Origin of the sequence: Actinomyces israelii DSM 43320 (assembly GCF_000711965.1) — a bacterium.
Taxonomy (GTDB): Bacteria; Actinomycetota; Actinomycetes; order Actinomycetales; family Actinomycetaceae; genus Actinomyces; species Actinomyces israelii.
The window spans coordinates 1-171234 of the sequence record NZ_JONS01000003.1; the positions used below are offsets into that span (position 1 = coordinate 1).

Annotated in this window: 104 protein-coding genes, 2 tRNA genes, 1 rRNA gene and 3 pseudogenes; 43 read left to right on the plus strand and 67 right to left on the minus strand. The window is 70.4% G+C overall.

Features of this window, described 5'->3' with window-relative positions; all coding sequences use genetic code 11:
• Positions 1-378 precede the first annotated feature (378 nt).
• Positions 379-912 (plus strand): annotated as a pseudogene (locus tag O145_RS02110) (IS1634 family transposase); the annotation flags it as partial.
• A 43-nt stretch (positions 913-955) separates the two neighbouring features.
• Positions 956-1531 (plus strand): annotated as a pseudogene (locus tag O145_RS02115) (ATP-binding cassette domain-containing protein); the annotation flags it as partial.
• Positions 1532-1602: 71 nt separating this feature from the next.
• On the opposite strand, the gene O145_RS16335 reads toward O145_RS02115, so the two are convergent.
• From O145_RS16335 to O145_RS02180, 13 genes are all read right to left on the minus strand, one after another.
• A complete protein-coding gene (locus O145_RS16335; RefSeq protein ID WP_052374537.1) occupies positions 1603-6033 on the minus strand; it encodes a beta-ketoacyl synthase N-terminal-like domain-containing protein in 4431 nt (1476 codons plus the stop codon).
• Positions 6034-6087: 54 nt separating this feature from the next.
• The gene (locus O145_RS02125; protein ID WP_043559107.1) at positions 6088-18117 is read right to left on the minus strand and encodes an SDR family NAD(P)-dependent oxidoreductase; all 12030 of its coding nucleotides are present in this window, start codon (positions 18115-18117) and stop codon (positions 6088-6090) included.
• Complete coding sequence (locus O145_RS02130; protein ID WP_043559110.1) at positions 18114-29660, minus strand: SDR family NAD(P)-dependent oxidoreductase; 11547 nt, start codon at positions 29658-29660, stop codon at positions 18114-18116. Before O145_RS02130 ends, O145_RS02125 begins: the two co-directional genes overlap by 4 nt.
• On the minus strand, positions 29657-41941 hold the full coding sequence (locus tag O145_RS17880) for an SDR family NAD(P)-dependent oxidoreductase (RefSeq protein WP_043559112.1): 12285 nt from the start codon (positions 41939-41941) through the stop codon (positions 29657-29659). Before O145_RS17880 ends, O145_RS02130 begins: the two co-directional genes overlap by 4 nt.
• Positions 41938-55401 carry an SDR family NAD(P)-dependent oxidoreductase gene (locus O145_RS17885; RefSeq protein WP_043559115.1) on the minus strand — a complete coding sequence of 4488 codons (13464 nt, stop codon included), beginning with the start codon at positions 55399-55401 and terminating at the stop codon, positions 41938-41940. Before O145_RS17885 ends, O145_RS17880 begins: the two co-directional genes overlap by 4 nt.
• A 14-nt stretch (positions 55402-55415) precedes the next feature.
• Positions 55416-56270: a methyltransferase domain-containing protein gene (locus tag O145_RS02145; protein WP_052374539.1), complete on the minus strand. Its 855-nt coding sequence runs from the start codon at positions 56268-56270 to the stop codon at positions 55416-55418.
• Complete coding sequence (locus O145_RS02150) at positions 56270-57082, minus strand: alpha/beta hydrolase (RefSeq protein WP_052374541.1); 813 nt, start codon at positions 57080-57082, stop codon at positions 56270-56272. The genes O145_RS02145 and O145_RS02150 overlap by 1 nt, the downstream gene beginning before the upstream one ends.
• A 105-nt stretch (positions 57083-57187) precedes the next feature.
• Positions 57188-60502 (minus strand): ACP S-malonyltransferase, encoded by a 3315-nt coding sequence (fabD, locus tag O145_RS02155; RefSeq protein WP_043559118.1) that lies wholly within the window; start codon positions 60500-60502, stop codon positions 57188-57190.
• Positions 60495-61232, minus strand: a complete 738-nt coding sequence (locus O145_RS16340; protein WP_052374543.1) for a 4'-phosphopantetheinyl transferase family protein — start codon at positions 61230-61232, stop codon at positions 60495-60497. The genes fabD and O145_RS16340 overlap by 8 nt, the downstream gene beginning before the upstream one ends.
• A 132-nt stretch (positions 61233-61364) precedes the next feature.
• Positions 61365-62204, minus strand: a complete 840-nt coding sequence (locus O145_RS02165; RefSeq protein ID WP_267489900.1) for an ABC transporter permease subunit — start codon at positions 62202-62204, stop codon at positions 61365-61367.
• On the minus strand, positions 62176-63078 hold the full coding sequence (locus O145_RS02170; protein ID WP_043559125.1) for an ABC transporter ATP-binding protein: 903 nt from the start codon (positions 63076-63078) through the stop codon (positions 62176-62178). The genes O145_RS02165 and O145_RS02170 overlap by 29 nt, the downstream gene beginning before the upstream one ends.
• Positions 63079-63364: 286 nt before the next feature.
• Positions 63365-63437, minus strand: a tRNA-Val gene (locus tag O145_RS02175).
• Positions 63438-63574: 137 nt separating this feature from the next.
• Positions 63575-63979, minus strand: a complete 405-nt coding sequence (locus O145_RS02180; RefSeq protein WP_043559128.1) for a DUF3052 family protein — start codon at positions 63977-63979, stop codon at positions 63575-63577.
• A gap of 375 nt (positions 63980-64354) precedes the next feature.
• On the opposite strand from O145_RS02180, the gene aceE reads away from it, so the two are divergent.
• From aceE to O145_RS02215, 7 genes are all read left to right on the plus strand, one after another.
• Complete coding sequence (gene aceE, locus O145_RS02185) at positions 64355-67114, plus strand: pyruvate dehydrogenase (acetyl-transferring), homodimeric type (protein ID WP_043559131.1); 2760 nt, start codon at positions 64355-64357, stop codon at positions 67112-67114.
• 274 nt (positions 67115-67388) lie between these two features.
• Positions 67389-68570, plus strand: a complete 1182-nt coding sequence (locus O145_RS02190; RefSeq protein WP_043559134.1) for an acyl-CoA dehydrogenase family protein — start codon at positions 67389-67391, stop codon at positions 68568-68570.
• 93 nt (positions 68571-68663) lie between these two features.
• Positions 68664-69887, plus strand: a complete 1224-nt coding sequence (locus O145_RS02195; RefSeq protein ID WP_043559136.1) for a CaiB/BaiF CoA transferase family protein — start codon at positions 68664-68666, stop codon at positions 69885-69887.
• Between the two features lie 66 nt (positions 69888-69953).
• The gene (locus O145_RS02200; RefSeq protein ID WP_043559139.1) at positions 69954-71162 is read left to right on the plus strand and encodes an MFS transporter; all 1209 of its coding nucleotides are present in this window, start codon (positions 69954-69956) and stop codon (positions 71160-71162) included.
• A 109-nt stretch (positions 71163-71271) separates the two neighbouring features.
• The gene (locus O145_RS02205; RefSeq protein WP_052374545.1) at positions 71272-72702 is read left to right on the plus strand and encodes an MFS transporter; all 1431 of its coding nucleotides are present in this window, start codon (positions 71272-71274) and stop codon (positions 72700-72702) included.
• An 84-nt stretch (positions 72703-72786) separates the two neighbouring features.
• Positions 72787-73938, plus strand: coding sequence for an acyl-CoA dehydrogenase family protein (locus tag O145_RS02210; protein ID WP_043559142.1), 1152 nt, complete (start codon positions 72787-72789; stop codon positions 73936-73938).
• Positions 73939-73998: 60 nt separating this feature from the next.
• Positions 73999-75681, plus strand: a complete 1683-nt coding sequence (locus tag O145_RS02215) for an AMP-binding protein (protein WP_052374549.1) — start codon at positions 73999-74001, stop codon at positions 75679-75681.
• On the opposite strand, the gene O145_RS02220 is transcribed toward O145_RS02215, so the two are convergent.
• Both O145_RS02220 and O145_RS16345 read right to left on the minus strand, forming a co-directional pair.
• On the minus strand, positions 75632-76372 hold the full coding sequence (locus tag O145_RS02220; protein WP_169740314.1) for a TetR/AcrR family transcriptional regulator: 741 nt from the start codon (positions 76370-76372) through the stop codon (positions 75632-75634). The two genes, O145_RS02215 and O145_RS02220, sit on opposite strands and share 50 nt — an antisense overlap.
• Positions 76373-76397: 25 nt before the next feature.
• The gene (locus O145_RS16345) at positions 76398-77300 is read right to left on the minus strand and encodes an NAD(P)-binding protein (protein WP_052374552.1); all 903 of its coding nucleotides are present in this window, start codon (positions 77298-77300) and stop codon (positions 76398-76400) included.
• Positions 77301-77493: 193 nt separating this feature from the next.
• Here O145_RS16345 and O145_RS02230 point away from each other — a divergent pair, with 193 nt between their 5' ends.
• From O145_RS02230 to O145_RS02245, 4 genes are read left to right on the plus strand one after another with little or no spacing between them, the layout of a single operon-like run.
• Positions 77494-78237, plus strand: a complete 744-nt coding sequence (locus O145_RS02230) for an electron transfer flavoprotein subunit beta/FixA family protein (protein WP_043559145.1) — start codon at positions 77494-77496, stop codon at positions 78235-78237.
• Between the two features lie 23 nt (positions 78238-78260).
• Positions 78261-79133, plus strand: coding sequence for an electron transfer flavoprotein subunit alpha/FixB family protein (locus O145_RS02235; protein ID WP_043559147.1), 873 nt, complete (start codon positions 78261-78263; stop codon positions 79131-79133).
• 11 nt (positions 79134-79144) lie between these two features.
• Positions 79145-80446 (plus strand): FAD-dependent oxidoreductase, encoded by a 1302-nt coding sequence (locus O145_RS02240; protein WP_043559150.1) that lies wholly within the window; start codon positions 79145-79147, stop codon positions 80444-80446.
• A gap of 20 nt (positions 80447-80466) precedes the next feature.
• Complete coding sequence (locus O145_RS02245; protein ID WP_043559153.1) at positions 80467-80754, plus strand: ferredoxin family protein; 288 nt, start codon at positions 80467-80469, stop codon at positions 80752-80754.
• Positions 80755-80828: 74 nt separating this feature from the next.
• Here the strand turns inward: O145_RS02245 and aspA are convergent, their stop codons facing one another.
• Positions 80829-82307, minus strand: coding sequence for an aspartate ammonia-lyase (gene aspA / locus O145_RS02250; protein WP_043559346.1), 1479 nt, complete (start codon positions 82305-82307; stop codon positions 80829-80831).
• Positions 82308-82604: 297 nt separating this feature from the next.
• On the opposite strand from aspA, the gene O145_RS02255 reads away from it, so the two are divergent.
• From O145_RS02255 to O145_RS02265, 3 genes are all read left to right on the plus strand, one after another.
• The gene (locus tag O145_RS02255; RefSeq protein WP_043559156.1) at positions 82605-83801 is read left to right on the plus strand and encodes a PucR family transcriptional regulator; all 1197 of its coding nucleotides are present in this window, start codon (positions 82605-82607) and stop codon (positions 83799-83801) included.
• Between the two features lie 156 nt (positions 83802-83957).
• On the plus strand, positions 83958-84206 hold the full coding sequence (locus O145_RS02260; RefSeq protein ID WP_043559159.1) for an acyl carrier protein: 249 nt from the start codon (positions 83958-83960) through the stop codon (positions 84204-84206).
• 1 nt (position 84207) lies between these two features.
• Positions 84208-85515: a beta-ketoacyl-[acyl-carrier-protein] synthase family protein gene (locus O145_RS02265; RefSeq protein ID WP_043559162.1), complete on the plus strand. Its 1308-nt coding sequence runs from the start codon at positions 84208-84210 to the stop codon at positions 85513-85515.
• A gap of 84 nt (positions 85516-85599) precedes the next feature.
• Here the strand turns inward: O145_RS02265 and O145_RS02270 are convergent, their stop codons facing one another.
• The 4 genes from O145_RS02270 to O145_RS02285 form a co-directional block, all read right to left on the minus strand.
• Positions 85600-86100, minus strand: a complete 501-nt coding sequence (locus tag O145_RS02270) for a DUF3145 domain-containing protein (RefSeq protein ID WP_043559165.1) — start codon at positions 86098-86100, stop codon at positions 85600-85602.
• A 225-nt stretch (positions 86101-86325) separates the two neighbouring features.
• Positions 86326-88074 (minus strand): glycoside hydrolase 5 family protein, encoded by a 1749-nt coding sequence (locus tag O145_RS02275; protein ID WP_043559168.1) that lies wholly within the window; start codon positions 88072-88074, stop codon positions 86326-86328.
• Between the two features lie 142 nt (positions 88075-88216).
• Positions 88217-88288, minus strand: a tRNA-Asn gene (locus O145_RS02280).
• A gap of 92 nt (positions 88289-88380) precedes the next feature.
• Positions 88381-88959, minus strand: coding sequence for a hypothetical protein (locus O145_RS02285; RefSeq protein ID WP_043559172.1), 579 nt, complete (start codon positions 88957-88959; stop codon positions 88381-88383).
• A 79-nt stretch (positions 88960-89038) separates the two neighbouring features.
• Between O145_RS02285 and O145_RS02290 the strand changes: the two genes are divergently transcribed.
• Positions 89039-89530, plus strand: coding sequence for a peptide deformylase (locus tag O145_RS02290; protein WP_043559175.1), 492 nt, complete (start codon positions 89039-89041; stop codon positions 89528-89530).
• A gap of 1048 nt (positions 89531-90578) precedes the next feature.
• On the opposite strand, the gene O145_RS16350 is transcribed toward O145_RS02290, so the two are convergent.
• The 8 genes from O145_RS16350 to lepA form a co-directional block, all read right to left on the minus strand.
• The gene (locus O145_RS16350; RefSeq protein WP_052374554.1) at positions 90579-92048 is read right to left on the minus strand and encodes a serine/threonine-protein kinase; all 1470 of its coding nucleotides are present in this window, start codon (positions 92046-92048) and stop codon (positions 90579-90581) included.
• Positions 92049-92259: 211 nt separating this feature from the next.
• The gene (locus O145_RS02300; protein WP_043559178.1) at positions 92260-92529 is read right to left on the minus strand and encodes a type II toxin-antitoxin system RelE family toxin; all 270 of its coding nucleotides are present in this window, start codon (positions 92527-92529) and stop codon (positions 92260-92262) included.
• Positions 92526-92750, minus strand: a complete 225-nt coding sequence (relB, locus tag O145_RS02305) for a type II toxin-antitoxin system RelB family antitoxin (RefSeq protein WP_043559181.1) — start codon at positions 92748-92750, stop codon at positions 92526-92528. Before relB ends, O145_RS02300 begins: the two co-directional genes overlap by 4 nt.
• Positions 92751-92802: 52 nt before the next feature.
• Positions 92803-94152 (minus strand): radical SAM family heme chaperone HemW, encoded by a 1350-nt coding sequence (gene hemW, locus O145_RS02310; protein ID WP_052374555.1) that lies wholly within the window; start codon positions 94150-94152, stop codon positions 92803-92805.
• Entirely contained in the window at positions 94149-95210 is a 1062-nt protein-coding gene (locus O145_RS02315) for an AAA family ATPase (protein ID WP_043559183.1), read from the minus strand. The genes hemW and O145_RS02315 overlap by 4 nt, the downstream gene beginning before the upstream one ends.
• A 60-nt stretch (positions 95211-95270) precedes the next feature.
• A complete protein-coding gene (gene trmB / locus O145_RS02320; protein ID WP_043559186.1) occupies positions 95271-96245 on the minus strand; it encodes a tRNA (guanosine(46)-N7)-methyltransferase TrmB in 975 nt (324 codons plus the stop codon).
• 18 nt (positions 96246-96263) lie between these two features.
• Positions 96264-97115 (minus strand): MOSC domain-containing protein, encoded by an 852-nt coding sequence (locus O145_RS02325; RefSeq protein ID WP_052374556.1) that lies wholly within the window; start codon positions 97113-97115, stop codon positions 96264-96266.
• Between the two features lie 84 nt (positions 97116-97199).
• The gene (gene lepA, locus O145_RS02330) at positions 97200-99080 is read right to left on the minus strand and encodes a translation elongation factor 4 (protein ID WP_043559189.1); all 1881 of its coding nucleotides are present in this window, start codon (positions 99078-99080) and stop codon (positions 97200-97202) included.
• A gap of 280 nt (positions 99081-99360) precedes the next feature.
• On the opposite strand from lepA, the gene trpB (O145_RS02335) reads away from it, so the two are divergent.
• The 6 genes from trpB (O145_RS02335) (at position 99361) to trpA (ending at position 107730) form a co-directional block, all read left to right on the plus strand.
• Positions 99361-100665 carry a tryptophan synthase subunit beta gene (gene trpB, locus O145_RS02335; RefSeq protein ID WP_043559192.1) on the plus strand — a complete coding sequence of 435 codons (1305 nt, stop codon included), beginning with the start codon at positions 99361-99363 and terminating at the stop codon, positions 100663-100665.
• A 345-nt stretch (positions 100666-101010) separates the two neighbouring features.
• Positions 101011-102690, plus strand: coding sequence for an anthranilate synthase component 1 (locus O145_RS02340; protein ID WP_043559195.1), 1680 nt, complete (start codon positions 101011-101013; stop codon positions 102688-102690).
• A 1-nt stretch (position 102691) separates the two neighbouring features.
• Positions 102692-103330: an anthranilate synthase component II gene (locus O145_RS02345; protein WP_043559198.1), complete on the plus strand. Its 639-nt coding sequence runs from the start codon at positions 102692-102694 to the stop codon at positions 103328-103330.
• Positions 103331-103392: 62 nt separating this feature from the next.
• Complete coding sequence (trpD, locus tag O145_RS02350; protein ID WP_411265937.1) at positions 103393-104526, plus strand: anthranilate phosphoribosyltransferase; 1134 nt, start codon at positions 103393-103395, stop codon at positions 104524-104526.
• The gene (trpB, locus tag O145_RS02355) at positions 104523-106802 is read left to right on the plus strand and encodes a tryptophan synthase subunit beta (protein WP_043559200.1); all 2280 of its coding nucleotides are present in this window, start codon (positions 104523-104525) and stop codon (positions 106800-106802) included. Before trpD ends, trpB (O145_RS02355) begins: the two co-directional genes overlap by 4 nt.
• Position 106803: 1 nt before the next feature.
• A complete protein-coding gene (gene trpA, locus O145_RS02360; RefSeq protein WP_084682311.1) occupies positions 106804-107730 on the plus strand; it encodes a tryptophan synthase subunit alpha in 927 nt (308 codons plus the stop codon).
• A gap of 13 nt (positions 107731-107743) precedes the next feature.
• Here trpA and O145_RS02365 read toward each other — a convergent pair whose 3' ends face one another.
• Together O145_RS02365 and O145_RS02370 are read right to left on the minus strand one after the other, a co-directional pair.
• Complete coding sequence (locus O145_RS02365; RefSeq protein WP_229118302.1) at positions 107744-108445, minus strand: response regulator; 702 nt, start codon at positions 108443-108445, stop codon at positions 107744-107746.
• 10 nt (positions 108446-108455) lie between these two features.
• Positions 108456-109853, minus strand: coding sequence for a sensor histidine kinase (locus O145_RS02370; protein ID WP_043559207.1), 1398 nt, complete (start codon positions 109851-109853; stop codon positions 108456-108458).
• Positions 109854-109982: 129 nt separating this feature from the next.
• Between O145_RS02370 and O145_RS02375 the strand changes: the two genes are divergently transcribed.
• The 7 genes from O145_RS02375 to O145_RS02405 all read left to right on the plus strand — a co-directional run bounded on the left by O145_RS02375 (position 109983) and on the right by O145_RS02405 (position 115955).
• Complete coding sequence (locus O145_RS02375) at positions 109983-111023, plus strand: ABC transporter ATP-binding protein (protein ID WP_084682312.1); 1041 nt, start codon at positions 109983-109985, stop codon at positions 111021-111023.
• A complete protein-coding gene (locus O145_RS02380; protein WP_084682313.1) occupies positions 111023-111820 on the plus strand; it encodes an ABC transporter permease in 798 nt (265 codons plus the stop codon). Before O145_RS02375 ends, O145_RS02380 begins: the two co-directional genes overlap by 1 nt.
• 5 nt (positions 111821-111825) lie before the next feature.
• Complete coding sequence (locus tag O145_RS02385) at positions 111826-112635, plus strand: ABC transporter permease (protein ID WP_052374570.1); 810 nt, start codon at positions 111826-111828, stop codon at positions 112633-112635.
• 46 nt (positions 112636-112681) lie between these two features.
• Positions 112682-113458, plus strand: coding sequence for a type II toxin-antitoxin system PemK/MazF family toxin (locus O145_RS02390; protein WP_084682314.1), 777 nt, complete (start codon positions 112682-112684; stop codon positions 113456-113458).
• A gap of 164 nt (positions 113459-113622) precedes the next feature.
• A complete protein-coding gene (rpsT, locus tag O145_RS02395; RefSeq protein WP_043559210.1) occupies positions 113623-113883 on the plus strand; it encodes a 30S ribosomal protein S20 in 261 nt (86 codons plus the stop codon).
• 208 nt (positions 113884-114091) lie between these two features.
• Positions 114092-115579 (plus strand): DUF1846 domain-containing protein, encoded by a 1488-nt coding sequence (locus tag O145_RS02400; protein WP_043559213.1) that lies wholly within the window; start codon positions 114092-114094, stop codon positions 115577-115579.
• A 34-nt stretch (positions 115580-115613) separates the two neighbouring features.
• Positions 115614-115955: a riboflavin synthase family protein gene (locus tag O145_RS02405; protein ID WP_052374561.1), complete on the plus strand. Its 342-nt coding sequence runs from the start codon at positions 115614-115616 to the stop codon at positions 115953-115955.
• A 31-nt stretch (positions 115956-115986) separates the two neighbouring features.
• Here the strand turns inward: O145_RS02405 and holA are convergent, their stop codons facing one another.
• From holA to O145_RS02435, 6 genes are all read right to left on the minus strand, one after another.
• Entirely contained in the window at positions 115987-117030 is a 1044-nt protein-coding gene (gene holA / locus O145_RS02410) for a DNA polymerase III subunit delta (RefSeq protein ID WP_043559215.1), read from the minus strand.
• Entirely contained in the window at positions 116940-118706 is a 1767-nt protein-coding gene (locus O145_RS02415; protein WP_229118298.1) for a ComEC/Rec2 family competence protein, read from the minus strand. The genes holA and O145_RS02415 overlap by 91 nt, the downstream gene beginning before the upstream one ends.
• Positions 118703-119452 (minus strand): helix-hairpin-helix domain-containing protein, encoded by a 750-nt coding sequence (locus O145_RS02420; RefSeq protein WP_043559380.1) that lies wholly within the window; start codon positions 119450-119452, stop codon positions 118703-118705. The genes O145_RS02415 and O145_RS02420 overlap by 4 nt, the downstream gene beginning before the upstream one ends.
• Positions 119453-119648: 196 nt before the next feature.
• On the minus strand, positions 119649-120476 hold the full coding sequence (locus O145_RS02425) for a DegV family protein (protein ID WP_043559218.1): 828 nt from the start codon (positions 120474-120476) through the stop codon (positions 119649-119651).
• Positions 120477-120555: 79 nt separating this feature from the next.
• Positions 120556-122562: a DNA primase gene (gene dnaG, locus O145_RS02430; protein ID WP_043559221.1), complete on the minus strand. Its 2007-nt coding sequence runs from the start codon at positions 122560-122562 to the stop codon at positions 120556-120558.
• 61 nt (positions 122563-122623) lie between these two features.
• A complete protein-coding gene (locus O145_RS02435) occupies positions 122624-123961 on the minus strand; it encodes a deoxyguanosinetriphosphate triphosphohydrolase (RefSeq protein WP_411265939.1) in 1338 nt (445 codons plus the stop codon).
• A 137-nt stretch (positions 123962-124098) separates the two neighbouring features.
• On the opposite strand from O145_RS02435, the gene O145_RS02440 reads away from it, so the two are divergent.
• The 5 genes from O145_RS02440 (at position 124099) to O145_RS02460 (ending at position 130671) form a co-directional block, all read left to right on the plus strand.
• Complete coding sequence (locus O145_RS02440) at positions 124099-125325, plus strand: alpha-amylase family protein (protein WP_043559224.1); 1227 nt, start codon at positions 124099-124101, stop codon at positions 125323-125325.
• Between the two features lie 175 nt (positions 125326-125500).
• A complete protein-coding gene (locus O145_RS02445) occupies positions 125501-126751 on the plus strand; it encodes a sugar ABC transporter substrate-binding protein (RefSeq protein WP_043559227.1) in 1251 nt (416 codons plus the stop codon).
• A gap of 48 nt (positions 126752-126799) precedes the next feature.
• Complete coding sequence (locus tag O145_RS02450; protein WP_229118299.1) at positions 126800-128395, plus strand: ABC transporter permease subunit; 1596 nt, start codon at positions 126800-126802, stop codon at positions 128393-128395.
• An 18-nt stretch (positions 128396-128413) separates the two neighbouring features.
• Entirely contained in the window at positions 128414-129358 is a 945-nt protein-coding gene (locus O145_RS02455) for a sugar ABC transporter permease (RefSeq protein ID WP_043559230.1), read from the plus strand.
• A 278-nt stretch (positions 129359-129636) separates the two neighbouring features.
• On the plus strand, positions 129637-130671 hold the full coding sequence (locus O145_RS02460) for a LacI family DNA-binding transcriptional regulator (protein WP_411265938.1): 1035 nt from the start codon (positions 129637-129639) through the stop codon (positions 130669-130671).
• A 28-nt stretch (positions 130672-130699) separates the two neighbouring features.
• Here the strand turns inward: O145_RS02460 and O145_RS02465 are convergent, their stop codons facing one another.
• Positions 130700-131893, minus strand: coding sequence for a glycerate kinase (locus tag O145_RS02465; protein WP_043559392.1), 1194 nt, complete (start codon positions 131891-131893; stop codon positions 130700-130702).
• A 16-nt stretch (positions 131894-131909) separates the two neighbouring features.
• Positions 131910-133349, minus strand: coding sequence for a dipeptidase (locus O145_RS02470; RefSeq protein ID WP_043559233.1), 1440 nt, complete (start codon positions 133347-133349; stop codon positions 131910-131912).
• Between the two features lie 40 nt (positions 133350-133389).
• Here O145_RS02470 and O145_RS02475 point away from each other — a divergent pair, with 40 nt between their 5' ends.
• Together O145_RS02475 and O145_RS02480 are read left to right on the plus strand one after the other, a co-directional pair.
• Positions 133390-133989 carry a DUF3043 domain-containing protein gene (locus O145_RS02475; RefSeq protein ID WP_043559236.1) on the plus strand — a complete coding sequence of 200 codons (600 nt, stop codon included), beginning with the start codon at positions 133390-133392 and terminating at the stop codon, positions 133987-133989.
• A 34-nt stretch (positions 133990-134023) separates the two neighbouring features.
• Positions 134024-135031, plus strand: a complete 1008-nt coding sequence (locus O145_RS02480; RefSeq protein ID WP_043559238.1) for an aldo/keto reductase family protein — start codon at positions 134024-134026, stop codon at positions 135029-135031.
• Positions 135032-135075: 44 nt separating this feature from the next.
• Here O145_RS02480 and O145_RS02485 read toward each other — a convergent pair whose 3' ends face one another.
• Positions 135076-136305: an MFS transporter gene (locus O145_RS02485; protein WP_052374564.1), complete on the minus strand. Its 1230-nt coding sequence runs from the start codon at positions 136303-136305 to the stop codon at positions 135076-135078.
• Between the two features lie 118 nt (positions 136306-136423).
• On the minus strand, positions 136424-137467 hold the full coding sequence (locus O145_RS02490; protein ID WP_043559240.1) for a quinone-dependent dihydroorotate dehydrogenase: 1044 nt from the start codon (positions 137465-137467) through the stop codon (positions 136424-136426).
• A gap of 74 nt (positions 137468-137541) precedes the next feature.
• Between O145_RS02490 and ypfJ the strand changes: the two genes are divergently transcribed.
• The 6 genes from ypfJ to O145_RS02520 all read left to right on the plus strand — a co-directional run bounded on the left by ypfJ (position 137542) and on the right by O145_RS02520 (position 143258).
• A complete protein-coding gene (ypfJ, locus tag O145_RS02495) occupies positions 137542-138456 on the plus strand; it encodes a KPN_02809 family neutral zinc metallopeptidase (RefSeq protein ID WP_043559399.1) in 915 nt (304 codons plus the stop codon).
• 63 nt (positions 138457-138519) lie between these two features.
• Positions 138520-139404 carry a MerR family transcriptional regulator gene (locus O145_RS02500; RefSeq protein WP_043559241.1) on the plus strand — a complete coding sequence of 295 codons (885 nt, stop codon included), beginning with the start codon at positions 138520-138522 and terminating at the stop codon, positions 139402-139404.
• A 109-nt stretch (positions 139405-139513) separates the two neighbouring features.
• On the plus strand, positions 139514-140500 hold the full coding sequence (locus tag O145_RS02505) for an ABC transporter ATP-binding protein (protein ID WP_324252489.1): 987 nt from the start codon (positions 139514-139516) through the stop codon (positions 140498-140500).
• The gene (locus tag O145_RS02510) at positions 140497-142131 is read left to right on the plus strand and encodes a hypothetical protein (protein WP_052374565.1); all 1635 of its coding nucleotides are present in this window, start codon (positions 140497-140499) and stop codon (positions 142129-142131) included. The genes O145_RS02505 and O145_RS02510 overlap by 4 nt, the downstream gene beginning before the upstream one ends.
• 93 nt (positions 142132-142224) lie before the next feature.
• Positions 142225-142698, plus strand: coding sequence for a flavodoxin family protein (locus tag O145_RS02515; RefSeq protein WP_043559244.1), 474 nt, complete (start codon positions 142225-142227; stop codon positions 142696-142698).
• 71 nt (positions 142699-142769) lie between these two features.
• Positions 142770-143258, plus strand: a complete 489-nt coding sequence (locus O145_RS02520; RefSeq protein WP_043559248.1) for a hypothetical protein — start codon at positions 142770-142772, stop codon at positions 143256-143258.
• Here the strand turns inward: O145_RS02520 and O145_RS02525 are convergent.
• The 27 genes and pseudogenes from O145_RS02525 to rrf all read right to left on the minus strand — a co-directional run bounded on the left by O145_RS02525 (position 143248) and on the right by rrf (position 171099).
• Positions 143248-143445 carry a DUF350 domain-containing protein gene (locus tag O145_RS02525; RefSeq protein ID WP_311136111.1) on the minus strand — a complete coding sequence of 66 codons (198 nt, stop codon included), beginning with the start codon at positions 143443-143445 and terminating at the stop codon, positions 143248-143250. The genes O145_RS02520 and O145_RS02525 overlap by 11 nt on opposite strands.
• A gap of 276 nt (positions 143446-143721) precedes the next feature.
• Complete coding sequence (locus O145_RS02530) at positions 143722-144099, minus strand: metal-sulfur cluster assembly factor (protein WP_229118300.1); 378 nt, start codon at positions 144097-144099, stop codon at positions 143722-143724.
• Positions 144100-144111: 12 nt separating this feature from the next.
• Positions 144112-144624: a Fe-S cluster assembly sulfur transfer protein SufU gene (gene sufU / locus O145_RS02535; RefSeq protein WP_043559256.1), complete on the minus strand. Its 513-nt coding sequence runs from the start codon at positions 144622-144624 to the stop codon at positions 144112-144114.
• Between the two features lie 2 nt (positions 144625-144626).
• Positions 144627-145964 (minus strand): aminotransferase class V-fold PLP-dependent enzyme, encoded by a 1338-nt coding sequence (locus O145_RS02540; protein ID WP_043559259.1) that lies wholly within the window; start codon positions 145962-145964, stop codon positions 144627-144629.
• 72 nt (positions 145965-146036) lie between these two features.
• Positions 146037-146792 carry a Fe-S cluster assembly ATPase SufC gene (gene sufC / locus O145_RS02545; protein ID WP_043559262.1) on the minus strand — a complete coding sequence of 252 codons (756 nt, stop codon included), beginning with the start codon at positions 146790-146792 and terminating at the stop codon, positions 146037-146039.
• A 65-nt stretch (positions 146793-146857) separates the two neighbouring features.
• Complete coding sequence (gene sufD / locus O145_RS02550) at positions 146858-148120, minus strand: Fe-S cluster assembly protein SufD (protein ID WP_043559265.1); 1263 nt, start codon at positions 148118-148120, stop codon at positions 146858-146860.
• Positions 148121-148212: 92 nt separating this feature from the next.
• The gene (gene sufB, locus O145_RS02555; RefSeq protein ID WP_043559267.1) at positions 148213-149652 is read right to left on the minus strand and encodes a Fe-S cluster assembly protein SufB; all 1440 of its coding nucleotides are present in this window, start codon (positions 149650-149652) and stop codon (positions 148213-148215) included.
• Entirely contained in the window at positions 149649-150380 is a 732-nt protein-coding gene (locus O145_RS02560; protein ID WP_043559270.1) for a helix-turn-helix transcriptional regulator, read from the minus strand. Before O145_RS02560 ends, sufB begins: the two co-directional genes overlap by 4 nt.
• A 282-nt stretch (positions 150381-150662) precedes the next feature.
• The gene (locus tag O145_RS02565) at positions 150663-151616 is read right to left on the minus strand and encodes a glycoside hydrolase family protein (protein WP_052374567.1); all 954 of its coding nucleotides are present in this window, start codon (positions 151614-151616) and stop codon (positions 150663-150665) included.
• Positions 151617-151619: 3 nt separating this feature from the next.
• Positions 151620-152555, minus strand: a complete 936-nt coding sequence (locus tag O145_RS02570; protein WP_043559273.1) for a carbohydrate ABC transporter permease — start codon at positions 152553-152555, stop codon at positions 151620-151622.
• A gap of 1 nt (position 152556) precedes the next feature.
• A complete protein-coding gene (locus O145_RS02575) occupies positions 152557-153465 on the minus strand; it encodes a carbohydrate ABC transporter permease (protein WP_043559275.1) in 909 nt (302 codons plus the stop codon).
• 71 nt (positions 153466-153536) lie between these two features.
• Entirely contained in the window at positions 153537-154820 is a 1284-nt protein-coding gene (locus tag O145_RS02580) for an extracellular solute-binding protein (protein ID WP_043559279.1), read from the minus strand.
• A gap of 92 nt (positions 154821-154912) precedes the next feature.
• Entirely contained in the window at positions 154913-155917 is a 1005-nt protein-coding gene (locus tag O145_RS02585) for a LacI family DNA-binding transcriptional regulator (protein WP_043559282.1), read from the minus strand.
• Between the two features lie 195 nt (positions 155918-156112).
• Complete coding sequence (locus tag O145_RS02590; RefSeq protein ID WP_043559285.1) at positions 156113-156781, minus strand: NUDIX domain-containing protein; 669 nt, start codon at positions 156779-156781, stop codon at positions 156113-156115.
• Positions 156778-158517, minus strand: a complete 1740-nt coding sequence (locus O145_RS02595; RefSeq protein ID WP_043559289.1) for a CTP synthase — start codon at positions 158515-158517, stop codon at positions 156778-156780. Before O145_RS02595 ends, O145_RS02590 begins: the two co-directional genes overlap by 4 nt.
• A 60-nt stretch (positions 158518-158577) precedes the next feature.
• A complete protein-coding gene (locus O145_RS02600) occupies positions 158578-159714 on the minus strand; it encodes a glycosyltransferase family 4 protein (RefSeq protein ID WP_043559292.1) in 1137 nt (378 codons plus the stop codon).
• A 20-nt stretch (positions 159715-159734) separates the two neighbouring features.
• On the minus strand, positions 159735-161426 hold the full coding sequence (gene murJ, locus O145_RS02605; RefSeq protein WP_043559295.1) for a murein biosynthesis integral membrane protein MurJ: 1692 nt from the start codon (positions 161424-161426) through the stop codon (positions 159735-159737).
• Positions 161423-162370, minus strand: a complete 948-nt coding sequence (locus O145_RS02610) for a hypothetical protein (protein WP_043559297.1) — start codon at positions 162368-162370, stop codon at positions 161423-161425. Before O145_RS02610 ends, murJ begins: the two co-directional genes overlap by 4 nt.
• Before the next feature lie 47 nt (positions 162371-162417).
• Positions 162418-163344, minus strand: coding sequence for a copper transporter (locus O145_RS02615; protein WP_043559300.1), 927 nt, complete (start codon positions 163342-163344; stop codon positions 162418-162420).
• A 16-nt stretch (positions 163345-163360) separates the two neighbouring features.
• Entirely contained in the window at positions 163361-164584 is a 1224-nt protein-coding gene (steA, locus tag O145_RS02620) for a putative cytokinetic ring protein SteA (RefSeq protein WP_043559303.1), read from the minus strand.
• Entirely contained in the window at positions 164581-166395 is a 1815-nt protein-coding gene (recN, locus tag O145_RS02625; protein ID WP_043559306.1) for a DNA repair protein RecN, read from the minus strand. The genes steA and recN overlap by 4 nt, the downstream gene beginning before the upstream one ends.
• The gene (locus O145_RS02630) at positions 166392-167303 is read right to left on the minus strand and encodes an NAD kinase (protein ID WP_043559411.1); all 912 of its coding nucleotides are present in this window, start codon (positions 167301-167303) and stop codon (positions 166392-166394) included. Before O145_RS02630 ends, recN begins: the two co-directional genes overlap by 4 nt.
• A gap of 80 nt (positions 167304-167383) precedes the next feature.
• Entirely contained in the window at positions 167384-168244 is an 861-nt protein-coding gene (locus tag O145_RS02635; protein ID WP_043559309.1) for a TlyA family RNA methyltransferase, read from the minus strand.
• 70 nt (positions 168245-168314) lie between these two features.
• Positions 168315-168506, minus strand: coding sequence for a hypothetical protein (locus tag O145_RS02640; RefSeq protein WP_043559311.1), 192 nt, complete (start codon positions 168504-168506; stop codon positions 168315-168317).
• Positions 168507-168529: 23 nt separating this feature from the next.
• Positions 168530-169600, minus strand: a complete 1071-nt coding sequence (locus O145_RS02645; protein WP_043559314.1) for an HAD-IIA family hydrolase — start codon at positions 169598-169600, stop codon at positions 168530-168532.
• Positions 169601-169702: 102 nt separating this feature from the next.
• A pseudogene (locus tag O145_RS02650) lies at positions 169703-170264 on the minus strand (hypothetical protein); the annotation flags it as partial.
• 718 nt (positions 170265-170982) lie between these two features.
• Positions 170983-171099 (minus strand): 5S ribosomal RNA (gene rrf, locus O145_RS02655).
• Positions 171100-171234 lie beyond the last annotated feature (135 nt).

A 171234-nucleotide genomic window follows, 5' to 3' on the forward strand; every position in this document is an offset into this window, starting at 1 on the left:
TCCTGTCTACCGCGGTGGACGCAGCGCGTACCGGGCGCCTACCGGGACCCTCTGGGCGAAGGTAAGGAAGCCGCTTTTCTCGGAGCTCGCTTCCCCACTCCTGGCCTCTCGCAGCCAGGCGCGCAGCCTCCTGCTCTCCGCCGACTGCTCCGCACCGACCTCGGAGTCCACAGACTCCGAGTGGTCCTTCCGCCATCTCCTGACCCAGTTCCCCACCGCCCCAAGGAACCAGCCCGCAGGACCTCGCCACCTCCGCGATAGTCCGGTCCTTCTCGACTACCTCAAGGACCACCTGCTCCTTGAGCTCACTACTGAGTCTCTGTGCCGACATAATCAGATTATACCTCATCTCTCAAAACAGTACTCTTTCCACCACTGTCCAAGAAACACCAGGCACCTCACCACACCCTAGACGCCCAGGTGGAACGAGCCCGGGACGTCGTCAACGGCAACAGGCGCGCCAAGACCACCCGGTTCGTCACCATCCGCGCCGGCAACCAGGTCCTGGACGAGGACCGCATCGCCCGGGCCCGGAGCCTGGCCGGTCTCAAGGGCTGTGTCACCAGCATCCCCGCCAGCACCATGCCCGCCCAGGAGGTGATCACCTCCTACCACGAGCTGTGGCACGTCGAGCAGTCATTCCCCACGAGCAAGCACGACCTGGCCGCCCGCCCCGTCCTCCACCACACCCGCGACGCCACCGAGGCCCACCTGACCATCGTCACCGCCGCCCTGGCCGTCGCCCGCCATCTCCAGAACGCCACCGGGATGAGCATCAAAAGAATCATCCAAGAACTACGCGGCCTACAAGAAATCACCATCACCATCAATGGCCATCACTTAACCGCCCACCCTCAACATACAAAAACCGCACGAAAAATTCTCAGCAGCCTAACACCCCCAGGGCACTAAACCGGCACGAGTCAGGTCTGACGGCCGCCGGTTCGTCCTCGCCGCGCCCGAGAGATGGGCGTTGGTGGGTGGCAACGGCGTCGGGAAGACGACGCTGCTGCGGACGCTGCTCGGCATAAGTCAAGCGAACCCTCGCCCAGCGGCGTCCGGACGTCTGCTCACCGACCGCATCGGCTACCTCGACCAGCGGCTCGCCCTCGACGACGCCAAGTCAGCGTTCGAACTGGTCAGCGGGGCGGCACCACAGCGACTCCCCCACGACACCTACGAGGGGCTCGCCCGATTCCTGCTGCGCGGCGACGCGATCCACCGACCCGCCAGGACGCTGTCGGGCGGCGAGCGCTTCCGGGTCGCGCTCGCCCGCGTCCTGCTGGCCGTGCCGCCACCGGAGCTGCTGGTCCTCGACGAGCCGACCAACAACCTCGACCTCGACTCCGTCGACCAGCTCGTGGACGCCCTCGGCTCGTACCGCGGTGCGTTGATCATCGTCAGCCACGACCGTCACCTGCTGTCCCGGCTCGGACTCGACCGGGTCCTCGATCTCTCCCCCGACGGCACGCTGCGCCCCAGCGAAATCGGGGCTTCACCATCGCCGGAATCGCCGCCGATGTATCGGTAGCTCCCAAGCATTTCGCGCACGTCGCTCACGCCGCGACACTGACAAAGGGGTCCGGCGTGGCCGGGCCGCCTTCACGAGACTGAGTACAAGCGGTCACGAAGATCGTCCAGCAACTCCTGCTCGCTCTGGTCGTGGTGGAGGAAGAAGTGGTCGCCCTCGAACACGCGCAATGCGAAGGAGCCGCTGGTCAACCCCTCCCAAGCGCGCATCTCCTCCTCGACCACGAACGTGTCGCGGCGACCGTGGTAGCCAGCGATAGGAATCGTCAGACGCTCCTCGTCGGGGTCGAACTGATACGTGTGCACAAGCCGGAAGTCCGAGTACCCAACGGGTTTGAGTGCATCGCGCATCTCGTCATTGACCTCGATTCCGAAGCTCTCACTGATGTAGTCCTCGTACTCTTGGGACCGATCCTTCGGCATCTGGATCAACTCCTCCACCTCGGGGAGCGTATCGAAACCGAATTCCTGGAAGGATTCGACCACGCGGTCATAGACGGGGTTGGACCCGATCGACGGCGACGAGAATGCCCCCACGAACAAGTGCCGCAGCAACCCGTCGGATCGCTCGGCAAGACGATGGGCCAACCGGAAGGCCACCAAGGCCCCCACACTGTGCCCATAGATCGCGAAGGGCCGATCCATGTAGCCAGCGAGCACCTGCTCGAGCGCACCCACCGCTTCATCCATCTCGGAGATGGGGCGCTCGTTGATTCTGCCCTCCTTCCCGGGGAACTGCACGGGGCACACGTCGATGTCGTCGGGCAACAGGCTCTTCCACGAGGCGTACAGCGATGCGCCCTTGATGCCGTAGGGAATGCAGAAGAGCCGGGCGCGCGGTGCCGCGGTCAGACGCTCATGGGCCAGCCAGTCGCCGGGCTGCGTCGAATACTCGCCGGAGTGCCACGAGACCTGCTCGTCCGCTTCATCTCTGGAACCACTGTCATCGGCGCCGTTGATGATCCTCAGGATCGACGCACCCAGACTCTCGATGCTGGGTCCTTGGATGAGCAGTTCCAGCGAGAGCTGGACGCCAAATTCGTTCTTGACGGATCGGCGCAGTTCAAGCGCGGCAAGCGATTCCAATCCCAATTCCGCCAAGGAGACGTCGAGGGGGACATCGCCGTCCCCGTTGCCGAGGATGTCCTGGACGACCGCGACGAGGTGGCCACGAATCCGCGACTCCAGTTCTTCGTCCGCCTCGGAGCTGAGCCCACCCGCCCTCGCGTCCACGACGGTGCCGTCGTCACCAGGCACCCCCGCGACTTCGCCGGTCAGTTCCTTGGGGATGACACGCAGCCGCATTCCTTGACACCGGGTCATGTAGTTGCCGCTGCCGTCGTACACGTCGAAGTCGACGGAGATGGATCCGGCCTCCTGGTCATCGACGGCCCACAGATGGCACCAGACCTCTTCTCCCCAACGTCGGTCGGGAACCTCGAAGTGGGCGATGTCCACAGTGATGTAAAGGTCGTCGTCGGCCAGTTGGTCCCTGCCTGCGATCATGGCCAGTTGTGCACAGGCATCGAAGAACCCCGGCGACAGGTGCGCGGCCGCCGCACCCTCGGACGCCCGCGTGCGGATCCTGGCCAGCGCTTGCCGCGCGCCGATCCGCACCTCCTTGACCAGCCTCACCGAGGCCCCCACTTCGAATCCACGAGCGGCGTAGTCCCGGTAGAAGTCGCTGCCCTCCAAAGTCTGCGGGCACTGGTCCATGACCTCTTGGCGGCCCTCGCTGGTGACCTTCGGACGCATGGGGACGTGACGCGCATGGACGGTGCCTCGGGCGTGGAGCTCCCACACGTCACCGTTCGCCTCTCGACTGTGGAACTCGAACGGCTGCTTGCCCTGGTCGTCAGGGCTCCCCATCACCATCTGCACGAGGCGGTCGTCCGTCCCGGAGATGTGGAGCGCCTTCACGAACGTGAAATCCTCCACGATCATGTCACCGACCATGCCCAGTTCACGCAGTGCGTGCTCGACCATGCGGGTGTAGTAGCCGATGTGGAACAGGCCACCGGTGTCCGCGATCTCGGGAAGCAGCCAAGTGTTGATGCGAGCCTCGACCTGTCGGGTTGGCAGCGGCGACGCGACGAGGGAACCCGGGACCGTCTCCTGGGTCTGGCCGTCGGCGACCGCCACCGGATCCTCGAGGAAGAGCCGGTACTGGAAGGGGTAGGTCGGCAGATTGAGCATTCGCGCGGGCACGGTCTGGAAGAACCGCTGCCAGTCCATGTCCCACCCCTCCTGGGCCAGGCGCGAGACACCACTGGACAGCAGCTCCCAGGCACCCTCCGCTCCGCTCGCCGATGCGACGACGACCGTGTCCGTCCCAGCTCCGCCCAGTTCGCGGCCGGACACGTAGACCACGGCCCTGTAACCGCGTCCGAGAAGTGCGGTCATCTGCGCTGCGACGTCCAGAGGTGGGCATGGCTGGTTCCACGAGTCTGCGCCGGTCTGGGCACGACCGTCGGCGCAGATGAAACGCACTTGCGCGGGGCGCAACTCAACGTCCACCACAGGCCCCTGGCCATGCCTCTGGGCAAGAATCGCCAGGGCCTCGTCCTCGGTGAGCAGGCCAGCCACCACGGCTGCGGGGATGTCGCCGTCCCCTTCGGCGAGGACGGCTGCGGGTCGAATGCCCCAAGATGTCCACAATCGAGCGACGCCCAACTGAGCGGCAAAGTCCTGCGCCGCCCGCGTCAGCAGCTCGTCGCACGAGCCGTCGACGCCCGCCTGCTGATGGGCGTCCAGCCACTGGGCAACCTGGTTCCAGGTGTCGACAAACACCGACTCAGTGGCGAGCTCGTCGAGGATGGCCGAGGGCGCCTCGAGGTGACCGCCGAAGACCATGGCGATGTTGCCGCCTGCGCCTCGGCTGGAACGCCCCCTGTCGATGGCATCGGTTAGCTGCCGCACGGCGTCGTCGATCGACTTGACGCAGAATCCCCGCCGGACCCTGTGCTGGACGCGCCCTTCGCACATGGTTCGACACAGGCTCGCCAGCGAGGTCTCGGGCTGGGCTTCCACGTATAAGAGGAGCCGGCGCATGCTCTCGGCCAGCGGTTCATCCGCACGAGCCGACATCACCAGAGGATAGGCGGTCCTGTGACCGGGCTCGTCCGCCGCAGCATCATCGTTCTCGTCGGCCTGGGTGATGATTATGTGGGCATTCGTGCCGTTGAACCCAAAGGAACTGATCCCGGCCGCTCGGACAGCCGTGTCCGGCCAGGGCTCCAGGACCGTGGGAAACCTGACCGAGGAGACATCGGCCGTAATCCGGGAGTTCAGTTTCGTGAGGTGCACGTTCGGTGGCACTTGCGCGTGCCGCAACGACAGAACCGCCTTGATCAGTCCGGCGACGCCCGCCGCTGCTTCCAGATGCCCGACGACGGACTTGGCCGACCCCACCAACAGCGGGGCCTTCCTGCGCTCGCTCGCGTAGGACTCCAAGGCCGCACGTACCTCGATCGGGTCACCTAGAGGGGTCCCCGTGCCGTGCGCCTCGAGGTAATCGACCTGCTCGGGCTCCAATTGTGCCGATTCGAGCGCCTCAGAGATGAGTCGACGCTGGGCTGCTCCGTTGGGGACGGTGACGCCGCTGCTGTGCCCATCGTGGTTGATCGCGGTGCCGCGAATGACCGCGAGAATCGGTGATCCGTCCGCCTGGGCGTCGCTGAGTCGGCGCAGGACCACCATGCCGCACCCCTCCGACCTCACGTAGCCGTCAGCCGCCTCGTCGAAGACCTTGCACCGGCCATCCGGGGATAGCGCGTGCATCTTCGAGAGCATCACGAATGGCGCTGGGGAAAGCAGCGCATTGACCCCGCCCACGAGGGCCGCATCGATCTGCGCGCTGCGCAACGCCCCGACCGCCAAGTGGACCGCCACCAGCGACGACGAGCATGCGGTGTCGACGGCCAGCGCCGGACCGCTCAGGCCCAGGGTGTGTGAGATCCGGCCCACGGCGACGCTCATGACTGAGCCCGTGGCCGCATAGGGACCGATGTCCGTGTTGCGGGGCAAGGTGGCGTACTCGGAGGCCGTCGCACCGACGTACACGCCGATGCGATGCCCGGGCAGTCGATCGGAAGGCAGCGCCGCAGACTCCAAGGCCTCCCAGCTGGTCGTCAGCAGGAGTCGATGTTGGGGGTCCATCTCGCGTGTCTCCGCGTCCGAGATCGAGAAGAACGCGGGGTCGAACCGGTAGAGATCATCGGCAAGGAAACCGCCATCGGCGACGTACGTCTTTCCGGGAGCATCCGGATCTGTGTCCAGATACGCTTCGGCGCTCCAGCGATTGGCGGGCACTCGTGAGATGGCATCCCTGCCCGAGGCGACCAGATCCCAGTACTCGTCGGGATTGGAGACCCCACCCGGAAAGTGGCATGCCATCGCTGAGATCGCGATCGGCTCGGTGCCCCGGGACCTCGCCGCTTCGAGTTCATTCCTCAGTTCCTTAATCGTCAGCAGTGCCCGTCGGATCAATGTCTCGTCTTGCACGCTGGTCTCCTTTCGTCGGTGCTCGGCAGGGGTGGGGGTCGGGGATTGCAGGGCTCACCAACCTGAGTCCAACTCATCGAGCAATTTGGCGAGTTCGGACTGTGCTTGGCTCGGTGGCGTCTCTTGGGCCCGCTCGATGGGCAACAGGGCCGACAACTGTTCCATGTCGGCGACCACGACGCCGACCTCGGCCGCATCCCCGGCGAGTGCGACGTCGAAGGTCCTCAGGCCCAATCCGGTGGTGAGCTGAGCGACGCCCAACCGCCTTCGCATCGTTTCGCGGGTTTGCTCGTCCAGCTCCATGCCGCCATCGCGCCATGTCGGCCAAATGAGGGCACGGCTGAGCCCATGGCGTCGACCGTCGATCCGGAGTTCCTCGCGAGCAGCAGCGAATGAACCCAGGAACCGGTTGGCGAAGGCGTAGTCAGTCTGTCCGGGATTTCCACCCACGGACGCCATCGACGAGAAGACCACGAAGAAGTCGAGCCGATCCTCCGACGTGGCCGCGTCGAGGTTGAGTGCACCGGCCAATTTGGGATCGATCACCGTGTGCATCTGCTGTGCGGTCCGCGTCAGGAGCATCCCGTCGTCCAAGACGCCGGCCGCATGGATGACACCGGTGATGGGCCCCCGGTTCCGAACCGACTGCATGAGCGAGGACACCGCCGCTCGGTCGGTCACGTCGATGGACTCGTAGCTGGCCTCGGCTCCCAGCCGCCGCAGTTCCTCGATCTGGGTGACGTGGCGCCCGTCCTGAGCTGACCTGCCGGTCAGGACCAATCGCTTGACGCCAAGGTTGACCAAGTGCCGGGCAACGATCCGCCCCAGGCCACCTGCTCCTCCGGTGATAACGCAGGTGCCGCCCCCATCGAGGCGGATCTCTGGCGACGATGATTCGGCCACGTTCGTCTGCCTGAGCGACCGTGTCCACCGCTGCCCCCAACGGTACCGGACCTCGTGCTCGGCTGAGTCACCACCGAGTTCACGCAGGCAGGCCTCGGCGATGAACGAGACGCGATCGTCCACATGAGCGGTGTCCAGACCCAGCGTGCGAACCACCACGTTGGGACTCTCGTGCCTGACCGCACGACCAAAGCCACCGAACCCCTCATGGACGGGATCAGGCGTGCCATCGAACACGTGGGCGTAGACGATGTCCACAGGGCGAGTGGGGCGAGACCTGACGACGGCCTGCACCAGGTGGAATGCGGGGAACGAACATTCCCCCTCCGCGCCATCGGCGTGGACCGTCCTGGTGGGGCGGAGGTCGAGAATGACGTCGGGCATCGTCCCCAGATCGTCGAAGAGCCGTCGAAGATCGTCCGGCTCGTCGCGCCCGATCCTGAAGGTGGACTGGTCACATCGCGCATATGAGTTCCCGGCAAGGACGAGGACCACCGGCTGACCCGGCCACATCCCACGCGCAAGGATGTACTCTCGCACTGCGTCATCCGCGTCAAGGATGACCAGCGGTCCCGTGGGCAGATCGTGGTTGGGGGCCGCGACCTCCGACGTCACCCAGTTCGCGGTGTAGATGACGCGCTCCAGAGCCGAGTCGTCCACGAGCTCATCCCGCCCCTCCTCCAACGGAGCCGTGGCGCTCGACCACGTCCGGGAGAGCTCCGCTGCCAGCTCCTCGATCGTTGGATGGTCGAACATGGCATTCGCATGCAGGACGATGCCAAGGTCCAGCTCGACCTGGTTCACCAGCCTCGTGGCGAGCACGGAATCCATTCCCATCTCGAAGAAGCCGCTGCGACCATCCACGCGGGAAGGATCCGGCATCTCGAGCAGTTCGGCGACCTTCTCGCCGAGGTACACGGTCAGGATCTGACCGCGCTCGCCCTCGGTGGCGTCCGACAGCTCGCCCTTGAGCCCAGTGCCGATATCGGACGATGCACCGGGGGCGCTCACAGCCTCGGCATGAGGCGCCAGCGGCGCGGGGGCGGTCGGCTCGGAGCCGCTCGGCCGTGACGCATCGAAGGGATCGACGATCCAGTACGACACGCGCTCGAAAGGGTAGGTCGGCAACGGCACCCGCCCGGGCGTTCCGTGGGGGTAGAGCTGACGCCAGTCAGGTTCCTCTCCACGGAGCCACCGCCCGGCCAGGTCGCTCGCGAGGCCCCGCGCCGACTCCCCTCGGTCCGTGTCAGGATCGCGCGGTCCCCCGTCCCCGGCACCTGAGCGGGGGGACCCAACCTCGGTGACCCGAAGATCATTGGACTCCCGGCCCTCCCGGGCGAAGCTCTCCAGAGTCTCGGCGGCTGCCTTGGGGTCGCTCGCCAGGAGGGCGAGCCTGTGCTTCAGCGATCGCCGACCGTCCTGGAGGGTCCAGGCGATCGACGAGAGATCCCCCTCGCTCGGCCCCACGCCCCTGAGATGCTCGGCCAACCTCGATGCTGCACTCCTCAGCGCAGACGGGGTCCTGGCTGACAGGACGAGAACCACGGGGCCGTCGCCCCGCAGCCGTCGGTCCTCCACTGGCTTGGGCGCCCCCTCGACGATCACGTGGACGTTGACGCCGCCGGCCCCGAAGGAGCTCACCCCGGCCCGTCTGCGGCCGCCTCTCCCCGCAATTGGCCATGGTCCCAGTGAGCGCTGCACCGTGAAACCTGCACTGTCGAAGTCGATGTTCGGGTTCAGATTGTCCGAGTGGATCAGCGTCGGAACCATCTGCGCGTGGGTCAACTGCAGGACGACCTTGTGCATCTGAGCGATTCCCGCAGCCGCCTCGGCATGACCGATGTTCGACTTGACGGAACCGATCGCACAGCGGGACGGCCTGTCGTTGGCGTCCCCCAAGGCTCCGACCAGACCCCTGATCTCCAGCGGATCACCAAGGCTGGTCCCCGTGCCGTGCGCCTCCACGTAACTGATGGTGTCGCTGGTCACCGACGCATCAGCCAACGCCGCCGAGATCACCTCGGTCTGAGCGACGGGGTTGGGCACACTGTACCCGAACGTGTGACCATCATGGTTAATGGCACTCCCCAGGATCGTCGCGTATACGTGGTCACCGTCCTCGAGCGCCTGCGAGAGGGGCTTGATCAGTACCGCCCCGACGCCCTCTGCCGGCACGTAGCCATCGCCGCCCTCGCCGAACGAGTGGCAGCGCCCATCGCCCGCGATGAAGCCAGACTCCGCAAGCGTGACGTACTTCGACGGATGCAGGGTGAGGTTCACTCCCCCCGCGATCGCGGCGTCGCATTCCTTCCGCCGGATCGCCGCGCACGCCAGGTGGATGGCGCTGAGCGAGGACGAGCATGCCGTGTCCACGGTGAGGCTGGGCCCCGCGAAGTTCATGAGATACGAAACGCGGTTCGCCAGCGAGAACGTCTGCGAGTTGACGGGGAGCCAGTCGCCGTGCTCCAGCTGGGAGGCGGCGTACATCTGGTAGTTGTTGTACGTCGCCCCGACGAAGACGCCGACGCGCCCCCTGGAATCACCCGCGGCCCCGCGCGTGATCGTCTCTGGTGTGTGGCCCGAATCCTCGATGCACTGCCATGCTGTCTCGATGAACAGGCGCTCCTGGGGATCCAGGAAACGCGCTTCGAGGGGAGAGATGTTGAAGAACTCGGGCTCGAAGGCGTCATACCCATCGATGAAACCGCCCCAGCTGGGGTACGACTCCTCCCCCAGTCTCTGGCGCGCCACCTCCTCGTACTTCTCCCAGCCGGGACGGTCTGCAGGGATGGGGCTGACACAGTCCCTGCCGTCGACCAAGTTCGTCCAGAACTCCGACAGGTCGTCGGCCATCGGATATCGTCCGCTCATCCCCACGATGGCGAGCGGTCGTCGATCCTCGCCCAGCGGTGGGCGCTGGGACATCGTCGCGGCCTCGGACGCCGGGTCACCACTGCCCTTGACGGTGTCTTCACGTACGTCCTCATCGACCTCGGCGTGGACTGGGACCAGATGGCGGTCGACGTAGTCCGCGAGCGCCCCGGCGGTCTTGAACTCGAACAGCACGGTGGCGGGGAGGGCACCGAACTCAGCGGCGAACGCCTCGTTGGCCTCCTTCACGAGGACCGAGGTGAATCCCAGTTCCTCGAAGGTCGCCTCGGGGTGGATCTCGGAGGAATCCCACCCGAGCACGCGCGCAAGCAACCGCTGGACGCGCGCCAACGTGGTCCGGCGAGGGGCCTCCTCTCGGCGATCGGTGACGACGTCCGACGGTGCTGGCTTCGGCGTGGGCGGCTCGGGTTGGGACGCAGTGTGGCTCGCCCCAGGCCGCGCATACTTGCCACGAGGTTCGAGGTCGACCCGGTGGATGGTTGCGTCTAACCAACACCTGCGGGGCTCGAACGGGTAGGTGGGCAGCGACACCCGCAAGGGGCGCGCCCCGTCCCACAGACGGTCCCAGTCGAGGTTGATGCCCCCGACCCAGAGCCGCGCCAGCTTGTCCGGGGTGTGCGATTCCCGCAGTTCGCGCTGATAGGCATCGCCCTCGGCCCCGGTCAACAACAGCCCGGTGAGGTCCTGCACCGCTGAGACGTCCCCCGTCCAGACGCCCGGGAGGGACCTCTCGCCGTCCAGGTGTCTCCCCAAGAGGTCGTGGAGTTCCTCAACGCTGCCGGCCACGATGGCCAGACGGTGCGCGAATGGTTCGCGACCGGTCTGCAGGGTGTAGGCGAGGCCATCGAAGTCGACGGGCGCCCGCGTCAGTTCAGCCAACGCCGAGTCAGCGCCCAGCCCGCTGCCGATGACGTCCACGAACTCGCTCACCGTCCTGCAACGCCCCGCGATCACCAGGTCACCAGGAATCTGGTACTTGTCCGACACTCGGGTGCGCAGGGTCGCCATGTCCACCGGATCCAGACCGATCTCGCCAAGATCCTCGTGGGTGTCGATGTCGGACGGATCGACCTGCGCGATGTCGGCCACCAGTCGCGAGACCTCCTTGAGGCGTGTCTGCGTTTCGACGGGCACACTGCGGCGGTTGCGTTCCAGATGCGCGAGCAGCGCGCGACCTTGACGTTCCAGCGCGTCCATGGTCTTGGCGCTGAGCGTCACGACCTGGGGACGGCCGGACGAGACCGCCGGAACGGGCTGCCGGTGCTCCTCGAGAACGATGTGGGCGTTGATGCCGCCGTACCCGAAGGAACTGATGCCCGCTCGTCGAGGCAATCCATCGGCGTGGGTGGGCCAAGGTCGGATCTCGCTCGAGATCGAGAACGGGGTCGGACCCAGGTTCAGAAGTGGCGACACGGCACGAAGGTTGGACTGCGGTGCGATGACCCCGTCCCTCAACGACAGGAGCACCTTCGTGAGGGACGCCATGCCGGCGGCCGTCTCAAGGTGACCCACATTGGCCTTCACCGAACCGAGGGCACAACCTGTCCCTGGCGCCGCGTGATGCCGATTGAAGGCCTCAACCAGACCTTTGATCTCGACAGGATCGCCAAGCCGGGTGCCAGTGCCGTGAGTCTCGATGTAGTCGGCGCCGGTGATGGAGACATCGGCTTGGTCCCACGCGGCCTCGATGATGTCGGCCTGGGACTGCGCCGATGGAGCGGTCAGTGAGACGCCCCGTCCCCCATGGCCGATCGCCGAGCCCCGGATCAGAGCGTAGATGTGGTCGTGATCCGCTTCGGCGTCGGACAAACGCTTGAGGACGACGGCCCCGACCCCCTCCCCTCGGACGTACCCGTCAGCGTCGGCGCTGAAGGGCTTGCAGACGCCGTCGGACGCGAGCATGCCGGCCTGCGAGAACGCGATGAACCCGGTGGGAGAGCACAAGGCATTGACGCCGCCGGCAATGGCAGCGTCCGACTCATGAGCACGCAGCGCTTGGACGGCACGGTGCATGGCCACCAGGGACGCCGAGCAGGCGGTGTCGATGGGCTCGGAGGTGCCACGCAGGTCATAGAGGAACGAGATGCGATTGGCGAGCAGCGAGTGCGCAGACCCGGTGGCGGTGTGTGCCCCCACACCCGCCCCAGAGGCCCGCAACAGCTCGGAGTAGTCGGAGCCGCCCACGCCCACAAACAGACACATGTTGGTCCGGGCGAATTCACTCATTCGGTGTCCAGAGTCCTCGACCGCAGCCCACACGGTCTGCATGAAGATACGCTGCTGGGGATCCATCAGCTCGGCCTCACCCGGCGAGACCCCAAAGAATTGGCAGTCGAAGTTCTCGACCCCCGGCGCGAAGCCACCGAACCTCACACCATTGGCTTCGTCGTCGCCGGAGCTCTGCCATTCGCGCCAGTCCCAACGCCACGCTGGCACCTCTCCGGTCATGACCTCACCGGCGCGCACGCGTCGCCAGAACTCCTCGGTGTCCCCACCCGGGAAGAGACCAGCCATACCCACGATCGCGATGGGTTCGGGGGCATCGTCACTCTCGTCGGTCCGAATCGTGGCCGCCACCTGCGGGGTAGCGGTGGCCAATGGGTGTGCGTCATCGCGATCCGACGTCCGCTGTGAACCCTTCTCAGCAGGGTCCGGGTCCGTGGGCTCGGCAGGCACGCTGGGAGCGTCCGGCTTGGTCCCAGGCGTCTCGGGGACGGAGACGGCCCAGCCGCGCTGCGTCGCGACCTCACTGCCGAACTCGTCCGCGACGAAGTCCACGAGCGATCTCAGCGTGGTGTGGTCGTAGAAGACCGACGGCAGCAGCTCGAGGCCCCACAGGTTATTGAGCCAGGAGGCCAACTCGGTGAACGTGATCGAATCGAAGCCGAACTCGACCAGTTCTGCCCCCAGGTCGACGTCTTGGTCCGCCAGACCCAGGGTGGTGGCCACACCGCGCGCGAGGTCGCTTCCCAGCAGGTACCTGACGCGGTCCGTCTCCGCGTCGTGCGCCGGCTGCGCCACCTGATCGACGTTGCCCGGTCGGTCGGCAGGGTGGCCCTTCCGAACCGTGCCGCCGGGTCCGTCCTGGGTTCGGACGTCCCCGTCCGGCAACCTGGCGGTCTGGTCGGCGAAGAACCGTCCGGCGATCTTGGAGTGATCTCCCTTGACGATCGAGATCACCGGGTGAGGCACGTCGTGGATGAGGTTGGCGAGGATGGTGAGGCCCTCCCCCGTTCCCAGCGGGCTCAGACCACCGGTCTGGCGCATGAATCGCTCAGTGGCAGGGTCGATCCGCATTCCGCCGTCCTTCCACAGCGGCCACTCGATCGATAATGAAGTCCCGGGGCGGCCCGCGTGCCGCGACCGCCAGACCATGAGTTCGTCGACGGCCCGGTTGGCATATGCGTAGTCCGACTGACCAAGGTTGCCCCTGAGCCCCGCCACTGACGAGAACACCACGAAGAAGTCCAGAGGATCGTCGGACGTCAGTTCGTCGAGGCAGGCAGCCCCAACCGCCTTGGCGGCGACCACGTCCTCGACATCCCCGGGCGACTTCTCCCAGGTCAGCGAGTCGTTCAGGACGCCCGCCGCGTGCAACACTCCTCGGATTGGCCCCAGGGTCCGGGCGTGCGCGAGGGCCTCGGCCAAGGCACCGCGATCCGTGACGTCGACCTTGATCGAGGTCACCGGCCCAGCGAACCGGGCCAGCCATTCGGGGGAGGCACCGGAGCGCGAGAGAACCACGGCGTGCCCGCCGGCGGCGACAATCCAGTCGACAAGGTGCCGACCGATGCCACCTGTTCCACCGGAGACCAAATACACCTTCCCAGCCAGGATCGGAGTCTCGTGGAGCGTCCAATCAAGCGGAATCTCGCGAATCCTCGGTGATCGGCACCCCTCGGGGCCCACACGAACTTCCTGGACGCCGGACGTGGTCACCGCGGCGGCCAGCTCCCCGGCCAATGCCGCGACCGGATCGGTCGCCATGACCACTCGAGCGGAGAAGCCCGACCATTCCAGCGCGACACTGTGCGCCCAGGCGCCGACGGGCTTGTCCCACATGCTCATGATGGACTGCTCCTGCGCACCCAGGAACACGAGTCTGAGCGTGCCGGCGGCCCTGTGAACGGCGCCAACCAACGCGGTCAGATCCATCACGCAACGGCGGTTGGATCCACCCATCCACAGCACCAAGTCTGGCTCCTGCGATGCTCGGGCTGAAGCGGCGTAGGCGTCAGCAGCCGCGTCCGGGAGCACCACCTGCGCCACCTCGCCCCCGGCGCTGGTCACCCGCCGTACCACCTCGTCCTGGCGCCCCTCGCCGACGACGAGGACCGTCTGCCCCGCCAAGTGCCCTGCGACAGGGCTGGCGCAGTCCACCCAGTCCTCGACCAACCCCACGACTCCAACGCCCACCCGCCTCAGCTCGAAGTCCCGAATGACAATGAGGACGCGACCTTGGTCGTCCGCGATGTCGAGGTCGAACCGAATCTGATCGGAGCGGGCGGCGGACGTGGACCGCTGGGCGCGCACCCACATCCGGTCGTCCAACGCTGCGTACCGCTCGATCCGGCCGATCCGGAACGGTAGGTAGAGCGGACGCACGGTCTCCTCGACCGGCGCTTCCGAACCGACCACCACACCGCTGATCGTCTGCAGCGCGGCGTCCAGCAAGGACGGGTGGAGCAGCCAGTCATGCACGCTGTCACGAAGGTCATCGGAGAGTTCGAGACGGGCCAAGGCCTGACCATCACCACCGTGGAGACGGGTGATCGAGCGGAACGATGGGCCATAGGCCAGTCCGGTCCGGCTGAACTCGTCGTAGCATTCCTCACCAAGTCGGAGGTCGGGGCAGTGCTGTATGACCGACGAGACGTCGAGGAATTCCTGCGTCCCGCGCCCTGAGCCATACTCGAGACGCCCGCTCGAACACACCTTCTCGTTGTCTCCTTCGAGGCATCCGATGGTGAACGAGGCACGGGTGTCCGACTCCTTGCGGACGACCACGTGCACCTCAGCACCCTCGGATGCCATGATCGGCGCCGCCCAGGTCACGTCCGATATGGTGTCGGCCCGCAGCTCGGGGAAGCCGGCCTCGCTGGCGCGCAGCGCAAGGTCCAGGTGTGCCGCGCCCGGAACGACGTTGTCTCCCTTGACCACGTGGTCACGCACGACGAAGTCTTGGCGCGTCAGATGGATGCGGTAGTGGACCTCGTCGTCCTCACGAACGACGCTGGCGCGGGACGTGGCTGTGGCCGACCGCGTCGAGTCCCCCAGGACATCTGTGAACCAGTAACGATCACGAGCGAACGGGTAGGGGGGCAGGCTGGTGACCCCGCCGGAGGGGCCCAGGGCGTTCCATTCGACGGACTCCCCCTCCTCAAACCGACGCGCCGCATCGTGCCTCGGGTCGGCCCCGGCCGCGTGGGCAGGAAACTGACCGCCGCGTGCAAATGCCTCGAGTTGCGTCACCGCATCGTTGACGTCCACGACCACGAACGCCGCCCTCGACGCCATGGTCGCCCGACCCGTCTGGAGGGTGTGGGCGGTGTCGGAAACGGTCGACCGCCGCTTGGCCAGGTGATCGGCCAAGAGACCAGCCATCTCGCGCAGTTGCGGCTCGGTCCTGGCGGAGAGCGGCAGGATGAGGGCTCCCGCCCGATCGACCTCTCCGGGATGGCTGTACTCCTCCACGACGATGTGCGTGTTGCTGCCCGACATGCCGAAAGAGCTGACCCCCGCGCGTCGAGGCGTGCCGGTCCGACGCGGCCATTCCTCCAGATGGTCGTTGATCCGGAAGCCGGAGCCCTCGATCTCGAGATAGGGGTTCTGCGTCGAATGGTTCGGCATGGCAGGAATCTCACCGTGTTGCATAGAGAGGATCACCTTGATCAGCCCGGCGAGACCCGCGCACGCCTCGAGGTGACCGACATGCGACTTGACCGAGCCGATCACGCAGTCGAATGATGAGTCTTCGCCTGCGACCTCGCGGCGTGCCGTCACGAGCGACTTGGTCTCGATGGGGTCCCCTAGGAGGGTTCCCGTCCCGTGCGCCTCGACATACCCGAGAGTGCTCGGGTCGACACCGGCATCGGCCCACGCTTCGCGGAGCACGGCCACCTGGGCTTCCGGGGACGGTGCAGTCGGGCTGTTCGCCCTTCCGTTGTGATTCGTGGCCGTCCCCTTGATCACCGCATGGATCCTGTCACCGTCCGCGAGCGCCAGATCGAGGGGCTTGAGCAGGACTGAGGCGACCCCCTCGCCGGGGACGTAGCCGTCGGCGGCGGCGTCGAAGGAACGGCAACGGCCCGTCGGTGACAGTGCCCCGACCCTGCTGGTGTACACGTAGTGCAGGGGGCTGATGAGCAGGTTCGTCCCCGCCACCACCGCCTGCCGACACTCTCCGGCGCGGAGGGAGGCCACCGCGAGATGCAAGGCGGTCAGGGAAGAGGCACACGCGTTGTCGACCGGGACGCTTGGCCCCCGGAAGTCGAAGATGTACGACAGACGCCCCGACAGCGCCGACGGCACGCACGACACCGCTTGGTAGTCCGTGAACTCCACGCCCGATCTGAGGATCTCGTCCCAGTACTCGTGGAAGGCGACCCCAAGGTAGAAACCGGTGGTGGTCCCCCGCAACAGGTCGGCGCATCCGGCGTCCTGAAGGGTGCCATGGACGACTTCCAGCAGGACACGCAGCTGCGGGTCCAGCCACAACGCCTCGCGAGGCGCGACTCCGAAGAACCCCGCGTCGAACTTGTCCGCCTCGATGAAGCCGCCCCATCGCGACCGGGACCGGTTCGGGGCCCCCGGCTCGGGGCTGTACCAGTCGCGCCAGTTCCACCGTTCGGCCGGAACCTCGGTGATCAGGTCGTCGCTGGCACGCAGGTGCTCCCAGAAGGTCCACAAGTCGGGCGAACCGGGGAAGCGTCCATCCATCCCGACGATCGCAATGTCCCTGTTGCGCTCGGGCACGACGGCCGGGGCGGGCCCCGACGGAGCCGGAGCCGGCTCGTCGCGGGTCGCGTCCGTTGAGGCTCCGAGACGAGCGGATAGGGCCTCTCCGTGCTGGGCCACCAGGGCCGCGCTGAGCTCTGCGATGGTGGGATACTCGAAGAACAAGGTGGGGTACAACTCGAGACCCAGGTCGTCCTCCAGAACACCCGTCATGGCAATCATCTGGGCGGAGTCCGCCCCCAGCTCCATGAAGCTGACCTGGTCGTCCAGAACCTCGCCCGTGCCGAGCGTCCGTTGCACGACCCCGGTCACGTAGCAACGCACGGTCGCGTCCGACGCATCCGACACCCTGGAGGGCGGCTCGGGGGCCGCCCCAGTGGCCCCGGTGGGCTGCGCCGACGTCGGCGCACCGCCGATGCGGCGCAGCGTCATGCCGTCAACCTCGAGGACGCACCGTCCCTCGTCGTCATGGAAGCGAAGATCCATGGTGATCAACTGGTCCGTCACCCGCACGGAGCTGGCGCGGCACCAGCAGGCGTTCGGAAGGGTGCTTCCCGTTCCCCGCATGGCCCGCACCGCCATGGTCACCCAGGTCGCCCCATCCGATGGCGTCAGGACGGCGGGATCAACGAGCGTGCCGCCGACCACGAAACCACCGTCGAGGAGTGCAGGGTGGACCGCGAGCTCCCCCTCCGCCGCGATGGCTTCGGGGCGCAGTTGCAGCCGCCCCAAGGCCTCGTCGCCTCGGATCCAGACCCGGCTGACGCAGTCGAGAACCGGGGCGCGAGACAGCAGCGGGACCGCCCGGATCTCGTCTGCGGACAGCGTTCGGTCGGACGTCCCCGTGAACGTATCAACCACCATCGGCTCCGTTGCGCGGCCACCGTCATCCATGTCCCCCAGCTCAGCCGTCATAGTCACGCGCTGCGCTCCCCCGCTGATCGAGAAGCGACCGACCAACTTGCTCACATCCGCGTCGTCGCGCTGGACGACCACGTCCACGCTCGCCCCCGGGGGAACCACGACGGGCTCGACAAGCACGAGATTGCGCACACCGAATTCCTCGGACGCAAGCTGGGCCGCCATGGAGCAAAGCGTGGTGCCCAGCAGCACCTGCTGCCCTTGGACGACGTGTGCGGCCAAGTACGGTTCATCATGAACCCATCGCCGCTGGACGGACTCCCCCCGGGGACGGCTCCGACGCCTCACCAGCTCCCCCACCTGGTCCCTGGTCAGCTGCCCGCGGGCGAACATCTCCAAGGCCGCCGTGATCGAGTGCTCGTGGCGGGGCTCGGCAGGGTCGGACTGACGGTTGTCCGGAGTGTCGCTCATGCTCGCGGATTCCTCTCCCATGGTTCTGCGGACGCGGGATTCGCTCCCAACAACACTGCGGCCGCCTCCGGGGACAGCTGGCCGGCTTCGATCTTGTCGAGCACCGCCTCGAGGTCGCCCACCGCCAGGTCCGATGGCTTGGCCGCGCCGACGGGGTCACCCACCTTGAGGTGCCTCCGGTTGAAGCGAGGGGGCGCCAACGGCTGGCGGGTCGGAAGATCCGGGTCGGCCGCCTCAAGCACGACGTGGGCGTTGGTGCCCCCGAACCCGAAGGCCGACACTCCCGCTCGACGCGGATGGGCGGCATCCCCTGGCCACGGCACCAGTTCGCTGACCGGGTAGAAGGGCGACTCCGAGAAGCGGAATCGGGGGTGCGGATTCGGACAGTTGAGGGTGGGGGGGATCTGCCCATGTCGAAGAGCAAGGATCACCTTGATGAGGCCGGCAATCCCAGCCGCCCTCAGCAAGTGGCCGATGTTCGACTTCACCGACCCCACACCGCACTGTTGACGCTCCGCGCCGTCCGCGGTGAAGACACACGAGGCGGCCTGAATCTCGATCGGATCGCCGAGCGAGGTCCCGGTCCCATGGGCCTCCAGGTACGAGATGTCGCTGGCCCGGACGCCAGCCGCGGCAAGCGCGCTCGCCACGACGTCCTGCTGGCCGTGGGGGTCGGGGACCGTCAGCCCGATGGTGTGGCCGTCGTTGTTCACGGCACTGCCCAGTATGACCGCGTGGATGGTGTCCCCATCCCTGACGGCCGCCCGGTAGGGCTTGAGAAGCACCAGACCAGCCCCCTCGCCGGGCACCATCCCGTCAGCGTCCGCGTCGAAGACCCGGCAGACGCCGTCCGCAGCCAGGGCACCCGCCTTGCTGAAGCCAATGTGCACCTGCCCGTCGGTCAGGAGCTCGACGCCGCCCACGATCGCGGTGTCGCAGTCCCCCGCCCGCAGGCCGGCACACGCCTGGTGGAGTGCCACCAGCGCCGACGAGCAGGCAGTGTCGATCATCTGCGACGGGCCCCTGAGATCAAGGAAGTCCGAGACTCGAGCAGCGGCCATGTTCGGGATCGTGTTGACCACAGCGCGCCGCATCATCGCACTGGACAGCTGCGAGAGCCGACCCTTGAGGTAGTTGCTCTCGCCGCCCCCCAGGTAGACGCCGGTCTTCGAGCCGGCAAACTCCTCGGGCCGGTACCCGGCTTCGTGCAGCAATTCCACCGACAGCTCCAGCACGAGCCGGTGGTGGGGATCCATGACCATGGCGTCCTCCTCACCGATTCCGAACCAGTCCGGGTCGAAGGCGAAGATGTCATCGTCCAGGAAGCCACCGTGCTTGGAGTACGTGCGACCCGCCGCGGACCGGTCGGCGCTGTAGAGCTGGTTCACGTCGAAACGATCTCGGGGCATCTGGCGCACCAGACAGTCCCCCGACTGCAAGTGACGCCAGTGCTCCTCGACCGTCCGGGATCCCGGCAGTCGCGCGGCCATGCCGATGACTGCTACCCGATCAACGTCGCGGGGAACCTCCGGGGTCTGCGCGACGTCCCTCCCCGGGTCCACCGACGGCCGTGGGGCTGCCGAGGGTCGATCGGGCACCACAGGGCGACCAGCTCCCCGGTCCTCCAGGTGGCGGGCCATCATGGCCAGAGTCGTGAGCTGTGAGAACTCGCCCGGGTCGACCGTGGTCGAGAAGGCCTCCTCCACACGGTTCATCAGCGTCATCAGCCCGATGGAATCGAGGCCGTAGTCGTGGATGTCCTCGGTCGGATCGATCTCGCTGGGCGGGTACTTGAGGATGTCCGCGCAGATGTCGACCAACCGGGCCTCCACGTCGCGATGGGAGGGCGCCGCCGCGTCGTCCGTCTCGACCGCGCGGCCAGACAGGCCCATGACTTCGGTGACGCGCTCGCGATGACCATTCAGGACGCCCACCCAGGGTCGTCCAGCGGCGAGAAGCGGTCCGAAGAGGCGCTGTCCGACCTCGGTGGCCATCGGGACCGTTCCGACCGTGCGCTCGAGTCGTGCGACGGCCTCGTCGTCCAGACCCATGCCCCCGTCCGACCACAAGGGCCAGCCGATCGACAGGCTCCTCCCAGACCGTTGCCCGGACGCGCGCAGCCACTCCCGATCGGACATGTAGGCGTCCATGAAGCGGTTCGCATACGCGTACTCGCACTGGCCGGGGTTGCCGACCGCCCCTGCCAGCGACGAGAAGCAACCGAACCAGTCCAGGTCCATGTCGGCGGTCTCCTCGTCCAGGACCACCGTGCCGGTGACCTTCGGGGCACACACCTCGTCCCATGCTCCGGAGTCCTTGATGGCGAGCAAGCCATCACGAAGCACGCCCGCCGCATGGAGGATCCCCCTCAGTGGTGGACGCTCGGAGCCTCGAAGCGTCTGAACGAGCTCGCGAACCGATGCTCGATCGGAGACGTCGAGCGCTCGGTACTCTGCCGCGCACCCCAGCGAGTCCAACCAGGCGGCGGCCTGCGGGTCCAATGCTCTGCGACCGGTGAGCACGACGCGTCCCGCCCCCCGCGCGGCCAAGAACTCCGCGAACCGACGGCCCAGGACGCCCAGGCCGCCGGTGATCAGGTAGGAGGCGTCGTGGCGCGCGCGAAAATCGGTGGACTCGTCCAGGATGAACCCGGCCCAGCCCAGCACCTCGCGATCCGACTGCTGAAGCCGGACCTCGGCATCGTCGCCCCCACCCCGGATCTCGTTCAGGAGCGCGTCCGGGGCCACACCGTCGCCGACCTGGACCGCCGAGGCTCGCAGCCGCGGTTGCTCCGCGCGCACGGTGCGAGCCATGGCCGCCAGGGCCCGGACGTCGGCGGATGCACCGTCGTGCACCATGACGAGGCGTTGGATCCGCCTGTCCGCAACGGCGTCCCTCAGCGCGTGATAGGCGCCGGTGGCATCCACGTTCTGGTACGCAACACCAGATTCGAGAACGAGCCGTTCGAGAGGCGGCGACGCGTCCACCAGGAGGGTGCGCGTCTCGGATGGACCCACCTGGGCCACACCGGACGCCGGCTTCTTCCGCCAGTCAGGCCCGAACACGACGTGACCGACATCCCCCTGCGACACTGAGTTCCCGGGCGCGTGGTCTGGCACCACCGGCGCGGCAATCGCAAACTGGCGGAGCGTGAGGCCATCGATCCGCACGACGGGATTCCCGCCGTCATCGGTGACGACGATGTCGACCTTGCGCACCCGCGCGTCCGGGCAGCGCACGACCTGCACCCAGCCGCTGCCGGGAAGTTTCCCGCTCCACGTGAGTCGAGACAGGGCGAAGGGCACCCAGACGCCCCCGACATCGTCCGAGTCCGACAGGCCCAACACGGTCTGGAAGGCCGCATCGATGATGCTTGGGTCGAGGGTGTCGTTGCCCGTCCCGCCACTAGAGGGAATCTCCCACCTTGAGAGTGCCATCTGGCTGCCACAGTGGATCTCGCGCAGACCCCGGAAGGTGGGGCCGTAGTGCAGACCGGCGTCGTCCAAGGAGCGGTAGCAGTCCCCAGCCGGGAGGGTCCGATGCATCCTGCGCAGGAGGGCATCCGGATCGACGCGTTCGCCCATGTCTTCCGGCTGACGGGACACGTGGACCCGCCCCCGGCAGTACTCGGTGGCTTGATCGGCGCCATGCCCCGTGACCGCGAAACGGATTGCATTGTCCGATGCCGTCAGGGACAGGTCAACGCTGGTCGTCCGATCGGTGGCCTGGATGGGGCGTGCCCACAGGACGTCGGAGATGGCGCGCACGGGCTCCCCCGACGCCAACGTCCCACCCGCCCGCGCCATCTCCAGCACCGCCGCACCGGGCAGCGTCGGGTCCCCCACCACCACGTGGTCCGCCAGGTGGGGCTCGTCAGACCTGAGCACGGTGGTGAATCGGGTGTCCGTCAGGGAAGACGTGTTCGTCCCCAGCAGTGGCGCGAGGCGCCGATCTTCGTCAGCATCATGCACGGCGCTCACCGCAGCGTCGCTCTGGTGGACCACTCCGGTCCGGCTTCGAGGGAATCTGCAGTCGACACGTTCGAAGGGGTAGGTCGGAAGCTCGACGGTCCTGGCTCCCTGCCCCAAGGGCACGCGCCTCCAATCGATGGTGGCCCCCATCACCCACAGACGAGCCAGTTCGGCCCAGTCCTCCTGATCGATCGCCAACTCGACGTCCGCCTCATCGGGACGATCGCCGCGCCGCTGCGTTGGGCGAGTCGACCAAGCGTTCTCACGGTTCGCCACGGCGTCAAGTTCGGTCAGCAGCTCGACCAGCGTCGACACCACGAAGCCGATGCGCTCGCCCATCGGCTCCCTGCCCACTCGCAACGTGTGGGCCACGTCGATCAGCCGGAGGTCGCTTCGGTGGCGGCCACCCAGATCTGCCACGTCCACGAGCTCCAACAGGCTCGAGTCAAGCGATACGTCGGGCAGCGAGCCGGAGCGTGGGGCGCCCACGTCCGTGAGCAGGGTCGTGAGTCCGACGATGTCCAACCCTTGCTCACCGAGAGTCGCCTCGGGGTCGATCGCGTCCTCGCTGACGCCGAGCACGCGAGCGGCAGCCGTCACGAGTCGACCGAGCCGGTTGTCGTCCTCCCGGGCCGACAACGTCCCTCGCCTGGCGCGAAGGTGATCGGCCAGGGTGGCACAGTACCGGCTCAGCTGCTCGGGAGTTCGAGCGGACAACACCACAATCTGGGGGCCAGCGGAGTCTCGAGGAGCATCACTGGTGAATTCCTCGACCACCACGTGCACGTTGGTGCCACCGGCCCCGAACGAGCTGATGCCCGCCCGCCGCGGCCCCTCGACGAGTTCGCCCGCGACCATGCTGGTCGGGGCCTGCCACTCAGATGCAGCCGTCTGCAGCTCGATGCGAGTGTCGTCGAAGTCCAGTCGAGGGTTCACCGGCGTGCAGTTGAGCGTCGGCACGAGCGTTTGGTGCCGGAGCTCGAGGATGACCTTGGTCAAGCCAGCGATACCCGCCGCGCCTTCCAGGTGCCCGATGTTCGACTTGACCGAACCCAGGGAGACCGCACCCAGGTTCCCCGCGGGGACACCCACCACGTTCTTCAGCGCGGCCAGCTCGATCGGATCGCCCAAGACGGTTCCGGTGCCGTGGGCTTCGATGCACCCGATGCTGCCGGGGTCCACACCTCCGGTTTCGAGGGCCGCGCGAATGACGTTCGACTGCGCGGCGGGATTGGGAACGGTGTAGCCATTGGTCCGGCCACCATGGTTGGTCGCGGTCCCCTTGATGACGGCGACCACGTTGTCACCATCCTCGAGTGCGTCCGCCAGCGGCTTGAGCAGGACGGCGCCGACTCCCTCGCCGGGGACGAAGCCATCGGCGTCCTGACCGAAGCTCGAACAGCGCCCGGTGGGAGACAGCATCCGCGCCTGGGCCAGCGTGATGTACTTCGCGGGATGCATGTAGAGGTTGACGCCGCCTGCGAGCGCCATCCGGCAGGATCCCTTGCGCAAGGCCTCGCAGGCGAGGTGGACGGCGCTGAGGGACGCGGCGCAGGCGGTGTCAACCGTCATGCTGGGGCCACGGAGGTCCATGATGAAGGACACCCGATTGGCCAGTGACCACGACGCCGACTGCGGGTTGACGCCGCTCTCGGCGGCCCACTGTTCTGGGGCCCACATCTGGTTGGTGTATGTCGTCACTCCGGCAAAGACGCCCACCTCATCACGGGATGTTCTCAGTCGCGATGGCGGGTAGCCGGCCGCCTCGAAGGTGTGCCAGGACGTCTCGAGGAAGAGGCGCTCCTGCGGGTCGAGGGTTTCCGCGTCGCGCGGGGAGATGCCGAAGAACTTCGGGTCGAACCGTTCGACCCCGTCCAGGAAGCCGCCCCACCGCCCGTACGAGCGACCCCCCCTGGCATTCTCGGGATTCTCGTCGAGGAGCGCATGGGCGTCCCACCGATCCAGGGGGACTTCCCGAATTGCGCTCCTTCCCGCCACCAGCAGGTCCCAGAACTCGTCCAGATCGTCCGCCCCCGGATAGCGCCCGTCCATGCCGATGACGGCAATGTCGCCCGACCGAGCCCGGGCAGGATCTGGGAGCAGTGGCCGACCTGCCGGGACCTCTGGCCGAGGGACGTCATCGTCCGCGGACGACGAGGCACCCTTCGTGGCCGGAGTGATGCCCTCTTGTCCTGGAGCCGGTCGCTCCCTGGCCAGCGCACCCAAGGCGTCCCCATGGAACCTGACCAGGTAGTCGACCATCTGCGCCAACGTGGGATGCTCGTAGGCCAAGGTGCTCGGCACCTGCCCCAGAGCCTGCATCAAACCCCTGTTCAGGCCGCGGACGACCATCGAGTCCATGCCCAGTTCGGCCAAGGGTACGCCCGGTGCGATGTTCTCCGGCGCAAGCCGCATTTCCTGGGAGAGGATGGCCCGGAGCAGCCGCTCGGCGGTGTCGCTCGCGCTCTCGGCGGGCCCCACCCCAGCGGCAATTGCTCCCGAGTTCGCAGGCGGATCCGGTCGAGGGTCCGGGGCCGGCGACTCGATCGGGAGAGGCGGCGTGCTGGTGCCCCCGACCCCGACGCTCGGGGTATCCCGTTGCGTCCACGCGCGGTCTGGCGAGTCGAAGAGGTCCACGAGCGTCGCGTACAAGGTGGGTGTTCCGTACGCACACAGGAGCTCGGGTTCGTCGCTGATGAGGGCCCCCGTGAGCGCGCCGAGACCCGCGGTGACCGGCAGCCGCTCGCCGCCTAGGCGCGCCAGATCCTGCATACGAGCGGCGTCGACTCCCATGCCCCCGCCCGCCCACAACGGCCAATGGACGACCCGCACCGTTCGATCGCCCTCGGCGCGTCGTTGCTGGGCGTAGTGGGCGAGGAAGGCGTTCGCATAGGCGTAGTTGCTTTGTCCCGCATTCCCGACGACGCCCACTGAGGACGAGAACAGCAGTAGGAATTCCCTTCCAGCCCCGCGAGTGGCGAGGTCGATGTTGCGGGTGCCTTCCACCTTCGGGCCCAGCACTGCCTCGATGTCCGCCCGATCGAGGTTGCGAACGAATCCATCGCGCAGCGTTCCGGCGCAGTGGATCACCCCGTCGATGCGTCCATGGCGTGCGATGACCTCCTCCATGAGCGCCGTGACGGCGGACGCTTCGCAGACGTCGCAACTCGCATACTCCACCGTTGCGCCCAGCGCACGAATCGAGTCGAGCAGTCCGTCCTCAGGAAGCGACGACCGTGCCATCAGCACCAGATGGGCCTGAGGCGTCTCGGCAACGTGCCGCGCCACATGGGCGCCAAGGCCCCGCCCCCCACCGGTGATGACGTAGACGCCGCCTCGACGGAACGTTGCCGCGTTGAGACCAGAGCCAGAGCTGGCCACGGACGAGTCCTGGACCAAGCACCTCGTCGACCGACGTTGGCCGTCCCGTCGGACCTCGAAGCCATCCCGCTCACCGAACTCCTCCAGCAGATCAGCGATCTGCCAAGCATCCGACACCTCCACGGTCCTCGCGCGGAACTTCGGTTCCTCCTGCGCGAACGACCGCAGGAATGCGGCGATCGCCGCGTTGGCCGGATCGGCGCCCCCGCCGCGACGCGCGTGGGTGCGGACGAAGCGCAACTCGGAGAGATCCCGTCGGCCACTCAAGGAGACGAAGAACGCGGACAGCTGCACGAGCGTGTCCACTGGGTCCGGCTCTTCGGCAGGGTGCGTCCCATCCAGCGCAGACAGGTCGAGCACGTCGATGGTGCCGCTGCTGGGGATCGACTCGGTGCCGTGTGGCCCGTTCCCGGGGATCCGCACCACGGTGCGCCACTGGTCGGCCTCCACCGGCCACTCCTCACCACCGATGACCACGAGGACGTCGCCTTTGACAGCGATGCGGCCGCTGGCGGCCGGCCTCCACACTGGTCGCAGCCACGAGACCGCGGGCTGCTCCTCGCAAGGCGGAACGGCCAAAGGTCCCGGTAGCCAGTGACGCTCAGCGGCGAAGGGATAGGTGGGCAGCGACACTCGCTGGAAGTCGTGGTCGAGCTGCGCATCGGCCCAGTCGACGTCCAGACCGTGCGTCCAGCACGAGGCGAGGTCATCCCACGCGCCGCTGGCCACGAGGTGGTCGACCAGAACCGTGCTTGATCCGCTCGCCGAGAGCCGCTTGGCCAACGAGTCCTCACGTCCCACGGTGCCACGATGGACGCCTGGGACCAGGTCATCGGCCAGGAAGGAGTCCAGGGCAGTCCCCACCTGCTCGAGGTCGGACGCGACGATCGCCAACCGTTCGGGCATCGGCTCGCGCCCCTCCTGCAGCGTGCGGGCGAGGTCGGTGAGCGAGAGCTCGGGGTGGGCCGCGATGTGCTCACGAACGCTTTGCGCGTAGCGGCGGAGCCGATCGGCATCCTTGGCACTGAGCGTCACGACCTCGGCGTGGGACGACGTGCGGGTGGCGACCCGCGTCGGGGGTTCCTCGACGACGATGTGGGCATTGACACCGCCATATCCGAACGAGTTGATGCCGGCCCGCCGGGGGATCCCATCCTCGTGCGAGGGCCAAGGCTGCAGACGCGTCGGGATCGTGAAGGCAGTCGAGTCGAGCCTCAACAGCGGCGACACCGTCTCGAGAGTGGGGTGTGGGGCGATCGTGTCGTCGCGCAGGGAGAGAAGCACCTTGGCCAAGGACGCGATGCCGGCTGCCGTTTCCAGATGACCAACGTTCGCCTTCACCGATCCGATTGCGCAGTGTTTGGAGAAATCGTGGTCGTGCTGTCGGAAGGCATGGTCGAGGCCTTCGATCTCGACAGGATCGCCGAGGCGTGTGCCAGTCCCGTGGCTCTCGATGTAGTCCGCAGTGGTGATCGGAACTCCAGCATCGCGCCAGGCGGCGTCGATCACCTCGGACTGGGACCGCGCGGAGGGCGCCGTCAGCGAGACGCCGCGGCCACCGTGCCCGACCGCGGTGCCCACCACGAGACCGTAGATGTGGTCGTGGTCAGCGCGCGCCTGGGACAGCCGCTTCAGGACGACGGCCCCCACCCCTTCGCCACGGACGTAGCCATCGGCGTGCTCGTCGAACGCCTTGCACAGCCCGTCCGGTGACAACATCCCCGCCTCGGAGAACGCCACGAATCCCGTTGGGGAGCACAAGACGTTGACCCCGCCCGCGATTGCCACATCCGAGTCACGGTTGCGCAGCGCCTGCACCGCCCGGTGGATCGCCACCAGCGAGGCGGAGCAAGCCGTGTCGATCGGCTCGGAGGCCCCACGAAGATCGAACAGATAGGACACCCGGTTCGCGAGGACGGAATGCGCGGAGCCCGTGGCCGCATGGGCCATCATGCCCACCCCGTCCGCCCGAAGGAGCTCGGCGTAGTCCGATCCTCCGACACCCACGAACAGACTGGCATTCGTGCCCGCGAGCTCGCTGATTCGGTGACCGGAATCCTCCACGGCGGACCACACCGCTTCGAGGAACAGCCGCTGCTGGGGATCCATCAGGTCCGCCTCGGCGGGCGATATACCGAAGAACTGGCAGTCGAAGTTCTCGACTCCTTCGATGAAGCCACCGAAGCGGACGTCGGTCCGATGTCCCGAACCCGTTGCGCCGTGCCAAGCACGCCAGTCCCAGCGCCAAGCCGGGACCTCACTGGTCAGGACTCGCCCAGAGCGCAGCGATTCCCAGAACGACTCTATGTCACCGCCCGGGAATCGTCCCGCCAGACCCACCACGGCGATGGGCTCGTCGGCGGTGGCTGCCTCCGGCGCAGATGGGCGGGCCACGTCCAGCGCTGCCGGGGCGGGCTGGGTGAATGTCTCTCCATTCGTGTGGACCAGGTCGTTCGTCTGGACCGTGTGGACAGGTTCGACACCACGCCAGCCTCGGTGGTCGGCGATCTCGTCACCGAAGCATCCACCGACGAAGTCCACGAAGGATCCGACTGTGGCGTGGTCGTAGAACACGGACGGCAACAGCTCCAGCGCCCAGCGTTCGTTCAGCCAGGACGCCAGTTCGGTGAAGGTGATCGAGTCGAAACCGAACTCCACGAACTCGGAAGAACGGTCGATCTGGTCGAGCGGAACACGCATGGTCGTCACAATCGCCCGAGCCACGTCATGCTCCACCGACTCGGCAATGGCGGCTGACCCAGCGCTCCGTACCGCCGTCGGTCGCTCGGGGGCGTTTTCGCCCGGCAGTTCCATGAAACGATCGGAGATCTTGCGACGATCACCCTTGAGAATGGCGATGGTGGGGTTCGGCGCGGCGTCGAGGAGGCTACCGAGGACGGCCAACCCCTCGCCGGTCTCAAGCGACGAGAGCCCACCCGTACGACGCATGTATCGCTCTGCGGCGGGCCCTGGACGCATCCCGCCATCCGCCCACAGCGGCCAAGCGATCGAGAACGAGGCACCAGGATGGTCCGAATGGTCGGCACGCCATTGGATCAGCGCATCCAACACCCGGTTCGCATAGGCGTAGTCGGACTGGCCCAGGTTGCCGCGCAATCCAGCCACCGCCGAGAAGGCGACGAAGAAGTCGAGGGGGTCGTCGGCCGTCGCCTCGTCGAGCCACAGCCCGGCACACGCCTTCGTCGTCACCACCTCGGTGATGTCGGCGGCGGACTTCTCCCAGACCAACGAATCGTGCAGGACGCCCGCCGCGTGGATCACACCACGCACCGGCCCCAGCTCCCGCGCCTTCGCCAAGGCCCGCACGACGCCGTCACGATCACCGAGGTCGGCGACCACCGACGTCACCGCCCCGCCGAATGTGGACAACCAGTCCGTCGGCGCGCCCGACCTGGACACGACGACGGCGAGACCCCCTGCTCGAGTCACCCACTCGGTGACGTGCCGACCGACTCCCCCGGTTCCACCCGTGATGACGTAGACGCCCCCCGGGACGAGGGGCGGAGTGCGCCCGTTCAGGGTCAGGGGGATCTCGGTCAGCCGAGGCGAGCACCGGCCATCACCGCTCCAACGGCTCTCTTCCACACCCAAGGTGTCCTTCACGAGGGCCAGCTCCGTCGCCATCACTTGCTGCGGATCACCACCGCACGTCACACGGGCATGGAATCCCGACCACTCAAGGGCGACGCTCCGCGCCCATGCCCCGATGGCGCAACCCCAGATGCCTTGGACGGTTGACGCCTCTCCCCCGACGAACACCAATCGGAGCTCGTCCATGGCCTCGTGGGCGGCGCCCACCAAGCTGGTGAGGTCGACCACCGTCTGGGGTCCGTGTGTGCCGAGCCAGACCACGGCATCAGGCGTGCGGGACAGCCTCACCAGCTGGGTCAATTCCTCCGCCGCCTTGCTGGCGCTCGTGAGCGTCGCCTCGCCCACTCGGTCCGACAAGAGCGCATCCGACTGTGGCGCATCGTCGTCGCAAACCAGCAGCACGTGCCAGCCGGTCACGTCCGTGCCCGCGACGGGAGCATCGTCGACCCAGTCCTCCACGAGAGCCATAACCTCCCCGTCCGCCCGGAGGGAGCGGATGAGGCTCGCGCCGTCTGCGGGCGACAGCGAGCCGCTCTCGATGCGGGCGAGAATGTCGTCGACTGGCAGCGGGGTCGTCATGCCATTTCCTCCACTCGTTTGCGGGCGTCCGTCACAGTGATCTCTCTCCTAGACAGTTTGGAGAGCAGATCCTCCAATGGATCCGGCTCCTCGTGCTGCCCGTCGAGGCGGTTCGTGGCCGTGGATTGCTGCCTCATGGTCAAGTCGTGGAAGGCGACCCTCGTGGCCCCCTGATCGTCCACGATGCGCACGTCGAACCGGTGCCCGCCCTGGCCTGCAGGGGTCGAGGACGGTCGAACCAGGGCCCAGCCAGTGGCCGGGGTGGCAGACAGCATGTCAATGCGTCCGACATCGAACGGCACGCTGGGACGCGAGCTGTGGGCCAGTTCGCCCTCGTCGAGAACCCCAATGCCGCCCTGTAGCGCCCCGTCCATCACGGCGGGGTTGAGCACGCAGCCGACAAGGGCTTCGTCCGACGGCGCATGGAGCCGGACCAGCACGCCGCCATCCACGTGGTACAGGGTCTTGATCGCTTGCAGCGCGGGACCATAGTGCAACCCGTGCCGGCCAAACGACTCGTAGATGTCTTGGCCGTCGGTGGGCGGACGCGTTGCAGACGACAGCAGCCGTTCCAGATCGACGCGAGCAGGTTCCGATACCACCGCATCGTCCACAAACACGCGTCCCTGGCTGTGAACCACGCGTCCGTCCTGGCTGGCGAGTGTGAAGTCGAGGGATCCCCCACGGCGCATTGAGATCGTGGTCTCGACAGTGATGCCCCCACGGGGGACGACGATGGGTCGCGACCAGACGATCCCCCCAATCACATGAACTGGCGCGCCGGTCGCGATCTCGCTGGCAGCCCGGACCATCTCGATCTGCGCGACGCCCGGAACGGTGGGGTTGCCAGCAACGATGTGGTCACGCACCACGCCCTCCTCGCGCGTCAGATGCGTCATGAAGGCGCAATGATCGAACGTGGACATGTTCACGTGCAGCAGCGGATGAGGACGCTGCGGGCGCCCGGAGGGGCCCTCCGTTCCCACCACGATGGACACGTTCGTGGGGGCCCAGTAGCTGTCCCCCCCAAAGGGATACGTCGGCAATGACAGTCGCTGGGGTGACTCGTCCCGGAACAGGACCTCCCAATCGACCACGCCGCCCGCCAGGAAGTCGCGCATCGCAGCCTCCACGTCCGTCGAGGCCGCCGAGCTGTCCACCTCGCGATGGTCGTCCTCGGCCCGCGCGAGGACCAGGCTCCTCAGCTCCGCGACGCTCGAGACGACCCATCCAGCCCGGTGCGAGAAGTGCGACCGTCCGACCGCCAAGGTGAACGCGAGGTCGCGCAGGTCGGCGTCCGGATTCTGGTCGATCCACTGGGCCAGCTCGACCAACTTGTGCCGGAGATCGCCCTGCGACCGCGCGGAGACGGGAACTGGGTGGGCGGCACGTCGACACTGACGTTGTTCCTGCGTGCCGGGCGCTTCGCGCACCACCAGGTGCGCGTTGGTCCCGGAGAATCCGAAGGAACTGATCGCGGCCATTCGCTGGCGCCCATTCGGCGTCTCCCACGCGTGCAGGCGCTGGTTTACCCTGAAGGGCGAATTCTCGAAGTCGATGAGGCCGTTCTCACGTGTGACATTCACCGTCGGGACCAGCATGCGATGATCCAGACACATCAGTGTCTTGATGAGCGCCGCAACTCCCGCCGCGGCCAGCGTGTGGCCGATGTTCGACTTGATCGAACCGATCTCGCAGTAGCCGTTGGCCTTGGTGTGCACACGGAAGGCATCCGTCAGCGCGTCCACCTCGATCGGGTCGCCCAGACGCGTGCCCGTACCGTGCGCTTCCACGTAGGTGATGTCGGACGCGTCGATCCCATGCCGCTCGTAGACAGAGAGTTCGAGCTGGGTCTGCGAGGGCCCGCTGGGCGCCATGATCCCGTTGGTCTGGCCGTCCTGATTCGTTCCCGACCCCACGATGACCCCGTAGATGTGGTCACCGTCGGCGACGGCATCCTCCAGCCGCCTGAGCACGACCACACCCACGCCCTCGCCGGGGATGAATCCGTCCGCATCATCGGAGAACGTCCGGCACAACCCCGACGGCGAGATCATCCCGGCGCTGCTGGCGAGATGGTGGAAGAACGGCGTCGTCATGATCATGACCCCGCCGGCCAGGGCCGAATCGATGCTGCCGTCCCTGAGAGCCCGGCATGCCGTGTCAACCGCCACCAGGGACGACGAGCAGGCGGTGTTGACGGTGACGCTCGGACCGCGCAGGTCCAAGCAGTACGACAGCCGCGCAGCGAGGATCGCCTCACTGTTCCCGACGAAGGCGTGCGAATCGGGGTGCTCCACGCCATCGTCGACCAGACGGTAGTAGTCACTGCCGTTGAAACCGACGTAGACGCCACACGAACTTCCACGCAACGAGTCCGGCGAGTGTCCCCAGTCCTCGATCGCGCGCCACGACTCCTGGAGGAGCAGCCGATGCTGGGGGTCCATCACCTCGGCTTCACGCGGTGAGATGTTGAAGAACAGCGGGTCGAACCGATCGACCTTGTCCAGGAAGCCGCCCCTCCTGCTGTACGAGATCCCCGGATGGTGACGGTCGTAGGGGTTGTCGGAACCCCAGTGGGCGCTCTCGCCCACGGAGCAACGCCCCGCGCAGAGGTTGGCCCACAACTCGTCCAGGGCGCGCGCACCGGCGAACTGGCCGGACATGCCGACCACCGCGATGTCCAGCGCCTTCGGACCCGCGGGGGGTAGGGGCCCATCGGCCGTGACTTCACGTTGAGCGGGCGCGGCCGTTCCCTCAGACCGCGGAACCCGCGACGCCAGCGCCGCACCGTGTTCTCGGCAGATGTGGGCCACGAGCTTGCGGGGACTTGGGTAGTTGAACAGGTCGGTCGACCTGATTCGGATCTTCATGGTCTCGTTGATGACGTTCGCGATCTCAATCGCCATCACCGAGTCCACCCCCCGATCGGCATGTGGCTCGTCGAGATCGAGGTCGGCCTCGCCCACATGGAGGATGTCGGCAATGATTCCCACGACGGTCTCCGTGACCCATGACGTGAGCGCCTCATCCCCATCGTCCGGCGGGGGCACCGCCGGAGCCAGGGCGGTCGTCTCCGCCCCCTGCCCGGACGACAGCGATTGCGGCTGCGCCGCGACCAGCTCGGGTTCGCCGGACGCGACCGCCACGATGACGCTTTGCTGGTCCGCTAGCGTCTCGGGCGCATCGGGCCCAAGACCGAGGACTTCGCACGAGGCGAAGCCGGAGGACGCGAGCACCTCGAGCCAGCCATTGCGGTCGATCATCGGGGACGCGGGCAATCGGCGGTGCTGATCCCTGCTGCTCCACCAACCGGGCAAGAGGCCAAAGGTTAGCGTCGCGTAGTCGTGGACGCGCGTTCCCTCGTTGAGGACGAGCCACCCCCCGGGGCGGAGGAATTCCCGCACCCGGCCAACCGATACGGCAACGTCGGATGTCGCATGGAGCACGTTCGTCGCAACCACGAGGTCGAAGTCGCTCCTGTCCCGGCCCTGCTCAGCGAGGTCGCGTTCGATGTCGAGGACGCCGAACTGCATTCGCGGGTACCTGGCGCCCAGCCGCGCCTTGGCCTGGGCCACCAGCTGGGCAGAGATGTCGGTGAACTCGTAGGAGACGTGCGCGAGGTCCTCCCCCAGTCCTCCCAGGATGACCTCGGTGGTCGCACCCGTGCCCGCCCCGACCTCGAGGATCCGGATCGAGCCCCAACCGCGGGCCAATCGGTCGCGTACCGCGGCCCTGATGGTGTGGGACACCAGGCGGTTGAAGTGATGAGTGATCGCGTCTCCGCGATAGATCTCCTCGAGCAGATCCCCTCGCCCGCCTGGGAACATGACCTCCGTGGGGGTGACCTCGTCCTTGAGGAGTTCCGGGTAGCGGTCCATACACGCCTCCAGAAGGCGGACGTGCGCCCGAACCCCCGGATACTCGTCCGCGAGGCGGCGCCCGTCCTCTCGAAGCGTCGTCAGGTGAAGGTCCTCGTCAGGTCTCGGATCCTGGGCGTCCCGGTCCAAGATGGCGGCCATCGCCGCAACCAGCCGATCATGCTCGACTGCCCTGTCTGGCCATTCGCGCAGGCGCGCAGACAACGACCCACCGACATCTCCCGCTGGGGCGCACAAGGACGTGGCCACAACGCGCAGCCAACGGCGCGTAAGGTCCGCCAGGCCCGTCCACGCCGCCTCGGCGTCGCGAAGGGTCTCCCCGTCGAGCCTGGGTGCATCTGCCAGGGCCGCGCGAAGATCGGAGCCGGAGTCGTCGGCTGGCCCTTCCGACTTGCCGTCGGTCAAGCGCACATACTGGCCCAGCTTCTCCGTGTCGACCTGAGCCGCCATGACCTGGTCGACACTGTCGCTGGCCAACAGTCGAGTTACGACCTCCAGCCCAGAACTCGGCTCGATCGGCTGTGCCCCCTGTTCGCCCAGCCGCCGCGCATAGGACGGCGCGGACACTGCGCCCACCGCACCCCAGTACCCCCAGTTCACGACCTTGACCGGCCACGGCGCGCCGACGCGCAGCCACTGAGCGTACCTGTCCTCGAACTGCGATGCGGCAGCATAGTTGCCCTGCCCCGCGGCGCCGATGAAGGTCTGGGCCGAGGACATCAAGAGCAGGAAGTCCAACGACTCCCCCCGAAGGGCGTCGGCCAGCGCCACCAGTCCGGCGACCTTTGGAGCAAAGACGTCACGGAGATCGCCGTCGGTCATCGACCTCAGCGTCCGGTCGCGCAGGACCATGGCCGAGTGGATCACGCCGTCCAGACGGCCGAACTCGTTCTTGGTGGTCTCGATCGCCCGACGCACCTGCTCGCGGTCGGTGACATCGCAACGGATGTAGAGCCCTTCGCCGCCCTCCGCCCGGATGGTGTCCAGCAGCTCACGATGGCTTGCCCCCACGGCGGCGCGGCCGAGCAGCGCGACCTTGGCGCCACAGGCCTTCGCCAGATGGCGCGCCAGAAGCGAGCCGACGCCCCCGGCTCCCCCCACGATGAGGTAGACGCCCTGCGGGCGGAACGGACTGCGGTGAGCGTCCTCGACAGTGACGGGGCGCAAAGCCCTGACGAGCAGCCTGGTCCCTTCGATGCGGACCTCCTCGCCGAACGGAATGGGTTCTCGCAGCAGAAGGTCGACGTTGCGCGGCGAAGGCTGTGCGCCGTCGATGTCGGCGATCACCACTTCCCATGCAGGGTGTTCACGCGCAGCCGATCGGGCGAGTCCCACACAGGTGGCCGCGTAGGGAGCGGCAGGTCCGCCGATGGAGCGGTGGACATCACGGGTGACCACCCAGAGGCGGACGGGCGTCTCGGACAAGCCCGCCGCGTCCATGCCCCTGATCAGCCTGAGCAAGCCCAAAGCCGAATCCAATTCCTCACTGCCGGGGAGTACCTCGTCCGCCTCGTGGACGCCTAGGAACCAGACGTCCTCGGAGGGGCCGGGAGTGTCCTCCGTCAGGTAGTCGCAGAAGGTCGCGGACACATACCGGACGGCGATCTCTTGGGCCAGCGCGGCTCCCTGACCGCTGCTCACAATCCAGGCTCTGTCGGAACGTCGTCGCCCACCTTGCGAGGAACGCGCCGCTTCAACCCAGCACGGCTCGCGCAGGATCGACAACAGCGGGTCAGCAGATACTGGCAACGCCGAGCTGGGAGCGGAAGGGGTGCTCTCGAACCAGTACCGGGTGCGCGCGAACGGATAGCTGGGCAGCGGCACGCGGCGAGGCTCACGCGTGCGATCCAACGAGCCCCAGTCGATGCCAAGGCCCCGCACCCACAGGTCGGCCAGCTCCTCCACGCGCTGCGTCCGCCACAGCGACGCGACCTGCCCACGGCTGACGTCGATTTTGGCAGAGTCCAGTTCCCCGGACGCCGACGAGTTCGTGACGGCCATCGCCGGCATGGTGCCTGCGGCAAACGTTGACAGCTTCTCCGCCGCCTCCCCGAGGGTGGACGCCACGAAGGCCAGCCGCTCGCCCATCTGGTGCCGCCCCACTTGCAGGGTGAAGGCCACGTCCTCGAGGGTGACCCCGGCCGGCCCCCCTCCGTACCTCGCGCTCCTAAGAGCTTCGGACATGCGCGCCGCATAGTCCCGCAGACGATCCGCGGTCCGCGCCGACAACACCACGAGCTGGCGAGAACCGCCTCCGATCGGAACCTCCTGCGGGGGCGCCTCCTCGACGATGACGTGCGCATTGGCACCTCCGAAACCGAACGATGACACACCCGCTCGGAGGGGCAACGCGACGCCGCCGTGGTCGACCGCCGCCCGCCACGGGCCGGTCTCGATCCCCAGACGGAACCGGGACCCGTCCAAGGGCAGGTACGGGTTCTGCACGGTGAAGTGGAGTAGCCCCGGAAGGGTGCGATGCTTCATGGCCAGCACGACCTTGATCAAGCTGGCGACGCCAGCCGCGGGCTCGAGGTGGCCGATCTGATTCTTGACCGAACCCAAGGTGCAACCCGGATCCGCGACGTGGTCGTCCCCATAGCTCTCAAGAGCGGCAGTGAAACCGCGCACCAGCCCCTCCACCTCGATGGGGTCGCCCAGCTCGGTCCCTGTCCCGTGCGCCTCGACGTAGGTGACGCTCGCCGGGTCAACACGGGCGTCCGCCAAGGCACGCTGGACCACCTCGCCCTGCGCGATGGCGTTCGGCGCCGTGGGCGAACTGGCCCTGCCCCCGTGGTTGACGGCGCTGCCGCGCAACACCGCGTACACGTGATCACGGTCCCGGAGCGCGGATTGCAGGGGCTTCAGCAGCAGGACTCCGACCCCCTCGCCCCTGACATAGCCGTCGGCGCTCGAGTCGAAGGTCCTGCAGCGTCCTGTTGGCGACAACACCCCCGCCTGGTTCGACAGCACGTGGTAGTACGGACTCAACACCAAGCTGACGCCACCGGCCAGAGCCGCCTCGCAGTCCCCCGTCCGCAGCGCCCTGATGGCCCGATGGATTGCGACCAAGGAGGACGAGCACCCGGTGTCGACGCTTTCGCTCGGGCCCCTGAGATCGAGGAAGTAGGACACCCGGTTGGGGATCATCGTGTGCGCATTGCCCGTGCCGACCTGGACTCGTTGGATCCCCGCCTTGTCCACGAGGGACTGGTATTCTGAGAATTGGACGCCCGCGAAAACGCCGATCGGGCGTCCTCGCACCGCGTCGGGCAGCCACCCCGCGTCCTCCAGGGCCGCCCACGACGTTTCAAGGAAGAGACGCTGCTGCGGGTCCATCAACTCGGCCTCGCGGGGCGAGATGCCGAAGAAGTCTGCGTCGAACATGTCGTGTCCCTCAAGGAAGGCGCCCCACTTCGACTGCGTCCTGCCCGGCGTCATCCTCTCGGGGCTGTAGATGTCCTCCCAACACCATCGGTTGGTTGGCACCTCCGTCACCAGGTCGTCGCCAGCAACCAGCCGCTGCCAGAACGAGTGCGGATCGTCTGCTCCCGGGAATCGGCCTGCCATGCCGATCACCGCCACGGGGTAGTTCGCTTCCCCACCCAGGTCGACGGCGGCCGACGCGGGCGGGGACGACGGTTCACCGACGGTCTCGAGGACGCGCTCGGCCGCGGGCGGATGGGGGGAGGTTTCCCGTCCCTGACGAGCGACGCCGATGCCATCGGGGTCATCGCGAACGATGAATTCCGCCACCGAGTCCAGCGTCGGGTAGGTGTAGAAGACCGTGGGCGTCACCACCACGCCGAGCTGCTCCTGGACGGCTCGGGTCAGCTCCTTGAGAGTGATGGAATCGAAGCCATATGACCCAAGGTTCTCGTGGGGATCGATGTCTGCCGGCTGGACAGTCAACACCTCGGCGGCCATGGCCGCCAGCCTCTCGCTCACCCACGGGACGAGGACGTCGGCGTCGTTGACGATTTCGGTGTTTTCGGCGTGGTCCGTCACCGGCTCGCCAGCATCCTGCGCTGCCTCGGACATCTCGGCGTTTCCCTCCTGCGGCGTCGTGATACGGACGAGGGCCTCGTGGGTTCCCGACAGGACCACGACGTGGGACAGGTCGGACGCCATGACGGCGTCGAAGGCGGCGAGCGCATCGTCGGTTTCCAGGTAGTCGAGCCCCGAGGCGCCCAAGTAGAGCGACTCGTTCGTCACGTGCATGCCCCCGTCGCGCCACAGTGGCCACGCGATGCTGACGCTGCGGCCTCGCCGCTGTCCAGCAGAACGGCGCAACTCGCGCTCGGTCACGTAGGCGTCCAGGTATCGATTTGCGGCGGCGTAGTCGTCCAGGCCCATTCCGCCCAGCGCCGATGACGCCGATGAGAAGACCACGAACGCGGCGAGGTCGTCGGTGCTCGTCGCCTCGTCGAGAGCGCGGACCCCGAGCACCTTGGGCGCCAGGACGGAGTCGATGTCCGCGTCGGCCTTGTCGAACCATGGCCGACCGTCGGCGACGCCAGCGGCATGGATGACGCCACCGATCCGTCCCAGCCGCGCACGGACGTCGCCCATCAGGGACGCGACTGCCTGGGCGTCGGTGACGTCGAGCTGGCGATACTCGCAGTGTGCGGCCCCGACCGATCGGAACTCGGCCACGACCCGCTCGGATTCCTGCGATGGGGCAGAACGCCCAGTCAGGACAAGCCCTGCGTGGAACCTCTCGGCAAGGTGGCGTGCCAGTAGCCGCCCCAGCGCACCCAGCCCACCGGTCACGATCCACGGACCGTCGACGTCGAACGGCGGACGGTCTGGGCCGACGCCGCCGATCCTGGCCAGCGCGAGCGTCAGTTGTCTCTTCCAACGGTTGCCGGACTCGAGTCGTACCTCGCCTCCCTCACCACTCAGCTCGGTTAAGGCCACCTCCACGAGGGACGCTGGATCGCGGCCGTCGGACACCTCGGCCACGGTGAATGGGCACCGAATTGCTGCTGGAGTCAGCGTCACCGCACCCAAGGCCACCGCTGCGGGCTGGGGCGGCTGAGCAGCCTCGTGCCCGTGGACGATGACGACGCGGCGAGGAGCCCGCCGTCTGAGTTCGGCAAGCAGTCGGAAACCGAAGCGCAGCGACCATGCGGGCCCCCATAGGATGATGACGTCCGCACCATCGACGAGGGAGGGCTCCAAGGTGACGTCCGACCCGGCCAGAGCGATCTCCGCGACGCGAACGTCCTGGCCACGGCGCAGACCTGTCCGGGCTTGCGCCAACGCCTCCTGGTCTCCGAGCAGGACGACGGCGCCTCCCGCCGCACGTTGCGCAGGGCCGACTGCGCGCCATCCGGGCACATACAACTCCGACGTGCGGCGGTCCTTCGTTGACTCCTCGCGGTCTGCGGTGGCGTCGGCCGCGTCGGGTCCGGTCGGAGAGATGGGAAACCAGTGCCGATCCGGACGGAAGGGGCGGGGCGGCAGCAAGATCATCCGCCCGGGGGCACTTCCCGGCATGGGCGCTCCCTCGAGCCAGGCGCGAGCAGCCCGCACGTCCGCGGTCTCGTCGTCGGTTTCCCAGCCGACGGTGCCGGGCGCGGTCTCTCGCAACAAGCCGATGGCGACGTCAAGGCGATCCGCCACGACGGCCATCCGGACTGGGTGGGTCTCCCGTCCGTGCCGCAGGGTGTGGGCCACGTCGCTCAGCGCCGGGCGCTCGAGTTCGATGTGGTGCGCGACCGAGTCGGCCCAGCGGCGCAGTTGATCCTCGCTGGGAGCGCTCAAGAGCAGGACGGAGGCCCCTTCCTGCTCGGGGGCAGGATCGGGACGCATCGGCGCCTCCTCGACAACCACGTGCGTGTTCGTGCCCGAGAGACCGAACGAGCTGATCCCCGCGCGCCGGGGACCACCGTGAGGCGTCGTCCAGGGCTGCGGGTCCACATCGAGTTCGAACGGCGCGTCGTCGAGCGCCAAGTAGGGATTCGGTGCTTCGAATCCGGACATGCCGACGTACGTTCCGTGGTGCATGCACAGCACCACCTTGATGAGGCTGGCCAGCCCCGCCGCCCCTTCCAGGTGGCCGATGGCGGGCTTCACGGAGCCGACCCGGCAGACGGACGACGTGACCTCGGCGCGCGAGAAGGCCTGCTTGATGGCCGAGAGCTCCACGGGATCACCCAGGAGGGTGCCCGTACCGTGCGCCTCCAGGTAGGTGATGGCGTCCGCGTCCGCCCCCGCATCCTTCCACGCCGCCTCCAGCACGGCCACCTGCGCGTCGCCGCTCGGGGCGGTGGGATTGTTCGATCGCCCGTTGTGGTTGGTGGCGCTGCCCTTCAGCACGCCTTGGATGGGGTCGTGGTCGCGGATCGCTGCGTCGAGAGGCTTGAGGAGGACCGCCGCAACGCCCTCACCTGGCACGTATCCGTCCGCGCGGGCGTCGAACGTGTGGCACTGCCCACTCGAAGACAACGCCATGGCCTTGGCAGCCGCGACGTGGTGCAGTGGACTGAGAACCAAGTTGACTCCGGCGACAAGCGCCGTCTCGCTCTCTCCCGACCGCAGCGACGCCATGGCGAGGTGCAGGGCCGTCAGGGAGGAGGCACAAGCAGCGTCAACCGTGACGCTCGGACCATGGAGGTCAAAGGTGTAGGACAAACGACCAGCCAGGGCGGAGAACAGCCCCGAAGCGGCCTGGTAGTCCTGGATGGGAACGCGAGCGCGGACGACCTCGTCCCAGTAGTCCGTGAAACAGCTCCCGACGAAGGTCCCAGTCGTCGTGCCCTTGAGACGTCCCCCCATGCCAGCCGCCTCGGCCGCCTGGTGACAGACCTCGAGCAACAGACGCAGCTGCGGATCCATCCATCGTGCCTCACGGGGCGACACACCGAAATGTTGAGCGTCGAACTGCGCAACGTCGATGAAACTGCCCCAGCGAGAATAGGTGCGGCCTGCCGAGGTTGGGTCCTCGTCGAACCACTCCCGCCAGTCCCACCTGTCGGAGGGAACCTCGCTGATGAGGTTCCTGTTCGCCGACAGGTTCTCCCAGAACGAGTCGAGATCCGGCGATCCGGCGAATCTGCCAGCCATCCCGATGATCGCGATGTCCGCGCTGTGCGCTGCCGGTTCGGGCGCGGGGCGCGGCCCTGCCTCGGCCGGGCGTGAAGTGGCCTGGGGCGCGGGCGCGTCCGAGTCTGCAAGTTGTTCGAACGCGCTCGCATGGTTCTCCGCGAACCATTCGACGAGTTCGGTCAAGGTCTGGTGCTCGAAGAAGAGGGTCGGGTACAGCGCCACACCCAGGTCGTCCTCGATGCTGCGCGCCAGCTCGATCAACCCCATGGACTCCATGCCATTGGACATGAACGTCTCGTCATCCAGGACGTCGACGTGGCCGTTGCGCTGCCACAGCTTGTCGGCCAAGAAGTCGCGGACGCGGTTCCGCAGCGGCATGGTGGCGGCGTCTCGAACGCCGGGCGACGGCGTGTCGACGCTGGGGGCGTCCGCCCCATAGCGCACAAAGCGGTAGGTGAAGCCGACGATCGACAGCAGCACCCGGCCCTCGTCGTCACACAGGGCGATGTCACACGTGTGGACGTCGCCGCGTGAGCGTGCGTTGCGAACCACGCACGTGGAACTGCGACCCACCAAGGCATGCGCCTCAACCCGATCGATCGAGAACGGGATCCAGACCCCCGTGGCCCCGTCGAGGTCGCCACGCTCCCCATCACCATCGACCAGCTCCAGACTGGCCACGTAGCCAGCATCGAGCAGCGAGGGGTCAACGGCGAGGCAGCTGGCGTCCAGTTCGAGCTCGTCGCTCATCTCCAGCTCGGCAACCACCCGTCCCTGTCCGCTCCAGAGCCGACGGATGCACTGGAGGGAAGGGCCTCGCTGACCCTCCACCCGCGTGGCAAGGCGGTGTGCGTCCACCTCCTGGAGGCCGTCGCGGGCCGCCTCAAGGTCCACCGACTCCGCCGCACCGGCGTCGCACTGCCGGGCTGACGCGACGGTCGTCCCCACCGGATCGTTCGGGCCGACGGTTTCGACCGTCACGACGCCAGTGGCGGGTTGCGTTTCGACATGGGCGATGACCTCGGCGTCTTCGCCGTCCAGCAGGACTGGACGATCGAAGCTGACCGAACGCAGCCCCACGGCACCGCCTTGAGCTCGCATGAGCGTCGTGATCGCCATGGCGCACCACGTCAGGCCGAGGACCACCCGGGTGCCGGGCCTGGAGTCGAAGGGATTGAGGCCCCTGTGGTCCCTCACCCGGGGCGCCGCATAACCGATGGTCGCGCTCGGTGAATCGGATCCGAGCTCCAGGATCCGCTTGGCCTCGCGATTCGACATGCGCCCGTCGCGGACCTCCCGCAGGGTCTGTCGAAGAACCTCGGAACGGAAATCACTCGGGCGTGTGTTCATCGGAGTCCCTCCACCTTGTCGAACGCCTCGTCCACTGTGAGCTGACCGTCCCTGACGGCATCAAGCAACCGCTCGAGCTCGTCCTCGCCCACACCGGCGCTCTCGCCATGAGCCCGCAGCCGGAACTGCTTGCGGGAGAACGACGGGGCGGGGTGCGGGCGTCTGCGGAGCACGAACCCCGGTGGCGCATTGAACTCCTCGAGCACGAGGTGCGCGTTGGTCCCGCCGAACCCAAAGGACGAGACGCCCGCCCGCCGGGCTCCTCCGCCCGGGACGTGCCACGGTTCCAGCTCCGTCACCGGACGGAACGGGGATTCGGAGAAGCGGAAACGCGGATGCGGATTCTCACAGTGCAGGGTGGGAGGGATCTGGCGATGCTGCAGCGACAAGACCACCTTCACCACCGACGGCATCGCCGCTGCCCTGAGCAGGTGACCGACATTCGACTTGACCGAACCGACCCCGCAGTGGCCGATTCCACTGCCGTGTTCACCGAGCACCTTGGACGCGGCGCGGATCTCGATCGGGTCACCGAGGAGGGTTCCGCTGCCATGGGCCTCGAGGTAGCTGATACTGGCGGGACTCACGCCCGCCGCCGCGTACGCCCTGCGCAGCACCTCTTCCTGACCTTCGGCGCTCGGAACGGTCAGCCCCATCGTCCGACCATCGTTGTTGACGGCACTGCCCAGGATGACCGCACGAACGTTGTCACCATCGCGAATCGCGGCGTCGTACGGCTTGATGAGCAACAGGCCCGCTCCCTCGCCCAGAACCATGCCCTTGGCACGCTCGTCGAAGACGTAGCAGATGCCGTCGTCGGCGAGCACCTCGGCCTTGCTCAGTGCGACGTGCAGGTACCCGTCGACGAGCAGCTCGATGCCGCCGACGATCGCCTGCTCACAGTCGCCTGCCAGCACCGCGCGGCAGGCATTGTGCACGGCCACCAGCGACGACGAGCAGGCCGTGTCGATCACCTGGGCGGGTCCATGCATGTCGAACGCGTCACACAAACGAGCCGCCATCATGTTCGGGATGGTGTTCACCACCATCTTCCTCTCGAACTCGGGGAGGAGACGGTCGGCAGCGCGATTCACGTAGTTGCTTTCACCGCCGCCGATGAACACCCCAGTGCGGGATCCCGCCAGCTCGGCGGCGTCGTAACCTGCATCGGCCCACAGCTCGTCGGCCAGTTCCATGAGCATTCGATGCGTGGGGTCCATCGCAAGGGCGTCGGCCTCGGTGATTCGATATCGCGCCGCATCGAAGCCATAGATGTCGTCCAGGAACCCGCCCCAGCGTGAGTACGACCGCTGGGCGGCGGTCTTGTCGGCGCTGAAGAACCCGTCCAGCGGCCAGCGATCGGACGGGATCTCGGTGACGACGTCCCGACCATCGACCAGGTTCCGCCAATAGTCGTCCAAAGTGGCGGCCCCGGGGAAACGTCCCGCCATGCCGATCACCGCCAGGCGACCATCATGGCCCCCCACGCCCGCAGGGCGCGGCTCGGATGAACGGGACGGCGCCGACGACAGTGATCCCACCTCTGAAGAGCTGGACGGGTCCGACAGCGAGCGTTCCGTCTCGGGGACAGACACTTCGGGGGCCATGCCGCTGAGCGCCCCAGCCATGTCGCGGATCGTGGCTTGCTCGGCAAGCACGCCCGGTTCGACGATGACGCCCAGTTCCCTCTCGATCGCCTTCATCAGGGAGATCATCATGATCGAGTCCACGCCATAGTTGGTGATGTCCTCGTCGACGTCCAGCTCCGAGACGTCCACCCTCAAGAGGTTCGCGACGACGCGCATCAGGGCGTCCTCATCGGCGGCCGGCGAGGCATCCGGTAGGTCTCGCGGCTGGTCTTCCACCAGGAGTTTTTCCCGAAGGGTCGACACGTCACCGAAGGCCACCCCCACTCGGGTCTGGTTGGACAGGGTCGCCGCGTCGAAGACCTCCAGACCGACGGCGGTGGGCATCGGGGCCATCCCGAGGGCCTGGCGGAGCCGGTCCACCACGTGACCAGGCACCGTCATCCCACCGTCCCGCCACAGCGGCCACGCGATGGACACGGTGTGACCGGAGCGTCGGTGGAGCTCGACCAGTTCCTCCCGTTGGCGTGCGAAGGCGTCGAGACGGCAGTTCGCGTAGGAGTAGTCAGCCTGCCCTGCGTTGCCCAACACCCCGGAGCACGAGGAACACAGGACGAAAAGGTCTAGGTCGTCGCGTGCGGTGAGTTCGTCTAGGACCTCGGCCCCGCGTACCTTCGGCTCGACAACATCAACCCAATCCGCATCGCTCTTTCGAGCCAGTGCCCCATCGCGAACCACGCCAGCCGCATGGACGAGGACATGGAGACCACCAAAACGGTCACGGGCGCGCCCCAGGGCGGCGGCGGTCGCCGCTCGATCCGTCACATTCGCGTCCTCGAGCATCACCGGCACCCCGAGCTGGCGGGCCCAGCGCTCGGTTTCCGCGTCGGCCGGATGGCGGCCGATCAAGACCACACCAGCGACGCCGCGCCCCACCAAGTGCTCGGCCAACAACCGACCGATCCTGCCTCGACCTCCCGTGACCACCGCGATCGCGCCTTCGCGGAAGGGCCGACCGGACGGCGCAGGCAGCTCGATCTCGCGGAGGGACTGACGGAATCGGCCGTCCGCCCCATGCAGGACGACGACATCGTCGTCTCCTCGCGAGACCTCCTGACGGACCCGCTCCACGTCCGGGAGACCGTCCGTCTGGACCACCGAGACTGCCAGCTCCGGGTTCTCGAGTCGGGAGGTGCGGGCAAGTCCGGCCAATCCCTCACCCACCGGGTCGCGCCGATCGGTGACGATCACAAGCCGTCCAGGATTTCTCTGGGCAACCAGGTCACGGCAGGCGTGGAACACGTCCTCGACCGTGGCCGTTCTCACACTCACGTCCGTTTCCAGCGCGTGTCTCAGACGAGAGGCCTCCCCGACGCACAACACCTGGACCGGGCGGTCCTTTTGCGCAGCTTCCCCCAGATCCCCGGGTACCCAACAGGGGGCGAAAGCGAGGACCCCATCGGTGGTCGAGGGATCGCCGATCGCCACCTCGGGGTCCCCGTAGCTGCCGTTGGCCGCGGGTGCCATCTGGCGCAGCGCCAGGTCATGGACGTCAACACACACGGCTCCGTCACCGTCCGTGATCCGAAGGTCGAAGCGGGGAACGTGACCAGCGCCCTGGCCTCTCCTGGTCGCATGGGCCCAGCCATTGGACGGAAGCGGCGCGTGGATCCGGACCTCCCCCATGCTGAAGGGCACGGACGGATTGCCGCTCGACTGGTCGACCAACGCCAGCAGTGTGTGCAGGGCCCCGTCGAAGGTGGCCGGGTCCAGTACCCAGCCTCGCTGCTCGGACGCCGGCTGCGGTGCTCGGGTCCACCGGGCGAGAGCCTCGTCCGCCGAGGACCACACCTCATCAAGACACTGGAATGAGGAACCGTACTCCAGCCCGGATCCCCGGAGCCGTTCGTAGCATTGGACCCCGGAGGCGAATGGCGTCAAACGGTCTCGGATGGCGGCAATCGGCAATGGCTGCTGGGTCTGCGCTGACTCGGACACGAGGCATCTGGCCCGCGCGTGGATCCCTTCGTCCGAAGTGAACTCGATCGACACCGTTCCGCCCGGCCCCGCGGACGCGGCGGACCGCAGCTCCACGGGCGAGGGACCAGCCACCAAGGGCTTGGCCCAGATGAGGTCCTTCACCACGCTGATCGTTCCCCCTATGTGGAGACCCGCCGCGTAGCGGGCCAGTTCGAGGAAGGCGACCCCGGGGAGGGTACGGGAGCCATGAACCACGTGGTCTCGCAGGAAGAGCTCACCTCCTCGCAGGGTGGTTGTGAGGGTCCAGATTCCTTCCCTTTCGTCGACGCTGCCCGCGAAGGGATGCGTTGGTGGTGCGTCCGGAACTGTCCCAGCAACGGGTTCCGGCCCGCTGAACCAGTGGCGGGAGGGCTCGAACGAGTACGTCGGCAGCGACACCTTCCGCCCGGACATGTACGTGGACCAGTCGACGTCCTCGCCACGCAGCCAGTCCCTCGCGGCAGCCTCCTCGTCGCTGTCCCCACTCCCGCCAACCAGGGTCTCTGCTTCCCGCCCGTCGGCAAACTGCTCGAGCCGCTCCACGAGCTCGTCGATGGAACCCACCACGACCGCGTAGCGGCGTGGGTGCGCTGTACGTCCCACCGCCAAGGTGTAGGCGACGTCGCCGAGGTCCACCGTGGCAGGCAAGCCCGCAGCGAGCTCGGCCACCGTGGTGTCAAGGCCCACGACAAGGCCGTGCGGCCTTGCCCCACACTGGGACCGCAGCCGCGACACCACCGACGCGATGGACGCCGCGTCAAGCCCGACGTCGCCCAAGGTGGTGTCCCCGTCCAACTCGGAGAAAGGCACTCCCAGCCACTCGCCCAACACGACCCTGACCCTCTCCAGGTGTCGGTCGAAATCTCGCGACAGGAAGTCCGCCAGGTGCCTCGCGGATCGGCGAAGCTGCGCATCCGTGCGGGCGGAGAGCATGACCACTCGAGGATCCCCGACGCCCCCCGCAGGTTCGCCTGCCGGTGGCTCCTGCCGGTGCTCCTCGACGACCACATGCGCATTCGCCCCGCCGAAGCCAAACGAGCTGACGCCGCCGCGACGTGGTTCGCCGTCGATGACGGGCGCCGGCCATACCGTGGAGCGATCAACCACGGTGAAGGGGCTGCCCTCCAGTTCCAAATAGGGATTTCGCGGCAGGGCATTGAGCGTGCCCGGCATGATGTGGTGGCGCAGCGCGAGGATCAGCTTCACCAGACCCGCGATCCCAGCGGCCGGCTCCAGGTGACCGATCTGTGTCTTGACGGAGCCCAATCCGCAGGCACCGATCGCGGGGGCCCTTCCCGAACGGCGGGCCGACTCGTCGAACGCTGTCGACAGACCCTCGACCTCCACCGGGTCACCGAGCTCCGTTCCCGTACCGTGAGCCTCGATGTAACCGATGTCTGCGGCGTCAACGCTCGCATCATCCCAGGCCGCCAGCAGGAGGTCGGCCTGCGCCCGGGGGTTCGGAGCGCTAAATGAGTGGGCATGACCACCGTGCCCGACTGCGGAGCCTCGTAGCACCCCCCAGACATGGTCGTTGTCCCGTATCGCCTGTGCCAACGGCTTCAGGGTCAGGACGCCGACGCCCTCTCCCCGCACATAGCCGTCCGCATTGGCGCCGAAGGTGCGGCAGCGCCCACTGGGCGACGCCACGCCCATCTGGGTGGTCAGCACGTGGTACCGGGGCGTCAGCATCAGGCTGACCCCACCGACCAGCGCGATCTCCGTCTCACCCGATCGGAGCGACCGCATGGCACGGTGGACCGCCGTCAGCGCGCCGGAACAGGCGGTGTCCACGACCTCGCTCGGCCCATGCGCGTCCAACAGGTACGAAATGCGGTTCGCGAGCATGGAGTGCTCCACTCCGGTGCCGATCTGGGCCTGGCTGAGACCAGCGGAGGCGAGCAACTGTGCATACTCGTGGAACTGTGCCCCCACGAAGACCCCCAGCCGACGGCCCGTGATGGACTCGGGCTTCCATCCCGCGTCCTCGATGGCCGCCCAAGCCGTTTGGAGCAGCAGGCGCTGTTGCGGGTCCATCATCTCCGCCTCCAGCGGCGAGATCTTGAAGAAGCGTGAGTCGAACTCGTCGACTCCACCGATGAACCCGCCCCACTTGCTCACCGACCGCCCTTCCCGATCCCCGTCAGCCGAGTACCAGTCCCGCCAGTCCCACCGATCACGCGGAATCTCGACGATGGAGTCGACTCCCCCGACCAAGTTCCGCCAGTACTCCTCTATGTTCCCGGCGCCCGGGAAGCGGGCTGCCATGCCGACCACCGCGATGGGCATGCTCGCGTCCTCGCGGACGTCCATCACCGGGTTGACGGCAGCCGCGTCGTTCGCCAAGCCGTCGGTGAGATCGCCCGGCCGGAGGAGGTCACTGTGACCGTTTGGCACAGGGGCGGGGGCATCACCGAGCAAGGAGTCGGTCGCGTCAGCGGGGTCCGCATCCCTTTCGGGAGCCCGGCTGGCGGAGGGTACCTCGATCTGGTCGCCGTGCTGGTCCACGAGGAGACGCAGCACCTCGCCCAGCGTTCCGCACGCGAAGAACACGGTCGGCGAGACCGGAATCCCCAGCTCCTCTGTCAGCCGTCGCGCATGGGTCTTGAGCGAGACGGAATCAAAGCCGTAGTCCGCGAGGTCCGCCTCGAGGTCAATACGCTCCACCTCGATCCCGAGCGCCCGAGCAGTCGCATCGAGAACCTGCTCGCGTAGCGACTCGGACCCGGCAGTCTCCGGGCGGGCCGGCTCAGCAGCGCCACCCGTCGTGTCGACAGTGGGCAGGTGGTCGGCATCGGCTCGCGGTGCAGGCGCCGCGCCGTCGTGAACGGCCGGCATCACCACGGCCGTTGAGATGCCGCGGGCGAGGACGGTGTCGAAGATGGCAAGGCCCTCTGCCGTGCCGAGTGGCACGACGCCAGACGCCTGCTGGTGGAGTCGCTGTCCCCCCGCCCGCATGGCGCCGTCCTCCCAGAGAGGCCAGTCGATCGATACGGTCGCGCCCCGTCGGGCGCCTTGGGCGCGCAGGTGATTGCGGTACTCGCAGAACGCGTCGAGGAATCGATTGGCGACACCGTAGCCGCCAAGCCCAAAGTCACCCAAGACCGCCGACGCCGACGAGAACAAGATTACCGCATCGAGGTCCTCGTCACGAGTGACCTCGTCGAGCACCTGGACGCCTTCGACCTTGGCCTTGAGGGCACCCTCGAGTGCCCGTTCATCCATGGCACTGAGGGGGCGGGAGTCGAGGACTCCGGCCGCGTGGACGACGGCATGCACACCCCCGCGTTGCTGTCGGACGGACCGCACCACCTCACGCATGGCCGTCACGTCGCTGACATCGGCCTGCAGGTAGACAGCACTGGCGGCACCGGACGACTTCAGCGATTCCAAGTGTTCGCTTGTCTCCAGCGTGGGAGCCGAACGCCCCACCAGCACCAGGTGAGCCGCGAGGGTGGATGCCAGGTGCCGGCTCACGATCCGGCCGAGGGCCCCCATTCCCCCGGTGACGAGGCACACCGCTCCCCGGCGGATGACGATGGGCTCGTCGGCGGCAGCCGGTGCCGCCAGTTCGGGCACGAAACGGGCGCCATCACGACGCAGGACCTCGGGGTCGGAGGCCGCCCACTCACTGACGGCATGGTCGACGCACTCACCGACAGAGGCGGCGCCATCGACCCGGAGAAGGGTGAAGGTCATTTCGGGCGCCACGAGGGCGGCGGAGTGCCCCACCGCCGCTGCAGCGTCATCGAAGGGCTGGGGAACGCTTCCTCGACGAGTCACACACACCACGCGCCGCACTCGCGCCGAGGTCCGTCCGGCCGCGCCGACGAGGTGGAGCGAGGCCCCGATGGCGGGGTCCACGGATGTGTCGGAACCGGCGTGCAGGGGCCACAGGTTCAGGACATCGATGGGGACGTCTCCGGCCTGCGCGGCCAAAAGCTTGTCGAAGTCGCCCGCGCTGCGGGGGCTGATTCGCCAACTCTCTCCCACGGGCACGAGCTCATCCTCGGAGACCTGACCCACCAGGATGATGGGCGTCGAGGGCCAGTGCCGCCGGACCGCAGCGATGTCGCTTTCATCGCCCATCAGCAACAAGCGTCGAGGGGGCTCGACGGATGATGGAGCGGGTTCTGGCCGCCACGCCGGCACATTCACCTCGAAGTGTCTCGTCGAGTAGACGACGCTCCCGGCGGGCTCGCTTGGCCGTCGCTGGAAGTTGATGTGGTCGAAGCGGTAGGGCGGCAGGCTCACGGGGGGCGCGAGAGGCTCGCCGTGGAGTTCGGCCCACGGCACGTCCAGTCCGTCCACCCAGGCCCACGCCAGCGGCTCGAGGCGTCGACGCCGGGCGAGGTCCGCCAGGAAGTCGTGCCCGGCCCGGTCGCTGAACAGCGAGGCAATCGACGACGGCTGCGCCATGGTCTGACCCTCGAAGACTGCCTCGGACTCGCCGCGTTGCAGATGCTCCCGAAGCCGGGTGACGAGCTCCGAAGTGCTGGACGCCAGCACGGCGACCCTGTGCCCATGCGCGGTGCGGTTGAGCTGGGTCGTACGGGCGATCGCCTCCAGCTGCGGGGCGGCATCGCAATCTCCTCGTTCCACCCATTCGAGAAGCGCCTCCTCATTGCGGCGCAACGCCGTTTCGGTGTGGCCTGACACGACGACGACGTGTTCGAGGCCGCCATCGCGATCGGCGTGTTCTGGAGCCGGGGCCTCTTCGAGTAGGACATGCGCATTGGTGCCGCTCAGCCCGAATGCGCTGACCGTGGCTCGTCGCGGACCCTGTTCGGGCGCCTTCCACGGTGTTGCTTGCTCGGGAAAGTAGAAGGGGGACTCGTCCCAGACCATCAGATCGCTGGGCGTGTTGACATGCCACGTCGGCGGAATGGTTGCATGACGAAGCGCTTGGACGACCTTGATCACGCCAGCCACGCCCGCTGCCGCCGCGGCGTGGCCCATGCCGGCCTTCACCGACCCAAGCGCACAGTAGGTGCGCGCGGCCGTGAATCGCCGATGCGCTGCGGTGAGGGATTCGGCCTCGACGGCGTCTCCGAGCCGCGTTCCCGTCCCATGCGCCTCCGCGTATCCGATGCTCGTGACGTCAATCCCCGCCTGACGGTAGACCTCCTCCGCCAGGTCAGTCTGGGCTCGGGCGCTGGGCGCGGTGAATCCGTTGGACGCCCCGTCGTGGTTGAGCGCGGAACCGCGGATCACCGCGAGAATGCGGTCGCCACTCCGACGAGCCGCGCCGACCGTCTTGAGGACCAGGGCGCCGGCCCCCTCGCCGGGGACGAACCCGTCGGCGCGACTGTCGAAGGGACGGCAGGCACCTGCCGACGAGAGCAGTGACATATTGCTCATGGCCACGTGGAAGCGCGCCGAAGGCATCACGAAGACGCCGCCTGCCAGTGCCATGTCGGTCTCGCCCGAGCGCAGGCTCTGCACTGCCAAGTGGAGCGCGACGAGCGAGGACGAACAGGCCGTGTCGATCGAGATGCTCGGACCATGCAGATCCAGAAGGTAGGAGATCCTGGCCGCCAGCACCGAAGAGTAGGAGCCCATCGTCGCGCCAGGGTCCGCGGAGGCGCCCTCCAGCTCGTTGAGCAGAGGCGTCTCGTTTGCCACGCACCCGACGTAGACGCCGCACTTCGTGCCCCCCAAGGACACCGGAGGATAGCCGGCATCCTCGAGGGCCTTCCACGCATGTTCGAGGAAGACGCGCTGCTGGGGATCTGTGATCTGCGCATCGCGACCCGACATGCGGAAGAAGAGCGGGTCGAAAAGGTCCGCATCGGGGATGAGCCCAGCGACCTTGCAGTAGGTGCGGTCGAGCCGGTCCGGATCCGGGTCATAGACGGCGTCGACATCCCACCGCTCGCGGGGAACCGGCCTCACCGAACAACGACCCTTCACGATGTTGTCCCAATAGGCTTCTGGATCTCGAGCGTCCGGGAACGTGCCCGACATTCCGATGATGGCGATGACGTCATCGTCGGCCGCCGGGGGTTCCAGGTTCGCGTGGACCTGCCTCGCTGGTGTGACCAGTCCCATAGTTGGGGTCGGTGCCTCACGAACTTCCCAACTCCCAGGGTCCCGCTCCACGCCGGAATCGCGAAGATGCTCGATGAGCTGATTGGGCGTCGAATGCTCGAAGAGAACCGAAGCACTCAGCTGGGTCCCCAGCGCCGAGTTCAGGGTCGCAACGAGTTCCGGCGCGATGAGGGAGTCGACACCGAGCTCCACGAAGACAGTGTCCGCATCGACGCCGGCGACGTCCGCCTCAACTGCTTCCACCACGGAGCGCAGAACCGTCGCACGCAGCGCATCGGAACCGGACTGCCCATGGTCCCGACGACTCCGCGCTGCCTCTGGCGAGTCGACGCGATGGCCCGCGTCCTCTCGCCCTGGTGTCCGCCGCAGCTCTTGTCGGATCGACGCCGGTTTGGCGGCGACCATGACGTTCTGGGACACGCCGTACCTGCCCACCGTCGGCCCCAGGACGGTCGTGGGGCCGAACCCCCCGTCCGACAGGACGGAACTCCAGTGGGTGGCGTCCAGCAGGGGGGATTCGGGGATTCGCACCTCCGGGTCGCGGAACAGCCACCAGCCGTCGAGAAGCCCCGCCGCCATCGCATACACGTCGGGACAGCCGGTCAGCTCGTTGAGGACGAGGACTCCCCCTGGCCGCAACAACGAGTGCAGATTGCGCGTCGATTCACGAATGTCAGGCGTGGCATGGATGACGTTGGTGGCGATGACGATGTCGGCGTCGTCGTAGGCGAATCCCTGCTCACCGGGATCGGCCGAGATGTCCAGCCGGGCAAAGTGGACGCGCGGAAACTCCTTTTGGAACTTCTTGGCCCCCCATGTGCTGAAGGCCAACGAGAGATCCGTGTAGGCGTAGTCGATGCGGTCCTTCCACCGGTTCAACGCCTCCAGCACCGGCCGCGTAGTGCCCCCGGTACCCGCCCCCACCTCGATCATCTTGATGGTGCGGCCAGCGGGGACCTTGTCGAGGATGTGCTGAACGCACTGCCAGGCGACCAAGTCATTGCACAGATCCGCCATCTGGTTGCCCGTGTAGAGACGGCTCATCGGCGTGTCACTGACCTTGGGGAACAGCACCTCGACCGAGGTCCGGGTGCCAGCAAGGATGTCCGGATAATGCTCGAAGCACAACGCCAACAACGGCGTGTAGACGGCCGCTTCAGCGAACTCTCTCTCGATGTCCTGCCGGCGCTCGTCCAGGGCGGCCATCGGCTGAGCGCTGGCGGTGATCTGCAGGTGGTCGCCAGCGGCGCGCATGAACCCCTCGCGAACGAACATGCTGACGAGATGCTCGAAGTGCTGTCGATGACGATCGATCACCTGGACGCTGTCTGCCAGGGCGTCCACGGTGTGCGAGCTTCCCCGCGCCCAATCACCGGCCGCGTCCGCCAGGACCGCGAACAACGTTTGCATGGCCCACGCGGTCAACGCGCTGTGGGCACGCTCATGCTCGTCGAGTTCCCGGGCCGACAGCTCCGGCGCGACCGATGATCGCTCGGGCCCCGCATCGTGGGGCGCTGACGAGGCCGATTCCATGTCCGTAGGACCGCCGATCCAGTAGCGATGGTCGTCGAACCGATAACCGGGCAATGACAGTCGTTGCCGGTGGTCGCTGACGTGCAGTCGTTCGAAGTCGACCGTCGCACCACCGCAATAGCCACGGAAGAGGTCGGTCAGCTCGTCCGCCGAGATGTCGGGGCTGCCTGGGTCACTGCCCCCCTGTCGTTCGCCATCCAGCCAGCGGTCACCGCTCGACCAGAATGGCTCCATCCCGCCCTCCTGGGACAACGCCTGCTCGATCTGGAGGCGGAGCGTACGACAGTCGTCCACAACAAAAGCGCGCCGACGAGCATGGTGCTGGCGACCGACCTGCAAAGTATAGGCGACGTCGCCCAGCGCGGCGTCATGGGTCGCGAGCCATTCCGCCAAGGCAGCGAGGTTCCCCCTCAACGCCTCGTCAGTCCTCCCCGAGACAGGGACCAGCTGCGAACGCTCACGACCGATCGAGCGACGAGCTGGTTTGAACTGCTCGAGGATCACATGCACATTCGTGCCATTGAAGGCGTAGGCGTTCACTCCCGCTCGCGTCGGCAACTCGCCGTCGGACGCCAACCGCGTCGGGGTCGCTCCGAGGACGAACGGCGAATCATGCGATGACAGGTGCCGATGATCGGCCTCGCCCCCGACCCATCCAGGGACCTCGCCGCGACGGAAGGAGGCGAGTACCTTGGCCACTGCGGCCATGCCCGAGGCAGCCACCGCATGCCCCAGGACGCTCTTGGTGGACCCGAGAACGCAACTGTGGGGCGCAGCTCCCAGCTCGGTCAATGCCGCCGTGAGGGCAGAGAGCTCCGCGCTGTCGCCCACAGGCGACCCGGTGCCTTGCGCTTCCAGGAGGCGCACGCTATGCACGTCGGTCTCGCTGTCGCAGTACAGCTTGACGATCATGTCACGCATGGATCGGGTGACCGGCGCCATGATGGACGGCGCGCGTCCGTTGTGGCTCATTGCGCTGGCTCGGACGATCGCGTAGACGTGATCGCCGTCGGCCAGCGCTGACGGCAAGGCCTTCAGGACGAGCACTCCCACACCATCGCCGAGCACCATTCCGTCGGCGTCTTCGCGGAAGGGACGACACCGTCCGCTGGTGGACAGCAAACCCGCCTCTGCAGCAAGCGCCTGGAACCGCGGCGAGGTCACGAATACTCCGGCAACGATGGCGAGCTCGCACTCTCCACGCCGAATGCTTTCCGAGGCCATGTGGAGCGCCGCCAAGGACGAGGTGCATGCGTCGTCCACCGTCACGCAGGGGCCCCTCGTGTCGAACCAGTGGGCGAGCCGACCGGACAAGACGGACATCTCGTTGCCGAGCAACGCCTGGGAAGAAGGCCCGTCCACCCCAACGACCTGATCCTCGTAGCCGCCGACCTTCGCTCCGACGAAGACCCCCACACGGTCACCTGCCAAGGAGGCCGGGTCATGCCCGTAGTCCTCGATTGCGTGATAGGCCTCTTCGAGCAGCAGACGCTGCTGGGGATCCATCCTGCGCGCCTCACGAGCGCTGATGCCGAAGAACGGCGCGTCGAACCGGTCTGGGGTGGGGATGAGCCCGGACGGAGCCTGGTCGCAACGCCAGGTGATCGAGCCCTCATTCCTGGCGTCGGCCCCCCACAAGGCCGCCTCGAGCGCGTCGACGTTGTCGAGATCCGCGAATCTCATGGACTGACCGACGATCGCCACGGGCACCGTGGCTTCCTCTGCTGGCGTCGAATCCGATGTGAAGTCGACGAGCCGGTCGTCGGGCGCGGGCGTGGAGAGCAGCGACTCGATGTGCCCCGCGAGTTGCCCGGGAGTGACGAAGTCAGAGATTGCCTCGGCGCCGAGGCTGATCCCCAACTCGTCGTTGAGCGCATCGACCAAGTCGGCGGAGTCCACCGAATTTAGCCCCAAGTCCGCCCATGTTCGGGCCGGGTCCCAAGGGCCGACATCCTGCCTCAAATGCACCTTGGCCAGTCGTTCGACGACGTCAGACAGGGAATCACGGACGGGGGACATCGTCATGCGGTCAGCCGAAAGCAGCTCCTCGGCGGCCGTGGACAGCCCAGCCAGGGTCGGATGGTCGTAGATCGCCTCGGCACCGAGGGTGAGGCCGTACTCGGCGTTGATCTCGTCGACGAGATCGACACCGAGGACCGACGTCAACCCCTGCTCCGCCATGGGTAGCGACGGGTCGATCTCCGCCTCGTCGCCGTTGGTGATGTCAGCAAAGAGGGAAAGCAATCGAACAAGGACGGGGGTGGGAGTCACTTGTCAATCTCCTGTCAGATTGTCGGTCGTCTGGCGGCGCTCACATGAAGTTGTCGGATCTGGGCATGTCGGGGACTTCGCACAACGTCACGCCAGCGTCGTGAAAGGTGGCCCATGGTCGAACTGCTCAGGTAGCCGTCCTGAACGAGTCGCGACGGGATGCTGATGCCCTCGGAGCGCGAGAAGATCTCGTCACCCAGCACCGCACTGTGCGCCGCGACGATGTCGTAGTCAACGTCGACGAACCCGGTCGCGCGCAGGAGCAGCGGAAGGTCTCGGCCGATCAGTGGGTTGCCGCCCTCGTCCTCGCGCGCCCTGCAATAGGCCGAGTACACCTCGCGCAACTCCGGCACTGGCGGGCTCGCCATGAGATGCATCTCGAAGTCGTTGTCCACTACGACCGCACGTCCGCCAGGTTTAGTGATCCGAAGGATCTCGTGCAGCGCCCTCTCGGGATCGGGCAGGTGCTCGAGGACGAGTCGCACGAGCACGAAGTCGAATGCCCCTTCTTCGTAGCCAGTGTCCAGAATGCTCGCCTCTCGAACGGTCACGTCCAACGACTCCTCGGCGAACATTTCGCGAGCGCGCACCACCAGGTCGGGATCGAGTTCAAGCCCGTGCAGTTCGAGACCGGGAAACTCGTGGGCCATGTGGCGCAGAACGAAGCCGGGACCACACCCCAACTCGACGACCCGACGGGCGGCGCCGAGCCCGTAGGACTCGTAGAGCCTTCTCTCCTTCTCCCAGAAGAGGTCGACCTGGGCCGAGAGCCGCGCCGTCTCGGCGTCAATGCCGGCGCCGATTGAGCAGACATCATACGAACTGGCACGGGTGCGGGACGCGACGACAGGAGCTCCTTGCTGCGGCATCAGCGCTCCTCCAACGATTCGAGGAAGTCGATCAGTCGGTCCGCGACCGCAACCCAGTTCGAATCGAGCATGGCCGCGTGGCCAACGCCGGGCACGATGGTGGCGTCCACGCCATAGGCATCGGCAGTCGCGTGATTCACCTGCGGGGCGAAGAACAGGTCCTCTTCTCCCCCGATGACCGCCACCGGCACGCCCACCGACTTGGGGTCCCGCAGAACCGTCCGTGACAGTTGCTTTCCGGCACGCTGTGATTCTCCCTGCATCCGGCTGCCGTACGAGACGAGCGTGTCCTTGTCGAGATCGCCGGCGAAGAACATCCCGTAGGGGAAGGCCGCCCGATCAGCAGCGTCCTCGGGGCCGAGCTTGCCGCTGTGCAGCTTCCACAACTTGACCATGGCCCCCATGCCGAGCTTCATCCACGCCAGCGCCTCCTTCCCCCCGACGCCGGACGGGGGCATCGAGGACAACAGCACGACGCCGGACACAAGGTCCTCGTCAGCGCCGAGGACCTTCTGAACGATGCCACCACCCATCGAGTGACCGACAACGACCGGTCTCGTCGGCATGGCCTTCAACGTCTCGACGACGTCCTCGACGTACTGCTCGAGCCTCAGCGATCTGAGCGGCTGCGTCGTGCGGCTTGCGCCATGTCCCCGCAGACTGACCGCCCACGAGCCGTAGCCCCGGTCCGCCAGATACGGCTGGAACTTCTCCCAGCACCATGCCGCGAAGTATCCGCCGTGGACGAAAAGGACGGTGGTGCCACGCCCCTCCCCCGTCGGTTTCACCCGAATCGTCTCCAAGTCCAGCATCACGTTTCTCTATCGGTCTGCATCATCGGTTTCGAGTAAGTCATCCAGTCCGTCTGCGTCATCCAGGCGCGTGACCGATCGGATGCCATGCGTCAACGTGGTCAGTCAGCTTGCGAAATCTGCGAAGCCCCGTGCCCTCGAATCCAACAACCGGCCCATTTCGGTCATCAGCCTGATCCCGATGTCATCGACGCGACGGTTCCGCCAGTTCTCGAACTCGGTGCCCTTGACCCACTGGTTGAACGCCCCCAGCGCCGGTCCGCAGTGGACTTGGAAGTCGACCACTTGGGTCTTGTCTCCGGCTAGGGCGAGCTGCGTCGAATGGGCGAGGTACCACTTGAAGACCGCCAGCATCTTCTGCCGATCGGTGGGCGCTTCCCCGCAGTTGGTGCTGACCCGCGACTTCACCTCGTCCCAGATGCTGTCGAAGGAGCGACGGAAGTACCGCTGCTCGAGCTGGTGGCGCGTGTCCACATCGATCGCCTCCCAGGAGTCGAACTGGCGGTACAGGGAGTAGAGCTTGTTCGCGCGAGCCGGGAAGAACACTCCTCGTCGCAACACCTGCACACGGCTTCCCAGCTCGAACATGTCCCCCGCCGGCGCGTAGTCGGTGTCCTGGACGTTGATGTCCTGAAGAAGGTCCTTCACCACGTCGCTGGCCCCGGACTCGACGGTGCACTGGTTGATCGAACCGGTGACGATGTACTCAGCGCCGAGCAGGTAGGCGGCGGCCGCAGACTCAGGAGTTCCGATACCACCGGCGCCCCCGACTCGCACCCGAGGCAACTGCGGCGACTCCTCCTGCATGCGGTCCCGCAGACGGGCAATGGTGGGGATCAGGGTGAGGGCGACCGCAGCGTCCGTGTGCCCACCCGAATCAGCCTCGGCCGTGACATCGTCTGCCATGCGCACGTCACGCGCGAGGCTCGCCTCCTCGGCCGTGATGACCGCCGCATCCTTGAGCTGCGAGACGATCGATTCCGGCGGCGGGCTCATGAACGCGGCAGCGACCTCGGGGCGGGAGAGTTTGGCCATGACCCGGTGCGGTGTGATGACCCGCCCGTCCGCACCCCTGTGCGCGCCGTTGAGTCGGAACCGGACCAGGGCCGGACTCACATCAATGAAGGCGGATGCCTCGATCACGTTCACGCCTCGCGAGAGCAGCAGATCGACCAGCTCGTCCTCGCGTCGAGGATCACCGTGACTGTGCAGAAGGTTGAACCCAAACGGCGTCCCCGCCGGAAGCCGCCGCTGGAGATAGTCGATCGAAACGCCGACCTCGGACAGTGGCATTCCCCCAGTGCCGACGAACCCGAGCATGCCGGCCAGCGCGATACGCTCAACGAGTTCCTTGGACGCAATCCCGCGATACATCGAGCCGGTGACATAGGGATGCTTGAGCCCGTATGCCGAGCAGAGCGTCTCATTTCCGGGCGCTGGCACGGGGGCGGACTCAACGCGCGGCTCTGGTTGTCCCGAAATGACCGATCGACGTACCTCCTCGGCGCGGGTCGTCTTCTCGTTCTGAGCCTTCGCGTCGCTGCGCACAATCGCGCGTGTCAGGCCGGTCAGCACGTTGCCGGGACCGACTTGCTCAAGGGTCGCTCCGGCGCGCAACAGGTAGCGCACCGTATCAACCCACTGCACGGGAGAGGTGATCTGCTCGGCAAGAAGGCGCGCCGTGTCCGCGTCATAGGGGCGAGCGGTGACGTTTGAGATGACTGGGCAACAAGGCCTCCCAAAGGAAATACCCTTCAGCTGTTGCTCGAACTGCTCCCGCGCATCGCGCATGTAGCGGGAGTGGAACGCACCGCTGACGTTGAGCGGCACGAAGCGTGCCCCCGCCGCCGTGAAGAGCTGCTCGCAACCCAGCACATCTTCACGCATTCCGGAGATGACGACTTGCTCGGGCGAGTTGAGGTTGGCGATGTCGACGGCCTCCTGGCCGCCCTTGGCGAGGACTGCGGCCACAGCGTCTTCGCCAAGTCCCAGGATCACGGCCATTCCTCCACCCCGGGTCCGAGCCATCAACTGACCTCGGATCTTCACGAGGGACAGCCCCGTGGCGAAGTCGACAATCCCTGCCGCATGGAGCGCGTTGTACTCACCCAAGCTGTGTCCCGCGACGAAGTCGGGAAGAGGCGCACCGTTCGCTGTCTTGCTGAGATAGCTCAACGCATTGACGACGTAGAGGGCTGGCTGCGTGAACTCCGTGTTGTCCAGGCGATCCTTCGGACCGGCGAGGCACAACTCCTTCACCGACCAGCCGAGGATCCGATCGGCCTGGGCGAGCTCTTCCGAGTGCTGATCAAAGAGCTCATGGCCCATACCGATGGACTGTGAACCCTGACCTGGGAAGACGTAGGCGAGCAACTCGTTGCCATCGGGTCTCCCGGACGGTTGTGGTGACATGAGACGGAGCTCCTCCGTAGTGGTGTCGACGGATTGGGGGGTGGTTGAGGCGCATCGGCCCCTCCCCGTGGGGTCTTGGTCGGACAACGTGGACAACTTCTCGACCATGTGGCTGCTGCTCATGAATGGCGTCACCAGGGCGTGACTGGACTCGGCGGGAATGGAGTGCTGGCGCAGGATCGCGGACATCGAGGTTCCCGGTCCGATCTCGACACAGCGATAACGCCCCGACTGGGCCATTGCCCGTAGGGCGGTCGCTGCCCTGATCGGTTCTCGGAAGACGCGCCACCAGTGGCCGGGCTCGAGCGAGTCCACTCGTCCACCAGCAGCACACGAATAGAAGGGCACTCGCAGTGATGCTCCCGCACCCGCTTCCGTGCGGGCTGGAGGCTTCAGGGAGTCAAGCCGCCTTGAGTGGAACGGATACCTCACCGGCAGCGCGACGTAGTTGACGGCGGCGGCATCCAGTTCGGCCTGCAACGACTCGAGGTTGTCCAGCCCTCCCGTCACGACGAAGTGCTCCGGCCCGTTCACCGACACGAGGTCGCACTCGTGTCGGGCGGCGATGCCATCGTGCCATACCTCCGGACGGGCAAACACGGCCACCATTCCGCCCGGAGAACACTGCTCGACAATTCGATCGGATTGTTCACAGATCATTCTGACCGCCATCTCGGCCCCGAACCCGCCAGCGAACGTGGCCGCTGCCACCTCTCCCAGGCTGGCCCCCACCAAGCAGGTCGGCTGCACCCCGCGTCGGATCAGGAGCTGCGATACGGAGTACTGGAGCGAGAAGATCGCCGGATGGCTCACGCGAAGGTCCGTCACGGCGTTGGCCCACTCATCACCATACAGCGCGTCCAAGAACCCGTCGCCGCGGTGATCCCGCACCACGGTGTCGATCTGCTGCATGTCCCTTCTGAACTCGGGAAACCGCAGCCAGAGGTCGTGCCCCATGCCGGGGAACTGGGAACCCTGCCCGGGAAAGATGAATGCCCAGTCACGCATGGGCCACCCCCGCGACGAGTGCCTTCGTTGAGCCGAATCCTTCGAGCTCCGTGTCGCGCGGATGCCCCAGAGCCACCGCGTAGTTTCCGATTCGAACCGCCCTGGCCCCGTACTGGATGAGATTCCGGAACCGGATGCGGTACCCATCATGATCTGCGACCACGGACGACACCTCGAGCAGCGAGGACGGCACGGTCAGTCCCGTGAGCATCGCCTTACCCACCGCCTCCTTGGCGCACCACAGATAGGTACTCATCTCGAGCGTCGGCACCCGGTGTGCGAGACACAAACTGACCTCGCTGTCGACCACTTGGGATCGCAGGGCGGCCTCCCGCTTCCGATCGATCAGCTCGATGTCGATTCCCATGGGATGCCCGACGTCGAAGGCGACCGCCACGGCGCATCCGCCGCTGTGAGCGATGCTGACCCCGACCCTCGCCGACTCAGGGCAGCGGACGATCGGCTGTCCGAACACACCAGGCTCGATGAGGATCGAGGAAGGACGAAGCCACGTCGCGAGCTGCGCGCAGATCGCCAATTTCGCTGCATGGTGCCCAGCCACGAAGTCCGACCGCCTCTTGTCGGACCTCGCGCGCCCCAGCTGCTCCCACTCGTGGGGGTGCAACGACTCCACGAAAGACGACCAGTCGCCGACGGGAACGCAGCTGATGACCGCTTCCGACTGACGGTCCGAGCGCGACAAACGCAACCGCCTCGTGCTCTCGAACACAGTCGTGCCTCACCTCCGGTCCGTGTACAGGTCCCAAGAAAGTCGCGCAGATAACGCGCAGCGGTTGACCGCAGCGCTGTCGGTGCGCTCCACTGCCCCGCCGGCGGATGATGCCCGGGGCTCTTTCGCCAGTTAGGCCGAGATGTCCTTGCGCCGATACACGAATACTGCGGCGGCAAAACATCCGACGATCACGAACAATGATACCAGTAGATGGGCAAGATCCATCGCGGCGCTCCCCTTGGTCGCTTCGCCGACTCGGACGTAGGAGAAGAACGAGAACCACGACAACCACTGGGCCGAATCGCTGGAGTTCGCAAGCAACTGAAGGAAATAAGCGCCGAGAGAAATTCCGATAGCGAGCGGGTAAATGACCCGGGAACGCACTACGAAGACCGACAGAAGGAATCCGATCGCAGCAAACATCAAGTGCACGAGAAACGACCCGAGAGCCAACTGGGCAAGCGCCTGCAGGGAATACCCGTCCTGCTGGAAAGCGGCACACATCGCCCAGGACGCGAGAAACAGAACGATGTTGAGGGCGACAGCATAGAAAATGACCACTGCGATCTTCGTCACCACGATCGCGGTACGACTCAGCGGCTGCACCAACAGGTACTCGATCGTGTTGTCGTCTTCTTCCTTGGACAAGATCGTTGCGCCCAGCATGATCAAGTAAACCGCGCCCAAGAGTACTAGGACCGAGAAGACACGAGCCCCATAGTACCCGGTGATGGTGGTCATGTCGACGTCGGCAAGGCCGAACATTGCCACTTCCGCCGGCGAAAACTCTTGCAGAGCCTCCTTGGCAAAACCGTACTTTTCGTAGAACTCAGGGTATCCCGCCATGCGGAAGATACTCATGAGTGGCAAGATTAACACCCAGACGATGAACAAGGTGCGGTGACGACGAACATCCGTGCGAAAAAGGACCCCATTCACGTCAGGCCCCCCTCTCTTGAGTCTTGTCATCGCCCGAATAGAAGTTCAAGAAGACTTCCTCGAGAGGCGGGTCTTCGATTGTCAGTTCCTCGACCTCATGCCCGGCGAGCCAGCCGAGCAGCCGATTGACATCGCCCTGGATCATGAACTTGCACCCAAGTTCCGTCTTCTCCATGGAATTGGCCCCCGCGAACTCCGGCGTCACGTCAGGGTCGCGGAACCGGACTCGAACCGACTTGTACTGGGCCGCACCGGGCTCGGACAACTCCTCGACCGCGACAAGCTTGCCCTCCCTGATGATCGCGACCCTGTTGCAGAGTCGCTGCACCTCGCTGAGGACGTGGGACGAGAAGAAGACGGTCTTGCCAGCGTCCTGTTCGTTGCGAAGAATCTCGTAGAAGGTGTTCTGCACCAAAGGATCCAGGCCGCTGGTGGGTTCGTCGAAGATGAGCAAGTCGGGATCGTGAAGAATGGTCTGGATGATCCCGACCTTCTTCTTGTTTCCCGTCGACAGCGAACGGAACTTCTTCGACAGGTTGAGATCCAGCCGTGAACTGAGTTCCTTGATCTTGTCAGACCCATCGACATCGTGAAACTTCGCGGACAAATCAAGCAACTCACCCGCCGTCATGTCATCGTAGAGGCTGACGTCTGCGGGGAGATAGCCGATTCTCTTGTGGATCTCGCGGGACTCCTCGACCACGTCGTAGCCCAAGACCTTCGCGCTCCCACTCGTGGGCTTCAGGAAGCCGAGAAGTGTTCGGATCGTCGTGCTCTTTCCCGCGCCATTTGGGCCGATGAAGCCAAAGACCTCGCCCTTCTCGACGGCGAGATTGACGTCCTCGATACCACGGGATTTTCCGTAACTCTTGGTTAGTGAATGCGTCTCAATGACCGGCGACATGAGTCACCCCCCACACCGAATGGGGGACGTGGCCGTGCGACGGATTGTGGCGGTCTGACACATAGTCATGGTCATGCGTATACCTTGACCCATCCGACGGGACACCACGCCGCGAGTGTGCAAGACGAGCGGACGATGGCAAGACCGACGGATGTGCTCTCAACTTGTAGGGATAGACGAGGGCATCAATCCAAGGATTGTTGCCCGGCTCAGGAGCGCATCTCGACAGTAACAGCGCCTCCACTGGGGTGTCAATGGCTGGTCCCGCCAAGCTTCGACGGACTAGTGGACCCGGCCGGACTCGAACCGACGACCTCCGCGGTGTAAACGCGCTGCTCTACCAGCTGAGCTACAGGTCCGCAGCCCATGGAGGGCCGTGTGGGCGACGTTATCAGGTGCGGTTCTCCGCTTCAGGGCAGCCGGCATCGCGTGCGCGGCAGGACGTGCTCGCACTCGGCGGCGCGTCCCGCACGCGGGGCGGCTGCCAACGCCCCGGTCAGCGCCGGCGGCTGGAGATGCGGATGCCGCTCCAGTGCTCCCCCATCGAGGCCGCTGACGTCGCGTGCATGCCGGCGGTCCCGGCCGCCTCCTCGATCTCGGAGGCGGGAACCGCACCCGTGGTGCGCGCCTTGGGCGTCAGCAGCCACAACAGGCCATCGCCGTCGAGATTGGCCTGCGCATCCACGAGCAGGTCAGTCAGGTCATCCACGTCGCCGTCGTCGTGGCGCCACCAGATGAGCGCGGAGTCGGCTACATCCTCGTAGTCCTCGCCCACGAGCCCGGTTCCAGTCTCGGCCTCCGCAGCCCGCCGGAGAGCTTCGTCAACATCGTCGTCGTACCCGAACTCCTGGACGATGAGGCCCGAGGCGAAGCCGAAGGCCCCACCTGCTGTGCTCGTCACTATGGTCTGCTCCCTTCCTGGGCGTTGCGCCCCTTTGCCGGCCCCGCCGTCGAGGCCGTGGGTACTACCCCACCGTACAAGGGCGGGGACGCGCAAGCGAACACGCATACGCAACTCTGCCGAATGCCTGCGCAATGGGGCGGCGCCACGCCCTTCGCCGGCGCCAACATGCTGCACATCACACGTGACCTGGGACTTTCTTCCCTCCGAGGAACGGCTGCGGCCGCTCAAAGGCCCTAGGTTTAGGATCGTACGAACTCAGGCGGACCCGGCGCGTGCCCACCGGCTCGATCGACCACCAGGCGTCCAAGAGCCGTCCGGAGCCACCTCCGTCGGCCCGCCACCGACCGCACAGACGCGAGGAAAGAAGATTCCGTGAGCCCCACCAGTGACGCCACGCCGCTGATCGACGGCCTCCTGACCAAGGTCGCCGACAACGACCCCGAGGAGACCAGGGAGTGGCTCGAGTCCCTCGAGGCCCTCATCCAGGACAAGGGCGGCCCACGCGCCCGCTACATCCTGCTGTCGATGCTGGCCGAGGCCCGCAAGAAGAACGTCAGCCTCCCGGCCCAGACCACCACCCCCTACGTCAACACCATCGCGGTCGAGGACGAGCCCTACTTCCCCGGCGACGAGGACGCTGAGCGCACCTACCGCCGCTGGCTGCGCTGGAACGCCGCCGTCATGGTCACCCGCGCCCAGCGCCCCGGCGTCGGCGTGGGCGGGCACATCTCCTCCTACGCCTCCACCGCCACCCTCTACGAGGTGGGCTTCAACCACTTCTTCCGCGGCAAGGACCACCCCGGCGGCGGCGACCACGTCTTCTTCCAGGGCCACGCCTCGCCGGGCAACTACGCCCGCGCCTTCCTCGAGGGCCGCCTGAGCGAGGCCGACCTGGACGGCTTCCGCCAGGAGTACTCCCACCCCGCCGCCACCGGCGGGCGCGGCCTGCCCTCCTACCCGCACCCGCGCCGCATGGAGGACTTCTGGGAGTTCCCCACCGTCTCCATGGGGCTGGGGCCGGCCGAGGCCATCTACCAGGCCTGGTTCGACAGGTACCTCTCCGGCGCCGGCATCAAGGACACCTCCGCCCAGCGCACCTGGGCGTTCCTGGGCGACGGCGAGATGGACGAGCCGGAGTCCCGCGGCATGCTCCAGCTGGCCGCCTCCCAGCAGCTGGACAACCTCACCTTCGTCATCAACTGCAACCTGCAGCGCCTCGACGGGCCCGTGCGCGGCAACGGCAAGATCATCCAGGAGCTCGAGGCCTTCTTCAAGGGCGCCGGGTGGAACGTCATCAAGGTGATCTGGGGCCGCGGCTGGGACCAGCTGCTGGCCGCCGACAAGGACCGCGCCCTGGAGCACCTCATGATGGAGACGCTCGACGGCGACTACCAGACCTTCAAGGCCAACGACGGGGCCTACGTGCGCGAGCACTTCTTCGGCCGTGACCCGCGCACCGCCGAGCTGGTCAAGGACTGGACCGACGAGGAGATCTGGGCGCTCCAGCGCGGCGGCAACGACTACCGCAAGATGTACGCCGCCTACAAGGCGGCCACCGAGCACAGGGGCCAGCCCACCGTCGTCCTCGCCCACACGGTCAAGGGCTACCTGCTGGGCTCCCACTTCGCGGGCCGCAACGCCACCCACCAGATGAAGAAGCTCAAGGTCGACGACCTCAAGGGCCTGCGGGACCGCCTCCACATCCCGGTCACCGACGCCCAGCTCGAGGCGGACCCCTACATGCCGCCCTACTACCGGCCCGAGCCCGAAGACCCGGCGCTGCTCTACATGCTCGAGCGCCGCAAGCAGCTCGGCGGCTTCCTGCCCGAGCGGCGCGACGACGGCGGCCGGCTCGAGCTGCCCGGGGACAGGGCCTACAACCTCCTCAAGGGCGGGTCCGGCAAGCAGGAGGTCGCCTCCACCATGGCCTTCGTGCGCCTGCTCAAGGAGCTCATCAAGGACAAGGGCATCGGGCGCCGCATTGTGCCGATCATCCCCGACGAGTCGCGCACCTTCGGCCTGGAGTCCCTCTTCCCCACCAAGAAGATCTTCAACACCCAGGGCCAGAGCTACACGCCGGTGGACGCGAGCATGATGCTGTCCTACCGCGAGTCCGACTCCGGGCAGATCATGCACACCGGCATCAACGAGGCCGGCTCAGCCGCACTGTTCCAGGTCGCGGGCACGAGCTACGCCACCCACGGCCAGCCCATGATCCCGGTCTACATCTTCTACTCGATGTTCGGTTTCCAGCGCACCGGCGACCAGTTCTGGGCGGCCGGCGACCAGCTCGCGCGCGGCTTCGTCGTCGGCGCCACCGCCGGGCGCACGACGCTGACCGGCGAGGGCACCCAGCACATGGACGGCCACTCCCCGCTCATCTCCTGGACCAATGAGGCCTTCGCCTCCTACGACCCGGCCTACGCCTATGAGATCCGCCACATCGTGCGCGACGCCCTGGAGCGCTGGTACGGGCCGGACTCGGGCCGCGACCGCAACGTCATGTACTACCTCACCGTGTACAACGAGCCCATGGTCCAGCCGGCCGAGCCGGCCGACGTCGATGTCGAGGGCATTATCAGGGGCATCCACAAGATCGCCGACGCTCCCGAGAGCGACGGGCCCGAGGTCCAGCTGCTGGCCTCCGGCGTCGGCGTGCCCTGGGTCCTGGAGGCGCGCCGCATCCTGGTGCGGGACTGGGGAGTGCGCGCCTCGGTGTGGTCGGTGACCTCCTGGGGCGAGCTGCGCCGCGAGGCGCTCGCCGTCGACGAGGAGAACTTCCTCCACCCCTCGGCCCCCCAGCGCGTCCCCTACCTGGCCGGCAAGCTCGCCGGCGCGCAGGGGCCCTTCGTCGCCACCAGCGACTACGACCACGCGGTACCCGACCTCATCAGGCCCTGGGTCCCCGGCAGCTACCACGTGCTCGGCGCCGACGGCTTCGGCTTCTCCGACACGCGCGCCGCGGCCCGCCGCCACTACCTCATCGACGCTGACTCCGTCGTCGTCAAGGCTCTCCAGGCCCTCGCCGACGACGGCAGGCTCAGCCGCGCGGTGCTGCAGCACGCCGTGGACCGCTACGACCTGAGCAATGTGAGCGCCGGACGCTCCGGCGCTCAGGGCGGGGAGTCCTGATCGACTGATCACGCGCCCCTGAGCACCTTCAGCGGGCGGGGACCGGAGGCTCGTCCCTCCGGTCCCCGCCCGCCTCGTGCGCCCCCGGTTCCCGGCTCGGGCTCGACGACGGCGCCGCCTCTCCGGTGAGAAGATCGGCGTGCAGGACTTGAGTCCCTCGACTCGGCCGTCACACTCCCATATCTTTGTACTACCTGGTTAGTTCATGGCTTGCCGGACATCGCCGTCCGAGCACCACCACTGTGCGGACCACCACCGTCAAAGGAGAAGGTAGATGATCACAGAGAAGCCGAAGAACGAAGAGGAGTTCCAGCAGTACCTCATGGAGATCCGTGAGCTCGCGCAGGGCCCCTTCGACGAGCTGCAGACCGAGATCGAGGTGACCAACAAGTTCCCCGACGAGTTCTACGAGCTCGCCAAGGAGCACAACCTCTACCGCTTCTACATGCCCGAGCGGTACGGCGGCTGGGGACTGTCGACCCTCGAGATCATGAAGGTGCAGGAGGAGTTCTCGCGCGGCCCGGGCGGCATGCGGATGCACCTCCACCACGCCGCCGGCCTGAACTGGCGCATTATGGACGACTTCGCCCAGCCGGAGCTCAAGGAGTGGGCGATGCCCCGCTTCCAGGACAAGACACTCTTCGTGAACTTCGCCCTGACCGAGAAGGAGGCCGGCTCCGGCGCCGACATCAAGACCTCGGCGGTTCGCGACGGCGAGGAGTGGGTGATCAACGGCGAGAAGACCCTGATCTCCCACACGGACTGCTCCGACGGCACCTACCTCATCACGCTGACCGATCCGGATGCGGACAAGGACAAGCGCCTGACCGCGTTCTTCGTCCCGACGGACACCCCCGGGTACGAGATCGTCGACATGCCCCACATGATGGGATGCCGCGGCGCCGGCCACGCGGGCCTGCGCTTCACCGACTGCCGCGTTCCCGACAGGTACCGCCTCGGCGAGGTCGGCGAGGGCCTGCACGTCGCGATGTACTCCCTGGGCCTGTCCCGCCTCCACATCGCCGACTCGAACCTGGGCATGGCCCAGCGGATGCTCGAGATGTCGATCGCCCGCGCCAAGGAGCGCATCACCTTCGGCAAGCCGCTGGTCAGGCGTCAGGCGATCCAGTCGATGATCGCGGAGTCCGGCAAGTGGATCTACCTGCTGCGCTCGGCCATCCACGACGCCGCCCGCCGCTACGACGCCGGTGAGGACCCGATGACCCAGGCCTCGCTGTGCAAGCTCGCATCGATCGACACCGTCAAGATCGTCTCGGACAACATGCTCGAGATCCTCGGCGGCATCGGCTACTTCGAGGAGTGCGAGTACGGCCCCGCAGAGCGCCTGTACCGCGACTGCAGGGCCATGTGGCTGGAGGAGGGCCCGCCCACCGTCCAGCGCACCACCGCCGCCCGCGGCCTGATCACCACCGGCGGCGACCTCTGGAGCTCCTGACCCACCCGCGGAGCTCCACGCCCGGGGGACGACAAGGGCGTCGTCCCCCGGGCCCCGTCCCTCAACCACACATCCAGCGCACTCGAGGAAGAGATGAACCCCCTTAGCGGAATCAAGGTCGTCGATATGACGGCGTTCCTGGCAGCCCCCACCGTCGCACGAATCCTCGGCGAGTGGGGCGCCGATGTCATCAAGGTCGAGGCCCCGAAAGGGGACCCCGGACGCACCCAGGGCGCGGTGTTCGGCACGCCGTACACCGACGACGAGAACCTCGGCTTCGACATGTCGAACATGAACAAGCGGTTCGTCACCCTGGACCTGCGGCAGGAGCCCGGCCGCGAGGTCATGGACCGGCTGCTCGCCGACGCCGACGTCTTCCTGACCTCGACCCGGGTCAAGTCCCTGGTCAAGCTCGGCTACGACTTCGACACCCTTCACGAGCGCTTCCCCAAGCTCGTGATGGCGCAGGTCCTCGGCTTCGGCGCCAAGGGGCCGCTGAAGGACGCCGCCGGCTTCGACATGACAGCCTGCATGTCGAGAGGCGGGGTGCTCGGCACCACCGTCAACCGCGGCAGCCGCCCGATGATCCCGCCGAACGGCTACGGCGACTTCCAGATCTCCTTCGTCCTGGCGGCCGGCATCCTCGCCGCGCTCATGGGCCGGGAGAGGACCGGACGCGGCGACTACGTGACGACGTCCCTCTTCCACTCCGGCGTCTTCATGCTCAACACGGCCATGATCTCGGCGCAGTACGGCAGCGAGTACCCGAAGGACCGCCGCGAAGTCATCAACCCGTTCAACAACACCTACGTCGCACGCGACGGGCTCATTATGACCCTGTGCGCGCCGGAGTACGACCGGGACTTCGACAAGGTCATGACCCTTCTGGGCCGCGAGGACCTCGCCGGAAACACGCGGTACAACATCTGCGACGTCATCAACGCGAACAAGCTCAATGGGGAGGTCGTCGACATCCTCGACGAGGCCTTCGCCACCCGGGACCGCCAGTACTGGCTCGACCTCCTCCTCGCCAACGACGTGCCGATCGAGGCCTGCCAGCTGCCGACCGACATCTACGAGGACGAGCAGACCTGGGCCAACGACGTGCTGCGCACCGTCACGTGCCCGTCCGGGGCGCAGCGAATGATTCCGACCAACCCGGTGCGCTTCCAGTCGCAGGGCGATCCCGAGCTGCGTCTGACCCGCGCCCAGGGATCGGACACCGAGGAGGTCCTGGCCGAGCTGGGCTACTCCCCCGAGCAGATCGCCGCCCACCTCGCCTCCGGCGCCGTCATCGCCACCAGCCCTCGCAGCTGAGGGCCCCGATCATCCACCACCGCGGGGCGCGCCCGGCGCGCCCCGCCCGATCACAGAAGGCTTGTCATGCCAGAGACCCAGGTGGCGGGTACGTCGAACCGCAAGTACTGGTTCACCGCCGCGCTCCTCTACCTGTCCTACTTCGTCCTCGGTTTCTCCCTCTTCGCCCAGGCCCAGTTCAAGCCTGCGCTGGCCATCCAGTGGTCCACCACCATCGAGGGCGTCTTCTCCGCCATCGCCTGGATGATGGTCGGGCGCCTCGTCGCCTACCCCCTGGCCGGCCCCGTCGCCGACCGCGTCTCCCGCCGCCTGGGCGCCATTATCGGGGCCGTGCTCCTGGCCGTCTCGTTCCTGGGGATCATCCTCGTCGGCAGCCCGACCCTGGGCCTGGTCATGTGCGTCGTCGCCGGCATGGGCAACGGCTTCCTCGACCCCGCGGTCTACCCCGCGCTCTCGGAGATCTTCCCGGCCAAGGCGCACACCGCGAACCTCTTCCTCAAGTTCGCGATCCTGGTCGCCCAGTTCCTTCTGCCCCTCCTCATCGGCTGGACGGGGGGATCGGAGCACGACGGCGGGTTCCGGCTCATCTACATCGGCGCCACCGTGCTCCTCGCCCTGGTCATCGTCGGCCTGGCGATCGCCCCCTTCCCGCCGAACGCGTCCAAGGCCGCCGAGTCCGCGGACAGCGGCGCCTCGGGCGGAGCCCGCATCAGCGCGACCATGGTCATGATGATGATCCTGGGCGCCACCACGATCACCACCTTCACCCTGTGGGGCAACACGAACCAGGAGCTGGGCAAGGCCTACGGGATGACGGAGCCCGCCATCACCCAGAGCTGGTACGCGGCCGGCGCCATGGTGGCGATCCTGGTGTCCACCGCGCTGCTGACAAAGGTCCGGGTCACCCAGATCATCGTGTTCTACCCGCTGGTCTCCGCCATCACACTGCTCGCCGTCTACTTCGTCCGCACCGTGTGGATCGTCCCGGTCGCCGGCTTCCTCATCGGGTGGACCGCCGCAGGCGGCGTACTCCAGCTGGTCACCTCCTTGGCGAACTCGTTGTTCCCGCAGTCGCGCGGCCTGATGACCTCCCTGGTCATGATCGCCTCCGCCGTCGGCGCCTTCGGCTTCCAGCAGCTGGCCAAGGGCTGGGTCGCGAACGCCCCGGGCAACGTCGTGCTGCTCAATGCCGCCGTCACGGCCGTCGGCGTCGCGGTCGCCGTCGTCGTGGACCGCGGCGAGAAGCGCCGCCTGGCCGAGGGACCGGCAGCGTAGCCGGCGTCGGACGCCCCGGCCCCGAGCCACCGACGGCTCTCGGTTCCCTCCGAGATCCGCCGGGGCCGGCGGCGAGTCCGAACCACCCAGCGAGAAGGACGGAACCGCCATGGAGCAGTCCGCTGAGCCCGGAGCGCCCCCGGTCGAGGGCGATGGGCGCCAGGCGCACGAGATCGGCCGGAGAGCCACCCGGTCCGGGGGCATCGGCTCGATGCTGGAGTTCTACGACTTCTTCATCTACACCCAGGCCTCGGCGCTGGTCTTCCCCTCGGTCTTCTTCCCCTCCGACGACCCGGCCCTGGCCATTATCGCCTCCCTGGGCACCTTCGGCGTGGGGTACCTCGCCCGACCCGTGGGCGCCTTCGTCCTGGGGGCCCTGGCGGACCGGGTCGGGCGCCGCCACACCCTGATCCTCACCATGGCCCTCATGGGGGTCTCCACCGTCGCCCTGGGGGTCCTGCCCGGGTACCGCCAGATCGGCGTCATGGCCCCGGTCATCCTCGTCACGTGCCGGCTGGTCCAGGGATTCGCCGTCGCCGGTGAGATCTCCGGGTCCTCCACCATGATCATGGAGCAGACGCCCATCGGGCTGCGCGGCAGACGGGCCGCCGTCACCCTGCAGGGGGCCCAGCTGGGCCAGATCGTGGCGGCCATGATCTTCATTCCCCTGGCCGCCCTCCTGCCCCACGACTCGTTCTTCTCCTGGGGCTGGAGAATCCCGTTCCTGCTGTCGGCGCTGGTGACCATCGCGGGGTTCCGCATCCGGCTCGCCACGGTCGAGTCCAAGCCGCCCCAGAAGGAGGCGGTCCCCCCGATCCGCAAGGTCTTCCGGGAGACGCCTGCAACGGTGCTCAGGATCTTCGTCATGTCCCTGACCAACATCATCCCCGTCACGGCGACGGTGTTCGGCGCGTCGCTCGCCACCCAGAAGGCCTATGGGATCGAGTGGCCGCCCGAGGTGTTCCTGTGGATCCCCGTCCTGGGCAACCTGGCCGCCGTGGCCGTCATCCCCGTCGCGGCGACGCTGTCGGACCGGATCGGCCGGCGCCCGATGATCATCGGCGGCGCGCTGAGCTCGGGCGTCCTGTCCTTCGGCTACCTGTGGGCGGTCACCCACGCGAACCTGTGGCTGACGATCCTCATCGGCCTGGCCATGTGGGGCGTCCTGTACCAGGGGTACAACGCGGTGTTCCCCTCCTACTTCCCCGAGCTGCTTCCGGCGTCCACCAGAGTCACCGGAATGGCCATCGGGCAGAACATCGGCACGGCCGCCTCCTCCCTCATGGCCATGGTCTTCGCCGGCCTGTGCCCTCCCGGCACACGGGGGTCGACCATTGTGATCGTCGTGGGGGCCATCACCCTCGCGGTGACCTGCGCGGTCGCCGTCGCGGCGTGGGCCTCCCCCGAGACGCACCGCCTGCGGGCCGACGACCTGGGCGTCCCCGGCGCGGCCCCGCTGCCGCCCGAGGAGTACGCCGCCATGCGCTCGGCGGCCATCACGGCCGCGGCCGTCTACTCCAGGAGACCGCCGTCGAGATGACCCGGGCCCCTGCCCCGCGGGCGGGGCCCCGAGAGCGCCCCGCCCACCACTCAACGAGACACCCAACAAGAAAGGTCCTGATTCATGAGCACACAGCTGACAGACGAGCAGCAGCTCCTCCTCGACTCGGTCAAGGAGTTCGTGTGGAGCGAGGTCGCGCCCCACGTGGCCCAGCGCGACCGCGACAGCCAGTGCGAGCGGTCCGACTTCGCCTCCGCCTTCGAGCTCGGGCTCCACCTGCTCGAGCTGCCCGAGGAGTACGGCGGGTCGGGCCTGGACTACGAGACCGGCGCCATGCTCTTCGAGGAGCTCGGGAAGGTCGATGCGGGCTACGCGATCACGCTCGTGTCCACCTTCGTCGCCTTCCGCAACGTCCTGATCGCGGGCACCCCCGAGCAGGCCCGTCTGTTCGCCGACACCATCGCCGACGGCGGCCTGGGCTGCTTCGCCATCACCGAGCCGGGGGCGGGCTCCGACGCGGCGTCGATCCGCACGACCGCCGTCCGCGACGGCGACGACTACGTCCTCAACGGGCAGAAGTGCTGGATCACCAACGGCGGCATCGCCGACATCTACCTCATCTCGGCCAAGACCGATCCCGACGCCGGCGCCCACGGGATCTCGACCTTCCTCGTCGAGGCGGACCGCGAGGGGCTCTCGCACGGCCGGCACGAGGACAAGATGGGCCTGCGCACCTCCAACACCTGCGACCTGACCCTCAACGACGTGCGCGTGCCCGCCGACCACCTCGTGGGCGAGGAGGGCAACGGCTTCCGCATCGCCATGTCAGGGCTGGACATCTCCCGCCCCTTCATGGCCACCATCGCAGTCGGCATGATGCAGCGCGCGCTCGACGAGGCCGCCCTCTACGCGCTCCAGCGCGAGCAGTTCGGCCGCCCCATCTTCGAGTTCCAGATGGTCCAGGACATGCTCGCGCGCATGTCCGCGAAGGTCGTGGCGTGCCGCTGCCTGGTCCAGCACACGATGAAGCTGGTCGACGAGGAGCAGGACGTCCAGAAGGACGGGGCGATCACCAAGCAATTCGTCACCGACATGCTCCAGGACGTCGTCTCCGACGCCGTCCAGGTCATGGGCGGCAACGGCTACACCAAGGAGTACCCCGTCGAGAAGATCATGCGCGATGCCAAGGTGTTCCAGATCATGGAGGGCACCAACCAGATCCAGTCGATCGTCATCGCGCGGCGGCTCAAGAAGGAGTACTCGGCCAGGCTCTGAGTGCCTTGAGGACTCAAGGCTCTGAAGGCTTTGAGCCGACGACGCGTGAGGGGACCCACGATGGACGACGTGGACCGGTGGCAGCGGCGGGGCGTGACCGCCGCGCCCGCCGAGATGAGGAGCGCCTGGCGCGCGAGCGGATGGTGGGGCGACCACTGCCTCCTCGACTGGTGGTCGCTCGCCGTCGCCGCGTGCCCGGACGCGCTGGCCGTGGTCGACCGGGCGGGCACGGCCTACACCTACGCGCAGGCGGACGAGGTCTCGTCCAGGCTCGCGTCCTGGCTGGCGGACCGTGGAACGGGCCCCGGGGACATTGTGCCGGTCCAGCTGCCGAGCTGGTCGCCGTTCCTCCCCGTGCTCATCGCCGTGATGAAGACCGGCGCGGCGATCACCCCGTTGTCGCCCAACCTGCGCCACTCGGAGTGGGCGAACGCGCTCGACCTGTGCGCGCCGCGCGTCGCCGTCATGCCCACCCGTTTCCGCCGGACCGTGCACTCCGCCCTGGCCCGCGAGCTGCTCGAGGAGGACAACGCCCTGGAGTCCGTCCTCCTGGTGGGCCCTCGGGAGGACGGCGCCCCGGAGGCCGGCCTGCCCCGTTTCGACGACGTCGTGCGCACGAGCCCTCCCCTGGCTCGGCGGGCATGGAGGCGATCGCGCGGGGACGACATCGCCGCCGTCCTGTTCACCTCGGGCTCGGAGGCGGCGCCCAAGGGAGTGATGCTGTCGCACAACAACATGATCGCCTCCGAGAACGCCTTCGCCTACGGGCTGCGGCTGGGCGTGGACGACGGCATCTTCATGCCCTCCCCCCTCGGCCACGCCACCGGCTTCCTCCACGGCGTCGTCATGCCCGTTCTCACCCGCGGCACCTCGATCCTGTGCGACTCGACCGACGGCGCCGAGATGTCGCGGATGCTCGTCAGGCACGGCGCGACCTGCGGCATGTCCGTCCCCGCCGTCATCGACACCATCCTGTGCAGCTGTCAGGAGAACGCGGCCGACCTCGCCCGGCTCCGGTTCCTGTGCTGCGGCGGAGCGCCGGTTCCGCGGCGGCTCCTGGAGCGGGCCCGCGGCCTGGGCGTGCGGCTGTACTCGGTGTACGGATCCACCGAGCACGCGCCCCACACCATGACCACGTCCCAGGACTCCGACGAGAGGGTCCTGAGCACCGACGGCTGCGCCTGCGCCGGAGCCGAGGTGAGGATCGTCGATCCCGTCACCCGCGCGGTCCTGCCCGCGGGGGTCGAGGGCGAGCAGGCGTCGCGCGGCCCGGCGGTCTTCAGCGGGTACCTGGGTCTCCCCGACCTCACGCGAAAGGTCCTCGACGACGACGGCTGGTACTACAGCGGCGACCTGGCGGTCATGGACGCCGAGGGCTACATCCGCATCTCCGGGCGCCGCAAGGACCTCATTATCAGGGGCGGGGAGAACATCAGCCCCTCCGAGGTCGAGGGCGTGCTCATGGGGCACCCCGCGATCGCCGTGGCGGCGGTGGTCCCGGTGCCGGACCCGGTGCTGGGCGAGAGGACCCTGGCGTACATCGTGCGCAGGCCGGGGGCGACGGCGGTCGATGTGCCGGCGCTGCGCGAGTGGTTCATCGCCCAGGGGGTCGCCAAGTTCAAGATCCCCGAGTACGTCGAGCACCTGGAGGAGATGCCGACCACCAGCGCCGGCAAGGTCGACAAGGTCACGCTCAAACGGCGGGCGGGATCCTTCCGGCCGCCCGCGTCATCGTGCCGCTGACCGCGGGGGCCCGGTCCCCCCCCGGAGGGCCCCCGGACACCAGGCGCATGACGGCCTCCTCAATGAGGTCCCGCACGTGCGCGGAGTCGTCGCCGAGCATGTCCCGCCCGAAAGCGAGGCTGAAGGTCCACTGGTGCTCGATCCTGTTGAGGACCAGCGCGGACAGGACCTGGTGCACGTCGAGGGCGCTGGGGGCGCCCGGGCCCTCCTGGAAGATGCCGAGGCAGCGGCCGCGCTCGAGGATCCCCGCGATCGTCTCCACCGCCGACGCGTTCATCGCAGAGAACTCGTCGATCTGGGCGGCGACGCCGCCGTGCATAATGAGGTTCTCCATGGCGACGATCCTGGCGAGATCCGGGTTGCGCTCGTAGTGCTCGAGAGACGCCCGGATCAGCTCGCGCAGCGCCGCCGCGGGCTCGAGGTGGTCGAGCCTGAGCGAGGACTCCAGAGCCCGGATCCGGCGGTAGTTCTCCTCGAGCACCGCCCGGTAGAGTCCCTCCTTGGACCCGAAGTAGTAGAAGATCATCCGCTTGGAGGTGTTCGTCCGATGAGCGATGTCCTCGGTGCGGGCGCCCCTGGGGCCGTGAGTGGCGAACTCCTGGACGGCGGCCTCCAGGATCTCCCAGCGAGTCAGCTCAGGATCGCGTCGGGAGTTCCTCGTCCGCCTGCGGGCGGCATGATTCTCATCCAACACTCGCCACTCCTCTGCTCGATCTTCAGGGGGCCCGGTGTTCATGCATGAGCGAGACGTTCTCGAGTTTGGTGCGCGGACGACGCAGGGCCCCACGGGACCCGCACAGGATACAACGGTTTGCCTCTTTGATTGTCGCAGCCTTCAATGAGCCCGGCGGAGCCGGCAGGGCCGCCGACGGCGCTGCCGCGGCCGTCGTCGCGCCGGAGTCGAGACCCGAGGGGGCGCTGCCGAGCAGGTGGTCGCTCAGTGCCTCGGCCGCCCGGGCCCCACGGCCGATCGACAGCGTGGCCGTGCGCCTGGCGCTTCGATCCGTGTGGATCGGCTGCCTCCAGATCGTTCTTCCCTCGACCACTGCCATGCACCGGGAGGCTCCCGCGGCCCAGATCACGCCGTCGCACTTCGAGAGGACCTCCCCGATGCGGCGCACGGCGCGCGAGGTCTGAACGCGGGCGCGTCCCGAGACGATGCGCTGGATCTCCGCGTCCAGGATGCGCTTGGGCAGACGCCGCTCGGTGATGCCCCTGCGCAGCATCCCGCCGAGGCAGTGGTGGGCGTCGAGCAGCGTCACCTCGTGGCCGGCCAGGACGAGCTGGTGGGTGGCGGACAGGCCGCACGGGCCGGAGCCGACGACCACGACCCGCACGCCCGTCGACTCCCGAGGCTCGTCGAGCCTCCAGCCCTCGCGCAGGGCCAGCTCTCCCACGGCCGCCTCCAGGGCGCGGATGCCGACCGCTCCCGCCCGCGCGCCCAGCACGCACCTCTGCTCGCACGGCGCGTAGCAGATCCTGCCCATGCACGCCGGGAGCGGGTTCATCCGCGTGATCATCCTCCAGGCCCGGAGGACATCATCGGCCTGGAGCGCGTGCAGCCAGCCGCGGACGGGCTCGCCCGCGTCGCAGGCGATCTCGCAGGGCGGGGTGAGCATCGCAGCGGCTCCCGCACCGTCCGGCCGGCCGGGCTCCCGGGACCTTCGACCCTGTAACTCCGGTCTCACCATGCCATGATTGTACTCGCCAGTTAATAGTGCTGGCGAGGTGCTCGACGGGCCCGGCCCGTCCGAGGGCGCGATGCAGCGCCCGCAGAGCACGAGAGCACCGTCACCAGGAGGAAGGGCTTCGATGACCATTGCCGTGGCCTACAAGTGGGCAGCAAATCCCCAGGACGCATCCGTCGGCGCAGACGGGACCGTGGACTGGTCCCGCGCCAAACCTGCGGTCAGCGAGTACGACCCAGTCGCCGCGCAGGTCGGGCGGACACTCGCCGACCAGACGGGCGCCGAGCTCGTCGGGGTCTCGGTCGGCACGAGGGCGGTGTCAGGATCGATGGCCAAGAAGGCCGCCATGTCGCGCGGCTTCGACCGCGGGGTCGTCGTGGCCGACGACGCGGTCGCGGGCTGGAACCTCACTGCGGTCGCACGGGCCCTGGCCGACCTGGTCCGGACCATCGGCGATGTCGACCTGCTGCTGACCGGCGACGCGTCCATTGACGAGAACGCGAGAATGACCTCGGCCCTCGTCGCCGGCTACCTCGGCTGGCCCTGCCTCCAGGAGGTCCAGGCGGTCGAGAAGACCGACTCGGGCTGGACGGCCACCCAGTCCGTGTCCGGAGGAACTCGCGCCGTCACGGTGAACGGCCCCGCGGTCATCGCGGTGACCGCTGACGCCGCCAAGACCAAGGTGCCCGGCATGAAGGACATTCTGGCCGCGGGCAAGAAGAAGGTCGCCGTCGCCAAGGCCGGGACCCCGCCCGTGTCCGTCGAGCTGGTCGAGCGCACCCGCCCCGAGACCCGCAGCCGCAAGAACAAGATCGTCGCCGACGCCGATGAGCTCGTCGCCGTCCTGCGCACGGACGGCGTGCTCTGAGCACCAGCCGAGAAGGAACAGTCATGACCAGCACGTGGATCATCACCACTACCCCCCAGATCTCCGCACTCCTGGACCTCGCTCACCGGGCCTCGCCGACAGTCACGGCCGTGGCCGTCGGCGACGTCGCCGTCCGCGGGGCCGACTCCGTCATCTCCGTCCCGCTGCCCGACGGCACGCCCGCCGAGGCGCTCGCCCCGGCGGTCGCCGAGGTCGTCGCCGCCGCCCCCGGCGACCTCGTCCTGGCCGCCGACCGCGCCGCCGAGCGCGTGCTCGCGGGCGCCGTCGCCGCACGCCTCGACGCACCGGTGCTCACCGGCGTGACGGCCGTCGACGGCTCGACCGTGACGGTCGCCCGCTACGGGGGCATCACGGTCGAGACGGTGCGCGCGTCCGGCCCCGCCGTCGTCATTGCCGCCGGAGGCTCCGTGGCCGACGGCGAGACCGTCGCGGCCGAGGCCGCCGCGAGCTCCGAGGCCCACCCGCTGACCGTCAGCGCCGTCTCCGCCGCCGATGTCGCCGAGGTCGACCTCGGCACGGCCAAGAGGATCGTCTCGGGCGGACGCGGCTTCAAGGCCAAGGAGGAGCTCGGGCTCCTCGACGAGCTCGCCTCCGCCCTCGGCGCCGAGGTGGCCTGCTCGCGCCCGCTGGCGGAGACCGTCGACTGGATGCCCAAGTCCAGGTACGTGGGCGTCTCCGGGCAGAAGGTCAAGCCCGACATCTACGTCGCGGTGGGCATCTCCGGCCAGATGCAGCACATGGCGGGCGCCAGGGACGCTCGCACCATCGTCGCAATCAACTCCGACGGCGACGCCCCGATCTTCGCGCAGGCCGACTACGGGATCGTCGGCGACCTCCACGAGGTCCTGCCGGCGCTCACCCGGGCCCTGCGGTGACGGAGCCGGCGATGGAGGAGGACGAGGAGACATTCGACGTCATCGTGGTCGGCGGTGGCGTCGCGGGTGCGGTGTGCGCCTACCGGCTGGCGTCGGCGGGCCACGAGGTGGTCCTCATCGAGCGCGGCGACGAGCCCGGGGCGAAGAACCTCTCCGGCGGGGTCTTCTACTGCCGAATCATGGAGCGGGTGTTCCCGGGCTTCGTCGAGCGCGCACCCGTGGAGAGGCGGATCACCCGCAACATCGTGTCCTTCCTCAACCCCACGTCGTCGGTGGACATCGACTACTGGGACCAGCGCCTGGCGGAGCCGGTCAACGCGGTATCCGTCCTGCGGGCCCACCTCGACCCCTGGCTCTCCCAGCAGTGCGAGGAGGCCGGCGTCATGGTGATGCCCGGGGTCAAGGTCGATGAGCTCATCGTCGACGGCGGCCGGGTCGTGGGCGTCAGGGCCGACGAGGACGAGCTGCGCGCCAGGGTCGTCGTGTGCGCCGACGGCGTGAACTCCTTCCTCGCCAGGGCGGCCGGGATCCGCGCCAAGGAGCCCACGAAGCACCTCGCCGTCGGGGTCAAGTCCGTCTTCCGGATCCCGCGCGAGACCCTGGAGGACCGTTTCCGCCTCACCGGGGACGAGGGCATCGCCTACGCCATTGTCGGAGACGCCACCCAGGGCTGCGCGGGCGGCGGGTTCCTCTACACGAACACGGACTCCGTCTCCGTCGGCGTCGTCCTGAGGCTCGACGACCTGGTCTCGAAGGGCCTGAGGTCCTCCGACGTGCACGACCACTTCCTGCGCCACCCCGCGATCGCCCCGCTCCTGAAGGACGGCGAGCTGCTGGAGTACGGGTGCCACCTCACGATCGAGGACGGACCGGCGATGGTCTCCCACGACATCACTCGGCCCGGTCTCGTCATTATCGGCGACGCCGCCGGCTTCACCCTCAACACGGGGATGACGATCCGCGGAATGGACCTGGCGGCGGGCAGCGCGCTGGCCGCCGCCACGGCCGTCCACCGGGCGCTCGAGGCCGGCGACCTCTCGCAGGAGGCCCTCAGCGCCTACCGGGCCGAGCTCGACGCGTCGTTCGTCGGCAAGGACATGGCGACCTACAGGCGGGCGCCCGCGTTCCTCGAGACGAGCGCGATGTACACCCACGTGGGGCCGCTGGTCGCGGACGTCTTCCACAACGTCTTCAACCACGATCTCAGGCCGCGCCGGCGCCTCGTGCTCGCCGCGCTGGATGCAGTCCGCGCCTCCCCCCTCACGATCCCCCAGCTGATGGTGATCGCGTGGAAGGCGGTGCGATCCCTTTGAACCGCCAAGGAGCCACCACCATGAAACTGGGAACCGTCGTCGAGCGCCTGGGGCGGGACGACTTCACCACCGATGAGGAGCAGAGTCACATCAAGGTCAACCAGGAGATCGCGCGGTCCACCGGCACCGGCAAGCTGCTGGTCGCCGTGTGCCCGGCCCACGTCTACAGCGAGGAGCCGGACGGAACGATCGCGGTCGAGTACGCGGCCTGCCTCGAGTGCGGCACCTGCCTGGCCGTGGCCGCGCCCGGGGCCCTGAGCTGGCGCTATCCGCGCGGCGGCTTCGGCGTCTCCTTCCGGGAGGGCTGAGACGCGCCGGAGTCGAGCCGAGGAGGGGAGCGGCCGTCCGGCCGCTCCCCTCCCCATGCCCGGCGGGCCGCAGGCTAGTCCTCGCCCCCGCGGTCGCGAGGGGCCTTGTCGGGGGGCGCCGACTCGCCGCCCGAGTACAGACTCGCGTCCCGGTAACGCGGTCGCAGCAGGTTCTCGGGGCTGAGGAGCTGGTCGAGGACCTCCTCGTCGAGCAGCCCCATCTCCAGAACCACCTCGCGCACGCTGCGGCCGCTTCGGGCGCACTCGCGCCCGACCAGGTCGCCGTTGTGGTGGCCGATGACCTCGTTGAGGTAGGTGACGATCCCGATGGAGCCCAGCACGTTGTTGCGGCAGACCTCCTCATTGGCCTCGATGCCGATGACGCACAGCTCGCGCAGGGTCTTCATGGCGTGGCGCAGGAGCCGGATCGACTCGAAGGCCGCCTGCCCGATGACCGGCTCCATGACGTTGAGCTGGAGCTGACCGGCCTCGGCCGCGAAGGTCAGGGCCACGTCGTTGCCGATGACCTTGAAGCACACCTGGTTGACGACCTCGGGGATCACGGGGTTGACCTTGGCGGGCATGATCGAGGAGCCCGCCGCCCGCTCAGGCAGGCGGATCTCCCCCAGGCCCGCCCGCGGCCCCGACGACAGCAGCCGCAGGTCGTTGCAGATCTTGGAGAGCTTGACCGCCAGGCGCTTGATCGCCGCGTGCATGGAGACGTAGGCCCCGGTGTCGCTCGTGGCCTCGAGCAGGTTGGCCGCCCCCTTGACATTGACCCCGGTGACCTCACGCAGGTGGCGCACCGCCACCTCCTGGTACCCGGGAGGAGTATTGAGTCCGGTGCCGATGGCGGTGGCCCCGAGGTTGACCTCCAGGAGCAGGTCGGAGTTGTGGATGAGGCGCTCAACCTCCTCGTCCAGGAGCACGGCGAAGGCCTGGAACTCCTGCCCCAGGCTCATGGGCACGGCGTCCTGCAGCTGGGTGCGCCCCATCTTGAGCACGTCGGCGAACTGGCGGGACTTGCTCAGGAGGGCGTCAATGAGCTCGCACAGCTCGGCCTCGAGCCCCTGCACCGCCGCGTACAGGCCCAGGCGGAATCCCGTAGGGTAGGCGTCGTTGGTCGACTGGGACTTGTTGACGTGGTCGTTGGGGTGGACGATGTCGTAGCGGCCCTTGGCGTACCCCAGATGCTCCAGGGCGAGGTTGGCCACCACCTCGTTGGTGTTCATGTTGACGCTCGTCCCCGCCCCGCCCTGGAAGACGTCGATGGGGAACTGGTCGAGGCAGCGGCCGGCCTTCAGGATCTGGTCGCACGCCCACACGATCGCGTCGGCCACCTCCGGCGTGAGGGTGCCCAGCTCGCGGTTGGCCAGGGCGGACGCCTTCTTGACCTGGACCATGCCGCGCACGAAGCTCGGCTCGTCGCCAATGACCGCTCCGGAGAGACGGTAGTTCTCGGTGGCGCGCAGCGTATGGATCCCCCAGTAGGCCTCCAGCGGAACCTCGCGCCGCCCGAGAAGATCTTCCTCGGTACGAGTGGCTTGTGTCATCATCGCTCCTGACTCGGCGGGGTCGCCGTTCATCACCATCGATCATCACTGATCGTTCTTGACACTGCCCGCATCGGCCGGGCCTCGGCGGGGAGGCCACCGCGCGCTCGTGCCGCACCCAACACTACTCGCCCGAGGCCGGGAAGACGGCGCGTCATCGTGCCTGTCGGCACGCCGCCGGTCAGGCGTTCGGCACTCCCCGCTGACGGCTCTCGGCGCGCCGGCCCCGGGGCGACCCGGTTCGGCCCTGGGAGAGCAGTCTCACTTGTGAGGGAGGCGCTCTGTACCATCCCCAGTATGGACAAGCTCAGCACCCCTGCAGTGGCTTCCCTGAGGCAGGCGCAGAACACGATCATCGAGCACTCCCTCGATCGCATCAGCGCCGCTCACCCGTGGTACCGCACACTGCCCGAGGTGCCCAGGCGCCAGATCGAGTCCGTCGCGCGCCTGGGCGTGACCATGTTCGTCGACTCCGTCGAGTCGCCGGGCACGACCACCTCGCCGTCGCGGATCTTCAACGTGGCGCCCGCCGCGCTGACCGGCACCATCACGCTGGAGCAGACCCTGGCCCTGGTGCGCACCGTCCTGGACGTCGTCGTCGACGAGGCCCCCCGGATGGTTCCCGCCAAGGACTACAACGCCGTGCGCATCCTGGTGCTCACCTTCGGCCGTGACGTCGGCTTCGCGGCCGCCGAGGTCTACGCGCACGCCGCCGAGGCCCGCGGCGCCTGGGACGCGCGCCTGGAGTCCGTCGCCGTGGACGCCATGCTCCACGACTCCCCCGCCGACGCCGCCAGCCGTGCCGGCACCGCGGGCTGGCGCGGCACAGGGCCCGTGGTGGCCATCGCCGCCCGCACGAGCCTGGACGCCCTGGCCAGCTCGCACCTGCGGCACACCTGTCGCCAGGCCACCACCGACAGCCTGGTCTCGGTGCGGGGAGACTCCGTCATCGTGATCCTGGGCGGCCCCCCGACGACTCCGGGCGCGCGGCCGCCGAAGGACAAGGTCCAGGACCCCGAGCAGGCCATCGACAAGGTGGCCCTGGAGGTGGCGGGCAGACTCGACGGCGCCGCCGTCGTCGGCCCCGTCGTGGCCGGCATCGCCCAGGCGGGCCGCTCCCTGCGCTCGGCCCTGGCGGGGCTGCGGGCCCTGCCCGGCTGGGCGGAGGCGCCCAACCCGGTCCACGCCGATGAGCTGCTTCCCGAACGGCTTCTCGCCGGTGACGACCTGGCCGCCGAGCAGATCGCCGCCCTCGTGGGCGGGCCCCTGCACGCCATGGGCTCGCCCTTCGAGGAGACGGTGGCCACCTACCTGGCGCTGGGCGGGAGCCTGGAGGCCACCGCCCGCACCCTGTTCGTGCACGCCAACACGGTCCGCTACCGCCTGGGCCGCGTCACCGAGCAGGTCGGGTGGGACGCCACCGACCCCCGCGACGGCCTCATGCTCCACATGGCCGTCATCGTGGGCCGGCTGTCCGGGGGGACCGTCGAGTAGGGCCGACGACGGTGCGCCGGGGTCCGGGATCCTGGCCGGGCGAAAGGGGTGCGCGCCGCGTGGAGGAGGCGAACTCGCTGAGATGCGCACCGGTGGGTGACAATGAGTCCAGTCAGGCGGCGACGCGCCGCCGAACCCGAGCCGAAGGAGGTCCTCATGGCCGAGGAGACCACCGATATTCTCACCGTTATCGCTGAGATCACCGCCAAGGAGGCGGGCGTCGAGGCCTCCGCGATCAGCCGCGAGTCCAGATTTGCCGCCGACCTCGACATCGACTCCCTCGGCCTGCTCACAATCGCGACCGAGGTCGAGGAGCGCCTCGGAGTCATCCTGGACGACTCGGCGATACCTACGCTTCCGACAGTCGGCGCACTGGTTGACCTCGTGGCCGACCAGAAGGGCTGAGATGGGTCTGTCGGCAGCGATCTCCGCGTCCCTGGCCCGCGAGTTCCTCGCCGTCTCCCCCGAGGGCGGCGCCGAGCTCGACCCGCGCATGGCCGTGGTGACCGGGCTGGGCACCACCAATCCCCTGGGCGGCGACGTCGCCTCCACGTGGTCGGCGCTGCGGCGGTCGCGGTGCGCGGTGCGCAGGCTCAACGGCTCGTGGACCCAGGGCTTCGAGCTGCCCGCCATGATCGCGGCGCCGCTGGCCGCCGACCCCGCGCAGCAGCTGAGCCCCAAGGAGCTCCGCCGTCTGGACCGCGCCAGCCAGTGCGCCCTGCTGGCGGCGCGCGAGGCGTGGGTGCAGGCCGGTTCTCCGCGGGTCCGCGGCGAGCGGCTGGCCGTGTCGATCGCTCCGGGGATGGGGCCGGTGCTGTCCGTCATGGAGGCCTGGGACGCCCTGCGGGAGCGCGGCCCGCGGCGGGTCGCCCCCACCGCCGTCCCCGCCCTCATGCCCAACGCGCCCGCCGCGAGCGTCGGCATCGAGCTCGGGGCCCGCGCCGGCATCCACTCCCCGGCGGCGGCCTGCGCGTCCGGGGCGGAGGCCATCGCCCACGGCGCCGATCTCATCGCGCTGGGACGCGCCGACGTCGTCGTGGCCGGCGGCACCGACGCGGCGCTGCACCCCATGACGGTGGCCGCCTTCGCCGCCATGCGGGCGCTGTCGACGCGCAATGACGAGCCCGAGACGGCGTCGCGCCCCTTCGCCGCCGACCGCGACGGCTTCGTGCTCGGCGAGGGCGCCGGCGTGCTCGTCCTGGAGTCCGTGGCGCACGCGACGGCACGGGGGGCCCGTATCCTCGCAGTCCTGGCCGGCGCCGCGGTCACGGCGGACGCCTTCGACACCGCCCGGCCCGAGCCCAGCGGGACCCAGCAGGAGCGGGCGCTGCGCCTGGCCCTGGAGCGGGCCGGCACCCGGGCCGATCAGATCGGGCTCGTCAATGCGCATGCGACGTCCACACCCATCGGGGACCAGGTCGAGGCTGAGGTCCTGGCCCGCACGCTCCCTGGCGCGCCGGTGTCGGCCACCAAGTCGGCCAGCGGCCACCTCCTCGGGGGCGCCGGCGCCCTGGAGGCGGTTCTGACGGTCATGGCCCTGCGCGACGGGTGGATGCCCCCCACGCTCCAGCCGGGAGGGATCGATCCCGCCATCGCCGGGCTCGGGCTGGACGTGGTGGGGCCCCAGGGCCGCCAGGCGCCCGGGCTGGAGACGGCGGTGAGCACCTCCTTCGGCTTCGGCGGTCACAACGTCGCTCTCGTCTTCGCCCGGTGACCCCCGGACCGGCGTCGGGCCCGACGGCCCGCCAGGTGGCCGCCGGGCCCGACATCGTCGAATCCCGCACGATCGGGGGCGTGCTCAGCCCACCCTGTGAAGCCAGCGGATCGGTGCGCCGGCGCCCGCGTAGCGGAAGGGCTCGAGCTCGTCGTCCCAGGCCTGCCCCAGGGCCAGGTCGAGCTGGCGGCGCATGGCGGCGGGCTCGTCGGCGTGGAGAAGAGCGGCGCGAATGCGGTCCTCAGGAATGACGACGTTGCCGTGCACGTCGGTCTGGGCGTGGAAGATCCCGAGGTCGGGAGTGTGCGACCAGCGGCCGCCGTCATTGCCCGGCGAGGCCTCCTCGGTGACCTCGTAGCGGAGGTTCGCCCAGCCGCGCAGGGCGCTTGTCAGCCGCGCGCCGGTGCCGACCGGGCCGACCCAGCTCGTCTCGGCGCGCATCATCCCCGGAGCAGCGGCCTGCTCGGTCCAGTCGAGATGGACGCGGACGCCGAGAACCTCGGCGGCCGCCCACTCAATGTGCGGGCACAGCGCTCGGGGCGCAGAGTGCACGAAAAGTACACCGCGGGTGAAAGCACCGTTCACGATGAATCGCCTCCTGGTCGTTTCGAGATTCGCCTTCCCCAACGGTCTCGACACGTCCCGGAGCACGGCGTGACGCACGCGGCGTGCAGGAACATACTGCCAGACGAAGACGGCTGGGTCCAGGAAGGCGCGCGCCACCCGGCACCGCGAGCCCCACGACGTCGTGGCACCCCCGGGGGCGGCCGGCCCTGCGGACCCGCTCCGAGGGGCAGAGCCCGCCCGGCGTCAGCTCAGCGGCGGAAGATCCTCCCAGGCGCGGCGCGGCGGCACCGCCTCGTCGTCTGGGGCATCCTCCTCGTCATCCAGCTCATCGACGCCCGTGAGAGCGACATGCGGCACGTCCCCGCCGTCCCTGTCGCTCCCGCCGTCCGCCGCACCGGCGCTCACGTCCTCGGCGGCGTCTCCAGCGCCGTCCTCGTCGGCGGCATCATCCCCCTCGCCAGGGTCCGGGTCGCCACCGGGCACAGGATCCGGCGCCATCATGCTCTGCCAAATAGCATCCTCGCCCCGGTCGAGCACACTCTCAGCGGCATCGGGCGCCGGCACGGATCCGACGTCGATCAGGGCGCGAAGCGCCTGAAGGTCGGCAGGCCCCTCGGCGCCCGGGGCCCCCTCGTCGCGACCCGCGCCGTCGGCACCGGGCTCGGCCCCGGCCTCCGAGCCGGCACCGGCGGCATCGGCGGGCTCGTCGGCACCGGCGGCCCGCTCGCCGCCAGCGACCTGCGGCCCGCCGTCCGCGGCGCCATCGGCGCTCGCCGTGGCAGAGGCGTCGTCATCGGGCGCTCCGCCGTCAGCCCTTCCGGCGCCCGCCGTCTCGTCCTCGGCGGCCCCGAACCCGGCGAGCGCGTCCCGGTCGTCCCCCTCGACGGTCTCGCCATCGTTGTCGCCCGCGCTCCCGGCACTCGGCACATCCCGTGACGCGGCCTCGTCGGGCGTGGCGGCGTGCTCGCCGTGGGTCACCGGGTCCTTCTGGACGTCAATGCCCTCGGGGATCACGGCGTCGACCATGCGCCGCACGGCGGCGGCGGTCAGAGGGTACTGCGGGGGCCGGACGTCGAAACCGCGGCTCTGCTCGGCGTCCCACACGCCGACGCCGTCGACGCCTGCGGCCGCGCACGCCTTCTGCAGGCGGGCGATCCAGTCGGCCATCTCGTCGTCGGGTCGCTCCTGGGCGTCACGGCCCGTCTCCTCCAGGATGAGCGGCTTGCCCAGCGCGTGAGCGTAGCGGGTGAGCATCTGCAGCGCGTTGAGGGAGTCCTGGTCGTAGGCGTGGGTCGTGCACACGTCGACCTCGACCAGGCTGTACACGGCCGTGATGTCCAGGCCGGCGTCGGTGCCGTTGCCGTCGGCCGTGTGGTGGACGAAGCCCGCGGCCGCCAGGGGCCGGTCGACGGTGGCGCGCCGCACCAGTCGGGCCAGGCGCTGGTAGAAGGCGATGAGGTCCTCGGCGCTCTCGGCCCTCTCATTGGGATCCTCGCCCCAGTCCACGCGGGGCTCACTGGGCAGCGAGATGTAGACGACGTGCTCGCTGGTACCGTAGGTGTCCCCGGTCGGGAACGGCCGGGTGAGCAGCGACGTGACATAGGGCGCCCAGTCGAAGTCGGTGCGGTAGGGGTTGCGGCCGGCCCGGACCGCCGCGTCCCGGATGAAGGACAGGTCCAGGACGACTCCCATGCCGGCGTCCACGGCGGCGCGCGCTCTGGAGTCCATCTCCTCGTACCTGTCATCGGGGTCGCTCAGGCAGTCCTCGAGACTGGTCTGGACGACGTCGGTCAGGCGCATGACGGTCACGCCCAGGTCCTGGGCGCGGGCGACCCACTCGTCGGCGTCCTGCGTCCCGTGGGCGGAGGCGATGACGAGCTTGCGGCCCTCGAAGCGGTCAGGACCATCCCGCGGGGGGCGGTCAGGACCTGCGTGGGCCGAGTTCTCAGTGATCGGAGCGGCAGGGGCTTCGGGTGTTGGCGTAGCGGTCATCGGAGCGATCGTAACGGTTAGAGCACGCCGATGGCGGGAACATGCCGGATTCCCGCCATGAGCGTGGCGTCACGCCCCGTCTGCGGCCCGGCGGAGCGCGCAGACACACGGAAGCCCGGCCCTCGGGCCGGGCTTCGAGGCGCTCCCGCGATTGGACTCGAACCAATAACCGTCCGATTAACAGTCGGATGCTCTGCCATTGAGCTACGCGGGAATCGCGCTCTGGCGCGAAGTGAACTCTAGCAACCGCGCGCCACCGCGTCGAATCAGCGACTGGTCCGCATTCAGCACGATCGCACGCATAGGTCAGGGTGTGGGCAGCCCCACACCGTCGCGGACGCGGCTCTCCAGGGCGAGGAGGGCGTCGACGTCGTCGGCGTCGAGCGCCTGGTCCTCACGGCCCCCGCCGTCCAGCGGCGGGTCGGTGACCGAGTAGAGAGAGCCGTCGGCGCGGCGGCGGATGCTGGCCGTGGCGCGCCGACCGCTGGGCAGGGTGTCGGTGGCGTGGTGGACGATGGCGGCGTTGACCCGATGCCGCAGGGCGGCGGCGAAGGCCCGCTCATCGACCGCCGGCCCGCTCCCGCGCCCGGCGACGGCGACCTGCTCGGGCACGGTCAGCACCAGCGGCTCGCCGTCGTGGAGGAGCTCGAGGGTGAAGGCCCGCTCCTGGGCGTCCCAGCTCCCGTGGGTCACGCTGTCCCAGCCGTGGCGCGCCTCGACGACGACGCCGTCGAGGACCACCAGGTGCTTGACGGTGGCCACGGCCCAGCGCCGCCCGTCCCCGTCAAGGGGGACGGCGCCCAGCACCTGCTCCCGGCCGGGGACCAGAGCGGCCAGGCGGGAGGGCAGGGCGGCGCTGGTGGAACGACGGCGGAGCAGGCGCATGGCCGCAAGGCTACCGGGCGGCCGGCCCCACGCACGTCCGCGAAGGGTCTCGGCGGGTCCTTCGTGCGAGGATGAGCCCATGGCATACCGTGACATCCGTATTATCGGCGATCCCATCCTGCGCACGCAGTGCGAGTGGATCACGGACATCGACGACTCCGTCAGGGCGCTCGTTGAGGACCTGCTCGAGACCGTCGACGAGGACGGCCGCGCGGGGCTGGCGGCCAACCAGATCGGCGTGGGGATGCGCGCCTTCTCCTGGAACATCGACGGCCGGATCGGCTACATCCTCAACCCGAGGATCGACGAGCTGGACTTCGACGAGCACCAGGACGGTGACGAGGGCTGCCTGTCCGTGCCGGGCCTGTGGTACCCGACCAGGCGCGCGTGGTATGCCCGCGCCGTGGGCATCGACCTGGACGGCAAGGAGGTGGTCGTCGAGGGCGAGGAGCTCATGGGCCGCTGCATCCAGCACGAGTGCGACCACCTTGAAGGGCACCTGTACCTGGACCGCCTCGATCGCAGGAACCGGGCGAGGGCCATGAGGGAGCTGCGCGCCCAGGGGCTGTGAGCGCCTAGGCCTCGGAGCCGGGATCCGGCGCCGCGTCGCCGGTCCGACCGCGGGGCCCTCGGGGCCTGCGGCCGCGGAGGACGGGGCGGGGCGACCGGGCGCTGCGCCGCCCATGGCCTGCATCACCTGCGTCTGCTTCTGCTCGCGCTTGCGGTTGGCTGCACGCTGAGCACTCACGAGCAGCCAGACGATGAGCGCCAGGACGAGAAGCCGTCCGACGACAGCGCCCGTCGTGCGAGCCGGGTCACCGGTGCGGCTCAGCTCCGGGCGATACATCTGCACCGCCAGGCTGTTGAGGAGACCGAGGGCCAGGACTGATGCGAGGATGCGTTTGAACCAGATCATGTGCCTCTTCACTCACTCAGGAATCGCAGGACGGTCAGAGTCGATGGGGCCGTCGCACCCGATGCGCACAGCCTAGGCACCGCCCCGTGATATGTCGAGCCTCACATCCGGGGCCGTCCTCCCCACCGCGACCGAATCATTCGGCAGCACCGGCGTGCGCTTCTACGGCGAGGTGGAAGAGCTTCTGCGGCTGCCCGCACTGAGCCTTCCGGACCCCGGTGCGCGGGCTACGCCCGAGGCGGCGGCCGAGGGGGCTGGGCAGGGCGTGGGGGCTGGGCAGGGCGTGGGGGCTGGGCAGGGCGTGGGGGCTGGGCGAGATGCAGGGAGGCGGACCTCTTCGCCGCCGGGCACCTCATGCCGCGCTCGCTCCTCCGCGCCCCGGTGGGTGCCTCGCCGTCGTTGGACACGGTGCCGGTCTTCAAGGCCGCCACCGGGGTCTCCGCAATAGCGACCGCGCGCGGCCTTCGACGCGGGCCGCCCGTCCGCATCGACCACCCCCGCACTTCCGCAACGGGACCTAGCACCTGACGCCCTGCCGTGCGCCGCGACTCTTCAAAAAGGTGGCTCCCGGGGGGCCCGAAGAGTCCCGGAGGGCTGACGGAGGCCCGGCGGCGGTCCCCGGCCCCTTGGACCGATCTCGACGCGGAATACGACCGATCTCGGCGAAAGGAAGCCGCGGGCCCGCCGAGATCGCGCTCACGAGTCAGCGACCGGAGCCTCGACGCCTCACCCAGGCGAGGACGATGATGACCAGGAAGACGACCAGAGTGACGATCGACGCGGCCGACCACAGAATGTTCGAGGACTTGACATTGAGTGCGAGGATCTCGTGGAACGAGTCGGGGAGGCCCAGGCCCTCGTGGAGGGAGCCCGGGATATCGAAGTGGCCGGAGGCGAACAGCAGCAGGTTGCTGGAGACGATGTAGGACAGCATGCTGCACGCGAACCAGTTCATCGCCACTCCGATCGCGCTGCGGAGCAGGTAGCGCCTGCCGAGCCTGTCGAAGATCCTCAGTAGCGGGGCCTGAGCCAAAAGCGAGAGGAATCCCGCCGAGTACCACACGTAGACGAAGACCACGGCGATCGATCTTTCGACGCCCCCGATGAGGAGGGGGATGATCAGGGCCAGCGGGAGCAGGAGGCACGCGATAAAGGAAAAACTGGTGAGAACGGTCATCAGCTCATCCTTCAGAGCCCCCCTGCGCGTCCTCCTCGGCTGACGATCTCCGCCCTCCTCGTCCTCGTCCCCAGCGCCCTGCGCCTGCACGGGCGGGGACTCCTGCGACGGGGCTGCCCCGGGCGGCTCCGGCTGGAAGGCCCCGCCGCTGTCGCCGGCGGGAGCGGCCGTCTCGGCCTGGGCGCGCTCAGCCGCCTGGCGTGTGATGCTCGTGTGGATCGCGGCCAGCCTCACCAGCAGGTCCTGGGCTGTGGGGCGCTGGTGCGGGTCGGGGTCCAGCATCTCCACGATGAGGTCGCCGAGGTCCCCGGTGCAGGAGGGCGGCGGGTAGTCGCCCTTGGTGATCTCCAGCAGGAGGGCGGCCGCCGTGTCCGCCACGAAAGGCGGCTGCCCGGAGACGCACTCGTACATCACCGCCCCCAGGGCGTAGACGTCGGACGCCGGTGTCGCCCTCTCCCCGCGGACGACCTCCGGCGCCATGTAGGGCAGCGTCCCGATCACGGTCCCGGTCGCGGTCAGCGAGGTGGACTGGTCCAGGGAGGAGGCGATCCCGAAGTCCAGGAGGACCGCCGCCCCGGAGGCGTGGATCATGATGTTGCTGGGCTTGACGTCCCGGTGGCAGATGCCCAGGGAGTGGGCCTCGCTCAGGGAGCTGCTGACTCCCTGGATGATCGACACGACGTCGGCGACGCCCATGCTCCCGCGGCGCAGCCGGTCGCTCAGGGACTCACCCGTGATCACGGGCATGACGATGTAGACGTAGTGGTCGTCGTCGTCCCTGCCGGTATCCAGGATGCGCACGGTGTGCGGGTCGGTCAGGCTCTGAAGGGTCTGGATCTCGCGCGTCGCCCTGCGGGCCTTGCGAGGATCCTCCTCGAAGTCCACCACCTTGACCGCGACCTCGCGCCCCGTGACGAGGTCCTGGCAGCGCCACACGGACGCCTGACCGCCCGAGCCCAGCCTGCGCTCAAGACGGTAGCGTTCGCAGATCGTCATCCCGGTTCTCATCGTTTGGATTCCAACCTCGGTCTCTCGCTGGGTTCAGGTGGGGCGGACCGACATCGGCGCCAGCTCTCTGCGCGATTGTGCCACGTCCGTGATGTGCGACGACGCCTCGGGCGCCGCCTCCCGCAACGGCCATCGCCATGCGCCCGTTTCCGCGGAAACGCCCCGGCGAGTGCCGGACGGGAACACCGTGACAGCGGGATCAGTCCCGGTAGACGACACGGCGGTGGCCGATCTCGACGGCCAGCACGACCAGCTCTGCGTCCCGGATGTCGCACAGGACCCGGTGGTCGCCGATCCGGTACCTCCAGCACCCGCTCTGGCCGCCCGCCAGCCCCTTGCCGCGTGCGCGGGGGGCACTGGTGCCGTCGATGTTCTTGTTCAGCCACGCCACGATGACCCGGGCGGCCCCCGGGTCAAGCCTGGAGAGCTGGTCGTCGGCGCGCCGGGAGTACAGGAGCCGGTAGCTCATAGGTACTTGCGGGCCATCTCGTCCGCAGTGCGCACCTGCGGATCGGCGTCGAGCTCGGTCCTCGCCTCGCACCACGCCTGCAGATCCGTCTCGTCCTCGATGCGCTGGAGGGCGGCGGTCCTCATGAACTCGGAGAGGCTCTGACCGAAGGTAGAGGCGTAGTCCTGGATGATCGCCTTCTCCCGCGCATCCAGGCGCAGCGTGATCGATGCCGTGCCCATGAGACCCCCTTCTGTCGTAAGACATTGTAAGACGCCCTGAGGAGCGGGTCCATCACGCCTCCGTGAGGGTCCGTGTCACGGCGTCAGCCATGAGACGGCCGCGCAGAGTCAGCACCAGGCGACCGTCCAGGGCGGCCTCCGTCTCCAGGAGGCCGCCGGCGACGAGCTCGGTCACCACCGCCAGCAGGCGCTTCAGGGGGCCCGTCGGCCCATCAGGCCCCGCCCGCGGCCCATCAGGCCCCGCCCGCGGCCCATCAGGCCCCGCCCGCGGCGCGTCGGCCCCCGCCCGGGCGAAGGACTCGACCGCCAGCCCCTGGCGCAGCCGGATCCCGAGCATGACCCGCTCCAGCTCGCGGGCCGCAGCGTCGATGACCTCGTGCCCGGCCACCGGCAGCCGTCCGTCGCGCACCCGCCCGGCCCATGCCACCGGGTGCCTGGTGTTCCACATCCGCACATCGCCCAGGTGCGAGTGCGCGCCCGGGCCCGCCCCCCACCAGTCCCAGTCGTGCCAGTAGGCCATGTTGTGGCGGCACTCGAAGCCGGGCCTGGCCCAGTTGGAGATCTCGTACCACCGGTAGCCGGCCCCGGCCAGGGCGGCGTCGGCCATCTCGTACTTCGCGGCCTCATCGTCGTCCTCGGGCATCGGCAGCTCGCCGCGGCGCACCTGCGCCCACATCCTCGTGCCCTCCTCGATCACCAGCGCGTAGGCGCTCAGGTGGTCCGGGCCGATCTCCACCGCCGCATCCAGGCTCCGCCGCCAGTCCTCCATCGACTCCCCCGGCGCCCCGTAGATGAGGTCCAGGCTCGTGGCCAGACCCGCCCGGCGGGCCCAGCGGACCACCAGCGGCACCCGCTCCGGCCGGTGGGTGCGGTCCAGCACCTTCAGCACGTGCGGCACCGCCGACTGCATGCCGAAGGACACCCTCGTGAAGCCGGCCTCCGCCAGCGCCTCCAGGTACCGCTCGTCCACGGTCTCCGGATTGGCCTCCGTCGTCACCTCCGCGTCCTCGGCCAGGCCCCAGGTCCGCCGCACCAGGGCGACCATGCTCGCCAGGTCACCGGCCGGCAGCACGGTCGGGGTCCCCCCGCCCAGGAACACGGTCCGCACCTCCCGCTCGGGCAGACCCGCCCGGTCCATGGCGGCGCGCGCCAGGCGCAGCTCGCCGGCCAGGGTGCTCCTATAGTCCGACGCCGACGCCCCGCTCCCCAAGGACAGGTTCGTGTAGGTGTTGAAGTCGCAGTAGCCGCACCGCACCCGGCAGTACGGCACGTGCAGGTACACCGAGAACGGGCGGGTGCCCGCCTTCCCTGGGCCGGGTGCGGCCTGCGGCGCCCGACGCACCTGCTCCGGCAGCTCCCCCGCGCCCGGCAGGGGCGCCCCATCGGGCTGGGCGGGGCTCACCGGGGGACGGACCCGGCGGAGCCGTTGGACCCGGCGGACTCGGCCTCGAGGAGCCGGTCGACCGCGTTCACGGCGATATCCAGGCGCCGCGCGAAGGAGCCGTTGACCTCCACGACCTCGACGCCATGCTTGGCCAGCAGGGCGCGCAGCCCCGCGTCGGCCTCCTCGCGCTCCTCGCCGAACACACGGGTGCCGTCGTCGACCCACGGCACGTCCGGCGACAGGTAGAGGACCAGGTCGTAGTCCTGCAGGCGGGCGATCTCGTCGATAATGCGCTGGTGGAAGCCCTCGTAGAGCCCGGAGTAGTTCTGGGCGACCAGGGCCTCGGTGTCCACGAACAGCACCTTGCGGGCGCGCGTCCGGGCCTCGTAGACCGCGAGGTACTGGGACATGGCAATGCGCGGGTAGTCCTCCAGGAGGGTGTCGTTGTCCCCGACCTGGTCCAGCAGGGACCGCTTGTACTCGCTGACGTACTCGGTGTTGTAGTACATGGCCAGGTTGCGGGCCAGAACCGTCTTCCCGGTGGACTCCGGGCCCATGAGCACGACCTTCTTGACCATGAAGGCGCGCACGACTGTGGGCATCATCTCCCAGTGGCGCAGGGCGCCCTCGGCGCGGATCCGGGCCGAGGAGACCGGGTGGAGCCGGTGGTCCGGCTCTATCAGCACGCGCTCGGCGCCGGGGTAGAGCTCGTCGGAGGCGGCGTCGTCCTCGGCCCCGGTGGAGAACACGTGCGTGATCGAGGCGCCGACGCCCTGGGTGATCGCGCGCGCTCCCTCGGCCCGGTCGGCGGCCTCGTCACCGGTGCGGGGGTGGTGCACGGCGTGGACCCGTATGTGGGGGTGGTCGCGGAAGATGGCGCGCAGCCACCGCTCCCGGTACCGGGAGGGGAAGAAGTGCAGGCGCGCGTTGCGGTAGAGGTGGTCCCACTCCCAGGCGTCGTCGGTGGCCACGACGACGTGCAGCGCATCGACCATGGTCGATGCGCGCACAATGGCGGCGACGTGACCGCAGTGAAGCGGCGAGAACCTGTCCGCCAGGACGCCGACGCTAGCCACGGGTCGTCTCCCTCGCGGTCGGCCGGGGGATGCGCCCGGCGCCGTCGGTGGTGGTGCTCATCATCGCAGGAAGGTCCTCTCCTCGGCTCCGTCACGTGCGTCCTGCTCGGCGCTCTCGCGCTGAAGGATCTGGAGCAGCGGCTCGCGCAGCTCGGGACGCCACGGCATGTTGGTGCGCACGGCGCACAGATCCCGGACGGTGCGCCCGGCGCGGATGCCCTTGTCCTCGAAGCGGGTCATCGCCCGCCCGGCGAAGCGCTCCGACCAGCCCCCGCGCACGCCCGCCGGGGACCCCGGGTCCGGCCCGTTGCCCAGGCTCCCCTCGACGGCGGTCTCGGCGCCCAGCTCCGGGCGGGCACCGGCGTCGTCGTAGCGGAAGTAGGGCTCGGTCATGTCCGGCTCGATGCCCGCGGGCAGGGCGGAGACGGCCTCGAGGACGTCGCGCATCTGCCAGGCGTAGTCCGCCCAGTCGGTGGCGAGCCGCCACACGCCGCCGGGGCGCAGCACCCGGGCGACGGAGTCGGCGAAGGCCGCGCTGACCAGGCGCCGCTTGCGGTGGCGGGGCTTGCGCCACGGGTCGGGGAAGAAGACCCACGCCTCGCTCACCGAGCTCACCGGCAGGGCGGTGGCGAGCAGCTGGGAGGCGTCGGCGGGCGCGACCCGCAGGTTGTGCAGGCCCAGCTCGGCCGCCCCCCGCACGAGCTTGGCGATCGCGGTCTCCCACACCTCGACGGCCAGGTGGTCGATGCCCGGGTGCGCGGCGGCGTGCGGGAGAATCGCCTCCCCGCCGCCGGAGCCGACCTCGACGATGAGCGGGCGCATCTGGCCGGGGTGGGCGAAGGCCGCCTCGGGATCCAGGCGGAAGGAGCCGGCGACGGTCCGGATGGCGTCGGCCCGCGGGATGTTCAGGACGTAGCGGCCGCCGTACTTCGTCAGGGCGCGCGCCTGGCCGTCTGTCAGGCGTCCGCCGGCCCTGGAGAAGGAGCGCACGCGGGAGTGGATGGCGTGGGACCGGGCGGGGTGCTTCTGGATCATGGTTCGTCCTGCCGGCCCTCAGCCGACCTGCTCGTGGGCGGCCGCCCGGACGTACTTCTTGGTGTAGGGCGCGATGACGCAGTTGCCGAAGATCTCGGAGCTCAGCAGGGCCTGGGCGTCGCGCGGGTCGTGGTGGGCGAACCAGCGCGTGCAGGTCACGCGGTGGCCCGGGGAGGAGACGACCCGGACCTCGTCGCCGGTGCGCACCGCGCCCTCGGACAGGACCGACAGGTAGACGCCCACCCGGGCCCTCGCCGAGAAGACCTCGACCCAGTCGGCGCGGCCCACTCCTCGGGCGAAGGTGGGGCAGGGGTTGCGCACGCCGGTGACGCGCACCCGCACTCCGCCGGCCGCCGGATCGCCGAGGGAGAGGATCGCGCCCAGCTCGACGTCGTCGATGCCACCCAGAGCGCCGGGGACGATGAGGATGTTCTCCCCCAGCCTCCCGGGCTCGATCCCGCCGAGCACCCGGCTCCAGTGCGCCTGCTCGGCGGCGTCCATGACGTAGAGGGCCTTGGACTCCCCGCCGTGGCGGACCCGGTCGCCGTGGGCGTCGCCGACCAGGCCGGTGCGGGTGACCTCGACCGGCCCGTCGGCTCCATCGGCTACAGCCTTGCCGATGGCGGACCGCCCCGCCTCGCCGGCGTCGGGGCGCATGCGCGTCGCCACGCAGACCGCTCCGAGCACCCCGACCAGGTCGCCGTCGTGGAAGGGCGAGGGCTCGTCGGCGTGCCGCCCGTCGGCTCCGGCGTGCGGCAGGCCCAGGTCCCGAGCCAGTGGCAGGTCGCCCAGGCTCGCGCCGTCGTCGTTCATGGCTGCCTCCAGGGTCCCGGAGGTCACCGGGACGCCGTTGATCTGCTGGTCGGTCATGGTTCCTCCACGTAGTCCGCGGGCGCCGTCGGGGCCCGCCGCGGCCGGATCTGCCACTGGTGACCCCATCCACCTCGCCTCCTGCTACCTCTTGTCCCTGCCGGTGGGCTGGTCGGCCCCCAGCGCCGCGACGAAGGCCTCCTGGGGCACGTCCACGCGGCCGATGGCCTTCATGCGCTTCTTGCCCTCCTTCTGCTTCTCCAGCAGCTTGCGCTTGCGGGAGATGTCCCCGCCGTAGCACTTGGCGAGCATGTCCTTGCGCAGGGCGCGGATGGTCTCGCGGGCGATAATGCGCGTGCCGATAGCCGCCTGGACGGGCACCTCGAACTGCTGGCGCGGAATGAGCTCCTTGAGGCGCTTGGTCATCATGACCCCGTAGGAGTAGGCGGCGTCCTTGTGGACAATGGCGCTGAAGGCGTCCACCTTGTCCCCGTTGAGGAGGATGTCGACCTTGACCAGGTTCGCGCTCTGCTCGCCGTCCATCTCGTAGTCCAGGGAGGCGTACCCGCGGGTGCGCGACTTCAGGGCGTCGAAGAAGTCGAAGACGATCTCCGCCAGCGGCAGCGTGTAGTGCATCTCCACGCGGGCCTCGGACAGGTAGTCCATGCCCTTCATGGTGCCACGCCGCGACTGGCACAGCTCCATGACGGTGCCCACGTACTCGGCCGGGGTGAGGATCGTGGCCTGCACGACCGGCTCGCGCACGTCCAGGACCTTGCCCTCGGGGAACTCGCTGGGGTTGGTCACCGTGTGAGAGCCGCGGTCCTCCATGGTGACCTCGTAGACCACGGAGGGGGCGGTGGAGATGATGTCGAGCCCGAACTCGCGCTCCAGGCGCTCGCGGATGATCTCCAGGTGCAGCAGCCCCAGGTAGCCGCAGCGGAAGCCGAAGCCGAGCGCCACCGAGGTCTCCGGCTCGTAGGTCAGGGCGGCGTCGTTGAGCTTGAGCTTGTCCAGGGCGTCGCGCAGGGCCGGGAAGTCGGACCCGTCAACGGGGAACAGGCCGGAGAAGACCATGGGCTTGGGGTCCTGGTAGCCGGCCAGGGGCTCGACGGCGGGGGCGGCGGCCGTGGTGACGGTGTCGCCGACCTTGGACTGGCGCACGTCCTTGACCCCGGTGATGAGGTAGCCGACCTCGCCGGCGCCCAGGCCCCGGGTGGGCGCCGGCTCGGGACTGATGACGCCGATCTCCAGCAGGTCGTGGACGGCCCCGGTGGACAGCATCTCAATGCGCTCGCGGGGGCGCAGGGCGCCGTCGACGACCCGCACGTAGGTGACCACGCCCCGGTAGCTGTCGTAGACGGAGTCGAAGATCATGGCGCGGGCGGCGCCGCCGGTCTCGCCCGCAGGCGCCGGGACGGCCTCGACGATCCGGTCGAGCAGCTCGGGGACGCCCTGGCCGGTCTTGCCGGAGACACGCAGGACCTCCTCCTCGCCGCAGCCGATGAGGGAGGCGATCTCCTCGGCGTGCCGCTCGGGCTCGGCGGCGGGCAGGTCGATCTTGTTCAGCACCGGGATAATGGTCAGGTCCCCTTCGATGGCCATGTAGAGGTTGGCCAGGGTCTGGGCCTGGATGCCCTGGGCGGCGTCAACGAGCAGGACGGCGCCCTCGCAGGCGGCGAGCGACCGGTTGACCTCGTAGGAGAAGTCCACGTGCCCGGGGGTGTCGATCATGTTGAGGGCGTAGGCGCGCACGACGCCGTCGGGGCCGGTGACGGCCCAGGGCATGCGCACGGCCTGGGACTTGATGGTGATGCCGCGCTCGCGCTCAATGTCCATGCGGTCCAGGTACTGGGCGCGCATGTCGCGGGGGGCGACGACGCCGGTGGCCTGGAGCATGCGGTCGGCCAGGGTGGACTTGCCGTGGTCGATGTGCGCGATAATGCAGAAGTTGCGCAGCCGCGCCTGCTCGGTCGCGGCGGGCTGGACGGCGCTCATCTGCTCTGGCGTGGGGATCGGTGACACGTGAATCGGTTCCTGGCTCTTCCTCAAGGGGCGTGGGTCTGGGCACCAGTCTCCCACGAGGGCGCCTCCGGACCCCAGCCCGGTGCAGGGGCGGGCCTGTGAGGTGGATCGGGCGGCTCCGCCCGGCCGCGGCCGCAGTGCCCGGGCCTCCGTCCCCCACGGCATCGGCCTGCCGGACCGGGTCCCCTCCCCCGGGGGCTGCGCCGGCCCACTGCGCGGTGGGCGCCGTCGGCCGGGACGCGACTTGCGCTGGGCGCGGCCCGTCCCTACCGTCCCAGGGGTGACGACAACGCTTCCGGGCTCCGCCCCCACCGCCAGCCGTGCCCCCAGCGGTCCACTGGGACCCGACGCCCCCGGCTACACCGCTCCCGCCCCCGGCGAGGACGTACCGCGCGAGACGATCCTGCCGGCCTTCTTCGGGCGCTTCGGCGGCCAGGAGGTCCCCGACTTCCTCCTGCCCGCCCTCGACGAGCTCGAGGCCGCCTTCGTGGAGGCCGTCGCCGATCCGGCCTTCCGCGCCGAGCTCGACGAGCTGCGCGCCACCTACCTGGGCCGCCCCACCCCCGTCTACGAGTGCCGCAACCTGCCCCTGGGCGGCGGCGCCCGGATCCTGCTCAAGCGCGAGGACCTGGTCCACGGCGGCGCCCACAAGGGGAACAACACCCTGGGGCAGGCCCTCCTGGCCCGCCGCATGGGCAAGAGGCGCCTCATCGCCGAGACCGGCGCCGGCCAGCACGGCACCGCCACCGCCATGGTGGCGGCCCTGCTGGGCATGGAGTGCACCATCTACATGGGCGCCCACGACGTCGCCCGTCAGCGCCCCAACGTGGAGCGCATGGAGCTCCTGGGCGCGTCCGTGGTGCCCGTGACCCAGGGAGCGGCGGGTCTCAAGGACGCCATCGACGTGGCCCTGGGACGGTGGTGCGAGCAGCTGGACGACACCTTCTACGTGCTGGGGTCGGCCACCGGTCCGCACCCCTTCCCCACGATCGTGCGCTACTTCCAGTCCGTCATCTCCGAGGAGTCCCGCCGACAGGTCGCCGAGCGGGCGGGCCGCCTGCCCGACGCCGTCGTGGCCGCCGTGGGAGGCGGGAGCAACGCCATCGGCGCGTTCGCCGCCTACCTGGGAGACGCCGACGTGGCCCTGGTGGGCGTCGAGCCGGCCGGCAGGGGCCTGGACACGCCCTTCCACGGCGCCCCCATCTGCGCGGGGCGCACCGGGGTCCTGCACGGGACCCGCTCCTACGTCATGCTCTCCGACGACGGCGAGGTCCTGCCCTCCCACTCGGTCTCGGCCGGCCTGGACTACCCCTCGGTGGGCCCCGAGCACGCACACCTGGCCGACACGGGCCGGGCGACCTACATGGGGATCACGGACGCGGAGGCGGTCGAGGCCTTCGGACTTCTCAGCCGCCACGAGGGCATCATCCCCGCCATGGAGTCCTCCCACGCCGTCGCCCAGGCCCTGAAGATGGCCCGCGAGCACCGCGAGCGCGCCGGGGCCGACGACGGGCCCCTCATCCTGGTCAACCTCTCGGGCCGCGGGGACAAGGACGTGGACGAGGTGCGCGAGCACCTGGGCTGAGGGTCTGCGGACAGGACTCTGATCCGGCCGGCCGGATCAGGAGACGCGCAGGAGACCACGGGCTTCGGTGCAGCGCCGTTCCCGGTTCTGCAACCGTTCTGCGCCCTCTTGGTCGTCCTGGCCGTCTCGTCCGTCTCATATGCGGACCGCATGATTTGGCCGCGCACGCGCCAGGCGCTACCCTCGGCCTCGTGACAGCGCTCCGCACCTTCCAGTGGTGGTGGCTCCCCGATGGGCGAGCCACCAGCGCCGCGTGAGCGGAACACGAACGACAGAGCTCGCCATCAGGCGGGCTCTTCGCGTATCCGGAGGCGGGTCCTGGTGGCACCGACAGGAAGGCACCCCATGGCCCCCTCCCCACCGACAGCACCGACGGTGCTGACGCGCCCGGTGCGCTACCACGGCGACGGCGGGCTGCTGCTCGCCCGCCTCGCCCGCGCCGGTCTCATCGCCACGACCGACGGCGCCCCCGGCGGGCCCCGCCCCGTGGACGCCGTCCTGCTGGAGAGCGCCGATGTCGCCACCAAGACCTCGCGCACCACCGTCGCCGTCCTGGAGGCCTCCACCCGGCTGACCTGCACCGGGGACGCCGTCGTCGTCGAGGCCCTGCCCCGGGCCGCCGCCGACGGCCGGGCCGCCCTGGCCCGCCTGCGCGAGGAGCTGGGCGAGTACGTCACCTCCGACGCCCCCGCATCCCCGGAGGGCCCGGCGGCCCTCACGCTGACGATCCCCGCCGCGCCCGACGACGGCTCCCTGGAGGAGCGCGCCCGCCTGACCGCCCGCTCCACCATTGAGCCCCTGCGGATCCTGGCGGGCGCCGAGGTGGACCACCCCCACCTGCCGCTGGTGGCCGGCGTCGTCGCCTTCGACTACCTGGCGACCTTCGAGACCCTGCCTGAGGTGGCGATGGGGGACAACACCTGCCCCGACTACCTCTTCTACGACGCCCGCATCATCCTGGTCATCGATCACCCCACGCGCGAGGCGACCCTCGTGGGCTCCTCCGTGGACGCCGCGGGCCTCGCGACCCGCCTGGACGCGATCGCCGCCGCCATCGACGGCCCCGGGGCAGCCGGGAGCGGCAGCCCGGCCGGCTCTTCCGCGAGCGCGCCGGGCGCCGTCGTGCACGCCGTGCCCACCCACTCCGACGCCGACTACGCGGCCGTCGTCGAGAACCTGAAGGGGGCGATCGCCGCCGGAGAGGTCTACCAGGTGGTGCCCGCCCGCGGCTTCACCCTGCCCTGCCCCGACGCCCTGGCCGCCTACCGCCGGCTGCGCGAGACCAACCCCAGCCCCTACATGTTCTATGTCGGCGCCCCGGGCTTCGAGCTGCTGGGCGCCTCCCCCGAGTCGGCCCTGCTGCACTCGGCGGCCACCGGGCGGGTCGCCATCCGCCCCATCGCCGGCACCCGGCCGCGCGGCCTGAACCGCGACGGCAGCCTCGACCACGAACGGGACGTCCGCCTGGAGCTGGAGCTGCGCACCGACGCCAAGGAGGTCGCCGAGCACGTCATGCTGGTGGACCTGGCCCGCAACGACGTCGCCAGGGTGAGCGCGCCCGGCACCCGCCGGGTCGGCGACCTGCTGCGCGTGGACCGCTACAGCCGCGTCATGCACCTGGTCTCCGAGGTCTCCGGGCAGCTCGACCCCGACCTGGACGCGCTGGACGCCTTCCGGGCCTCCATGACCATGGGCACCCTCACCGGCGCCCCCAAGCTGCGCGCGGCCGAGCTCATCCGCGCCGCCGAGGGGGTGCGCCGGGGCTCCTACGGCGGAAGCGTCGGCTACATCCGCGGCGACGGCGAGCTCGACACCTGCATCGTCATCCGCTCCGCCTTCGTGTCGGGCGGCCGGGCCCTCGTGCAGGCGGGGGCCGGCGTCGTCGCGGACTCCGTGCCCGCCATGGAGGCCGCCGAGACCGTTCACAAGGCCGGCGCGGTGCTCGCCGCCGTCGCCGCCGCCCAGGACGCCGCGCTCGTCATCGACTCCGAGGCGGCCGGGGCCGGGGCCGGTGAGGAGGCCTGAGATGCGCGTCATCCTGCTCGACAACCGCGACTCCTTCGTCTACAACCTCGTCGACCAGCTCGCCGTGCTCGGCGCCGGCATCGAGGTCTACCGCAACACGGTGCCCGCCGCCAGGGTGCTGGGCGCCCTGGAGCCCACGCGGGCCGAGGCGGACCGAGGCGAGCGTCCCGTCCTGTGCCTGTCGCCCGGGCCCGGACACCCGCGCGCCAGCGGCTGCCTGATGGAACTGGTGGCGGCGGCGCTGGCCGGCCCCATCCCCGCGCTCGGCATCTGCCTGGGGTTCCAGGCGATCGTCGAGGCCTGCGGGGGCGCCGTGGGCCGGGTAGGCCCGGTCCACGGCCGGTCGGTGCGCGTGGAGGTCACCGCCGCCGGGCGCGCCGACGCCGCCTTCGCCGTCCTGGCCGGCGGTCCCCTGGACGTCGCCCGCTACCACTCCCTGGGCGCCCGCGAGCTGCCGCCGCCGCTGACCTGCCTGGCCCGCACCATCGAGGCCGACGGCGCGGGCGTCGTCATGGCCGCCCGCCACGCCACCGCCCCGGTGGTCGGGCTGCAGTTCCACCCCGAGTCGGTGCTCACCCCCTACGGGCCGGACATCCTGCGCTCGCTCGCCGGCGAGCTCGCCGGCGCCCGGTCTGCCTGAGCCCAGCGGCGCAGGCCCCACCACCTGTCACGGACCACCCACCAGCCACGAGGAGAACAGATATGGCCCCCGCACCCGCCGAGAACAACGCCATGCATACCGGGAGCGCCGCAAGCCCTGCGGGCGCCCCCGTCGCCGACTCCGAGGACGCGCACCGCCTGCTGCGCGCCGTCATCCAGGGCGAGCGGCTGACCCAGGACGAGACCGGCGTCGTCTTCGCCGCCCTGGGCGCCGGAGACCTGTCCGAGGCCGAGACCGCCGCCCTCCTGGCCGCCCTGCACTCGCGCGGGGAGACCGCCGACGAGGTCGCCGGGGCGGCCAGCGCCTTCCGGCGCGCCGCCCGACCCTTCCCCGAGGTGACCTTCCCGCTGGTCGACGTCGTGGGGACCGGCGGCGACGGGGCGGGCACCATCAACATCTCCACCGCCGCCGGGATCGTGGCGGCCTCCATGGGGATCTCGGTGGCCAAGCACGGCAACCGGGCCGTGTCCTCGCGGACGGGGGCCGCCGACGTCGTCGCCGCGCTCGGCCTGCCCCTGAACCTGAGCCCGCAGGAGGCGGTGGAGATCCTGGCCCGCGACCACTTCGTCTTCCTGTTCGCCCAGGCCTACCACCCGGCCATGAGGCATGTGGCGCCGATCCGCAGGGCGCTGGCCACTCCCACGATCTTCAACGTGCTGGGTCCCCTGCTCAACCCCGCCCGCCTGACCTACCAGCTCATGGGCGTGTGGGACCCGGGCATGCTCGACATGATCGCCGAGGCCATGGTGCGCCTGGGGCGCAAGCGGGCCCTCGTCGTGCACGGCTCGGGCACCGACGAGATCGCCGTGCACGGCCCGACCCGGGTGCGCGAGGCGACCCCGCGGGGCGTCAAGGCCTACGAGGTCACCCCCGAGGCGCTGGGGGTGCGCCGCTGGGAGCTGTCCGACGTGCTCGGCGGGGAGCCGGCCGAGAACGCCCGCCTGCTGCGGGAGGTCTTCGCCGGGCGGGGCGAGCCCGCCCACCGCGACGCGATCGCCGTCAACGCCGGCGCCCTGCTGTATCTGGCCGGGCCGGCCGACAACCTGGCCGACGGCGCACACATGGCCCTGGACCAGCTGGCCGTCGGGCGGGTGGCCGAGCACCTGGAGTCCATGATCAAGAGCGGCGCCGCCGGTCCGGCAGCCGCCGACGGCGCCGGGGAGCGGGCCCGATGAGCGGCGCCGTGGCCGCCGTCTCCGACTCCTCCGCGGACGGGCGCCCCGAGCGCCGCAGGATCGACGAGCGCCTCATTGTGTCGGGTACGGTCCTGGACTCCATCGTCCGGGCCCGCCGCGGGCGCATCCCCGAGCTGCGGGAGCGCTTCGGCCGCCTGCGGGAGGCGGACCTGCCCCGCTCCCGGCGCTCCTTCACGGGCGCCCTGCGCACCCGCTCGGGCGCGGGCGCCACCCCCCGACCGGCCCTGGTCATGGAGTGCAAGTCGGCCTCGCCCTCGCGCGGGACGCTGCGCGCCGACTACGACCCGGCGGCGCTGGCGCGCGCCTACGCCCCGTGGGCCTCGGCCGTCTCGGTGCTGACCGAGCCGGACCGCTTCAACGGGTCCTTCGACGACCTGGCCGCGGTGCGCTCCGCGGTGGACGTGCCGGTGCTGTGCAAGGACTTCATCGTGGACCCCGTCCAGGTGCTGGCCGCTCGCTCGCTGGGCGCGGATGCGATCCTGCTCATGCTCTCCGTGGTGCCCGACGACGTCTACGCCGAGCTGGCCGCGCTCGCCCACCGGCTGGGCATGGAGGTCCTCACCGAGGTCTCCGCCCCCGAGGAGATGCACCGGGCCGCGTCCCTGGGCGCCGCCGTCATCGGCATCAACAACCGCGACCTGCGTACGCTGGCCACCGACATCTCCCGCACCGAGGAGTACGCGCCCCTGGCTCCACCCGGGGTGGTCCTGGTGGGGGAGTCGGGCGTGGAGAGGGCCGACGACGTGCGCCGCCTGGCCGGGCTGGTCGATGCGCTGCTGGTCGGCTCAGCCCTGTCCAGCGCCCCGGACCCGACGGCGGCCGCCCGGGCGCTCGCCACCGCCGTGCCGGTGCCCGGCTGCTCCCCCGCCGCCGGGGCCGGGGGCGAGTCGCGCGAGCGCACTGACAGCACTGACAGCACTGACAGCACTGACGGCACTGACGAGGCCGGCGGGGCCGACAGCGGGGGCCGTGCCCACCCGCGCCTGAGCGCCTACTTCGGCCCCTACGGCGGGCAGCTCGTGCCCGAGCTGCTCATTCCGGCCCTCGACCAGCTCGAGGACGCCTTCATCGAGGCGCGGGCCGACCCCGCCTTCGCCGCCGAGCTGGACGAGCTCCTCACCCGCTACCTGGGCCGGCCCACCCCCGTCACCGAGCTGCGCAACCTCCCCCGGCAGGGCAGGGCCCGCATCTTCCTCAAGCGCGAGGACCTGGTCCACGGCGGCGCCCACAAGGGCAACCAGGTGATGGGCCAGGCGCTCCTGGCCCGCCGCATGGGCAAGACCCGCATTATCGCCGAGACCGGCGCCGGCCAGCACGGCACCGCCACCGCCATGGTGTGCGCGCTGCTGGGCCTGGAGTGCACCATCTACATGGGGGCCACCGACGCGGTGCGCCAGGCCCCCAACGTCGAGCGCATGGAGCTCATGGGGGCGAGAGTCGTGCCGGTGGCCTCCGGCGCGGGCACCCTCAAGGACGCAGTCAACGAGGCGCTGCGCGACTGGACGGCCTCCTTCGCCACCACCCACTACCTGCTGGGCACGGCCGCGGGCCCCCACCCCTTCCCGACTATCGTCCACGAGTACCACCGGTGCATCTCCCGGGAGGCCCGCGCCCAGGTGCTCGCCCTGACCGGCCGCCTGCCCGACGAGGTCATCGCCTGCGTGGGCGGGGGCTCCAACGCCATCGGCATGTTCAGCGAGTTCATCGACGACGCCGAGGTGGGGCTGATCGGCGTGGAGCCCGCCGGGGAGGGCCTGGACACGCCCCGCAACGGCGCCCCCATCAGCAACGGCACCGTCGGCATCCTGCACGGGGCGCGCTCCTACCTCATGCGCACCCCCGACGGGCAGGTCGAGGAGTCCTTCTCGGTGTCCGCGGGCCTGGACTACCCGGGTGTGGGCCCGGAGCACGCCTGGCTGGCCGACACCGGGCGGGCCCGCTACGTGGGCGTCACCGATGACGAGGCCGTCGAGGCCTTCCAGCTGCTGAGCCGCTGGGAGGGCATCGTCCCGGCCCTGGAGTCTGCCCACGCCCTGGCCCAGGCCCTCACGATCGCCCGGGCCACCCCGCCGGGCGCGCCCGCGCCGCACCTGCTGGTGTGCCTGTCCGGGCGGGGCGACAAGGACCTGGATCAGGTCCGCATGCGCCTGGGCGGCTCGTTCACCTCCGACTCGGCGGTGGCGCGGGCCGCGGCCATGGTCGAGGAGATGGGCAAGCGCACCGAGTACCTGTCGCTGACCAGGCAGGAGGGCTGAGATGTCCCGCTACCCCGCAATGTTCGAGCGCCTGGCCGCCGCCGGCCGGGGCGCCTTCGTGCCCTTCGTCATGGTGGGCGACCCAACCCCGGCGCTGTCCGAGGCAGTCGTCGAGGCGCTCGTCGACGGCGGCGCCGACGCCCTGGAGCTGGGCATCCCCTTCTCCGACCCGGTCGCCGACGGCCCCACGATCCAGCGCGCCCACATCCGGGCGCTCGCGGCGGGCGCCGGCTTCGCCGCCTGCCTGGACGTGGTCTCCCGGGTCCGCGGGCGCCACCCCGACCTGCCCATCGGCATGCTCATCTACGGCAACGTGCCCTTCTCCGTGGGGCTGGAGGAGTTCTACACCCGGTGCGCGGGCGCGGGCATCGACTCGGTGCTGCTGCCCGACGTGCCGGTGCGCGAGTCGCCGGCCTTCTCTGCCGCGGCCGAGGCGGCCGGGATCGACGCGGTGTACATCGCCCCGCCGTCGGCTTCGGCCCGGACGCTGGACGCGGTGGCGGCCTCCTCGCGCGGCTACGTCTACGCGGTCTCACGCGTCGGCGTGACGGGCACCGAGCAGGTCTCCTCCACCGTCGGCCTGGCCGAGTCGGTGGCCCGCCTGCGCGCCGACGCGGCTGCCCCGGTCATGCTGGGCTTCGGCATCTCGCGGCCCGACCAGGTCGCCGAGGCGATCGCGGCCGGCGCCGACGGGGCGATCAGCGGCTCGGCGACCGTCAAGATCGTCGAGGCGCACGCCCCGGCGCTGCTCGCCGCACCCCCCGGCTCGCCGGTCCGCGACGCCGAGCTGGAGGCGATGACGGCCGGGCTGCGCGAGTTCGTGGCCGCGATGAGGGCTGCCGCCCTGCGCCCGGCCGACCGGTGTGACCCGGCGTCGCACCCGAACCGATCCCGACGCGGAACTGGACCGATCCCGACGCGGAAGTGAACCGCTCTCGGTGTCAGGGGCGGGCGAGGACGTCGTCGAGGGTCACGACGCCGGTGCGCAGGGCCACCAGGACCAGCTGGACGCGGTCGCGCGCGCCGGTCTTGGCCAGCAGGTGCGAGATGTGGGTCTTGACCGTCGGCATGCTCAGCCACAGCCGGTCGCAGATCTCCTGGTTGGTCAGGCCCGCGGCGACCAGCCCCAGCACCTCCCGCTCGCGCCCGGTCAGGTCGGCGGGGAGCCGCTCGGGGGTCGGCTGCGCCTGCGCGGCGCCCGCCTCCCGGCCCCCGTCGGCGCGGCCCGAGCGCACGGCGGTCAGCAGGCGGCGGGTCGGCCCCGGCGAGATGACCGAGTCCCCGGCGTGCACGGTGCGCACCGCCTCGATGAGCCGCTTCGGCGGGGTGTTCTTGAGCAGGAACCCGGCCGCCCCGGCCTCGATGGCGCCCAGCACGTAGCCGTCGGTGTCGAAGGTGGTCAGGATGACGATGCGGCCCTGGGCCCCGGCCTCCACCAGGCGGCGGGTGGTCGCCAGGCCGTCCAGGCCGGGCATCTGGACGTCCAGGAGCAGTACGTCGACGGGGTCGGTCTCCGCCCGGCGCAGGGTCTCGTAGCCGTCGGTGGCCTGCCAGACGACCTCCATGCCCTCCTGGGCGCCCAGCAGCATGGCCAGCCCCGTGGTCAGCAGCGGCTCGTCGTCAGTCAGGCCGATGCGGATCACGTTCATGCGCTCACGCCACCCCTCGGCTCATGCCCACGGCCCGCTCTCGGGCGGCGTCCCGCGCTGCCGGCACGGTCATGCGCACCCGCCAGCCGCCCGCGGGCGCGGGGCCGGCCTCCAGGTGCCCGCCGACGTCGGCGAGCCGCTCCGCCATGGTGGCCAGGCCCGCACCCTCGCGGCGCGATCCCACCGGCTCCTGGCAGCCCGCGGGCCGCCGGGCCCCGCCCGGGGCGCCGGCGTCCGTATTCTCCACAACGACGTCGAGGACCTCGCCCGCCTCCAGCGCCACGGCGGTCGGGGCCCCGGAGGCGTGCCGCATGACATTGGTCAGGGCCTCCTGGACGCAGCGGTAGACGGCCCGGCCGACCGTGGGGTCGACGTCGCCCGCCTGCGACAGCGACAGGCGCACCGGCAGGCCCGCGCGGCGGGCGCGGGCGACCAGGGCGGGCACCTCCTCCAGCCCGGGCGAGTCCGCGGGCTCGCAGGCCGGGACCGGCACGGGCTGACTGTGCGGCCGCGGCGGCTGGGACGGCGCCGCGCCCGGACGGGCCGCAGGCGCGTCCGCGTCGCTGCCGGCAGGCGCGCGGTCCTCGTCGGCCCGCAGGACGTCGACCAGGGCGCGCACCTCGTCAGCGGCCCGACGGCTGGTCTCCCCGATGACCGCGAGCGCGGCGTCGGCCGCATCCGGATCCGAGGCCAGGACGGCCCGGGCCCCGGCGGCCTGCATGCCGGTCACCGACAGGGAGTGACCCAGCAGGTCGTGGACGTCGCGGGCGATGCGCTGGCGCTCCTGCGCCACGGCGAGCCGGCGCTCAGTGTCCTGCTGCGCCTGGAGGATCGCGGCCCGCTCCAGGGCCTGCTCGACCCGCTCGCGCGCCCGGCGCCGCGCGGCGCCGATGAGCGCCGCCACCGAGACCAGCGCCCACCCGGTGACGTTCGGTATGAGCATGCGGTTGACGAAGTCTCCCGCTACCCGGGGATCAATGATCGCGCCGGCACGGCAGGCGGCCGGCACCACGCCGACGTAGACCAGGGCGAGCAGGACAAGGCTCCAGGGTCTGCGCATGCGGCTCTGGGTCGTCTCGGCGGCGATCATGCAGGACACGATCGACAAGAGCGACACCTCGTCGGAGACGACCAGGTGACCGGTCAGTGCCGCCCCGATGGCGCAGACGGAGGCGACGGGGTGCAGGCGCCGCAGCGCGATCGCCGTGCAGCACACTGCGGTGATGCCGTAGAAGACGGCCACCGTCGCGGACCCGCTGAATCTCGATGCGCTGGGCGGATTCGATATGGAGAAGTACGCCAGGAGGGCGGCGAGGAGAAAGTCGGCCACGCCGGGGCGCCCCCGCCCGCCGGGCGACCGCCCGGATCGCTCGGCGGCGCGTGTAATGGTCAGCCTGCTCATGGCAGGACCGTATCGGCGGCCGGTCGGCCAGGGCGTCATACCCGGGTATGAGGGTTGCCCTCTCAAGGGGCGCGAGGTTCAGACCGCGGCCTGACGACCCGGCGCCCGGTCCGGGCGAGGCTTGCGGCCATGAGCACAACACGCCTCTCACCGCCCCAGGCGCCGCCTCCCGCAGTGCCCGCAGGGCCCGCAGAGCCTTCGGCGTTCTCGCCGTCTACGGCGTCCGGCCTCGCCGTCGTCGCCACTCGCGGCCTGACCAGGACCTTCACCGACCGGCGCGGCGCCCGCACCGTCGTCAGCTCGCTCGACCTGGTCGTGCCCCGCGGCGCCGTCTACGGCTTCCTCGGCCCCAACGGCTCCGGCAAGTCGACGACCATGAAGATGCTGCTGGGCCTGCTGGCGCCCACCCGCGGCGACATCGCCCTGTTCGGCACGCCCCTGGACCGCCGCAGCCGCGGCCCCCTCATGGCGCGCATCGGCTCCATGATCGAGCAGCCTCCCGGCTACGGGCACCTCACGGGCGCGGAGAACATGCGGATCGTGCAGAAGATGCTGGGCCTGTCCGACCGGCAGGTCGACCGGGCCCTGGCCCTGGTGCGCCTGAGCGAGCACAAGGACCGCCTCGTGCGCGCCTACTCCCTGGGGATGAAGCAGCGCCTGGGCATCGCCATGGCCCTGGCCCGCCAGCCCGAGCTGCTCGTCCTGGACGAGCCGACCAACGGCCTGGATCCCGCCGGCATCGAGGAGATCCGCCGTCTGCTCGTCGAGCTCGCCTCCCAGGGCGTCACGGTCATGGTCTCCAGCCACCTGCTCGACGAGATCGACCGCATGGCCGGAGTGCTCGGCATCCTGTCCGCCGGGCGCCTGGTCTTCCAGGGCACGCGGACCCAGCTCATGGAGCGCTCCGTGCCCGACATGCTGGTGGTCACCCCCACGCCCCGGGCCGTCCTGAGTGACGAGATCCTGGGCGGCCTCGTGCCCGCGAGCGGGCCCGGCGCGGCCGTGCTCACCCGCCGGGGCGTGCGCGTGCCCGCCCTGAGCCCCGCCGGCGCCGCCGAGCTGGTCCGCCGCCTGGTGAGCGCGGGGGTGGTCGTCCACGAGGTGCGTCGGGAGCCCCAGAGCCTGGAGGACGTCTTCATGGACCTCACCGGCGGGGCGGGGGTGCTGTGATGAGCGCTGCGATGACCGCCGTCGCGCCCCTCGCCCGTCGTCCGCGGCTCACGGCCGTCCGGCTCGAGCTGGCCAAGATGCGGCGCCTGCGCACCGTGCCGGTCGCCGCGGCGCTCGTGGCCGCCACGGTCGCCCTGTCGGGAACGAGCCTGTTCTCCGCCTCTGCGCGCGCGGGCTTCTCCGCACCCGACTCCCACGTCTGGGAGCGGCTGCTCCTGAGCTGCACCATCATGTCCGCGATCACCGGGCCGATCCTGGCCGCAGTCCTCGCCAGCCGCCAGACCGACATCGAGCACTCCGGGGCGGGTTGGACGCTGTTCGCCACCGCCGGGCGCACCCCGGGAGCGCTGTGCCGGGCCAAGGTGGCGGCCCTGAGCCCGGTGATCGCGCCCGCCGTCGCCTGCCAGAGCCTGGCCCTGATCGGCTGGGCGCGCCTGGCGGGAGTCACCGTCCCGCTGGACGCCGGCCCCTGGACCCTGTACACCGCCGAGCTGATCGCCGTCGACCTGGCCATGTGCGCCTTCCACGTGTGGCTGGCCGCCGTCAGGGAGAACCAGCTCATCGGGGTGGGGGTCGGCCTGCTCGGCTCCTTCACCGCCGTCTACATGCTGCTGGCGCCCTCCTGGGTCGCGCGTCTGGTCCCTTGGGGCTACTACGCGACCATCTGCTGCGTCCAGCAGCATGAGACGGATGTCCAGTACACCGCGCCTCCCCTGGGATGGGTGGCCGCCTTCCTGGCCCTGGCCGCCGTCCTGTTCACCGTCGCCACCCGGCGGCTCGACCGGATCGAGAGGTGATCCCCATGACTGACGCCCTGGCTCCCTCTGCTCCCGTGCCCAGGACCCGCGAGACCCGCCCCGCCTTCACCGCGCTCCTGGCGGTCGAGGCGCTCAAGCTGCGGCGCTCATCGGTGTGGGTGGTCGCCCTCATCCTGCCCGTGCTGGCGGTCGTGTCCGGATCGGTCAACTACATGATGAACCGGTCTCAGCTGTCCCACGGGTGGGGCAGCCTGACCTCCCAGGTGCTCGTCTTCTACGGCCTGTTCTTCTGCTCCCTGGGCATCGCCCTGCTGGCCTCGGCGTCGTGGCGCCCCGAGCACCTCGGCACGAGCTGGAACGCGATGCGCACCACCGAGCACAGCCCGGTCGCGGTCTCGGCGGCCAAGACCCTGGTCCTGACGGCGCCCGTAACCGCCATGCAGATCGCCGTCATGCTCCTGACCTGGGTGGTCGGAGCGTGCCTCGGCCTGGGCATCGCCCCGCCGTCGGCCTTCGTGGCGGAGTGCCTGCTCGCCGTCCTCACAGCGCAGCCCCTCATCGCCGTCCAGTCCCTGCTGAGCATGCGGATGCGGTCCTTCGCGGCGCCGGTAGCCGTGTGCTTCGCCGGCCTGGTGGTGGGCATGGCACTGGTGATGAAGGACAACTGGGCGGCCAACGCGTGGCCCCAGGCACTGGTGACCCGGGGCCTGACCCTGGGCAGCGCGGCCGTGAGCACCTCCGGCGACCTGGATGCCGCCGGCGTCGCGACCCTCCTGGTGGGAGCGGCCCTCTCGGCGCTCGTGTGCTGGGGGCTGCTGGTCACCGTGGCGCGGCGCGCCGGCGGGGTCCGATAGCATGGCGCAGTCGGTGGATCGCCGGCGGATCGTCTATGGTCCCCTCATGGTCTCCCTTCTCAGCCGGATCCTCGGCATCGCCGGCACCGCCGCCAAGGGCGCGGCCGACGACGTCGATGAGCTGAGTCGACCGGCTCCGGCCGCCGGTGCGCGGCAGAGCGACGAGCCGACCGGGCGCGCGGCCTCGGCCTCCGAAAAGACCGTGCGCCCCTCACCGCCGCGCGCCCCGGCCCAGAGGCGCGCCCCGGGCCCCGCGGGCTCCGCCGGCGAGCCGCCGTCGGCTCCGGAGCGGACCGGAGTGGGCGTCTACGACGTCGCCTCTCGGGGCCTGCCCGATATCGTCTACTCCCCCGACCCCGACGGCGAGCCCGACCCCGGTGAGGTGGTGTGGACCTGGGTGCCCTACGTGGAGGACGCCTACCGGGGCAAGGACCGGCCGGTGCTCGTGCTCGCGCGCCAAGCCGATCCTGGTGGGCGGCTGGTCGTGGCGCAGATGACGAGCAGGGACCACGACCGCGACGCCGCCCAGGAGGCCCGCTGGGGCCGCTACTGGCACGACGTCGGCACCGGGGACTGGGACTCCCGGGGCCGGCCCAGCGAGGTGCGCCTGGACCGGCTGCTGGTGGTCGAGCCGTCCGCGGTGCGCCGCGAGGGCGCCACCATGCGCCGGGACGTCTTCGACGGAGTCGTCGCAGCCCTGCGCGCCCACTGGGCGCGTTCGGCGCACGGAGATGCGGGCGGCTGCCGCCCGGGGGCCGGGCGAGTCGTCCGCAAGCGCGACGCACCTCACGCCGCCGACGGGGAACGCGCTCGATCCTGCTGACTCCCCGGGTGCTAGAGTCGCATTTCGGACCTCTGGCCCGGCCGGCTGCGGGGTCCCGCGACCGGGCCTCGCCGGGTGCCTTCACCGCGCCCTTGCCGGCCCGTGTGCGCGACCCCTCCTCTCCGGCCGCTGACCGCACTCGAATCAAGAAAGCTTTACCAACCGTGGCGAACATCAAGTCCCAGATCAAGCGCATCAAGACCAACGAGAAGGCCCGTCTGCGCAATCAGTCCGTCAAGTCCGAGCTCAAGACCTATGTGCGTCGCGTCCGGGAGGCCATTGACGCCGGCGACAAGGCCGCTGCCGAGGAGCACCTGCGGAAGGCCGCCCGCAAGCTGGACAAGGCGGCCTCCAAGGGCGTCATCCACAAGAACCAGGCCGCGAACCGCAAGTCCAAGCTCGCCAAGCGCGTCGCCGCCCTCTGAGCCGGGCCCAAGACCGCAACCACCAGGCGCTCGGCCCGCTCTCGCCCGATAGCCGCGCGCCGCTCCGAGACCCTTGCCGCCGCGCCCGCCCCCGGGCGCGTGTGCTCGCGCCAGGGAGTCGGCGCGGCCGGGACCGGACGGCGCTAGGATGCTGCGGGCAGGCGCGATCCGGCTGGGCCCGTTCACCTCGACTCAGGCAGGAGTGCGCATGCGCATAGGCTTCGACCGGGACAAGTACCTGCGCATGCAGTCCGAACGCATCGCCGAGCGCCGCACGCAGTTCGGCGGCAGGCTCTACCTCGAGTTCGGGGGCAAGATCATCGACGACATGCACGCCTCGCGCGTGCTGCCCGGCTTCACCCCGGACAACAAGGTCGTCATGCTCGCCGAGCTCGCCGACGAGGTCGAGATCATTGTCGCCGTCAGCGCCAAGGACCTCGCCCGCAACAAGGTCCGCGCCGATCTGGGCACCGGCTACGAGGACGAGGTCCTGCGCCACATCGACGCATTCCGCTCCTACGGGCTGTACGTGGGCAGCGTCGTCATCACCCGGTGGACCGACGACAACCCCCAGGCCCGCGACTTCAAGCGCAAGCTGGAGAAGCTGGGCATCACGGTCTACCGCCACTACCCGATCCCCGGCTACCCCGGCGACGTCGCCCGCATCGTCTCCGAGCAGGGGTACGGGCGCAACGAGTACATCGGGACCTCCCGCAACCTCGTCGTCGTCACCGCCCCGGGGCCGGGCAGCGGCAAGATGGCGACCTGCCTGTCGCAGATGTACCACGACCACCTTCGGGGGATCTCCTCCGGCTACGCCAAGTTCGAGACCTTCCCGATCTGGAACCTGCCCCTGGACCACCCGGTTAACATCGCCTACGAGGCCGCCACCGCAGACCTCGACGACGTCAACATGATCGACCCCTTCCACCTGGCGGCCCACGGGGTCCAGACCGTCAACTACAACCGCGACGTCGAGGTCTTCCCCGTCCTGAAGCGCCTGTTCGAGGAGATCCTGGGCGCCTCGCCCTACCGGTCCCCCACGGAGATGGGCGTCAATATGGCAGGCAACTGCATCAGCGACGACGAGGTCTGCCGTGCGGCCAGCAGGCAGGAGGTCATCCGCCGCTACTACAGGGCGCTCGTCGCCGAGAAGCGCGACATGACCGACCCGGTCCAGTCGGCGCGCATCTCCCTGCTCATGTCCCGGCTCGGGGTCGAGAAGGCGGACCGGCCGGTCGTGCCCCCCGCGGCGCGCCTGGCGGCCTCCACCGGGGCGCCCGCATCCGCGATCGAGCTGCCCGACGGGACGATCGAGCTCGGCAAGACCTCGCCGCTGCTGGGCTGCTGCTCGGCGATGCTGCTCAACGCCCTCAAGCGCCTGGCGGGCATCGACCGGGACGTCGACCTGCTGGCCAAGAGCTCGATCGAGCCGATCCAGATCCTCAAGACCCGGCACCTGGGGAGCCGCAACCCGCGCCTGCACACCGACGAGGTCCTCATCGCCCTGGCCGTGTCCGCCAACGGGGACCCCAACGCCGCCCGCGCCCTGGCCCAGCTGGAGAACCTGCGCGGCTGCGACGTGCACACCTCGACGATCCTGGGCAGTGTGGACGAGGGCATCTTCCGCTCCCTCGGCATCCAGGTGACCAACGAGCCCGTGTTCGCGACCAAGACGCTGTACCGCAAGCGCTGAGGCGCGCCGTCCCGCACCCGTAGGAGGATCACGGTTGTTCACCGGAATCGTGGAGGAGCTCGGGCGCATCGAGCGCGTGGAGCACGCCGGGTCGTCGGCCAGGCTGACGGTCCGCGCCCCGCGGGTCATGGAGGGCACCCGCCCGGGTGGCTCCATCTGTGTCAGCGGGTTGTGTCAGCGGGTGCTGCCTGACCGTTGCCGAGGCCGCCGAGGGCCCCGGCTCCCCGGGTCGCTGACCGTCTGCCTGATCCCCGAGACGCTGCGCCGCACGACCCTGGGCGGCAGGCGGCCCGGCGACCGCGTCAACCTGGAGGTCGACGTCATGGCCAAGTACATCGAGCGCCTCCTGGGCGCGGGCGCCCGGCCCGCCGGGTAGGCCGCGGGAGCCGCCCCGCCGCCGACGGCCCTCAGGCGCCGCGCGGGCGGGAGGGCAGGCGTCCGCGCCGGGCGCTGCAGATGGTGAGCACGGCCCGCTCGACGGCGTGGACGGGGTCGCGCGACTCCCCCTTGACCTCGGCGTCCGCCCGGGCGACCGCCATGATGGCCGCGGCCAGGGCGTCGTCCGACCAGCCGGACAGCTCGCGGCGGGCCCGGTCCACCTGCCAGGGCGCCATGCCGAGGTCCTTGGGGCTCATGCCCCGCCTGCCTCCCATGGCGGCCACGCGGGCCAGCTGGCGGACCTTCATCGCCAGGGCGGCGACGATCGGCACCGGCTCGGTGCCGGTGGCGACGGCGTGGCGCAGGGCGGTGATGGCCTTGGCGACGTTCCCCGCGGCGGCGGCGTCCGCCACGGTGAAGCCGGTGGCCTCGAAGCGGCCCGCGTAGTAGGTGTTGACGGCCTGGGTGGTGATGGTGCCCCGGGTGTCGGCGATCAGCTGGTCGACGGCCGAGCACAGCTCGCGCAGGTCGGAGCCGAGGGCGTCCACGAGCGCGCCGACGGCCTCCGGCTCTATGCGGCGGCCCGCCCGGCGCACGTCCGCGCCCACGAGCGCGGCCTTGTCCCTGGGCGACCTGACCGCCTCGATGGTCACCACCGGGTAGGGGGACCCGGCCAGGGCGTCGAGGAGCCTGCGGCCGCGCTGGCCGCCGTTGTGCCGCAGCAGGACGACGACGTCGGGCGCGGGGTCGGAGGTGTAGGCCAGCAGGTCCGTCAGCAGCGCGTCGTTCATCTGCTCCAGGGCCGGCACGAGCACGAGCTTGGGCTCCCCGAACAGGGAGGGGGAGGTGAGGGTGTCGAGCCGGTGGGGCTCGTAGGCGGCGGCCTCGATCGTGCTGATCTCGGTGGCGGGGTCCTTCTGGCGCGCCCGGGCCAGGAGCCGGGCCACGGCGCGGTCTGCGAGAAGCTCCTCACCCGCGCGGATCAGGACGACCGGGGCGAGGTCGACCTGGTCCCAGGCGGGTCCTGCTGGTGCGCGCCGGGAGCCTCGGGTGGAGCGTCGGGTCGGTGCCATGGGGCAAGCCTGCCACGCAGCGCCGACTTGATTGCGCATGCCGCCGGCGCCAGGGCCGTGGAGGCCCGGCTCAGGCCCGCGCGCCCCCGCCGCGAGGCGGCCGCCGCGCCGGCGGCCTCGAGCGCCGCCAGGGCGCAGGCGCCGCCCGCCCCGCCGGGCCACTCCAGGCTCGCGGCCGGCAGGTCGGCGAAGAAGCCGGCGACGACCACCAGCCAGGCGCAGCAGGCGGTCGCGGGCCAGGCGATGAGTCTCGCCAGCGCGGGCCACCACGGCGCCACCACGGCGGCGAGCAGGCCGGTCACGGTCGCCACGGGCACGGGCGGGGCCGCCAGCGCGTTGGCGGGCACCGCCCAGGTGCTCACCCGGGGCTGGAGGAGGACCAGGACGGGGGCGCAGGCGGCCTGGGCGACCAGCGGCACGGCCAGGAGAGCGGCCGCCCACCGGGGCAGGCGCCGGGCGAGCGCCTCCTGGGCGGGGGCGGCCCCCAGCAGGATCCCGGCCGTGGCCACGACCGACAGGGCGAAGCCGTAGGAGCGCGCCTGCCAGGGGTCGATGAGCAGCAGGACGATGACCGCGGCCCCCAGTGCGGGCAGGGAGGCGGAGCGCCTGCCCAGGGCCACGCCCGCGAGCAGGACCGCGCCCATGGCCGCCGCACGCAGGACGGACCCGCCGGGACGAACCAGGACGACGAGTCCCGCCAGCACCAGAGCCCCGGCGACGGCCCGCCACCGCCTGGGCAGGAGGCCGAGCCCGCACACGACCAGGCCCAGGACGATGGCGACGTGCTCGCCCGACACGGCGGTGAGGTGGGTCATGGACACGGTGCGCATGTCGGCCCGGACGTCGGCGGGCAGGGCGTGGTCGTCCCCCAGCGCCACCCCGGAGACGAGCTCGCGCGCCCCGTCGGGCCACCGCCACCGGCCCGGTGCCGTCCGCGGCTCCCCGACCGCGTCGGCCAGCCCCGCCCGGACGCCTCCGACCAGGGCCAGGACGCCGGTCGGCCGGGCGGTGAGCCGCACGACGGCGTCGGAGCCCAGGACCGCGGCGTGCTCCTCGCCCGGGTCGGCGGGCCGGGGCGCGGCGTGCACGCGCACGGTGGCGCCCATGGGCAGGCCGTACCAGTCCCGGCCGCCCAGGACCAGGGCGGTCAGGCGGGAGCCGCTGCCGTCAACGGCGGTGACGTCGAGGTCGGCGACCACGGTGGTGCGGCGGGGCCCGGCCACCACGCGCGGCTCGGAGGCCACAGCGCCCACAATGGTGACGGCACGGCCCTCGGCCGCCGCCCGGGTCAGGGGATCCGCGGCCCGGCTCCACGACCCGGCCGCGGTCACGGCGAGCACCGCGAGGGCGGCCAGGACGGCCAGCAGGAGGCTCGCGCACACCGATCCGACGGCGGAGCCGTCCGGGGCGTCCGGCGCACCGGGCCTCGGATCCCGGCGGTGGCGGGGCGGGCGGAACCGGAGCGCTCCGGCTCCCAGCGGGAGGGCGAGGACGGCCAGGACGAGGGCCGCCGCAAGCGTGTGGCGCCAGGCCCCCCGTCCGGACAGGCCGGTGGCCCAGGCGGCGGCGGCCCAGGCGGCCAGGGCCGGCGTGAGCAGGCGCGCGTCCAGGGGCGCGGGGGCGGCCTCGCGCAAGGCGTGGGGCCCGCTGCGGCGCTCCCCGGGGCGGGCGCTCATACGGTCGCCTCCGACCTGAGGGCCTCGAGCTTGGCCCGCCCGATGCCGGGCACGTCCGTCAGGTCGTCCAGGCTCGCGAAGGGGCCGTGGGCCTGCCGGTGGCTGACGATCCGCTCGGCCAGTGCGGGCCCGATCCCGGGCAGCTTCTCCAGCTCGTCGGCGGAGGCGGTGTTGACGTTGATCAGCCCGGAGCCGCCGGCCCCGGCTCCCGCGGAGGGAGTCGTCCCCGTCTCCGAGGCGGGCGCCGCCTCCACCGCCTCGCCGACGACGGGGACCCGCACCTGCTCGCCGTCGGCGACGATCCTGGCGAGGTTGAGCTGATCGGTCTGGGCGTCCTCGCGCACCCCGCCGGCAGCCTCGATGGCGTCCACGACGCGCGCACCGGCCGGGAGCCTGACCACCCCCGGTGACCGGACTGCGCCGACGACGTGCACGAGGACCTCGCCCGTCCCGCCAGGCTCGGCGCCGGAGTGACCCGGGCCGCCGTCCGGCATGGTTGCCGGGCCGGTCGCCGGGCCGGTCGCGGGCTCCCCGCCGGCCGGGGTCTCCCCGGCCCCGGCCGTCGCCGTGGCCGCCGGACCGGCCTGGGGGCGCGAGTCGGGCGCGTTCATCACCGTGCGCAGCGCGAGGAGGAGGGCCAGGGCGATCAGGGCGGCCCCCAGGACCATGGCGGCCCGTGGCGCCACGGCGATGCGCCGGGGCCTGCGAACCGGCTCGTCGGGGTCGGTCGAGCAGGCCAGGCGCACGAGGCCGTCGAGGGACCGCCCGTCCCGCTGCGCCGCCCGCCGACCGCTCATGGTGACGACGGTAGAGCGATGGCGCCGGGCGGCGCTGGCCGCCTGTGGACAGCCGCCCGGCGGGGTGCACGAGGCGCGCCTGTGGGGCCGCGGCGCCGACAGCGCGCTCGGTCACGCCCGCCCGGGGCCCGCCGCCGGGCGCCGCTCACCTGCCGCGGCCCAGCCACGGGGCGACGACGACGCCCAGGGCGCCGGGCCCCAGGTGGACGCGGTGGGCGGCGTCGACCGGCGAGCGCATGATGGACTCCACCACCGCCCCGGCCTGCGCCATGGCCTCGGCCAGGTCGTTCTCGAGCTCTTGGCCCTGCGCCGGGTCCTCCCCGTAGTGGACGGCCAGGCGCACCGGCTCGACCGGGGGCCGCGGCCCGCTCAGCTGCGTCCCGCCGGCGGCGCGCACGGCCTGGGCGATCAGGTGGCGCCGGGCCCGCGCCGAGCCGCGCACGGTCTCGGCGACGGCCACGCCGGAGGCGGACATGGTCAGCACCGGCCGGATCCCGAGGGCGCCGCCCACCAGGCCGGTCGTGCGGTCCACGCGCCCGCTGCGCCGCAGACCGGTCAGGTCATCGACAAGGAAAAATGTGCGGGACCGCGACGCCGACTCCCGGGCGCGGGCGGCCCCCCGGCGCGCGTCGCCGGCCTCGCAGGCGGCCAGGGCGGCCAGTCCGAGCGCCCCGCCCGAGGCGCCGGAGTCCAGGACCAGGACCGAGCGGCCCCCGGCTGCGAGCTCCTGGGCGGCGAGACGGGCGTTGTCCACCGTGCCCGACAGCACCGAGCCGATGTGGATGGCCAGGACCTCGTCGGCGCGCTCCAGGGCGGAGGCGTAGGCGGCCGCCAGCTCGGCGACGCTGGGCCGTGCGGTGGTCGGGGCGGCGCCGTCGTCGATCACGTGGAGCGGCACGACCCCGATGCCACGGCGCTGCGCGAGCGCCGGCGGCAGGCAGGCGGCGGAGTCGGTGACGACGGCGAGGGTCATGGCCTCAGGGTAGTCGCCGCCGTCACCATCGGCTGTGTCCAATGTGTCCAAGCGGCCGCTCCCCTGCGCCCGGCCGGGCTCAGGACTGCTGGGCGATCTGCATGCGCCGGTTCTCCAGGCCCACGATCTGCTCGAAGACCCCCCGGTAGTCCTCGTCGTCCGCACTCATGCGGCGGTGCCTGGCGCGCAGCTCGGCGAGCCGGCGGTTGATCCCGGTGCGGGCCAGGGCCGACAGGACGCCTCGGGCGTAGCGCTCGACGACGTGCGGGTCGGGCCCGTCGGCCTGGCCGCGGGACGGCGCCAGGGGCAGGGGCGCCACCGCCAGCTCGGTGATGGCGGCGCTGACCGGTCCGATGGCCCCGACGCGCACCTGCTCGATCCAGCGGACGGTGGCTCGGTTGACGGCGACGTCATGAGCCAGGCCGGAGGCCTCGGCCCGGGAGATGAGGCCGGGGACCTCCCCGGCCCCGCCCGCCGCCTCGATGGCCTCGAAGACGGCCCGGTGGACCGGCGCGGAGAAGGCGACCGGACTGATGTCGTCCGCGCCGGCGCGCGCGGCGACCACGGGCATCTGCACGATGACCTCCAGGGCCTGGCGCTCGAGCCTGGCCACCGGGTCACTCACCGGCGGCAGCCCGGGCGGGACGGAGACGGTGCCCGGCGCGGCCGCGTCCGGACCGGCGCCCGACGGGCCCGGGCCGCCCGCACCGCGCCGCGCGGCGGCGCGCACCGCCCCCACGGCCTCGGAGTCGGGCATACCGAGCCACCCGGCCAGGCGCCGGGTGTACTCCCGGCGCAGCGCCCGGTCACGGATGCCCGCCACCACCGGCGCGGCCGAGCGCAGCCCCCGCACCCGCCCCTCGGCGGTGTCCAGGTCGAGATCGGCCAGGCAGGCGCGGATGACGAACTCGAACAGGGGCACGCGGCGCTCCAGCAGCCGCGGGATCGCGTCGTTGCCCTCCGCCATGCGCAGGTCGCAGGGGTCGTAGCCGTGCGGGTCGACCGCCACGAAGGTCTGCGCGGCGAAGTGCTGGTCCTCCCCGTAGGCGCGCAGGGCCGCCTTGCGCCCGGCGGCGTCGCCGTCGAAGGTGAAGACGACCTCCCCGCCGCGGGCGCGGTTGCCCGCCATGACGCCGGCCGACGGGTCGGCGGAGTCCCCCAGGAGGCGGCGCACGATGCGCACGTGGTCGGCCCCGAAGGCGGTGCCGCACGTGGCCACGGCGTTGGTGACCCCGGACAGGTGGGCGGCCATGACGTCGGTGTAGCCCTCGACGACGACGACGCGGTGGTCGCGGGCGATGTCCCGCTTGGCCAGGTCCAGGCCGTAGAGCACCTGGCTCTTGTGGTAGATGGCGGTCTCGGGGGTGTTGAGGTACTTGGGGACGGTGGCGTCCTCGTCCGACAGGCGCCTGCCGCCGAATCCGACGGTGGCCCCGGTGACGTCGCGGATGGGCCACATGAGGCGGTCGCGGAAGCGGTCGTAGACGCGCGCGCCGTCGGCACCGCCCTGCCCGCACAGGCCAGAGGCGACCAGCTCGTGCTCGGTGAAGCCCCGCGAGCGCAGCATGTTCGCCAGCGTGTCCCAGCCGGCGGGGGCGTAGCCGACTCCGAAGCGGGCGGCCTCCTCGGGGCCGAAGGCGCGTCCGCCGAGGAAGGCGCGTCCCGCCTGCGCGGCGGGGGCGGCGAGCTGCTCGCGGAACCAGGACTCGGCCAGGCGGTTGGCCTCCAGGAGCCGCCGGCGGGTGCCGGGCTCGACGCCGTGGGTGACCGAGCCGCCGCCCTCCTCGTAGCGCAGCCGGACGCCGACCCGGCCGGCCAGGTACTCCACGGCCTCGGTGAAGGGCAGGTGGTTGATCTTCTGGACGAAGGAGATGACGTCCCCGCCCTCGCCGCAGCCGAAGCAGTGCCACAGGCCCAGCTGGGGGCGGACGTTGAAGGAGGGGGTGCGCTCGTCGTGGAAGGGGCACAGGCCCTTGAGCGATCCCGCCCCGCCGCTCTTGAGGGTGACGTGCTCGCCGACGACGTCCTCGATCTTCGCGCGCTCGCGCACCGCGTCGATGTCCTCGCGCTTGATCAGTCCCGCCATGGCGGCATTCTAGGCGAGGGCGCCGACACGGATGCGCCCGGGGCGGGGCGCCGGACTCGTCTCATACCTCCGAGAGCAGCCCGCACAGGCGCGCGTGCCAGGCGCGCGCCGAGGTGTCGGTCAGGGAGGCGATCTGGTCCACGACCGCCCGGATGCGGCCCGCGTCGTCGTCGGCCCGGCGCCAGGCCGCGGCGAAGATGGGCTCCAGGTGCTCGCCCCCGGAGGAGAGCAGGACGTCGGCCAGGTCGAACAGCTCGGTGCGCTGGCGCAGGTAGACGGGCTCGTGCTCGCGCGGCGCCATGACGTAGTGCACGGCGACGCCCTTGAGGAACAGGATCTCGGCGGCGGTGTCCGCGGGGATGACCAGGTCGGCGTCGTAGCGGGTCAGGGGGCCGGTCCCGAAGACGGCCCGGGTGGCCGCGGCCACGGCGGACACGAAGCGGCCTATGAGCTGGCTGGTGAGGTTCTTCAGCCTGGCGGCGTCCGCCGGCGCCCCGCTGTAGGAGGCGATCCAGCTGGACTGGGCGGCCAGACGCTCCCAGGCCGCGCCGAGCGCGGCGCGGCCCGGCTCGGCCCCGTACCAGGCGCTGGTGTCCTCGATGACGGAGTCGACCTCGGAGTCCTCTCGCAGCCGGGCCGGGTCCATGCGCCCCAGGGCGATGGCGTCCTCGACGTCGTGGACGGAGTAGCCGACGTCGTCGCAGAAGTCCATGAGCTGGGCCTCCAGGCAGCGGCGCCCGGCAGGGGCGCCGGCGCGCATCCAGGCGAAGATCTCCCGGTCGTCGTCGTAGCAGCAGTACTTGCGGGCGCTCTTGCCCTGCGGGCCGCCCGGCCCCTCGCCCCGGGCCCAGGGGTACTTGGCGACGGCGTCGAGGCTGGCGCGCGTGAGATTGAGGCCCACGCTGCGTCCGGAGGCGTCCATGGTCTTGGGCTCCAGGCGGGTCAGGATGCGCAGGGTCTGGGCGTTGCCCTCGAAGCCGCCGATGGACGCCGCGACGACATCGAGCGCCTTCTCCCCGTTGTGCCCGTAGGGCGGGTGGCCCAGATCGTGGGACAGGCAGGCGGTGTCGACGACGTCGGGGTCGCAGCCCAGCGCCTGCCCGAGCGCGCGGCCCACCTGGGCGACCTCCAGGGAGTGGGTGAGGCGGGTCCGCACGAAGTCGTCGCTGGAGGGCCCCAGCACCTGGGTCTTGGCGCCCAGGCGGCGCAGCGCTGAGGAATGGACCACACGCGCCCGGTCGCGCTCGAAGGGCGTGCGCTGGGGGTTCTTCGCAGGCTCTGGCACGAAACGAGCGATGTCGCCGGCCCCGTACCCGGCCAGGTCATCCCGCTCCCCGCCGGCAGGACCGTGGCCGTCACGGGGGCCGGCGGTGTGGAGTGGCACCCCGTTGCTGGACATGGTCACAAGGTAGCGCAGCATGGGGCTACTATGAGATATAAACTTGTGCGCTTATGCTGCTCGCCCGCAAGGCCGCGAGCGGCGGACGCGCGGACTGAATTGTCCGGGCCAGACCCGGAGGAAGGGAGCCGTTTGCTGTGACTACCACCACAACGCTCGTCCACCGCGTCTACAACGGGCCGCTGGAATGGTGGCGTGACGGCCTCGTCTACGAGATCGGTTCCGCCCAGGTCGGCGCCGCCGACCTCGACGCGGCTCACGGCATCCTGGACCACGTCGCCTCGCTCGGCTTCAATGTCGTGCTCGTGCGCCCCTCGCGGGTGCCCACCGACGGCGACCTGTCGTCCTTCCGCTCCTTCGCAGGCCGGGCCCACGAGCTCGGCCTGCGCGTCATCGCCAGGATCTCGGGGGCGCTGGGGCCCGTGACCGGTGCGCACGCCCGCGACGCGAACCCGATCTTCATCGACCAGGAGAGCGGCGAGGAAAAGCTCCTGCAGCGCGCTGCCGCCTTCCTCGCCGAGGGCGCCGACGGCGTCGACCTGGGCACGATCGTCCCGCCCCAGGTCAGCGCCGAGACCGACCTGGACCTGCTCAGCGAGCACCTCACCCTTCTGCAGGCCCTCGTGGCCGAGCACGTCGATGACGGCCTCATCGGGGCCGACGTCTCCGCGGACTATCCCGACGCGCTGCGCCACCACCTGCAGGACGACTGGCTGCACCACCTGCGCGACGACGCGCTCATGCTCACCCGGTGGGAGGCGGACTCCCTGACCCGGCACATCACGCACTCCCTGGACGAGCACGATCGCTTCGGGGCCCCGCCCGTGTGGCGGTACCTGCCCAGCTACCGGCTCGTCAGGTCCACCGACCCCGGCGACGGGTACTGCTGGTTCGAGACCAGCGACGAGGAGCGCGGGCGCCGGTCGCTGGCGCTGCAGGCGCTCGTGCTCGCCCTGCCGGGGGCGGTCTACCTGCGCCAGGGCGACGAGATCAGCCTGCCGGACAAGGACAAGCCGAGCTCGACGCAGGAGCTGGCCAGGCTCATCAACGAGCGCTCGGGCGACCAGGGCGACCAGTTCGGGTCCCCCCTGTCCACCGTGCGGCACGCCACCTACGTGAGGCAGGAGCACGCGCTGGCCACCGGCCCCTTCGCCTTCGTCGTGGGGCTCGACTGGTGCCCGGCGGATGTCCTGACCTTCCTGAACCGCGACATCCTGGTGCTGGTCAACACCTCCGACCGGGGCGTCGCGCTGCCCGAGCAGGCCCAGGTGCTGCTCGCCTCGGCGGCACTGGTCCAGGAGGACCGGCGCCTGCTGGTGCCGCCCACGACGACGGTCTGGCTCCAGGCCTCCACCGTCGCCTGAGGCGGCCGCCGGCTGCGAGTGCCGAGCGCCTTCCGCGGCCGCCCCGCCCCGAAGGCCGGCAGAACAGATCATGTTTGCGTAAGATCTGCCAGATTCTTGCAAATCTTGCACGCTCGCGTTACATTGTGTGTGCTCGCCTACCCGCCCTCCCTTTCAGATTCGAAGGAGAATCACGGTGACCCTCAATCGCCGGTCGTTCCTGTCCATGACCGCCATCGCCACTACTCTCGCCGCAGCAGCAGCCTGCGGCTCCAGTGACTCCAGCGACTCCAGTGGTACCGTCGCCGCCGACACCACCGCTGACCTGGTCATCTGGGCCGACGAGAAGAAGGCCCCCTCGGTCGAGGAGTTCGCCACCCAGTGGGCGGACCAGCAGGGCGGATTGACGGTCGCCGTGCAGGTGGTCGCCGACGACCTCGAGACCAACTTCATCACGGCCGACAGCGCGGGCAACGGCCCCGACATCGTCATCGGCGCCCACGACTGGATCGGCAAGCTCGTCCAGAACAACGCCATCGCCCCGGTCGTGCTCTCCGAGAAGGCGCAGGCCAACTACTCGGACATGGCGCTGAAGGCCGTGACCTACAACGACCAGATCTACGGCGCCCCGTACTCCGTCGAGGCGCTGGCCCTCTACGTGAACAAGGGGCTGACCAGCAAGACCGCGCCGGCCACGGTCGAGGAGCTGGTCGAGGCGGGCAGGGCCGCCGGCACCGATGAGGTCCTCGCGCTGCCCGTCGGCGACGAGGGCAACGGCTACTTCATGCAGCCCTTCTACTCATCCGCGGGCGGATACCTGTTCGGAACCTACTCCGACGGCACGTACGACACCGAGGATCTGGGGATCGGCGCCGAGGGCTCGGTGACCGCCGGCACCAAGATGGCCGCTCTTGCGCGCGAGGGCGTCCTCAAGACCTCCATCAGCACCGACAACGCCACCGACCTGTTCACCACCGGGAGGACCCCCTACCTCATCTCCGGCCCATGGTCCCTGTCCGGTGTCAAGGAAGCGGGCATCGACTACGCCATCGCGAAGATCCCTGGATTCGAGGGGATGAACGAGGCCGTGCCCTTCGCGGGCGTGAATGTCTTCTACGTGGCCCAGAACGGCAGCAACCGCTCGATCGCCGAGAGCTTCATCGCCGATGTCGCCAAGGACTCCACAGTCGCCGAGGCCATGTTCGCCAAGAACGAGCTCCCGCCGGCCCAGGAGGACCTGGCGGAGAAGCTCAAGTCGTCCAACCCCGACATGGTGACCTTCTTCGACATCGCCAGCAGCGCGCCCCCCATGCCCTCCATCCCCGAGATGGCCGAGATCTGGACGCCTCTGGGACGGGCGGAGGCCAACATCATCAATGGCAAGAACGACCCGGAGTCCGCGATGGAGGACGCCGGCGCATCCATCAAGTCCGCACTCGCCATCTGATCCGAATCCCCGAACCCAGTCTGCCGTCCGAAAGGTTTATCCCAGACAATGATGTCAACCGCCCCCGAGAACGCACGTCTTACGAAGCAGGAGAAGACCACCACGATCACCTCGGTGCTCATCCGCGTCCTGGCGCTCGGCGCCACCCTGGCCCTGGCCGCCTATCTCGTACCGCTCCTCGTGCACTACAGGATGTGGGTGTGGCTGGTCATCGTCGGCGCGGCCACCGCGGCCATGTTCCTGCTGTACTCGACCAAGCGCTTCGTCCCCGGAAAGTACCTCTTCCCCGGAACGTTCTTCCTGGCCGTCTTCCTCATCGTCCCCATCGTCCTGACCGTTCAGATCTCCTTCACGAACTACGGCGACTCCAACCGCGGCACCAGGACGAAGGACGAGGCGATCTCGGCCATTATCGCCAACTCCGTCACGAGGGTGCCCGACACCCCGATCTACGACCTGCGCGTGGGCACCACCGGCAGCGCCGCCGACGGCCCCTTCACCCTGTTCCTGGTGGACCCCGGCACCGGCAAGGCCTACACGGCCACGGCCGGGTCGTCGCTCACGCCCGCGGAACCCGGCGCCGTCACCCTGGAGGGCGGCAAGATCACCGCCGCCGAGGGGTACACGCTGCTGAGCCCCAGGGAGGTCAACGCCGCCTCGGCCAGGATCAACGACCTCGACGTGCCCATCGACGACGGGCGCTTCCTCCAGGTCAAGGGCTTCAACCAGGCGGTGGTGGCGACCGCCTCGATGGTCTACGACGAGGCCAGCGACTCCTTCACCAACACGATCACGGGCAAGACGTACACCGTGCAGAAGATCGGCACGTCGGAGTTCTACGCCAGGGACGACGGCAAGGCCCTCGACCAGTCGTGGCAGCAGAACGTCGGCTTCGCCAACTACGTCAGGCTCTTCACCAACTCATCCATCCTCAACCAGTTCGGTCAGGCCTTCGTGTGGACGCTCGTCTTCGCATTCGGCTCGGTGCTGCTCACCTTCATCGTCGGCTTCTTCCTGGCGCTGGTCCTCAATGACGACCGCATCCGCGGCAAGAAGCTCTACCGGTCCTTCCTGCTCCTGCCGTACGCCATCCCCGGTTTCGTCTCCCTGCTGGTATGGGCCAATTTCTACAACAAGGACTTCGGACTGATCAATGAGCTGCTGCGCCTGAACATCGACTGGCTCGGAGACCCCACCATGGCCAAGGCAGCCGTCCTGCTGACCAACCTGTGGATGGGCTTCCCCTACATGTTCATCGTGTGCACCGGAGCCCTCCAGTCGATCCCGGCCGACGTCAAGGAGGCCGCCAAGGTGGACGGGGCGACGGGGATCCAGGCGACCCTGCGCATCACCGCGCCCCTGCTCCTCGTCGCGGTGGCCCCGCTGCTGGTGAGCTCCTTCGCCTTCAACTTCAACAACTTCAACGCGATCGAGCTGCTCACCGGCGGCGGCCCCTTCGAGACGGCCGGCGACGTCAGGGGCGGAACGGACATCCTCATCTCGATGATCTACCGGATGGCCTTCGGCGGCGCCAGGGCCGACTACGGCTTCGCCTCCGCCGTCTCGGTGGTGCTGTTCATCATCACCGGAGTCCTGGCCGCTCTGCAGTTCCGCGCCACCAAGGCGCTCGAAGACGTCAACTGAGTGTGAGAAGAAAGAATCATGACGACTACCAAGCAGCCCGAGACCACCGCCCCCCCCCAGGAGAGGCGGGGCGCCCCCAGTGGCGACGCCGAGACGAATCGCATGTCCTTCGGCCACTGGTGCCGAGACATCGGCTGGCGACACCTCGTCGGCGTCCTCGCGCTCATCTTCGCCGCCATCCCCGTGCTCTACATCCTCTCGGCCTCGCTCAACCCCCAGGGAACGCTGAGCAGCACCACGCTCCTGCCCACCAACGGAATCAGTCTCGTCAACTACAAGTCCCTCCTGTCCGGGGAGCGGGGCCCGTTCCTGCGCTGGTACCTCAACACGCTGATCGTGTGCGCCGTGGTCGGCGCCGCCCAGGTCTTCCTGTCGCTGCTGGCCGCCTACGTGTTCTCCCGGTTCCGTTTCAAGGGGCGCCGCGGCGGGCTCCTGGCTCTCCTGCTGATCATGATGTTCCCCGCCACGCTGTCCATCATCGCGATCTACTCCATGATGAGCGATCTGGGCAAGGTCATCCCCTTCCTCGGTCTCAGCACCCTGAGCGGGTACTGCCTCGCGCTCATGGGCGGGGCGCTGGGACAGGTCTGGCTCATCAAGGGGACATTCGACACGATCCCCAAGGAGCTCGACGAGGCCGCCATCATCGACGGCTGCACCCACTGGCAGGTGTTCCGCATCATCCTGCTGCCCACGCTCAAGCCGATCATCGCCACGACCTTCCTCCTGGCATTCGTCGGAGTGATCTCCGAGTTCATCCTGGGGTCGATCTTCCTGACCGACAACTCCACGAAGACCCTGGCGGTGGGCCTGCGGGCCATGGTCGCCGGCAACAACAACTCCACCAACCTCGGCGTCTTCGCCGCCGGCGCCGTCCTGACGATGGCTCCCGTCATCGCGCTCTTCCAGTTCTTGCAGCGCTACATCGTCGGCGGCTCGATCGCCGGCGCGGTCAAGGGCTGACCCGCCCGGCCGTCGTCCCGGCGAGACGCCCGGCCGTCGTCCCGGCGAGACGCCGGGACGACGGCCGGGCGCAGCACTGTTGAAACGGTGCACTCATTGTGCAGGCCCCGTCCCGGGGCCTGCACCGCGGCGCGTCCGCATCGTGGACACCGCGGGCGGGAACGAGCGGGAAGGAACCGCGCAAGCCGAAGGCCGGAGGTGCCGGATCCGATACCATCCCACTCGTCCGTACCGGGACTGGACGCGCGGGTGCGTGCCGCCCGGATCGACATTAGGAGATGACCACCGTGCACCAGCGCCTCACCCTTGCCGACATCGCAGAGCAGGCAGGGGTCTCCACTGCGACGGTCTCCCGGGTCCTCAACGGGAAGTCGAATGTCGCCGAGGTCACCCGCAGGCAGGTCCTGGTCGCTCTCGACCTGCTCGGCTACGAACGCCCCGAGGCCCTGCGGCAGAGCTCCCGGGGACTGGTCGGCCTGGTCGTCCCCGAGCTCAGCAACCCGATCTTCCCGGCCTACGCCCAGGAGATCGAGCAGCTCCTCGCCTCCAGCGGCCACACCCCCCTGCTGTGCACCCAGACCCCCGGCGGCACCAGCGAGGACGAGTACATCGAGATGCTCGTGGACCGGGGTGTGGCCGGCATCATCTTCGTCTCCGGCCGCCACTCCGACACCAGCGGCGACGTGACCCGCTACCAGCGCCTGCGCGACCGCGGCGTGCCCCTGGTGACCATCAACGGAAACGCCCCGACCATCAGGGCCCCCGGCTTCACCACCGACGACCGCACCGCCGCCCGGATCGCGGTGGACCACCTGGTCAGCCTGGGGCACCGCCGCATCGGGCTGGCCACCGGCCCGCTGCGCATGGTCCCCGCCCAGCGCAAGCGCGCCGGCTACGAGGACGCCCTGCGCGCTGCACTGCCCGACCAGCCGCTGCGGATCGTCGAGACGCTCTACTCCTACGAGGGCGGCACCGCCGCCGCGGGCAGCCTGATCGACCAGGACTGCACGGGCATCATCTGCGGCTCCGACATCATGGCCCTGGGCATCATCGCGGGCGCCCGCAGCCGCGGGCTGTCCGTGCCCCACGACCTGTCCGTCATCGGCTACGACGACTCGGCGCTCATCCCCATGACCGCCCCTCCCCTGACGACCGTGTGCCAGCCCGTGGCCGCGATCTGCCGCGCGGCCGTCACCACGCTCATGTCCATCATCGTGGGCCAGGAGGTCCCCGGCACCGAGATGCTCTTCGCCCCCGACCTCATTGTGCGCGGCTCGACGGCGCCGGCTCCCCGCACGGCGGAGGCCGGCTGACGGCGCCCCCTCCAGCAGGCCGGTGGTGTCAGCGCGACCAGGAGCGGGCCAGCCGCGACCCGAGCTCGGCCAGACGGCTCTTGACGGCCTCCGGCCCGCCCGAGACCCAGTCGGCGGGCGAGCCCCCTCCGGCGTCCTCCAGGGCGTAGGAGCTGACGACGCCAGCCCCGGCGAGCTCGCCGCGCGGGACCATGGACCGCCCCGCCACGAGCACGGTGGGCAGCGCCAGAGCTCCCGCCGCCGTGCCGACCACGGCGACGACGCTGTCGGCGAGCACGTCGTAGACCTCCCCCGCGCTCGTGACCACCAGGTCCTGCCCGCTGATGGCGTCGTCCAGGCCCAGCAGGTGCGCCATCGCCCGCGCTCCCGGCACGGCCCGGGCCCCCAGGGCCCTCAGCACGGCCGCGCCGCCCCCGGCGGCCCCCGTCCCCCAGGACGACACCGACAGCCGCTCGGCGGCGCCGGCCGCGCCGCCCGCCAGGGCCAGCGCCCCGCGACGCGGAGCGCCAATGAGCTCGATGGCCCGCGAGGCCGCCGTGCACGCCAGGCGGTCGCGCTCCTGCGCCTCAGCGGGGCTCAGAGCCGTCAGCGTCGTCAGGGCCTGACCCGCCCCCGCCAGCCCGCCCAGGGCGATGTCGTCGGCAAGCGCCAGCAGCACCTCCCGCTCCTCCAGGAGCGAGCGCGCCGCTGCCGGCCCGCCGAGGCCGTCGAGCAGCCCGCGACCGCCGTCGTGCACCGCCGAGCGCGCCAGGCCGACCACGAGGGTGTCCCCGGCGCCCGTGAGGGCCAGCGCCTGGGCGAGGGCCTCGCCCAGGCCGTCGGTCGTGCCCTCGCGCGCCTCCCGGGCGGCCAGCTCGGCGTCCACGGGCAGGGCCGTCAACCGGGCCGCGTCCAGCAGCCAGGTGCGCCCCGCCCGGCCCCGCGTCCAGGCCGTGGGCGCCCCGCGAAGCTGCAGCAGGTCGACCTCGCGGACCTCCCCGAGCGGGCTGTACGCCTGCAGGGCGCGCCGGGCGGAGACGCTCTCGGCCCCGATGGCCTGGGCGGTGCCCGGACCGCCGTCGGGAATCGGCAGCGCCGTCAGCACGTCGTCGTCGCGCCGCGCCCTCCACCCGGCCGCGAGCGCGGCCGCCACGTCGGCGGCGGCCAGGCCCGCGTGCGGGGCGACGACGGGCACGCCGCCCGGCTCGGGGTACATGGCCCCCGTGGCCAGGAGGACCCTCATGCGCCTGCCGCCCCGCTCACCGGTGCGCCTCGGCGCCTCCAGAGCCCTCAGGGCCCTCAGGGCCCTCGGCCTCGCCGACCGCCCCGCCCAGCCGCGCCAGCAGGAGCGCCTCGCCGGTGACAATGCGCTCCAGGTCGCCCAGGTGCATGGACTCGTCCTCGCTGTGGGCGCGGGTGTCGGGGTCCTCGATGCCGGTGACGAGCACCTGGGCGTCGGGGAAGGTCTTCTGGAGGGTGGAGATGAAGGGGATGGAGCCGCCCTGGCCGATGTCGACGCAGTCGCGGCCGAAGGCGGTGGTCAGGGCCCAGCGGGCGGCGTGCCCGGCCGGGCTGTCCGAGGATCCGTCGAAGGAGGGCCCGGTCTCGCACAGGGTGACGGTCGGGCGGGCCCCGAAGGGGGCGCGGGCCTCCAGGTGGGAGCGCAGCGCCTCCACGGCCGCGGCCGGGTCCTGCCCGGGGGCGATGCGCATGGACAGGCGGGCCGTGCACGAGGGGGCCAGGACGTTGCCGGCCAGCTCCAGCGGGGTGACGTCCATGCCGATGACACTCAGGGCCGGCTTGGTCCACAGGCGCGCGGTGAGGTCGCCGATGCCCACCAGCTCGACGCCGTCCAGGACGCCGGCATCGGCGCGGAACTCGGCCTCGGAGTAGTCGGGGAAGTCCGGAGCCGCCTGGGGGCGGGAGGCCAGGCCGGACACGGCGACGTCGCCGCGCTTGTCGTGGAGGGTGGCCACCAGACGGCACATGGAGGTCACGGCGTCCAGGACCGGGCCGCCGTACTGGCCGGAGTGCAGGGCGTGGTCCAGGACGTCCAGGCGCACATCGACCTGGATGACGCCGCGCAGGGACGTGGTCAGGGCCGGCACGCCGACCTTCCAGTTCGAGGAGTCGGCGACGACGATGACGTCGGCGGCGAGCCGCTCGCGGTGGGCGTTCAGGAAGGCCTCGAAGGAGGGCGAGCCGACCTCCTCCTCGCCTTCGATGAACACGGTCACCGAGCAGGGCAGCTCGCCTCCCCCGAGGTCGGCGAGCGTGCGCAGGGCGTGGACGTGGGTGATGACGCCGGCGCCGTCGTCGGCGGTGCCGCGGCCGAAGAGGCGCTCCCCGCGGCGCTCGGCGGTGAAGGGGTCGGCCTGCGCCCAGGCGCCGGGGTCGCCGACGGGCTGGACGTCGTGGTGGGCGTACAGGAGGACGCGGGGGGACCCGGCGGGGCCCTCGCGGTGGGCCAGGACCGCCGGGCGCCCCATGACGCCGTCGGGCCCCTGGGCGGAGAGGACCTCGGCGTCCAGGCCGGAGTCCCGCAGCAGGCCGGCGACGTGCTCGGCGCTGCGGCGCACCTGGGCCTGGTCGTGGCTGGAGGCGGACACGGAGGGGATGGCGACGAGCTCGATCAGGTCGGAGACGATCGCCTCGAAGGACTGGTGGACGGCGGAGCGCAGGGCGGCAGCGGTAATCATGGTTTGCAGGGTATCGCGGGAGAGCCGCTACCCTGTCGACGTGAAGCTGTTCAAGAAGCGCGCCGCTGCGCCCGAGCCCGAGCCCGCCGTCGAAACTCCCGTCAAATCCGGCGGAAAGGGTCGCGCCACTCCCAAGCGCAGGGACGCCGAGGCGCGTCGCCTCCACCCTGTCGTCCCCACCGACCGCAAGGCCGCCAAGGCGCAGGCCCGGGCGAAGCAGGACGAGGCCTGGAGGCGTCAGCGCGAGGCCATGCGCACCGGCGACGAGCGCTACCTGCCGGCTCGCGACAAGGGCCCGGTCAAGCGCTACATCCGCGACTACGTGGACGCCCGCTTCAGCCTGGGCGAGGCCTTCATGCCGCTGAGCATCCTGCTCATCGTGGTCATGATCGGCATTCAGACGCGGGCGCCCGGGGTCGGGCTGATGCTCATCATGGGCCTGTACGCGGTGTTCCTCCTGTCCATCGTCGATGCCGTGGTGTGCTGGTGGCTGCTGCGCCGCCGGCTGCACGCCAAGTTCGGGGAGGACAGGGTCAAGGCCCAGGGCACGGTCTTCTGGTACATCTTCTCGCGCTGCTTCAACCTGCGCCGCTGGCGCCAGCCCTCCCCGCAGGTGGCGCGCCGTCAGTACCCCTCCTGAGCCGCAGGCGGGCCCGGGGCCCTAGGATGTGAGCATGGTCGCTTATCGTCATCTCGGCAGCTCTGGTCTGAAGGTCACGGAGATCACCTACGGCAACTGGCTCACCCACGGCTCCCAGGTGGAGACCGACACCGCCGTCCGCTGCGTGCACGCCGCTCTCGACCTGGGCATCACCAGCTTCGACACTGCCGACGTCTACGCCAACACGGTCGCCGAGGAGGTCCTCGGCAGGGCTCTGGCGGGCCTGCGCCGCGAGGGCCTGGAGATCTTCACCAAGGTCTACTGGCCCGTCGGCCCCAAGGGCCCCAACGACGTCGGCCTGTCCCGCAAGCACATTATGGAGGGCATCAACGGCTCGCTGCGGCGCCTGGGCACGGACTACGTGGACCTCTACCAGGCGCACCGCTACGACTACGAGACTCCGTTGGAGGAGACCATGCAGGCCTTCGCCGACGTCGTGCGCGCCGGCAAGGCCCTCTACATCGGGGTCTCGGAGTGGACCGCGGAGCAGATCCGCGCCGGCCAGGAGCTCGCCCGCCGGATGGGCTTCCGCCTGGTGTCCAACCAGCCCCAGTACTCGGCGCTGTGGCGGGTCATCGAGGAGCGCGTCGTGCCGGCATCCACCGAGCTGGGCGTGGGGCAGATCGTGTGGTCCCCCATGGCCGAGGGCGTCCTGTCCGGCAAGTACCTGCCCGGCCACCGGCCGCCTGCCGGGTCGCGGGCCACCGATGAGAAGGGCGGCAAGCGCATGATCGCCCGCTGGATGACCGACGAGGTGCTCACCGCCGTCCAGCGGCTCCAGCCGATCGCCGCGGAGGCCGGGCTGACCATGCCGCAGCTGGCGATCGCCTGGGTCCTCCAGCACGACTACGTCTCCGCCGCCCTGGTGGGGGCCTCCCGTCCCGAGCAGCTGGTCGAGAACGTCAAGGCCTCCGGCGTCGAGCTGGGCGGCGACGTCATGGAGGCCGTCGACGCCGCCCTGGGCCAGGTGGTCGCCCGCGACCCGGAGCTGACCCGGTCCCCGGAGAAGCGCCCGGCCTGACGGCGGGCCCACCGGCGGTCGTGGCCGCCGGTGGGCTCCTCCGCTCAGCGCCGGCGCCGCGCACCGGCCTCGATGAGGGCCACCACGATCATGCACGTCCCGGCCACGACGGCCGGCAGGTTGCCCAGGTGCAGGTTGTCCCCGATCACCCCGGTGACCGTGCTTCCCAGGGAGACGCCCAGGACGTTGCCGGTCGAGGCAAGGGTCATGGCGCCGGTAATGCGGTCGGCGGACGTGATCTCCTCCACGCGCGAGTAGCAGGTCACCAGGACCACGCCCACCCCCGCGCCCAGGCACAGGATGACGGCCTCGGCCAGGAGGGTGGACGGCACGCTCATCAGCGCCAGGGAGCACAGGAGGACGACGGCTCCGCCTGTGGCAGTCTTCCGCAGGCGCCCCACGCGCAGGCCCGGGCTCACGAAGCCGACCATGGCCGAGGTGATCCCCATGGAGCCGTACACGGGGCCGGTCAGCCCCGGGGTGCCGTGCGCGGTGTGAACAGCCGTCAGGGCCGTCTGCGTGGTGCCGAAGACGACGCCGACTCCCGTAATGACCAGGAGGACGGGAAGCATGGCGCCCGCAGGCGCGCCGAGCGCGGCGGTGCGCGGCGCGCCCCGCCCACTCGGACGGGTCCGCTCTCCGCTCGGGCGGACGGCGTCCCGGTGGGTCAGCAGCCAGGCGATGAACAGCCCCTCGCCGACCAGGGTCAGCGTCCCGAGCGCCGCGACAGCGCCCTGGGCCCCCAGGAGGGCGACGAGGCCCCCGGCTGCGACGGGCCCGACGACGAAGCTGGTCTCATCGGCGGCCGTCTCCCAGCCCATGCCGATGCGGACGATCCTCAGGGCGCGGGCGGGCTGCTCGCTCGCGCGTGCGATGGAGGACCACACGGCGCGCGCGACCGACCCCGCCTGCGGGTTGGCCGCGCCCATCACGGCGCCGGCCGCCAGGACGATCCAGTCGGCCCAGGCGCGGCCCACCGCGCACCAGATGATGACCAGTGCGGCCGTCTGGACCACGAGCGCGCAGGCTGTGACCCGCCAGGCTCCCAGGCGGTCGTGCAGACGGCCGACCGCCGGGGCCCCGAGCGCGGTCCCCAGGCCGACGGCAGCGACCACGGCGCCGGCCAGGGCCAGGCTCCGGCCCGCGGCGGAGACGACGAGGAGCAGGCCCAGCTGGTTCATGGCGGCCGGGAGGCGCCCCAGGTAGGCGCAGACGAGGAAGCCGAGTCCGGCCGCCTCCAGGAGAGTACGGGCAGAAGAGTCGGAAGTGCTCATAGCGACCAGAGGGGTAGACGGCGTCGGGCTGCCGGCCCGACCCCACGGGCAGCCTCTTCTCCCTCTTAGTTGGGAGCCAGGCTATCAGATGCCGGTGCCGAGCAGCATCCGCCCGCTCTCAGCGGCGGCGAATGGTCGCCAGGGCCCGGTTGATGCGACCGGGCCAGGCCGGGCCGTTGTAGACGAAGGCCGTGTAGGCCTGGAGCAGGTCGGCGCCCGCGTCGAGCATGAGCTCGGCGTCCATAATGGAGGAGATGCCGCCCACCCCGATAATGATGGGCCCCTCCCCCAGGCGGTCGCGCAGGCGGCGCACGACCTCCAGGGAGCGCGGCAGCAGCGGGGCGCCGGACAGGCCGCCCTCGCCGAGGTCGTGGTCGATGGTGGTATTGGTGGCGACCACCCCGTCCAGACCCATGTCGGCGACCAGGTCGGCCACGGCGTCGATGTCCTCGTCTACCAGGTCGGGGGCGATCTTGACCAGGAGCGGCACGTGGCGGTGGGCGGCGGCGTCGCCGGCCTCGCGCACCGCCTCCAGGATGGGGCGCAGCGCGCCGACGTCCTGGAGGCTGCGCAGGCCGGGGGTGTTGGGGCTGGAGACGTTGACGACCAGGTAGTCGGCCCAGCGCGCCACGGCGCCGGCCGAGTAGCGGTAGTCGGCCACGGCGCCGGCCAGCGCGGTGGCCTTGGTCTTGCCGATGTTGGCGCCCACGACGATGGAGCGGCCCCGCACGCTCGAGCGCAGGCGGCGCAGGCGGCGGGCGGCCTCGTCGGCGCCGGAGTTGTTGAAGCCCATGCGGTTGCGGATCGCCCGCGTGCGCGGGTAGCGCCACATGCGGGGCCGGTTGTTGCCGGGCTGGGCGCGGGCGGTGAAGGTGCCGACCTCGATGAAGCCGAAGCCGAGCATGTCCATGCCCTCGACGGCCAGCCCCTCCTTGTCCATGCCGGCGGCCAGGCCCAGCAGGCCGGGCACGGGCCGCACGAGGGGGCCGCCCTGGTTGGCGCTGGGCACGGGGAAGGCGGGGCGGCGCCCCCACACCTGCCTCACCACGTCGCGCAGCAGCGGGACCCTGCTGACGACCTCGATGGCGTCGACGCACGCGTCGTGAATCCGCTCGGGGTCGGTACGCGTCAGGACGGTCTTGTACAGCAGGTCGTAGAGCACGCGACCAGCGTACTCGGACCGCTCACCCGACGACGCTAGGCTGTGTGCACTGTTCCTCTTCCTCCGGGGTGGTCATGAGCTTCAACCGCGATATCAAGGTCGATCCGAACCGCGTCTCCACCGGCGGCGGGGGCCGCGGCGCCGCGATCGGCGGCGGGTCGGTCGTGGTGGTCCTAGCCGTGCTCCTCATCAGCCACCTCACCGGCGTCGACCTGACCGGGCTGCTGGGCGGCGGCCCGGGCGCCACCACGGCGTCGGGCCCGTCGGTCGACATGTCCGTGTGCGGCGACGGCACCACCGCCAATGGCGATGCCGCCAATCAGTATCCCCAGTGCCGCATGGCGGCGACGGCCGAGTCGCTGGACGCCGTGTGGGGCGAGCAGCTGCCCGCGCAGGCCGCCACCTCCTACACCAAACCCGGCTTCCGCCTGTGGGACGGCTCGTCGGTGCGCACGGCCTGCGGCACCGCCTCGTCGTCGGTCGGCCCGTTCTACTGCCCTGGGGACTCGACTGTCTACCTGGACATGAGCTTCTTCTCCGACATGGAGCGCACCGTCGGCGCCCAGGACACGCCCCTGGCCGAGGAGTACATCGTGGCCCACGAGTTCGGCCACCACATCCAGAACCTGCTCGGCACCATGGACCGCACCGACCGCTCGGGCACAGGCGCCACCTCGGACTCGGTGCGCCTGGAGCTGCAGGCCGACTGCTACGCGGGCATATGGGTGCACAACGCCTCGACGACGCCCGACCCCGACACGGGAGTGCCCTTCCTGACCGAGCCGACCCAGGAGGAGATCTCCTCGGCCCTCCAGGCCGCGGAGTCCGTCGGAGACGACCATATCCAGCAGCGCTCGGGCGGCGGGGTCGACGCCGACTCGTGGACGCACGGCTCCTCCGAGCAGCGGGTGCGCTGGTTCACCACCGGCATGGAGTCCGGCTCGATGCAGCAGTGCGACACCTTCCAGGTGCCTGGATCGGATCTCTGACGAGCCCCGGTATTCGAGGCGGGCGGTGAGCGGACTCGCCCCGCCATGATGCAGACTCCTCCCATGCGCGTCGCCCAGATTGCCCGGCTCACGGGCACAACCGTCAGGACCGTGCGCTACTACCACTCTTTGGGCCTGCTGCCCGTGCCCGAGGAGCGCGGCGGGTGGCGGGACTACGAGCTGTCGCACGTCGCCCGGCTCTCTCGCATCCGCTGGCTGACCCGGGCCGGGGTCCCGCTGGAGACGGTCGCCCGGGTCCTGGACGCCGAGCCCGCCGCAGCCGACGCCGACGAGCCGGGCTGCGACGAGACGCCGGCGGGGGCGCGCCCGCGGAGCGCCTCCGAGCGCGACGGCGCGCCCGCGGCGGGCGTCGTCGCGGACCTGCGCGCGGCCCTGGACGCCGTCGAGAACCATCTGAAGGATGTCGCCCGCCAGCGCGACATGCTCGCGGACCTGCTCGGGCGGGCCCGCGAGGGGATCACCGTCTCCCCCATGTCGCCGCGCATGGTGGCGTTCTTCGACCGCATGGAGCGCGCGGCGCCCGATGAGCGCACGCGCGCGGCCGTGCGCCGCGAGCGCGACATCACGGACCTGGCCTGCTACCGCGGGCAGATGCCGCCCGAGGCCGACCTCCTCTTCTTCGAGCCCGATGAGGCCGAGGACGCCGCGGCGCTGGCGAGCTACGGGCGGGAGGCCGCGGGCGCCTCGCACGCCGAGCTGGAGGAGCACGCCGATCGGATCGTCGCCCGGGTCGAGCGCCGGCTCTCCTCTGCCCAGCTGCACCACCTGGCGAGCCAGGTCGATACCGCAGTCGTCGGCTCGTTCTTCCGCCTCATAGCGGGCGTCGACCCGCACTACGCCAGGATCGGGCCGTTCGTCGAGCATCGTTTCATGGAGGCGATCGACCGCTGGCGCAGGACTGGGGCGGCCCCGTTCGACAGGCCTTGAATCCCGCTGACTGGTGAACGACTCGCCGGACCCGGGGACGGCGGCCGGGAACCCGCATCGACGGTGACATGGTTGTGTGCGACGCAGCGTCACACATGAGCCTGGGCTCATGATGTCGCACGCCAACCGCACCACCGCCATTGAGGTGAGCGGCCTGACCAAGATCTTCGGACGACTGCGGGCCGTCGATGGCCTCGACCTGGCGGTCCAGCCGGGACAGGTCCACGGATTCCTCGGCCCCAACGGAGCGGGCAAGTCCACCACCATCCGTGTCCTGCTGGGCATGTACCGCCGTGATGCCGGGACCGTCAGGGTCCTGGGCATGGATCCGCGCCGCGACGCCGCGGCGATCACCCGCACCACGGCCTATGTGCCCGGCGACGTGGCCCTGTGGCCGGGGTTGACCGGCGCCCAGACCCTGGACGCCCTGGCCGGGCTGCGCGGTGCGCGGGATCGACGGCGCGAGGAGGCGTTGGCCGAGGCCTTCAGCCTCGACCCCTCCAAACCGGTGCGCTCCTACTCCAAGGGGAATCGGCAGAAGGTCATGCTCGTGGCCGCGCTGTCCGCCCCCTGCGAGTTGCTCATCCTCGACGAGCCCACCAGCGGCCTGGACCCGCTGCAGTCGGAGGTTTTCATGGAAGCGGTGCGCCGGGCGGCCGACGAGGGCCGCACAGTCCTCATGTCCAGCCACATCATGGCCGAGGTCGATCGCCTCTGCGACGCGGTGACGATCATCAAGGACGGCCGAACCGTGGAGTCCGGGCCGATGGCCGAGCTGCGGCATCTGCGGGCCTCACGCATCACCTGCACGCTGCCGCCGGGAACCGATCTGTCGCTGAGGTCACCGGGCCTCCTGCGCCGCTTGCACGGGCGCATCGGCAGCAGAAGCGGCGTCACTGGTGCCGGCGCTGCTGCGCACTCGCTCGAGGCACTGCCCCAGCCCGACGAGCAGGGGCGCTTGTCCGCCTCGATCCCCGCCGCGCAGGTCTCCATGACCTTGAGGATCCTGGTGGACGCAGGGGCCCGGGAGCTGATCTGCTCCCCGGTGTCCCTGGATGAGGTATTCCTCGAGCACTACGAGGCGGCCGCCCGATGAGTACCGGTCGGATGCTGATCACGGTGGCGCACGCCGCACGGCTCGAGGCGGTCCAGGAGCGGGCATGGCTTGTGGCGCTCCCGGCGACGACGGCGGCTGCAACGGCTTTGTTGTCTCCCTCCTACGCCGATACCTACCGCACGCAGGCGGATCTTGCCAAGGCTGTGGCCTCCGCCCAGAACGCCGAGACCATGCGTTTCCTCTACGGCGACCTGTCCTCTACCGCCGGCGTCGTCCAGATCGCAGTGTGGGAGCTCGGGTCCCTGACCTGCCTCATGCTGGGCATTGTCGTCACGCTGCGCGCGGTGGCCCGGTCCCGGGGCGAGGAGGACCTGGGGCGCGCAGAGCTGCTTCACTCGGCTGGGGCGGGCCCGGGGGCGCGTCTGGCCGCTCAGGTCATGACGCTGGCCCTGGAGTGTCTGCTCCTGGGCGCCGCGGCCGGGGTCGGCCTGCTCGCACTCGACAAGACCGAGGGCGCGGACGCCGCGGCCTACGGGGCCGCGGTGACGGGAACCTGTCTTCTCCTGGCCTGCACCGCCCTGGTGGTGGGGCAGCTCGTCCAGGATGCCGCCGGTACGCGGGTCCTGTCCCTGTCTCTGCTGGGACTGCTGTTCGTCGGCTATGGCCTGCGCGCCTCCCAGGACTGGGACTGGGCGGGCCGGGTCTCACCCTTCCGACTGCGAGCCGCGATCGATCCCGGTGGGGAGAGCTCCTGGACCCCCTGCTTGTGGGCGATCGGCGGTTGCGTCGTCCTGATCGGGGCGGCCATCGCGCTCGCCGTCCATCGCGACCTGGGCCTGGGAGTGCTCCGCCTGCGCAGCCCCTGGTCCGGTCGTCGTCTGCACGTCACCGGACCGCTGAGCCTGACGTTGGAGCTGCGCTCCAGTCAGTGCCTGGCGTGGGCCGCAGCAACCGCTCTGGTCACCGGCATCCTGGTCTCCATGGGCGAGGGCGTGGTCGACCTGGTCCGCCAGGGAGCCGTCTCCGACGACAGCCCGCTCGGTTCGCTCATGGAGGGCAAGGACGCCGGGCAGGCCTTCCTGGCATATGTCGGCGCGATCGTCGGGTCCCTGGCCGCGGGGCAGGCGATCTCACTGGTCTCCTGTTACGGCGCCGATGAGATTGCAGGACGCCTTGAGGCGGCGCATGCGACGGGCATCCGCCCCTGGCGCTTGTTGCTGTCGTGGTGGCTCACCGCGTCCCTGGGAGCAGGGCTCTCCCTGGCCGCAGCGGCGCTGGTGGCATGGTTCCTCGGGGACTCCGCTCTGGACACGGATGCCTGGGATGCGCTGCGTCTGGTGGGCGGCCAGTGGCCCGCCGCGACCGCCGCCGCGGGTCTGACTGCGGGACTGTGCGGATCCGCTCCCCGCTGGCGCGGCCTGCCCTGGGTACTGGTCCTGGCGGGGCTGGGCATCACCCAGCTGGGCGGAGTACTGGGACTGTCCCAGAAGGTGAGAGACGCGGCCCCCTTCGCCCAGGCGGGCGAGAGCGGAAGCCTGTGGCTCATCGCCGTCGCGCTTGTGTGCCTGGGAGCGGGAGCCTTGAGGGTTGAGCAACGTGATATCGAGCTTCCGGCCTCCGGACGTGGCCTGCTGGCCGGCCTCTTGCCTACGACGCGGCGTCGCAGGTGAGGATCGGGACGTGCCCGGCGTCCCGCCAACCGCCCTGGCCATTCCTCCCACCACCATCGTCCGAGAACCGGACGCGATTGAAAGGAGACAGATGTGAAAGCACTGCTGATCGTGGAGTCCTGCTTCGGGAGCACCCGGGCACTCGCCGAGGAGACTGCAACAGGCTTGCGGGAGGGCGGCGCCCAGGCCGACATCGTCCCGGCATCCCAGGCACCACCGGCAGTCCCCGACGATGTTTCTCTCCTCATCCTGGCCGCCCCCACCCACAACCGGGGGCTGCCGACCCCGTCCTCCAGACGCTCGGCCCAGGCCAAGGGCGGATCCCCTGAGGAGCCCGGCATCCGCGAGTGGCTGGAGGCCGCGACCATCCCCGAGGGAGCGCGCGTGCTCGCCATCGACACGGTCACCCAGCGCAGCTGGATCAGCGGCTCCGCCGCCAAGCGGATCGCCAAGATGCTCGGGCGCCGGAACGTGGACACTCGCAGCTTCGTCGTCGCAAGCGGCCAGGGGCCTCTCACCGAGGAGGAGGCACGGGCGGCCCGCACCTGGGCCGCTGGACTCGTCTGACGCGCTGCTTCCCGAGGCCCCCAACGGCCGCCCTCCTCACCCACCACCCCGAATCCGTCACAGGAGTTCTCATGCCAATCACATCGTCCGCACCATCGACGCGATACGAAGCGAACGCGCCGACGTCGACCGGCCCAGCACCGCAAGCCTTCGGCCCGGCCTGGGCGTCAGTGATCGCGGGTGTCATCCTGGCGGCCGCGGCCCTGGTCGACCAGCTGATCGGGCACTGGACGGCCCGCGACAGCGAGGCGCACTACGCCCCCTTCGGCACGCTCCCCGACCCGGCGGTGCTGACGACCTTCTTGGCCGTCAGCGCCCTGGTCTTCGCCGCATGCATGTACCCGGCGGTCCGTCAGGCCCGGCGGGGCCGGCACGTGCGCGCGGCACTCACCTCGGGGGCGTGCGTCCTCGTCTGGGGCGCCGTCGCCGCCGTGGCGAGCCTCGCCTACGAGTACGGCGACTACGTCCTGTCACCCGCGTGGCGGCTCGGGCCCTGGCTGCTCCCCCTGGCGGCCCTGGGCGCCGCGATCCGTTCCGGGAAGGCGGGGCTCAGGCGCTGATGGTCGCCGAGATAATGATGGCGATCGCAATGGCGGTCCCCGCGAAGGCCAGGCCGAGCCCCGGGTTCTGATCCTCGATCAGCTCCCTGCGAAGATCCAGCTTGAAGATCAGGTTGATCAGCCAGGCGAAGAGCATGAGAAGCAGGACGCCCAGGACCGCATAGAGCACGGTGGCGAGAATGACCATTCCGTTGAGCCCAGCCGGCAGTCCCGAGTCATCGGCCGTGCTCACGGCCGTGCTCACGAGCTGGTGCATGGAGCCTCCCCCTTCATCGCTTCCTCAGTACTTCTCAGTATCTCGGTATCTCGGCGCTCGCTGAGCGGATACTCGCGGAACGCATGGACGGACCCTAGCAAGGGCGCTCGAAGGCGGGCAATACACGGTCCGCCCGCCGCCGTGGGGAGATCTCCCCGACCCTGCCGCCGGAACCGGCTCGCCCGAGTACGGCCCGCGGCACCCGGTTCAGACGTTGAAGCCCAGAGCGCGCAGCTGCTCGCGGCCCTCGGGGGTGATCTTGTCCGGGCCCCACGGCGGCAGCCACACCCACTGGATGCGGACCTTGTCGGCGATGAGGCCGAGGGCCTGCTGGGCCTGCTCCTCGATGACGTCGGTCAGCGGGCAGGCCGCGGTCGTCAGCGTCATGTCGAGCACGATCGTGCCGTCGGGCTCGATGGCGACGCCGTAGAGCAGGCCGAGGTCGACGACGTTGATGCCGAGCTCGGGGTCGATGACGTCGCGCAGGGCCTCCTCGATCGCCGCGACGTCGGCATCGCCGCCGACGGCCGGGGTGTGCTGGGCGGCCATGGGGTTGTCCGGGCCGGCGGCACGGGTCTCGCTCATCATGGCTCCTCCTTAGGTTGATGGTGAGGTCGCGTGAGATTCAGGGGCGTCCGGCCGGGCCCGGTCAGGCCCGGCCGGCGGCACCGCGCCGGCCTTGACCAGGGCGTCCTTGAGCGCCATCCACCCCAGGAGGGCGCACTTGACGCGGTTGGGGTACTTCGAGACGCCCTCGAAGGCGGCGCCGTCCTCGAGCTCGTCCAGGACGGCGTCCCCCACGCCGCGTCCGCGGGAGTGCATGAGGACGTCGAAGTCCTTCTCCAGGCGGGCGACCGTGGCCAGGTCGGCGCCGTCGACGAGGTCGTGCATGACGGAGATGGAGGCCTGGGAGATCGAGCAGCCGTCGCCCTCCCAGCCCACGGCGATGACCCTGCCGTCCCGGACGCGCACCCCCAGCTCGATGTCGTCGCCGCAGGTGGGGTTGACCTGGTGGCTGGTCGCGTCGGGATCGGTCAGGGCTCCATGCCCGTGCCGCTCGCGGGAGTGGTCGAGGATCACCTGCTGGTAGAGCTGGTCGAGGTCGTTCATGCTCACCTTCGGAAGTAGCTGCGGACCGAGGCGACGGCCTCGAGGAGGCGATCGGCCTCGGCGGAGGTGCTGGTCGGCCCGAAGGATACCCGCGACGAGGACGCCACGCCGAAGTGCGCGTGGATCGGCTGGGCGCAGTGGTGCCCGGTGCGCACGGCCACGCCGGCGGCGTCGAGGACCTGCCCGACGTCGTGGGGGTGGACGCCGGCGACGGTGAAGGCGACGACGCCGAGGCGCCCGGTCGTGTCGGCCGGGCCCAGCAGGCGCACTCCCTCGATGGCGGCGAGCCCGTCGAGCACCCGCCGGGTGAGCGCCAGCTCCCCCGCGTGGAGGCGGTCCATGCCCAGTCGCGCCAGGTAGCCGACCGCCGTGCCCCAGCCCGCCGCCTGGGCCAGCGGCTGGCTGCCGGCCTCGAACCGGGCGGGGGCGGGCATGTAGGTCGAGGACTCCATGGTGACGACCTCGATTATGGAGCCGCCGGTGAGCACCGGCGGCATGGCGTCGAGCAGCGCCTCGGTGGCCACCAGCGCGCCGACGCCGGTGGGGCCGAGCATCTTGTGGCTGGAGAGGGCCATGGCGTCCACGCCGGCGTCGGACAGGGCGGCGAAGTCGAGCGGCAGGTGGGCCGCCGACTGGCAGGTGTCCAGCACGACGAGCGCGCCGGCCGCGCGGGCCGCCGGCAGGATGTCTGCCAGGGGCGTGATCGCCCCGGTGACGTTCGAGGCGTGGGTCAGGGCGAGCACGCGGGTGCGGTCGGTGACGGCGTCGGCTGTGGCCGGGTCGATGCGCCCGTCCTCGGTCAGGTCGAGCCAGCGCAGGCCCGCCCCGGTGCGGGCGGCGAGCTCCTGCCAGGGCACGAGGTTGGCGTGGTGCTCAGCGCGGGTGACGACGATCTCGTCGCCCGCACCGACCGCCAGACGGCGGGCGGGGTCGGCGTCGTCCGCGGCCGCCCCCCCGCGCGCGGCGGGACGGCCGAGGCTGGCGTGCCCGATCGCCAGGGCCACGAGGTTGATCGCCTCGGTCGCGTTCTTGGTGAAGACGAGCTGGCCGCCCCGGGCGCCGACGAAGGCGGCGACGGCGTCGCGGGCGTCCTCCCAGGACTGGGTGGCCTCGTCGGCGATCTGGTAGGTGGAGCGCCCGGCCGCGCCGTTGCTCAGGGAGAGGAACTCCGCCTCCCGGGCCATGACGCAGGAGGGCTTCTGAGACGTCGCGGCCCAGTCGAGGTAGGCCAGCGGCTCCCCGTTGCGGGCGGGCCGCTCCAGGTAGGGGAAGTCGGCGCGGACGGCGTCGACCTCGGCCGCGGTCAGCGGCCGGACCGCCTCCGGATCGTGCAGTGTCATGGGTATTGCGCCTCCTGGCGAGAATCGGGCAGCGGCTGAGGGCACAGGCGGGCGGGCCGTGCCCCGAGCGCCTCAGGACAGGGAGAGGTAACGGTCGTAGCCCTCCAGCTCGAGGCGCTCGGCCAGGTCGGGGCCGCCCTCCTCGGCGACGTGGCCGGCCACGAAGACGTGGACGTGGCTGGGCGTGATGTAGCGCAGGATGCGCGTGTAGTGGGTGATGAGGAGAAAGCCGGCCTCGGAGGAGTCGTGGAGGCGGTTGACGCCCTCGGAGACGATGCGCAGGGCGTCGATGTCCAGGCCGGAGTCGGTCTCGTCGAGCACGGCGAAGCGGGGCTGCAGCAGCTCCATCTGGAGGATCTCGAAGCGCTTCTTCTCGCCTCCGGAGAATCCGGCGTTGACGTCGCGCTGGGAGAAGGAGGAGTCCATGCGCAGGTTCTTCATGGCCTCGTTGACCTGGCTGACCCACTGGCGGACCTTGGGCGCATGGCCGTCGATGGCGGTCTTGGCGGTGCGCAGGAAGTTGGCGACGGTGACGCCGGGGACCTCGACGGGGTACTGCATGGCCAGGAAGAGGCCGGCGCGGGCGCGCTCGTCCACGCTCATCTCCAGCAGGTCGACGCCGTCGAGGAGGACCTGGCCGTCGGTGACCTCGTAGTCGGGGTGGCCGGCGATGGAGTAGGCCAGGGTCGACTTGCCCGAGCCGTTGGGGCCCATGATGGCGTGGACCTCGCCGGATCCGACCGAGAGGTTGACGCCCTTGAGAATGGGCTTGGGACCGTCGTTGGTGGCGACCTGGACGTGGAGGTTGTTGATCTCGAGAGTGCTCATGTGTGTTCTTCCGGGGGAAAGTCTGTTCAATGTGTCGTGGGGGCGGGTGCCGCCGCTCTCAGGGCTCAGGCCGTGTCGTCAGAGTCGTCAGAGTCGTCAGAGTCGTCGGGCTCGCGGGCGGAGACGAGGCCGGTGAGCTCGAGCTCCTTCTCAATGGCGGCCATGAGCCGCTCCTCGACCTCGGGGACGCCGATCTCGGCGACGATCTCGTTGAAGAAGCCCAGGACGACCAGGCGGCGGGCCTCGATCTCGGGGATGCCGCGGGCGCGCAGGTAGAACAGCTGCTGGTCGTCGAAGCGGCCGGTGGCGCTGGCGTGGCCCGCCCCTTCGATATTGCCGTTCTCGATCTCGAGGTTGGGGATGGAGTCGGCCTTGGCGCCCTCGGTCAGGACGAGGTTGCGGTTGAGCTCGTAGGTGTCGGTGCCGCGGGCGCCGGCGCCGATGAGGCAGTCCCCCACCCACACGGCGTGGGCGCCCCTGCCCTGGAGGGCGCCCTTGTAGGTGATGCGCGAGTAGCAGTGCGGCTCGGTGTGGGCGACGTAGGGGCGGTGCTCCTGGTGCTGGCCGGCGTCGGTGAAGTAGACGCCGAAGGCCTCGATGCGCCCGCCCTCCCCGCAGAAGCCGAGGTCGGAGCAGATGCGCACGTCCCCGCCGAGGCTCACGACGACGTGCCTGAGGACGCCGTGCCCCTCAACGCGCACCCGGTGGTTGGAGGCGTGGACGGCGGCGTCCTCCCAGCCTTGGACGGTCACCAGGGTCAGCTCGGCGCCGTCGGCGACGGCGACCTCCACGCCCTGGGTCAGCGCCGCGGTGCCGGTGTGGTCCAGGAGCACCGTGCCCCTGGCGCCCGGCTGCGCGGCGATGTGGATGTGCTGGGCGGTGGGGAGGTCGAGACCCGGGTCGTGGCCCGCAACGGTCAGGCGGACGGCGCGGTCCAGCTCGGCGCCGGCGGTGAGCGTCAGCACGGTGGCCTCGGTGAAGCCGGCCCAGGCCGTGATGCCGGTGCGGTCCACGGGCGCGCCGACGGAGCCGATGCGGGCGTCGTCGCGGGTGACGGTCTCGACCGTGACGCCCCGGGGGGCGTCCACGGCGGCGTCGAGGGCCCCGCCCCCGCCGGTCGCCGCGCGGACGGCCTCGAGGTCGAACAGGGGGGCGAAGCGCCTCATGGGGGTGAAGCGCCACTCCTCCTCGCGGCCGCCCGGCACCGGGATGTCGGCCGGCTCGAAGGACGTGGGCCGGTCGGCCCGCGAGGAGACGTAACGGGCGGGGCCGTGGGAGTGTGCTCCCTCCAGCGACGCGTGCGAGTGGTCGGTGAGAAGATCGGGCATTGAGCACTCCTGTGCCGGGCGGTGCCCGGCGGCTGGTGGGATCATGATGAGGACGTGGGCGAGGCCGGCGGGAGCCGGTGGTGTCGGCGGCCTCAGCCCACCGAGTTCTCCATCTGCAGCTCGATGAGGCGGTTGAGCTCCAGGGCGTACTCCATGGGCAGCTCGCGGGCGATGGGCTCGACGAAGCCGCGCACGATGGTGGCCATGGCCTCGGTCTCGGTCAGCCCGCGCTGCATGAGGTAGAAGAGCTGGTCGGCGCTCACCTTGGACACGGTCGCCTCGTGGCCCATCTCGACGTCGTCGGTGCGCACGTCCACGTAGGGGTAGGTGTCGGAGCGCGAGATCTCATCGACCAGCAGGGCGTCGCACAGGACGTTGGACTTGGAGTGGCGGGCGTTCTTCAGGATCTGGACCAGCCCCCGGTAGCCGGAGCGGCCCCCGCCCCGGGAGATCGACTTGGAGACGATGTGGCTGGAGGTGTGGGGCGCCATGTGGATCATCTTGGCGCCGGTGTCCTGGTGCTGCCCCTCGCCGGCGAAGGCGATGGACAGGGCCTCGCCGCGGGCGTGGGGCCCCATGAGGAAGACGGCCGGGTACTTCATGTTGCGCTTGGAGCCGATATTGCCGTCGACCCACTCCATGGTGGCGCCCTCGGCGCAGGTGGCCCGCTGAGTGACGAGGTTGTAGACGTTGTTGGACCAGTTCTGGATGGTCGTGTAGCGCACGCGGGCGTTCTTCTTGACGATGATCTCCACGATCGCCGCGTGCAGGGAGTCCGTGGAGTAGATGGGGGCGGTGCAGCCCTCGACGTAGTGCACGTAGGAGTCCTCGTCGGCGATAATGAGCGTGCGCTCGAACTGGCCCATGTTCTCGGTGTTGATGCGGAAGTAGGCCTGGAGGGGGATCTCGACGTGGACGCCGGGCGGCACATAGATGAAGGAGCCGCCGGACCACACGGCCGTGTTGAGCGCGGCGAACTTGTTGTCCCCGGCGGGGATCACGGTGCCGAAGTACTCGCGCACCAGCTCGGGATGCTCCTTGAGGGCGGTGTCGGTGTCGAGGAAGATGACGCCCTGCTGCTCCAGGTCGCCGCGGATCTGGTGGTAGACGACCTCGGACTCGTACTGGGCGGCGACCCCGGACACGAGCCGCTCGCGCTCGGCCTCGGGGATGCCGATACGTTCGTAGGTGGTCTTGATGTCCTCGGGCAGGTCGTCCCAGGACGTGGCGGGCCGGTCGGTGGAGCGCACGAAGTACTTGACCTCGTCCAGGTCGAGGGGCGAGAGGTCGATGCCCCAGGTCGGCATGGGTTTGCGCTCGAAGATCTCGTACGCCTTGAGCCGCTTGGCGAGCATCCACTCCGGTTCGCCCTTGAGCGCCGAGATCTCCCGAACGACCTGCTCGTCGAGACCGCGCCTGGCATTCCGGCCGGCCTCGTCGGAGTCGTGCCAGCCGAAGTCGTAGGTGGTCGAGATCGAGTCGATGATCTCGTCGTCGCTCACGCGAGGCGCATCGGTCGTGGGTAGTGTCATCGGGTTCCTTCCGTTCGCTGGGCCCGGGCCCTGCGGGTGTGCGCCGCCCGCACGGCGCGCCTGCGCAGGGTCGGCATGGCTATGGGAATGTGAGTGGTGCACACGTGCTCGCCCCCGGCCAGAGTGGCCAGGCGCTGTACGGGCACGCCCAGGAGCCGGGAGAAGGCCTGGGTCTCGGCCTCGCACAGCTCGTGGAACTTGCCGGCGACGTCGCGCACGGGGCAGTGCCCCTGGCACAGCTGGACAGCGTAGGTGCCGTCTCCGACATCGCGAATGGTGGCCGCGTAACCGTCCAGGGTCAGGGCGTCGGCCAGCGCGCGGGCCCGGTCGGCCGGGTCCTTGCCGGCCGCCTCGACGACCGACATGTACCGCCGTTCGAGGTCCCGCCCGCGCGAGGCGGCGAAGGAGTCCAGCGCCTTGTCCCCGGCGACCTGCTGGAGGTAGGACAGGGCCCGGTTGGCGATCTCGGAGTAGCCCTCGGCGAAGGTGGTCCGGGCGGCGCGGGTGGCCACATAGTGGCGGGCCGGCCGCCCGCGTCCGCGCTTTCCGGGCGGGGCCGCGGTGTGCACCTGGATCTCGCCGTCCTCCTCCAGGGCCGTGATGTGGCGTCGGACGGCCGCCGGGGTCAGGGAGAGGATCTTGGCGAGCTGCGCGGCGGACACGGGGCCCTTGGCGACAATGAGATCGAGGACGCGGGCACGCGTGGAGTCGTCATCGGCGTGACTCATGCCTGCCCCTCCTTCGCCGCGTCGGTTCCACAAGCGATGGGCCACCGGGTCGGCCGGTGTCTCCATCCAACTTTAACCAAGATCTTCCTTCCCATATTCAACGCTGGCAAGTTCCAGACGCCCTGTCTCGACGTGGAATCGAGCACGCATGACGCACAAAAGCGAATCGCGTTCACGATTATTTCGCCAATGGCGGAAACCGGTCGGGCGGATGCGGAGCGCGCCCGGCGGCGGGGTCGGCCCCGGTGGTGGCGGCCCGGCCCCGCCGCGAGAAGACGCGAGTCAGGCCCGCCGGGACGCGGGCCGCGGCGCCGCGCCTCGGTCCCGCTCGACGAGCCGGACCTCCCGCCAGGGGATCGGGTCGGGCGCGCAGCCGACGAAGACGCCGTCGACCGTGTCGGTGAAGCCCGTGAAGACCCACTCGCCGTCGCGCAGGCGGAGCAGCTGGCCGGCGTAGAGGTGCTCGGGGCGCACGTAGCGGGCGCGGTCGACGTCCCAGGGGCCGAGCGGTCCGCCCCCCTCGGCGACCCAGACGCCGCCGGGCCCCGGCTCGGCCTGCATGTCCTGCCCGCAGGAGAAGACCAGCAGGTGGTGTCCCTGCACCGTCCGGGACTGGCTGACCTCCAGATGGCCGAACACGGACGGCCCGGTCAGCGGGGGCGCCACCTCCCAGTGGTCCAGGTCGTCGGAGACCGCGTGGCCGACGACGCCCGCGTGCTTGACGTCCGCGCCCTTGGCGCGAGCCGTGATCAGCATGTGCCACCGCCCGTCGTCGTGGAGGAACACGAACGGGTCGCGCCAGGCCTCGTCGTAGCCGCAGCCCGGGGCCCACTTCTGGTACCAGCGCCCGTCGGCCACCAGCGGCTCGCTCGTCGCGCGCTCGAACGTGACGCCGTCGGCGCAGTCCGCCCAGCCGATGCGCTGGACCATCCCCGCCTCGGCGCGGGAGATCCCCGTGTAGAACACCCGCAGGGAGCCGTCGGGCCTGACCACGGTGGACCCGGTCCAGACCGCCCTGTCGTCGAAGGCGGGGCCCTCGCGGGCCACCAGCGCGTCCGGGACCAGCTCCCAGCTGCGGGCGTCGTCGGACACCGCGTGCCCCATCGACGCGTTCATGTGGCGGCGCTGGGGGTCGTGCAGCGCCCGCGAGGCGCGCAGGAAGAACAGGTGGTACCGCTCGCCGTCGTCGGCGATCCAGTGGTCCCACAGCCAGTGGTCGGGCAGGCGCAGCGCCACGGCTCAGCCCTTGACCGCGGTGCCGGCCAGCGACTGCACGAAGGAGCGCTGGAACAGGACGAAGACGACCAGCACCGGCAGGGTGATGAGCGTGCCGTAGGCCATGATCTGGCCCCATACGGGGTTGAGCTGGAAGAAGTACTGCATTCCCACGCTCACCGGGCGTATGGACTCCGCCTGGACGACCATGAGCGGCCACAGGTAGGAGTTCCAGGCCGGCAGCATGGTGATGATGGCGACAGTGGCGAAGGTCGGCCCGGACAGGGGCACCACGATCCGCCGGTAGATCGTCCACCAGCCGGCGCCGTCGACCCGGGCGGCCTCGTCGATCTCCTTGGGGATGTCGCCGAAGTGCTGGGCGAAAAGGAAGATCGCCAGCGCGTTGGCCACGAAGGGCAGGATCTGCACCTGGTAGGTGTTGAGCATCCCCTGCTTGAGCAGGAAGCCGTCGCCCGCCCAGGTGACCGAGGGCAGCTTGACCACCCAGTACACCAGGGGGACCGCGATGGTCTCGAAGGGGACCATGAGGGTGGCCAGGACCAGGGAGAGCACGAGGTTCTTGCCCCTCCACCGCATGCGCGAGATGGCGAAGCCGATCATCGAGTTGACCACGAGGCCCAGGCCCACGATGCACGCGGTGACGATGACCGAGTTGAGGATGAACCTGCCCGCGGGGACGCGCTCGAAGACGCCCGTGTAGTTCTCCAGGCTCAGGCGGCCCACCGGCAGGAAGGCCCTGAGGCCGCCCAGGTCGGCGAAGATCTGGTCGTCGGTCTTGAGCGAGGAGAACACCATGAACAGCAGCGGGAAGACGGCCAGGGCGGAGGCGATCACGAGTCCGGCGTAGGTGAGGATCCTGGCGCGGGTCCTGGAGGCCGCCCGGCCGTGCCCCTTCTCGACGGCGGTGCGGCCGGCGGTGCCCGTGTTGCTGGTGGTCATGTCAGTCCTTCTCCCGGGTGAGGCGGCGCTGGATGAGCGAGATGGCGAGCACGGCCAGGAAGAAGATCAGGGAGATCGCGCTCCCGTAGCCCATGTCCTGCTCGCGGTAGCCCTTGCGCACGGCGTGGTAGACGAGGGTGGATGTCGCGTCCTGCGGCCCGCCGGAGGTCATGACGTCGACCTGGACGAACAGGCCCAGGGCCGCGATGGTGATGGTGACCAGGATGAACACCATGGTGGAGCGCAGTCCGGGCCAGGTCACGTAGCGGAAGCGCTGCCAGCCGCCCGCGCCGTCGAGGTCGGCGGCCTCGTAGAGGGCGGGGTCGATGCCCTGCAGGCCCGACAGCCAGATGATCATGTGCAGGCCCACGGCCTGCCAGATGGACAGCACGATGATCGCGGGCATGGCGGTGCCCGGGTTGTTGAGCCAGGCCACGGCGGTCCAGGCGCCGCCGGTGATGGTGTTGAGCGCGGAGTTGAACAGGCCGTCGTCCTCGTAGAAGAAGCTCCACAGGATGGAGACGACGACCATGGAGGTGACCACCGGCATGAAGATCATGGTGCGGAAGGCCGTCACCCCCTTGACCTTGGCGTTGACCAGGATGGCCAGGGCGAGGGCCAGGGCGGACTGGCAGGGCACGACGACCAGGGCGAAGAGCGCCGTGTTGGTCAGGGACCGGATGAAGGACGAGTCGCCGGTGAATGCGCGGATGAAGTTGTTCAGGCCCACGAAGCTCGGCGGGCGGGGCGAGATGAGACGCGCGTTGGTGAAGGACAGGAGGAATGTCAGCAGGATGGGGATGCCCATGAAGAGCAGCAGGAGGATGAGCGCCGGCGAGGACATGAGCCAGGCCTGGCGCGCCTCCCTGCGCAGCGCGGACCGGCGCCCCTTGCGCCTGTCAGTTGACATAGGTGGTCTTCCCTTCCCGGCAAGGCGGCGCCCCGCCGGATCGCATGGATCGGAGCTGGGTGGGGCCGCGGTTACTCGGCCCGGTAGCCGTCGTTGGCCCTGATGTCGGCGTCGATGTCCTTGACGGCCTGGTCGAGCGTCTTGCGGACGTCGGCGCCGGAGACGATGTCGTGGAGGGCCTTGTCGACGACCGAGGAGATGACCTTGTAGCCGGGCGTCGCCGGCCGCAGGAGCGCGTAGGCCTTGCCGATCTCGTAGACGGGCTCCAGGGGCCTGCCCGCCCCGTAGTTCTGGGTGCCGGGGATGGCGGACTCGATCGACGGGTAGGTGCCGATGGCGTCGGAGTACATCACGAGGTAGTCGTCCTGCATGAGGAACTCGATGAACCTGGTCGCCGTCTCCTGGTTCTTCGAGCTCGCCGAGACCGCCCACTGCCACGAGCCGCCTCCGACCCTCGCGCCCTTGCCGAAGTCGACCGGCGGGAGGATGAGGACCTCCTCGGCGCCGAAGGTCTCCTGCGCCTTGAGGACCTTCCAGCCGCCGGCGTAGACCATGGGGACCTTGCCCTGGAGGAAGTCGGTGCCGTCCGTCCCGGGGGTCTGGGAGGCCAGGCCGTCGGCGAACAGGCTGCGGAACCAGGTGCCGAAGGCGACGGCGTCGGAGCCGTTGAGGAACCCGTCGGCGGTGGTGAGGGTGTCGCGGTCGATAATGTCGCCGCCGAAGGACTGGAGCATGGGCGCGTAGGCGTAGGGCCACCACTCGGCGGTGTCCCACACGCTCATGTCAACGGCGAGCTCGTAGTCGGGCAGCTCGGAGAGCCTCTTGAGGGCGGCGTCGAACTCGGCCCTGGTCCAGGGCCTGGCGATGGTCGGGGCGGTGATGCCGGCCGCCTGGAAGGCGGATCTGCGGGCCAGGAAGCACAGCGAGGTGTCGTAGGGGCCGACCGAGTAGAGGGCGCCGTTGAAGTGGCCCTTGGCGGAGTCCACCATCGCGTCCGTCAGCGAGGTCGGGAGGTCCAGCTGCGCCAGGTAGCCGGACCATGCCCAGTTCGGCATGATCGGGCCGTCGAGGTCGAGGATGTCGGGGAGCTCGTGCGCGGCGGCGGCCGTGACGATGGAGTCGTTGTAGACCGCCTGCGGGAACGCCGTGATCTGGATCTTCGTGCCGGGGTTGGCCGCGTTGAAGTCGTTGGCGATCGTCTCGATGACCGCGTACTCGTCGGTGCCGCCGGCGCTGTGGGTCCACAGCGTCAGCGTGCCGGGCCTGGACCCGCCCTGGGATGAGCAGGCGGACAGGGCCGCGCTCGCCGCGGCGGTGGCTCCGAGGCCGAGAAGTGCTCGGCGGCTGGGAAACATGGGCGCTCCTTCGTGTCTACTGTGTCTACCTGGTGGGTGCGGGTCGCCGGTCCACTGGATCCGGCGGTGTGCGGCGGGTGCGCGCCCGGGGGTCAGGCGCCGCCGGGCGGTGCGGTGGAGGCCCGCTCGACGAGCTCGCAGTGAAACCGGATGGTGGCCGGCGGGTCGGGCAGGGTGCGGTCGATCAGGCCCCTGACGAGCCAGTCCGCCATCTCGTAGTGGGGCAGGCGCATGGTGGTCAGTGGCGGGGCCAGGTTGGTGGAGATTAGGGCCAGGTCGTCGAAGCCGACGACGGACAGCTCGGCGGGGATGCGCAGGCCCAGCCGGGCGGCCTGCCTGTAGACGGCGGCGGCGATCTCGTCCTTGAAGCAGAAGACGGCGGTGGGGCGGTCGCTCCGCTCCAGGGCGGCCCGGGCGGCGGCGTCGGCGCCGGCGGGGGTGCTCGGGCCGGAGATGACCAGGCCCGCATCGGTCTCAAGCCCCGCCTCGGCCAGCGCCCGCTCGTAGCCGGCCCGGCGCAGGCCGACGGCGATGGCGCCGGAGTCATCGGTCACGTAGGCGATGCGCCGGTGGCCGAGGCCGATCAGGTGCCGCGCCGCCTCCCAGCCGGCGGTCTCCTCGTCGGGCACCACGCCGACGACGTCGTCGCGGTCGGTGAAGCCGTTGAGGACGGCCACGTTGGCGGCCTCCGGCGGGACGCGCACCTCCTGGTGGTACATCGCGGCGTGGATGATGGCATCGACCCGGCGGGACCGCAGCTCGCGCACGGCTCGGCGGGTCTGCTCCTCCTGACCGCCGGAGTCGGTGAGCAGGACGGACCAGCCGAGCTCGCGGCTGGCGGTCAGGATGGCGTCGATCATGGCGACCGCGTAGGGGGTGGACAGGACCTGCTCCCCCAGGACGCCGACGGTGCGGGTCCTGCGGTTGCGCATGCCCCCCGCGAGGGCGTCGCGCACGTAGGACATGGAGTCCGCGGTGAGGCGGACGCGCTCGGCGGTCTTGCGGGAGACCCGTCCCTTGTCCTTTCCGGACAGGACGAGCGAGGCGGTGGCGGTGGACACGCCCGCCGCGGCGGCCACTTCGACGAGGGTCGTCATCGCCCTCCTTCCCGGGTCGGAAGCGCGCCGGGCCCGCGGCCCGGCTGGAACAATCATGCCTCGTGACAGACGTTACGTCAACCGATTAACGTCCATATAACCGGGCTTTCGTCGCTCCTGCTCGTCGCTGCGGCGGACCGTCCGTCGCCGGTCACCGTGACAGGCGACCCGGCGCGTCCGCGGGTCTGCGCCGACCTACAGGCTCCGCGGGCTCCTGAGCCACTCGGCGTCGGCGGCGCGCAGGCCCGTCCAGCCGCGTGAGCGCGCCTGGGCGGCGGCGAGGACACCCACGACGGTCGAGGGGTTGTGCAGCCGCCCGGACACCACCGCGGCGACCGCGTCGTCAAGGCGGAACCAGGTGGGCACGAACTCGGCCTCCTCGGCCTCGCGCCGCACCCGCTCCTGCGGCGCCAGCATGTGCAGGTCCCGGGCCAGGTAGGAGCGCACGCCCTCGGTGGTGAAGCCGGGCGAGGCGTAGAAGTCGGCCAGCACGTCCCAGCGCGCGGCCGCGAAGTCGGTCTCCTCGGCCAGCTCGCGCCGCGCCGCGAGAAGCGGGGCCTCCCCGGGCACGTCGAGCAGGCCGGCGGGCACCTCCCAGAGCATGGCGCTCACGGGGTGGCGGTACTGGCGCACCATGAGGATCTCCGCGGCGCCGTCGGCCCGGGAGGAGTCCGGCCCCTCCCGCAGCGCCACGATCGACACGGCGTCGTGGTGGGCGACGATCTGCCGGCGCACCGGCTCCTGACCCTCGGCCAGGACGAGCTCCTCGTCGTCGACGGTGAAGATCGGACCGCTCCACACCCGCTCGTGCGCGCCGACCCTGCGGCCGCCGTCCCGGGTGTCCTCGAGCTCGGCGTGGCTCACTGCCTCTTCCCCTCCTCGTTGCTCGCCCCGCTCGGCTCCTGCCGGTGGGAGGCGTAGAGGTCGCGGCGGCGCTCCAGGCCCGCCCTGATCAGGCCGGCGAAGAGCGGGTGAGCCCGGGTCGGCCGGGACCTGAACTCGGGGTGGGCCTGGGTGCCCACGTAGTAGGGGTGCAGGTCGCGGTCGAGCTCGACGAGCTCGACGAGGTGCCCGTCCGGCGAGGTGCCCGTCACGCGCAGGCCGACGGAGGCCAGGCGCTCCCGGTAGGCGTTGTTGACCTCGAAGCGGTGGCGGTGGCGCTCGCAGACCTCGGTGGCGCCGTAGGCCTCCGCCACGATCGAGCCGGGCGTGAGCACCGCGGGACAGGCGCCCAGCCGCATGGTGCCGCCGAGGTCTCCCCCGCCGGTGACGAACTGGCGCTGGGAGTCCATGGTGGTGACCACCGGGTCGGGGGTCTCGGGCTCCATCTCCGTCGATGAGGCGGCCGCCAGGGCGAGCAGGTTGCGGGCGGCCTCGATGACCATGCACTGCAGGCCGAGGCACAGGCCCAGGGTGGGGACCCTGTGCTCGCGGGCCCAGCGCAGCGCGCCGAGCTTGCCCTCGATGCCGCGCACCCCGAAGCCGCCGGGCACGACGACGGCATCGACGCCCGCCAGGGCGCGCTGGGCGCCCTGCGGGGTCTCGCAGGCGTCGGAGGCGACCCAGCGGATGTCGACGCGGGCGTTGCCGGCGAACCCGCCGTGGCGGATGGCCTCCGAGACCGACAGGTAGGCGTCGTGCAGGTCGACGTACTTGCCCACCAGGGCCACCTCGACGCGGTAGCGGGGGTTGTGCACGCGGTCGAGCAGCCCGTTCCACTCGGTCCAGTCCACGTCCCGGAAGGGCAGGGCCAGGCGCTGGACGAGGAACGCGTCCAGCCCCTCGCGGTGCAGGGTGGGCGGCACCTCGTAGATGCTGGCGGCGTCCTTGCACTCGATGACGGCGGGGGCCTCGACGTCGCACATGAGGGCGACCTTGCTCTTGACGCCCTCGGGCAGGGGCCTGTCGGTGCGCAGCACCAGGGCGTCGGGCTGGATGCCGATGCTGCGCAGCGCCGCCACCGAGTGCTGGGTGGGCTTGGTCTTGAGCTCGCCGGCCGCGCTCAGGAAGGGGATGAGGGAGACGTGCACGAAGGCCACGTTCTCCCTTCCCAGGTCGGCGCGCACCTGGCGGGCGGCCTCCAGGAAGGGCTGGGACTCGATATCGCCGACCGTGCCGCCGATCTCGGTGATGATGACGTCGGGCACCCCGCCGCCCGCGCCGGGGGCGGCCTGGGCCCGCATGACGCGCTTGATCTCGTCGGTGATGTGCGGGATGACCTGGACAGTGTCGCCCAGGTACTCCCCGCGCCGCTCCTTGGCGATGACGGCGGAGTAGACCTGGCCGGTGGTGGCGTTGGCGGCGCCGGTGAGGTCGACGTCCAGGAAGCGCTCGTAGTGGCCGATGTCCAGGTCGGTCTCGGCGCCGTCCTCGGTGACGAAGACCTCCCCGTGCTGGAACGGGTTCATGGTGCCGGGGTCGACGTTGATGTAGGGGTCGAGCTTCTGCATGACCACGTCGAGGCCGCGGGCCCGCAGCAGCCGGCCCAGGCTGGAGGCCGTGAGCCCCTTTCCGAGCGAGGAGACGACGCCCCCGGTGACGAAGACGTGCCGGGGTACGTCAGGCAGGTTTCCACTCAGGCGTGCGCGGTTGGAGCTCACGGGCCTTCAACTTAGCAGGTCCGGGGCCCGGCCGCGGTGCACGCGCGGCCCGTGCCCGTCTCACTCCTGTTCCAGGACGTGCCCGGCGAGCTGGTCCGCGAGGTCGTCGGCGGTGGGCAGGCCGCCCGCGGCCAGGCGGGCCCGCCCGCGGGCGGCCTCGCGCGCCGCGTCGTCGGCCAGCAGGGCGGCGACGGCGTCGGCCAGGGCCTGCGCGTCGGGGGCGACCAGGACGGCGCCGCCGCGGGCCGTCAGGGCGGTTCCGCCGACGTCGGTGGCCACGATGGCGGCGCCGGCGCGCAGCGCCTCCTGGACGGCCAGCGGCTGGCCCTCCCACAGGCTCGTCTGGACGACGACGTCGGCCTCCGCGAGAAGAACGGGGACGTCCTGGCGCCCGCCCAGGACCCTGACGGGCAGCTCCTCGGCGGCCGCCCGCTCGCGCGCGGCCCGGGCCGCCGGCCCCTCCCCGGCCAGCGCCCACACGAAGGCGGGCAGCTCGCCGCCGTCCACGCGAGACTGCAGCACCGCCGCGGCGTCCAGCAGCAGGCCGATGCCCTTCTGGGGCGCCAGCCTGGCCACCGTCAGCAGCCGCCGCCCCGGGCCCCGCCAGGCCGGCTCCGCCGAGGGAGCGTGGGGCGCCGCGCCGGTCGGGGTGCGCGGCGGCGCGGGGATGACGGCGATCTCGACCCGTGCCGCCCCCCTGGCGGCGGCGCGCTCGGCCAGGTCGGGGCTCACGGCCAGGACCAGGTCGGCGCGCGCGGCGACGAGCCGCTCCAGGCGCTCGCCGACGGTGCGCGTCAGCCGCCCGCCGACCGTGAGGTTGTGAAGGGTCACGACCAGGCGGGTGCGGCCGGGGCGGCGTCGTCCCAGCGCCAGGGCGGCGAGGGCGCCGGCGCGCAGGCCATGGGCGTGGACGACGTCGGCGCGCCGCCCCAGGCGCCGCAGCCTGGCGACGACGGCGGGGTCGCCCGGGCCTGGCCCGGGACCGATCTCGAGGCCCTCCCCCCGTGCCCCGCCCAGGTCGAGGCCCTCCAGGGCGGCGTCGGGCGCCTCGACGATGACGTCGTGGCCCGCCCGCGCCAGCAGCCGGGCGCAGTCGCCCAGGTGCGCGCGCACTCCCCCCGCGGCCGAGCCGCACGCCTCCAGGACGCGCTGCCGGCGCCCGGCGGCCCGCGGACGCCGATCTGCCTCGGGATCCATGTCCTCTTCTGCCAGAGCTCTCACTGCTCCTCCCGGGTCGTGGGCGGACCGGCTGCGGCGCCCGGCCGCACCGCGTCCAGGAGGCGCGGGCCGGCGCACATGCACGCCCCCATGACGAGGGCGGCCGCGCCCGCCGCGCCCGCCGCGGCGACGGCGATCGCGCCGGGAACCGAGTCGACACGCGCGCTCAGCGCGCGCGCGCCGATCCCGGCGGCCAGCGCGACCGGCGCCCCGACGGCGAGCGTGCGCAGGGTGGGGCCCAGGGCGCGGGCGCCCGCGGTCATGGCCAGCGCCGCGAGCATGCCGAGCCCGGCGACGCTCATGCCGATGGTCGTCCCCATGGCCAGCGCGACGAGGGTGGCCCTCCCGTCGCCCCCGCCCGGCGCCATGAGGCGCACCGCCACGGCCGAGGCCCCGGCGACCGTCGCCCACCCCAGGGCGGTGGCGCGGGCGGCGTACCGGGGACGGCTCGCGGCGAAGAGGATCCGGGTGACCTGGTAGACGAGGGCGTAGCCCACCAGGCCGGGGGAGAGCACCGCCAGGGACAGGCCCATGCCATCGACGTCGGTCAGCAGGGCGAAGAAGCGCTCGGCCCCCGCCGAGGCCGCCATGAGCATGCCGGAGCCGGCGAGCGCGACCGCGGCCACCAGGGCGGTGGATGCGGCGGCGAGCTCGACGGCCCGGGCCGGGTAGCCGCCGTCCCCCCGCCCGGCGTCGCCGTGGCCGCCCGGGTCGAAGGCCGCCGCCAGGCGCGGGTAGACGACCGTGGCGACGGGGACGGCCATGACGGCGTAGGGCAGCATGTAGACCGCCTGGGTGTACTGGTAGACGGCCACGGTCCCGGCCCGCCCGCCGGAGCGCGCCAGGGCCAGGACCGCCAGGACGCTGAGCTGCTGGGCGACCAGGGTCCACACGCCGGCGCCGCCCAGCCGCAGGGCGCGCCAGGCGACCGCCCGGTCCAGGTGCAGGGTGGGGCGCAGCCGGATTCCCAGGCGCACGACCGGATAGAGCAGCGGCAGGCTCAGGGCGGCCACGCCGGCGGTGGTCCCCCACCCCAGGACGCTGAGGGCCGCCGGGCCGGCCTGGTCGCCCGGGCCGGTCGTCATGGCGCCGTAGACGGCGTATGTCGCCATGACGACGAGGCTGGACAGGACGGGGGTGAGCGCCGGCCAGGCGAAGCGCCCCATGGCCTGCAGCACCCCGGTGAGGACCACCCCGACGCCGTACAGGGGGACCTGGGCGGAGAACATGCGCAGGAAGTCGGCGACCAGATCCGTCTGCAGAGCCGGATCCGCGCCCGCCGAGACGGGCAGGAGCCGGGCGATGGGATCGGCCAGGAGGGCCAGGAGCAGCGCCAGCGGCGTCAGGACCGCCAGGACGACGCCGAGCAGGCCCGAGGCGATCCGTGAGGCGTCCCGGCTGCGCGTGGGGATCGCGGCGGCGGCCAGCAGCGGGACGACGGTGGCGGCCAGGGCGCCGCCGACCACGACCTCGTACAGGACGTTGGGCACCTGGTTGGCGGTGGTGTAGGCGCCGGCGACGGTCCCGGCCCCCACGGTGGAGGCCTGCACGATCCACCGCAGGAAGCCGAGCACGCGCGAGACGAGCGTGAGGCCGGCGATGCCGAGCGGGCCGTGGAGGCGCGCGCGCCACGCGCCCGGCGTCCCGGGCGGCCCTCCGGCCGGCGGGTCGGCCCGGGGGCAGGCGGTCATGAGGGGCGGCGGCCCAGGCCGTCGAGGGCGGCCAGCACCGGGGTGCGGGCGATCACCCGGGTGAAGGAGACGCGCTCGCCGGCCAGGACCAGGGCGGTGCCCGCGAGCGCGGCGAGGGCGCGCACCGCCCGGCTGGGGTGCGCGGCCAGGGCGGTGCCGACCAGGGCGCCCACGGCGTTGGCGCCCGTGTCGCCGAGCATGGTGTCCTCCATCAGGTCCTCGGGCAGGGCCGCCGCGACGACGCCCAGGGCGCCGGCCGCCAGCGCCCGGGCCGCCTCGGCGCCCTCGCGGCGGTCCGCGAGCAGGGCGCCGCTCATCAGGGCCGCCGTCTTCAGGGCGCGGCCGGGCCGCAGGTCGAGCAGGTTGTGGACGTCGGCCCAGGCCGCGATGGTCACCGCGCCGGTCGCGGCGTCGGCGGCGACCATGACCGGAGCGCGCCCGCCGGACGCGGAGCCGCGGTAGCGGGCCAGGAGCGCTCCGGAGACCAGGGCGCCGGAGCCGATGACGACGACCTTGAGCGCACCGGTGGTCACGCGCCCGCGGGCCAGGGCGCCCAGGTGCCCGGCAAGGCCCTTGACGGGCGCGTCGCCGTCGTGGGCGCCGGCATCCAGGTCGTCGGCGAGGCCGGCGGCGCCGGCGGCCGTCGTCGCCGTGAGCGCGGCCATCGTGACTCTCCTGGCGCCGCACCCGGCCGGATCGGGAAGGAGCAGGCCGGCCCGGCTGCTGGCGGCCACAGCGCCCACGGCGGCCCCGATGCCGCCGCGCAGGCTCACGGCGCGTCCGCGGAAGCTCGTCCGCTCCAGGCGGGGGCCCAGGCTCTTGATGCTTCCCAGGCCGGTCGACCAGGACACGGTGGCGCCGAGCGCGTGGAGGGCGACGTCGATGGGGCAGGAGCGGTCCGACGCGCCCGCGGGGGCGCCGACGCGCCCGGGGATGCGGTTCATGGGCCCAGCCTATCGGGAGGGCCGCGCTCCGGCCCGGCGCCCGCACGCTACTTCGCCATGGGCGGCATGACCGCGTCCGCGCCCTTGTCGAAGCCGTAGTGGCCCTTCGTGCCCGAGGCCGTCGAGACCAGGGCCAGCGGGGTGGAGACCGCCGCCGCAACCTGGCCGACCGAGTCGATCGTGGTGACGGCGGCCTTGGCGGTACGCAGGGCGGAGACCACATCGGTCTCGTCGTCGGCGCCGCCGACGACGACCGCCGTGGACACCGCGGCCGTCCCGGTCAGGGCCTTGGCCCAGGAGGAGGCCGCCTGTGACAGCGAGTCGGTGGTCGCGGCGTCCCTGGTCTCCGCGGCGTCGGGGCTGCGCGGGCCGACGACGACGATCATGTCGGCGGGGCCGTTGAGCCTGGTGTCCACGGAGACCAGGGGGGTGTCGGTGGCGGTCAGCAGCTCCATCAGCTGCCTCGCGTTGTCCGAGCCGCTGGTCAGCGCCGCGCCCAGGCCCTCCCCGAGCACCCCGTTGCCGTCGGTCGAGACCGTCTTGCCCAGGCGGCCGGCGAGCTGTCCCGAGTAGGACTCGCGGAAGGCCTCGCGGGACGGATCGGTCCAGGCGGTGGTCAGGCTCACGCGTCCGTTGATGGTTCCGCCCGCCGCCTCGACCTGGGTGATGATGGTGTCGATGTCATCGCTCTTGGCCTCGGGGAGGACCGCCAGGGCGATCTTCTTGCCCTCGAGGGTCCCGGGCAGGTAGGCGGTGGCCGCGGCGGCGATGTAGTCGTCGCGGTTGTTGACGGCCGCCTCGGTCTGCTCGAGCTGGGTCTGCATCGCCTTGCGGTTCTCGCGCAGGGAGGTCACCTGGTCGTTCAGGGCGGTTCCCAGGGAGTTCTGCAGCGGCCCCGCGCCGAGCACGACGCCGACGGCGAGCGCCAGGAAGACGGAGATGAGCGAGACCAGGTGGTAGCGGAAGTCGATCATGGGGTTCCTTCCTTGCTCACACGGAGGGCGTGCTCGGGGCCAGCCCCACGAGGGAGCGTAAGAAGTTGACGAGGTCGTCCCATACGGCGCCGGACAGGCCCAGGAAGGTCTGCCCGCCCGGGGTGGAGGCGAGCGCTGCGAACAGGGCGATGAGCCCGGCGAGCGCCAGGAGGGCCAGGTGCCAGCCGGAGATGCGGGTGCGGTACAGGCGCGAGACGCCCTTGGCGTCGATGAGGCGGTTGCCGACCTTGAGGCGGGTCAGGAAGGTCGAGGACATCCCCTCGCGGCCCTTGTCGAGGAACTCCAGGAGGGTGACGTGCGTGCCCACCGCGACTATGAGCTCGGCCCCGTCGCCGTCGGCCATGAGCATGGCGATGTCCTCGCTGGTGCCGGTCGCCGCGAAGACCTTGTGCTCGGCGCCGAGGCCCTTGACACGGGCCAGGCCGGGAGCCCGGCCGTCGCGATAGGCGTGGACGACGATCTCGGCGCCGGACTCCAGGGCCTTGTCGGACACGGAGTCCATGTCTCCGACGATCATGTCCGGCTTGAGGCCCGCCTCCAGCACGGCGTCGGCCCCGCCGTCGACCCCGATGATGACGGGCTTGTAGTCGCGGATGTACGGGCGCAGCGCCATGAGATCCTGCTTGTAGGAGTAGCCGCGCACGACGATGAGGACATGGCGCCCGTTCATCCGGGTGCGGATGTCGGGCATGCCCACGCCGTTGAGCAGGAGGTCGCGCTCGCCGCGCATGTACTCCATGGTGTTGACGGCGAAGGCCTCGAGCTGGACCGACAGGCCCGCCTTCGCGGCCTTCATGGCCTCATCGACCCTCTCGCGGGTCTGGACCACGCCCTCGGCGACCACCTCGTCCCTGCCCGCCGCGCGCACCGTCGCCGGGCCCTCGTCGCCGCCCAGGTCGATGGTGACGCGCTGCCCCTCGCGCAGCCGCATCACGTCGGCGCCCAGGTCGTCGACCAGCGGGATGCCGGCATCGACCAGGATGCCCGGGCCGAGGTTGGGGTAGCGTCCCGACACCGACGGCGCGGCGTTGAGCACCGCGGCGGGGCGGGCCTCGGCGAGGGCCTCGGCGGCCACGCGGTCGAGGTCCGTGTGGTCGATGACGGCGACCTCGCCGGCCCGGAGGCGCTTGGTGAGCCTCTTGGTGCGCGCGTCAACGCGCACGGGCCCACTGAGGCTGTCAGGGTCCGAGGACGCCTGCTTGCGGAACGGGTTCCTCACGTCGGGGATTGTGCCACGGCGGCTTGCGCGGAGGCTTCCTCCAGCAGCTCGGCGGCATGCCTCAGGGCCGCCTCGGAGCGCTCGTGCCCCGACAGCATGCGGGCCAGCTCGGTGACGCGCTCGGAGCCCACGACCTGCACGACCCGGGTGCGGGTTCCGCCCGCCGTCCCGGGATCATCAGGGCCCGCGCCCTCCGGCGCGACTGCGTCCGGGGTCTCCTTGACGACGACGAGCTGGGTGTGGGCCCAGGCCGCGACCTGCGCCAGGTGAGTGACGACCACCACCTGGTGGCGTTGCGCCAGGCGTGCGAGCCTGCGGCCGATCTCACGCGCGGCGCGCCCCCCGACGCCCGCGTCGATCTCGTCGAAGACGAAGGTGCGCTGGTGGGCGGTGGCGGTGCCCTCCGGCGGGGCGCCGGTGGCGTCCGCCAGAACGACCTCGAGGGCGAGCATAATGCGGGACAGCTCGCCGCCCGAGGCCCCCTTGCCCAGGGGCAGCGCGGGCGCGCCCGGGTGGGCGGCCAGCAGCAGGGAGACCGCCTCGGCACCGGTGGGGCCGGGCTCGTCGAGCGGCTCCAGCTCGACGACCAGCCGTGCGCCTGCCATCTGCAGGCCCTCGAGCTCGGCGGTGACGGCCGTCTCGAGCCTGCCGGCGAGGGTGCGGCGCGCCGCGCTCAGCCGGCCGGCGGCCTCGTCCAGGTCGGCCTGGGCGTCGGCCAGCGCCTGCTGCGGGGCCGTGGCGCCCTCGGCCGGGTCCTCGATCTCGGCCAGCCGTGCGGATGCCCGCCGCCCCCAGCCCAGGAGCGCGTTGACGTCGTCGAGCTCGGTGCTCGCGCCGCCGATCTCCCGGCAGGCGCGGGCGAGCTCTCCGCGCCGGTCCTGGATCCGGGCGAGCCGGGCCGGGTCGGCGTCCAGGGACTCCAGGTACTCCCCCAGGTCGGCGGCGGCGTCGGCGACCAGGATGCCCAGCTGGCGGGTGCGGCCGGCGAGCTCGGTCAGGGCCTCGTCGTTGCCGGGGGCGCCGTCCAGGGCCCGCTGCGCGACGGCGAGCAGGGCGGACGCATCCGCCTGGCCGGCGTCGACCGCGTCCTCCTGGCCGACCAGGGCGGCGCGGGCGGTCCCCGCGGCCAGTCGCAGGTCCTCGGCGTGGTCGAGGCGCTCGGCCTCGGCGGTGAGCTCGCGGTCCTCCCCCGGGCGGGGCCCGACAGCGTCGAGCGCCTCCAGCCACCCGCGCAGGCGGTCTGCCTCTTCGCGGCGGGCCTGCGCCCCGGCGCGCCACTGCTCCAGCGCCTCGGCCGCCTCGCGGCGGGCCCGGTACGCCTCCGCGTAGCGGCGGCACAGCCCGGCGTGCTCCGCGCCGCCCAGGCCGTCCAGGGCGGCGCGCTGGGCGGCGGCGCTGCGCAGCCGGAGCTGGTCGGCCTGGCCGTGGACCGACACGAGGTGGGAGCCGACGTCGGCGAGTACGGAGGAGGGGACGGCCCGCCCGCCCAGGTGCGCGCGCGAGCGCCCTGTGGCCGGCACCGTCCGGGAGGCGAGGAGGAGGTCGTCGTCGAGCTCGGCACCGGCCTGCCTGGCGCGGGCGGCGGCCCGGGAGGCCGGATCCAGCGTGAAGGCGCCCTCGACGAGGGCGCGCTCGGCCCCGGCGCGTACCACGGCGGTCCCGGCCCGCTGCCCCAGCAGAAGGCCGAGCGAGGTGAGCACCATGGTCTTGCCCGCGCCGGTCTCCCCGGTCAGCGCGGTCAGGCCGGGGCTCAGAAGCAGGTCGGTCTGCTCGATGACGCCGAGGTCCTCGATGTGGAGCGACTCGATCATGCGGTATCGCCCGGTTCACCCTGATCGCCCGGTTCACCCTGATCGCCCGCATCGTCCGGCGCCTCGGTGGTGGCCCGCCAGCCCTCGACGGGCAGGTCGAACTTGCGCACGAGGCGCGTGGCGAAGGGCGCGTCGTTGAGCCGCGCCAGGCGCACGGGCCGGTCCGCGCGCGTGACGCGGATGCGCGAGCCCGCCGGCGCGTCCAGGCTCCGCCGTCCGTCGCACCAGACCTCGGCGCCCCCCAGGCCAGCGTGCTGGACCACGACCTCCATGCAGGAGCGGGGCCCCAGGACGAGCGGGCGCGTGAACAGGGCGTGGGCGACCAGCGGCACGAGCAGCAGCGCCTCGACCTCCGGCCAGATCACGGGCCCGCCCCCGGAGTAGGCGTAGGCGGTCGAGCCGGTCGGCGTGGCCATCACCAGGCCGTCGCAGCCGAAGGAGGACACCGCCTGCCCGTCGACCCCGATGGCGACCTCGAGCATGCGGGCGCGGTCGCACTTCTCCAGGGCCGCCTCGTTCAGCGCCCAGCCGCAGGTGACGGCGCCGTCGGGGGAGGTGACCTCGACGTCGATGGTCATGCGGGTCTCCACCGTGTAGCGGCCGGCGACAAGGTCGGCCACGACGCTCTCGACCGCGTCCGGGTCGGCCTCCGCCAGGAAGCCGACGTGGCCCGTGTTGACGCCCACCAGGGGGACGTCGCGCCGCCGGGCGATCTCCGAGGCGCGCAGGATCGTGCCGTCGCCGCCCAGCACGAGGACCAGGTCGACGTCGCCGCCGAAGGCCGGGTCGACGGCCCGGACACCGTGGGCGCGCAGGGCCGCCTTGGCGCGCATGACTGCGGTCGCGGTCGGCGCGGCCTTGCGGTGCCGCGGCACCGGGGTGTCGCCGCGGTCCCGCTCGAGCACCATGACACGGCGCAGCACGCGCCTTGCCGCACGGGGCTCCGCCGCCCCTGCCGGCTCGGTCGGACCCGCCGGGCAGGAGGCGCTCATGACGGCATCCTCTCCGCGCGGGAGGCCGCGGGGCCGGCGGCGACGGCGCGGCGGGTCTCGGCGAGCAGGGCCTCGCCGTCGAGGTCGGTCGGGGCACCCGCGCGCGCGGCGTGCAGGTTGACGAAGTACTCCACGTTGCCGGCCGGGCCGGGCAGCGGGGAGGCCTCCACGGCGTCGATCCCGGCCCCGAGCCCGTGGGCCCGGGCGGCCACCGCCAGCACGGTCTCGACGTGCATCTCGGGGTCGCGCACCACCCCTCCGCGCGCCAGCCGGCCCCTGCCGACCTCAAACTGCGGCTTGACCATGAGCAGCAGGTCGGCGTCCTCGGCGGCCGCGGCGAGCAGCGGCGCCAGGACCAGTGTCAGGGAGATGAAGGACAGGTCGCCGACGACGAGCCCCGGGGCCGGCGCGACGGCCTGCGGGTCCAGAGTGCGCACATTGGTGCGGTCCAGGGCCGTGACGCGCTCGTCGGACCGCAGAGACCAGGCGAGCTGCCCGTAGCCGACATCGACCGACACCACGTGCGCGGCCCCGCGCCGCAGCAGCACGTCGGTGAAGCCCCCGGTGGACGCCCCGGCGTCCAGGCACCGGCGGCCCTCCACCCGCGGCGCCAGGCCGCGGGCGCCAAGGGCGTCCAGGGCGCCCGCGAGCTTGCGGGCGCCCCGGGAGACGTAGCTCTCGCCCTGCGGCGCAGCGACCTGGAGCGCCTGCGCCGGGTTGACCTGCCGGGCCGGCTTGAGCGCGACGACCCCGTCGAGTCTGACGTGCCCGTCAGTGATGAGCCGGGCGGCGTGCGTGCGTGAGCGGGCGAGCCCGCGTCGGACGAGCTCGGAGTCGAGGCGGATGAGTCGTGCCATGCAATACCGGTGTCTGTCTAGGTTCCTGGGTGCTGTTGATGCGCCGGGCGGGGAGCGAGAGGCCCCGGCGTCAGCCCTCGGCCTCCCTGAGCTCTGAGACGAGGGTCTCATGGATCGCCGCCAGAGCGGCAGCGCGTTCCTCCAGCGGCGCGTCGCCGGCCCGCCGGAGCCTGTCGGCGGTGTCGGCGAGCCGGTCCGCGCGCACGCCGGCCGGCGGCGGGGCCGGAACGGGGCGGGTCTCGCCGGGGTCCTGGTGCGCCATGGCGGTTGTCGCGACGGCCGGGCTCAGGCCCGCACGCGAAGGTCGGGGATGCTCGGCGCCGGGTCCTCGCCGTGCCGGTCCAGGTGCTCCCAGACGGCGCAGGCCAGGGCGCGATAGCCGTCAAGACTGATCTCGGTCTCCTTCCCGGTCAGGGAGTCCCGGCCGTCCAGGACGGCGACGCCGGCGCGAACGCGGCAGCGCGCCGCGCCCACCACCCACGCGCTCCCCTCCTCGTCCACCTCGCGCACCGGGGCCGGGTGGGGCTCCAGCAGGCCGCGCAGGTCGGTGTGGAGGTAGGCGGGCCGCTCCTCGGGGCGGGCCAGGACGACGTCGCGCGCCGTGCTGACGCCGGTCAGGACATGCAGCCCGGGGATGCCAGCGGCGCGGGCGCCGACATGGTCGGTGTTGAGCCGGTCCCCCACGGCCAGCGGCCTGGAGCCGCCGGCGCGGGCGAGGGCCCGCTCGTAGATCCCGGGGAAGGGCTTGCCGCCCGCCAGGGGCTCGCGGCCGGAGGCGTTGGCGACGGCCGCCACGAGGCTGCCGTTGCCCAGGGCGAAGCCGCGCTCGGTCGGCAGGGTGGCGTCGAGGTTGGTGGCCACGTGGATGGCGCCATCCGTAATGGCGTACAGGCCCTCGGACATCATCTCCCAGTCCACGGCCGGGTCCCAGCCCTGCACGACGGCGGCGGGCCGGTCATCGGCGGAGGCGACGACCTCGAAGCCCTCGGCGGCGAGGGCCTCACGCAGGCCGTCGCCGCCGACGACGAGCACGGGCGATCCGGCGGGAACGTGCTCGCCCAGCAGCGCGGCGGCGTCCATGGCGGCCGAGAAGATCTCACCGGCGGCGGCCTGGATGTCGTTGCGGGCGAGCTTGTCGACGACGGTCTGCGGCGCCCGGGAGGCGTTGTTGGTCACGAAGGACAGCCGCATGCCGCCGGCGCGGGCGCCGTTGACGCCGTCGGCGGCGTGCTCGACCCGGGCGTCGCCGGCGAAGCACACGCCGTCGAGGTCCAGGAGGGCGACGTCATAGGTCTGCGCGAGGGGCAGCTCGCTGCCCAGGAGCGCGGCCCCCCGCGCGGGTGCCGATGCGGTCATATCAGGCCTCCTGGTCCTCGGGCTCGTCGGCGTCCGAGGACGCGGCACCCGTTGTGTCCGACGGCTCGGCCGCGTCAGAGGTGTCTGATTCTGCCGGGACGGACTGCTCCTGGTTGTAGTCGTCCTCGATATCGTAGACCTCGACGTCGTCCTCGGGCTCGTCCCGGGGGCCCTGCCCGATGCGCTCACGGACCGCCGCCGCCTCGGCCGCCCGGCCGAGGTCCTCCAGCCGGTCGGCGCGCACCGAGTGGAGACGGCGGAGCGTCTCACGGTCACCGCGGAACATCATGATGGCCTCCTCGATGACGACCAGCCCGAGATCATCCTGGCCCATCTCGTGACGCACGCCCGAGACGACCATGGCCAGCTCCGCCTCCTCCAGATCGTCGAGCTGGTCGGGGTCGGCCCCCTTGGCGACCTTGAGGGCCTGCTGGTGACGGCCCAGGCCGCGCTCGCAGTCGGCCTCGATGGCGCGGTGCATGTCCAGGCCGGACAGGCGCCGCGCCGCCCGGATCTCGCGGAGCGCGTCGGCGTAGTGCCCGGCCAGGTAGGCGGCGATACCGGCCGACTCGCGCACGACGGCGATCCGGCCCGCGTGCGAGGCCGCGTAGCGGGCGTGCTGGTAGGCGCGCTCGGGATCGGTGTCGAGCAGGCGCTGAACCATTACGAGATGACGCGAGACGTTCTCCGCGTTGGCGCGGCCCAGGGCGCGCAGCTCGCGGCGGGCGGACGCCTCAAGATCTGTGGCCTGGACGTTCTCGGGCACCGAGGGCTCGCAGACGCGCGCCCGCTGCGGGGGACGTGAGCCGCGCCGGTCGCCGTCTCGGCGTCCGCGCCCCGGGGACCGGTCCATGCGGTCGCCCTGGTAGGAGGACCGGCCACCGCCCCGCCCGGCCTGCCTGGAGGCGTCGCCGTGCCCACCGTCCCTCCGCTCGTCGTCCCAGCTGGATGAGCGGCCGCCGCCCCGGAAGAATCTGCGTTGATCGCCATTGTCGCCCCTGCCGCGACCATCACGACTGTCGTGACGCTGGTCGCGCTGCCGCTCATCACGCGAGTAGCCTCGACCGGAAGCGTCCCGGTCGGATGAGGAGCCGCGGCCGCGGTAGGAGCCGGAGTCAGAACGCCGCCCGTCATAATGGTCGTAGGCGTCGTAGGCGTCGTAGGCGGAGTGCCGCCGGTCGCCGTCCCGGCGCCGCCGGAAGCCGTGACGATCCCCGGACCGATCCGAACGGGTGCTGGAGCGCCACTGGTCGTTGCGCCTGTCCTGGGTCATGGTGCCTTAATTCCTCAGCTGGCGGCCCTGATCGCGGGTGAGCCTGGGTGTGGATCGTCCCCCCGTCGCCCCCGGTCTGACCGGGGGCGACGGGGGGACTTTGGTGTGGTCTCGGCGGTGTCCTGCTCTTCCGCGTCTGGTTGGGCGCAGTACCATTGGCGCTGGGGGTCTTAGCTTCCGGGTTCGGGATGGGTCCGGGCGTGTCCTCCCCGCTGTGGCCGCCGAGGGGTCTGTGGTGGGGTGCGTGTGGTTGTTGTGGTGTGGTTGTTGTGGTGTGGTTGTTGTGGTGGTTGTTGTTGTGGTGTTGTGTTGTGTGGTGGTTGTGGTGGGTGGGTTGGTTGTGGGCCGTATAGTGGACGCG

What these genes read in the sequence shown, in the direction of transcription:
- O145_RS02205 (WP_052374545.1), top strand. Translation starts at nt 71,272, where the DNA reads ATGGAGCAGTCCGCTGAGCCCGGAGCGCCCCCGGTCGAGGGCGATGGG.
- O145_RS02390 (WP_084682314.1), top strand. Translation starts at nt 112,682, where the DNA reads ATGGTCTCCCTTCTCAGCCGGATCCTCGGCATCGCCGGCACCGCCGCC.
- O145_RS02210 (WP_043559142.1), top strand. Translation starts at nt 72,787, where the DNA reads ATGAGCACACAGCTGACAGACGAGCAGCAGCTCCTCCTCGACTCGGTC.
- O145_RS02165 (WP_267489900.1), bottom strand. Translation starts at nt 62,204, where the DNA reads ATGACAAGACTCAAGAGAGGGGGGCCTGACGTGAATGGGGTCCTTTTT.
- murJ (WP_043559295.1), bottom strand. Translation starts at nt 161,426, where the DNA reads ATGACCGCCTGCCCCCGGGCCGACCCGCCGGCCGGAGGGCCGCCCGGG.
- sufC (WP_043559262.1), bottom strand. Translation starts at nt 146,792, where the DNA reads ATGAGCACTCTCGAGATCAACAACCTCCACGTCCAGGTCGCCACCAAC.
- O145_RS02340 (WP_043559195.1), top strand. Translation starts at nt 101,011, where the DNA reads ATGGCCCCCTCCCCACCGACAGCACCGACGGTGCTGACGCGCCCGGTG.
- O145_RS02640 (WP_043559311.1), bottom strand. Translation starts at nt 168,506, where the DNA reads ATGGCGCACCAGGACCCCGGCGAGACCCGCCCCGTTCCGGCCCCGCCG.
- O145_RS02505 (WP_324252489.1), top strand. Translation starts at nt 139,514, where the DNA reads ATGATGTCGCACGCCAACCGCACCACCGCCATTGAGGTGAGCGGCCTG.
- aspA (WP_043559346.1), bottom strand. Translation starts at nt 82,307, where the DNA reads ATGACACAAGCCACTCGTACCGAGGAAGATCTTCTCGGGCGGCGCGAG.
- O145_RS02375 (WP_084682312.1), top strand. Translation starts at nt 109,983, where the DNA reads ATGAGCACAACACGCCTCTCACCGCCCCAGGCGCCGCCTCCCGCAGTG.
- O145_RS17880 (WP_043559112.1), bottom strand. Translation starts at nt 41,941, where the DNA reads ATGAACACACGCCCGAGTGATTTCCGTTCCGAGGTTCTTCGACAGACC.
- O145_RS02540 (WP_043559259.1), bottom strand. Translation starts at nt 145,964, where the DNA reads ATGACACTGCACGATCCGGAGGCGGTCCGGCCGCTGACCGCGGCCGAG.
- O145_RS02265 (WP_043559162.1), top strand. Translation starts at nt 84,208, where the DNA reads ATGGGTCTGTCGGCAGCGATCTCCGCGTCCCTGGCCCGCGAGTTCCTC.
- O145_RS02300 (WP_043559178.1), bottom strand. Translation starts at nt 92,529, where the DNA reads ATGAGCTACCGGCTCCTGTACTCCCGGCGCGCCGACGACCAGCTCTCC.
- O145_RS02455 (WP_043559230.1), top strand. Translation starts at nt 128,414, where the DNA reads ATGACGACTACCAAGCAGCCCGAGACCACCGCCCCCCCCCAGGAGAGG.
- O145_RS02630 (WP_043559411.1), bottom strand. Translation starts at nt 167,303, where the DNA reads ATGGTGCTCGAGCGGGACCGCGGCGACACCCCGGTGCCGCGGCACCGC.
- O145_RS02150 (WP_052374541.1), bottom strand. Translation starts at nt 57,082, where the DNA reads ATGCTGGACTTGGAGACGATTCGGGTGAAACCGACGGGGGAGGGGCGT.
- O145_RS02560 (WP_043559270.1), bottom strand. Translation starts at nt 150,380, where the DNA reads ATGAGTCACGCCGATGACGACTCCACGCGTGCCCGCGTCCTCGATCTC.
- O145_RS02370 (WP_043559207.1), bottom strand. Translation starts at nt 109,853, where the DNA reads ATGAGCAGGCTGACCATTACACGCGCCGCCGAGCGATCCGGGCGGTCG.
- O145_RS02260 (WP_043559159.1), top strand. Translation starts at nt 83,958, where the DNA reads ATGGCCGAGGAGACCACCGATATTCTCACCGTTATCGCTGAGATCACC.
- fabD (WP_043559118.1), bottom strand. Translation starts at nt 60,502, where the DNA reads ATGCGTGACTGGGCATTCATCTTTCCCGGGCAGGGTTCCCAGTTCCCC.
- O145_RS16345 (WP_052374552.1), bottom strand. Translation starts at nt 77,300, where the DNA reads ATGCTCACCCCGCCCTGCGAGATCGCCTGCGACGCGGGCGAGCCCGTC.
- O145_RS02325 (WP_052374556.1), bottom strand. Translation starts at nt 97,115, where the DNA reads ATGACCGACCAGCAGATCAACGGCGTCCCGGTGACCTCCGGGACCCTG.
- O145_RS02125 (WP_043559107.1), bottom strand. Translation starts at nt 18,117, where the DNA reads ATGAGCGACACTCCGGACAACCGTCAGTCCGACCCTGCCGAGCCCCGC.
- O145_RS02645 (WP_043559314.1), bottom strand. Translation starts at nt 169,600, where the DNA reads ATGACCGCATCGGCACCCGCGCGGGGGGCCGCGCTCCTGGGCAGCGAG.
- O145_RS02255 (WP_043559156.1), top strand. Translation starts at nt 82,605, where the DNA reads ATGGACAAGCTCAGCACCCCTGCAGTGGCTTCCCTGAGGCAGGCGCAG.
- O145_RS02580 (WP_043559279.1), bottom strand. Translation starts at nt 154,820, where the DNA reads ATGTTTCCCAGCCGCCGAGCACTTCTCGGCCTCGGAGCCACCGCCGCG.
- O145_RS02485 (WP_052374564.1), bottom strand. Translation starts at nt 136,305, where the DNA reads ATGAGCACTTCCGACTCTTCTGCCCGTACTCTCCTGGAGGCGGCCGGA.
- O145_RS16350 (WP_052374554.1), bottom strand. Translation starts at nt 92,048, where the DNA reads ATGACGATCTGCGAACGCTACCGTCTTGAGCGCAGGCTGGGCTCGGGC.
- O145_RS02435 (WP_411265939.1), bottom strand. Translation starts at nt 123,961, where the DNA reads ATGTCCAGCAACGGGGTGCCACTCCACACCGCCGGCCCCCGTGACGGC.
- O145_RS02570 (WP_043559273.1), bottom strand. Translation starts at nt 152,555, where the DNA reads ATGACCACCAGCAACACGGGCACCGCCGGCCGCACCGCCGTCGAGAAG.
- O145_RS02585 (WP_043559282.1), bottom strand. Translation starts at nt 155,917, where the DNA reads ATGACGACCCTCGTCGAAGTGGCCGCCGCGGCGGGCGTGTCCACCGCC.
- recN (WP_043559306.1), bottom strand. Translation starts at nt 166,395, where the DNA reads ATGATCGAGTCGCTCCACATCGAGGACCTCGGCGTCATCGAGCAGACC.
- O145_RS02170 (WP_043559125.1), bottom strand. Translation starts at nt 63,078, where the DNA reads ATGTCGCCGGTCATTGAGACGCATTCACTAACCAAGAGTTACGGAAAA.
- O145_RS02480 (WP_043559238.1), top strand. Translation starts at nt 134,024, where the DNA reads ATGGTCGCTTATCGTCATCTCGGCAGCTCTGGTCTGAAGGTCACGGAG.
- O145_RS02345 (WP_043559198.1), top strand. Translation starts at nt 102,692, where the DNA reads ATGCGCGTCATCCTGCTCGACAACCGCGACTCCTTCGTCTACAACCTC.
- O145_RS02230 (WP_043559145.1), top strand. Translation starts at nt 77,494, where the DNA reads ATGACCATTGCCGTGGCCTACAAGTGGGCAGCAAATCCCCAGGACGCA.
- sufB (WP_043559267.1), bottom strand. Translation starts at nt 149,652, where the DNA reads ATGACACTACCCACGACCGATGCGCCTCGCGTGAGCGACGACGAGATC.
- O145_RS02460 (WP_411265938.1), top strand. Translation starts at nt 129,637, where the DNA reads ATGACCACCGTGCACCAGCGCCTCACCCTTGCCGACATCGCAGAGCAG.
- O145_RS02245 (WP_043559153.1), top strand. Translation starts at nt 80,467, where the DNA reads ATGAAACTGGGAACCGTCGTCGAGCGCCTGGGGCGGGACGACTTCACC.
- O145_RS02450 (WP_229118299.1), top strand. Translation starts at nt 126,800, where the DNA reads ATGATGTCAACCGCCCCCGAGAACGCACGTCTTACGAAGCAGGAGAAG.
- O145_RS02400 (WP_043559213.1), top strand. Translation starts at nt 114,092, where the DNA reads ATGCGCATAGGCTTCGACCGGGACAAGTACCTGCGCATGCAGTCCGAA.
- trpB (WP_043559200.1), top strand. Translation starts at nt 104,523, where the DNA reads ATGAGCGGCGCCGTGGCCGCCGTCTCCGACTCCTCCGCGGACGGGCGC.
- ypfJ (WP_043559399.1), top strand. Translation starts at nt 137,542, where the DNA reads ATGAGCTTCAACCGCGATATCAAGGTCGATCCGAACCGCGTCTCCACC.
- O145_RS02530 (WP_229118300.1), bottom strand. Translation starts at nt 144,099, where the DNA reads ATGAGCGAGACCCGTGCCGCCGGCCCGGACAACCCCATGGCCGCCCAG.
- O145_RS02195 (WP_043559136.1), top strand. Translation starts at nt 68,664, where the DNA reads ATGAACCCCCTTAGCGGAATCAAGGTCGTCGATATGACGGCGTTCCTG.
- O145_RS02610 (WP_043559297.1), bottom strand. Translation starts at nt 162,370, where the DNA reads ATGAACCGCATCCCCGGGCGCGTCGGCGCCCCCGCGGGCGCGTCGGAC.
- O145_RS02200 (WP_043559139.1), top strand. Translation starts at nt 69,954, where the DNA reads ATGCCAGAGACCCAGGTGGCGGGTACGTCGAACCGCAAGTACTGGTTC.
- relB (WP_043559181.1), bottom strand. Translation starts at nt 92,750, where the DNA reads ATGGGCACGGCATCGATCACGCTGCGCCTGGATGCGCGGGAGAAGGCG.
- sufD (WP_043559265.1), bottom strand. Translation starts at nt 148,120, where the DNA reads ATGCCCGATCTTCTCACCGACCACTCGCACGCGTCGCTGGAGGGAGCA.
- O145_RS02615 (WP_043559300.1), bottom strand. Translation starts at nt 163,344, where the DNA reads ATGATCGACTTCCGCTACCACCTGGTCTCGCTCATCTCCGTCTTCCTG.
- O145_RS02275 (WP_043559168.1), bottom strand. Translation starts at nt 88,074, where the DNA reads ATGACCGCTACGCCAACACCCGAAGCCCCTGCCGCTCCGATCACTGAG.
- O145_RS02285 (WP_043559172.1), bottom strand. Translation starts at nt 88,959, where the DNA reads ATGCGCCTGCTCCGCCGTCGTTCCACCAGCGCCGCCCTGCCCTCCCGC.
- trpA (WP_084682311.1), top strand. Translation starts at nt 106,804, where the DNA reads ATGTCCCGCTACCCCGCAATGTTCGAGCGCCTGGCCGCCGCCGGCCGG.
- O145_RS02240 (WP_043559150.1), top strand. Translation starts at nt 79,145, where the DNA reads ATGGAGGAGGACGAGGAGACATTCGACGTCATCGTGGTCGGCGGTGGC.
- trpD (WP_411265937.1), top strand. Translation starts at nt 103,393, where the DNA reads ATGGCCCCCGCACCCGCCGAGAACAACGCCATGCATACCGGGAGCGCC.
- O145_RS02415 (WP_229118298.1), bottom strand. Translation starts at nt 118,706, where the DNA reads ATGAGCGCCCGCCCCGGGGAGCGCCGCAGCGGGCCCCACGCCTTGCGC.
- holA (WP_043559215.1), bottom strand. Translation starts at nt 117,030, where the DNA reads ATGGCACCGACCCGACGCTCCACCCGAGGCTCCCGGCGCGCACCAGCA.
- O145_RS02130 (WP_043559110.1), bottom strand. Translation starts at nt 29,660, where the DNA reads ATGACGACCCCGCTGCCAGTCGACGACATTCTCGCCCGCATCGAGAGC.
- O145_RS02600 (WP_043559292.1), bottom strand. Translation starts at nt 159,714, where the DNA reads ATGGATCCCGAGGCAGATCGGCGTCCGCGGGCCGCCGGGCGCCGGCAG.
- O145_RS02145 (WP_052374539.1), bottom strand. Translation starts at nt 56,270, where the DNA reads ATGCCGCAGCAAGGAGCTCCTGTCGTCGCGTCCCGCACCCGTGCCAGT.
- O145_RS02380 (WP_084682313.1), top strand. Translation starts at nt 111,023, where the DNA reads ATGAGCGCTGCGATGACCGCCGTCGCGCCCCTCGCCCGTCGTCCGCGG.
- O145_RS02235 (WP_043559147.1), top strand. Translation starts at nt 78,261, where the DNA reads ATGACCAGCACGTGGATCATCACCACTACCCCCCAGATCTCCGCACTC.
- O145_RS02510 (WP_052374565.1), top strand. Translation starts at nt 140,497, where the DNA reads ATGAGTACCGGTCGGATGCTGATCACGGTGGCGCACGCCGCACGGCTC.
- O145_RS02525 (WP_311136111.1), bottom strand. Translation starts at nt 143,445, where the DNA reads ATGGTCATTCTCGCCACCGTGCTCTATGCGGTCCTGGGCGTCCTGCTT.
- O145_RS02635 (WP_043559309.1), bottom strand. Translation starts at nt 168,244, where the DNA reads ATGGCACGACTCATCCGCCTCGACTCCGAGCTCGTCCGACGCGGGCTC.
- dnaG (WP_043559221.1), bottom strand. Translation starts at nt 122,562, where the DNA reads ATGGCGGGACTGATCAAGCGCGAGGACATCGACGCGGTGCGCGAGCGC.
- O145_RS02290 (WP_043559175.1), top strand. Translation starts at nt 89,039, where the DNA reads ATGGCATACCGTGACATCCGTATTATCGGCGATCCCATCCTGCGCACG.
- O145_RS02465 (WP_043559392.1), bottom strand. Translation starts at nt 131,893, where the DNA reads ATGAGGGTCCTCCTGGCCACGGGGGCCATGTACCCCGAGCCGGGCGGC.
- O145_RS02520 (WP_043559248.1), top strand. Translation starts at nt 142,770, where the DNA reads ATGCCAATCACATCGTCCGCACCATCGACGCGATACGAAGCGAACGCG.
- O145_RS02385 (WP_052374570.1), top strand. Translation starts at nt 111,826, where the DNA reads ATGACTGACGCCCTGGCTCCCTCTGCTCCCGTGCCCAGGACCCGCGAG.
- sufU (WP_043559256.1), bottom strand. Translation starts at nt 144,624, where the DNA reads ATGAACGACCTCGACCAGCTCTACCAGCAGGTGATCCTCGACCACTCC.
- O145_RS02470 (WP_043559233.1), bottom strand. Translation starts at nt 133,349, where the DNA reads ATGATTACCGCTGCCGCCCTGCGCTCCGCCGTCCACCAGTCCTTCGAG.
- O145_RS02215 (WP_052374549.1), top strand. Translation starts at nt 73,999, where the DNA reads ATGGACGACGTGGACCGGTGGCAGCGGCGGGGCGTGACCGCCGCGCCC.
- trmB (WP_043559186.1), bottom strand. Translation starts at nt 96,245, where the DNA reads ATGATCCAGAAGCACCCCGCCCGGTCCCACGCCATCCACTCCCGCGTG.
- O145_RS02500 (WP_043559241.1), top strand. Translation starts at nt 138,520, where the DNA reads ATGCGCGTCGCCCAGATTGCCCGGCTCACGGGCACAACCGTCAGGACC.
- O145_RS02190 (WP_043559134.1), top strand. Translation starts at nt 67,389, where the DNA reads ATGATCACAGAGAAGCCGAAGAACGAAGAGGAGTTCCAGCAGTACCTC.
- O145_RS02425 (WP_043559218.1), bottom strand. Translation starts at nt 120,476, where the DNA reads ATGACCCTCGCCGTCGTCACCGACTCCGCCGCCTGCCTGCCGCCGGCG.
- O145_RS02575 (WP_043559275.1), bottom strand. Translation starts at nt 153,465, where the DNA reads ATGTCAACTGACAGGCGCAAGGGGCGCCGGTCCGCGCTGCGCAGGGAG.